Origin of the sequence: Microvirga sp. 2TAF3, assembly GCF_052114965.1 — a bacterium.
Lineage (GTDB): Bacteria > Pseudomonadota > Alphaproteobacteria > Rhizobiales > Beijerinckiaceae > Microvirga.
Genome location: NZ_JBFRFT010000004.1, coordinates 1 through 225,454, shown reverse-complemented (window position 1 = coordinate 225,454; position 225,454 = coordinate 1). Strand labels below are relative to the sequence as shown.

Genomic DNA, 225,454 nt, shown 5'->3' with positions numbered 1-225,454 from the left:
CAAGGCGCCGACCCTGTGCGTGGTCGGCGACCAGGACGGCTCCACGCCGCCCGATCTGGTGCGTGGTACCGCCAAGCTCATTCCCGGCGCGCATTTCGAGATCATCCATGGAGCTGGGCACATTCCCTGCATTGAGCAGCCCGATGCGCTGACGGCGCTGATCGACCACCATTTCAAGGAGGCCGGACTTGTCTGAGAGCGAGCGTTACAAGGCCGGCATGGCCGTCCGTCGAGAGGTTCTGGGGGACGCCCACGTGGATAGGGCAAGCGCCCAGATGACCGAGTTCGACGCAGATTTCCAGACCTTCATCACCGAAGGGGCCTGGGGATCGGTCTGGTCGCGGCCGAACTTCACCAAGCGCGAGCGCTCCATCGTCACCATCGCGCTGCTGGCGGCGCTCGGGCATGACGACGAGGTCGCCATGCATGTGCGCGCCACGCGCAACACCGGCGCAACGAAGGAGGATATCCGCGAGGCGCTGCTACATGTGGCGGTCTATGCGGGCGTGCCCGCCGCCAACCATGCTTTCAAGATCGTCAAGAAGACCTACGCGGAAATGGAGCAGAGCCCGCAGCCGGAGAAGTGACGGTAACGGAACTGAACCGGCGCCGGGCGCGGCGCGGCTCGAGGGAGAGAATTCATGTCGGACCACGGATCATTCTATCGACGCGACCGGAGCTGGCACCCGCCGGCCTATACGCCGCAGTACAAGACGTCGGTGCTGCGCGCGCCGCAATATCCGTTGCTCTCGCTCGATAACACGATCTCGGAAATGACCGGGCCCGTGTTCGGGCAGAGCAGGATCGGGCCGCTCGATAACGATCTCATCCGCAACTACGCCAAGGATAGCGATCCGATCGGCCAGCGCATCGTCGTCTATGGCCGCGTGCTGGACGAAAACGCCCGTCCGGTGCCGGGCGCGCTCCTCGAGTTCTGGCAGGCCAATGCTGGTGGACGCTACCGGCACAAGAAGGAAACCTACCTAGCCGCCCTCGACCCGAATTTCGGCGGCTGCGGCCGCACGATCACCGATCAGGAGGGGCGCTACTGGTTCAGGACCATCAAGCCTGGCGCCTATCCCTGGCCCAACGGCGTCAACGAGTGGCGTCCGGCGCATATCCATTTTTCGGTCTTTGGACACGCCTTCGCCCAGCGGCTCATCACGCAGATGTATTTCGAGGGCGATCCGATGATCTGGCAATGCCCCATCGTGTCCACCATTCCCGACAAGGCGGCCATCGAGCAGCTGGTCGCGGCGCTCGACCGCAACAACACCATTCACATGGATGCGCTGGCCTACAAGTTCGACATCGTCCTGCGCGGCCGCCGCTCGACCATGTTCGAAAACCGGATGGAGGGGAACTGATGGTACAGAAGCTCGGACACTTGAAGGAATCGCCTTCGCAGACAGCCGGTCCCTATGTGCATATCGGCGCCACCCCGAACTGGGTCGAGATCACCGGCGTGTGGCAGGAGGATCTTGGACTCGTTCTCGTCGACCCTGAGACGAAGGGCGAGCGGATCATCGTCAAGGGCCGCGTCTTCGACGGCAGCGGAACGCCGCTGAAGGACGCCCTGATCGAGATCTGGCAGGCGGACGCGAACGGCTTCTACAACAGCCCGCAGGAGAGGCGCGGGCAGGCGGATCCGCACTTCACCGGCTGGGGGCGCCAGCCGACCGATGGCGTGACGGGCGAATACCGCTTCGAGACCATCAAGCCCGGACGTGTGCCTTATCCCGACGGCCGCCCGATGGCGCCGCACATCACGTTCTGGATCGTGGCGCGGGGCATCAATATCGGCCTCCACACGCGCATGTATTTCGGCGACGAGGAGGCCGCCAACGCGGAATGCCCGGTACTTGCCCGCATCGAGCACAAGGTCCGCGTACCGACCCTCATCGCCGCGCGCACTGAGGAAAACGGAAGCCCGACCTACACCTTCGACATCCGTCTCCAGGGCGAGAAGGAAACCGTGTTCTTCGATATCTGATCGTCACCTGAAAGCGTATCATGGCCAAGTTTCAGAGCCTCAAACAGGCTGTCGCCGAGAACCTGCGCGACGGCGACACAGTCGCGTTCGAGGGGTTTACCCATCTCATTCCCCATGCCGCCGCCCATGAGGTCATCCGCCAGGGCATCAAGGACCTGACTTTGATCCGCATGACGCCGGACATCGTCTACGACCAGATGATCGGCATGGGCCTCGCGAAGAAGGTCATCTTCTCCTATGCGGGCAATCCGGGCGTCGGCCTCCTGCGTCGGATGCGGGACGCCATCGAGAACAAGTGGCCGCGCGCCATCGAAACCGTGGAGCACAGCCACGCGGCCATGGCCAATGCCTATGAGGCGGGCGCGGCGGGCCTGCCTTGCGCGGTCTTCCGCGGCTATCGGGGCGCGGGATTGAAAGAGGTCAATCCCGCGATCAAGAACATCACCTGCCCCTTCACCGGCGAGGAACTGGCGGCGGTGCCCGCGCATCGTCCCGATGTGTCGTTCATCCATGCCCAGAAGGCGAGCCGGCGCGGTGACGTGCTGATCGAGGGCATCATCGGCGTGCAGAAAGAGGCGGTGCTCGCAGCCAAGCGCGCCGTGGTGACGGTCGAGGAAATCGTCGACGATTTCGACGATCTGCATCCGAATCTCTGCGTGCTGCCGCACTGGACCGTGACCGCGATCGCCCACGTGTCGGGCGGTGCGCATCCGTCCTACACGCACGGTTATTACGGCCGCGACAACGCCGCCTATCTCGAATGGGACAAGATTTCCGCCGACCGCGATCTCTTTACCCAATGGATGAAACAGAACGTGCTCGATGCGGGACCTGAGGTCTTCGCGTCCCGCGTGAAGGGACTTTGAGGAAATGGCCATCTCCGCTTTCACCCCCAACGAGATGATGACCATCGCGGCTTCCCGCGCGCTCTCCAATGACGATGTGTGCTTCGTCGGCATCGGCGCGCCCTCGGCCGCCTGCAACGTCGCGCGGCTGACGCACGCGCCCGACATCACCCTGATCTATGAGAGCGGCACCATTGGAACCGCTCCGGATGTGCTGCCGCTCTCCATCGGCGACGGCGAATTGTGCGAGACGGCGCTGACGACCGTGTCGGTGCCAGAGATGTTCCGCTACTGGCTGCAGGGCGGGCGGATCTCTATCGGTTTCCTCGGCGCGGCGCAGCTCGACCGCTTCGGCAACATCAACACCACCGTGATCGGCGACTACCATCGCCCCAAGGTGCGCCTGCCCGGCGGCGGCGGCGCGCCGGAAATCGCCTCCTCCTGCAAGGAGGTGTTCATCACCATGAAGCAGGCGACCCGCGGCATGGTGGAGACAATCGATTTCTATACCTCCTTCGGTCACGGGGAGGGCGGCGATCATCGCAAGCGCCTCGGCATCGGGACCAAGGGGCCGACGCTCCTGATCACCGATCTGGCGCTCTGGAAGCCGGATCCGGAAACCAAGGAATTCACGGTCGTGTCAATGCATCCAGGCGTGACGCGGGAACAGGTGCAGGAGACCTGCGGCTGGAAGGTGGGTTTTGCGGAGCACGTCGAAGAGACGCCGCCACCGACCGAGCTGGAACTTACGACCCTGCGCGATCTCCAGGCGCGCACCGAGCGGGCCCATGGCGGCAAGAAGGGAGCCTGACAATGCGTGAAGCCTATATCTGCGCCTATCTGCGCACGCCCATCGGCCGCTATGCCGGCGCGCTGTCCGGCGTCCGCGCGGACGATCTCGGCGCGGTTCCGCTGAAGGCACTGATGGAGCGCCATCCGAACCTCGATTTCGAAGCCATCGACGATGTGATCTATGGCTGCGCCAATCAGGCGGGCGAGGACAATCGCAATGTCGCGCGCATGTCCCTGCTGCTCGCGGGCCTGCCCGGCTCCATCTCGGGAACCACCATCAACCGGCTCTGCGGTTCCGGCATGGATGCAGTCATCGCTGCCGCCCGCGCCGTCAAGGTGGGTGAGGCGGAGCTGATGATTGCAGGCGGCGTCGAGTCCATGTCCCGCGCCCCCTTCGTCCTACCGAAGGCCGAGGCCGCGTTTTCCCGCGCCAACGAGATCCACGACACAACCATCGGCTGGCGCTTCATCAATCCGCTGATGAAGCAACAATACGGCGTCGATTCCATGCCGGAGACCGGCGAGAACGTGGCCGAGGATTTCCGTGTCTCCCGCGTCGACCAGGACGCCTTCGCCCTGCGCTCGCAGAAGAAGGCTGCCGCCGCCCAGGCGAACGGTCGCTTCGCCAAGGAGATCGTGCCGGTCGTCATTCCGCGCCGCAAGGGCGATCCGGTCGTCGTCGACACGGATGAGCATCCGCGTGCCGACACGACTCTGGAGGGTCTCGCCAAGCTCTCGACGCCGTTCCGTAAGGACGGAACGGTGACGGCGGGCAATGCGTCCGGCGTCAATGACGGCTCGGCCGCGCTGATCGTCGCGTCGGAGGAAGCCGTGCGGAAATATGGCCTCGAGCCCATCGCCCGCGTTCTCGGCGGGGCGACGGCGGGTGTTCCTCCGCGCATCATGGGCATCGGTCCGGCGCCCGCCACGAAGAAGCTCTGCGCTCGTCTCGGGCTGACGCCGTCGGATTTCGATGTGATCGAGCTGAACGAGGCTTTCTCCAGCCAGGGCATCGCGGTCCTACGCGAGCTCGGCATCCCGGAGGATGCGAAGCATGTGAATCCGAATGGCGGCGCCATCGCGCTCGGCCACCCGCTCGGCATGTCGGGCGCGCGCATCACCGGCACGGCGGCGCTCGAATTGAAACTCATGGGCAAAAAGCGCGCTCTCGCCACCATGTGCGTCGGTGTCGGGCAGGGCATTTCCATCGCCCTCGAGGCCATTTAGGCTGTTCGATCATGGCCACGGAACAGCTCCCATTCCCGCTGCTTCAAACCCTCGTCGGCGACGAGGAGGTGGGGGCGTTCTTTTCCAACGAGGCCGAACTGAGCGCCATGCTTCGGATCGAGGCGACACTCGCGGAGGCCGAGGCCGAGATCGGTCTGATCGATGAGGATGCCGCCTTTCGGATCGCGGAAGTCTGCCGCGCTTTCGAGCCCGACTGGAACGGCCTGGCCCGAGGTCTGGCGCAGGACGGCGTGGTTGTGCCCGAACTCGTGAAGCAATTGCGCGCCGCAGTGGGCGAGCCTCATGCCAAGGCGGTTCATCTGGGCGCTACGAGCCAGGATATCATCGATACGGGCCTGATCCTGCGCCTCAAGGACCTCACGGCCTTGTTCGAACGCCGTATCGAGGCGCTCGTGAATGCCCTCGTCCGCCTGAAGGACCGGGACGGCGCCGTCCGGATCATGGCGCATACACGCATGCAGCAGGCGCTGCCCTTCACGGCGGCCGACAAGGTCGACACCTGGATTCAGCCTTTGGAGCGCCACGGGGAAACCCTGCGGGACATGCTGCCGCGCCTGCTCGTGATTCAACTCGGAGGGCCGATCGGCACCCGCCGCGAATTCAGGGGCCATGGCGATGCCGTGGCGGATGCCATGGCGGAGCGCCTCGGCCTCGGCTTCGCGCCCTCCTGGCATTCGCAGCGCGACCGGATCGGGGAATTCGCCGCGTGGCTCTCGCTGCTCTCCGGAACGCTCGGCAAGATCGGGCAGGATATAGCGTTGATGGCGCAGAACGAGGTCGGCGAGGTGCGCCTCGCAACCGGCGGCGGCTCCTCGGCCATGCCGCACAAATCCAACCCCGTTCCAGCGGAAGTGCTCGTGGCTCTGGCGCGCTTCAATGCGGGCCTTCTCGGCACATTGCATCAGGCGCTGGTGCACGAGAACGAGCGCTCGGGCGCGGCCTGGACGCTCGAATGGCTCATCCTGCCGCAGATGGCGGTGACGGCGGGAGCTGGGTTGAGCAAGGCGCTCGCGCTGGTTTCGCAAATGAGCTTCGCGCTTTCGACCTCTCCCGCGAAAGGCGCTTGAGCCGTCTACTTCTGCAAGGCCCTGAATGCCATCGGCGAGAGTCCCGTCTCGCGCTTGAAGAAGCGTGTGAAATAAGACGGATCGTCGAAGGCGAGAGCAAGCGCGACCTCCTTGGCGCTCAAAGAGGTGAAGGTCAGGTAGCGCTTGGCTTCAAGCACGATCCGCTGATGGACGATGCCGAGCGCCGTCTCACCTAAGTGCTCGCGGCAGATCCGGTTGAGATGCGTCGCAGTGAGGCCGAGCCTCCGGGCATAGATCTCGATCGGCTTGTGGCTGCGAAACTCCTGGTCGACGAGCTGGCGAAACCGCATGACATGGTGAAACGCGCGGGCATGCGCCTCAGGCGATGCCTGACGGCCCGCGCCCTGAAGGCGGTGAAGCGCGATGAGGATCAGAGCCAGACGCGCCTCGATCATGGCAAGGCGGCCCGAGGCCCGGCCTGCGAATTCGGCGGCGAGATGTGCCATGTCCGCTGCGAGTGTCTGGGCGATCTCCGGATGCCGTGCCAGAGGCACGATCTGCACGGATTGAAAGGTCGCCTCGATATCCTCCGCCGCGTCGAGGATCGATGCCAGCCGCCGCTCGAAGAGGGTCAGCACGGTGCCGCCCACATCGGGCGAGAAGGTGTAGCCATGCACGACCATCGGGGGGAGAGCGACGATGCAGGGCGCGTCGAGCATGGTGTGCCGTCCGTCCACGACGATCTCGGCCCTTCCGCTGGCCAGGTGAAGGATCTGGAAGAGCCGCTCGTGTCGGTGCGGCTGGATCACGTAATTATGCAAGCGGCTGCGGGACTGGATCGTCTCGCAATGCACCCAGTCCGCGCCCGGATCGTCTTTGTATTCCCCATAGAGAGCGTAGGTCGGGATCGTGCTCATGGCTTGTCGCCTATCGCATGGAATGTTCGAATTGTCCTATCCAATGCGTGCTTTGTCCATGGCCATCATGGCGGATGGCGGGCCATCCTTCTTCCACGACAGACACGGCTGAAGCCGCCGTTGGAGGAAATCGGCCATGCGCACACAGGTCGTCATTATCGGCGCGGGCCCGGCTGGACTTCTGCTGGGGCGTCTGCTGGACAACCAGGGGATCGACACGATCATCCTGGAGCGGCGCAGCCAGGATTACGTTCTTGGCCGCATTCGCGCGGGCGTGCTCGAACAAGGCACGGTCGAGCTGCTGGACAAGGCCGGAGCCGGCGAAAGAATGCGTGCGAAGGGTCTCGTTCATGACGGCGTCGAGTTCTGCTTCGACGGCGACAGGCATCGCTTCAATTTCCGGGAATTGATCGGCCGCACGGTCATGGTCTATGGCCAGACCGAGGTCACACACGACCTGATGAATGCGCGTGATGCCTCGGGGGCCAAGACCATCTACGAGGCCGAAGGTGTTTCGCTCCACGGGTTTGACAGCGACAGTCCGAAGGTCCGCTTCGGCAAGGGCGGCGTAGAACATGAGATCGCGTGCGATTTCATCGCCGGCTGCGACGGCTATCACGGCGTCTCCCGTGCCAGCGTGCCGCAAGATGCGTTACGCACATATGAGCGCGTCTACCCCTTCGGCTGGCTCGGCATCCTTGTGGACAAGCCGCCCGTCTCTGACGAGCTGATCTACGCCCATCACCAGCGCGGCTTTGCGCTCTGCTCCATGCGGTCGCCGACGCGCAGCCGCTATTATGTGCAGGTGCCGGCCGATGAGAAGGTCGAGGCCTGGTCCGACGCGCGCTTCTGGGACGAACTGCGCCGCCGCGTCGATTCCGAGACGGCGGAAAAGCTGATCATTGGTCCCTCCATCGAAAAGTCGATTGCGCCCTTGCGCAGCTTCGTGGCGGAGCCCTTGAGGTTCGGCCGCCTGTTCCTGGCGGGCGACGCCGCGCATATCGTACCCCCGACAGGCGCCAAGGGCCTCAATCTGGCCGCCAGTGATGTGGACTGCCTTGCCGAGGCGATGACCGAGTTCTACCGCGAGCGCTCCTCCGTGGGCATCGACCATTACTCGGCCCGGGTTCTGAGCCGCGTCTGGAAGGCCGAGCGCTTTTCCTGGTGGATGACCTCGATCCTGCACACCTTCCCGGAAACGGACACTTTCGGCCGCCGCATCCAGCGCGCGGAATTCGATTATCTGGTCGGTTCCGAAGCTGCTGCGCGATCCTTGGCGGAGAACTATACGGGGCTGCCTTTCTGACAGGATCGAAAAGCAGCCTGACGCTCTGCAGGCGATTTATGTCGGTCCGCCCGAACCGTAGTTCTTGGCAAGATAATCGACGATCGCCTTCGCATCCTCGTCGTCGATGGGAGCCCCGAAAGCCTTGATCATCTTCGTCACCTCAGCCTCCCAGACTTTGCGGTCCGGAAACGGCGAGTTCATCTGGATGTAATCGAGGCTGTGGCAGGCGGCGCAGTTGTTCATGACGGCGTCGTGGCCCGGTGCGTCCTTCAGCTTGATCGCCGTCTCGTCGGCATGGGCCAGGGTGGCCGCGGTGACGATGGCGAAGGCAGTCAGACAAAATCTCCACATGGCACGCCTCATGCGACTGTGATGCTGACGCGCTGCATCAGGTTGTGGTGGTAGCCGGCGGGATTCTGGATCAGCATGGAAGTCTGGGTCTGGCCGATGGCGTTGGTGGCCCGCGCCATTACTGTCATCTGGCCCTTGCGATCCGTCTTCAGCTCGGCCGACCATGGCCGGAACGAATAGCGGCCCGCATCCGGGCCGAGCTTGGCTCGCATCCAGGTTTGGCCGTCATCGGTCGATACCTCGACCAGAGTGATGCCATAGCCTCCATCCCAGGCCATGCCCTTGACGGTGAGCGGCCGGCCCATCGGCACCGTGTCTCCCTCCGCTGGCGTGGTGATGACGGAATTCACGACCATTTCGGTGATCGGAGCGTTGACGGAATTCTCCTGCGTGAGGAAGCGCTGAACGAGCGGGAACTTGCCCACCGGGATACGGTAGGCCGACTTCATCCAGAAGTTCTCTTCCGGGATCGAGCGCGCCTTGATGCCGGTGATGTGCTTCATCCAGTAGGTCGCGGTCCATCCCGGTACGATGAGACGCGCCGGTGCGCCGTTGAAATGGGGCAGGGGCTGCCCGTTCATCTCGTAGGCGACAAGGGTATCGGGATCGAGCGCTTTCCAGATCGGGATGCTTTTGACGAAATCCGGGGTCTTGTCGAAAGGCGGCCCATCCGCCCCTTCGAGGGAGATTTCAATCGCTTCCTTCGCAAGACCCGCCCTGTCGAGAATCTCCTTCAGCCTTGCGCCCTTCCAGCGTGCATTGCCCATGGCGCCATAGCCCCATTCGACGCCAGGGACATGGGGTTGAAACAGGCCGCGCCGGTTGCCGGAACACTGGCAGACGGCGGCGATTTCGGCGGAGGCGAAATCGTTCTTGAGACTATCGAAGGTCAGCTCGAACGGCTTCGATGCTGCATCGCCGCTGACAGTCAGACGCCATTGGGCGGGGTCGACCTCAGGAATATCCGAGAGGTGATAGCGAACGAAAAAAGCATCGTTCGGCGTGTAAAGATCGTTGAAATAATGGAGAGGGGTTTCGTAGTTCGGCGGGCGATAGCTCAGCTTGATCAACGGCACCTTGCCGGGAAGCGCCTCCAGCATCGCTTCCGCGCGGGTTCCTGCCGGAAGCTGCGGGTCGAGCCGCAGGGGCTCTGCCGCCAATGTCCCGCGAAGAAGGGCTGGCCCCGCGACGGCAACGCTGCCCGCGCCGATGAGGAATGAGCGCCGTGTAGCCATAACCGCATCTCCCCTATCGGTTATGTCGCCCCCACCCAGAAAATACAGCACTGCCGGAAACTCGCCAATCCAATTAAGGACGATAGGGGGCCCTTGCGCCCCTTGGCGCCACGCTATTCGGTGCATCGACAGGTCCGGCAACCAATGTACTCCGGTTGACAGGCCTGGAGGGGAGCGATGTCATGCAAGGGTATGTTTAAATGCCGAAACGACCCGGTTCGGCATTGCGCACCGAAAAGAATTCTGCCGACCGTTCAAGGCGGGGACTACGGTATGGGATCAAGGCATTGACTTGGGACGAGATCGTCATGCTCGCCTCCGCGCTTCCGGAGGTCGTCCCTTCGACCTCGTACGGAACGCCTGCCTTGAAGGTGAGGGGAAAGCTGTTGACCCGCCTGCGGCCCGAGGATGGCAGCCTGGTCCTCCTCGACATTCCTTTTGACGAGCGCGAAATGCTCATCGAGGCTGTTCCGCACATTTTCCATGCCACGCCGCATTACGACAATTATCCGATCGTGCTTCTGCGGCTGGCGGCCGCCGAACCGGAAACCGTATGCGCTTTCCTGGAGCGACGGTGGCGCAGCATCGCCTCGAAACGGGCTGTGACGCTTTTCGATGCGAAGGGGCCAGCCTGAACAGGCCGGACCTGCCGCTTTGCCCCCGTTTCTGAAGCATCGGACGGGAAAGTCGAATGGAAGCCAGACCCTTGGAAGAGAGGGTTCCTGCTTCATATCCCTGAAGTCCTGCACGCCAAGCTTCCCAGACCTTCGCTGAAAGCAGTTTACGCTGGGAAAGTGATGAAGCAGCATGGGTTCGGCCAGAATCCAACAAGCCCAGAATAAGCCCAAGGGAGATTTTCACGTTGAGCGCACAATCCTCTTCGCACCATACAAACCGGGAACCCATCGCAGATCTTGCCGATTGGAGCGGGCCTAAGCTTCTTGAGGCTTATGCCAGCAAGCAGGCCTCGCCCGTTGAGGTGGTGAAGGCGGTGATTGCACGCATCGAAGCCTGCGAGCCCAAGCTCCAGGCGCTTTATGCCTTCGATCCCGAAGCCGCCTTGAAGGACGCGAAAGCCTCCGAGGAACGCTGGATGCGCAAGGCGGCGAAGCCGCTCGACGGAATCCCTGCGACGATTAAGGAGAACATCGCGACAAAAGGCACGCCGGTGCCGCTCGGCACGGCGGCGCGGCCGCTCGTTCCCGCCGCCGAAGATGCGCCGCCCGCCGCGCGCCTGCGGGAGGATGGCGTCGTCATTCTCGCCAAGACCACCATGCCGGATTACGGCATGCTGTCCTCCGGCCTTTCGAGCTTTCATCCGCTCTCGCGCAATCCGTGGGATTTGTCGAGGAATCCCGGCGGCAGTTCGGCGGGCGCGGGAGCTGCGGCGGCCGCGGGATATGGTCCGTTCCATATCGGCACGGATATCGGCGGGTCCATCCGCCTGCCAGCCGGCTGGTGCGGCGTGTTCGGGCTGAAACCGAGCTTCGGCCGCATCCCCATCGATCCGCCCTATTACGGCCGCGTGGCCGGACCGATGACGCGCAGTGTGAAGGACGCCGCGCTGATGATGAAGAGCCTGACGCGTCCCGATATTCGCGATACCATGAGCCTGCCTTTCCAGGACCTGTCCTGGCTCGATCTCGACATCGACATCAAGGGCTTGAGGATTGGCGTGATGATGGAGCCGGGCATCGGCATCGCCCTCGATCCGGAAGTGCGCGCCTGCATCGAGGCTGCGGTTCGAGCCTTCGCCGATGCGGGAGCCGTCATCGAGGAAGTGCCGCCTTTCATCACGCGGGAAATGCTCGACGGCCTCGACGATTTCTGGCGCCAGCGCGCCTGGATGGATATCGGCGCCCTGAGCGACGAGCAGCGTGCACGCGTCCTGCCCTACATCCTCGCCTGGGCCGAGGGCGGCAAGTCGCTCACGGGAGCGGAGGTCTATCAGGGCATGAACCAGATGATGGTGATGCGCCACGCCGCGATCGCCGCGACGAAAGCCTTCGATTTCGTGCTGTCGCCCGTCGCGCCCGTCGTGGCCTACGAGGCAGAGCTGGCCTCTCCGATCCACGATCCGGAGGAGCCCTTCGAGCATATCGGCTACACGGTCGCCTTCAACATGTCTGACCAGCCCGCCGCATCGATCAATGCCGGTTTCACGAAGACCGGGCTCCCCATCGGCCTGCAGATCATCGGCAGGCGTTACGATGACGTGGGCGTGATGCGCCTGAGCCAGGCCTGGGAGACGATGCGCGGCGAGCAGAGAGCTTGGCCGAAGGTTTAAACTGGCCTGGCGCAGAAAGGCATGATCGGGGTGCAAAAGCTCACCTTCGATCATGCCTTATGAAAAATGAAAAAGCGCTTTCAGTTCCGTACGGGCGACGAATTGTTTGCGGCGAGATCCGCCCGCGCTGCCGTCGAGCCCGTCATGTCCTCGGGAGGGACTTTGCGAAGTTGATTGACGAACTCGGTCAGGCTGCCCGTACTATCCTGCTCGAAGGCGAGCTTCGACAGCATATGGCTGTCGAACGGCTCCTCCTGAATTGCGCCATCCGTCATGATGGTCGTCTTGATCCCGGAGGCGACATCGAACGAAACCGTTTTCACCATAGATTTCGCCTTGTTCGGCACGGCAGACTCGACGTTTGAAACCACGGTCGATGGAGGGGGCGGGGCTGGATTGGCCGGCTGTTGCTCCTTGGCAGTAATCTGCCCATCCTGCTCGTCAGGAGCATCCGGCTGGCGGGCCTGCTCTTCGACATGCTTCCTGCGCTGCCAGCTTTTAGCGACCCGTCCCTGTTTTCTCCCGGCATCGGCTTCGTCCTGCTCGGCAAGGACCTGTTCAAGCTGCTCTTGAGCCTGTTCTGCCTCTTTCTGCGCGTGGGATCCGAACACGGCGGCAAGCGAAGATGACGACCGCTCCGCTTCGGCCTTGGCTTTCGCAACGTCGGCCACATTGGCGGCATCGATCCGTTTACGGGCGGATTCGACCTGTTTCGGATCGTTCGACTCGTAGGAATAGCGCTTGCCGTGGATCTCGTAGAATATCTTCTTGGCCTCGGCGCCTTCGCTCATGACACTCAGCGCAATCGCTGCGGCTCCAGATAGTATGAGTATCTTGTTCATCGTCGCCTTCGTGTTTTTTCGATGTGTAAATCTCACTTAATGATTATGGCCACGGTATGACGTCGTTCGTCGCGTAATTTTAGCTTCTGCATTATTTGGAGAAATTGGAATAATAAGGAATATTTGTCTCGCTCGACGTGCCTATATTGAGATGTTTTTGAAACAATATTTGGCGATGTCCTGTCGATGCTCCGCCGGCATCCTCAGCCGGTCGATGGTGTAAGCCGCACATCCTGCTGCTCATGTCCACATCGTAAGTCTGCTTAAAAAAAAATCCTCCCCGTCGGAGACGGGGAGGTGCATGGCATGATTGACGAAGACGTCAGATCACAAAGAAGTCGGCCGCCGTCATCTTCAGGTTCTTGTCGAGCTTGGCGACCTCAATCGCCTTGCCCTTGCCCGAACCATCGGCATCATAGGACAGCACGCCGGTCTTCTTGTTGTAGACGAGGTAGTCGTCCTTGTCCTTGGCCTTGTCGCCGACGGTGAAGAAGCCCTTGGCGAGCTGGCCCGGCTTGGCCTCGGAGCCCTTGCCGAGCTTCTTGAAGATGGCGTTGTCGAGCCAGATGGAGTCGTCCTTGACGGAAAAGCCCTTGATCGTGTCGAGGTTCTTCTTCCTGTCCAGCTTGCTGTCGAACACGAACACGTCCTTGCCGGCGCCGCCGGTCAGGATGTCGTTGCCGCCAAGACCGCGCAGGATATCGTTGCCGGACGTGCCGGTGATCTTGTCGGCGCCCGAGGTTCCGCTGATCTTGAGCGTGTCATCCGCCGCGAAATGGATCGCACCGAGCGCGTTGAATTGGCTCAGAGAAAGCGAGACCTTGTTGTCCGTTGCATTGAGAGCGTCAACATTCTTACCGGAGAGGCCCCCGAGGTCGAGGGTGGTAAGTTCGGCGCCAGTGCCGGTGAGAGTGACGGTATCACCAGCGGTCAGCTTCATCGCGCCGAGGGCTTTGAACTGCGCCACGGACAGGGTGAGAGCGTTATTGGTCGCATCGATAACGTCGACATTCTTACCCGCGAGAGCTCCGATCTGAGCAGCGGTGAGGGCCGAGATAGCCGCGCTGGTATCGGATACGATGACGTTATCTCCGGCAGCCAGCGTCATGGTGCCGAGGGCATTGGCCTGCGCGACCGACAAGGTGAGAGCATTGTCGCTGGCGTCAATGATGTCGACGTGCTTGCCGGCAATCGCGGCGATCTGAGCAGCGGTGAGGGCTGCGAGATTGGCGCCGGTGTCGGAGAGGGTGACGGTGTCGCCAGCGGCCAATGTCACGGTGCCGAGGGCATTGACCTGCGCCACGGACAGGGTGAGCGCGTTGTCGCTGGCATCAAGAACGTCGATGTTCTTCCCGGCGAGAGCCGCGAGATCGAGGGCGAGAAGGTCGGCCCCAGTGCCCGTAAGGGTGACGGTATCGTTGGCGGTCAGCGCCACGGTGCCGAGGGCAGCGAATTGTTCGACCGTCAGGGTGAGCGCGTCGTCGCTGGCGTCGATGGCATCGACATGCTTGCCGGCGAGTTCCCCGATAGCCGCTGCGGTAAGCCCCGCAAGCACTGCGCCGGTGTCGGACAGGCTGACCGTATCGCCGGCGGTGAGCGACACGGTACCGAGGGCAGCGAGCTGCGCCACGGTCAGGGCGAGGGAGTCGTCGCTCGCATCGATAGCGTTGACGCCCTTATCCGCTAGCGCCGCGATGTCATCGGCGGTGAGAGCCGCAAGATTGGCGCCTGTATCGGAGATGGTGACCACGTCGTCTGCGGCCAACGCTACGGTGCCGAGGGCGGCAAACTGGGCGACAGACAGCGTGAGCGTATCGTCGCTGGCGTCGATGGCATCGACGTTCTTCCCCGCGAGAGCCGCAATCTGATCGGCGGAGAGAGCCGCGAGATTGGCACCGGTATCGGATACAGTAACGACATCGTCGGCGGTCAGCGTCACGGTGCCGAGGGCATCGACCTGCGCCACGGTCAGGGTGAGCGTATCGTCGCTGGCATCAAGAACGTCGACATTCTTACCCGCGAGAGCCGCGAGATCAAGCGCAGCCAATGCCTCGCCGGTGCCCGTGAGGGTGACGGTATCGTCGGCGCTCAGCGCCACGGTGCCGAGGGCAGCGAACTGATCCACCGTCAGAGTGAGAATGTCGTCGCTGGCATCGATGATGTCGACATTCATGTCAACGAGGAGGGCTATATCGTCGGCGGTGAGAGCTGCGAGCGTCTCGCCAGTGTCGGAGAGAGTGACGGTATCGTCGGCGCTCAGCATTACGGTGCCGAGGGCGGCGAGCTGATCCACCGTCAGGGTAAGGGCATCGTCACTGGCGTCGAGAACGCTGACATTCTTGTCGGCAAGGGCCGCGATGTCATCGGCCGTCAGAGCTGCAAGGGCCGCGCCGGTGTCGGACAGGATCACGACGTCGCTGGCATCCAATGCGATAAAGCCAAGGGCATTGAACTGGTCCAGGGACAGGACCAGGATGTTGTCGACCGAATCGATGACGTCGACGTTGTTGGCGACAAACTCTTCGATCTCAAGTGCCGTCAGGGCCTGCAGGTTTTCCGCCGTGTCGACAATCCGAACGTCGTCATCGACCGCAAACGGTTTGGTGGCGACGTTATAGTCTTCAACGGTGAGGGTTATGGTTGTCATATGCGTATCTCTTTCGGAGTTCTTCTCAGCCCCAAAGCATTGTGAATCTGCCTCCACGATGGCGCGGCGAGGCAGATGAGGGCCGGTTCATGAAAGGTCATAACATAACAAAGTCAATAGCCACTTGTGATTGCCGTTGGGAAAAATAACTTATTTTCCGAGCCGCTAGCCTGATTTCCATCGAGCGGGCTCAAGGGGCTCAGCGGGCAAGAAAGTGAATCCGTCCCGATGCTGATGAAGACGAAGCCATCCTTCAGTTTGCGCTGTGTGTGGTGGTTCCATTCTTTTGATGCGCGCCATATTGTGCGGGGACTCTTACCATAGGTCATGACGGAGCTAGGCTGCAGCCACTGCAACCGTACTTTGAAAAACGCTCAGGCGCCTTGCATCCCAGGCGCGGAGCCTCGATCTCACAGAAGTTGACCGATGCGCGTATCTGCAGGCCGTTCCATTGCCCGGCGCAGACCGCGTGAGAAAGAAGTTCCGCCATGCCTCCGTTTTCCGTTCTCGACCTCGCGCCCGTTCCTCAAGGGGCCACGCCCGCGGATGCTTTGCGCAACACGCTCGATCTGGCGCAGCATGCCGAGCAATGGGGTTACAATCGCTATTGGCTGGCTGAGCATCACAACATGGTCGGCATCGCCAGCGCCGCGACCAGCATCGTCATCTGCCACGTGGCCGGTGGCACGCGGACGATCCGTGTCGGCGCCGGCGGCATCATGCTGCCGAACCACGCGCCGATGATCGTCGCCGAGCAGTTCGGCACGCTCGAAGCTTTGTTTCCGGGCCGCATCGATCTCGGCGTCGGTCGTGCGCCCGGCACCGATCAGCTGACGCTCCGGGCGCTGCGCCGCGATCCCTCCAGCGCCGATAATTTCCCGCAGGACGTGCTTGAATTGCAGGCGCTGCTTGGCCCGCTTCAGCCGGGGCAGGCCATTCAGGCCGTGCCCGGGACAAATTCCAACGTGCCGATCTGGATCCTCGGATCGAGCCTTTTCGGCGCGCAGCTCGCGGCCATGCTGGGCCTGCCCTATGCCTTCGCCTCGCATTTCGCGCCCAACGCCCTGATGCAGGCGTTGCAGGTCTATCGCGAGCGGTTCCAGCCCTCCAAGCAGCTCGACCGGCCCTATGCGATGGTAGGCGTCAATGTGATCGCCGCCGATACGGACGAGGAAGCGCGCTTTCTCTTCACCTCGGCGCAGCAGCAATTCACGAACCTGTTCCGCGGCACGCGCGGCCAGTTGCAGCCGCCGATCGACGATATCGAAAGCTACTGGACGCCCGCCGAGAGGGCGCAGGCCTCGAACATGCTCTCGCGCTCCTTCGTCGGCTCACCGGAAACGATCCGGCGCGGCCTCGAGAACTTCATCGCGGAGACTGAGGCTGACGAGTTGATGGTTGCTTCCGCCATCTTCGATCATGCGAAGCGCCTGCGCTCCTACGAGATCCTGGCGGACATGCACAAGGCGATGAGCCGCGAATCCGCGCTGGCATAGCGCGTATTCCCGTCACGGCTCACGCAGTCGCGCTTCGGCCTCGCAGGGTCGGATCCAGCGCGTCGCGCAAGCCGTCGCCCAAGAGGTTCAGTCCGAGCACAGAGAGCGCAATCGCCACGCCCGGCGCGATGGCGAGGTGAGGGGCCTGTGACAGGTAGGTCTGCGCGTCGCTGAGCATGCGGCCCCAGCTTGGGTTCGGCGGACGCACGCCGAGCCCGAGATAGCTCAGGCCCGCTTCGGTGAGGATGGCCAGCGCCAGCTGGATCGTCACCTGCACGATGAGCGCGCCGGCGATATTGGGGATCACGTCTTCAAGCGTTATGCGTACCGGGTGCTTGCCGAGCGCGCGTGCGGCGGCGATGTAGTCGAGCGTCCAGATCTGCAGGGCCACGCCCCGTGTCACGCGGGCGAAGACCGGGATATTGAAGACGGCGATCGCGAGCACCGCAGCCATCGGTCCCGAGCCGACGAGAGCGCCGATCATGATGGCGGACAGAACCGCCGGAAACGCGAAGACCACGTCCGAGACGCGCATGGCGATCTCGTCCGCGATGCCCTTCCACGCGGCGGCGGCACAGCCGATGGCGGTGCCTATGGCTGCTCCTAAAAGAACCGCAGGCCATGCGATGGCGAGTGAATTCCAGGCTCCAACCATGAGGAGCGAGATGACGTCACGACCAAAGTGGTCTGTGCCGAGAAGGCCCGCTTCGAGCGGGGCCTTCAGCCGCATGGCGATGCGCACGCGGGTCGGCACTTCCGGCGTCCAGACCAGGGAGAGGATGGCGGTTCCGATGAGCAGGGCCGTCAGGATGCCGCCGATGACGAGGGTGGTGTTCAGGCGCAGGCGCGAGAGGCTTCTCATGCGCGGCTCCTCAGGCGCGGATCCAGGATCGCGTAGCCGATATCGACGATGAAATTCACGACAATGACGAGTCCGGAAAAGATCAGCACGATGTCCTTGATCACCACGAGATCGCGCTGGTTGAGCGCCTGATAGGCGAGGCGGCCGAGGCCCGGCAGGTTGAACACGTTCTCCACTAGGATCGCGCCGCCGAAGAAGAAGGAGAGCTGAAGCCCGAGGATCGTAGTGATGGGGATGAGCGCATTCGGCACCACATGGCGGCGCAGGGTTGCGCCCTCGTCGACGCCCTTCGCCCGTGCCGTGCGTACGAAATCCGCGCCGATCACTTCCAAGGTCGCCGAGCGCGTGACACGGGTCAGCACCGCCGCCTGGGGCAGGGCGAGGGCGATTGCGGGCAGAAGCAGCGCCTGGAACGCAGGCCAGAGCCCGGCGTTCCAGCCGGGAAAGCCGCCGGCTGGAAACCAGCCGAGCTTCGTCGCGAAGAACAGGATGAACAGAAGGCCGATCCAGAAATTCGGCACGGCCACGCCCAGCTGGCTGAATACCAGCACGGCACGATCCACGAAGCGGTCCCGATGCGCCGCCGCGGCGACGCCGAGCGGCAGGGCGAGAAGGGTCGAAATCAGAATGGCGAGCAGGCTCAGGGGGAGCGTGACGGCCATGCGCTCGGAGACGAGCGTCGAAACCGGCATCTTGTAGGTGATGGATATCCCGAGATCCCCGTGAAGCAGCCCGCCGACCCAGATGAGATAACGCAGCAGCGCAGGCTGATCGAGGCCGAGTTCCTGCCGCAGGGCCGCGAGCGTATCCTCCCGCGCGGCGGTGCCGAGCATGATGGCGGCGGGATCGCCCGGCAGCACTTCCAGAATCAGGAAGATCGCCAACGACACCGCGATCAGTGTCACGATCAGCGAAACGAGGCGGGAAGTAACGAGACGCAACATGATGCTCGCACCTGTTTCCTTCCCCCTGGTGGGGAGGGATTAAGGGTGGGGGGCGGATGACCGGGCGCCTGACTGCATTGTCGAGGCATTGATAGAAGCCAAGTGCTCTTGGCACGAAGGTGAGCGCTTCGACTTTACGACCCCCACCCTAACCTTCCCTGTAAGGGGGAGGGGACAAGGTCGCGGTTTGCGCGAAGCGCTGTCTCGACATGGCGGTCTCTCCCGCGTTGCTTGCGCGAAAGAGAAGGTCTGTCAGCTCAATCTACCCAATTCACCTCGGTCACGTCGTTCGACGGGACAGGGGAATTCTCCCACAGGCCTTTCAGCTTCGCGTTCCACACGCCGAGCTTGGGCAGCTGGAACAGGAAGAGGGCCGGCACGTCCTCTGCGAGGATCTTCTGAGCCTCGCCGTATTTCGCGAAGCGCGCCTTTTCATCAGTGGTCTTGGAGATGTCCGCGATCAGCGCCTTGAACTTCTCGTTCTTGTAATTGAAGTAGTAGTTGTCGCGGGCGAAGATATCGATGTCGAGCGGCTCCGCATGGGCCACGATGGTGACGTCGTAATCCTTGTTCTTGAAGACCTCTTCGATCCATTTGGCCGGGAATTCAGTCGGGATGATCTTCATATCGACGCCGACTTCGGAGAGCATGGCGGAGAGAAGCTCCGCCGAGCGGCTGGCATAGGCCATCTGCGGGGTCTTGATGGTGATCGACAATCCCTTGCCGTAGCCCGCCTCGGCGAGCAGCGCCTTCGCTTTCGCCGGATCGTACGGAATGACGCCCGTCATATCGACGAAAGCCGGATGGTTCGGCGAAAAGAAGCTGCCGATGGGTTGCCCGTAGCCGGAATAGGCGCCTTCCACGAGAGCCTTGCGGTCGACCGCATGCATGAGGGCTCGGCGCACGCGCACGTCGTCGAAAGGTTTCTTGGCATTGTTCATGCCGGCGACGATCTCGCCCTCGGTGTTGCCGGCCACGGCGGTAAAGCGGGGATCCTTCTTGAACTCGGTGAAAAGCTCAGGCGCGCCGAGATTGGGGAAGGCGTCTACGTCGCCTGCCTTGAGCGCCGCGACCTGCGCCTGCGGATCGCTGATGAAGCGGAAGGTGACGCTCTCGAGCTTGGTCTTGTCCTTCTGCCAGTAATCCGGATTGCGGACCAGCTCGACCCGGTCGCCCCGGGTCCAGGATTTGAACTTGAACGGCCCCGTTCCGACTGGATTGGCCTTGTTGTTCTCGGCCGTCTCGGGCGCCACGATCACCGCATCGCCCCAGCCGAGGTAATACAGGAAGTTGCCCGACGTCTCCTTCAGCTTGATCACGACGGTCGCCGGATCGGGCGTCTCGATGGAATCGATGGGCGCGAAGATCTGCTTCTGCGCGTTGGTGGAAGTCGGCGCGCGGGCGCGGTCGAAGGCGAATTTCACGTCCGCCGAATCGAAGGCCGAACCGTCGTGAAACTTCACGCCCGTCTGGAGATGAAAGGTATAGGTCAGGCCGTCCGGGGAGATCTCCCAGCTCTTGGCGAGAAGCGGCTGGACCTTTCCATTCCGGTCGATGCGGACAAGGCCTTCATAGAGGTTGGCCCAGGTGACTTCGCGGATCGCGACAGGCGCGGCGATGGTGGGATCGAGGCCCGGAGGTTCGATGGGCATGCCGAGGACGAGGGACGTCTTGGCGGCATAGGCCGGAGCAAGGCTGACGGAGAAGAGAAGGGCGGCGGCCAGGAAGCGCTTCGACATTTAACGATGTTCCATCCGGTTTTCATGCGACTGAACGCGGTGGGCGCAGCTTAGACGCACTCGAATACCGGATGGAAGATGCCTTATTGGCCAATCGCCAATTAAAGCGCGGCCGGTGCGCACCTAACCTCTCCTATGGAGAGAGGTCGACGCGCGTCAGCGCAGCGGGTGAGGGGCGTGTCTTCTCCGGAGAGGGCGCAACTACTCTCCTCCCCCTTGCGGGGAGGGGTGGGGGTCGCAAAGTCAAAGCGTTGCGTTGGATGGGAACGGCGCCACGATTCATCCCGGCGCCTGAATTCTCCACCCCACTCACCCGGTCGTTCTACCCCCACCCTTCATCCCTCCCCGCAAGGGGGAGGGAAGGGGCGCGCCGCATCAGATGCAGCGGCCGCCATCGACCTCCAGCACGACGCCGGTGATCATACTGGCTTCGTCCGACGCCAGATAGAGCGCCGCATTGGCGATATCCTCGGGCTTGGAGAAGCGGCCGAGTGGGATCGAGTTGACGAATTGCTCGCGCTTCTGCGGCGTATCCTCGCCCATGAAGGTGGCGAGCAGCGGCGTCTCGCCGGCGACGGGGGCCAGCGCGCAGACGCGGATCTGATTGGGGGCCAGCTCCACGGCCATGGACTTGGTGATGGTGTGAACGGCGCCCTTGGTGCCGTTGTACCAGGTCAGGCCCGGACGGGGGCGTAGTCCGGCTGTCGAACCGACATTGATGAAAACGCCGCCGCCTTGCTCGCGCATTTGCGGAACGGCGGCCTGAGCGAAGAGGTAAATCGACTTCACGTTGACGGCGAAGACCCGGTCGAACTCCTCTTCGTCGACCTCCAGCATCGGCCGGTTGCGGTGGCTGATGCCGGCATTGTTGACGACGATATCGAGGCGCCCGAAGGCCTCGAGGGCCTTCTTGACCGCGGCCTTCACGTCGGCCGCCTTCGACACGTCGGCGGCAAGTCCGATGGCCGAGGCCCCGATCTTGTCGGCAGCGGCCTTCGCGGCGTCTTCCTTGATGTCGACGATGGCGACCTTGGCGCCTTCCTGCGCGAATTTCTCCGCGATTCCCAAGCCGAAACCGGAGCCGGCGCCGGTGATGAGCGCCACCTTGCCTTCAAGGCGTTTCATGTTGCTTCCCTTGCTTTGAAAATGGCGGGTTTACCCGTGCGCGATGACGAGTGTTCTGGTGGTGGTGAATTCGATCAGTCCCTCGAAACCCTTCTCGCGACCATGGCCCGAGCGTCCGAAGCCGCCGAACGGCAGTTCGACGCCGCCGCCCGCGCCGTAGCAGTTGACGAAGACCTGGCCCGCGCGCATGGCGCGGCCGACCCGGGGAGCGCGCATGGCGTCACGGGTCCACACGCCCGCCACGAGGCCGTAGGCCGTGCCGTTCGCAAGCCGGATCGCATCCGCCTCGTCGTCGAACGGGGTCGCTACGAGGACCGGGCCGAAGACTTCCTCCTGGGACAGGAGGCTTTCATGGGGCACCGGCGCGAAGAAGGCCGGGGCGACGTAGTAGCCGCCTGCGGGCGCATCGGAGGCGATACCGCCGGAAGCGGCGATGCTCAGGCCTTCGCCCTTTCCGCGCTCCACGTAGGATTGGACGCGCCGCTGCTGCGCCTGGTTGATCATCGGGCCGAGATCGGGATTGGTCTCCGGCAGCCCGGCCTTCAGGGAGCGGAAGCGCTCTGAGATGGAAACGACCACCTTGTCGAAGATGCCGCGCTGGATCAGCAGGCGGCTGCCCGCCGAGCAGGTCTGCCCGCCATTCTGGATGATGGCGTTGACGAGTGTCGGAAGGGCCCGTTCGAGATCGGCATCGTCGAAGACCACCTGGGCGGATTTTCCGCCGAGTTCGAGGGTCACGCCCACATGGTTCTGCGCCGCTGCCGTCTGAACCGCCGTGCCGGTTTCCGGGCTGCCGGTGAAGGACAGGAAATCGATGCCGGGATGAGCGGAGAGCGCCGCACCCGCGACGCGGCCGAGGCCGGTGACGATGTTGAGCGCGCCATCGGGGAAGCCGACCTCGCGGGCGAGCGCCGCGACGCGCAGGATGGTGAGAGAGGCGTCCTCCGCCGGTTTCACGACCGTGGCATTGCCCGCCGCTAGAGCCGCACCGACCGAGCGCCCGAAGATCTGCATCGGGTAGTTCCAGGGGATGATGTGCCCCGTCACTCCATGCGGCACGCGCTCGACGCCGACGAAATGCGTCGTGAGATAGGGAATGACATCCCCATGCAGCTTGTCGGCGGCGCTGCCGTAGAATTCGAGGTAGCGGGCGAGCGCCAGCGCATCGGCTTTCGCCTGGCGCAGGGGCTTGCCGTTGTCGCGGCTTTCCAGGGCGGCGAGGGCGTCCGCATCCGCTTCGACGGCCAAGGCGAGCTTGATGAGAAGGTGCCCGCGCTCCGTCGCGGTCAGTTTCGACCAGGCACCGTCGAACGCCGTGCGTGCAGCCTTCACCGCCGCATCGATATCCTGCGCGGTGCCGGAGGCGATGCGGGCGAAGAGCTTGCCGTCGACGGGCGACAGGACGTCCAGCATCTCGCCGTTCGATGCCGGCACATGGCGTCCGCCGATGAGGTTCTGATGCACCATGTCCGGTGCGATGCTTGAGCTGACCTGATCGTTCACGTCTCGATCCTTCCTTACATAATCCTGTGCGTGCCCGGCACGGCGGCGAGCAGCTGACGCGTATAGGCGTCCTGGGGGCGAGCGAAGAGTTGCGCGGTTTCCGCCATTTCCACAATCCGGCCTTTTTGCATAACTGCCACGCGGTCGCAGATCTGCGCCGCGACCCGCAGATCATGGGTGATGAAGAGAATTGCGAGGCCGAGTTCCTCCTGAAGCTGGCGGATCAGCTTGAGGATTTCGGCCTGCACCGACACGTCGAGCGCCGAGACGGCCTCGTCCGCCACCAGCACGTCCGGCTTCATGGCGAGCGCTCGGGCAATGCCGATGCGCTGGCGCTGGCCGCCGGAGAATTCGTGCGGATAGCGCTCGGCGGCACGGGCGGGAAGGCCGACAGTCTCAAGGAGCTCGCGCGTACGGCTCAGGGCCTCGCCGGGATTCACGCCCTGCAGAATCGGTCCCTCGGAAATGATATGCTCGACGGTTCTCCGGGGATTAAGAGAGGCGAAAGGATCCTGGAAGACGATCTGGATCCTGCGGCGATAGGGTCGCAACTCCCGCTGCGATAGGGTGCCGAAGGGCAGGTCGCCGATGGTGATGCTGCCGCCATCGGGCTCGATCAGGCGAAGCACGCAGCGCCCGACGGTCGATTTGCCCGATCCGGATTCCCCCACGAGGCCGAGCGTCTCGCCGCGCCGGATATCGAAACTGACCGCATCCGCCGCCTGCACCTGACGGCTCTTCCGAAAGAAGCCATGCCCGCCGTAAGCCTTCGTCAGGGCATCGACCTTGAGGCAGATCGGCTCGTCCTTGAGCGGCTTCGGCGGGGGAGGGGTGAGAGAGGGCACCGCTGCCAGCAGCCGCTTGGTATAGGGATGCTGCGGTCGGGTCAGAACCTCTTCCGCCGTTCCCTGCTCGACGAGTTCTCCGTGCTGCAGCACGGCGACCCGGTCGGCGATCTCGGCCACCACGCCGAAATCGTGGGTAATGAACAGAACCGCCGTGCCCTTCTTGTGCCGCAGATTGTCGATGAGCTTGAGAACCTGCGCCTGGGTCGTCACGTCGAGCGCCGTGGTCGGCTCGTCCGCGATCAGGAGCTTCGGCTCCAGGGCCAGCGCCATGGCGATCATCACCCGCTGCCGCTGGCCGCCGGACAATTCATGCGGATAGGCGCGGGCGATCAGCTCGGGGTTGGGAAGGTTGACCTCGTTGAGGAGTTCGAGCGTCCGGCGGTTCCGCTCGGCTGGGGTCAGGACGCCATGGGCCCGGAAAGTCTCTGCGATCTGGTCGGCGATGCGCATTACCGGGTTGAGCGACGTCATCGGCTCCTGGAAGACCGTGCCGACCGCGCGGCCACGCATGTCGCACCAGCCTTGTTCGCTCAACGACAGAAGATCCGTTCCGGCAAGCTTGATCGAGCCGGACAGCACCTCGACCCCGTGCGGCAGGAGCCCGATGGTCGCCATCGCCGTCATCGACTTGCCGGATCCGGATTCTCCGACGACGCAGAGGGTTTCGCCCGGCGCGATGGAAAGCGACAGGTCCTTGATGGCGTATTGGCGATCCGCAAGCCTGGGCAATCCGATAGAGAGGTTCTCGATCGACAGGACTGGAGATCCGCCGGCCATCATCGTTCTCCTGCAGCCTGCGCGTCACAGGCGAGGGGCACATCCTCGCGATATGGGTCGTTCCGTCAATACGTCACGATGTGCGGAAGCATGTTATATGTTCAGCAATGACAGGGCGATCTCGCCTTCTTCCTTCGCGAGAGCATCAGACCCAAAAGTGGAATCCACTTTTGGGATCAAATCATACGGCACCTGGAGGTTAGAGCCTGATCTCTTCGAGGGGACAAGGCCGGACACCGACTCAAGGCAGCGGAATAGTAAAATCGTAAACGACGCCCGTCGCCGCGAATTGAAGCGTCATGTGGCCCGACAGCTCTCCCTCGATGCTTCGCCGGATCAGCCGCGAGCCGAACCCCTGATGTCGCGGGGCTTGGACGGGCGGACCGCCCCTTTCGCCCCATTGGCAGCGAATCTGCCGCTGAGGGCTTCCGTTCGTCATGATGGACCATTTGAGCTCGAGCTCTCCGGACGCGCTTGAGAGCGCGCCGTATTTCACGGCATTGGTCACGAGTTCATGCAGAACCAGACCAAGATTGATGGCGTAGCGCGTCGGGAGCTTGACATGCGGCCCGTCGATGATGACCCGCTCGTCGCCCTTCTTGCGGTATGGCGCCAGCTCCTGCTCCGCGATGTCCCGCAGATCCGCCTCGCGCCAGGAATTGCGGGTCAACAGATCGTGCGTCTTCGACAGGGCCAACAGGCGCCCCTCGAAGGCTTCCTTGAAATGAGCCAGATCCGGAACGGACCTTAAGGTCTGGCTGGCGATGGATTGCACGGTCGTCAGGGTGTTCTTCACCCGGTGGTTCAGCTCGCCGAGAAGGAATTGTTGCTGGTCCTCCGCTTGCCTGCGCTCCGTAATATCCTGGAAGATGCCGACGAAATGGATCGGCCGTCTGCGGGCATCGAAAAAGACCCGGCCTTTCGAGTTGATCCAGCGCACCTCGCCATCCGGATGCCTGACACGAAACTCGTCCTCGTAATGGCCGTTGCCCATCACCGACGCTTTCATCTTCGCAAGCACGCGTTCCGCATCTTCCGGATGCACGAGGCAGCGCCATTGCGGTACGTCGACGGTCGTTTTCTCGGCTGGCAGGCCGAGCAGCAATGCGGCCTGGGCCGACAATCCTCCCAGACCCTTCACATGGTCGTACCACCAGGTCCCCATATGGCCGGCATCGAGTGCGAGGCGAGCCTGCTCCTCACTGGTCTGAAGCGCCTGCTGGCGCTCCGCCACATCATCCATCAGATCGTTGAAGGCTTGTGCCAGAACCCGAAGTTCGGCCGGTGCGCCCCGGGGGTTGATCCGAGCCTGGTAATTGCCGCGCCGCCAGGCTCTCACCGAATTCGTCATCGTCTCGAAAGGTTTCGTGATGAAGCCGCGACTGGTGAGCTGCGACAATGACAAGGCCAGAACCAGAGCCGCCGCGATGAGGATGAAGCCACGGCTCGCGGCGCGATTGATGGCGTCGAAGGCCGCTTTCCAGGACAGGCCGAGGCTGACATAGATGTCATGCGGCGGAGTTTTCACGGCCACATAGCCCAGGATCTGCTTGACCCCGTCCAGGGTAGCGATCTCGATCGCCTCAGTTCCACCCTCCCTGACATGGTTCACGAAGCCGTCGGAGATTTTCAGGCCGATATATTTTTCGGGAAACGGTTCGCGGGCGATGATGATGCCGCTGGAATCGGCAATCGTGAGCGAGCCGCCCGCGGGCAGGGCCCGCTCCTTCAGTTTCTGATCGAGCCAGTTCAGATCGAGAGCGGCGGCCAGAACGCCGATGACCAGCCCGCTGCTGCTCCAAACGGGAAGAGCCAGGGGAAGCACCGGATGAGAACCGAGTCCGCCCTCGGCAAATTCCTGCGTGTACTGGCCGACGACGAATTGCTGGGTCGCCAGCGCGTCCCGAAAATAGCTGCGCTCCTTGTAGGAGCGGTCGACCTGGACATCCGAATGCTGGCAGCGCACGTCGCCGTCGAGGTCGAGCACGACGAAAGACAGCACATGAGGAACTTTCTGCTGAAGGGTCTTGAGATACGCGTTGCAGGTCAGTGTGTTGAAGCCGCGGATGGAAGGTGTTTCGTCCACGGCGATCAGCAGGCTGTGAATGCCGTCGAAGACACGTTCCAGCTCGGACCCTGCGAGCTTCGCCTGACGAATGACCTGATCGCTGATCTCGGCTTCACGGGCACGGCGCAGCGAGACTTCCGTATAGGTCCAGATCGCGATCGCCGGCAGAACGGAGATCAGCGCCAATAGGAGCAAACGTCTCGTCAGAGTCATGCAAACGTCCAGCTCATCAATGGCAGGGGATCATAAAGTTGCACAAGCGTCTACCCGCGACCCGGTACGATCTTGCATCTCCCGGCAGGAGGTGTCACGGAGCGTAAATGGCTCCTCCTCTTCTTACCCTTCAGGATATTGCGCTCACCTTCGGCGGCCCGCCCCTGATCGAGAGCGCCGAATTGTCCGTCGCTCCGGGCGAGCGGACCTGCCTTGTCGGCCGCAACGGTTCCGGCAAGTCGACGCTGCTCAAGATCGCTGCAGGCCTTGTCGAGCCCGACCGGGGCAAGCGCTTCGTGCAACCCGGCGCCACGATCCGCTATCTGGCGCAGGAACCGGATCTCAGCGCTTTTCCGAACACGCTTGCCTATGTCGAGGCGGGCCTGGGCCCAGGCGATGATCCCTATCGGGCCCGTTATCTCATTGAACAATTAGGACTTTCCGGGGAGGAAAGCCCTGCTGCCATGTCTGGCGGCGAGGCCCGCCGCGCGGCGCTCGCCCAGGCGCTGGCGCCTGCGCCCGACATCCTGCTCCTGGACGAACCGACGAACCACCTCGACCTGCCGATCATCGAATGGCTCGAGAGCGAGCTGAAAAGCCTTCGCTCCGCCCTGATCCTCATCAGTCACGACCGCCGCTTCCTGGAAAGCCTGTCCCAGGCCACGATCTGGCTCGACCGGGGTATTACCCGACGGATGGACCGTGGCTTCGCCCATTTCGAAGCCTGGCGGGACGAGGTTCTGGAGCAGGAGGAGCTGGAGCGACACAAGCTCGATCGCAAACTCGCGGCCGAAGCGGATTGGCTGCGCTACGGCGTCACAGCGCGGCGCAAGCGGAATGTGCGGCGGCTCGGCAATCTCCATGCCATGCGCCAGCAGCGTCGGGAGCAGAAACGCGCCACGGGTACTGTATCGATGACGCTGGTCGAGGGCGAGCAATCCGGGACCCTCGTCGTCGAGGCGGAGAAGATCTCGAAGGCCTATGGCGACCGGCCCATCGTCTCTGACCTGTCCTTACGCATCCTGCGCGGCGACCGCCTCGGCATCATCGGACCGAACGGGGCAGGCAAGACCACGCTCATCAATCTGCTGACCGGCGTCATTCCGCCGGACGAAGGCAAGGTCCGTCTCGGCTCCAATCTGCAGATGGTCACCCTCGATCAGCGCCGGATGAGCCTCGATCCGACAGCCACCGTCGCCGAAACGCTCACCGGCGGACGCGGCGATACGGTGATGATCGGCGGGCAGGCCAAGCACGTGATCGGCTATATGAAGGACTTCCTGTTCTCGCCCGAACAGGCGCGTACGCCTGTCGGCGTGCTCTCCGGCGGCGAGCGCAACCGGCTGATGCTCGCCCGTGCCCTGGCGCAGCCGTCGAACCTTCTCGTCCTCGACGAGCCGACGAACGATCTCGATCTCGAGACCCTCGACCTGCTGCAGGAGATGATCACGGATTATGCCGGTACCGTCATCCTGGTGAGCCACGACCGCGACTTCCTGGACCGGACGGTGAGTTCGGTCCTCGTCTCCGAAGGAAACGGCCGCTGGCTCGAATATGCGGGCGGCTATACCGACATGGTCGCCCAACGCGGGGAGGGCGTTCAGGCGCGCGTGGTCGAAAAGGACGCAAGGCCGAAAGCGGAGAAGGCAGCATCCGCGCCGCAGGCTGCGCCTTCGCCCAAGCGCAAGCTCAGTTTCAACGAGCAGCACGACCTCAAGACCCTGCCAAGCCGGATGGCCGAAATGGAGGCCAAGATCGCCAAGCTCCAGGAGATCATGGCCGATCCGCAGCTTTATTCCCGCGACCCGGCCCGTTTCGAGAAAGCCTCCACGGCGCTCGCCGGCCTGCAGGAGGAGCTCGCCGCTGCCGAGGATCGATGGCTCGATCTGGAAATGCTGCGGGAGGAACTGGGCGTCTGATCTATCCGGAGATGAAGGACAGGCGCCCTTGCATGGGAAGGCACCTGTCCCTGCCTACGAGCCGTCAGGCTATCGCCTTGCGCGCCGCGCCGACCTGCGCGTCGAGATGCGCCACGAGATCAGGTGGCAACTGCAACTGATTTGCGAGCTGGTTGAGATAGGTTTTTTCCTCCGGCGTGTCGGGGCTGCCGATGGCCATCAGGGAAGCTACGTAAAGCTCCGCGGCTTGCTCCCGCGAACTTGCCAAGCCCGCGATGGACGCCGCATCGGCGGGCTTTCCCATCGCATCCATGAGGAAGCCTTTTTCCTCGCCGCCGAGGCCGAGTTGCTGGATCTGGTTCTGAATCCGCGAGCTTTCCTCGCCGTCGAGATGGCCGTCCGACTTGGCGGCGGAAATCATGGCCTGGACGAGCGCTACGCCCATTTCGCGGCCATTCCGGTCCTTCTCCTCACCCAGGTGGAAGCCGCTTCCCGCGGGCACCTGGGCCGGGAGACCCGCCTGTCCGCTCGCGCCGGGGGCCTGCTTGTTCTGCCAGTCCTGATAGGCCTTGAAGGCAACTGCGGAAAGAACGGCAAGTCCGCCCGCCTTGAGCAGGGACCCACCCGCGGAGCGGCCGGCGCTCGAGCCCAGGATCATCGACAGGAGGGCACCTCCTCCGGCGAGGCCGCCCATGCCGCCTGGAATCCGTGAAGCAAGATCGCCGAGATTCCCTTGTAGATCGCCGAGACCGCCTTGCTGGGGTTGCTGACCATCCGGGGGCGTTTGACCGCGCGCATTGCCCTGGCTGTTCAGGAGGCCTTCGAGGATGCTGCCGAGATTCATGACCATTCTCCCTGACGTGCTGGTATCCGAAGGTTGAAAGGCTGTTTGGCTCAAGCAGTTCCGCTGGCGTCCGCTCCGCCGTGCAATTCTTCGGAATTAACTCTCGCTGAAAGGGATCGGACTCTCAGCTTCGACACCGCATGGCCTATACGGGCAACCGGATTTCGTTCGTTCCAGTCAAACGCCAAAAGTTCAGAACGTGCTCGCCGCCAGAAATTCGAGTCTGTTGCCCAAAGGATCTGCCACATAGAAACGGCGAATTTCCGGCAGGCTGTCGTCCCAGATCGGCTCGTGCCCGGAACGGGCGAGGGTTTCGGCAAGCCGATCCAGATCCCCCACCACGATACCGGGATGCGCTTTCAGCGCCGGGTGGAAATCCGCCTCGACGCCGAGGTGGATCTGGACTTCGCCGCTCCTCAGCCAGAGCCCGCCCCGCTTAGCCAGGGCAGGCGGCTTCGGTACTTCCTCCATCCCGAGGATGTCCACGTAGAAGCGCCGGCATTCGTTCTCGGCACCGGGCGGAATCGCGAGCTGGACATGATCGAGGCGCAGCATCGGGCTTACCTGTAGGCGACCACCTTCTGCTCGATGGCGCCGAAGATCGAGTGGCCGTTCCTGTCCTTCATCTCGATACGGATCGTATCGCCGAAACGCATGAACGGCGTCTTGGGTTCGCCCATGAGGATCGTCTCGATGGTGCGCTGCTCTGCAATGCAGGAATAGCCGATGCCGCCTTCCGCGACGGGCCTGCCCGGACCGCCATTGGCATCCTTGTTCGAGACCGTGCCGGAGCCGATGATGGTGCCCGCGCTCAGGGGCCGTGTCTTTGCCGTATGGGCGATCAGGGTCGGGAAATCGAAGGTCATGTCGATTCCGGCATTGGGTTTGCCGAAGAGGTGGCCGTTGAGGCTCGAGAGCAGGGGCATGTGAAGCTTGCCGCCGTCCCACGCATCCCCCAGCTCGTCCGGCGTGACGGCGATGGGGGAGAAGGTCGAGGACGGCTTGGCCTGGAAGAAACCGAATCCCTTGGCCAGTTCGGCCGGAATCAGGTTGCGCAGCGAGACGTCGTTGACGAGCACCACGAGCCGGATGGCGTCCGCCGCCGCCTCCTTCGAGCCCCCCATGGGCACGTCGCCCGTGATCACGGCGATCTCGGCCTCGAAATCGATGCCATGGGCCTCGTCGACGGCCGGAATCGGGTCGCGCGGACCGAGGAAAGCGTCCGAGCCGCCCTGATAGATCAGTGGGTCCGTCCAGAACGAGGCCGGCATCTCGGCGCCGCGGGCTTTGCGTACGAGTTCGACATGATTCACATAAGCCGACCCATCCGCCCATTGATAGGCGCGGGGCAGGGGAGAGGCGCATTCGTGCTCATGGAAGCGGATCGAGGGTACGGAGCCGTGTTCGAGCTGCTCGGAGAGGTCCTGAAGCCGGGGCGCGACCTTTTCCCAATCGTCGAGGGCTTGCTGGAGCGTCGGAACGATGAAAAAAGCATCCGTTGCGCGGGTGAGGTCTTTCGAGACGACGACAAGCCGGCCGTCACGGCCTTGCTTAAGGGAAGAAAGCTTCATAGCCACCGACCGGGTTGTTATGCTTCATGAGCTTGCAACGAAATGAGCTTTAGGGGAACGCCTATGACGACGTTGAAGATGAAAAGAAGAAATTTTCTGACAGGGATGGGCCTTGCGACGGCGGCCGGAACCGTTGCTGCGCCGGCGATTGCGCAATCCGCGCCGGAAATCCGCTGGCGCCTGACGTCGAGCTTTCCCAAGTCCCTGGATACGATCTTCGGCACCGCGCAGACCTTCGCGAAGTACATGGCCGAGGCGACCGACAACAAGTTCCAGATCCAGGTCTTCTCTCCGGGCGAGATCGTGGGTGGCCTGCAGGCCCTCGATGCAGTGCAGAACGGCACTGTCGAATGCGCTCATACCCCGACCTATTATTACATCGGCAAGGAGCCGGCGCTGGGCATCGGCACGGGCCTTCCCTTCAGCCTCAATGCGCGGCAGCAGCATGCCTGGTGGCATTTCGCGGGGGGCAAGGAGATCATCAACGAGGTCCTGGCCAAGTATGATGTCACCTCTCTCGTCTGCGGCAATTCCGGCGCGCAGATGGGCGGCTTCTTCCGCAAGGAGATCAACTCGATCGACGACCTGAAGGGTCTCAAGTTCCGCATCGGCGGCCTGGGAGGCATGGTGCTGGCGAAGCTCGGCGTGGTTCCGCAGCAGCTCGCACCCGGCGATGTCTATCCGGCGCTGGAGCGCGGCACGCTCGACGCGGCCGAGTTCGTCGGGCCCTACGACGACGAGAAGCTCGGATTCCTGAAGGTCGCGAAATACTACTACGCCCCCGGCTGGTGGGAGGGTGGCGCCATGCTGCACCTCGTCATCAACCAGCAGAAATGGAATGAATTGCCGAAGAATTACCAGGCCATCATGGCCCAGGCTTCCGAGGCTGCGAACAACTGGATGCTGGCGAAATACGATGCCGTGAACGGGCAGGCCCTGCGGCGCATGGTCGGCAGCGGCGCGGAGCTGCGCACCTTCTCGCAACCCATCATGGAGGCGTCGCTCAAGGCCGCGAACGAGCTTTATGCGGAACTCTCCGCCAAGAGCCCGGATTTCAAGAAGGCCTACGATTCGATGGTGGCATACCGGGCCGATGTTCTGCCCTGGTGGCAGCTCAACGAATATGCTTTCGACACCTTCATGATCCGCACGCGCGGAAAGGTCTGAAGCTTTCCCCATATGATGCGACGGACAGGGCCGGTGCCGCAAAGCGCCGGCCTTTCCGTTTTCAGGCGAGCCGGCAATCCTCATCGGGGCTCGCGCTTGTCGGGATCGAAATGCTTCTTCAGATCCCGCCAGCAATCGATGTAGTCCTTCTGCAGCGTCGGCAATTCGGCTGCGTATTTCGTGACCCGTTGGGGGAAGCGCGTCTCGAACATGAAGGCCATGGTGCCGGTGAGTTTGACCGGCTTCAGTTCCACGTTGCTGGCATGTTCGAAGGCCAAAGCATCCGGTCCGTGCGGCAGCATCTGGTTGTGCAGGGACATGCCGCCCGGCACGAAGCCCTCGGGCTTCGCATCGTAGACGCCGTAGACCAGCCCCATGAATTCCGACATCAGGTTGCGGTGATACCAGGGCGGGCGGAAGGTGTTCTCGGCGACGCCCCAGCGCTCGGGAAAGATCACGAAATCAACATTCGCGGTGCCGGGCGTCTCCGAGGGCGCGGTCAGAACCGTGAAGATCGACGGATCGGGGTGATCGAACAGGATCGCTCCGACCGGCGAGAAATGCCGCAGGTCGTATTTGTAGGGCGCGTAATTGCCGTGCCAGGCCACCACATCGAGGGGCGATTGGCCGATCTCGGTCCTGAAAACTTCGCCGCCCCATTTGACGAAGAGGGAGGAGGGTTCCTCCTTGTCCTCATAGGCCGCGACGGGCGTGAGGAAGTCGCGCGGATTGGCAAGGCAATTGGCGCCGATGGGGCCACGGTCCGGCAGGGTGAAGGAGCCGCCGTAATTCTCGCACACATAGGCGCGCGCGGCGCCGTCGATGAGTTCGACCTTGAAGATCACCCCGCGCGGAATGACGGCGATCTCGCCAGGCTCGATGTCGATGATGCCGAACTCGGTGCGGAAGCGAAGGGCATTCTCCTGTGCCACGACGAGATACTCACCGTCGGCATTGAAGAAATATTCGTTCCCCATGGACCGGGTGACGAGGAGGACATGGGCGGCCATGCCGACCTGGGTATCGGAATCGCCCGCCGTCGTGATAGTGTGCAGGCCAGTGACGAAGGTCACCTCATGATCCGGAAATGGCGTCGGGTCCCAGCGCAGCTGGCCGAGCGGCAGATCGCTTTCCTCGCGGGCGGCGGGAGCGGTGCGCATCAGGCCCTTGTCGACCTTCGCGTAGCGGCCGGAATGCTTGACGCTCGGGCGAATGCGGTAGAGCCAGGAGCGCTGGTTCGTGGCCTGCGGCGCGGTGAAGGGCGAGCCTGAGAGCTGCTCGGCATAAAGTCCGTAATTGAGCTTCTGCGGCGAGTTGCGGCCGATGGGAAGCGCGCCCTCCAAGGCCTCCGTTTCGAACGAGTTGCCGAAGCCGGACATGTAGCCCGGCACGATGGCGCTCTTGCGCTGTTCGCGGGAATGAAAACCAGAGACGTTCTGAACGTTCATCGCCATCTCCCTCATTAAGGCCACTTGGAGACCGCTTGCGATCAGCCTTCTTGGGGATGCCGCTACGGCTCGAATGTAGTTGCCAGTGCAACGATTATGGCCTATTGGTTGCACGAGCAACGGTTTATGTCAATGATGGCATCAGGTTCCACCGCCCGCGAAGAGGCCTTCGAGCCCCTGTTGGTTCTCGAGCGTTTCCTGCCTTATCGGCTCAACGTTCTGGCGAGCCTGAGTTCGAATGCGCTCGCCCAGATCTATGCCGAGCGCTTCGGCCTCTCGATCCCCGCCTGGCGGGTGGTCGCGACCCTCGGGCAATATGACGTGCGCACGGCGCGGGATATCGCGGCCCACGGAGTCATGCACAAATCGACCGTCTCCCGGGCCGTCTCCGCCCTGGAGCAGCGTGGCCTGATCCTCCGCAGGCCCAATCAGGACGACCGGCGCGAGGAGCTGCTGGCGCTGACGGAGGAGGGGCGGCGGATCTATGACTCCCTGGCGCCCGAGGCGCTGGGCTTCGAGCAGAAACTCGTATCCGCGCTGAATATCCAGGAGCAGGCGCTTCTCGCCGCTCTCATCGACAAGCTCACGACAAGGGCCCGCGCGATGGTGCCGGAAGGGGAGGTCGAAGCGTGAAGCTCTATACCTATTTCCGCTCCTCGGCTGCCTATCGGGTCAGGATCGCCCTCAACCTCAAGGGCGTTCTTTACGATTCCATTCCCGTCAACCTGCTCGAACGCGAGCAGCTGGGAGAGGGCTATAAGGCGATCAATATCCAGGGGCGCGTGCCTTCCCTGGACATCGGCGGTGCGGTTCTCACGCAATCTCCCGCCATTCTCGAATACCTGGACGAAGTTTATCCGGAGCCGCCCCTGCTTCCCGTCGGCGCGGTTCACCGTGCGAAGGTTCGCGCCGTCGCCAGTGTCATCGGATGCGATATCCACCCGCTCAACAATCTGAGCGTCCTCTCCTACATCAAGCATCAGCTCGGGCACGATCAGGCGGTCGTGGACAAATGGTATGCACATTGGATCCGGGAAGGGTTCGACGTCATCGAGCACCTGATCGAGCCGGGGCCCTTCGCCTTCGGCTCCCGCCCGTCGCTGGCGGATCTCTACCTCGTGCCGCAGGTCTTCAATGCGCGGCGCTTCAACATTCCGCTCGATGATTACCCGAAGATCGTCGCCGTGGACGCTGCCTGCGCCCGGCATGACGCTTTTCAAGGCGCTGCTCCGGCCCGCCAGCCCGACGCAGCCTGAAATGGAGCGCCTCCGCCGATCGGCGGAGGCGTTGTTGTAACAGCGGCCGCTTGTCCGGCCGGGAACTTTCACAGGAGGAAAACCATGGGACCGTTTCCGCACGATGCTCCGCCGCCCGCCATCTCGGACGAAAATCCGATGGGAACCGACGGGTTCGAATTTGTCGAATTCTGCCATCCCAATCCGGAAGAGCTCGACCGTCTCTTCAAGATGATGGGCTTTTCCCTCGTCGCGAAGCATCGCTCGAAGAACGTCACCCTTTATCGTCAGGGCGACATCAATTTCGTCGTCAACGCGCAGCCCGGCTCCTTCGCCGAGCGTTTCGCCAGCCAGCATGGGCCGAGCGCTCCGGCCATGGCCTTCCGCGTGGTCGATGCGAAATACGCTTATGAACGCGCGCTGTCTCTCGGTGCCAAGCCGGTCGAGACCCAGACCGGGCCGAACGAGCTCGAGATCCCCGCTATCGAAGGCATCGGCGGGCTGCAGATCTATCTTGTCGACCGCTACGGCGCGAAAGGCTCGATCTACGATGTCGATTTCGAGTGGTTGGGCGAGCGCGATCCCAAGCCGCAAGGGGTCGGTCTCTATTATCTCGACCACCTGACCCACAACGTCTATCGCGGACGTCTGAGCGAATGGGCCGGGTTCTATGAGAGGCTCTTCAACTTCCGCCAGATCCGCTATTTCGACATCGAAGGAAAGCTGACGGGCCTCCATTCCCGCGCCATGACCAGCCCGGACGGGAAGATTCGCATTCCGATCAACGAAGATGCGGGCGAGACCGGGCAGATCGAGGAATATCTGCAGGAATACAAAGGCGAGGGCATCCAGCATGTCGCCCTCGGCTCGCACGACCTTTATGAATCGATCGAGAAGCTGATCGTTATGGGCATCGATTTCATGCCCGCGCCGAACGACATCTATTATTCGCGTATCGACAAGAGGCTGCCCAGTCACGAGGAGCCGATCGAGCGACTCAAGAAGAACGGCATCCTCATCGACGGTGAAGGCGTGGTCGAGGGCGGCTTCACCAAAGTCCTGCTCCAGCGCTTCGGCAAGACCGCCATCGGGCCGATCTTCTTCGAGTTCATCCAGCGCAAGGGCGACGAGGGATTTGGCGAAGGTAATTTCAAGGCGCTCTTCGAGTCGATCGAGGAAGATCAGATTCGCCGTGGCGTCCTGAAGCCGAAGGTGGCCTGAAAAGAGCTTTAAAGAGGAATACAGCTACGATTCGAGAGAGGCCGGGCATGCCCCGGCCTCTCATTTTGGGCAGGAAGGCCATCCTCTCTCCACATTTTGGGCAAGCTTATTCACAGGCCGCTAGCCCTACGGCAGCGATCCATTGCCGCGGATTCGGGGTCTGATGCCACTCATGTCTTTAGCCGAAAACGCTTTTATTTTAAGGGTTTGTTAAGAGACGGACCCAAATCTTTACGCTTCGTAAAGAGGCCTGGCCTGAAACGTTGCCTTTGTGCAACATGGCTTTGAAAACCCCCTTTGAGTGCCCCTTTTGCGCCTTCATTCGGTTGCTTGCGAGGCCGTGCTGGCTAATGTGGCTACAGCGACGGGGGCACCCCAGTCGTGATTTGGCGGTTCCTACCACGAAGGGGGTGCCGCCAAGTTTCTAGGGGAAAAGGGACGTGTTTACGCTTCGTAGAAGCTGTCGAAGCACAAAACCCGGTCCCCCAGGGTCTCAAAACTTTGGAGGTCAACCAATGAAGCTCGTTAAGAGCCTTATGCTCGGATCGGTTGCGGGTCTCGCCGCCGTTGCCAGCGCTCAAGCTGCCGATCTTCCCGCGAAGAAGGCGGCTCCTGTTGAGTACGTTCGCGTCTGCTCCACCTACGGCGCAGGCTTCTTCTACATCCCGGGCACGGAAACCTGCCTGCGTGTCGGTGGCCGCGTCCGCGCTGACTACCTGTACGACACGCCGAACTTCCGCGCTGATGATGCCGTCGGCTTCCGCGCTCGCGGCCGCGTCCAGCTCGACGCCCGTACGGCGACCGCTTATGGTCTCCTCCGCTCGGTCGTCCGCTTCGAGATCACCCGTTCGTCCGGCACGCCGTTCGGCAACACCAACGCCATCAACGGCGGTGGTTCTGCGAACGTCGCCGAAGCTTTCGTCCAGTTCGGCGGCCTGACCGCTGGTCGCGTGACGTCGTTCTTCTCGAACGGCGACCTCCCGACCGGTCACATGGGCACGCTGCGCTTCGACGACGCTCCCGACGTCGACCTGTTGGCTTACACCTTCACGTTCGGCAATGGCTTCTCGGCCAGCCTGTCGATCGAAGACAGCCTCGAGCGTCGCCAGAACGGCTTCATCCCCGGTGGTCTGGCTTCCGCTGCTCTCATCAATGCCGGTACTCGCATGCCCGACGTCGTCGGTAACATCAAGTACACCGGCACGTGGGGTACGGCTCAGCTGTCGGGTGCTGTTCACCAGATCCGCAGCAACAACCTCGTGACGCCCTTCGGTCTCAGCCCTGCGTTCGCGGACTTCCCGGATACCGAGTACGGCTTCGCCGTCGCCGGTTACGTCGGCGTGAACCTGCCGCAGCTCGCTCCCGGTGATGCCCTGTGGCTCGCTGCGACCTACACGAACGGCGCGATCGGCTACCTGAACGGTGGTACGAACGGCGGTAACGGCACGATCATCGGACCGGTCACCCAGTTCGGTTCGGCCAACATCCTGATGGCTGACGCTTTCGTCAACACGGTGTCGGGCGACCTCGAAAAGAGCAAGGCCTGGTCGATCGCCGGTGGCCTGCGCCACTACTGGACCCCGCAAATCCGTTCGAACCTCTTCGGTTCGTACATGCGGGTTGAGTACGGCCGCGGTGGTTCGACCACCAATGTGGCTGGCATCTCGACCGGTCTCGTTGACTTCAACGAGTTCCGCGTCGGCGCCAACGTGTTCTGGCAGCCGGTTTCCGGCCTCGATCTCGGCCTCGAAGTTATCTACGCCAAGATCGATCCCCGCGGCCGCTTGAATGTCCCCGCTGCGAACGGCTTCATCCAGTCGGTTGGCAGCTCGGATGCGATCGAAGGTCGCTTCCGCGTTCAGCGCGACTTCTAATCGGTTCACTCCGATTGGTTAGGGAAACCCCGGTGGAAACACCGGGGTTTTTCTTTTGGTGGCAGGGGCCTTCTTTCATGAAGGCTGCGCCGAGTCGAAACCCATTTTTTCATGGACTCTTGGCTTCGTTTTTGAGGCAGCGTGATGCGGATCCGGAGTTCCGCGTTAGCGAAACCTGTGATCTGGTTTTCTAAAGAGATTTTGCGGCATTAAGCGTTAGAGCCTTGCACCCAAAAGGAAATTCCGCTTTTGGGATCCATCCGATACTCAGCTTTTGAGACCTGTGCATCGCCCGGCGCGGACAAGCGGATCCATTTTCCGCACGGGCGCTAGAAGCTAAAAGGCGCAGCTACGCGAGGGCCTCAAGGGCGCTCTCCGCTTCCACCACGAATTGCTCGATCGCCACGATGAGGTCGCCGTCGATGGCCGGGGCATGGCCCTGATCGGGGACGGTGACGGTCTTGAGGCGCGGATGGGCATCTTGCATGGCCTGAAGAGTCTTATGCGTCAGCAGATCCGAATTGGCGCCCCGGATCGCCAGGACGGGAAAGGGCTTCAGGCCCTCGAACAGGGGCCACAAGACCGGCAGCGGCATTTCGAGGTCGACGGCCTCGAGCGTCTTCATCAATTGCGGATCGTAGTTCAGCACGAGCCCGCCGCCATCCTCGCGTCGGGCATCCTCGCGCCAGGTTCCGCGCGCCAGCTTGAGCCACTGCTCTTCGGTGTAGCGCGGGAATTGCGCATCGGACATCCGCTTCAGGAGATGTGCGGCCTCGCTCATATTCCGCGGAGCGGGGAGCTTGCCGATATAGCTGCGGATGCGGATGAGGCCCTTGCCCTCGATCACGGGGCCGACGTCGTTGAGCACGGCGCCGGCGAGAAGGCTCGGGTGGATGGCGCTGAGCGCCATGGTGATCAACCCGCCGCGGGACGTGCCGACGAAGACGGCCTTGTGAATTCCGGCTGCCGTCAGGACCTGCTGGACGTCGTTCGCCTCGATCCGGACATCGTAATTGCGCCAGTCCTTGTCCCATTCCGAGCGACCGCGCCCTCGGTAGTCGAGCGCGATGACCCGGCGCGGGAGGTCCGCATCGCGGCTCAGACTCTCCGCCAGCTCATGAAAATCCTCCGACGTCCGGGCGAGGCCCGGCAGGCACACCACCGGCAGGGCATCGCCGATGTCGGGGCCGTAGTCGCGGGCAAAGAGGCGCAAGCCATCGGCAGCCGATACGAAAAGATCCCGATAGCTGCCGTTCATATCAACCTCTGGAGCCGTCCTTGAGAGCGGTTTTCGATCTTATTAGAACCGAGGACGCAGTGGAAAGCCTTAAATATTCGTGATTTCTCGCAAAACCGGGGCATCCTTGTGAGAAGACGTTCTCGGGCTGCCATATCGTTTTAGTATTCCTGCCGTGCCGCGCCTGCCGTGACGCCTGCGGGCGTTCCAGGCTTCTGAAGCCGCTGACGGTAAACGTTCAGGTTTTCCAGCACCCTCTGCACATAGTTCCGGGTCTCGGAGAACGGAATGCGCTCGACCCAGTCGATGGCATCCACCCCTGGATCGCGGGGGTCGCCATAGGCGCTGATCCATTTCTTCACGTTGCCGCCGCCTGCATTGTAGGAGGCGAAAGCGAGGATGTGGGAGCCTTTCCACGCATCCATCAACTCCCCAAGATGGGCCGAACCGAGCTTGGCGTTATAGGCGGGATCGGCGGTCAGCCGATTGATGTCGAAGCCGAGGCCGAAACGCTGGGCGGTTTGCTTGGCGGTGGCCGGCATCAGCTGCATCAGGCCCCGGGCTCCGGCGGATGAAACGGCGCTAGGATTGAAGGCACTTTCCTGGCGGGCGATAGCATAGACCATGGCTGGCTCCACATCCTCGCCGACAGGTTCGAAATCCGGAACGGCGGCGAGGGGGTAGGCATGCATGTCGAGAGGAAAGCCCCGCTGCGAAGCCAGCTTTCCGACGATCAGGACGGCACGGGGATTCTTGTGCTCGGCCGCCAGAGAGGCCAAGGCATCCAGATGTCCCGGATCGTCCAGAAACTGCGCGAGCTCGGTATAGAGATTGAGCGTGACATCGGGCTCGTCGAGTTGTTGCAGCAGGGTCAGGGCCTGAATGGGGATCAGCCTCTCGAAGGCCCTGCGTTCCTCCGGCGACAGGGGCTCAACCGTTCGCAGCGCTACCGGCTGACCGAGCTTGGACTTGGCGAGCTGCCCATAATAGGTCGTCGGTTTGTCGGCCGCGCGCTCATAATAGACCTGCGCATCCTTGAAGGATCCCGCAGCCTCTGCCGCGCGTGCCTGCCAATAGGCTACGCGGGCGACTGAGATCGGGGTCGAGGCGGCCTGGTCCGCCGATGCGAAATGGCTAGCTGCCTTCTCCGCATCCTTCAGGAATCGCAGGGCGATCCAGCCCGCATGGAAGGCGGCTTCGATCTTCTGGGCGGGCGATGCCGGGGTCGCCTGGCTCGCGACTTCATAGGCCGTCTTCGCTTCGCCCTTGTCGAGGAGGCCGCGGGCGATCAACCGGCGCTCGGACCACCATTCGTCCCCGTCTACGAGCAGTTCGGGATTGCGCGGCGCCTGCGCCATGACCTGGGCGGCTTCAGTGAGGTTGTTGCTTCGGCGCAGATAAAGGGCGCGGGAGAAGAGAAAGGACGAATCCTTCCGCAAGGACGCCGGCACTGCCGCGAAGGCCTTTTCCGCCTTGCGCTTTCCCTGGTAGAGGCCCATCCGCGCCTTGACGAGCGTCTCGTAATCCTTGCCCGCATAGCCTGCTGCCTTGAACGCTGCGCCCCAGTTCTCCTTGAAAAGCAGCCGTTCCATGCGAAAGCGATGGTCGGTCTGGCTCAGCGTATCGGGAAAGCGGCCGAGGATGCGGCCTTCCAGCTCCGGGCCGAAGGAATCCTCGCGCCACACGTGCCGGATCAGGGCATTGGCCTCTTCGTCAAGGCCGTCGGTCTTGTAGGCGAAGGCGAGTGCGATCCGCCCGGAGCCGGACAGGGGCTTCTGGCGGGCGAAGAAGGCACGGACTTCGGCCGCCGGCCTGCGCTCGGCAACCAGGGCCTCCTCGAGGCGCCGCCGGGCCTGGGTCGTCTGCGGCCAGTCCGGGTAGTTCCGCCGAAAGGCCATGATCCTGTCGAAGCCCATGGGAATGCCGCCGCGAAGGGCGAACCATTCCGCCAGGGCCGAGGCCGCGGGCTGGGCAAGCTTCGATTCCAGGATGACGGCCTCGGCCCAGTCACCGTTGCGATAGGCCTTGAAGATCAAGGGCAGGTAGTCCCGGTCCCGCAGGGGAGGAATGGGGGGGACATAGCCGTAGCCATCGACGGAGCCCGTCGTTTCGACATCGGGCAAAGGCTGCGCGGGTGCGCCGGCAGCGATGGCGGGGTGGCTCTGTTCGGCCCCACTCGCCGCAGCGGCAGCCAGGAACGAGAACTGGACAAGGGCGACGGATGCCAGAAGACGCAATGGGAGATGGATTCTGAGGCTCATGTGGTCCCCTTGCCGCCGGATGCCCTGTTTTAGCGATGGCATACTTGAGGAAACACCATGTGGCGGGATAGGACAACATCCGAGCACGCGGTTTGCGCCGATGCGCCGCAGCCCTTATGTGTTATGCCTCTGGCATGGATTTACCGACCGGACGCTGCTTTTTTCGAGGATGAACATGAAGCAATTCAAAGGCTCCATCACGGCTCTCGTGACCCCGTTCAAGGACGGAGCCGTGGATGAGGCGGCGTTCCGGGGCCATATCAACTGGCAGATCGAGAACGGAACCCACGGCCTCGTTCCCGTCGGCACGACGGGCGAAAGCCCGACGCTCAGCCACAAGGAGCACGACCGGGTCATCGAGATCTGCGTCGAGGAGGTGAAGGGCAGGGTGCCCGTCATCGCCGGCGCCGGATCCAACAGCACGGCCGAGGCGATCGGGTTCTCCCAGCATGCGGAAAAGGTCGGCGCGGATGCGGTGCTGATCGTGACGCCCTATTACAACAAGCCGACCCAGGAAGGGCTCTACCAGCACTTCAAGGCGATCAACGACGCCATCGGCATTCCGATCTTCATCTACAATATCCCGGGCCGATCCGTGATCGACATGTCGGTCGATACCATGGCGCGGCTCTATGAGCTCAAGAACATCGTCGGCGTAAAGGATGCGACCGCCAATATGGCCCGCGCCAGCCTTCAGCGTCAGGCCATGGGGACGGATTTCATCCAGCTCTCGGGCGAGGATGCCACGGCTTTGGGCTTCAATGCCCATGGCGGTCATGGCTGCATCTCCGTCACCGCCAATGTGGCGCCGAGGCTCTGCGCGGAAATGCAGGAGGCTTGCCTGAAAGGCGATTACGCAACCGCTCTCAAGGTCCAGGACCGCCTCTTGCCTCTGCACGAGTCCCTGTTCATCGAAACCAACCCTTCGCCCGTGAAATATGCCGCCTCCGTGCTCGGTCTCATGGACGACACCGTGCGCCTGCCCATGCTCCCGGTCTCGGACGCCACGAAGGCGAAAGTCCGCTCGGCCATGGTGCATGCGGGTCTCATCAACGCTTGAAGCAGATGAAAAACGATCCGAAAAACGCTCATCGCGTCGTCGCCGATAACCGGAAGGCGCGTTTCAACTACGAGATCCTCGATACCTACGAGGCCGGAATCGCGCTGACCGGAACGGAAGTGAAATCCCTGCGTCAGGGCAAGGCGACCATCGGGGAGGCCTATGCGGGCCCCTCCGGGGAGGAGTTCTTCCTCTTCAACGCCTATATCCCGGAATACCTGCAGGCGAACCGTTTCAATCACGAGACCCGGCGGCCCCGGCGGCTGCTTCTGCACAAGCGGCAGATCAACAAGCTCCTAGGCGCAACCCAGCGCGAAGGCTTCACAGTGATTCCGCTGAAGGTCTATTTCAACGAGCGCGGGCGGGCGAAGGTGGAACTCGGCCTCGGACGCGGCAAGAAGCTGCACGACAAGCGCGAGACGGAGAAGGAGCGCACCTGGAACCGCGAGAAGGCGCGCCTCATGCGCGATAAGGGCTGAGCCTTTCCTTCGCAAGCCAGTTGCAAACGACGGAACCGGCATGAAAAAGGCCAGACGTTTCAAAGCGTCCGGCCCTTTTCTTTGGCTATGGCGGCAGGATCATCCTGCGCAAGGCATCAAATCTCGAAATCTTCATCCTGTTGGCGGATCCCGTAGCGGCGCTCCAGCCCGCCGTTCTGCGGCGGCTGGTTGCGCGGCGACCGGTCGGGACGGTCGCCGTTCTCGCCCGGCGCGCGCTGCGGGCGTTCGGACGGATCGCGGCCGATCTTCGAGGAGAGCTGGGCGAGATCCAGAAATTCGTCCGCCTGGCGGCGAAGCTCGTCCGCAACCATGGGAGGCTGCGTGGTGACGGTCGAGGCGACGGACACCCGCACGCCCCGGCGCTGCATGGCCTCCACGAGCGAGCGGAAATCGCCGTCACCCGAGAAAAGGACCATGTGATCGATGTAGGGAGCAAGTTCGAGCGCATCGATGGCGAGCTCGATATCCATGTTGCCCTTCACCTTGCGGCGCCCTGCGGAATCGACGAATTCCTTGGTCGGCTTCGTGACGACGCGGTAGCCGTTGTAATCGAGCCAGTCGATCAGCGGGCGAATGGAAGAATATTCTTGGTCTTCCACGAGGGCCGTATAATAAAAAGCCCGGACAAGAGTGCCTCGGCTCTGAAACTCTTTGAGCAAACGCTTATAATCAATATCGAAGCCAAGTGTTTTCGTCGTAGCGTAAAGATTGGCTCCATCAATGAAGAGCGCGATCCGTTGCTGGCCTGCCATCACTATTCTCTTGCTTGATCCGGCTGGGCCTCTGAAAACAACTTGTTCAACAAAGCGACATCAAAATTATTCGCGCTCGAAATACAATTACGCGACTTATTTGCGACGTGCCTGGAAACAGGCTGTTCTAAAAACCCATCAGACGAGTAAAAAAACTTAATCAAGCATAGTAAAGCGTTGTGGCTTCTTCGTGTCAAGTTAATGCTTTAAAAAAGCCTTAATTCCGAACAACGGAATCATCAATTCTTTATGTTGTAAGATTACGACTTCCGGGCTTGGTGGCGGGAATCGCTGCAAGGTCAGGCGGCAGCTGATCGGCCGGGTAGGCCGGAATGTCGAGCTGGACCAAGGAAACCAAGGGAGCACCCAGATCGGCCTTGCCGCCGGAACGGTCGATCAGGCAGGCGGCGCCGAGGACATTGCCCGGATGCTCGCGCAAGGCGGCCAGGCATTCGCGGGAGGAGAGTCCCGTCGTCACGATATCCTCCACCATCACGACGCGAGCCCCTTCCGGGATCGTGAAGCCCCGCCGCAGGACGAAAGCCCCGTTCTCGCGCTCGACGAAGATCGCCTTGCAGCCCAGGTGCCGGGCCGTCTCGTAACCGGGCACGATGCCGCCGACGGCAGGTGAGACGACGTAATCGACCGGCCCATAGACCTTCGTGATCTTCTCCGCGAGGGCCCGGCAGACCCGTTCGGTGCGGGCCGGATCCTGGAACACGAACATTTTCTGCAGGAAGACCGGGCTGTGCAGTCCCGACGAGAGGATGAAATGCCCCTCCAGCAGAGCGCCTGCGGAGCGGAATTCGTCGAGAACGTCGTTGGGGGTCATGGGCTGTTTCTCCTGCACGGGCGCTGTTTGGCAGGCGCGATGGCGGGAGGCAAGGGGCTAGAGCATCGGACCCAAAAGCGGAGTCCACTTTTGGGTCCGATGCTCAACCCTATAAGCGGCGCATCGTCCACGCGGAAAACCGGGGCCACTTTTCCGCACGATGCGCCAGCAGCAGACTTAAAGCTCCATAGCGAGGCGAAGCGCCGTATCGTTGCGCGGCCTCCGGGGCTTCTCAGTCCGTGGTGATGGCCGTTTCGATATCGGAGGTATCGATCTGCCGACCGAGGCCCGCGTTGAGCTTATCGCGGTCGAGCTCGCCCTCCCACGCCGATACGACGATGGTGGCGACGCCGTTGCCGATGATGTTGGTCAGGGCGCGGACCTCGCTCATGAACTTGTCGATGCCGAGCACGATGGCCATGCCGGGCACGAGCGTCGGGCTGACCACCGCCAGCGTCGCGGCGAGCGTGATGAAACCCGCTCCCGTGACGCCGCTCGCCCCCTTCGAAGTGAGCAGGGCGACCAGGAGAATGACGATCTGCTGTTTGAGCGTCAGATCGAAGCCCAGGGCCTGCGCGATGAACAGGGTGGCCAGGGTCATGTAGATGTTCGTGCCGTCGAGGTTGAAGGAATAGCCCGTTGGTACGACGAGGCCGACCACCGACTTCGAACACCCGAGCCGTTCGAGTTTTTCCATCAGCTGCGGCAGGGCGCTCTCGGACGAACTCGTGCCGAGGACAATCAGGAGCTCGTCCTTGATGTAGGCGAGGAATTTGAAGATGCTGAACCCGACGATCCGCGCGATGAGCCCGAGGACCACGACGACGAATAAGGCTGCCGTGAAATAGAAGGTCGCGATCAGGCCGAGCAGGTTGCCGAGCGCCTGCGGCCCGAAACGTCCGATCGTGTAGGCCATGGCGCCAAAGGCGCCGAGCGGGGCGGCTTTCATGACGATGGCGATGACACCGAACATGGCGTGGGCCGTCTCGTCGATGAGCCCAGGGAGTGCGCCGGCGCGCTTGCCGAGGGCAAGCACCGCGAAGCCGAACAGGATGGCGAACAGAAGCACCTGAAGGATGTCGCCCTGCGCGAAAGCGCCTACGACGCTGTCCGGGATGATGTGCAGGATGAAATCGACCGGCTTTTGCTCGCTCGCCTGCTTGAGATAGCCTGCGACGGCGGCCGGGTCCGGCTTGGCGGCGAGCCCTGCGCCGGGCTTCACCAGGTTGCCGATAAGGAGGCCGATGATCAACGCGAAAGTCGAAACGACTTCGAAATAGACCAGCGCCTTGACCCCGACGCGCCCGACCTTCCTGGCGTCCTGGATATGGGCGATGCCGGAGACCACCGTGCAGAAGATGATGGGGGCGATCACCATCCGGATCAGCTTGATGAAGCCGTCGCCGAGAGCCTTGATCCAGTCGTTCCTGGCGAAATCCGGGAAGAGCCACCCGATGATGGCGCCGATCACGATGGCGATGAGAACCTGGACATAGAGCAGCCTGTACCAGGGCTTCCGGGGGCGGACGACATCGATGCCGTTCATCGTAGCGCTGGTCATAGCGCTCTCCTCGCCTGTACCGTCAAGGCAGTTCAAGCTTGCCCTCGGACAGGAATTTTCTCAGGCCCGCCGAGGGAAATCCTGCCGGATCTTACTACGATTCCGGCTGGTCAAGGGATTTAAAAGCGGCCGTCAGCCCAAGTTTCCGTTCTTCACATCCGGGTCATGCCGACAGCAAGGCCGCAGATTGCGATCATGCCGATGGCGATGAGAACGAACACGAGGTCGCCGTGGCCAAATCCCGGCACGTTCAGGACGGTGCGCGGCGCGTCGGGGGAAAGGCCGCGCGCCTCCATGGCGATGGCCGTGCGCCCCGCTCGGCGGATCGCAAAGGCGAGCAGGGGGATCACGAGGCCGAACAGCCCGACGGGGCTGGGAATCCGTCGTGGCGGTCGGCCTGATTTCATGGCGCGGGCAAGACGCATCTGTTGCGCTTCCGATGCAAGATCGGGCACGAGCTGCATCGCTGCAAAGAGCGAGTAGCCGATCCGCGCCGGCAGCTTGCCATAGACCATGAAGGCCCGGATCGCCGCGCCAGGATCGGTCGTGAGCGCGAAGAAGATGGAGATCATGCCGCAGGCGATAGCGCGCAGGAACAACGTGATGCCGGCCGAAAAGGCAGGCGTGGCGAACAGGGATTCTCCCGCCATGCGTAGAGCGAAATCGCTCTCCCGGCGAAAAAGCAGGGAGGTCGTGAGAAAGCCGAAGCCGAACAGGGCGAACGGCACCATGAGAGCGAGAAGGAGCAGTGGAGGGGTGCGGTTGAAGACGATGAGCGCGAGCGCCGGGATCAGGATGCAGGCGACCTGGAAACGCGCATCGAAGACCAGCACCGCCGCTGCAAGCCAGACGATGCAGACGATAAGCTTGGTGATCGGGTTGAGCGTCTTCAGCATCCCGCCACCTGCTGCAACCATCTCCGCGCCGGAGCGCAGGACGGCTCCGCCAATCCTGCCCGCTTGAGGAGTTGAGGATCGCTCAGGAGCGTTTCCGTTGGTCCATCGGCCAGGAGACGTCCCTCGCCGACGACGATGCAGCGGGTGCAGAGCTGCAGGGCGAGGTCCATGTCATGGGAGATGATGGCGATGGCGCGGCCCTTCCGGCGCAGCGCCGAGATTTCCGCCGCCAGGGTGGACGCGCCATGAGCATCGAGCCCCGCCATCGGCTCGTCCAGAACGAGCAGCGGCCAGTTTTCGCCGATCGTGAGCGTCGCCAGGGCCAGCCGCCGCTTCTGGCCCTGCGAGAGTTCGAACGGGTGACGATCCTCGAAGCTCGTCAGTCCCCATGTCGCCAGGGTGTCCGCCACGCGGCGGAGCTTCTCGTCGTCAGTCATTCGTTTCGGCAGGGCGGTGAGCATTTCCTCGCGGACCGTGCCCGCGACGAACTGGTTCTCGGGACGCTGGAAGGCGAGGCCGCCGGGCGCGCCGCTTCTCTTACCGCCTTTCAGTGTCAGAACGCCCGCAAGGCAGGCACCGAGCGTCGACTTGCCCGCGCCGTTCGCGCCCAGGATGCCGAGGATTTCCCCTTCATGGATGGCAAGATCGATGTTGTGTAAAACCGTGGGGCCCAGGAATGGCGCGCAATCGGCGCCTGTGAGGCGCGCCACAACGCGCGCATTCTCGACCGGTACAGGCCGGGCCGACCGTGCCGCGATGAACGCCGCGACGGCGGGCCGGGCTCTCTCGATCTCTTCGTGCGAAGCCGAGGCAGGATCGAGATGCCCGAGAGCTTCCGACACGGAGAGAGGGGCGATGGGTGGCGCGACGCCCGCTTCCGCCAATGCTGCATCGAGTGCGCTCGATGCGGGACACCAGATGCCGAGGGATGCGAGCAATTCGCGTTTCTCGCGAAAGACCGCACGCGGATGTCCCTCCGCGATGATCGTGCCGTCCCTGCTTAAAACAACCATGCGGTCGATCGCATGGATCAACCCGTCGAGCCTGTGGTCGACGATCAGGATGCAGTGATCCGGGTCGGTCTTCGTCAGTAGCGCATGAAGGCGGCTTGCCGCTTCCGGCGCCAGATGCGCCGTCGGTTCGTCGGCGACGAAAAGCGGCGCATCCTGCACGAGTGTCGCCGCGAGAGCCGCGAGCTGGCGCTCGCCACCCGAAAGCGTCAACGAACGCCGCTTGCGCCAGCTGTCCGGCAAGCCGACGCGTTGCATGGCTCGCGTGACGGCTTCCTCGATGGCCTCCGGCGGCAGCGCGCGGTTTTCGAGAGCGAAAGCGATCTCATCCTCGACGCGCATGCCGCAGAGGGTCTGGTCCGCATCCTGGAAATATTGCGCCACATGCGCGGCCCACGCCCATGGTTTTCGCGCCTGCGCATCGATTCCGAAAATGCCGATCCGCCCGTCGACCTCGGCGGGGATGCTCTGCGGAATCAATCCCGTCAGGGTCAGCAGGAGTGTGGATTTGCCGGAGCCCGATGGTCCGAGGAGGAGAACCCTCTCTCCTCGGCGGATCTCGAGATCGACCGGCCCCACCGCCTCGCGCTTCGCGAACGGATATTGGACCCGGACGCCGCGCCATTCCGCGGCGGATGAGGTCTCAGGCAATGGCGGATCGCTTGTCATGATCGATCGCGAGGCCCGCGAGGGCGCCGGTTTTGTAGAGCGCTTCCACGATTACATGGCCGAGCCAGCCGCCCAGCACGGCGCCGCTCAGGCAGCGCAGAACGAACATGGCGATGAGCACGGTCGGCTGCAACGAACCGTAATCGAAGCGGATCCAGGTATAGGCGAACGAGAAGACAGCCGCGCCGACGCCGGCCGCCATCAGGACCGGCAGGGAATAGTTCCGCCAACGGGTTGCGGCGAAGACGGCTTCCGCGCCTGCGCCCTGAATCGCGCCGGACAGCAACAGCAGCAACCCGCCTGGGCTGCCGAGCAGGATCTCCACGGCCGCGGCCAGAACCTCGGACGCAAACGCGACGCCCGGCTTGCGGACGATCGCCGCCGCCACGATGGAGGCGACGAACCAGAAGCCCATCACCACATCCATGGTGAGCGAGCCGAAGACCGCCTGCGCGATCAGCCAGACCTGCACCCAGGCCAGATACAGCACGGCGAAAACCGCGCCGAGCACGGTGACGATGAGGGTTTCCTTCAGAGTCCAGCCTTGATGGAAAGACATGCGATTCCTCCAGGTTTTATAGGCGAATGACGAGTAGGCTTACGCGGCGGCGGTCGGGCTGTTGGCCGAGACCTTCATGTCGAGCGCGACGTGGCCTGCCGGCGCGCCGAAGCGCAGAAAGGCCTCGCTCAGCGTCGCGAAGACCTGGCCCGCATCCCCGCGCAGCTTGGTGCAGAAATTCTTCGATCTGTCGAAGACGCCGGACTGCTTCAGGAAATCGATGCAGCCGTAGATCTCGTCCATGTGGTGGCCGTCGCCGAGGGGATAGAGCGAGAATTGCGCGGCGACGATCCGGCCGGTCTTGGGAGCTGTCGCCACATGTGCGACTGCATCGGCGATCCGCTCTTCGAGGGATTTGCCATGGCCGGCCGCATTGGCGGGTGTGCAGATCGGATCGTCGGGCTCGCCCGGACAGCCGCGCGAGACGGTGGCTGCGAGGACGCAATGCGTTCCGCTGCCAGCCGCCGCCACGAAGAGATCGCGCATGGCGGGAAAGAGCTGGTCCGGCGGCCCGACGAGGAGGGTGGAAATATCGTCGGTCTCGATCCGGAATGCGGGCCGGTAAGGCTCGAGTGCGCCGATGGCATCGAGGATGACGCGGACGAAATCGTCCGTCATCGGATAAAGGGAAATCTGTGCGCCGGAAAACATGGTCGCCTCGCTCCGCTGGTATTACCCAGATCAGCTTGAGGGTCCGGCAGCTTCGCGCCACCATCTCAGCCCCGGCCTTACGGAGCACCCCTGTCGAATTGAGGAACGCTTATCACCTTTCGTTGGGTAAGTGCAATCGCGATCGACATGCCTTCGCCACCTGTGACGCGTTGTCCTCAGAGCCGATGGGACGAGAGCGGGAAGCGGCCCGCTCACCCGAGGTGGAATCGAGCCAGCAACTCCGTCAGGGATTTCTGCCCGCCTCTTCCACGAACGCCTCGAAAACCCGGTGTCCCGGATGGTCGGTCGAGGCCATGGCTTCCGGGTGCCATTGCAGGCCGATGGCGAAACGGTAGGCGGGGACCTCGATGGCCTCCACGACGCCGTCGGGTGCATGGGCGCTGGCGACGACCTTGTCGGAGAGTTCGACCACGGCTTCCCGGTGGAAGGTATTCACGTCGAAACGCGCGACGCCCATGATCCGCGACAGGGCCGTGCCGGGTGCGATATCCGCCGGATGCAGGGCATCGTCCTGGTCGTGATGGAGAATGTCGGGCCGGTAGGACCGGATGTCGGACACCATGCGGCAGCCATGGAGGCAGGCGAGCATCTGCATGCCGTTGCAGATGCCGAGGACAGGCTTGTCCCGCTCGAGAAAGCCCTTCATCAGCGCGCGGTCGACGGCAAGCCGGTCGGAGAGGGGGAATTTCGAGCAGTCGCCGTCCACGTACCAGTCTTCGGGAAAGTTGATCCGGCCGCCGACGCTGACGAACCCATCGAACTCGTCCGCGACCGGGGCCACCAGATCCTCCATATAAGGAATGCCGAAGGGCAGGCCGCCGGCCCGCCGGATGGCGTTGAAATACGCCTTCGACATGTCGTAGCGGGCACCGCCCGCGCTGGTGTTCTCGCCGAGGATGATGGCGATGCGAGGCTTCGTCTTCATGATGATCCTGATGTCCTATCCGTTGACCCGGTCGACGCGGCTGACCACGCGCTTGGCGCGCAGCTCCGCGATGATGGCGTTGAGATGTTTCAGATCCCAGACGGCGAGATCGATGGTGATATCCGTGAAGTCCTGGGTCCGTCGCTTCATCGCCACGTTGTCGATATTGCCGTCATGGTCGGCGATGACCTGCGTGATCTGCGCCAGGGAGCCTGGCTCGTTGATCGATTGCAGCTTGATGCGCGCGGGGAAGCGCTGCGGATCGTCCGGCTCCACGTCCCAGCGCACGTCGATCCAGCGATCGGGTTCGTTGTCAAAGGCGGCAAGGGAGGGCGACTGGATCGGGTAGATTGTCACCCCTTCTCCGGGCGTCAGAATGCCGACGATCCGGTCTCCGGGCACCGCGCCGCCTTCCGGCGCGAAGCGCACCGGCATGTCGGCATTGAGACCGCGGATCGGGATCGCGCCGGGTCCCTGGTCTCCGGAGCCTTTCTCCGGCGGCGGGCCATCGGGCTTTTTCCCTGGTTGTGCGGCGGCCGCGCCATCTCCGGTGCCCGCGCGCCGCTCTTCCTTGTAGTCGGGATAAACGGCCCGCACCACATCGCCCGAGAACATCTCGCCCCGGCCGACGGCGGCCAAGACATCCTCGATGGAGGCCCGCGCCAGACGGGGCAGGGCACCTTTCAGCTTCTCGTCGGAGAATATGCGGCGGGCACGCTCGAAGGCCCGCTCCAGGATCTGCCGGCCGAGCCCCATATATTGCTGGCGCACGGCGGCGCGGGTCGCGCGTCGGATGGAGGCGCGGGCCTTGCCCGTCACCACCAGCGTTTCCCATGCGGCGGGCGGCGTCTGGCCCTCGGCGCGGACGATCTCCACCTCGTCGCCGTTCTGGAGTTCGGTCAGAAGCGGAGACATCCGGCCGTTGATCTTGCAGCCCACCGCCGTGTTGCCGACATCCGTGTGCACCGCATAAGCGAAGTCGATGGGCGTCGCCCCGCGCGGAAGGGCGATGAGGCGGCCCTTCGGCGTGAAGCAGAACACCTGATCGTGGAAGAGTTCGAGCTTCGTATGTTCGAGAAACTCCTCCGGCGTGTCGCCCTCGGCCAGAAGGTCGACGGTGCGGCGCAGCCATTGATAGGCGCGGCTCTCGGTGGCGAGGCGGGAATTGTCGTTGACGCCCTCCTTGTAGAGGGCATGCGCGGCGATGCCGTATTCCGCGACCTCGTCCATCTCCTTGGTGCGGATCTGCAGCTCGACGCGCTGGCGGCCCGGGCCGATCACGGTGGTGTGGATGGAGCGGTAATCGTTCTGCTTCGGGGTCGAGATGTAGTCCTTGTAGCGCCCCGGCACCATGGGCCAGCTGGTATGGACGACGCCGAGCGCCCGATAGGCCTCGTCGACGCTGCCGACGATGACCCGGAAGCCGAAAATGTCGGAAAGTTGCTCGAAGGAGACCGACTTGCGCTCCATCTTGCGCCAGATCGAGTAGGGCCGCTTCTGCCGGCCCGTCACCGTGGCCTCGATCCCCTGCGCCTTCAGCTTGGCGGTAAGGTCGCGCTCGATTTCATCGACCAGCTTCTCGGCTTTGGCGGTCACCTCCCGCAGATGCCGGCTGATCGCCTCATGGGCTTCCGGATCGAGGTTATGGAAGGCCAGATCCTCCAGCTCCTCGCGCATTTCCTGGATGCCCATGCGCCCGGCGAGCGGGGCATAGATGTCGAGGGTTTCCTCGGCAATGCGCTTGCGCTTCTCTGACGGCATGAACTGGAGGGTGCGCATGTTGTGCAGGCGGTCGGCGAGCTTGACCAGGAGAACCCGCACGTCATCGGCGATGGCGAGCAGCAGCTTGCGGAAATTCTCGCCTTGGGCCGCCTGTTTCGATACGAGGTCGAGGCGCTTGAGCTTGGTCAGCCCGTCGACAAGGGCTCCGATCTGGGGCCCGAAGGTCTTGTTGATCTCCTCCAGCGTCGCCTGGGTATCCTCGACCGTGTCGTGGAGAACCGCCGCCGCGATAGTGGCGTCGTCGAGCTTGAGATCCGTCAGAATGGCGGCAACTTCAAGGGGATGGCCGAAGAACAGATCGCCGGATGCGCGCTTCTGGTTGCCATGAGCCATCATGGCATACACGTAAGCGCGGTTGAGAAGCGCCTCATCGGCCGAGGGGTTGTAGCGCTTGACCCGCTCGACAAGTTCATATTGGCGCATCATTAGGCGGCCATCTCCTTTTCTTTCGATGTAGCTGGCTGAAGTTAAAAGGATATTGTGGAAGGGTTGCAGACCGCAAGGCTTCCGTCGGCGCCAAACAGACCGATCATGAAAAAAGCCCGGCGCAGGGCCGGGCTTTTCAAAAATTTTCTTGTCCGCGAAGCCTATTCGCGGTCGTCGTCGTCCGCGCTGCTGCTCGGGGGGACGAGGCCTTCGAGGCCGCGGAGCAGGTCTTCTTCGCTCATGCGGTCGAACTGCACGTCCGTGTCGTTGTCACCACGGGCGACGGCCGTTGCGGCAGCGGCGGTGTTGCCGAGAAGCGGAACGGCCTCGGCCTCCGGCTCGTCCACCTCGACGTATTTCTGCATCGAGTGGATGAGCTGCTCCTTCAGGTCGTCGGGAGCGATGGTCTCGTCCGCGATTTCGCGGAGAGCCACGACGGGGTTTTTGTCGCGGTCGCGGTCGATCGTGAGCGGCGAACCCGAGGAAATCAGGCGGGCGCGATGGCTGGCCAGCAGCACGAGCTCAAACCGGTTGTCGACCTTGTCGATGCAGTCTTCGACGGTCACACGAGCCATGAAGAGGCTCCTTCTTGAGGTTCGGGGAATATCGGAACGGGCTCGTTACACCGGTTAGCTCAAGAAAACAAGGGGATAGGCGGTGTCGAAACCGCTTGTCCAAGCTTGACTTGCGCCTTTGACGATGCGAGTCCCGCCCAGTTTTATCAAATAAAGGGCGGGTCCCTATGAAGCGCGCGTTCATCTTCCCGGGACAGGGAAGTCAGTCGGTCGGCATGGGCAAGGCCCTGGCGGAGGCTTTTCCGCAGGCCAAGGCGGTTTTCGACGAGGTGGATGATGCGCTTTCGCAGAAGCTCTCCACTCTGATGTGGGAAGGCCCGGCGGACGACCTGACGCTGACCGCCAATACCCAGCCGGCCCTGATGGCGGTGAGCTTGGCCGCGATGCGGGTCCTGGAGGCCGAGGCCGGTCTGGACCTGAAGAAGCATGCCGCCTTCGTCGCGGGCCATTCGCTGGGCGAATATTCGGCCCTGGCCGCCGCCGGCAGCCTATCCATCGGTGATACGGCCCGCCTGCTGCGGATTCGCGGCAATGCCATGCAGAACGCGGTGCCGGTGGGGCAGGGCGCGATGGCGGCCCTCCTGGGCCTCGAATACGACGCGGCCCTCGAGATCGCCCGCGAGGCGGCTCAGGGAGAGGTTTGCGACGCGGCCAACGACAATGGCGGCGCGCAGGTCGTGGTCTCCGGCCACAAGGCAGCGGTGGAGCGGGCCGTGGTTATCGCGCAAGGCAAGGGCGCAAAGCGCGCGGTGATGCTCAATGTCTCCGCCCCCTTCCACAGCGCGCTCATGGCTCCGGCCGCCGAGGCGATGCGCGAAGCTTTGGCCAAGGTGACGGTCAATACCCCCGCCGTGCCGCTGGTGGCGAATGTGACGGCGGGACTCGTCACCGACCCGGCGGCGATCCGCGACGGCCTCGTCCGGCAGGTCACGGGCACCGTGCGCTGGCGCGAGAGCGTCGCTTACATGGCGTCTCAAGGGGTTGAATCGTTCTATGAGGTCGGGTCCGGCAAGGTCCTGACCGGACTCGTCAAACGCATCGCGGCGGGTGCCACCGGCTCCGCCATCGGCACGCCCGAAGACGTGGCGGCCTTCAAAGCTTCTCTGCAAGGGTAAGGAGACCCCGGCATGTTCGATCTTTCCGGCCGCAAGGCTCTCGTCACCGGCGCCACCGGCGGAATCGGTGGCGCCATCGCCCGCGCTCTTCATGAGCGGGGCGCGACCGTGACCCTTTCCGGCACCCGCCGCAGCGCGCTCGACGAGCTGGCCGCGTCGCTCGGCGACCGGGTCCATGTGGTCGAGGCGAATCTCTCCGACAAGGATTCGGTCGAGGCGCTCGTCCCGGCGGCAGAGACCGCCATGGAAGGGCTCGACATCCTGGTCAACAACGCTGGCGTGACCCGCGACAACCTTTTCATGCGCATGAAGGACGAGGAATGGGACACGGTCATCGCCGTCAACCTCACCGCCGCCTTCCGCCTTTCCCGCGCAGCCGTGAAGGGCATGATGCGCCGCCGCTACGGCCGCATCGTCAATATCGGCTCGGTCGTGGGCTCCACGGGCAATCCGGGACAGGGTAACTATGCCGCTTCGAAGGCCGGCCTGATCGGCATGACCAAGGCTCTTGCGGCCGAGGTGGCGAGCCGCAATATCACGGTGAACTGCGTCGCGCCGGGTTTTATCGAATCTCCCATGACCGATGCGCTCAACGATAAGCAGAAGGATGCGATCCTGGGCACGATTCCCATGGCACGGCTCGGTCAGGGTGATGAAATTGCGTCGTCCGTCGTTTATCTTGCGTCGTCCGAAGCCGGCTACGTGACGGGTCACACCCTTCACGTGAATGGCGGAATGGCTATGTTCTAGAAGCCTTTAGAGGCGGAGCCGGAATCTATTTGGGAGTATCTGCGAACCCCTCGCCATAGAGGATAAGCTTGTGTTAATCATGGGCTCGTTCGGGTCGGAGGGGTTGACCGGCGCTGAAAAATGCGGCTTTGCACGGCGCAAGGCGGCCGTTTCAGCGTTACCAGCTGAGCAGCTGATCTGAGTTTCAATTTTAATCCGCCCAAATCCTGAGGCGGCAGCCACTGAGGAAAAAACGATGAGTGACGTCGCTGATCGCGTGAAGAAGATCGTTGTCGAGCACCTGGGCGTCGAGGCCGATAAGGTGACCGACAATGCCAACTTCATCGACGACCTGGGCGCCGACAGCCTTGACACCGTCGAGCTCGTCATGGCGTTCGAGGAGGAGTTCAACGTCGAGATCCCGGACGACGCGGCCGAGACCATCGTCACGGTCGGCGACGCCATCCGCTTCCTTGAGAAGAATGCGGCCTAAAGAGCCGTCGGGCGCCGGACGACTCCGTTCGGCGCCCAAGTTTTATTTTAACGGCAGGAATTAGTATGAGGCGGGTTGTCGTCACAGGTCTTGGCATGGTCACGCCGCTCGGCTGCGGTGTAGAGCCGACATGGTCTCGCATCCTTAACGGTCAGAGCGGCGCCAAAAGGATCGAAGGTTTCGAAATCGACGATCTCGCCTGCCAGATCGCCTGCCAGCTTCCTACCGGCGACGGTTCCGACGGCACCTTCAATCCCGACCAGTGGATGGAGCCGAAGGAGCAGCGCAAGGTCGATCCCTTTATCGTCTATGCCATGTCGGCGGCGACCCAGGCTCTCGACGATGCGGGCTGGAAGCCGACAACTTACGAGGATCAATGCGCCTCCGGCGTGCTGATCGGCTCGGGCATCGGCGGCATCGGCGGCATCTACGAGGCCTCCCAGACCCTGATCGAACGCGGCCCGCGCCGCATCTCGCCCTTCTTCATTCCCGGTCGCTTGATCAACTTGGCGGGCGGCTACGTTTCGATCGCGCATGGGCTCAAGGGCCCCAACAACGCGGTCGTCACCGCCTGTTCCACGGGCTCGCACGCCATCGGCGATGCGGCGCGGCTGATCGCGCTGGGCGATGCCGAGGTGATGGTGGCGGGCGGCACGGAATCGCCGATCAACCGCCTGTCTATTGCCGGGTTCGCGGCCTGCCGGGCGCTCTCCACGAATTTCAACGACGATCCGACCAGAGCCTCGCGCCCCTACGACAAGGACCGTGACGGCTTCGTCATGGGCGAGGGCGCGGGTGTCGTCGTGCTCGAGGAATACGAGCACGCCAAGGCGCGCGGCGCCAAGATCTATGCCGAAGTCATCGGCTACGGCCTGTCGGGCGACGCCTATCACATCACGTCCCCCTCCGAGGATGGCGACGGCGCCTATCGCTGCATGGCGGCAGCGATCAAGCGGGCCGGCATATCGGCCTCGGAGATCGACTATATCAACGCCCACGGCACTTCGACGCCTCTCGGCGACGAGCTTGAGCTGAAGGCGGTGGAGCGCATCGTCGGCAATGCCGCCGGCAAGCTGTCCATGTCGTCCACCAAGTCGGCCATCGGCCATCTTCTCGGCGCCGCCGGCGCGGTCGAGGCGATCTTCTCGATCCTGGCGATGCGCGACGGAATCGTTCCGCCGACGCTCAACCTTGACAATCCCTCCGTCGAAACGGCCATCGACCTCGTTCCGCACAAGGCGAAGACGAAGGAGATCAATGTGGCACTCTCGAACTCGTTCGGGTTCGGCGGCACCAACGCTTCGTTGATTTTCCGTCGCGCATCCTGATTTGCGTGGCGGCGCGTTACGGCTTTTCGCCATAATCCCCATTAGGGTGTTCAATGGGCCGGGAGACCGCCGGCGGGCACCAGAAAAGCGACGTGATGTTCGGCAGAAAAAAGCAGACTCCTCCCGCTGACATGCCGTCCCAGGACGAGCAGCAGCCGCGTGTCGCGCCGCGCTCGCCGAGCGAGGCGATCAAGCCGATGGCGGCCCCGCCGCCCCCGCCCCGGCTGCGCCGCAAGAGGGGGGGCATGCTGTCCATCTTCAGCGGTCTCATGACCCTATTCATCGCCCTCGCCATCGCCCTGATCTTCGGATACGGCATGGTGGAGCGCGAGGTGACGGCCAAGGGGCCGTTGCAGGAGGACAAGGTTGTTCTCATTCCGCGCAATACCGGCACGAACGAGATCGCGGATATCCTGAAGCAAGAGGGCGTCATCAACCAGCCGCTGCTGTTCGAGGTCTATGCCCTCGTCAACCGGCAGCGCGGTCAGCTCAAGGCCGGCGAGTTTCAGTTCAAGGCCGGGACGAGCGTCGCGGAGGCGATCGACACTCTCGTCCAGGGCAAGGCGATTCTGCATTCCGTCATGATTCCAGAAGGTCTCACGAGTGAGCAGATCCTCTCCCGCCTCTACGAGAACGAGGTCCTGACCGGCGACGTGGCTGAGACCCCGCGGGAAGGAACGCTTCTTCCCGATACCTACAAGTTCGAGCGCGGCACCACACGCCAACAGATCATCAGCTCCATGCAGGCGGCCCATCGCCAGGCCCTGAGTCAGATCTGGCAGCGCCGTTCGCCGGAACTGCCGGTCAAGACGGCTCAGGAGCTGGTGATTCTCGCCTCCATCGTCGAGAAGGAAACCGGCCGCGCCGACGAGCGCACCCGCGTGGCCGGCGTTTTCATCAACCGCCTCATGAAGCGCATGAAGCTGCAATCCGATCCGACCATCGTTTATGGGCTCGTCGGCGGCAAAGGCACGCTTGGACGCGGCATCATGAGGAACGAGATCGAGGCCGCGACGCCCTACAACACTTACGTGATCGAGGGGCTTCCCCCTGGCCCCATCGCCAATCCCGGCCGTGCGGCAATGGAGGCTGTCGCCAATCCTTCACGGACCAAGGACCTGTATTTCGTCGCCGACGGTTCGGGCGGCCATGCTTTCGCTGAAAGCTACGAGCAGCACCAACGCAACGTCACCCGGTGGCGGCAGATCGAGAAAACCCGCGCGACCGACTCGGACGTCGACCGGGCCGATCCCGATGCGGATCTGCGCGGCCAGCTTGCGCCTGCCGGCCCCGGGGCGGCGACCGGCAAGCGCAGCCGTGCTTTCGATGCCAGCGAAGGTACCGACAAGGATCCGCTCAAGAACAAATCCTACGATCTGAACTCCGCCAAGAACGTCCCCACCTTAAGCCAGCCCTGAAGCATTCGAGCCGTTTTTGCCTCAGAGAATGCGGCAATTGAAAGTTTCCCTAAAGCGCATTCCGGTTCGATGACGTCGGAATGCGCTTTAACGGTCCGGCTGCTTGTGGCGCGGCGCGACGAAGATTATGGTCGCGCCGGTTTTCAATCCGCCCGAGGTTCACCGCATGTCGATTGCGAGCATGACCGGCTTCGCCCGTGAGGCCGGCGTCACAGGTCCGTATCAATGGGCCTGGGAAATCAAGACCGTGAACGGTCGCGGGCTCGAGGTGCGCGTGCGAACCCCGTCGGGCCTCGACGCGGTCGGGGAAGAGGCGAGGAGTCAGATTCTCAAGGCCCTCACGCGTGGTCAGGGGCAACTGAACCTAACCCTCACGAGAACCTCCTCCGCGCCGAAGCTGCGGGTCAATCAGGATGTGCTGCAATCCCTTCTCGCCGCCATCGGCGATCTTGCGCTTCCAGACACGGTAAAGCCCGCCTCGCTCGATGGCCTGCTCTCGATTCGCGGCGTCGTCGAGATCGACGAAGGCGGCACCGAGCCGGGGCAGGACGAGGAACTCGTCCCGGCCCTGAAGGCCGGCCTCATGCCGCTGATCGAGGCATTGAAGGGGGCCCGGCTCAAGGAAGGGCAGGCGCTCGCTGCTGTCCTGCGCCAGCAGCTCGATCTGATTTCCGGATTGATCGGCGAGGCCGAGGCTGCTCCCGCCCGCCGGTCTGAGGCGATCCGGGTGCGTCTTGAAACGCAGATTGCCCAGCTCCTCGAAGGTAGGTCGACGCTCGATCCCGCGCGCCTGCATCAGGAGGCGGTGCTGATCGCGGCCCGCGCCGATATCCGGGAAGAGCTCGACCGTCTCTACGCCCATGTGGAGGCCGCACGCGGCCTGCTCGATGAGGGCGGCGCGGTGGGACGGCGGCTCGATTTCCTGGCGCAGGAATTCGGGCGCGAGGCCAATACCCTCTGCGCGAAGGCAAATGATGTTTCCCTGTCGCGGATCGGGCTTGAACTGAAGGCCGTGATCGAGCAGTTCCGCGAGCAGGTTCAGAACGTAGAATAGAATTCGATCATGTCTCGAGGAGACATGATCGAATTCTGAGTTTTTGATATCGCATGATTTTTTCGGAAAACCGAATTCCACTTTTCCGAATCATGCTCTGATGGAGACGGGTGTGGTTGAATTGAAGCGGCGCGGCCTTCTCCTGATCCTGTCCTCGCCCTCGGGCGCGGGTAAATCGACCCTGACGCGCAACCTCGTGCGCGAGGATCGCGGGATCCGCCTGTCGATCTCCGTCACGACGCGCCACAAGCGCCCCTCCGAGATCAACGGGGTGCATTACACCTTCATTGAGAACGTCGGCGATTTCGAGGAGATGCGGGATCGGGGCGACCTTCTCGAATGGGCCCAGGTGCACGGCAATTATTACGGCACGCCGCGCAAGCCCGTGGAGCAGGCTCTCGCCCGCGGCGAAGACGTGATGTTCGATATCGATTGGCAGGGCACCAAGCAGATTGTCGAGAAGATGCGCTCCGACGTGGTGAGCGTCTTCATCCTGCCGCCTTCCATGGCCGAGTTGAAGGCGAGACTGGAACGTCGCGCCGAGGATACGCCGGAGGTCATCGCCCGGCGTCTGCGCAATGCCCGCGACGAGATAGCCCAATGGGCTTCCTACGATTACGTGCTCGTCAACGACGATCTCGACCGCACCTTCAGCGACCTGAAATCGATCCTCGCCTCCGAACGCCTGCGCCGCGAGCGTCAGGTGGAACTCGGAGGCTTCATCGACGAGTTGCTGGCGGCACCGGTGGAGTAGATTGCGGCCATGTCCGCAACGCACGGGCGATGAACCCGACGCACCCTTCGATTCCGAAATCATAGGTCCATTCCGGGCGCGACTGCCGATGTACCGTCGCGGGCGTTCCATTCGGATATTGCGGGAAACGTCACCGCAACCTAATCTGCACATGCTCGCCAATGAGGCGAGTGATGATCTCAGGGCGGGGTGAAAGTCCCCACCGGCGGTAAATGAGCCTTGGCCCATAAGCCCGCGAGCGCTCCTCATCTCAGATGAGGAGGTCAGCAGATTCGGTGTGAATCCGAAGCCGACGGTCATAGTCCGGATGAAAGAGATCGGTTGTTGCGATGCCGCATGCATTTGCGGGCAATCGTCGCTTCCGCATGCCCTGATTCATGTCCAGGTCAGACAAGGAAGCCAACATGAATCAGCTTACAGAACAGCTCGAACGCTTCGAAGGAACGGATCTGCTTCGATCACGAATCGCATTCGTTCAATCCTCCTGGCACAAGGATATCGTCGACCGCTGCCGGGATGCCTTTCTCGATGCGATGGGAGAGGGAGGCGTCAATCGCCTCTCGATCGATCTTTATGAGGTGTCGGGGGCATTCGAGATCCCCTTGCTGGCCAAACGGCTCGCGGAGAGTGATCGCTATCGCGCCGTCGTCGCCTCGGGGTTTGTCGTGGATGGCGGAATATATCGACATGAGTTCGTCGCCGATGCGGTCATTTCCGGTCTCATGCGCGTTCAGCTCGATACGGACGTTCCTGTCCTCTCCGCCGTGCTGACGCCCCAGCACTTTCACGAGCACGACACGCATCGCGACTTCTTCGCCAGTCATTTCGATGTGAAAGGACGTGAAGTTGCCACCGCATGCCTTGCGGTCTTGGATGCATCATATGCGCAACCGCTAGCAAGGTAGTGTCTCCGGGGATTGCCGCAGCCCATGTGGCAATCCCCACATCCTGAAATTTCGGAGCTGGCCAGCTATCTTGATTGAGATTTCGCCCGATCGAAGGCGTTGGCAAGCGCCACATAGCCTTCCACCGGGACGTTCTCGGCCCGGATCGTTTCCTCAAGACCTGCCGTCGCGATGAGAGCCGACGGGTCCGGGGTGATCGATTTGAGGCTTTGCCGCAGCATCTTCCGCCGCTGGCCGAAGGCGGCGCGGGTGACGGTTTCCAGAGCCCTGACGCGGCAGGGCAGAGGCGCCGAACGCGGCGTCAGGTGGACGATGCTCGACGTGATCTTCGGCGGTGGTACGAAGGCGGAGGGCGGTACATCGAAGAGAATACGCGCCTCCGCCCGCCAGCCGCAGAGAACACCGAGGCGACCATAGTCCTTGGGATCGTTCTCGTCGGCGACGATCCGCTCGGCGACCTCTCGCTGGAACATCAGCGTGAGCGATGACCACCAGGGCGGCCATTCTTCTCCAGTGAGCCAGCCGGTCAAAAGCGCCGTGCCGACATTGTAGGGAAGGTTGGAGATGATCCGCACCGTTCCCTCGCCGACCAGAGGCCGCGGATCGAAGGCCAGGGCATCGGCCTCGATCACCTCGAGACGTCCCGGATAACGCTCGGCGATTTCCGCAAGAGCCGGCAAGCAGCGGGAATCGCGCTCGATGGCAATCACCCTGGTGGCGCCCGCGGCCAGGATGGCGCGGGTCAGTCCGCCGGGGCCCGGCCCGACCTCGATGACCGTCGCGCCTTCGAGCGGGCCTGCGGAACGGGCGATGCGGCTCGTCAGGTTGAGATCGAACAGAAAGTTCTGGCCAAGCGATTTCTTGGCCAGGAGGCCATGGGTGCGAACCACCTCGCGCAGAGGCGGCAGATCATCGATCTGGCTCATGCGTCAACGGACCTTGTGGACAGGCGGGCGGCAAGGCGAATGGCGGCCATAAGACTGTCCGGCCGCGCTATGCCCTTGCCCGCGATGTCGAAGGCGGTGCCATGATCCGGCGATGTGCGCACGAAGGGAAGGCCCAGCGTGACGTTGACGGCCTCGTCGAAGGCAATGGTCTTGATCGGGATCAGGGCCTGATCGTGATACATGGCGAGCGCCGCGTCATAGCGGCTGCGGGCACGGGCGTGGAACATGGTGTCCGCGGGGAGGGGGCCAGCAACCTCGATGCCGTCTGCCCGTAAGGCTTCGACAGCAGGAACGATGATTCCGGCATCCTCGCTCCCCATGGTTCCGTTCTCGCCTGCATGGGGGTTGAGGCCCGCCAAGGCGAGGCGCGGGCGGGAAATGCCGAACCGTTCCCGCAGCTCCCGCGCCACGATCCGCCCCGTGCGGACGATCACCTCCGTGGTGAGCGCGGATGGCACGGCCGACAGAGGGATATGCACCGTCACGGGCACCACGGCGAGCTGTTCGCTCCAGAGCATCATCACGGGATGATAGGGCCGGCCACCATCGTCCCTCCCTGCGAGGGCTGCGAGAAACTCCGTATGCCCGGGATGCCCGAAGCCCGCTTCATAGAGCACATGCTTGGAGATGGGATTGGTCACGACGGCCGCACCGGCCCCGCTGCGCACAAGCCCGACGGCCGTCTCGATCGACTCGATCACCGAGCGAGCATAGGTGGAATCGGGCTGGCCTGGTTCGGCGGAGACGGTGGTATCGAGAGGGACGACGGGGAGAGCCCTGTCGAAGATGGAAGCCGCTTCGGCTGTCTCGACCGCTTGGACGGGAGCATTCCACCCGTAAGCTTGCGCAACGCGGGCCAGATGATCGGGATCGGCGACAACGGCGAAGGAGGGAAGGCCGGCTTCCTTGCGTTGAAGCCAGGCCTTCAAGGTCAGTTCCGGTCCGATGCCGGCGGGGTCGCCTTGCGTCAGTAGAAGCGGGCGCTGCGCCGGCTTCGTCACTGGGTGGCTACGCCGTCTTGGGACGATGCGCCCCCATTGAGGTTCTGATTGAACGAAATCTCGCCGAGCGTCCGCAATTCCAGCCGCAGCAGAACCGTATGATTGCGATCCTTTTCGCCGGACGTGACGGCGATGTCGCGGGGAGACACGGAGTAGTTTACCGAGAAGGTTGTGCACTCGTCCACATAGCCCAGGCCGAGCGACATCGAGCTGACGTAGAGCGGGTTCTGACGGTTATATACGGCCGTTGCAGGATTGACGGCAAACTGCGCGGCAAAGGTATCGCGAGCCAGAAGATATCGGTCGAGATCCAGGAGGACCGAGCCGGTAACATACCAGTTCGGCGTCAGATTCCAGGTTCCCGAGGTCAGGATGCCCTCGCGCCGATGAGCGAAACCGATCTCAGGCTGGGCGGCATAGCGGGCATAGGTAATGCCAGCGGAAAACGGGATGTAGGGATTGAAGTTCGCGGTGAGGCCGGCTTCCAGCCGGTTCAGGCCGAAATCATCCTTGTCGAAACGCCCGCGCGTCACGAAGGAGAAGTTCTTGTTGGGCGACAGCTGGAAACGCCCCACATAATCGGAGACCTTGCTGTCGAGACCGGAATTGAGGCCGGTATTCACGAGATCCGGCTTCGCGAAGGAATTCTGTCCGGCAACCTGATAGGATTGGCCGAAGAGGATATTCGCGTAGAAGTCGTTCGCCCCGGTAACCGTATATTGCAGGCCCACATTGGCGCGTGTGCCGCCTTCCGCACGGTCATATCCGGAGAACTTGTCCCAATCGAAGAGCGTAGTGTCCTCGAAGATGAGGCTCTGAGCATCCTCGTTCGGAAGCCTGCCGATTCTGGTTTCGCTCGGACGAGCGATGATCTGTGCGATAGGTTCGAGGGTCTGGGTGCCGGAAGTGCCGAGGCTGGCGACGAAGGGGAAGCGATATTCCAGGCCGACGGCAGGCATGCCCCGGAACAGGAACTCGTCATTGCCGCTGATGAAGTTGGGCAACTCGTTGTTCTGGAAACCCTTCAGGTCCGGATTGACCCAGAACGTATCTCCCCTGAGATAGGTGAACGGCGTCCAGACTTGGCCGACCGGATCAATGAACTCGCGCCGCCACGATAGGTTGAGCGAAGCGCGCGATGTGTTGCCGCTGATGCCGCGCACCAGGCACGACCCTGGCTCGAAGACGGCGCAGGTCTGATAAAGCCCGAAGAGAGTGGTGAGCTGCTGCGGAATTTGCTGGTACTGGGCCGCTTCTCTGCTCAGGCTCGTCACATTCGCATCGATGGTGAACTCGCCGCCGATGCCGGCCGGCGTGATGCGCTTGTTGTAATCGCCAACCGGATGAACGACGGGCTGCTGCTTCTGCCAGTCCGTGCTCGAGAGGCCCTGGAAGTAATAGCCGCGCATGTCGAAGAACGAGCGATCGCCCTGGCCTTGCAGGTATAGGGTCGAAATCGATTCCTTGACGTAGACCGAATTGAGGCTCTCGCTGCGGATGCGATAGTTCTGCAAAAACCACTTGTCCGACAACAGGGCGATATCCCAGCCCCATTTCCAGCGCTCGTTGAGATAGAAAAGGCCCGTCGACTCGAGGGAGCCGCGGTTGGTCCTGTCGCCCGGTCCGAAGGGAGAGACCAGGAAGGCTTCGGGATCGAGCTGAGAGATCCCGGTCGCGCGGATGTTGTAGGTGCCGTTGTCGAGACGATGCCGCCACTCGGCCTGACCGAGAAGGCCCTGGCGGGACATATAGGTAGGCGTGATCGTCAGGTCGTAATTGGGCGCGATGGCCCAGAAGAACGGGATCGAAGCCCCGTAGCCGAGCGAGTTCGAATAGATGTAGCGCGGCGACAGGAAACCGGTCTTGCGCTTGACGGTCGGATCCGGCGTCCAGAAATACGGCAGATAGGCGACGGGAATGCCATAGATCTCGAGCGTCGCATCCTCGTAATAGATCGTCTGCTCGCTGTTGTTGTGAATGATCTTCGCGGCCTTGACCTGCCAGAGCGGCGGCTTTTCCGGATGCTCCTTGCAGGGTTCGCAGGCGGTGTAGGTGCCACGCTCGAAAACGGTCGTTTCTCCCTCGGACCGCTCGGCGCGGGGAGAGGAGAAGCGGGTCGTCACGGGCCTTCCATTGTCGATCGTCGTCTGAACGACCCTAAGCGAATCGATGAAGCCGTTCTTGAAATCGTCCGTGAGCTCGAATCGCGAGCCGGTGGTGACGCCGCCCTTCTCGTCGGTCAGGCGGGCATTGCCTTCGGCGTAAACACGGCCGGTATTCCGGTCATAGGTGACCCGGTCGGCCTGGAGCGTGCGGCCCTGATAATTCAACTGGACGTCGCCGGAGGCCGAGATCGTGTTCTTGTCGTTGTTGTAGATGATTTCCTTGGCGTCGACGAGAAGCCGATCCGTTCCGGAGCCGGATTGTGCCTGGCCGCTGAGCGTCTGGTTAAGGGTTTGCGCAAGCACAGGCGCTGACCCGACGGCACAAAGGAGCGCCATCGCGACCGCAGACATTGCGATCGTTGTCTTGACCCGAACCATCATCGCTCCTTGCAAGGCCTTTCCCGCGAGGACCATCAACCGTCCTCCTGGTACAACAAGGCAAGAGTTCCCAACAAACTGCCTACGACAGCAGGGAACCACGCGGCGACCACCGAACTGATGATCCCGGAGGCTCCAAGCTCCACCATAAGCTCCGTGGCGACATAAAGCATGAAGCCGGCGGCAACGCCACCCAGAACCATCATCGCTACACCGCCAAACCGAAAGAATCTTAACGAAACGGATGCCGCTACGAAAACCATGGCGATGAAGAGGAGAGGACGCGCCAGCAGCACGTCGTAATGGAGGCGATAGGCGGTGGCGTTAAGGTCCGCCTTTTCCAGGCGCTCGATGGTTTCCTTGAGTTTCCAGAAGGGAACGGAATCGGGATCGGTAAAGCTCTGCCGGACCTGGGAGGGCTGCAGGCTGGAGGCGATCAGATAATGGTCGTAGGCCTGGGGTTCCTCGGTCGCGGACAGAACCCGTGCATCCTTGATCTCCCAGAACCCCTCGTGAAGGGTGGCCTCGTTCGCCTCGATTCGCTGGCTGAAAGTCCCTGTCTTATCGAAAGTGTAGACCGTCACGCCGGTCAGGGTCGCCGCATCGGCGATGGAGCCGTCAGCCCGGAAAATGGCCTGGCCATCGATGCTTTTCTGGCGCAGCCACAAGGCCTTGCCGTTGGGCTGGAATGCACGGGCGAAAACCTTGGCCTCTATGGCCGTCGCCCGCTGCTTCAGCATGGCGGAGAGCGGGTTATAGACCGTCACCGAGGCGACGCCGATCACCAGCGCGACAAAAAGCCCGGGCTGCAGGAACTGCCAGGCGGAAATGCCCGCGGCACGGGCGACGACGAGTTCGAGCTTGCGGCTGAGTTGGAGAAGGGTGGCCATGCTGCCGAAGAGAACGGCGAACGGCATGATCTGCTCGGCGATGGCGGGGACCCGGAACAAGGACAGCTGCGCCATCAAGGCGGGGGTCGCCCCCTCCGCGTCGCCGGCCCGGCGCATGAGTTCCACGAAGTCGAGGGTATAGACGAGGGCGAACACGGTAGCGAAGACCAGGAAGATGGTCTTCAGGAATTGCCGTGAAAAATAGGCCCCGAGCGTGGCGCCAATCAGCATGTTCAAGCTTTCTGGACTTTGGCGCCGCGCGACGGAAGCAGGGCGCGGACCACTGAGCGAAGCATTGCCTGCCCGGTTCTGAGGGCTGATCCCTGCAGGATCAGCAACATGGAAATCGCAATCGCCAGCAAGGGAGCGCCATAAACCCCGACGACGGCCCAGGGGGTTCGCACCAGGGCGCTCGAGGCGGCGAAGCCTGCGATACGCAGGATCACCACGCTGAGAACGGCGGCGGCCATGGCCAGGCCGCGGCCCTGGCGGGTCGTGCGCGCCTCGCCCAGCGCCGCGAAGGCAATGACCATCATGGCGAGCGGATAGAGCCAGGCCGAGAGCCGTTCGTGCAGTTCGGCCCGGAAGCGCCCCTCCTGAATTTGATAGAGGAACTCGTTCTTGTCGGGGAAAAGGAGCTGGGTCGTGCTGCGCTCGCGTGGCTTGTAGACGATATCCCCGTTTTCCTCGTTGAAGGCGGCGAGATCGACCGCGTAGCGCTCGAAGGCGACGATGGACGAATCGCGGCTGTTCGGCTCCTTCCGCTGGACGCTGCCCTTCTCGAGCACAAGATAGGCCTGCCCGTTCGATTCGATCGTCTGCCCCCGTTCCGCAAGGTAGACGACAGCCTTGTCCTTCACCCTCTGGTCCTGCATGAAAATGCCCAGGAGAGCATCACCCGACCGCTCGCGATAATGGAAGGTAATGCCGTTATCGAGGGTGATGAACTGGCCTTCCTTGGCCATGGTCGCGACGAAATCGGCGCGGATCTTGGTCACCAGGTTGCGGAGTTCCTGGAAGCTCGCGGGCATGATGTAGACCGTGATGATTCCGACCACGAAGCAGACGAAGGCCGCGAGGGCGAGGAAGGGCCGGAGGAGGCGCCGGGGCGGCATGCCGGCCGCGCTCATGACGATCAGCTCCGAATCGCCGTTGAGCTTGTTGAGGGCGTAAAGAGTCGCGAGGAACAGGGCGACCGGTGAAATCACGTTGATCAGGGCAGGCAGGGACAGGCCGGTCACCGTGAAAAAGATGAACAGCGTCTGGCCCTTACCGGTCAGAAGGTCGAGCTCGCGTAGCGCCTGCGTGATCCAGATCACGCCCGTCAGGGCGATCAGACACGCGGCGAACGCGGAAAATGTGATTTTCAGGATGTAACGTTCGAGAAGTGTCATGAAGCCCTTCGCCGCCGGCGCCTTGACCTTGGGTACTCTGTCGCAAGCCTCCAAGGCAAGGCCGGGGGATTTTCAACAGCTTGAGATTGCGCCGCTTTCGCGGCAATGCTGCGTGATCCTGCGGGCGATTTGATATATGTCACCAAAAGGTCGCAGCCGGGCTTACCGGTTCAGTCAATGGTCAGATAAGAGGGTTTCATGGCCGACAGCGTAAAGATTGACTTTCAGGCTCATGGCGCGGTCGAGGGCGGCGATCTCATCGTCTTCGTCGACGAAAATCTCAAGCTTGCGCCTGCTGTCGCCAAGCAATTGGGCCCGAAGGCCGTCGACCTGATCGCGAAGGCCGCGGAAGTCGAGAGCTTCAAGGGCAAGGTCAAGTCGGCCATGACCATTGCTGCCCCATCCGCCCTTTCCGCCGACAGGCTGATCGTGATCGGCGTCGGCGGCGAGAAGGATCGGCAGAATCCCGACTGGGTCCAGCTGGGCGGCCTCGTCGCCGGCAGGGCCTCGGCCAAGATAGCGACCGCGGTGCTCGATCTGCCGGGAATCGAGGTCACTCCCGACGGGATCGCCGATATGGCGCTCGGCGTCCGCCTCCGCCGCTACAGCTTCGACCGCTACAAGACGAAGAAGGACGAGAACAAGACCGACGGCACGGGGAGCTTCGTCTTTACCGTGCCGGATCCGGCTGCCGCTAAGAAGGTTCACAAAGCCCGCGATGGGGTCGCCACCGGCGTGATCATGGCGCGCGATCTCGTCAACGAGCCGCCGAACGTCCTGGGGCCGCAGGAATTCGCTGCGCGGGCGGAGGCCTTGAGCAAGCTCGGGGTCGAGGTCGAGATTTTCGACGAAAAAGCCATGCAGAAGCTCGGCATGCGCGCGCTTCTCGGAGTCGGGCAGGGCTCCACCCGTGGCAGCCGCGTCGCCATCATGCGCTGGAACGGCGGCAAGGCCGGAGCCCAGCCCATCGCCTTCATCGGCAAGGGTGTCGTCTTCGATTCCGGCGGCATCTCGATCAAGCCCGGCGGCGGCATGGAGGACATGAAGGGCGACATGGCCGGCGCGGCCTGCGTCGTGGGCCTCATGCATGCGCTTGCCAGCCGCAAGGCAAAGGCGAACGTGGTCGGCGCCATCGGCCTCGTCGAGAACATGCCGGACGGCAACGCCCAGCGTCCCGGCGACATCGTCACCACCCTGTCGGGTCAGACCATCGAGATCATCAACACGGATGCCGAAGGGCGTCTCGTGCTGGCGGATGTGCTCTGGTACGTGCAGGATCGCTTCAAGCCGAAATTCATGATCGACCTCGCGACCCTGACCGGCGCGATTCTCGTGGCGCTCGCCCAGGAATATGCCGGCCTCTTCGCCAACAACGATGAGTTGGCTCAGCGCATTACCGCGGCAGGGCAGGCGACCGGCGAGCGCGTGTGGCGCATGCCGCTCGGCCCGGAATTCGACAAGATGATCGAGTCGAAATTCGCCGACATGAAGAACTCGGCGGGCCGCCATGGCGGTTCGAGCACGGCGGCGGCGCTTCTCCAGAAATTCGTGAACGACGTTCCCTGGGCGCATCTCGACATCGCGGGCACCGCCATGGGCTCGCCGCAGACCGAGGTCAACAAGGGCTGGAGTTCCGGCTGGGGCGTGCGCCTGCTCGACCGCCTCGTGCGCGATCACTACGAAAGCTGAGAATGATCATCGAAGGGGACCTCATGGGGGCGTCTATCCGCGCCGCAATGAAATGTAGGCGTTCATGACCGAGGTCCTTTTCTATCATCTCCAGCAGCAGCCTCTCGAGGCCGTGCTACCCACACTCCTTCAGAAGACGCTGGAGCGCGGGTGGCGCGCGGTCGTCCAGGCGACGACGGAGGAGCGGATGTCCGCTCTCGACGATCACCTCTGGACATTCACCGACGAGAGCTTCCTGCCGCACGGCACGGACCGCGAGGCTCATGCGGCGGACCAGCCCGTGCTGATCACTTTGAGCGGCGACAATCCGAACGGCGCATCCATCCGCTTCCTCGTCGAGGGCGCGGATCTGCCGGGCGATATGTCCGCCTATCAGAGAATCGCGATATTGTTCGACGGCAACGACGTTCAGGCCCTGGCCCTGGCGCGCGATCAATGGCGCGCGGTGAAGGAGGGCGGGTACGACGCAACCTATTGGCAGCAGGACGAGCGCGGGCGCTGGCAGCGCAAGGCCTAAGCATCGGACCCAAAAGTGGTCTCCACTTTTGGGATCAATCCGATGCTCATTTCCTTAAGCAGCGCATCGTGCGGAAAACCAGGTCCACTTTTCCGCACGATGCGCTGAAACCCATTTCCTTCGCCTCGGAACGGAGGCCGTGTTCTTCCGTTTCAACGAAGCCATGAGGATGATCGTGATGAGCCGGATCCTGCGTTCCCCCCTGCTTGCCGCCCTTTGCCTGTCCCTTGCCTTGCCCCTTGCCGCCCAGGCCCTGGAGCGGGCCGCTCAGGGAGGAAGGGAGCAGGCCCCGCAGGAACAGCGCCGCCAGCGCCCGGAGGGGGAGGCGCAGCGTCTGCCGCCCGAATCCGTCACCCGCCACACCCTCGAGCTTCCCAATCGGACTTTGCAGCTGACCGCGACGGCGGGCAGCCTGACCCTGACGGACATGCAGGGTACGCCGCAGGCGGAAATCGGCTTCGTGGCCTATACGCGCGACGATTCCGATCCCGCGACGCGGCCCGTCACCTTCGCCGTGAACGGGGGGCCGGGAGCCTCTTCCGCTTACCTGAACCTTCTCGCCATCGGTCCTTGGCGGCTTCCCCTCGATGGGCCGACGATCAGTCCCTCGGCACCGCCCTCCCTGGTGCCGAACGCGGAGACCTGGCTCGATTTCACGGATCTCGTCTTCATCGATCCGCCGGGAACGGGCTATAGCCGCGTCATCGGCGGCGATCAGGTCCGGGAGCGCTTCTATTCCGTGCAGGGCGACATCGAAGGCCTCGCCGCCTTCGTCACGCGCTGGCTGAAGGAGAAGAACCGGCTCGCCTCGCCGAAATTCCTCGTCGGCGAGAGTTATGGCGGGTTTCGCGGGCCCTTGCTCGCCCAAAAACTCCAGAGCGACCAGGGCATCGGCCTGAGCGCCCTTGTTCTCGTATCGCCCGTTCTCGATTTCAACTGGCTCGATCAACGCTCGCACGCGCCTTGGACCGATGCGGCGCGCCTGCCTTCCATGGCGGCCGCGGCGCTCGCTCGACGTGGGCCCGTCACGCGGGAGGCCTTGCAGGACGCCGAGCGCTACGCCTCAGGCGAGTACCTCGTCGATCTCATGCGCGGCGTTCAGGACAAGGAGGCGGTGGAGCGCATCAGCCGCCGCGTCGCCGAGCTGACAGGACTCAGCCCGGACCTCACGCGACGTCTTGCGGGACGTATCGATACGCGAACCTTCCAAAGGGAAATGCGGCGCCAGTCGAGCGAGGTCGTCAGCGCCTACGACGCGAATGTGGCGGGTGCCGATCCGGACCCGAACGCCTATGCCGCGCGGTTCGAGGATCCGGTCCTGACCGCCATGACGGCGCCCTTGACGAGCGCCATGATCGATCATCTCACGCGGACCCTGAACTACAAGGCCGAGGGTCGCTACAACCTCCTGAACGAAAGCGTGAGCCGGGCCTGGCGCTGGGGCGGCGGGCGCAACGCGCCCGAGAATACCGATGAGCTGAAGAGTGCTCTTGCGCTCGACGGCAAGATGCGCGTTCTGGTCGTGCATGGCTTCACCGATCTCGTCACGCCCTATTACGCGAACCAGCTTCTGCTGAACCAGATTCCCAATCTCGGCCCCGAGAGGCGTCTGTCGCTCAAGGTTTACGACGGCGGTCACATGTTCTATTCGCGCAATGCATCGCGGCAGGCTTTCCGAAGCGATGTGCAGAGGCTTTTCGACGAGGCCCTGCAAGCGCGGGCCGCTGCCAACAGGGACTGAAACAGGATGCGCATGAAGCTTGTATCGACGCTGGCCTTCGTGACTCTCGGGCTTGCGGCTTGCAATGGCGGCCGAACGGAGCCCCCCATGGCCGCCGCGTCAACGCCGATGTCCTTGCCGGCGCCCCCGGCCGCTCCAGCCTTTTCGGGTCCGGTCCTCAGTCCCGACGGGCGATGCACGGAAACGGCTTCCGGCACGGCGGCCGTGATCGAGCCCGGCATCGGCGAATGCGATCTGGTGCGCCTGAAGGGCAGGGCGCCGACGGACGTGCTTGTCGGCGAAAGCGGCAAGGGACAGCGCGAGGTGCAGGTGCTCTATTCGGAGCCCGGCGGCCGCGAGCTCTATTTCTTCGTCAACAACAGGCTCGACCGCGTGCTGAAGTAGAGCGGGCCCTCGCCCTCTGTGTCACCCCCGGCGCCGCAGGCGCGGGAAGGGGATCCAGGGGAAACGCCGAGGGTGGCTGTGTATCCCGAGGCATGTATCGCCAGGATAGACCATTGGGTGGACGCTATCGGGAAAAGGCTTACTTCCAACGTGTCTTGCACATTTCCGGCAACGCGAACCACAGGCCGCCAGGATCTTCATCCTTGGCGCCGTTCGCCAGCCACTCGCGCACGACGTTGTCGATAATATCTTGAGGTTTCGAGCCATATTGCTTCTGTTCGATCCAGAAATAACCCGTATCGCCGCCGCCGACGACCGGCACCGCGCTGCGTGACAGCAACTCGGCGATGCAGCGGCGCACGAAATCGGTCAGCGCCTCGCCTTCGAGCTTAAAACCATGCCTTCCCCCGGGAACGATCTGCCACATGCCAACGGCATCGATCGGCAGTTCGTCGGCGACACTTTTGATATGTTCGCTCATCGGAGTTCCGTAATACCAATGTTTCGGCTCTTGGCTCATTTCTGATGCACCTTGTGTCCGTTGGGGACGAGTGGGTTGTTGCTCCGGATGACATCAAGCGTTACGCCATACCTCTCACTCCATCGAACGCCAAAAATGGACCCGTCCGGCTGCCGATACCATTGACCTAGGTAACCTGCCGAGGACGGAACGACCTGAGAACCAGGAGTGACGGCCACCAGCAATTCTCGGAATTCCGAGGGTGGGACGGTGTAAGTGCCATCCGAGCGCGCTCCGGTCGCGAGTGGAGAAGTCTGCCCTATCGGCCGGCAAACAGGCTCCTGTGCCCGTAGCTCCTGCAGGCGCGCAGTGGCTTGCAGTGCGATGGCCTGATTGGCCAGAATCTCGCCCTCGACGCTTTCGGAGATGCTAGGCCGTGGTCTCCAGTTCGGATCGCGTCGCTGGACTTCGCGCACGAGGGCCGTTGCATGGGCTTCCGTCGTCGCAAGAAGTGTTTCCTGATAGGGACTGGTTGTGAGAGTCCGCCCTCCAACGACGCGGGCTCCTCCGCTTCGGCGGGCGGGCCAATTAACGGCCTCGACGCGGGCCTCGCCATCGCCACCTTCGCCCACCCACTGCCCGCCATTGGGACTCCCCGCCGGGGCGCGCGGCTGGCTCGGGTTGAAGCGCTTGAGCGCGAGGGCGAGGCGCAGGCGTCGCAGTTCCAGTTGGGCGATGGCGAAAGCCCGGCGGGCTCCCAGCAAGTCCCGCTGCATCGAAGACGAAAGGGACATAAACAATCCATCGGTTCTAAAATAGATATTTATTCTTAGAACAAATAAAGAACATTGTCAAGCTTGCACTGCCAAGCGCCAAAGCAAAGGCCGCGCCGCAGGCGTGGATGGCAGGTGCGAGGCCGGCCATGGCGACGGGGGACGAGGACAAGCCAGGAAGCGGACTGCGCTTCGTTTCAAGAAGGCGTCAGCGTCGCCATTTCGCGGCATCGACTTCCGGTTCGCCGTGAAAGCGGCGCTGCATGCGGATGGCGATGCGCCGTGCGGCGCCATGGGCGTGGAAGAGCTTTTCCTGGAGGTCGTCGAACGCCTTCAAATCCCGCTCGCTCGGCCTGTCATCGATATCGCGCCAATGGGCGCGGATGATGCCGATGGCCTCGTCGACGAGGCGCATCGCCCGGGCGAGCGGCGGCTTCTATTTGCGACGGAAAAGCATGACGGCGCTCCCTTGCCCTTAGGCGGTGACGACCATCAGCGGCGCTGGTGGTCGGAGAGCTAGAAAACCGCCGGTAGACGGCTGCGATGACCTTTAGGCTTGCGCCCTGGACATGCGCCAACGCCTCCCCGGCCATAGCTGGGAAGGCACCGTTGCGGCCGATGCCAGCCGCCTAACGAGGGAATTCTAGGCCCCGGAGTCGGCTGCGGCCGGCTCCGGCGATGCAAGGGGAGCTGCCTATGGCGCCGACGCAGACTCGATCTCGCCGCTGACGCTCAGCCATTCCTCCTCGACGGAGGCGAGCGTCTCGGCGACCTCGGCGCGCATCCTGGAAAGCTCGGTCGCCTTTGCCGGATCCTTCTGGAAGGCGGTGCCGTCCGCGAGCGCCGCATCCACCTTGCCGATGACATCCGTCAGCTTCGTCATGCGGGCTTCGAGCGCTTCGAGCTTCTTCCGCAAGGGGGCGAGCGCGACACGACGCTCCGCCGCTACGCGGCGCTCGTCCGCTTTCGAAGAACCGGATGCCTGTTCCTTGTCCGGACGCTTCTGGAGATCGAGTTCTCCCGAGAGCACGAGCTGTCGGTAATCATCCATGTCGCCGTCGAAAGGCTTCACGGTGCCGTTGCCGACGATCCAGAGCCGGTCGGCGCAGGCCTCGATCAGGAAGCGGTCGTGGCTGACGAGAATGACCGCGCCCGTATAATCGTTGATGGCTTCCATCAGTGCGGTGCGGCTGTCGATGTCGAGATGGTTCGTCGGCTCGTCGAGGATGAGCAGGTTGGGACCGTTGAAGGCCGCCAGCCCCATGAGAAGACGCGCCTTCTCGCCGCCGGACAGGGAGGAGACGGGTGTGTCCGCCTTCGCGCCGGGAAAGCCGAAGCGGGCGGCGCGGGCGCGGGCCTTCGCGATCGGAGCGTCCGGCATGAGGGCCGCGACATGCTCATAGGCGGTCGCTGTCGGATTCAGCTCGTCGACCTGATGCTGGGCGAAATAGGCCACCTCCATCTTGGACGGCCAGCGAATGTCTCCCTTCATCGGCGCGAGCCGCCCCCCGATGAGCTTGCAGAAGGTCGATTTGCCGTTGCCATTGGCGCCGAGTAGGGCGATGCGGTCGTCCGGCTGGATCGTCAGGTTCAGGCGGTCCAGGATCGTTCTGTCCCCATAGCCGACCGCGGCGCTTTCGACGGCGATTAGGGGCGGAGCCAGGGGACGTTCGGGGCCGGGCAGGTCGAAGGCGAGGACGTCGTCCTCGACGATGGTCGTCACCGGTTCGAGCTTCGCCAGTCTCTTGACCCGGGACTGTGCCTGGCGGGCCTTGGAGGCCTTGGCCTTGAAGCGGTCGATGAAGGCCTGGAGATGCTTTCGCTCCGCATCCTGCTTCGCCTTCATCTTCGCCGTCAGCTCGCGCTTCTCGGCCAGTTGCTTGGCAAATGAAGTGTAGCCGCCGCGATAGATCGTCAGCTTGCCCCGGTCGAGATGAAGGATGTGGTTGACGGAGGTGTCGAGCAGCTCACGGTCGTGGCTGATGACCAGGACGGTATGCGGATAGCGGCCTAAGTAATCGTAGAGCCAGAGGGTCCCTTCGAGGTCGAGATAGTTGGTCGGCTCGTCGAGAAGCAGCAGGTCCGGCTCGGAAAAGAGCACGGCAGCCAGCGCCACACGCATGCGCCACCCGCCTGAGAACGACGAGCAGGACCGGTTCTGCGCCTCGGCATCGAAGCCGAGGCCGTGGAGAATGGCGGCCGCCCGGGCCGGGGCGGAATATGCGCCGATATCGGTCAGGCGCGTCTCGATCTCTGCCCTGCGGAAGCCATCCGCCGTCTCGGCCTCGGCGAGAAGAGCGGTGCGTTCCTTATCCGCTGCAAGCACAACTTCAATGAGGGTATCCGGGCCGCCCGGCGCTTCTTGGGCCACCGCTCCGACCCGGACGCCGCGGGGAAGGGCGATATCGCCGCTCTCGGGCGAAACCTCGCCCTGGAGAATGCGGAAAAGGGTCGTCTTGCCGGCGCCGTTTCTCCCCACCAGCCCGACTTTGCTGCCGGTTGGGAGGGCAAAGGAGGCATGGTCCAGGATCGTCCGTCCTGCGATACGGTAGGTGAGGTCATTCGCGTGAAGCATGGCGCCTTGTGGCCTGCCATCATGCCTCTGACAAGGCAAAAGCAGGATTTTCAGGGCTTTTCCATGGTGCCTCTGAAAGGTCCTATGTACAGAGAGCCTTCTGCTTCACTTGACTTTGTAAAGTAATCACACCACAGAAGCGGCCGAAATAATTGAAGCTGCCGTACTTCGTTCCCGCGCAAGACGGGGGGTATTGCTTACCGGAGTATCGGCCGCAAGGGGATTAGTCAGGAGCCTGAGATGCATGGAAATCGCGCGGTAAAGACCGATGCGACAGTTGCCGACGTTGCTGAATTGCTTGCCAAATTCAAAGGGCGCAGCGCAACCATCGGTATCGTCGGTCTCGGTTACGTAGGCATTCCGCTCGCTCTGACAGCTGCCAAGGCAGGCTTCAAGGTGGTCGGATTCGACATCGACGCTCCACGTGTCGATCAAATCAACCGCGGCGAGAGCTTCATCAAGCACATCCCCTCGGCGTTGATTTCCGATGCTGTGAAGGCCGGCAAGTTTACGGCAACCGCTGATTTCGCCCGCCTGGGCGAGCCCGACGCCATCCTCATCTGCGTCCCGACCCCCCTGACGAAGCACCGCGAGCCGGACCTCTCCTATGTGGAGAACACCGCCCGCGCCATCGCGCCGCGCCTGCGCAAGGGGCAGCTCGTCGTGCTCGAGTCCACCACCTATCCGGGAACTACGGACGAGGTGATTCGTCCGATCTTCGAGGGGACGGGCCTCAAGAGCGGCCAGGACTTCTTCCTGGCCTTCTCGCCGGAGCGCGAGGATCCGGGCAATCCGGATTTCGGAACCTCGACGATTCCGAAGGTCGTCGGCGGTGACGGCGAGGCGGCTTTGGCTCTCGCCGATGCCCTCTACGGCCAGCTGATCGTGAAGACCGTCCCCGTCTCGTCCGCTGCGACTGCCGAAGCGGTGAAGCTGACCGAGAACATCTTCCGCGCCGTCAATATCGCCCTCGTGAATGAGCTCAAGGTCGTCTACGCCGCCATGGGCATCGACGTGTGGGAGGTCATCGACGCGGCCAAGACCAAGCCCTTCGGCTTCATGCCCTTCTATCCAGGCCCGGGTCTCGGCGGTCACTGCATTCCGATCGACCCGTTCTACCTGACCTGGAAGGCGCGTGAATACGACATTGCCACCCGCTTCATCGAGCTGGCTGGCCAGATCAACACCCGCATGCCCTATTACGTGGTCAACAAGCTCGCCGAGGCCGTCGACAAAAGCGGCAAGGCGTTCACGGGCTCGAAGATCCTGATGCTCGGCATCGCCTACAAGAAGAACGTGGACGACATGCGCGAAAGCCCCTCGCTGAAGCTCATCGAGCTGATCGAGAACCGCGGCGCGCATGTGGATTATTTCGATCCCTATATCCCCGTGATTCCGATGACCCGCGAGCATGCGGACCTCGCAGGCCGCAAGTCCGTCGCTCTCGATGCGAAGACGCTTGCCACTTACGATGCGGTCCTCATCGCCACCGATCACGACAACGTGGATTATAAGCTCGTCGTCGACAATTCGAAGGTGGTGGTCGACACCCGCAACGCCTGCGCGCGGGCCGGCATTCCGGAAGGCCGGGTCATCAAGGCCTGATCGAGTAAAACATCAAGCACAAGCAGAACGGATAGGGGCATATGACGATGACGAGCGACGTTCGGGTAGCGGTTGTCGGCTGCGGATATTGGGGCAAGAATCTCGTCCGCAACTTCGCTGAACTCGGGGCGCTGGAAGCTTTGGTCGATGCCCATCAGCCGACCGTCGAAGCGCTCATCGCCAAGCATGGCGGCCGTTCGCTCGGCTTCGAGGCTGCGCTGGCGGATCCCGGTGTTCACGCCGTCGCCATCGCGGCGCCTGCGGCCTTGCACTACAAGCTGGCCAAGCAGGCACTTGAGGCAGGCAAGCATGTCTTCGTCGAGAAGCCGCTGGCGCTTGAAGTGACGGAGGCCAAGGAGCTCTGCGCCCTCGCTGAGCGGCTCGACCGTCGTCTCATGGTCGGCCACCTGCTGCAGTACCACCCGATCTTCCTCGAGCTGAAGAAGCTGGTGCGCGAGGGCAAGCTCGGTCGCCTGCAATATGTCTATTCGAACCGCCTGAATCTCGGGAAGATCCGCCGCGAGGAGGACATTCTCTGGTCCTTCGCCCCGCATGATCTTTCCATGATCCTCTCCCTCATCGGCAGCGAGCCGGAGAAGGTGGAGGCGGTCGGTGGTTACTACCTCCATGATGCGATCGCGGACGTGACCACGACGCATCTCGCCTTCCCCGGCGGCGAGCGGGCGCATGTCTTCGTGTCGTGGCTGCATCCCTTCAAGGAACAGAAGCTCGTGGTCGTCGGTTCCGACGCCATGGCCGTGTTCGACGACGGCGAGGCCTGGGACCGCAAGCTCCTGCTCTATCCGCACAAGGTAGAGTGGAAGGACAACATGCCCGTGCCGGTGAAGGCCGATGCCATCCCGGTCACCGTCCCGCAGGACGAGCCCTTGAAGCAGGAATGCCTCCACTTCATCGATTGCGTCCGCACCGGAGCGACACCACGCACCGATGGCCGCGAAGGCCTGCGCGTTCTCTCGGTTCTGTCGCGTGCCGCGGAATCCCTTCGCAACGGCAGGTCGAACGGAGCCCAGGCTCCCGTCCCCGCCGCAGACAGCGCGAAGCCCCGCGTGGCGAAGGATTATCCCGGCGTCACGATCCATGAAACGGCCTATGTCGATGCAGGTGTCGAGATCGGCGAGGGCTCGAAGGTCTGGCACTTCAGCCATATCCTCGGCAACGTGGCCCTCGGCAAGAACGTCAATATCGGCCAGAACGTGGTCATCGGCCCCAAGGTGATCGTCGGCAACAACGTCAAGATCCAGAACAACGTCTCGGTCTATGAGGGCGTGACGCTGGAAGACGGCGTGTTCTGCGGCCCGTCCTGCGTGTTCACCAACGTGAACAATCCGCGCTCCGAAATCGCGCGCAAGTCCGAGTATCGCCCCACGCTGGTGAAGCGAGGCGCGTCGATCGGCGCCAACGCGACGATCGTTTGCGGTCATACCCTGGGCGAGTATTCTTTCATCGCCGCCGGCGCGGTCGTCGCGAAGGACGTTCCCGCCTTCGCGCTGATGGCGGGCGTTCCCGCCAAGCGCATCGGCTGGATGAGCCATGCGGGCGCCAAGCTCGGCGCCGATCTTGTCTGCCCCGAAACCGGTCGCCGCTATCGCGAGGCCGGCCCCAACAAACTTGAGGAGATTGCGTGATGTCGGACCCGATTGCTTTCATCGACCTGGCGGCCCAGCGCAACCGCATCGGCTCCGCCATGGACGAAGCCATCCTGCGGGTCGTCAATCATGGCGGCTACATCATGGGTCCCGAGGTCAAGACTTTCGAGGCCGATCTCTCCGCTTTTTGCGGCGCGAAGCATGTCATCTCCTGCGCCAACGGCACCGATGCACTGCTCATGGTGCTGATGGCCAAGGGCGTGAAGGAAGGCGATGCGGTTCTCTGCCCGAGCTTCACCTTCGCCGCCACGGCGGAAGTGGTGGCGCAGGTCAACGCGACGCCGATCTTCGTCGACGTTCTCGAAGACACATTCAACCTCGACATGGTCAGCCTCGAAGCCGGCCTGAAGACCGCCAAGAAGCTCGGTCTCAACCCGGTCGGCGTGATCCCGGTCGATCTCTTCGGCCTGCCCGCCGATTACGAGCCCATCGAGGCGTTCTGCAAGCGCGAGGGCCTGTGGCTCATGTGCGACGCCGCGCAGAGCTTCGGCGCGAGCTACAAGGGCCGTAAAGTGGGCGTCATCGGCGATTGCACCACCACCAGCTTCTTCCCGGCGAAGCCGCTCGGCTGCTACGGCGACGGCGGCGCGATCTTCACCAATGATGATGAACTCGCCACCGTGCTGCGCTCGATCCGCGTCCATGGGCAGGGCACGGAGAAGTACGACAACGTCCGCATCGGCATGAACGGCCGTCTGGACACGATGCAGGCTGCGGTTCTCATCGAGAAGCTCAAGATCTTCCCGAGCGAGATCGAAGCGCGCGACCGCGTGGCGAAATACTACAACGACAACCTGCGCGACGTCGCGGTGGTGCCGGAAGTGCCGGAGGGCTACACCTCGGTGTGGGCGCAGTACACCCTGCGCATGAATGGCTTCAACCGCGAGCAGTTCCAGGCGGACCTGAAGGCTGCAGGCGTCCCGACGGCGGTTTACTACCCCAAGCCCCTGAACCAGCAGACCGCCTACAAGCACTACCCGGTGGCCGGAAACGGAGTGCCGGTGTCCGAGCGTCTCGCTGCGGAAGTCGTGAGCCTGCCCATGCACCCCTACCTTACGGAAGAGGTGCAGGACCGGATCATCGCAGCCGTCAAGGATGCCATGGTGAAGCAGCGCAAGGTTGCCGCTGAGTAACCAGCGACGGTCAGTCATCCAAAGAGCCGGGTTGGCGACAGCCCGGCTCTTTTTCTTTGGCGTAACGCTATTCAGTTGGAGCTTGACCTTAAGCCATTGCTGTTGAACGATGGAAGCCGGTAAGGGGATAAGATGGCGCGGCTTTCCGGCATTCTGCTCTTCAAGGATTTAGGCATCGATCTCGCGCCGTTCGAAGCGAGGGCGAACTGGCGCCGTTTCGGCCCCGAGGAGACCCTCGTCGATTTCGACGATCTTTCCACGGACGTCTATTTTCTCCTGGCGGGCGAGGTGCGGGTTCTCATGCGCACCGCCTCTGGCAAAGAGGTCATCCTCGACGAGATGAAATCCGGCGAGCTGTTCGGCGAGCTGGCGGCCCTCGACGGCATCAAGCGGTCGGCCAACGTGACGGCGCTCACGAGGGGCGAGGCCTGCATGATGCCGGCCCTAGTCTTTCGGGAACTGGTGTACTCGCATTGCAAAGTTGCAGAGCGGCTTTTCTGCCTGATGTCTTCGCGTATTCGGGAGTTGAACGCCCGTTTTGTCGAGCAGACGGTCCTCGATCTCAGGCACAGACTGTATTCGGAGCTTCTGCGCCTCTCGATCCCAAGAGGAGAGAAAAGCGGGGAGAGGGTCATCACGCCGCCGCCCTTCCACCACATCATGGCAGCCCGCATCGGCTGCCGGCGCGAGCAGGTGACCCGGGAGTTCTCCATGATGTCTCAGGAGGGCCTGATCGAGCGCACGAGGGGGGCGCTGATCCTGCGCCATCCCGACGTGCTCAAGGCCCGTGTCGCGGATGCCATGCGCGAGGACGCCTGAGGCCACGATCCTCTAGGCTCGAGCAAGAGGACCGGAAGTATCGATGAGCTCTTGCAGGATCCGGGCGATGTCTTCCGGGAAAACCATCTCGGTCGTGCCGGCAAGTTCGTGCACGCTCCACCATCGATGGTCCGCCATCACTTCCACCTCCTCGGCAGTCCAACGGTCTCGCGACAGGGTGTCGATCGCGGCGCGCACGAGGAAAAAGCGCTCCTCTGCCATCACATGCTCGCCATCGGAGAGTTGAAGGATGAACTTCCGTTCAGCGATATGGGGCTCGCTGATCATCGCCGCGATACCTGTCTCCTCGAATAGTTCGCGCTCGGCGGCCTCGACGAAACTCTCCCCCGCTTCGACACCTCCTCCCGGCGTCGCCCAGTAATCCTGCCCCGCCAGGGGACCTCTCTTGTGGACGAAGCGAAAGAGTAGAACACGATCGCTTGGGGCCAGAACGATAAGCCGGGCGGAAGGGCGTCGTCGCATCAGATTTTCTCGGCATGCCGGGACTGCAAAATGAACCTAACACGAGAGAGAGTGCCGTATAGCGTTATTCGAAGCATGGGCTGTGGTCCGCCGGAAATGACCATCAGCGCCCGTTACATTTGCGGCCCCATCTGCTGACGCAGTTCGATGAGATCGTCGGGTTGAAGCCCGTGGGCGCCCCGGAACGGGCGGTCGAGGACGGCCACCATGTAGATGACGAGCGCGATGAAGATGGTCAGAATCCCGCCGAGAATGAAGTGGGTCGTCCGCTTGAGGTTGAAGAGCCACAGGACGAAGACATTCAGCACGGCCCCGGTCAGGACCACATACCAGATCACCGGGGGAATGGTGGTTCCGGCGGCCAGTACGCGGATGCGGCGGCGCTCGATGAATTCGTCGAAGGTCCGCAGCGTCTCCCGATGCAGATCTTCCTCGTTCTGGCGGTTGGGCCTGAAGCTCAGCAGGAAATTGCTGAGCTGATCGACAAGCAGGGCGCTGCGGGGCGATATTCCTTCCCTCCGCTGCTCGCGCCAGCCGGGGCCGATCTGATCCTCGACATATTGGCGCAGGAGATCCCGCATCACGGTGCGGGCCGGCTCCGGGTAGCCGCCCACGTCACGATACAGGGCGCGGATGGTGGCTGCTTCGCGGCCGATCGAGTCCCGCGCCGCGACATAGTTGTTGAAGACCGCAATGGAGAGCAATGCCAGCAAGACGCCGTAATAGAGCGTGAACGAGTTCAAAAGCAGCCCGACAAGCGCATTCTGATTCTTCTCGCCCTGCAGAAATCTGCCGACGAATGGCTGCAGGAACACCGAGCCGAGCAGGGTCGGGATCAGGAAAACGGCGCAAACGACTGTCGCTCCCAGCGCGACAGGCAATCTGTGCAGCCAGTCGATCACGACGCAGTCTCCCCCTTCGTTGCGGCAGGGCGGTCGAAATCGAGCCTACACTAGCACAAGCGGGAGTCGCTGGCTCGGGCCGGGGGGAATCCGTTTCCGGATCTACTTCTTAGGCCCATAGGCGGCAAAAAAGACCCGCATGGCATTCTCCACGGTCTTCCTGATTTCCTCCTCGTTCGGCCGGGTGCCGACAGAGAAGAGAAGGCGGCGCATCGTGCCCGATTGGCACAGATCGAGGAGATGCTGGGCGGCAATGCTGGTATCCGCGATATCCAGGCGCCCGGCCTCGACCTGCCGGTCGAGATAGTTCTTGATCCGGGCGATGCCCTGGCATGGACCGGCTTCATAGAAAACCTGCCCGATCCGGGGAAATTTTTCCGCCGCCCCGATCACCATCCGCACGGACGAGATATGCTCCGGGTCGCCCATATGGCTCAGGTAGCTGGTGCCGAGACGTGTCAGAACGCCCCTCACGTCCGGATCGTCGGCGTCGAGCCTGAACAGGACCTCGGCCAGCCCCTGTTTTTCCTCGACCGTCAGGGCCTCGAACAGGGCTTCCTTGCTGTTGAAATAGACGTAGAGCGTTCCCTTGGAGACGCCTGCTTCCTTCGCGATCGCGCCCATGCTCGCGCCATCGAAACCCTCGGCCAGGAATACCTGACGGGCTCCTTCCAGAATCTGGCGGCGCTTGGCGCTCTCCGCCCCATCTTCGACGGAAGAGGGCCGTGTGGGCGCGATGTCGTCGATCTTGCTCATGTGCGTTTTGTCACCTCCCGCGACGTATTTGCCATTGACCGAACCGTTCAGTCAATCCATATAGGTGCTACAGCAGATAGTTTCCAGTACGCGTAACGCGGTGGCGGCTTCCCGTCGCTACCGTGCGCGTCGAGGTTCGATTTCGACATGGCTTATCGCGACGACGATTCCCGCACCAAGGGGGAGGGACCCTCTCCCCAGGTGGAAAAGGCTCACAAGCCAGCCCCCGCGGCCCAATCCGTCGAGGCCTCGGCGCCTCCGGCCGTGTCCGTAAAGACGGCCAAGTCCCGTTTCGGCAAGAAGCCTGTCCTCCTTGCCGTTCTCCTTGCCGCCTTGGGCTTCGGAGGCTACGAGGGCTATCACTGGTGGACGAACGGCCGCTTCATGGTGTCGACGGACGATGCCTACGTTCAGGCCGATATCACCATCCTGTCGGCCAAGGTCTCGGGTTACGTGTCTTCCGTTGCCGTTGCCAGCAACCAGAGCGTCAAGGCCGGCGACCTGATCGCGAAGATCGACGACGGCGATTACCGCCTGGCCTTGCAATCCGCCAAGGACAAACTCGCCACCCAGCAGAGCGCGGTTTCCCGCATCGGCCGCCAGATCGAGGCCGGCAAGGCCTCCGTCGCGCAGGCCGAGGCGCAGGTCGTGGCGGCCAAGGCCGATGCCGAGCGCGCCGCGGGCGATTTCGCTCGCCAGCAGCAGCTTGCCCAATCCAACTACGCCAGCAAGGCCACGTTCGAAACCGCCAAGGCCGAGCGTGACCGTACGGAGGCCAATGTCCAGAGCGCCCGGGCGGCTTGGGCGCTGGCTCAGGCCAATGTCGATGTTCTGTCCGCCCAGCAGATCGAAGCCCAGCGCGTGGCCGCCGAGCAGCAGACGGCGGTGGCGAAGGCCGAGCGGGACCTGTCCTTCACAGAGATCCGCGCGCCGGTCGACGGCGTCGTCGGCAACAAGGCCGTCGAGGTCGGCACCTTCGTGCAGCCGGGAACGCGGCTGGCGGCCCTGGTGCCCCTCAGGAATGTCCATGTGGACGCCAATTTCAAGGAGACGCAGCTCGCCTCCCTGAAGCCGGGCCAGAAGGTTCATATCGAGGTGGATGCCTTCCCGAATTCCGACGTCGTCGGAACCATCGAGAGCGTCTCGCCGGCCTCCGGAGCGGTGTTCAGCCTGCTGCCGCCGGAGAATGCGACCGGCAACTTCACCAAGATCGTGCAGCGCGTGCCCGTGCGGGTCTCCGTCAGCGACGACATCGCGCAGAAGGGAATGCTGCGCCCCGGCCTGTCGGTCGTCGTGAAGGTGGATACGCGGGAAGAGGCGCAGGCCTCGAAAACCGCCCGGCGCTAAGAGATAAGAGTCAGCATTCATGGCCGCTTCCGCCGCCATTGCCAGCAAGCCGTCAGGTCCCATGCCTGCCGCGAAATCGGCGCCGCTCGACCGGCGCCGGACATTCGCGTTCTTCTGCATGGTCTTCGGCATGTTCATGGCGATCCTCGACATTCAGATCGTCTCGGCGTCGCTTGCGGAAATCCAGGCGGGCCTGTCCGCGTCGGCGGATGAGATTTCCTGGGTGCAGACGAGCTATCTGATCGCGGAAGTGATCATGATCCCGCTCTCCGGCACCCTGTCGCGAGTACTCTCGACCCGCTGGATGTTCGTGATCTCGGCAGGCGGCTTCACGCTCATGAGCTTCATGTGCGCCACCTCGACCTCAATCAACGAGATGATCGTCTGGCGCGCCCTCCAGGGCTTTATCGGCGGCGGCATGATCCCGACCGTCTTCGCCTCGGCCTTCACCATCTTCCCGCCCGAGAAGCGACCCGTGATCTCGCCGATCATCGGCCTCGTTGCGACGCTCGCGCCGACCATAGGCCCGACCATCGGCGGCTACCTGACCGACCTTTTCTCCTGGCACTGGCTGTTCCTGGTCAACATCGTCCCCGGCATCTTCGTGACCGTCTCGACCTATCTCCTGGTCGATTTCGACGAGCCGAACCTCGGCCTGTTCAAGACCTTCGACTGGTCGGGCCTGGGCTTCATGGCCGCGTTTCTGGGCGCACTGGAATATGTGCTCGAGGAGGGGCCCAACAACGACTGGTTCCAGGACGAGGCGGTGGCCATCCTGGCCGTGGTCTGCGCGGTCGGCGCCATCGGCTTTTTCTACCGGGCTTTCACCGCGAAGCATCCCATCGTCGATCTGCGGGCCTTTACCGACGGCAACTTCCTGGCCGGCTCGTCCTTCAGCTTCGTCATGGGCATCGGCCTTTACGGCCTGACGTATCTCTACCCGCTCTATCTTGGCCGGGTGCGGGGTTATTCATCCCTGCAGATCGGCGAGACCATGTTCGTCTCGGGCGCATGCATGTTCCTGATGGCGCCCGTCGCCGGGCGATTGTCGCGGGTGCTCGATCCGCGCGTGATGATGGGCATGGGCTTTGCCGCCTTCGCCTTCGGCACGTGGCTGATTACCGGCCTGACCAAGGATTGGGATTTCTGGGAATTGTTCGTGCCGCAGATTTTCCGCGGCGTCGGGCTGATGATCTGCATGGTGCCGATCAACAACATCGCGCTCGGCACGCTGCCGCCGGAGCGGATCAAGAACGCCTCGGGCCTCTACAACCTCACCCGCAATCTCGGCGGCGCGGTCGGCCTGGCGCTGATCAACACGATCCTGAACAACCGGCTCGACCTGCATCTCCAGCGCCTGCACGACAGCGTGAACTGGGGCCGCTCAGTGGCAATCGAGACCCTCGATACCATGACACGGAGCTTTAACAGCCTTGGTTCGGATGCGGGGCAGGCGGCCATCAAGACCATGTCGAACATGGTGAGGAAGCAGGCGATGGTGATGTCCTTCGCGGATGTATTCTACCTCCTGACCTTCCTCTTCCTGGCGCTGCTCTGCGCGCTGCCCTTCATCAAGAAGCCGCGCGCCGCTCCGGCCGGGGGAGGCGGGGGACACTAGTTGTCGTCGATTGGCGGCCAGGCGGATATGCGCCGGCCGAGTGTCCCAAGGAATTAATTTACCGGGACAGGCCCGCTGCGCCGCAGCCTGAAACAGTGCGATTCGACTTCGAGAGTATCTGCCTTCCACATTGTTCCGGATCAGTCCACATCTCGCAATTTCATTGCCGATTATACTTTAAGGTGCATCTTCGCGGCCGATGCAGCCTTGGAGAATCGAGGCGGGTACAATAGAAATCGATATTGAAAGTCCGTCAGGTGCAGGCGGCGCAGCTTGAAGCTCTTGACACGGGGGAGGCATGGCGAAACCCGCATCGACCAAGCGCCTCGTATATCACTTGGGCGGCTATAACCCCGTTGCGCCGCAGGATGCTTATCGTCGATTCTCGCGAGAGTTGTGCCGGTTCGAGAGCACATGGTCCGTGGCAACCTCGATCTCCGGGCCAGTCATAGGGCCCGATGTCGCGTCCTGGCGCGTGGTCGCATCCGGTCCCAATTGGAGTGTCGAGACCGAATATCGTCTGGTACTCTGGGAGGATGTGATCGAGACGGCGCAGGCGAGGCCCATGTGGCGGCGGATTCCGCTCGCATTGATGGCCTTCGTGGATTTCGTCCAAGCCGGTGCGCTCTGGGGCTATTTGCGGTCCAACTGGCGCTATGCGGGTTTCTTCCTCTATCCGTTCGTTTTCTTCGGTCTGCTCGTCGCCCTTGCTCTGGTTGCAGGCATTGTTGCCGCGCGAATGTCCGATTCCGCTCTGGTCGGTGTTTGCGCGGGCATCGTCGCGGGCGTGCTGCTGATGCAATGGCCCGCAAGATGGCTCTACCTTCCCCTGCTGTTCGACGATTGGATCTTCTCGCGGGACTACATTCGACGGCGTGACGAAGTGCTCGATCCGAGGTTCGACAGGGTCGCCCGCGAGATTGCCGCGCATGGGAAAGAAAGCGAAGCCGACGAGATCCTGATCATCGGGCACAGCCTCGGCGCCGTGCTCGCCATCGATCTTCTCGACCGGGCCCTGCAGTTGAACCCCGATCTCGGCAAGACCCGTCCCCGTATCGCATTGGCGTCCGTCGGCTCGTCGCTCCTGAAAATCGGGCTGCACCGCGGTGCGGAACGGTTCCGCGCCGCCGTCGGGCGCGTGGCGTCGGCTTCGCAGATCTTCTGGGCCGAGTATCAGGCGCTCACGGATGTGATGAATTTCTACAAGACGAATCCCGTCACGGCCATGGGGCTTCAGGTGCCGGGGCGGCCCATCGTGCGCGTCGAGCGCATCAGAAAGATGGTGCAGCCGGCCCGGTACCGGCGCATGCGCCGCAATTTCTTCAAGGTGCACTGCCAGTTCGTCAACGGCAATGACCAACGGGCGGCTTACGATTATTTCATGCTTCTTTGCGGGCCACTTTCCGTCGAGAGACAGGTCCGGTATGCGGATGGAGCCGTATCGGCGATAGGCTCCGACGGAGCCCTCCGTGAAAGCGCCATCGACCTTCCGTTCATTCCCGAAAGCCCGCTGGAGGCGAGTTCTTGATGACACCCACGATCGCCAAGGCCGCCTTCGTTCTCCTTGCGGCAGGCTGGTACGTGATTCGCATACCGCATGTCCGGAGATCCCGGCGGACACCCATCGCGCGCAGTGCGCGCGGCGCGTGTGAAATCACGCTCTTGCTGATTTCCCTCACTGGCCTCGGGATTGTGCCGTTCTTCTATATCGCGACGGGTTTCCCCAAATTCGCGGCTTATCCCTTCAGCCCCGCCCAGGCGTCCCTCGGCGCCATTGTCGCAGTCGCATCGTTGGTCATGTTCTACCTCACGCATAAAGCGCTGGGGCGCAATTGGTCGGTGACTCTCGAAGTCCGCGAGAACCATAAGCTCGTGACCGAGGGGGTCTATCGCTATGTCCGCCATCCGATGTACAGCGCCTTCTGGCTCTGGGCGATCGCACAGGCGCTCCTGCTGCCCAATCTCGCCGCCGGTCTTTCGGGCCTCGTCGGGTTCGGGACACTCTATCTGTTCCGGATCGCCGAGGAAGAGCGCCTTATGATCGAGGCTTTTGGCGAATCCTATCGAGGCTACATGGCCAGGACCGCTCGTCTGATTCCCTGGGTCCTCTAACGCATCGTGCGGAAAAGTGGCCCCGGTTTCTCGCTGAGCGGACTTTCGGTTCGCATGGAACGATGCGCTCATCCAACGAGGGAGCATCGGATTGATCCCCATAATTGGAGGCCGCTTTTGGGTCCGATGATCTAGAAATTTCGTAAGAGTGCCTATTTGGGAAAGATTATCGGCATTTCTAAGATGGTATCGCAGTTTGCGCCAAATTGATTGAATGTTCTATATTTCAGCTCGAAAGAGTAGTTAAGTTGATTGAAATCACCTCTTTTTGATAAGATGAAAATCTTGGCATTTCTGATAAAATTCGCAAGTTGAAAGAGGGATCTTGCGATGCCTAGAATTGCCATGATTACGATCGTAACTCTTGCGGTGTTCTCTATGTCGGCGTGCGCAGGCATAGGTAAGGGAAAAGCTCCGCCTCCACCTCCTGCACCAGTTGTCACGAAGGGGTAATCCGAACTTGAAAGGGTCGGCGAAAGTCGACCCTCTCGCTCCCGAGATCGTTGGCTCTACTTCACTATGCTTCACCTGTTATTGTGCGTCGAGGCACGATATCCGTGATCCGAGACGCACGTTTCACCAGTGTGGGAGCGAACGATGCGGCATATCACGAAGAACCTGGCGCGTGTGGGCTTTCTCTCTAGCTTTGGGGTCGCGCTTTCCGTGGCAGTGGCATTGACTGCGGCGAGCGCGGCGAAAGCCTCCAATGCGCCAGGCGTGGCCCCTACCGAGGTGGCTGCGGCCCAGAACACCAAAGGGAAGAAAGCGGTTCGCGCCGCGCCCGCGGGACAATACTTCATCGAGTTTCGGTCGCGATATGCGCTGAGCTACGGGCATACTTTTGCGATGTTCGGCCGGCTGGACGGGCGCGGCCAGATTGCCAGCCGGGAAGTGGCGGGCCTGCATCCCGCCGGCGATAGCCCGGTTCCCTGGATGATCGGGCATTTCATCCCTGTCGCATCGGAGACAGGACCGAGCGACGGCGATCTCGATGAAAAATACGTTTCCGCGCGCTATCGCGTCGTACTCGGCGCGGCCGAGTACGAAAGGGTCACGTCCTATATCAAGAAGTTGCAGGCGAATTCGCCCCTTTGGAATGCGGTTGCCTACAATTGCAATGCCTTCGTCGCGGATATCGCGAGGTATATGGGGCTGGAAACCCCGTCATCGACATTGCTCTACCCGGCGGATTTCATCAACAAATTGCGGGATTTGAATGCCGGACGGGAGCGTGCCGCCACGATGGCAGCGCAGCCCGCCCAATGAGGCGAGCCATCGCGGACCGGGATGGGAGAGGACCCGGCTGTGCAGCCTGGAAGGACGGCCGGTTTTTGGCGTTGTTCTCCGGGCCCGGACATCATAGTTTGCGCGCAGGTTTCCTCGTTTAAGGTCGAAGTGCCAAAATCTTGCCTCCCTCCCGTCAATCCGCCTCCGTGGGCGCCGTGCGCCGCTCCTTCGCGCCCTGGTCAGATTCCCACGCCAAGCCGCTCATCCGCGTCGAGGACGTCACCAAGCGGTTCGGCGATGCTCTCGCCGTGGACAGCCTGTCCCTGAACATCTTCGAAGGTGAGTTCTTCTGCCTTCTCGGCCCGTCCGGCTGCGGCAAGACCACGCTCATGCGGATGATCGCCGGTTTCGAGGAGCCAAGCGAGGGACGCATCACCCTGGCAGGGCAGAACCTCGCGGGCGTGCCGCCCTACCGGCGGCCGGTGAACATGATGTTCCAGTCCTACGCGCTCTTCCCACATATGAGCGTGGAGAAGAACATCGCCTTCGGCCTGAAGCAGGATGGCCTGCCGAAGGACGAGATCGCGTCCCGCGTCGGCGAGATGCTGCGCCTCGTGCAGCTGGAGCGGCTGGCCAAGCGTTATCCGAGCCAGCTCTCCGGCGGGCAGCGCCAGCGCGTCGCGCTCGCGCGGGCGCTCGCCAAGCGGCCGAAGGTCTTGCTGCTCGACGAGCCGCTCGGCGCCCTCGACAAGAAACTGCGGGAGGAGACCCAGTTCGAGCTGATGGATATCCAGCACGAACTGGGCATGACCTTCATCGTCGTCACCCACGATCAGGAAGAGGCGATGACCATGGCCGACCGCATCGCGGTCATGGATCATGGGCGCATCGCCCAGGTCGCGACGCCGGGCGAGATCTACGAGCAGCCGAAGACCCGCTTCATCGCCGAATTCGTCGGCGACGTGAACATTCTCGAAGGCCACGTTCTCGGTCAGGAGAAGGGCCTGTGGCGGGTGCAGTCGCCGGCCGCCGATGCGCCGCTGACCATCGACGATCCGGACGAGGTGCTGCATACCGGGCAGGCGGTGGCGATTGCCGTGCGCCCCGAGAAGATGGTGATCCAGCGGGATCCACCTGAATTCGACGCGCAGAACGTGCTCACCGGCGAGGTGTGGGATATCGGTTATCTCGGCGACTGGACGGTGTATCGCGTGAAGCTGGCCTCCGGCGCCATCCTGCGCGTGACCCGCGCCAACAAATCCCGTTTCGTCCAGAACCCCATCGATTGGGACGAGCAGGTCTATGTCACCTTCGCGCCGGATGCGGCGGTGATCCTGGCGGAATAGCCATGACCGCGCGCTCCTTCCTGAAACGGATGGCCTCGGCCCTGGTGCCGGCCGTGCCCTATCTCTGGCTCGGCCTGCTGTTCCTCGTGCCGTTCCTGATCGTTCTCAAGATCAGCCTCTCCGATCCCGCGGTGGCGCAGCCGCCCTATAAGCCCGTCTTCGACTGGAGCGATATCGCGGGCTTCTTCTCGCAGCTCGATCTGGAGAATTTCGAGGCCCTGGCCGGGGACGATCTCTACTTGAGCGCGACGCTTTCCTCGGTTCGGATCGCGGCGATCTCGACATTCCTGCTGCTGCTCGTCGGCTTTCCCATCGCCTATGCCATGGCCCGCGCTCCCGAGCGCCATCGCCCTCTGCTGGTGGCGCTCGTCATCCTGCCGTTCTGGACGAGCTTCCTGATCCGCATCTATGCCTGGATCGCAATCCTCAAGCCCGAGGGCCTGCTCAATCAGGGCCTGATGGCGCTGGGACTGATCGGCGAACCGCTGAACATCCTCAACACGGAGGCGGCGGTCTTCATCGGCATCGTCTACGCCTATCTGCCGTTCATGGTGCTGCCGCTTTATGCCACCCTCGAGAAGATGGACGATACCCTGATCGAAGCGGCGCTCGACCTCGGCTCGCCGCCCTGGCGCGCTTTCTGGGTGATCACGGTGCCGCTCGCCATGCCGGGTATCATCGCCGGCTCGCTCCTGTGCTTCATCCCGGCGGTCGGCGAGTTCGTGATCCCGGATCTGCTCGGCGGATCGGAAACCCTGATGATCGGCCGTCAACTCTGGAGCGAGTTCTTCTCCAACCGGGACTGGCCGCTCGCTTCCGCCGTCGCCATCCTGCTCCTGATCATTCTCGTCGTGCCGATCGTGGTTTATCGCGATGTCGAGGCGCGGCGGATGGAGACGCGGCCATGACCCGCCGCTTGAGCCTCTTCAACATCACGTCGCTGGTCGTCGGCTTCGCTTTTCTCTACCTGCCGATCCTGCTGCTGATCGTTTATTCGTTCAACGCCTCGCGTCTCGTCACGGTGTGGGGCGGCTTCTCGACCCAGTGGTATGGGGCGCTGTTCCGCAACGAGCCATTGATGGAAGCGGCCTGGGTGACGTTGCGGATCGCGCTCCTGTCGGCAAGCCTCTCGACCGTTCTCGGCACGCTCGCGGCCCTGGCGTTGACCCGCTATGGACGCTTTCCGGGCCGTACCCTGTTCACCGGCATGGTCTATGCGCCCATGGTCATGCCGGAGGTCATCACCGGCCTCTCGCTGCTTCTGTTCTTCGTGGCCATCGGCCTCGACCGCGGGTTCTGGACCATCACGCTGGCGCATACGACGCTTACCATGTGCTTTGTCACGGTGGTGGTTCAGGCGCGTCTGATGACTTTCGACCGGTCATTGGAGGAAGCGGCGATGGATCTCGGTGCGCCGCCACTGCGCACCTTCTTATTCGTGACGCTGCCGCTGATCGCCCCATCCATCGTGGCGGGCTTTCTTCTGGCCTTCACCCTGTCGCTGGACGATCTCGTCATCGCGAGCTTCAACACGGGGCCGGGGGCGACGACCCTGCCGATACGGATCTACAGCCAGGTGCGGCTCGGTCTCTCGCCGGAGGTCAATGCGGCCTCGGCCATCCTGATCGGTATCGTGACGCTCGGCGTCGTTGCGGCGACCCTGCTCACGAAGCGCTCGGCCCTGCGCTCCCGGCGCGACGCTCACTGAGCCGTCGCGAGCGGGGCGGGTTCGGGTCCGAAGAGAGGACGCGCTGCACCCGACCGCTCGATCAGGGAGCGCGCGTTGGGCGTAATGGCAATGTCATCCCACCCGCCCGAAACGTCGAAGACGATGGCGGGAGCGATGCTGGGGCTCGGCGTCAACGGCGAGACTTCCGCCTTCAGGTCGAGGGAGCGCTCAGTCAGCGAGACATGCCCCTGGAGTTGAGTGGTAAAAGTCGGTGCGGTGATGCGGCTCTCCGCAAGCTCGCCGAGGCCGCCATTCATCATGAGCTGGGCCTGTGCCTGGTCGAAAGGCGTACGGCCGCCTTTCCAGGTCAGGGATGCCGACAGGGGACGCTTTTCCACGCGCCTCAGGGCATCGTTGAGCGCGATGCCGACGAGTTCGCCCTGCTTCACCGTGATCGAGGAACGGCCCTGCGCCTTGCGCACCACCTCAGCCGGACTCGTACCAAGGCCTTCGAGGACGAATTGTCCCTGCGCCTGCCCGGTGATCCAGCGCGGCTGGCCGATCTCGCTCAGGAACGAGGCGATGTTCACCCGCTCGAAGGAGCCCTGGCTTTTCACGTCGACCATACCGTCGTGAGCCACCAGGGAAAGGCGGCCCTTCAGGGTGCCCTCGTGAAAATCTGCGCGGCCGAGGGAAGTCTCGACGCGGCCGGGCCGGACGAGGATGCTCGCCGCCATGTCTCCCAGATGCAGGCGCCCGAACTGGGCCTTCGTGGCCGACAGGCGCAGGTCGAGATCGTTGCCGGTGGCCTGGACGAGGTTGATCGCCTCGTCGCTCCAAGCGCCGGAGGGGGTGCGCGTCTGAGCGAGCGGCAGCACGAAATCGGAGAGGTTGAGCTCTTCCGCCGCAAGCGTGCCGGCGATGATGGGACGCTCCGCACCGAGCCTGATCGCCATCGTGCCTTCGAGCTTGTCCGACCCAAGGGTAACGGCCACGGAGGGCCAGGAGAAGCGGCGGCGGTTGACGGACAGATCGCCTTCGATCGAGACGCTCTGTATCAATGAGCCGAAGGGCAAGCCGACCCCGCTCCATCGCACGAAATCGCGGATAGAGGTCGCCTTCAGGAGGCTTTGCCCGGTGAAGCGCGGGTCGTCCCCGATCTGGGCCTCGCCCTGGATCGTCAGGCGTCCGGAATTGGCGGCGAGGGTCAGGGACAAGGGGCTCGGCTGGTCCGAGGCCAGACGGATGGGATAGAAGGATGCCTGCTCGATCGTGACCTGCTCCCCACGCCAGAAGGCGGAGACGATCGCGTGGAGGGGCTCGCCGGCTCCGGTCCAGTTGATGAGGGCGTTCAGATCGGTCAGCCCTTCATCCCTGATGTCCGTCCAGTCGATGGAGGTGCCGGTCAGAACCAGTCGGCGGGCATGGGTCTCGCCAATGCGCTCCTTGAACAGCCGCGCCCAGTCGAGATTGCGCAGTGCTTCGGCCGAGGCGGTGATCCGCGCCTCGCTCAGGGCGATCTCGGACAATTCAATTCGTCCGAAGAAAAGGGGTAGAATCCGCAACTCCCCACGCAGGGTGCCGCCTTCCGCCTTGATGAGCTGCTTGGGGAAGGAGAGGGTGATCTCCTCGAACTTGACCCGCGGGGTCGGCAGAAGCGCGAAGGTGCTGCGGCCCCGAACCTTGAGGTCGAGCCCGTAGCGACCCTGCAAATGCTCGGTCACGGTTGCCGCGAGGCCGCCCGGCGTGAGAGTCCATGGGGCGGAGGCCGCTCCCAGGATGGCGAGCGTGCACAATGCGATAAGAAGAACGACGCGGCGGGACATGAACTGTAATCTAGACCTTTTATCCCACGTTGCGAACGTCTTCTGCAGGTAGGAATGATTTGGGCGGCAAACTTGGCGGCAAACTTGGGCGATGAAGCGGGCGCTGCCGCAGGAGTATCCTTATATCCATACGAAGGGATTGTCTAAATTGAGGCTAGGTTGCAGGGTGACGTTCAACCGCCCAGGGCGGACGTGAAACAGGCATAAGCCCAAAGAGGGTTTGATGGATAAGGTTTATAACGATGCACGCTCGGCCATGGCCGAGCTTGTGAAGGATGGCATGACCATCATGGCGGGGGGATTCGGCCTCTGCGGCATTCCCGAGGCCTTGATCGAGGCCATCCGAGAATCGGGCGCGAAGGACCTGACCTTCATCTCCAACAATGCCGGTGTCGACGGCGTCGGCCTTGGCCGCCTTTTGGAAACCCGCCAGATCCGCAAGATGATTTCGTCCTATGTGGGCGAGAACAAGCTTTTCGCCCAGCAATATCTGTCCGGTGAGCTCGAGCTCGAGTTCAACCCGCAAGGCACGCTCGCCGAGCGTATCCGCGCCGGTGGCGCCGGTATCCCGGCCTTCTTCACCAAGACCGGCGTCGGCACCCTGATCGCCGAAGGCAAGGAGGTGCGCGAGTTCGATGGCGAGAAATACGTCATGGAGCGCGGGCTGTTCGCCGATATCGCCGTGGTCCATGCCCGCACGGGCGACACCGAGGGCAACCTCGTCTACCGCAAGACGGCGCGCAACTTTAACCCGATGATGGCCACCGCCGCGAAGATCACCATCGCCGAGGTCGAGCATCTGGTGCCGGCGGGCGAGATCGATCCGGACTGCATCCACACGCCCGGCATCTTCGTGCAGCGTATCGTGCACGTGCCGAACCCGGTGAAGCACATCGAGCAAAGAACGACCCGCAAGCGCGAAGCCATGGCGTCGGCGGGAGTAGGGGAGGAAATCTGAGATGGCCTGGACCCGTGAACAGATGGCCGCTCGCGCGGCGAAGGAACTGCGCGACGGCTACTACGTCAATCTCGGCATCGGCATTCCAACCCTGGTGTCGAACTTCATTCCCAAGGGCATGCGCGTGCAGCTGCAATCGGAAAACGGCATGCTCGGCATGGGGCCTTTCCCTTACGAGGGTGAGGAGGATGCCGACCTGATCAATGCCGGCAAGCAGACCATCACCGAGCTGCCGACCACGAGCTATTTCTCCAGCGCGGACTCCTTCGGCATGATCCGTGGCGGCCATATCGACCTGTCGATCCTGGGCGCCATGCAGGTGGCACAGAACGGCGATCTCGCCAACTGGATGATCCCCGGCAAGATGGTGAAGGGCATGGGCGGCGCCATGGATCTGGTGGCGGGCGTCAAGCGCGTCGTCGTGGTCATGGAGCATGTGGCCAAGGACGAGCCGAAGCTCCTCAAGGAGTGCAACCTGCCGCTCACCGGTGCGGGCGTGGTCGACATGGTGATCACCGATCTCGGCGTCTTCACCATCGACAAGAAGGGTGGCTCCGGCATGACCCTGATCGAGCTTGCCGACGGCGTCACGGTCGATGAGATCAAGGCCAAGACGCAGGCTAATTTCCGCGTCGCGCTGGAGAGCAAGCAGTCGAACGCGGCCTGAACCATGTCCTTTGCGGATGAGGTGTCTTCTCGCCGATCCGGGCATGCGATCATAAGATGGGAGCGGCCGGTCGCGGCCGCTTTCTTTATGGTGAGGCGCTGGCCGCTTTCGGGCGGGCTTCGGCGCTGCGCACCAACTGGATCACCGGTACGAGGCCGACCAGCACGATGACGAGGGCGGCGAGAGAGCCGTCCTCGAACGCCCCGCGTGAGGCATGCCCATAGACGAGCGTGGCCAGGGTTTCGGTATTCAGCGGCCGCAACAGAAGCGTCGCCGACAATTCCTTGATGCAGTCCACGAAGACCAGAAGCGCCGCGCTCGCCAGTGCAGGCCGCAGCAGCGGGATCTGGATTTTCAGCACCAGCTCCCGCGGCCTTGCGCCCAAAATCCGGCCCGCATCCTCGATCCCCGTGGATACCCGATCGAGCCCGGCTGAGAGCGAGCCCGTCGCGATCGGCAGGAAGCGGATCAGATAGGCGATGACGATGCCGCCCGCCGATCCCATCAGGATCAGCCCGACGCGCTCTCCCGTCAGTGCCTTCCACAAGACGCCCAGCCCCGTATCGATGGCGACGAGCGGGGTGAGAAGGCCGAGCGCCAGAACCGTGCCCGGCACCGCATAGCCGATGCCCGCGACCGCAAGCGCCACCTTCGTCAGATGAAGACGGGCAAGGCGCGATGCCGTGACGAGGACGATGCCAAAGGCCAAAGCCGCCACGGTGGCGGCGCTCGACAGACCGATCGTCGTCAGGAGATGGGTGAGGAACGCGTCATCAATCTGCTCGCTCAAGCTGCGCCGCGCCACCTCCCGGAGCAGGAAGGCGACCGGAAGAATGAAGCCCATCAGAACCGGAAGCGCGCAGAAGAGCGTCGCCAGCCAGCCGCTTCCGGCGGAGAGATCGACAGGCTGCGTCACCCGGGGGCGGCGTGTCGACAGGGCATAGCGCCGGTCGCGCCGGCCGTACCGCTCGATGAAGATCAGGGCGATGACCAGGGCAAGCATGACGCAGGCGATCTGCGCCGCGCCGGCCAGGCTGCCGCGATTGAGCCAGGTGGTGAAGATGGACACGGTAAGCGTGCGCACGCCGAGATATTCGCTCGCGCCGATATCGTTCAGCGCTTCCAGCAGGACGAGGGACAGGCCGACGGCGAGGGCAGGGCGGGCGAGCGGAATCGCGATGGCGCGAAAGAGCTTGAACCGGCTCGCGCCGAGCGTGCGCGCCACCTCGATCATGCTGGCGCTCTGGGTGAGGAACATCACCCGCGCGGCGAGATAGACATAAGGGTAGAGAACGGCAGACATCACAAAAATGCAGCCGTAGACCGAGCGGATTTCGGGAAACCAGTAATCGGCGCGGGACGTCCAGCCCATGAGGCTGCGCAGGCCCATCTGCACCGGCCCCGCCGCGTCGAAGATTTCGACATAGATATAGGCCGTGATGTAGGTCGGCACCGCGAGCGGCAGGGGAAGAAGCGCGGAGAGCAGAGCTCTCCCCGGAAAGCGGTGCGCGGTTACGAGCCACGCGGTGCCGATTCCGACCGAACCGGCAAGGATGGCGACGCCGCCGAGCAGCATTCCCGTATCGAGAAGGGCGGCGGGCAGGATATCGGCCGTCACCTGCGCCCAAAGGGTCGCCTCGCCCTGCGCCGCGATGTGGAGGAGCGAGACGAGCGGCGCCAGCACCAGAGCGGCGACCCCGATCACGACCGCAACGGACCAAAGCGGCGCGCCATTCAGGGCGCGCCGCAGAGAGGTTGCGGAAAAACGGTGGCTGAGAGCCAATGTATTCATGAAATGGCGACCGAAGAGGATGCGCTCTCCCGGGGGCGGGAGAGCGCTATGCCTTAGCGATCGAAGCCGACCTTGTCGACGAGGGCGCTGGCCTTCGCGCGGTTCTTCGCCACGTCGGAGAGGCTCATCTCCTCGGCGCGCAGAGGCCCGAAGGACTTCACGAGAGGATTGATCTCGATGCCGGCGCGGACGGGATATTCATAGTTCACATCGGCGAAGACATGCTGGGCCACCGGGGTCACCATGTATTCCATGAGCTTGAGGGCATTCTCGCGGTTCGGTGCGTTCTTGAGCATCACGATGCCCGAGACGTTCACATGCGTTCCGCCATCCTTGAAGGTCGGCAGGATCACATTGATCGCTTCGGCCCACTTCTTCTGGTCGGGGTTCGTGCCGTTGGTCATGAGGCCGACATAGTACGTGTTGCCGAGGCCGATGTCGCAGACGCCGGCCAGAATGTCCTTCGCCACGTCGCGGTCACCGCCGGAGGGTTTCTTGGCGAGATTGGCCTTCACGCCCTTCAGCCATTCCTCCGTCTTCGCCTCGCCGTGCTTGACGATCATCGCGGCGGTCAAGGCAATGTTGTACTGGTGCTGGAACGAACGGGTGCAGATCTTGCCCTTCCACTTCGGGTCCGCCAGGTCTTCATAAGTGATGGCCTTGTCCTTCACCCGATCCTTCGAGGCATAGATCGAGCGGGCGCGCATCGACAGGGCGAACCAGCGATTGTCGGGATCGCGAAGCTGCGACGGGATGGCGGAGGTCAGGACCTCCGACTTCACCGGCTGCGTGATGCCGAGATCCACCGCCTCCTGAATCTTGCCGATATCGACGGTAATGAGCACGTCAGCCGGGCTGCTCTCGCCCTCGGCCTTGATGCGCTCCGCTAGGCCCTGCTCGGAGAAGATGGCGTTGACTTTGATGCCGGTCGCTTTGGTGAACTCGTCGAGGGTTGCGGAATAGAGGCCAGGTTCGCGGTTCGTATAAACATTCACGACGCCCTGCGCCGAGGCCGGCAGGCCCGATCCCGCAAGAGCGCCCAGTGCCGCCGCACCGAAAAGCAATCCGCGCGCAAACGTGGTGTTCATCATCATGACTTCCTCAGCAACATGTCAGGCAGGTGGGGACCTCGTGTCCCAGTCACCCCCGCAAGAACCACGCGGCGGAGAACGCGTCAACAAAAAAGTTAATTATTTCAATGGTTTATAGGAATTCTAAACTGGCCGTAGCTTATAAAAATTCTAAGCTGAGATCGCCTCCCTGACCTCGGTGCGGCCTGCCGGGGCGTTCCGCAGGCGCGTGAGTTCGCTTTCCATCTTCTCCATGTTGTCGAAGAGGCGTTCGGTGGTGAGGCGCAGGAAGTAGAAGCCGAATTCCGGGTTCTGGAAATAGAGCTGGCGCACCTCGTCATAGGTGATGCTGAGAACCTCGCCGCTCTCCAGGCATTCCAGCGTCTGGGTACGTTTGTTGTCGGGCGAGAGGAAGCCCATCTCGCCGACGATCCGGCCCTGCGGCAAATCGATGCCGAGTTCCTTCAGCCGGTAGCGGCCCGAGAGGGTATAGAACATGCAATCGGCACCGTCGCCCTTGGCGAACAGGGTCTCGCCCGTCTTCACCGTCCGCCGGGTCATGAAGGGCTTGAGCCAATCCATGGACAGGTCGCTTTTGGAGGCGTGCTTCACCTTCTGGATCAGCCTCAGCATCTGATAGAGCCGGATGCCGTTGAGCGGGAGCAGGATCAGGTTCACCGTCATGCTCGGATAGAGACCCATGAGGCTCGCATAAGTGAGCGACACGAGGTTGGTCGCGATGCCGATGCAGCGCAACGGGATGATGGTGCGCATCGCGCTGCCGGTGATGGCGAGCGCGGCGCCCAGCCAACCGATGGCTTCAATCCATGTCATGAAAAGGCCCCGCCTGTTTCGATATGCTGTTGCGGCATATAACATTCCTATGATGAAGTCAGGCGGATATGCGGTGTCGCACATCCGTAATAACCAAGGTGACAAGCGTTCCAGAAATAACTCGGCCTTATGGATTATTTCGATCTAAAGACCTATGGTTGTCGGAATAGAATAAAGAAGAGATCCGTATTGATATTTTATAACTTGATCGCGCATGTCAACTTGGGTCTTGGCTTAGATCTGAGGATCGAGAGGGAATGAATCTTCGATTTGTCGAAACCTTCCTCTGGGTTGCCCGCCTCGGCAGCTTCAGCGCTGCGGCGGAGAAGCTCAACACGACGCAGGCCGCCATCTCGAACCGGATCGCCACCCTGGAGCGCGACCTCGGCATCAGGCTCTTCGAACGCGATGCGCGCTGCGTGCGCCTGACGGTGCTGGGCCAGCAGGCGGTGGCGAAGGCAGAGGAGCTGGTCCGCGTCGCGAACGAATTCCGCGAGGCGGTCAGCGATCCGGGCAGCCTGCGCGGCTCGATCCGCATCGGCACCATCGATTCCATCGTCCACGCCTGGCTGCCGCAATTCATCGATCGCTTCCGGGCGCGTTATCCGAGCGTCGCCATCGACCTCAACACCGATACCAGCCTCAATATTGCCCGCGACGTGTCGGACCGGAGGGTCGACCTGGCGCTTATCATGGGCCCGGTCATTGCACCGGATCTCATCAATCTCGATCTCTGCACCTTTCAATGCACCTGGCTCGCGAGCCCCATGCTCGGCTTCCCCGACAGGCCGCTGACCCTGGCCGAGGTCGCGAACCAGCCGATCCTCGCCTATTCCAAGGACAGCCAGCCGCATCATCGCGTGCTCCGGCAACTGGCCGAGGCCGGGATCGAGGACCCCACGATCTACAACTCGAATTCGCTCGCCACGATCATGCGGCTGGCGCAGGACGGCATCGGAGTGACGCCCCTGCCCAAGGTCATCGTCCGCGACCGGCTCGCTTCGCGGGCCCTTGTCGAGCTCGACGTCGCGCCCGCTTTCCCACCGCTGACCTTCCAGGCCGTCTACTCCGATCACCCGGACAACCTGATCTCCGCGGTCGCGGCGCAGATGGCGCAGGATGTCGCACACAGCTTCTCGCTCGCCCAAACCGACGGCGCCTCGTGGTAGGGAGGCGCTAATTCCTTGAAAATGCTTGTTGTGCAGTGCCGAACAAGCAAAACTTGCCCTGCAGGAAAAGTATTTCGCGTTTGTACGGACTTGTCCCGCTTGCTCAACCTGCTGGCCTTAGTTCCAACGGAGGCCGGGACGTGAAAGTCAGTCTAATCCAAATGAATTCCGGGGATGACAAGGCGGCGAACCTTAAAACCGCTGCTGCCCTGATCGAGAAGGCCGTGAACGAGGAGGCTCCTGACCTCATCGTTCTGCCGGAATATTATGCTTACCTTGGGGAGGGTCGTGACAATGTCCACGGCAGCGCCGAGGAGTTCCCCAATGGTGAATCCTACCGCCTGATGTCGGAATTGGCCGCCAAGCACGGTGTGACGATCCATGCCGGCAGCGTCGTCGAGCGCGCGGGCAACAACCACTACAACACGACGCTGGTTTTCGACCCGAAGGGCAAGGAAATCGCGAAGTACCGCAAGATCCACCTGTTCGACGTCGACACCCCCGGCGGCGTCAGCTACCGCGAATCCGATACGATCAGCCGTGGCCAGGATATCGTGACCTACAAGGTCGGCGACGTGACGGTCGGCTGCGCCATCTGCTACGACATCCGCTTCCCCGAGCTGTTCCGCAAGCTGCGTGACGCCGGAGCCGATGTGATCGTGCTGCCCGCCGCCTTCACCCTGATGACCGGCAAGGATCACTGGGAAGTGCTCGCCCGTGCCCGCGCCGTCGAGACGCAGACCTACTTCCTCGCGGTCGGCCAGGTCGGGGCCCATGCCGGCGGCAAGAAGTGGTGCTGGGGCCATTCCATGGTCATCGATCCGTGGGGCCACATCGTCGCGCAGTGCTCGGACCGCGTGTCCAATACCAGCGCCAGTCTCGACCTCGACTACACGGGCGTCGTGCGCGGCAACGTGCCGGTCGCCAAGCACCATGTTCTTGCTTGAGGATATTGCCAATGTTCACCGTCAATCCCATGCCGAAGCAGATCTCTCAGGAGCTCGTTGCGCTCCTTGAGAAGGTCGAAACCGCGACCGTCGGCCACTTCCTCCATTCCGGCTTCCTCGACCGCGAATTGCGCGCGGTGCTGCCGGAGAAGCGCATCGCCGGAACGGCAGTCACCGTGCGCTTGCCGCATGCGGACAGCACGATCCTGCACTACCTGACCAAGCTCGTCCGGCCGGGCGACATCGTGGTGGTGGATCGCTGCGGCGACGACAAACACGCCTGCTGGGGCGGCGTCGTCACGCACGCCATGAAGATCGCGGGCGTGAAGGCCGGCATCATCGACGGTCCCGCCACCGACTTCTCGGAAATCCGCAAGGTCGAGATGGGCATGTGGTGCCGCGGCCCGTCGCCGATCACTACCAAGATCCTCGGCCTGGAAGGCGCGATCAACGTGCCCGTGACGGTCGGCGGTCAGGTGATCGAGCCGGGTGATGCGATCCTCGCCGACGAGAGCGGCGTAATCGTGCTCAATCCCGCCGACGCCAAAGCGGTCGCCGAGCGCGCCATCGGCATGCAGGAAGCCGAGATCAAGACGCTGGAGCGTCTGCGCAACGGCGAGAAGCTGCCGGACATGTCCGGTGCGACCCGCATCGTGGAAGAGAAGCTCCGACGCGTCGCCTGACGCGGTGGTCACGAAGTCATCGCAGTACAACTCAGAGGGATAAGACAATGACGAAACTGCAAACTCTTCTCGGCGTGTCGGCGCTGGCCCTTGCCGCGTCGACACCCGCTTTCGCCGAGACGGTCACGCTCGCGGCCTATAGCGGCATCTTCCAGGATCATTACACGAAGGCGGTCATCGAGCCTTTCATGAAGGCTCATCCGGACATCAAGGTCGAGTTCTACGGCATGCCGAATTCCGCCCAGATGCTCGGCACGCTTCGCGCCCAGAAATCGGCGCCGCAGATCGATGTGGTGATCATGGACGTGTCGGTGTCGAAGGCCGGCACAGACGAGGGCCTGTTCGACAAGATCGACGAGAGCGTGTCGAAAAACGTCGCCGACCTCTATCCCGCGGCCCGTGCGGAGGGCGTCAGCGGCGTCGCGGTGACCTTCGACAACCTCGTCCTGCTCTACAACAAGGACCAGGTGAAGACCGCGCCGACCTCCTGGAATGCGCTGTGGGACAAGCAATATGCGGGCAAGGTCGCCATCCCCGCCGTGCCTGACATTCAGGGCACGACGCTGACCATCATCACCGACAAGATGGCCGGCGGCAGCGATTACAAGACCAGCGTCGAGGCCGGCATCAAGAAGCTCGGGGAGCTTGCTCCCAACGTGCAGACCTGGGATCCGAAGCCGGACGTCTATGCGCCCATCGCCAATGGCCAGGCATCCCTCGGCATCGGCTGGAACGCCCGCGCCCAGGTCTATGCGGACTCGTCCGGCGGCAAGCTCGGCGTGGTTCTGCCGAAAGAAGGCAGCGGCTTCCAGATCAACACGATCAACCTGGTGAAGAACGCGCCGAGCAGCAAGGCGGCCAAGACCTTCATCGATTACGCACTGAAGCCCGAGACCCAGGCGGCCTTCACGGAACGGATGTTCTACGCACCCACGAATGCCAAGGCGAAGATCTCGCAGGCCGCGCTCGATCGCACGGCAGCGGGCGCGATGGACAGGATGATCTCCATCGACTGGATCGCCGTGGCCGGTATCCGTGACAAGATCACGGAGCAATGGCGGCGGCGCGTCATTCCGCTCAGCCGCTGATCCCGACCTGCCGCAGCCCAAAGCATGATCCGGAAAAGTGGAATCCGGTTTTCGAAAAGATCATGCATAATCAAAGGATGAGAGTTGGATCATGTTTCGGTGAAACATGATCCAACGCGAGAGCTTGCATGGAGCGCGTTATGATGCATCAGAAAATCCTGTCCGGGACTCCGACAGCGTTGACCGGCCTCGACGCGCACCTGCGCCTCGACGGTCTCACGAAACGCTACGGCGATTCCCTCGCCGTGGCCGCTCTGGACCTCGCTGTTCCGAAAGGGGAGCTCGTGGCACTCCTCGGGCCCTCGGGCTGCGGCAAGACAACGACCCTGCGCATGATCGCAGGGCTCATCACGCCGAGCGACGGGCGCATCGTCGTCGGCGGCAACGACATCACGCAGATGCCGGTCTACAAGCGCGACATGGGGCTCGTCTTCCAGAGCTACGCGCTGTTCCCCCACATGACGGTGGCGAAGAACGTCGCTTTCGGCCTGGAAATGCGCGCAGTTCCTAAGCCTGAAATCGAGAAGAGGGTGAAGGAAGCCCTCGCCATGGTGCGGCTCGAGGCGCTTGCCGAGCGCAAGCCGCGCGAATTGTCCGGCGGTCAGCAGCAGCGCGTGGCGCTCGCCCGCGCCCTGGTGATCCGCCCCTCGATCCTGCTTCTCGACGAGCCGCTCTCCAACCTCGATGCGAAGCTGCGCGACGAGATGCGCAACGAGATCCGCGACATCCAGCAGAATCTCGGCATCACCGCAGTGTTCGTCACGCACGACCAAGTGGAAGCGCTCAGCATGTGCGACAAGGTCGTCGTGATGAAGGGGGGCAAGCTCGAACAGGTAGGCACCCCCGTCGATGTCTACGAGCAGCCTGCAACGCCCTTCGTCGCCTCCTTCGTCGGACGCACGAACCGGCTCGATGGTGTCGCCAAGGGTGACGGCACCGTCTTCATCGGCTCGGCGGCCGTGCGCGTGCCCGGGCGGCCGGGCGGAAATGTCGAGATCATGGTGCGCCCGCACCGGATCAGGCTGAGCGATGGGGATGGCGCTGCGGGCGAGGGGCTCAACCGGCTCGACGGGCGCCTGACCCGCGTCACCTTCGTCGGCGACCTGCTGCAATATCATGTGGATGTGGGCGGCATGGAGATGGTCGTCGAGGCCGCCTCGGATCACGGGCGCGGATTCCGTAAGGTGGGCGCGCCGGTTTCGCTGTCCTGGCGTATCGAGGATACGATGGTGTTCGGGAGGGCGGCATGAGCGCCGCCGTTGCCCATCCCATGGTCGCCGCGCCGCGTCCGGCTCTCGGCCGGGCGGGCACTGCGACCCTTCTGCTGCTGCCGATCGCGCTGGTGAATGCCATCGGCTTCATCCTGCCCGTTCTCAATCTCCTTCGAATGTCCTTCAACGAGGCGCTGTCCGGCGGCGGCATTCGCGAGACATTCACGCTCGCGAACTGGAGCGGACTGTTTGGAGACGCGTTCTATCTCGAACTGATTGTCAATTCGGTCGTCGTCAGCCTCACGATCACGGCCCTGACCTTGGTCCTGTCCTATCCGATCGCGCTTTATCTCCACCGCAGCACGGGGCGCTGGCGCACGTTTCTCACGGTGCTGGTGATCTCGCCGCTGCTGACTTCCGCCGTGGTGCGCACCTATGGCTGGATCGCGCTTCTCGCCGATCAGGGCCCCATCGTGAGCGCTGTCTCGGCCCTCGGTTTCGCGCCGCCGCGCCTGATGTTCAACACCACCGGCGTCGTGATCGGCCTCGTCGAGATTCTGATGCCCTATATGATCCTGTCGCTTCTTGCCGGTTTTGGGCGTCTCGATCCGCGCGTGGAGGAGGCGGCGATGACGCTCGGCGCACCGCCGGCCAGGACCTTCTGGCGCGTGATCCTGCCGCTCACGCTGCCCGGCATCGCGCTCGGCTGCCTGCTCTGCTTCGTCCTCGCAGTGTCGTCCTTCATCACGCCGAAGCTGCTCGGTGGCGGCCGCGTCTTCCTGCTGGCCACCGAGATCTACGATCAGGCTATCGTGACCCTGAACTGGCCCCTGGCATCGACCCTCTCGATCCTCGTGCTCGTCATCTTCGGAGCGGCGCTCGCCGTCTATGCCCGCGTGCTGCGGGCCATCGATTAGGAGGCCGCCATGGAAGCCGGCAATACGTCACTGCCCATGAAGATCCTGGTCGCGGTTCTCTTTCTCTTTCTGCTCGCGCCCGTGATCCTCGTCGTGCCGATCTCGTTCAGCGGCGAACAGATTCTGTCGTTCCCGCCGCAGAGTTGGTCTTTGCGCTGGTACACAGCGCTGGCCGAGAACACAGCGATCATCTCGGCCTTCTGGACGAGCCTCATGCTCGGCGCCATCGTCACGGTTCTATCCCTGGCGGCGGCCGTTCCGGCGGCCTATGTGATCGTGCGGATGAAGACGGCGGGATCGGGGTTTCTCTATAACCTCTTCACCGCGCCGTTGCTCCTACCCACCATCGTCCTCGGCCTCGCCATTCTCATCGTCTTCGCATCGGCCGGTTTCCTCGGTTCGTTCTGGGGATTGGTGATCGGCCATCTCGTGATCACGCTGCCCTACGCCCTGCGCGTGCTGGCGACGACGCTCGGCAATCTGAACATTGCGTGCGAGGAGGCCGCGTCGACTCTCGGCGGCAGACCGATCACCGTGTTCCGGCGCGTGACGCTGCCGATGATGGCGCCCGGAATCGTCGCCGCCACGGCGCTTTGCTTCCTGGTGTCGTTCGACGAGGTGGTGATCACGCTCTTCCTCACCGGGCCGCGACTGACCACGCTGCCGGTGGAACTGTTCCACCACGTGGAGAGCCGCGCCGATCCGCTGGTGGCGAGCGTTTCCGTTCTCCTCATCATCCTCACGCTCGCCGTCGTCATGATCGTCGACCGCACGGTCGGCCTGTCGAAGACTTTCGTGAAGTGATCCGAGCAGCATCGAGAAACGTAAAAGGGCTCCCTTCCGATCATTGTCGGGAGGGAGTTTTTCTATGGCGGGATCGGTCCTGTTCAGAATTGTGATCAAGGAAAAATATCCCGCTCACGGCGGTTGCGCCCCAGGCGTCTTTGAGGAAGATACTCTCCAAACAGAGAGGATTTTGGGGGCGTTATGTTCAAGACCATCGGTGCCGTGCTCGCTGTCGCTTTGGCTGTCGCGGGCTGCAAGACGACGGAGGAGGCGGCGAGTGCCGTTCGTGCCAAGTGGATCGGGCAGCCGATCGACAATTTCTTCGTCGAGAACGGCCCGCCGATCTCGAGCTATACGCTCGATTCCGGCGGCATGATCTATACGTGGCGGGGAGGGGAGACGAGCTTCGTCAGGCCTGCTCAATACCAGACAAATTCGAATTTCGGTTCGAGGCCACTCAGTTCGACATCGAAGACCACGACGGTTACCGCCAACCCGTCGCCGGGTGTGACCGTGACGCGGTCGAGCACGACGAATTCGTCATTCGGATTTTCCGCTGCGCCTACGACCACCATGGTCCGTCCTGCGCAACACGTCTCGCTCTTCTGCGAGGCGCAGATCACGGCGGATGATCAAGGCACGATTATTGCCGTCCGGATCAATCGGGATACGGAAGGAGCAGCCTTCTCCCTGTCCCGCTGCGCTGAGATCTTCGGCTCGTAACCGCCGAGAGACTTTCCGGTCATCGCCTCGCCTTGAACACCTCTTCCGTTCACAAACGGACGGGGTGTTTGGTATTGGAGAGGCGAAAGGTAGCCTTGGAAATTCTGGGTGCCGAGTCAGAAACGGAAGCCCGCTCCGACGCCGCTGCCGGTCAAGACGGGTTCCATGGTTCGTGGTGACGACGGGCGCGATGTTTCGAGCTTGGCTGGCACGTCGATGGCCCGGCGCTGGATCGCTGGATCGACACGCTCGGAAGCCGCCGTCTGCCGCATTGCGGTGCCGCCCAGAGAGGGCGGGGGCGGGACGGCCGTGCGTGGAAGAACGCCTTGTGGCGCGCCGGTACTGCAACCGGCAAGAGTGGTTCCGAAAAGAAGCAGGGCAGAAAGGGCCGCCAGAATACGCATGTTGCAGTTCCGCTATTGACGCAAGGTTACTTAAACCCTGACGGCCGGAAGTCGAGTCTTTGCCGGATGGGATCTGTCGCCCTGCCGCTCGTTACTTGTTCAGGCTGCGCAGATAGGCCTTGAAGTCGAAGATCTGTGCGACGCTCAAGGAGATCTCCGGCATGTCCGGATGGTTGATCACGAGGCCCTCGCCGAGGGATTCGTCGAGATTGTCGATAGGGTAGCGCGTGTGAAGATCGCGGAACGGGATCGTGCCCTCCTTGGGGCTCTTATCCGTCTGCCCGATGGCATGGCACATGGAGCAGTATTTCTGCGCAATGGCGCGGCCGCGGCGGACATTGCCCTGAGCGGCTTCCGCAAAGGTCGGGACGAGAAAGGCCAGGCTCAAACCCAGCGCAAGGGCGCTCTTCTTTCGCAAGCTTATTCACTCCACCAGTATTGGTCGCCGTACACTACAAGGGCGAGAACCATCGGCACAACGACGAAGTCCGTCATGCGCCGGATATGATCTCGTTCTAGGTCGGATGACGTTTCTTATTATGGCTCTCGGTGCTTTCCTGATTTTCTTTTATTTCAGAATGATAGGTTAAGCGCCGACCGACACTGCTTGATGTTCTGTCCCGTCGATGGCGTCCCGGTTTTTGCCAAGGAGCGGCTGCCTGGGTGATATGAAAAAGGCCCGGTGACAACACCGGGCCTCGTCTGTCGCGAATGCGACGTGGGTATTAGTAGGTCGAGAACTTGTAGTTCAGCTTCGCACGGACGACGGCGAAGTCGTTGTCGCGGCGGTTGTCCACGCCAGCGACGAACACGGGCGTGCCATTCGCCAGAGTGCCGACCACGCCGTTGTTGCCGCTGCGGCCGAGGTTCACATACAGACCTTCGACGCCAGCCGTCAGATTGTTGGTGAACGCGTACTCGACGCCACCGCCGACAACCCAGCCGGTGCGGGTGTCGTTGCTGTTGACCAAGCCGTTGAAGTTGTTGTTGTCGCCGCCACCGCCATAGGCGAAACCGCCGGTGGCGTAGATGAGGGCGCGATCGAAGGCGACACCGGCGCGGGCGCGCACCGTGCCGAACCAATCAAGGCCGTTGTCGCGGCTGGCCGCAATGAAGCCGGCCGGGACGGTACCGGTGACGAAAGCGGTCCGGTTGTTGCCGCCGAAGCTGGTCCCCTGGATGTCCGCCTCGAGACCGACGACGAACGAGCCGATCTGATAGTTGTAGCCGGCCTGGGCGCCACCGACGAAGCCGACGTCGTTGTTGTTGGTGGAGATGATGGTAGCGCCGCCGGGGCCGAAGCCGGGGGTGGCACCGGGAATGAAGACCGTGCGGTCATTCTGGTTCTGCCAACCAGCGCCGGCATTCACGCCGAGGTAGAAGCCCGTCCAGGTGAAGACCGGGACCGCAGCAATGATCGGAGCCGGAGCGCGACGCGAGGGGAGATCCGCGGCCTGTGCGGCAGAAGCGGCGATGGCCAGGGCTGCCGTTCCGGCGAGCAGGCTGAGGAGAGACGAACGCATAAGAGCTTCCTCTTTTCTTGAGTTGGGATGCTGCACCTTTACTTAGAGGAATCCGTTTTGGGTATTGCTGTTTCGCAACACCACTAACAAAAACTAAAGAGCTGCAAGTGCATGTTATGTAGTAGCGGATTAATAGTACTAAAACTATGAAATAGTATTAAGTTGACGGCGTGAGCTTCATATGCGCTGATAAAGCCAGCGAGTTTCCAGGAAGACTGGGAGTTTGCCTTGAGGAGAGAACTTCGCCCTGTTGCAAATGCAACAGGGCTTTTTTCTTTTGTGCATGGCTGTCGATGGGACAAGGGATCCGCTCCCGCCTCATCGTTGCGCCTGACGATTTCAATTGGCATCACGGAACGCCCGTTCAAGCTCAGGGGTTGAATCGGTATGTTCTGCGAGGAATGCATGCAACGCAATGCCGAGAGGCTCGTTCGAGCCGGATCCGCAGGAGCAGGAGTTCTGCTGCTCCTGCTCGCCACTACAGGGCCGGCCGCAGCGGGTTGCAGGGATGCGCCCGGCGCACGGGTCGACTGGTCCGGCTGCTCGAAGATGCGTCTCGTCCTGTCCGGCGATAATTTTGCGGGGGCCGTCTTCAACGGTGCGTTTCTCGGCGCGAGCGACTTTGCGGGCTCCGCCATGGCCGGCGCGACCTTTATCGGAACCGAGATCAGCTATACGCGCTTCGAGGGTGCCGATCTGTCGAAGGCGAATTTCACCAAGGCGATTGGCTGGCGCACCAATTTCGCGAAGGCAGACATGCAGGGCGTCAACTTTTCTTCGGCAGATATGAGCCGCTCCAACTTCGCGCAGACCAGACTGGCCGGGGCGAACCTGTCCAAATCAGAATTCAACAGATCCGATTTCAAAGGCGCCGATCTTTCTGGCGCGGACCTGTCGAAGGCCGAACTTGCCCGTGTGGAATTTCAGAATGCGAAGCTCTCCGGCGTCAATTTCAGCTTTTCGAATCTGTCGCGCGCCGACCTGAGCGGCGCCGATTTACAGGGGGTGGGTTTTTCGAGGGCCTATCTCTTTCTGACCCGGCTCGGCGGCGCGAATCTCAGCGGCGCGACCGGGCTGACGCAGAGGCAGATCGACATTGCCTGTGGCACGCAGCAGACAAAGCTTCCTTCCGGCCTGACCCAGCCATCGAGCTGGCCCTGCACCGAGACGGAGGACTGAACCGCCGGCGCCGGTGAGGAAGCGGTCATCGGTGTCGGCTTCCGCATCAGTCCCTCTCGAGGCCATGGGCAAAGGCGGATGCGATCTTCGCGTCGATCATCCGCTCGATGGCCGCCGTGATCTCGCTGGCGCGATCCGGATCCTCAAGCACCTCCCTCAGAAGCCGGAACAGGCTGCCTGCGGCGAATTCCGTTTCGCCCAAGGGGAGGGCGTGGGGTAAGTGAAGATCTGAAGCCATCTCACCGTCTCCTGGCTGGGGCGATATCGCTCCCGCGGGTTCCCAGCGAATTCGCCCGACCATAGACCAGTTAGTCCAAGGTTCGCATTTCGAAAGGTGGGTACCCCGAGGCAGATCGTCGTCCGGTTAGTGACGATTCCTGTTGCTTTCCGAATGCTATTTCCGATCCTGGGGCCGATCATAGTCTTCGAGAAGGGATTCCATGTCCGCGTTCTTTCATCCCGCAGCAGCAGTCCCTGTCCTAGAGACTGAACGTCTCAGGATGCGGTGTCACCGAACCGACGATTTCGACGATTGCCTCGCCATGTGGGCCGATTCCGGTGTCACCCGTTTCATCGGCGGCCGGCCTTTCACCCAGGAGGAGGTCTGGTCGCGCCTGCTGCGCTATGTGGGGCATTGGTCGCTGCTGGGCTACGGCTTTTGGGCGGTCGAGGAAAAGGCGACCGGTGCCTTCCTGGGAGAGATCGGCTTTGCCGATTTCAAGCGAACCATCGAACCGTCCCTCGAAGGAATGCCGGAAATCGGCTGGGTTCTCATTCCGAAGGCGCATGGCAAGGGCTACGCGACGGAGGCCGTGCGCGCGGCGACCGCTTGGGGCGACACCCATTTCGGAGAGGCCCGGACCGTATGCATCATCAGCCCTGAAAACCTGCCCTCGATCCGTGTCGCGGAAAAGTGCGGGTATCGGGAGTTCCTGCGCACGAACTACAAGGACAAGCCTGCGATCCTGTTTCGCCGGTAGGGGAGGCGTCTTGCACCCCGACTTCAACTCTCCAGCAAGCTGTCCTGCTGGAGCGCATGCTCGGACGGAGTTGGAGCGTGCGCTCTATCTCTTTGTTGGAGCATCGTTTTTCGCGAAGAAGCGGACCCGGTTTTGCGGCCACACGATGCTCTCACCTGACGCTTTAGAGAATGAAGTAGCTTTTGGCGAGGCTGATGGCCCCTTTGAGTTGGATCGAGAAGTCGGCCTGTCCATCGCCGTTCACGTCGCCATAGATGTAGGTATAGCCCTTCACCGTCTCGTAACGGAGTTCGCCCGGCTTGTTGTGAAAGTCCTGTTTCGCGATGAACGTGAATGCCTGATTTCCCGCCCGCATGATGTTCGCATCGATCCCTGAAAGATCGATCTTGTCCTTCTGCTTCGCAGAGAAATCGAAGATCGTATCGCGCCCGGTTTTGTCGACCGCGCTGTCGCGAACGGACTTGAAGATGAAGGTATCGGCCCCCGTGCCGCCGTAAAGCCGGTCGGCTCCGATGCCGCCGGCGAGCTTGTCGTCACCGCCGAAACCTTCGATCCTGTCCCCTGCTTTGCCGCCCGCGATCGTATCGTTCCCGGCGAGAGCCAGTTTATAAATCCCGAAATCGTCCGATCTGGATGCCGTCCCTGCGGCCTTCGCAAACTTGACGATGGGAATGTTCATCCCGTCGATGGATCCAAGCTTCTTGCCGCTGAGAAACCCGGCATAGCTCGTGACAGTGCCGCCGTTGGGAACGCCCTTTGCATCGTATGTGAAGCCATAGCCGCGAAACTCGTCGCGGAACGATAGATAACTGTAGTTCACAGCAAAAACGGTCGACTTGCTCGTGTAGCTGGTGCCGTAATAGAGGCTGCTCAGATTGAAATCTCTGAGATCGAGACCGTAGGATGCATTCCAGATAAGCCGAGCCATTTTACCCTCGAACTATGCAGAGTATTGCATTGATCATATGGCGAGGCGCTGGGCAATGGCGCAAAAGGACAGGGTCTTTGTTGCTGTTCTTGAGATAAATACCGTATAAAATCGAAAGAGACCGTGCTTCTGCCAATATCCGGAAGTTCTGGAAAGGAAGTTCGAGGGGTGTCTCTGCTGCACCTGACGCGCAGGGCCGAGCCGTCTGGATCGGGGAAGGTTTAGGCTGGCTATAATACTATTGATATATTATCATAATTGGCCGGATCTCGCTATCCTGGGGAAGTCGATGCGATATCCTGCGCCGGGGCATGATGGATCAAAGCTCAAATTCTGATGTGACGAGTACTTTTGAGGTGATCGACGCTCTCGGGCGCCTTAACGAGCCCGAAGCCATATTTGCACGGCTTGCAGAATATCTGGCGCGGTACGGCTTCACCTCGTTCCTGGTGACTGGACTGCCATCTCAAAAGGAGCGCCTGGAGCCTTACATTCTGCTCAATGGATGGCCAATCGGCTGGTTCGAGCGGTACAAGGAAGTAAACCACTACCGTCATGATCCCTGCGTCCGTCATTGCTTCTCGACCATCGAGCCATTCGCATGGGACGAATTGCCCGCTCAGCTTATTCAGGGAAAAGAGCCTCAGAGGGTGATGGACGAGGCTACGGATTTCGGTCTCGCTGGCGGTCTCTGCATTCCACTTCACGATGTTTATGGTTCTCAGGCTGTCGTGACGATGGCGGGCCAACAGATCGAGCTTGCTCCGAGTGCGCGACGCATGGTCCATCTGGCGTCGCTTTATGCCTATGGCGCTGCCGAGCGATCGATCCGCGCTCCCACCTATCATAAATGCGAGAGCAGATTGACGGAGCGTGAGCGGGACGTGCTACTCTGGTCGGCAGAAGGCAAGACCTTCTGGGAGATCGGTATGATCCTCGGCATAAGCGAGGCGACCGTGAATGACCATATGCGCCACATCCGCGAAAAGCTCGGGACGAGGAACGCGACCCATTCGCTTGCCGAAGCTCTGAAGCGAAGAGAACTTCGCCTCTAAGTCAATCCCAGGATTCTAGGATAGGCAGAAAACATAGTTCTCCTCAATAGATGCAAAAAACATCGAGGGGACCATGTTCAAAGTTCACGCCATCCATGCCGGTAATCGGCATCTCTACGAAGAGGCGCTCGATCAGCATCACCGCATCCGCCATGACATCTATGTCGGTGAGCGGAAGTGGATGGATCTTGAGCGGCCGGACGGCCGCGAGATCGATCAGTTCGATACCGACAAGGCTGTCTACCTGCTGGGGATAGAGCCTGGCAAAGGGGTTGTCGGCGGCTCCCGCCTCGTGCCGACCCTTGAGCCGCATCTGATGAGCGATGTCTTCCCGAGCCTCGCCAATGTTCGCGACCTGCCGCGGGCGAGCGGAATATTCGAATGGACTCGGATCTTCGTCATCCCTGCCAGGCGGGAGGGCGGGCGGCTCTGCAAGGCGGCCGGCATCATCTATTGCGGCATTCTGGAGTTCTGCCTGTCGCAGGATATTCGCCAGATAAGCGTGGTCTGCGAGGCCTATTGGATCCCGCGCCTCATAGGGCTGGGATGGAACCCGGCGCTCCTTGGCGAGCCGATCGTCAAGGATGGCATGACCATCGTCGGGATCACCTGTGACATGACAGAAGAGGCGCTCGACAAGACGCGCGCGATCTATGAGATCGCCGGCAGCGTCATGGCGCCGGAGATCGTTCCGTTCATTCGTTTTCCGGAGGCCGACCATGCCGCATATATCGCGTGATATCCAGCCGGAAGAGTTCAAGAACTACGTCGAAGAGTTGGCCGTCGAGGCCCTTCGGGCCGGCACAGTCTCTCCGTCGGCTCTCCTTGAATGCCTCTATTATGCCGCCGAGGCAGAATTGACCGCGGCCATCCGAGCCTTTGCATCCTTGGATGCCGCCGAACGCCTGATGGTCATGAGCTATGCAAGGAGACTTTCCGATGAGAAGTCGTCGACTCACTAGGTAGTCCTGCCTCGCTGTCGAGAGGACAACCGGCAATGGCGCGGGTCATGATCACAATGGCTCGCCGGATGTCGCGATTCGTGATCGTCGCGAATGCCTGGACGAGTTGCAGGGTGTCTCTTTGCGTAAGCAGATCCTCCGCCGGAGAGGGCTGCGCCTGTTCAAGCACGGAGGACGTCGCTCGATTTTGATCTTCGAAGAAGAAGGTCACCTGGACACCCAGAATGTCCGCAATTTGCTGGAGCCGACCCGAGCCGACCCGATTGGCGCCCTTTTCGTATTTCTGAACCTGTTGAAAGGTTATCCCGAGCCCGTTTGCAAGCTTCTCTTGTGACATGCCGATCATGGTACGCCGCATCCGGATACGTCCTCCGATATGGCGGTCAATCGGGCTCGGCGACTTGGTTGAAGCCATCTGATCCTCTTCTGCTGGCCAATGGACGCCAGTGTGGGAGGATACCTATCAAATCTTTGCCGTAAAGTGTACTGGCCATAATGTTGCAGGTCGGCTGTCCCCCAGCTCTCTTGCGTCAGCTTCTTCCGCCAGGGCTATCGGCCGCGAAGGCAGTAAGCCGGCAGGACCCGATACCGGTCGACCTTCATCGCATCGGGCGGCTACGAGCTCGTGGCCGAGACGCTCTTCAACGCCATGCCGGTCGACGGTTACTTCATGGAATGGGACACCGACCGGGCCGGTGGCTTCGAGCCGCTGCGGTTCCTTCCCAAGGGCAAGTCGGTCGTGCTGGGCCTCGTGACGTCGAAGACCGGCACGCTGGAGAGCAAGGACGACATCAAGCGCCGGATCGAGGAAGCGACGAAGTACGCCGACCTCGACCAGCTCTGCCTTTCCCCTCAGTGCGGCTTCGCCTCGACCGAGGAGGGCAACACTCTCGCCGAGGACGAGCAATGGGCCAAGCTCCGCATGATTATCGAGATCGCGGAGGAAGTGTGGGGAGGAAACGCAGCGCCCGTTTCGGCCGCAGCGGCGCGTCAGGCATCTTGATCATGCGCTAAGAGTTGACGGAGCATGGAGGGCTGGGCGCGTAGACGGCCCAGAGCCGATGGACCAAGCCCTCCATGGCCGAATGGAACAGCGTCAGGGATCGTCAACTTATGCAGCTGGAGAGGCGCGGCGCTGCCGATGCGCAACGCCCGGCATCATCATTGATGAAACGTCCAGAGCAGACTTTCGCTCAGCTCCTTGAGTGCTTCAACCGCGTCGGGCCGTTCGCGCGCAACGGCGGTGATGATTGCATCGGCGAGCGCGAAAGTTGCTGACGGCGAATTGGGCAACATTCTGTTTCGTGCGGGAGCAAACAACGTCATATCTGCAACCGATGCGAGCGGTGACGTTGGCGCATCCGTAAGCGCCAGAACGAGCGCGCCACGGCTTTTGGCAAGCCTTGTCAGGTCGAGCGTCCCGCGCGAATAGCGCGGCATGGAAACCGCGATGACGAGATCGCCTGGACCGGCCGACATCATGTACCGGATCGCCCGTTCCGCCCCGCCGCGGGAAGCAGCGAAGATTACGTTTGCGTCGAGATAGAGCGCCAGCCCCTCCTCGAGATAGGATGCAACATAGTGGCTGGCGCCGGATCCGACGAGGAAGATGCGGCGGGACTGCAGCAAGGCGTCGATCGAGCGAGAACAGACGCCTTCGTCTAAAGTGGAAATCGCCTCCTCCAGATTGGCGGATTGATCCTTCAGTGCCGTGACGAGAGTCGCGAAAGTCGAGCCTGCGGCAGCCCGGGCGTCTGCGAGGCCGTCCACAGGCGCCATGGCGAGTTTGAGGGCCGATGATAGAGCGGAACGAAGCTCGCCATAGCCGCCGTAGCCGAGAGCGCGCACGAAGCGCGTCACCGTCGCCGTCGAGGTGCCGCTTCGCTCGGCCAGTCCATCGATCGTCATCGTCGCTGTGTCGAGAGGGTTTTGCAGCACGAAATCCGCCGCTCTCCGGTGCGCGTCACTGAGCGACGGGTAGACGAGTGCGATCCGGTTGGCGAGATCCGTCGTCGGTTTCAAGACGGGTGACATCCGGGCTCCACGCAGATTGACGTTAGAAAATTTTCATGTTTTCTAATTCGTGAAAATAAATCTGTCAAAAGACAGGTAACAAGGGAACGGAGAGAGATCAATGCGCACCCCTTTGATGTTTGCGTTTGTTGCCGGCACCTGCCTGCTTAGCGCCCCCGCCTGGGCCCAGTCGTTGCGGATTGCGCTCGGTTCTGAGCCGACTGCAATCGATCCACATTATCACGATTTGACCCCGAACAATGCCTTGGCCGCCCACATCTTCGACGGTCTGACCAGCCAGGACGAAAAGCAGAAGCTCGTTCCGGCGCTGGCGACATCCTGGGAGAACGACGGCAAGACCCGTTGGACGTTCAAGCTGCGCGAAGGGGTGAAGTTCTCGAACGGCAAGCCCTTTACCGCCGACGACGTGATCTTCACTTTCTGCCGTACGCTGAAGAACGAGACCGCGATCGCCGGCTCCTTCGCGGACATCACGGGCAACTTCGCCTCCGTCGAGGCACCCGACGCCCATACCCTCGTCATCACCACGAAGACGCCGGACCCGCTGCTGCCGAACTTCCTCTCCAGTGTCGGCATCCTGAGTGCGTCGATCATCCCGCATGATAAGCTGACATTCGAGCCCGCCAAGAACTGCGGAGTTACCGGCACGTGGCCGGTCGTCGGAGATTTCAACGATGGCAAGCTCGCCGTCGGTACCGGTCCCTACAAGTTCAAGAGCTACGTGCGTGGCACGGCTATCGAACTCGAGCGCAATGAGAGCTATTGGGGTCCGGCTGAGCCTTGGGCGAGCGTGCGCTTCGTGCCGGTCCCCAATGCTGGTCCGCGTCTGGCCGGTCTGCTTGCCGGCGACTACGACGTGATCGAGAACCCGGCCGCGCGCGACCTCGGCCGCATCAAGGACGACAAGCGCTTCGGTCATGTGATCACGCCGTCGACGCGAGTGATCTACTTCCAGCTCGACATGGCGCGTGATGCGAGCCCATTCGTCAAGGCCGAGAACGGAAAGAATCCGCTCAAGGATCCGCGCGTGCGCCAGGCGATGTCGCTGGCCATCGATCGGGACGCCATCGTCAAGCGCATCATGGACGGCGCGGCCGAGCCGGCCTACCAGTTCCTGCCGACCGGGATGTTCGGAACGCTGCCGAATCCGCCCGCTCTGCGCTACGACCCTGCGGCGGCTAAAAAGCTCCTGAGCGAAGCCGGCTACCCGAACGGTTTCCAGGTCACGCTCTCGACCACTAACGACCGCTATATCAACGACAGCCAGATCACCCAGGCCGTCGCGCAATACCTGACCCAAGTCGGTATCCGCGCCGATGTGGATGCCATGGCGCGCACGCTCTACTTCCCGCGTCGCTCGAAAAAAGAGTTCAGCGTTGCACTTGGCGGGTGGGGTTCCACGAGCGGGGAGGCGTCCTCCTTCCTGCGGCAATGGCCCGCGACGCCGGACGAAGCACAGACGATCGGTGGCTCGAACTACGGCGGCTATTCGGATCCGGAATACGACAAGCTGATCCGCGCCGCGATTTCGACGCTCGACGACGCCAAGCGCTCCGAACTTCTTCAGCAGGCCGGAGCAAGGGTCCTCGAGAGCAATGCCTTTATCCCTCTGCATTTCGAAAGCACCGTCTGGGCTTACAAGGCTAACGTGAATTACATCGGTCGGACCGACCAGTTCACGATGGCCATGTCCGTCAAGCCGGCGAAGTGAGCCATGGTTGGAAGCGCCGGTAGCCTGAGACCCGCGCCATGACGGCATATGTTCTGCAGCGACTGATCCAGAGCGTTCTGGTTTTGCTCGCAGTCTCGGTCGTGGTCTTCTTTGCCGTCTACGGCATCGGAGACCCGATCGAACTCCTTGTGCCGCCGCAGGTGAGTGCTGCCGAACGGATAGCGATGGTCCGCCGGCTCGGGCTCGACCTGCCTGTCTGGCAGCAGTATTTCACTTTCATGGGCAATGCCTTGAAAGGGGATCTGGGGCGCTCGTTCGTTCACGGGGTTCCGGCGGTCGAACTGATCGTGGCGAGGCTGCCGGCGACCTTCGAACTCGTTCTGCTGGCGATGAGTCTTGCGGCCGTCATCGGCGTGCCGCTCGGGCTTCTCGCCGGTCTCGACCCCGAAAGCCGACCGAGCCGCACGATCATGGCCGGGACGGTTCTCGGGTTTTCCCTGCCGAGCTTCTGGAAAGGCATGATGCTGATCCTGCTCTTCAGCGTTGCGCTTGGCTTGTTGCCGACGGCAGGGCGCGGCGAAACGGTGGCGATCCTCGGCGTGCAGACCAGTCTGCTGACGCTCGATGGGCTCAAGCATCTCATCCTGCCGGCGCTCAACCTCGCCATTCCCAACATGGCGTTGATGATCCGGCTGGTCGCTGCGGGCACGGCCGAGGCAATGACGCAGGATTACGTCAAATATGCCCGTGCCAAGGGCGTGCGTCGCAAACGCATCGTCGGACGGCACGTGCTGCGCAACATCCTGATCCCCGTCGTTACGGTGGCGGGCATGGAATTTGGAAGCCTTGTCGCTTTCTCGACGATCACGGAAACTGTGTTCGCTTGGCCGGGCATGGGCAAGCTTCTGATCGACAGCATCTATCAGCTCGATCGGCCGGTCGTCGTAGCCTATGTAATGCTCGCGACTCTGCTCTTCGTAGCCGTTAATTTCCTTGTCGACGTCCTCTACGCGGCGCTCGATCCTCGCGTGAAGTTGACCGGAGAGATGGCATGAATCGCTTGGGATTGGGCGCACCGGGTGTCGCGACCTATGCCGACACTCCGCTGCGGCAAAAGGTGCTTCGCCGGATCCGGAGCCGTCCGACGACACGTGGCGCGGCAATCCTTCTCGGCTGCCTCGTCCTGCTTGCGCTGCTCGCCCCCTTCATCGCACCGCAAAATCCACATGATCTCGCATCGCTGAGCGTGATGGACAATCGCCTTGCGCCGGGGACCGCCGGCATGACCGGCACGACCTACTGGCTGGGGACGGACGCCCAGGGCCGCGACATGCTCAGCGCCATCCTCTACGGGCTTCGGATCAGCCTGCTGGTAGGTCTTTCTTCCACCGCCGGCGCGCTTGCCATCGGGGTCACTGCGGGTCTGATTGCCGCGCAGTTCGGGGGAGCCGTCGACGCGGCGATCATGCGCGTCGTCGACTTCATGCTCGGCTTCCCATCCATCCTCGTCGCGCTCGTCCTGCTCGCTTCCATCGGCCGGGGCGTCGACAAGGTGATTGTCGCCATCATACTGGTGCAGTGGGCGCAATATGCCCGGTTGATGCGCGCAACAGCGCTTGTGGAGCGGCGTAAGGAATATATCGAGGCCGCCGTCAATTTCGGTCTTCCGAGGCGTCACATCATGCTGGCGCATCTCCTGCCGAATTCCATCGGATCGGTGCTCGTCGTCACGACGATCAACATCGCGGGCGCCATCACGCTCGAGGCGACGTTGTCCTTCCTCGGGGTTGGCGTGCCGGTGACGCAACCCTCCCTTGGTCTTCTGATTGCGAACGGCTTCGAGTTCCTGCTGTCTGGCGAATACTGGATCGCAGTTTTTCCCGGCATTGCTCTCGTGCTGCTGATCATTTCGCTGAACCTCGTAGGCGACCGGTTGCGCCGTAGCTTCAACGTGAGGGGATGATGACGGCACCATTGCTCGAAGTCCGTGGTCTCAAGACGGTTTTTCATGCCCTCGACGGGGCATGGCCCGCTGTCGAGGGCGTCGATCTCGTTGTGGAACCGGGTGAGGTGCTCGGCCTCGTCGGCGAGTCCGGATCCGGTAAGTCCGTGACCGGTTTCTCCCTGGTACAGCTCATCGATCCGCCCGGGGAGGTCGTCGCCGGCGACGTGCTCTTCAAAGGAGAGGATCTGCGGCGTGCGTCCGACGAGCGCTTGCGCCATCTGCGCGGGGATCGCATCGCGATGATCTTCCAGGACCCGCTGATGACGCTCAATCCGGTGCTCAGCATCGGCGACCAGATGTGTGAGGCGATCCTGGAACATCGCAATTGCAGCAGGCAGGATGCTCTGAGCGAGGCCGCACGGGCCCTGGCCCGTGTCGGCATTTCATCGCCCGAGACCCGGCTGAAGCAGTTTCCGCACGAATTTTCCGGCGGCATGCGCCAGCGTGTGGCAATTGCAACAGCGCTTTTGAATGAGCCGGATCTGATCATCGCCGATGAGCCGACGACTGCGCTCGATGTCACGATCCAGAGTCAGATCCTGTTCGAGGTCCAGAAACTCAGCCGCGAGACCGGTACGGCGGTGCTGTGGATCACGCATGATCTCGCCGTGGTCGCGGAACTGGCCGACCGTGTGGCTGTCATGTATGCCGGACGGATTGTCGAAGTGGGGGGTGTGGACGATATTCTGGACCGTCCTTTTCATCCCTACACACTGGGGCTGCTCAATTCCTCCGCGACGATGGTGAAGCCGGGAGAGCGGCTGAAGCAGATCAATGGTGCCGCTCCGCGTATCGACTCGCGTCCAAGCGGTTGTCCGTTCCGGCCCCGCTGCGAGCGAGTTCTGTCGATCTGTGCGGAGGAGGATCCGGCGCCGCAGACCCGAGAAGGGCGCAGCTTCCGTTGCCACAATCCTGTTCCCGGGACCCAAGAACCATGACCGTGCCCTTCTTTGAACTGCGCGGTGTGAAGAAGCATTTTCGCGGCAAGACCACATTCGCACAGCGGCTTCTTGCGGCGGTTGGGCAGGCTTCGCCGCCGCCTGTCTTGCGTGCGGTCGACGGGGTAGACCTCAGCATGACACGTGGCGAGGTGCTTGGCCTCGTGGGCGAGTCCGGCTGCGGAAAGTCGACCTTGGCGCGTGTGGCGACCGGCATCCTCAAGCCCAGCGACGGCGACGTGACCTATAACGGGCGGCCCGCGGCACAGCTTAAGGGCAAGGAGAGGCTGGATTTTCTGCTGAAGGTCCAGATGATTTTTCAGGACCCTTATGCGTCTCTCGACCCGCGCATGCCGGTGCGCCGCATCGTCGGCGAGGCACTCAGCGTTCATCGCTTGCTGCCAAAGAACGAGATCGATGCGGCTGTCGACAAGGCTCTGACCGAGGTCGGGCTCGATCTCGCTTATCGTAACCGCTACCCTCATCAGTTCTCCGGCGGCCAGCGCCAGCGCATCGGCATTGCCCGTGCTTTGGCGGTCAGGCCCGATTTCCTTGTCTGTGACGAACCGGTTTCGGCGCTCGATGTGTCGATCCAGGCGCAGGTCATCAATCTGTTCATGGATATCCGCGAACGGTATGGATTGACTTACCTATTCGTCAGCCACGACCTTGGGATTGTCCGGCATATCAGCGACCGTGTTGCGATCATGTATCTCGGTCGGATCGTCGAGATCGGTTCAGCCGCGGCCATCTTTGCCGAGCCGGCGCATCCCTATAGCGCTGCGCTGATACAGGCGAGCCCCTCTGCCGCGCGCCGCAAACGGGCTTTCCAGCCGCTCAAGGGTGAGTTGCCTTCGCCGCTCGCACCGCCGAGTGGTTGCCCTTTCCATCCGCGCTGCGATCACGCCATGTCGGTCTGCCGTGAGGTCCGCCCCACGCTGACCGAAATAGCACCAGGACACAGCGCCGCCTGCCATTTGCACATTACGGAAAACACATGACGACAACCACACTCGCCCCGGAGATCGGCCGCAGCTCGCTACCCTTCGTCGACAATTTCCATCCCGACCGGCCGCTGGAGGTGAACTTCTATCGCCCTGCGGAGCACGGACCGGACGATCCGGTGGTAATCGTCCAGCATGGCATGCTCCGCAACGGCGACGATTATCGCGATTTCTGGATTCCCGCTGCGGAAAAGCATCGCATTCTCATTGCGGCGCCGACCTTCTCCAACGACTATTTCCCAAAGGCCGAGGCCTATAACAACGGGCTCGTGATCGGAGAAAACGGCTCCGTGCAACGACGCGAGAACTGGCTGTATGCCGTGCCGGGCCGCGTATTCGCGGCATTGCGGCAGGCCGGTGTCACGCGTCGCCCGCAGGCGCGCCTCTTCGGTCATTCCGCCGGCGGCCAGTTCGCACATCGACTGCTGGCAACGCAGGACCATTCACCCTTCGAGGCCGTTATCGCCGCCAATCCCGGTTGGTATACGTTGCCAAGTCTGCAGCGTGATTTCCCTGAGGGCCTCGGCAGGATCGGTCTCGACGAGGCGGCTCTTGCACGCTGGTTCGCCTATCCCATGAGCATTTTCGCCGGGGATCAGGATATCAGCACGGACGATCCCAACCTTCCGGCGCAGGCGGAGGCCTTGGCGCAGGGGCCGACACGTTACGCAAGGGCCCATTTCGTCTACGATTTCGCCAAGCGCGAAGCCGAGCGTCTTCGACTGCCCTTCGGCTGGCGGTTGATCAGCGTCGAAGGCGTCGGCCACGATGGCGCCGCGATGTCACGCGCCGCGGCCGCCTATTGGTTCGAAGGCCGTATTCCGACGGCAGACGAGCTGGCTCCGGAGGCGGCTCTGGAGCCGTGATATTCACTTTCGAAGCGCCACGCCACGGATAAGGCAGGATCGCCTTGTACGCTTCTTCCGCGCCTCATCGGCGCCTGTCGACATTAGATTTGGAGTCTGAGATGAACGTTCGGAATGAGATTTGGCGGCATGTCGATGTGGCCAAGGACAGGCTCATTGCCCTGAGCGATCGGGTCTGGGCGATGCCGGAGGTCTGCTATACCGAAATCCGTTCGGTAGCCGAGCACGTCGCGGAATTGCACCATCAGGGGTTTCGCGTCACTGAGAATATTGCCGGTATCCCGACCGCCGTCATCGGCGAGGCAGGGGAGGGCGGCCCGGTGATCGCCTTCCTCGGGGAATACGATGCTTTGCCGGGCTTGAGCCAGGAAGCGGGGGTCGCGGAGCACCGTCCCATCGAAGTCGGTGGGCATGGGCACGGATGCGGCCACAACCTTCTCGGATCTGCCGCTCTGCTGGCCGCTGTCGCCTTGAAAAATTGGCTGGCCGAGAACCGCATTCCCGGCCGCGTGCGCTATTATGGCTGCCCCGCGGAGGAGGGTGGTGCGGCCAAAGCCTTCATGGTGCGCGCCGGTGCCTTCGACGATGCCGACATCGCCATCTCATGGCACCCCCACAGTTTCTGGGAGGTTGCGCCCGCACTTTCGCTGGCCAATACGCGGGCCGATTTCACCTTTACCGGGCGAGCCGCCCACGCCGCCGCATCCCCACATTTGGGGCGCAGCGCTCTCGATGCGGTCGAGTTGATGAATGTCGGCGTCAACTATATGCGCGAACACATGCCGTCCGACGCGCGCGTCCACTATGCCCTGCTCGACACTGGCGGCATCGCCCCGAATGTCGTGCAGGCCCACGCCCGCGTCCGCTATTCCATTCGCGCCATGGATCTGCCCGGTATGCTCGAACTGGTGGAGCGCGTGCATAAGATCGCGCAGGGCGCAGCATTGATGACCGAGACGAGCGTTGAGATGCGCATCGTGAGCGCCGTGTCGAATACTCTCGGGAACAAGCCTTTGGAGCATGCCCTCCATAATGCCATGGAAGAACTGGGCCCTCCGCCCTTCGATGAGGCGGATCGTGAGTTCGCACGCCAGATTCGGGCAACGTTGTCCGCGCAGGAGATCGCCTCGGTCTATCGAGCGGTTGGACAGCCGCAGACCGACGCACCGCTCGCCAATTCCCTCGTGCCTCTCGACACGCCGCGCAAGCCGATGATCGGCTCTACCGACATTGGTGACGTCAGTTGGGTGGTGCCCACGGTCCAGGCGCACGCGCCGACGGTCGCGATAGGAACGCCGTTCCACACCTGGCAGGTTGTTGCCCAGGGCAAGGCACCGGCCGCGCACAAGGCCATGGTCCACGTCGCGAAGGCCATGGCTGCAACCGGCATGGCCGCCATCACCGACGCGACTCTCCTTGCTGCCGCCAAGACCGATCTTCGGGAGCAGACCCGCACCACTCCCTATGTGAGCCCGCTCAAGAGCGGAGTCGAGCCGCCGCTCGACATGTCGGTCGTCTGATTGGACTGGCTCCGGGGTTCAGGTTCTGGTTCGCCCTATCGCAGTTAGCATGATGTGGGGAGTGGCGCCCTGGCGGTATCTGGCGTGCCAAATGGCATGTCCGAAACCAGAGGAGGCGCCGCTCCCCATGCTTGAGATTGCCACGATCGGCCTTGATATCTCGAAGAGCATTTCCAGTCGACGAACAGCGACACATGCCTGACACGGCGGCAGTGCCGCCGTGTCAGGCAAATTAAAACCGAAGCTATTTCAGTGATTTAGAGACTGGCTGGGGGACCTGGATTCGAACCAAGACTAACGGAGTCAGAGTCCGCTGTTCTACCATTAAACTATCCCCCACCGAGACAGTCGAAGCCTTGTTTCGTCCCGAAGAATGGCTCGATTCGGGAAGACGAGGCCAGCTACGTCCGTGGATGGCGGTCAGATAGGTCCTTTTTCGGCGGCAGTCAACAGGCGTCTGCCGGGTCTTTGACGGGCTTTGGCGCAAAGCGGCGCTTGCCAATTCATTAATTGTTCAACTAAGCCGTTTCATCCTGGTGCCTGTAACGATCCGGCCTCACGATGGGCCGGGCAGGAGATGACAGCATGAATTTCGGTCGATGGGTTTTCGGTGCGGTCGTGGGGGCTTTTGGCCTCGGCGCCGTTGGCGTGCAGGCCGCGCCTCTGCCTGTCGTGACTGCGGATGCCCCGGCTTCGCTGCAGCAGGTCCAGTTCTACTATTACGACGAGCCACCGGTCTATTACGACCCGCCGCCGCCGCGTTATTATGCTCCGCCTCCGCGCTATCATCGGCCCCCTCCGCCGCCGACCGCTTATTATCCGCCGCCGCGCCGCGGCTACTATTACGACAAGGAAGCCGCCAAGGATTACGTGAAGGATTATCGGCGGGCCCAGAAGGAAGTCACCAAGGAGCAGATTCGCTCCTGGAACCAGCGGAACGGGTTCTGATCCCGAGCTTCGCCGGAAACGATGATCCGCCAAAAAGATGGAGCGGGCTTCGAGAACCTCGAAGCCCGCATTTCCGAAACACCTAATCGTCCAGCGAGCCGCCTTCGGGTGGCGTTTCCATGTCGAGGTCGGCTCTAAGCCGGACCTCGTCCTCCGCCGCCTCTTCGGCGGCCACGATTCGCTCGTAGCGGTCGAGCGCGCCCTGCAGGATGTAGGCTGCGGCCATCTTGTCCACCGCGTCCGCCCGCCTGGCCCGGGATGCATCCGCATCGAGCAGGGTGCGGGTGACGGCGACGGTCGAGAGCCTCTCGTCCCAGAACAGGACAGGCCCCGAAAACATCGGCTTCAGATTGCGTACGAAGGCGCGGGTGGCCTGGGAGCGGGGACCCTCCGAGCCGTCCATGTTGAGCGGCAGGCCGAAGACAAGCCCGCCCACATCGTAGCGCTCGATCAGCGCCTTGATGCGCTCCGCATCGGGCGTGAATTTCACCCGCTTGATCGTCTCGAGTGGCGTGGCGATGCGCCGCTCCACATCGGAGAGGGCCAGGCCGATCGTCTTGGTGCCGAGATCGACTCCCATCAGGCGCGCGCGGGGCGCAAGCCCTTGCATGAGAGCAATCAACTCGTCGTCCTTGGCGATCAATGGGTGGTCTCCTCATCCTGTCGCGCCACCTTACAGGAAGTCGGAAGGGAAGTCGTCCAGGGGAAGCGAGCTTTGCGGTGCTCAGGCGCTGCTGGGGCCGGCAGGGCTGTCCATCTCGACGGCCAGGCTCGCCGGGTGTCCCACCGGGATCACCTCACCGGTGCGCTTGAAGAGGTGGCAGGACACGCCCGCGAAATGCAAGGAAATCTCGTCGCCGATCCTGTGCCGTGAATCGCCAGGCTCGCGGGCGGTCAAGCGAAGACCGTCGGTCTTCACATGGAGAAGGTGATTTTCGCCAAGCTGCTCCACCAGCTCGACTTGGCCTGTGACGATACCTTTGCCGCCGACATGGAGATGATCGGGCCTGATGCCCAGGGTGACCTGTTCGCCGGGCCGAATGCTTCCCGGATGCGCCGGAACGGTCACGCTTCGTCCGTTGGGTAGGCGTATCGTGACGCCGCCCGCGTCGGTTCGGGTGACCTCGCATGCGATGAAGTTCATCTGCGGCGAGCCGATGAAGCCGGCGACGAAGAGATTGGCGGGGTGGTGATAGAGTTCGAGCGGCGTGCCAACCTGCTCGACGCGCCCCGCATTGAGTACCACGATCCGGTCGGCTAGCGTCATCGCCTCGACCTGATCGTGCGTTACATAGATCATGGTCGCGCGGGTGTCGGTATGGAGCTTCGCGATCTCGATGCGGGTCTGCACGCGCAGCGCAGCGTCGAGGTTGGAGAGCGGCTCGTCGAACAGAAACACCTTCGGATCGCGCACGATGGCGCGGCCGATCGCAACGCGCTGGCGCTGGCCGCCGGAAAGCTGCTTCGGCTTACGGTCGAGCAGGGTCTCGATCTGGAGCAGCCGCGCCGCCTCGCGCACGCGCTTGTCGATATCGGCTCTCGAGAATTTCGAGAGTTCGAGGCCGAAGGCCATGTTGTCGTAGACGCTCATATGCGGATAGAGCGCGTAGGATTGGAACACCATGGCGATGCGGCGCTTGGCCGGAGGCAGATCGTTGACCTTCTCCCCGTCGATGAAAAGCTCGCCCGACGTGATGTCTTCCAAACCGGCAATGAGGCGCAGCAGCGTGGACTTTCCGCAGCCCGAAGGGCCCACGAAGACGATGAATTCTCCATCGCGGATCGCAAGATCGATTCCGCGAACGACCTCCGCATCGCCGAAGGATTTCCGGACGCCTTTGAGAACCACATCGGCCATGAAAACGTCCTTTCGGCTCAACCCTTCACCGCGCCGGTCGTCAGCCCCGCCACGATCTTGCGCTGGAAGACGAGAACCAGCGCGATGATCGGCAGGGTGACGATGACGGAAGCCGCCATGATCGTGCCCCAGGGCAGCTCATAGGCGGTCGATCCGCTCATCAGGGCGATGGCGGGCGGCACGGTGCGCCGTTCGTTGGTGAGGGTGAAGGTCAGCGCGAACAGAAACTCGTTCCACGACACGATGAAGGCCAGAAGCCCCGTGGTCACCGCGGCCGGAGCCATGAGGGGCAGGAAGACCCGCCGCACCACGATCCACGGCGTCGCGCCGTCTACGAAGGCCGCTTCCTCGATCTCCTTCGGCAATTCGCGCATGAAGGTTGTGAGCACCCACACCGTGAAGGGCAGGGTAAGCATGAGATTGGCGAGGATCAGGCCGGGGAGGGTGTTGTAGAGGCCGAAGCTCCGGATCAGCTCGAACATTCCTGAGAGAACCGCCACCTGCGGAAACATCGAGACGCCGAGAATCGTCAGGAGCAGCATCGAGCGTCCCCGGAAGGAAATCCGCCCGAAGGCGTAGGCCGCGGTGACGCCGAGCGCGAGGGAGATCGCGACGACCGCGCCTGCCACGATGATGGAGTTGAGGATGTTCCGTCCGAAGGGCTGGCGCTGGAATACGGCGAAGTAGTTCGAGAGATCGAAATGCTCCGGCCAATAGGTCACAGTGAACAGGGCTGTGCCCGAGCGGAAGGACGAGATCACCGCATAATAGAACGGGAACAGCGAGAACAGAGCAATAGTGAGAACGAGGAGCCAGAAGCCGATGCGGAACAGAATCGTCATCGCACATCCTCGCTGAAACGCACCCGCCCGGCCGCGATGGTGATGACGACGAGAAGGGCGATGATGAGAAAGATGAGCGTCGAGGCCGCGGAGCCTAAGCCGACCTCCTGAAAATCGACGAGTTGCTGGCGCGCATAGACCGACATCGACGCGGTATCGCGCGAATTGGATGTCAGCACATAGATGAGATCGAATACCCGCAGCGCATCGAGCGCGCGGAAGATCACGGCGACGAGAAGCGCGGGCCTGATCAGCGGCAGGGTCACGCGGAAGAACACGCGCACGGGATGAACGCCGTCGACCTTGGCGGCCTCGTAGATGTCGCCCGGCAGCATCTGCAGGGCCGCGAGAACGAGCAGCGCCATGAACGGCGTCGTCTTCCACACATCGACCATCACGACGGCCAAGAGCGCGGTGTCGGGATTGGCGGTCCATGTGACCGGCGCGGAGATCAGGCCGATCTTCAGGAGCATGTCGTTGATGACGCCGAACTGGTCGTGCAGCATCCAGTTCCACATCTTGGCGGAAACCACGGTCGGGATCGCCCAGGGAATGAGAATGACGGCGCGCATGATCCCCCGACCGGGGAAGGCGGCGTTGAGGATCAGCGCCATGACGATGCCGAGAACGGTTTCGATGGAGACGGAGACGAGGGTGAACCACACCGTGTTCCAGACCGCGTGCCACCAGGACGGATCGGTCAGGATGCCGAGCCATTCGCCGTCATAATTGGCAAGGTAGTTCTCGAAGCCGATGAATTTGTAATCGCCGAGATTGTTGAGGGTCGCATCCGTGAAGCTGAACCAGATCGTCCGCGCCAGAGGCCAGCCCGCGATCAGCGCAAGAACGATCAGGGTTGGTGCGATGAAGGTCCAGGCGGCCCTGACGCGTGACCGCGTCAGGGATGAGGCGCGTGCCCGCGCGGGCGTTGCGGCGAGGCTCTGAGCGACGGCTTCGCTCATGGCTACCAGCCGCTGCGCTTGACCCGCTTCAGGTCGCGGTCGAGCCGCGAGAGCGCCTGCTCGGGCTGGGCGCGTTTTGACAGCACTTCGTGGACATTGTTGAAGAACTCGGTCGAGACCTTGTTGTAATTGTCGCGCGTCACGGAAGCGGGGCGGGCGATCGCGTTTGTGAACACGTCGAGAAGGTCGCCGATGAAGGGATTGGCCTTCATCACATCGGGGTCCTTGAACAGGGCGATGATGGTCGGGTTGAAGGAGCCCTCGATGGCCCGGCGCTTTTGCTCCTCGGGGCCGGTCAGGTACATGACGAGATCGGTCGCGGCATCGGCGTTCTTGGAATATTTCGACACGGCAAGAAGCTGTCCGCCAAGGGTGCCCGCATGGCGCCCGTCCGCGCCGCCCTTCGGCAGGGGGGCGATGCCGACCTTGTCCTTGATCGTGCTGTCGCCGCCTTGCGCGAGTGCCCAGGCATAGGGCCAGTTGCGCATGAACACCGCGTTGCCTGCCTGGAAGACGCCGCGCGATTCCTCTTCCGTGTAGTTGAGAACGCCTTCGGGTGTGACCGTGCCGACCCAGCCACTCGCGGTCTTCAGGGCCTGGGCGGCGTTCGGATTGTCGATGGTGATCTCGCCCTTCTCGTCGACGATGGTGCCGCCGCCATAGGAGGCGATCCATTCGAGCGCATTGGTGGTGAGGCCCTCATAGGCGCGGCCCTGCCAGACATAGCCCCAGAAATCGTTCCTGCCCGCTTTCCGCTCCCCCTCCTGCACCAAACGGGCGGTCTCGGTGAGATCGCCCCAGGTCTCGGGCACGGGACGCTTGTATGTCTCCAGAAGGTCCTTGCGGTAGTAGAGCAGGCCCGCATCCGCGAACCAGGGCATCGCCATGAGCTTCCCGTCGACGCGGCTGGTCTCGATCACGGTCGGCAAATGCTGGTCGATCACCCCTTGCGCCTTGCCGGTGAGATCCACGAGGTGTTTGCTCAAGGTGCCGGTCCAGACCACGTCGATCTGGAATACGTCGATATCGCCGGCGCCGGCCGCCAGGAGCTGTTGATAAAGGGCGAGCCGCTCGGTAGCGGAGTTCGGGGTCGAAACGATCTTGACGGTATTACCCGTCTTTTTCGCCCAAGCATCGACGCCCTGCTTGCAGATCTCGTATTCCTTGCCGAGTGCGCTACAGGAGATGGAAATTTCCGCAGCCCAAGCACCTGTCGATACGCCTATCGATGCGACCAGTCCGGTGACCACGGCAACTCTGGCGAGGTGGCGGGACATGGCTTTCCTCCTGCGGGTTTATTGCTTAGCTTTCATAAAGCTCCGACGCGGCTTTTGTTCCTTTGGAACATGGTCCGCCGCCGACCTTGCCCCATCTTCCCCTTCCAGAATTGAGGGTCCCCATCATGAAAATCACCTGGTTCGGGCATTCCGCCTTCCGTCTCGATTTTGCGGACAACGTCGTGCTGATCGATCCGTTCTTCTCCGGAAATCCGGCCTTCGAAGGCAGCAAGGAGAAGGCCTATGAGGGGGTAACCCACATCCTCATCACCCACGGCCATGGGGACCATGTGGGCGATACTCTTGAGATCGCGAAGGCCACGGGGGCGAAGGTCGTCACGAATTTCGACCTGTGCATGTATCTGGTCTCAGAGGGCCTGGAGAATTTCGACCCCATGAATACGGGCGGCACGACGGATCAGGGCGGCTTCTCGGTGACCCTCGTGCGGGCCGACCATTCGGCGGGCCTCGTGGAGATGGGCGTCAATTTCCCCCTCGGCAGCCCCAACGGCATCATCGTGAAGGCGCCGGGCGAGCCGACAATCTATCATATGGGCGATACCGATATTTTCAGCGACATGGGCCTGATCGCCGAGATCCACCAGCCGGACGTGGCCATGGTGCCGATCGGCGACCGCTTCACCATGGGCGGAGAGGTCGCGGCCCTCGCGGTTCAGCGCTATTTCAAGCTGAAGGCGGCCATTCCCTGCCATTACGGCTCATTCCCGATCATCGACCAGACCGCCGACAAGTTCGTGGCGGCCATGGACGGGAAGGGGACGCAGGTCGTGGTGCCGCACAAGACGGTGGGCGTGAGGATCTGAGATCATATTCGGTGCCATTCCCTCCGCTACGCTCCGGCCGGAAATGACGCGCTCCTCTTCACCTCTCCCTGAGGGAGAGGTGGCGCAGATGCCCTTGAATGCCTCCTGAGACACATCCGACATTGCCCCCTCGGGCGGCCGGGTGTTATAGCCCGCCCAACAGTATCAAAGGGTTTGGCCATTCATGTCGGTCGATCAGAAAACGGTTCGTCGGATCGCGCATCTGGCGCGCATTGCCGTCACGGAGGAGGATGTTCCGCACCTCCAGGGCGAGCTCAACGCCATTCTTAACTTCGTCGAGCAACTCAACGAGGTGAATGTGGACGGCGTGGGGCCGATGACCTCGGTCACGCCCATGACCATGAAGAAGCGCCAAGATGGCGTCACCGATGGTGAATACCCGGAAAAAGTCCTCCGCAACGCGCCTGCGCGGGAAGACGACTTCTTCGTCGTGCCGAAGGTGATCGAATAGGCAGCCGTCCTCCCGGCCCAGGCGAAGCGCCGAGCCGGAATCGTGCCGTCCAGCATAGTCTCATCACGATCCCGGATCGCCCTAAGGCGTCCGGGATGACGAGGAATAGACCCCGTGACCGAACTGACCCATCTCACCATTGCCGAGGCCCGCGACGGCCTGAAGGCCAAGACCTTCTCCGCCACGGAACTCGCCAAGGCCCATATCGGCGCCATCGAGAAGGCGAGGGCGCTCAACGCCTATGTGCTGGAGACGCCGGAAAAGGCGCTCGCCATGGCCAAGGCCTCCGACGAGAAGATCGCCAAGGGCGAGGCTGGTGCCCTGGAAGGCATCCCGCTTGGCATCAAGGACCTGTTCTGCACGGATGGCGTGGTTTCCACGGCCGGGTCGAACATCCTCAAGACCTTCAATCCGCCCTACGAATCGACCGTCACGCGCAACCTGTGGAACGACGGCGCGGTGATGCTCGGCAAGCTCAACATGGACGAGTTCGCCATGGGCTCGTCGAACGAGACCAGCGCCTTCGGCCCGGTCGTGTCGCCCTGGCGGCGCGAGGGCTCGAATGTGAGCGCGGGCGCGTCCGGCGCCATCGAGGGCAGCCATCTGGTTCCCGGCGGCTCGTCGGGCGGTTCGGCCGCGGCCGTGGCGGCGCATCTGTGCCTTGGCGCGACGGCGACCGATACGGGCGGCTCGATCCGCCAGCCGGCGGCCTTCACCGGCACGGTCGGCATCAAGCCGACCTATGGGCGCGTCTCCCGCTGGGGCACGGTGGCTTTCGCCTCATCCCTCGATCAGGCAGGCCCGATCACTCGCACCGTGCGCGATTCCGCGATCATGCTACGCTCCATGTCGGGCCCGGACGCCAAGGACACCACCTGCGTCGATCTGCCGGTGCCGGATTTCGAGGCCGCCGTGTCTCGTGGCGTGAAGGGCCTCAGGATCGGCATCCCGAAGGAATACCGGATCGACGGCATGTCGCCGGAGATCGAGAAGCTCTGGCAGCAGGGCACGGAATGGCTGCGCGCCGCAGGCGCCGAGATCGTCGAGGTCTCGCTGCCGCACACGAAATACGCGCTGCCCGCCTATTACATCGTGGCCCCCGCCGAGGCGTCCTCGAACCTCGCCCGCTATGACGGCGTCCGCTACGGCATTCGCGAGAACGGCAAGGACATCGTCGAGATGTACGAGAAGACCCGCGCCGCCGGTTTCGGCCGCGAGGTCAAGCGACGCATCATGATCGGCACATACGTGCTCTCGGCGGGCTATTACGACGCCTATTACGTCCGCGCGCAGAAGATCCGCACGCTGATCAAGCAGGATTTCGAGAAGGTTTATGCGCAGGGCGTTCATGCCATCCTGACGCCCGCTACACCGTCCGCCGCCTTCGGTATCGGCGAGAAGGGCTCGGGCGATCCGGTCGAGATGTATCTCAACGACATCTTTACCGTTACCGTGAACATGGCGGGCCTCCCAGGCATCGCCGTTCCGGCAGGGCTCGATTCGCAAGGGTTGCCGCTCGGCCTCCAGCTCATCGGCCGCGCCTTCGACGAGGAGACCCTCTTCGCGGCAGGTCAGGTGATCGAGGATGCGGCGGGCCGCATCGCGTTGCCGCAGCCCTGGTGGGCGAAGGCGTGACACCTCCCGTCATTCCTCTTTCGGTCTGGCTCTGGGGCGCCTTCGATCCGGTTCTGATCGTGGTCGCGGTGATGCTCGGCTGGAAGGCCGATCAGATCGGCAAGGTGTTCATCGCCGCCATCGCGGCTTTGGGCATCTCGGTGCTTGTCTCCTGGCTGATCACCGGCATCGGCATCCCCTGGATCGCCCCGATCAGCCACGACACGCCGACGCTCTATCCCGTTCGCGCCATCGCCGCGTTGATCTGGGCGGGCGGAGCCTACGCCGCCCGCCGCGTGGCAAGCCGGTAGGGGCAGTCTTTCGTCATTCCGTGGCGCGACGGGGCAGGACGGGTTCCCTATGTCTCCGCGATCCCCGCGAGTCGGCTCGATGAATCGAGGGCGTTTGCGATCTCGTCCAGCGTCGCCTTCTCGGCATCGCTGACCGCGACCCCGCCGAAGCCGAGGAAGCCGCCCTCCTTGCCGGCTTCCGCCGCTTCCTGCGCCACATGGCGCAGCCAGGCCTTGAAGGCGGGAGCGTCTTCCGGGGCTTTCGCGTCGAGTATGGCGGCGACCGCGCGAAGCTCGTCGATGGCCTTCTCTTTCACTTCGCTGAACTGACTGCCCTTGAACCGATCCTGGAAAGAGGTCCGGACCGCGTCGCGGGTCGCCGGGTCCGCGATGTCGCTGGCGACGGCCTTGACGAGGGGATTGGCATTCGGGTCCTTCTGCACCTCCAGAAGGGCCCAGCCGCTGGACATGGATTCCTTCAGCAGGCCCCAGAGCCCGCTCGGCTCCGCCGCCGTGATCGCCATGCCGGCCACCATCGGGCTTGCGACGATGCGGGCCCATTCCTCCGGGGTAAAGCTTGCCTTGCTTGCCATCTCGAAGCTCCCTGTGCTCAGAGCATCGTGCGAAAAAGTGGATCCGGTTTTTCGCGCAACGATGCGACATCAAAAGAAGAGAGCATCGGACGCGCCGGTTCCGGCTGAGCGTCGGATGCTCTCGCTCGGCGCGGATCGCGCCAACGGCTCAATCACCGGAATTTAGCTTTGTTCCGAGATGCCGAAGGTCTCACCGAGGCCCTTCCGCCCCGCCGGGGTGATGGCAAGCGCGCGGCTGTCCTTGATGCGCTCGACCCAGCCCAGCTCGAAAAGCCGCGTGCAGAGCGCGGCTCCGAGCCGTCCGGCGAGGTGAGGGCGGCGCTCGCTCCAGTCCAGGCAGGTGCGGCACAGGGCGCGGCCCCGTCCGCGTCCTGCTTCCAGGTCGATTCCGAAATCGCACAGGAAGCGGTGGCCGCCATCGGTCAGCGCGCCTGCGCTATCGGACAGGACGATGTGATTGCGTGCGGTCAGAGTGTCGGCGAGCGCGATGCCGAGGCGCCCGGCGAGATGATCATAGCAGGTGCGGGCATTGCGCAACGCCTCGTCCTTCGGACCGACCGGTCGGTGGCGCTTGGGGCCGAAGGAGGCGACCGCCATCAGGGCTTCGATGGCCTGCGCCACTTCCGGCGTCGCCAGCCGGTAATAGCGGTGGCGGCCTTGCCGGGCCACGGCGAGCAGGTTGGCCTCGCTGAGCTTGGCGAGATGTCCGCTCGCGGTCTGCGGGCTGACACCGCTGTGCCAGGCGAGCTCGCTGGCGGTCAGCGCCCGTCCGTCCATGAGGGCGGAGAGGATGTTGGCGCGGGCGACGTCGCCGATCAGGGCTGCGATCTCCGCGAGGGTGTTGCCTGAAACCATGGATGTCATGATCGGATCATAGACCGTATAGGCATCCCGGTCAGCAAAGGACGTTTCGGCCTGGGCCGAAACGTTCCTGCGGGACGGGGACGCTCCGTCATGGCAATTTCTCGCCATCCCGGAACGAATGGAACCAGCGATGCCGACGAATTCTCCAAAGACGCCCAACTACGCGGCCGAGCTTTCCCTGCTCGCCGCGCTCGCGACCCTATGGGGCGCATCCTATACCTTCATCAAGCTCGGTATCGAGACGATTCCGCCGGTCACGTTGATCGCGGGGCGAACGATCGTCGCGGGGGCGGTGCTTTTGATCATCCTGTGCCTGCGCGGCATCAGGCTTCCGCGCGATGCGTCAAGCTGGCGGAAATTCGTCGTTCAGGCCTGCCTCAACAGCGTCATTCCCTTCACCCTGATCGCCTGGGCGGAAAAATCGGTCGATGCGGGGCTCGCGGTCATCCTGAATTCGATGACTCCGGTCTTCACGTTCCTCATCACCCTGCTCTGGACCCGGCACGAGCCCACCACGTTCCGCAAGATGACCGGCGTGGTGATCGGCCTTTCGGGCACCTGCGTCATCGTCGGCACGCAGGCCTTCAACCATGTGGGGCAGGAACTCTTCGCCCAGCTTGCGGTGGTGCTGGCAACGATCTGCTATGCGGGCGCCGCGATCTTCGGGCGCAATTTCAAGGGACTCGATCCGATGTCGCCCGCCGCCGGATCGCTGGTTTCAGGGGCTGCGATCCTGATTCCCGTCAGCCTCGTCGTCGACCGGCCATGGACTCTCGCTCCCTCGGCGACGTCGATGCTGGCCCTTCTCGGCCTTGCGGTCTTCTCCACCGCTTTCGCCTTCGTCATCTATTTCCGGCTCATCCACACGCTGGGATCGGTCGGCGCAACGGCGCAGGCCTATCTGAGAGCCCCCATCGGCGTCGCGATCGGAGCCTATTTCCTCGGAGAGCGGCTGAGTTCGTCAGCCTGGGTCGGTCTTGCCTGCATCCTGATCGGCGTTGCGCTGATGACCATCCCCCAGAAGGACGTTCGTCCGGTGCTCAAGGCGACCTGAGGCAAAAAATGGGCCCGACCGGAAGGCCAGGCCCATAATTCATGATGCGGTTACGCTTACGGCTTTGGCGCCGTCGGGTTGGACGGGGCAGAAGGTGTCGCCGGAGCGGACGGGGCCGACGGAGCGGTCGTCGAGTCGGTCTTAGGCGAAGACGGAGCTGCCGGGGCCGTCTGCGTCTGTGGTGCCGTGGTACTGCCGGTCGTGCTCACGTCGCGACTGCCGCCATCGTAGAAGAGAAATGCGAGCAAGCCGAGAGCGATAACAAGACCGCCAATCAAATAAGCAAGAGTATTCGACCCGCGAGCCTCAGGTTCGTAAATCTCGTTGTCACGATTGTAGAGGTTCGGGTCGCGATCCATCGGATCTACAGCCATTGTTATCTCCTTGACCATTTACCAACCGAACAACGCTCAACATCGAGTGCGGTTTCACGCAGGCTTGGCTTTAGCATTAAATAGCTGTGCACAAATTATAACTGAACTTAACAATACTCCGCCATATTCTGAACGGATGTTCAGGTCGGAAAGGGGTTGACCGGAGCGGCCCGAGGCTCTTACTCCGGTTGGAAATTATCGATAGATGAAGGCGCGAGGCCGCATGAACGCTCCGGTCAACCCGAAGAAACTCATCAAAGGCGCGACAGGCGATTGGGAAGTCGTCATCGGCATGGAGATCCATGCCCAGGTGACGAGCCAGGCCAAGCTGTTCTCGGGGGCCTCGACGGCCTTCGGCGGCGATCCGAACCGCCATGTCTCGCTCGTGGACGCTGCCATGCCCGGCATGCTGCCCGTCATCAACGAGGAGTGCGTGCGCCAGGCGATCCGCACGGGCCTCGGGCTCAAGGCCGAGATCAACCTCAGGAGCACCTTCGACCGGAAGAATTATTTCTATCCGGACCTGCCGCAGGGCTACCAGATCAGCCAGTACAAGAGCCCCATCGTGGGCGAGGGCGAGGTCATCGTCGACGTGCCGGAAAGCGGCGAGACGATCACGGTCGGTATCGAGCGCCTGCACCTGGAGCAGGACGCGGGCAAGTCGATTCACGACCTGCATCCGACCATGAGTTTCGTCGACCTCAACCGCTCCGGCGTGGCGCTGATGGAAATCGTCTCCAAGCCGGATCTCCGCTCCTCCGACGAGGCGCGGGCCTATGTAACAAAGCTGCGCACGATCCTGCGCTATCTCGGCACCTGCGACGGCGACATGGACAAGGGCAACCTGCGCGCCGACGTGAACGTGTCCGTGCGTCGCCCCGGCGAGCCTCTGGGCACGCGCTGCGAAATCAAGAACGTCAACTCGATCCGCTTCATCGGCCAGGCCATCGAGATCGAGGCGCGCCGCCAGATCGGCATCATCGAGGATGGCGGCACCATCGACCAGGAAACCCGCCTCTTCGATCCCGGCAAGGGCGAGACGCGCTCCATGCGCTCAAAGGAAGAGGCGCACGATTACCGCTACTTCCCCGATCCCGACCTGCTGCCGCTTGAGTTCGATCAGGCCTATGTGGACGATCTCGCCCAGTACCTGCCGGAACTGCCGGACGAGAAGAAGGCTCGTTTCATGGCCGATTACGGCCTCTCGGCCTATGACGCGAGCGTCCTGGTGGCCGAGCGCGCCTCCGCCGATTATTTCGAAGAAGCCGCCAATGGCCGTGACGGCAAGAGCGCCGCGAACTGGATCATCAACGAGCTGTTCGGCCGCCTCAACAAGGAAGGCAAGGACATCTCCTCCTCGCCGGTTTCCGCCAAGCAGATCGGTGCGATCATCGACCTGATCGGCGAGAGCGTGATCTCCGGCAAGATCGCGAAGGACCTGTTCGAGATCGTCTTCACCGAAGGCGGCGATCCGCGCGAGATCGTCGAGGCCCGCGGCATGAAGCAGGTCACAGATACGGGAGCCATCGAAAAGGCCATCGACGAGGTCATTGCCGCGAACCCGGACAAGGTAGAGCAGGCCAAGGCCAAGCCGACCCTGCTCGGCTGGTTCGTCGGTCAGGTGATGAAGCAGACGGGCGGCAAGGCCAATCCACAGGCCGTGAACGAGCTGCTGAAGAGCAAGCTCGGGATCGAGTAACATCAGCGGTTTTTTCTGAGCGGGGCAGGTTTGTCCCGCTCTCATGGTCAAGTCACAGACCGCCTCAAAGCGGTCGGTATTGTTATGCTGGCAAGTTTATTGCAAGTTTATTGAAGGCGTGAATTCAAGAATACAACGTCGGCTGTTCCTTCATGCGATGGCATGATATTTCCCTTCGAGAATTAATCGGGTCTTAGAATAATGAAGACACTTGGTTTGATCGGCGGGATGAGCTGGGAGAGCACGGCAATCTACTATCGCCATATCAACGAGATCACACGAAAACGCAGAGGAGGTCTCCATTCGGCCCCGCTTCTCGTCTGGTCGTTCGATTTCGCCAAGGTCGCCGAGCGCCAGCATGCCGGAGATTGGCAAGGTGCAGCCGATCTCATGATCGAGGCTGCCAGAAAGCTTGAGGACGGGGGCGCCGAGGGCCTCGTGATCTGCACGAATACCATGCACCGGATGGCTGAAGAGGTGCAGGCGGCGACGACGGTTCCTCTCTTGCACATTGCGGATGCAACGGCGAAGGCGGTCGTCGAAGCGGGCGTTAGGCGTCCCATTCTCCTCGCCACCCGGTTCACGATGGAGCAGGATTTTTACAAGGAGCGGCTGCGCGAGAAATTCGGGCTCGATGTCGTCATCCCGGATGAGGCGGGCCGCGCGATGGTTCATCGCGTGATCTATGAGGAGCTTTGTCAGGGCATTGTCAGCGAGAGCTCGAAGGCGGCATATCTCTCCGAAATAGAGCGCCTGAAACGGGAGAACAACGCTGACGGCGTGATCATGGGATGCACTGAAATTACCATGTTGATCGGGCAGGGGGACATCGACGTGCCCGTTTTCGACACCACGCTTCTTCACGCCATTTCGGCAGTAGACTTCGCTCTCGCCTGAGATCGAGCGCTTTGCATATTCTTATTCATGACATCGAGAATAAGCCGATAATCCCGTGAGCGCGCAGCCGAACCCTTTCGCCCCGCACTGGCTGATCCGGGACATCGTCATCGGATCGCATATTCACGCGGCGGGGCCGGGGAGCGTGCTCTTCATCGGCGATTCCATCGTCGAGGGTTTTTACTGGAACCGGATCGGCGCGTGTCCGGTCGTCAATGCCGGCTATTCCGGCATCTGGACCGAGGCGCTTCTCCCCAAGGTGCCGCGCCTTCTGGAGACGGCGAAACCGCGTCTCGCCGTGCTGCTGGTCGGTACCAACGACGCCAAGAAGGGCAAGACCGAGCCGGAACTCGACGAGGTCGCAACCTATTGCGACCGGATCGTGCGGCTCTCCGGCGAGACCGGCGTGCCCCTCATCGTGATGACGCCGCCGCCGGTCGAGACGGGCAAGCGCCTGACGAGTTTCTATTCCGTCGAGGCCATGGCCTCGCTGAGCCGCCGCATCGTCCGCATCGCCGAGCGGCACGGAGCTGGCGTCATCGACATGCACACGGCTTTTTCCGGCGCGGGGCACGAGGCGCAAGAGGGCTTCACCACGGATGGCATCCACCTTTCGCCGCAGGCCTATCGTCGGATGCACGATATGCTCACGCGAAAGATCACCGAGATGATGGATCGGGTTCAGGGAGCCTGACTATGGCCGATGCGGCGACGGAGCACGGGCTGACGACGTTGCGCCCAGCGGCGGACAGCGATGCGCAGGATCTCTTCGGGCTCCTATCGTTGTGCTTTGCCGATTACCCCGGCTGCTTCATCGATCCGCATGACGATCTCTTCGATCTGCGCGCGCCCGGCTCGTCCTTCGAGAAGAGGGGCGGGGTGTTCTGGGTGCTGGAGGATAAGCGCGGCCGCATCTGCGCCTGCGTCGCCGCCGATTTTCCGGAAACCGATGTCGTCGAGCTGCACCGCCTCTATGTCCGTCCCGACCAGCGCGGCAAGGGCCTGGGCGCATCCCTCGTGCGCCACGTGGAGGGTTATGGCCGAAGAAAGGGCGCGCGACGCATACTGTTCTGGTCCGATACCCGGTTCACGAAGGCCCACCGCCTCTATAAGCGCATGGGCTATGCGCAGATCGGCGACAAGCGCGATCTCGGAGACATCTCCGGTTCGGTGGAATATCGGTTCGAGAAACCGCTTTCGGCGTGAGCCGGAATCTGCTTCGATTCAAGCCACAGCATAGGGACTGAAATCGTCATGCTTGGAATAGCTGGTGTCCTGTTCGGCATCTTTCTGGCCCAGGTTTCGCCTGGGCCCAATCTGATGGCCGTCTCATCCGCCTCGCTCGGAAGCGGGCGTCTGGTGGGTTTCTCCACCGCTGCCGGGGTCGCGACAGGCGTATTCATCTGGGCCGTTCTCTTTGCGCTGGGGATCGGGGCCTTTCTCAAAGCCTTTCCGCAGACGATCATGGCGATGCGCCTCCTGGGCGGTGGCTATCTGGTATATCTCGGTCTGAAAGCCCTGCACGCTGCCATTGCTTCTTCTTCAGACCGTCCTGTTGCAGGGCGTGCGGAGATGCGGGCCGGTGCGGCCTATCGGCGTGGCTTGTTCGTGGTCATGACCAACCCCAAGGCTGCCCTGATGTGGGTGGCCGTTTCCATGTATCTGGCATCCGCCGGGCTCTCTACCCTTCAATTCCTGGCTATCGGCGTCGGCGCGTCCATATCGGCGACGGTCGTCTACGGCACCTATGCCCTCATCTTCTCGACCGGAACCGTCACCCGCGTCTATGCGCGCTTCTGCCGGGTGATCGAGGGGTGTTTCGGCGTAGCCTTCGGCGGCATCGGCGCAAAGCTTTTCATCGATGGCATCAGGGAATTGAAAGCTTAATCATCTCTCGCCTGGAGCATCGAACCCGAAAGTGGAGATCACTTTTCCACACGATGCGCTAGCGAACGCACCGAAGGTGCCCTATCATATCCGAGCGGCTGATATCCTGGCCGCTCCTGCCATCAACCTCAGCTGAAGGAGGCGTCACATGTTCCTGCCCGTCGTCGCATGCGCGCACGCCGCGTTCCTTCACCCCATCAAAGCTGCAGGTTTCGATGAAGCAGATCACGCTTTCCCTTGTCTGGTTAACCATTCGAATTGACGTTATCCCGGCCGCGCTCGAGCGCGTGCCCAAGCCGAACTCCGCAAAGGCCTTCTCCTCATCCGAGCCGAAAGCCTCTTTTCGAGCGAAACTCGGCCCTCATCTGCTCCGGGACATCGGAGAAGATGACAGCCGGCGCGACTGACGGTGACCGATGATCGCGATCGTGTCGCCGCAGCGGGCTTCTCCTCATGGAATCTCGTAGACGGAGAACGCGTCGTTGATCCCACGCAGGGCGGTCAACTTCTGCGTGGGATGGAGATTTTGCGCTGCAATGAGATGCGAGGCTTGCGGGTCCTCGATCACGGCGCTTGTGGCGAAGATCGAGCGCGAGACCGCGAGGTTCTGGACCCGCGAGGCGATGTTCACCGTCTGGCCGAAATAATCCTGCCGGTCGTTGAGCATGACCGCGAGGCATGGTCCCTCATGAATGCCGATCTTGAGCAGCAGGTCCTCCTGCCCCCGCTGCTCGTTGAGCTCGCGCATCGCTTCGCGCATCCGCAGCGCCGCGGCAAGCGCATGGTCGGGCGTCGGGAAGGTCGCCATCACTGCATCGCCGATGGTTTTCACCACGGCGCCACCCTCGGAGGCGACGATCTCGTTCAGCACGCGGAAATGCTCGCGCACCAGATCGTAGGCGACCAGATCGCCGACGCGCTCGTAAAGCTCCGTCGAGCCCTTGAGATCGGTGAAAAGGAAGGTCAGGCTCGTGATCTTCAGGCGTTGGTCGATATCGAGCGTATCCGTGCGGTAGATGTCCCGGAAAGTCTGGTTCGAGAGCAGGCGCTTGGCCGTAAGGAACGGCCTGCGCCGACCGAGCATGTCATGCAGCTTGTCGTTGGCGATCCAGACGGCGGGCAGCACCCGCTTGGAGGTGCGGTTTTCGAGCGAGAGCCGGAGCGGACCGGGCCGCAGCTCGACCGTGTCGTGCTGCGCATGCTTGTCGTCGTAAACGATGGAAAGGTTCTGGCGCTCGCGGGTCGGCTCGCCCTTCACGTCGATGAACTGCGCTCCATGGGTGATCGGCTCGAAGACGATGATGAAGTCGGCCGGGAGCTGCAGCGACAGGGAGGCGCGCTCTCCCGCGGGAAGCTCGATCGAGTCGAGAACGATGTCCTCCATGATCTCCTCGAAATTGTCCGGAAGATCGACGCCCGAGCCCCAGAAGAACTGGCGGGCATAATCCCACATGGGCAGGCTGTCCGGCTCATGCGCCGCGATCCTGCGCACGCGCGGGCTGATTGTGAACGTCACCTCTACCATCTCGTCGAGGGTCGGCTCGTATCCCGCCCCGCAGAGGGCGCAGTTATAGGACTCGTGATGAACCGTCTTGAGGCTCGTGCCGGCATCGAGCACCCCGCCGCAGCCGGGGCAAAGTACGTTCCAGGACAATTCGAACAGCCCGAGCCGCGCCGCATGCAGAAAGGCGGCGATCAGGCGTTCCTCGTCGAGGCCCTCCTTGGCGGCCAGCAACAGCACGTTGATGCGGTTCAGTTCGTGGTCCGGAGCCTCCCGGACCAACCGCTCGATCACATCGACGGCTTCAGGATCGGCCGATTGACGCAGAATTGTGAAAAGCGCCTGATTCTCGCTCATGATCCACCTCCCCGGAGGCGCATGACGACCAGCATTCCGCAGGCCCGAAAGGCCAAAAGAACGGCGGCCTTGCAGCGGTCACGGTCCGGGCAGCGCGCGCCCGAGGCCACACTTCATAAGAGGATATGGGTGTGAATACGATGTCTGGTAGCCCGGCGGCGTCGGTTCCGCCGTTAAAAACCTAGGCCACGCCGAATTCCTCCGCATAACGGTTGGCTACCCGGGTCTGCCAGAGGCACAGGAACGGCGTCACGATCAGTTCCAGGAACAGCCCGCCGATCATGAACAGGGATGGCAGGCCGGTGAGGATCAGGCCCGTAAGCCGCCCCAGGCCGCCGATGACGATGAGGAGGGTCAGGAGCCGGAAGCGGTTCGTCTTCTCCTCGATACGCGGCACCGTGCTCCAGAAGCACAGCCCGATGCCGAGCAGAAGCCCGGAGAGAAACCGGAAATGGCTCTCCGCCGAGATGCTCACCGTTTCCCCCGTCAGCGCATGCCCGAACAGAACCCCGTAGAGCCCGATCGCCGCGGGAATGATGGCGAGAATGGCCACCGTCTGCTGCAGAAGTTTCCGTTCCCGTTCGATGTTGGCCATGTCGCCTCCAGATTCGAGATTCTGGTCCTTCCGGGGCGTGAATCAATCGGCTAGCGCTTCGTGCGGGAAAGTGGATTCGGTTTTTCGCTGACGCGGACCTTCGGTTCGCTCAGAACGATGCGCTCATTCAACCGGAGGGCATCGGATTGATCCCAAAAGTGCATTCCACTCTTGGGTCCGATGCTCTAGGGTCCGCACCGTCAAACCAGCTTACAGGTTCATCCATGCCGGCACGTTTCGAACTCCATGGCGTCTTCCTCTCCGGTCCGACCTACAAGGTCGGCCTCATGCTCTCCCTGGCGGGGGAGCCCTTCGACTATGTGCATGTGAACCTGCGCGAAGGGGAGCATAAGCAGCCGACCTATCTCTCGAAGCAGCGCTTCGGACAGGTGCCGCTTCTCGTGGACCGGTCCAATGGCCGCCAGCTCTGCCAGTCGGCCGCGATCCTGGAATACCTCGCCGACACCCTCGGCAAGTTCGGCGGCGCGACTCTGGATGAGCGTCTGCAGGCGCGCGAATGGCTCTATTGGGAATTCGATCGCCTTGCCCCGGCAATCTATCGCAGCCGGTCGATCAGGAAGGGCTTCCGTAAAGGCGGACCGGAACTTCTCGAAATGTATGCGACGGAGGCCGATGCGGCCCTGACGGTCCTGGATCGGCATCTGGCAGGCCGCAACTGGGTCGTCGGAGAAGGCGCGACCATCGCCGATATCGATATTTACGGCGTGATCGCCTTCGCGGAAGAGGCGGAGATCGGTCTTGCCTCCTATCCCAACATCGTCGCCTGGGTGAAGCGCGTGGAAGCCTTGCCCGGCTTCGGCCCGACCGGGAAACTTCTGCCGCCGGAAACAAAAGCCGCCGCATGAGCGAACTAGTTATCCGTCAGGCGCGGGCGGAGGATCTGGAAGCGATCATCCGCCTGCATGAGGAGGACGAGCTCGGCTCCCATGGCGATGCCTGGACGCCCGAGAACAGGCCTGCCTACGAGGCCGCCTTCGCCGCGATTGCGGCGAGTCCCGAGAACCGGCTCTTCGTCGCCCTCGACGGGGGCGAGATCGTCGGCACGTTCCAGCTCACCTTCATTCCCAACCTGACAAGCCGGGGTGCCCTGCGTGTGAAGGTGGAGAGCGTGAAGGTGAAGGCTGCGCGCCGCTCGGGCGGGATCGGTGGGAGGATGATGGTCTTCGCGGAAGCCGAGGCCCGTGCGAACGGCGCCGCCATGCTCGAACTCACATCCAACAAGACGCGCCAAGACGCCCACCGCTTCTACGAACGCCTCGGCTTCGCCCGCAGCCACGAGGGCTTCAAGAAGAAGGTTTAGGCAAGCTAGTGAGGCATGCGGACTTCGCGCTCAGGAGCTCCCGGCGCTCCCTTGCGGATAATTACGCTTGCACCGCGAGCCAGCGGATGGTCCTTCAAGACGGGCTCAATGGCGTGGAACATTGCTTCGGCATCGGGGCCATAGAGGTAAACGATGGTCACGCCCGGTCCGCTCTCGTGACCGTCATGTTCACCGAGGCTGCCAAGAGCTTCGGTCAGACGGTCTTCAAGCCTGGTGAGATCATATTCTTCATAAATCTCGTCAGGCAGCGACGCGCCAGCGAGATGAATGAGGATGGCTTGCTCATCTGACGCATTCTCTGGAGCTGCTGAGTGCTTGCCCAGCAAACGAGACAACCATTTCATAGAATCCTCGCCTCGTACTCGGACGAACTGCAATGCAGGCCACTTGCCTGGCTGTTCATTTAGCTAAGGCGTAAGGTGCGCGATCTGGCTCTGAGCGCGCACCTTGCTCTTTCAAGCTTTCGTGCCGCCCTTTAGCCGCTTGTTGCACTCGCTCCAGAACTTCGGCCACTTCATGTCCTTGGTGACCTTGCCGGCCGCCTTATCGGCCTTCCACTCGGCGCTGCACTTTGTCATGCGCTCGCGGGCGGCGAGTTGGCCGGCGGTGGGCTCCTTTTTGGGATTTGTCTGGGCGGATGCCGGCAGCGGCATGGCGAGGGGGAGGGCCATCGCGGCGGCGAGGGCGGTGCGCAGGATGCGGTTCATCGTCGGAATCCCTGTATGGCCATGAGGAATATATGGCTCTCCGCAAAACTCATACGAAACATTGAAACATGCAAGGCCGTCAGGGCGGCCATGCGTTCTGTCCACGGGAAATCCTTGTGATCGGTGGTGTCCGTAACGATCTTATGTCTTAACCTCGCGGGACACGCGTTGTCTTAGAGCCGAGGAGAGGCATGCTATGGCGGCTTCCGCCCAACAACCGATAGAACTCTATTACTGGCCGACCCCGAACGGATGGAAGGTCACCATCATGCTCGAGGAGACGGGGCTTCCCTACACGGTCCATCCGGTGAATATCGGCAAGGGAGACCAGTTCCAGCCGGAATTCCTGGCGGTCTCGCCCAACAACAAGATGCCGGCGATCGTCGATCCCGGCGGGCCCGGCGGCAAGCCGATCTCCGTGTTCGAGTCCGGCGCGATCCTGCAATATCTCGGCCGCAAGACGGGCCAGTTCTATCCGCAGGACGAGCGCAAGCGGGTCGAAATCGACCAATGGCTGTTCTGGCAGATGGGCGGTTTCGGCCCCATGCTCGGCCAGACCCACCATTTCCGCATCTACGCGCCGGAAAAGATTCCCTACGCCATCGACCGCTATACCAATGAGGCCAACCGGCTCTATGGCGTTCTGAACAAGCAGCTGGCGAGCCATGAATTCGTGGCTGGCGACTATTCCATCGCCGACATGGCGATCATGCCCTGGGCGAAGCTCTGGGAGCGGCAGGGCCAGAACATCGAGGACTTCCCGCATGTGAAGCGCTGGCTTGAGACCATGCTCGCCCGCCCGGCGGTCAAGCGCGGCATCGCGGTCAGTTCCGAGGACCGCGGCAAGAACGACATGACGGATCCGAAGGTCCAGGCCGTGCTATTCGGTCAACGGGCACGGTAAGCCAAGCGGGCCAAATCATATTGTCATCCCGGATGCCGCAAGGCGATCCGGGATCGTATGACGGGGAATGGTACGACTTGCTCTCATTCCCTACGGATCTCGGGTGTTCCCAAGATCCGCAGGGAGGGAAAAACAGCCCCCTAATTCACCTTTGTCCAGGTTTGCGAGCGGCAGATGAGGCCACCGAGGATGCAGCCTGAGAGCTGCATGGCGTTGCCGCCCTTGAAGCTCATCTTGCCCGTATAGGTCTTGCCGTCCTTGTAATTGTAGAGCTGTCCGGTGAAACCCTCGCCGGAGGGCCGGATATCCGAGATCATCTGAACGCCGACAAGGTTGCGGCCCTTGAGCTTCGGGTCGGGATTATTGACGTCCTTGGCCTCGCCTTTGACGGCCGTGATGGTGCCGCAATAGACGGCGCCGCATCTGGCGACGCGGACATGCGTCTCGCCGCTTTCGCTCAAATAGGTGCCGCTCGGATCGGCGGATTGGGCATGGGCCGATCCGGCCAGGACGAGGAGGCCGAGGGCGGCGAGGAGGGCAGGCTTCATGGTTCACTCCCAGGATGTCGGTCTTCAGGCGGACCGCTCCTGAGAAGACTAGGGGAGGGTAGTAACCTTTCCAACCACCCGACTTCGCTGTTGCGAAAAGGGCCTTGAGAGGCGGGGGGAGCACCGCTATAAGCGCGGCACTTTCCACATTTTGACCTTAAGAGTGAATAGTCATGGCCCTCGAGCGCACCTTCTCCATCCTCAAGCCCGACGCGACCGCGCGGAACCTGACCGGCGCCATCAATGCCGTCATCGAGAAATCGGGTTTGCGCATCGTGGCGCAGAAGCGCATCCACATGAGCCGCCGCGAGGCCGAGACCTTCTACGCGGTCCACAAGGAGCGTCCCTTCTTTGGTGAGCTCGTGGATTTCATGATCTCCGCTCCGGTCGTCGTGCAGGTTCTGGAAGGCGAGAACGCCGTTCTCCGCTATCGCGAGATCATGGGCGCCACCAACCCGGAGAGCGCCGCGGAGGGCACCATCCGCAAGCTCTACGCCAAGTCCATCGGCGAGAACTCGGTCCACGGCTCCGACAGCCAGGACAACGCCAAGATCGAGATCGCCCAGTTCTTCTCGGGTAACGAGATCGTCGGGTAAAACCGACCAAGCCCGCACTTCCCCAGCCTCATCCTGAGGAGGTCACGCAGTGACCATCGCGAAGGATCAGGCGTCTCCCGCGCGTGCTGGATCCTCCTTCGAGACGCGGCTTCGCCGCTCCTCAGGATGAGGGGGATGCTAGTCAGGGCTGAAAACATGTTTAAAGGCCGCCCTCGGGCGGCCTTTTCGTTTTCCGCTTCATCCGTCATGATGCGCCGCCATGAATCAAGCTCCCCGCATCGAACGCCGCACCTCCGTCTGCCCGCACGACTGCCCGTCGACCTGTTCGCTCGACGTGGAGGTGATCGAGGGGCGCACCATCGGGCGCGTTCATGGGGCGAAGGCCAACAACTACACGGCGGGCGTCATCTGCGCGAAGGTGGCGCGCTATGCGGAACGGATTCACCATCCCGACCGTCTGCTTCACCCCATGAAGCGCACCGGCCCGAAGGGATCAGGCCGGTTCGAACGCATCTCGTGGGATGAGGGGCTCGATATCGTCGCGCAGAAGTTCCTCGAAGCGGAGAACGATTTCGGCGCGCAATCGGTATGGCCCTATTACTATGCGGGCACCATGGGCTACGTCATGCGCGACGGCATCAATCGCCTGCGCAACGTCAAGAAATATTCCGGCCAGTATTCCACCATCTGCACCGCCACCGCTTATACCGGCTACGTAGCTGGCACCGGAAAACTCGCCGGGCCCGATCCGCGCGAGATGGCCTTGTCGGATTGCGTGGTGATCTGGGGCACGAACGCGGTGCACACCCAGGTCAACGTGATGACCCACGCCATGCGCGCCCGCAAGGAGCGCGGGGCGAAGATCGTCGCCATCGACATCTACATGAACGCGACGATGAAGCAGGCCGACATGGCGCTTCTTCTGCGCCCCGGCACGGACGGCGCGCTCGCCTGCGCGGTGATGCATGTGCTGTTCCGCGACGGTTACGCGGACTGGGATTATCTCGAACGCTACACCGATCATCCGCGCGAGCTGGAAGCCCATTTACAGAGCCGCGATCCGCAATGGGCCTCGGCGATCACGGGGCTGCCGGTCGAGGAGATCGAGGCTTTCGCGAAACTCGTCGGGGAAAGGAAGCGCACCTATTTCCGCCTCGGCTTCGGGTTCGGGCGCCAACGCAACGGCTCGATCAACATGCACGCCGCTTCCTGCATCGCGGCGGTAACGGGTGCGTGGCAACTCGAAGGCGGCGGCGCCTTTCACAACAACGGTGCAATCTATCACTGGAACAAGGCGCTGATCGAAGGGCACGATGCCGCCGACACGACGATCCGCCGGCTCGATCAATCGCAGATCGGCCGCGTTCTCACCGGCGACCGGCAGGCGCTCTATGACGGCCCGCCGATCAAGGCGATGCTGATCCAGAACACCAACCCCGTCTCCGTCGCGCCGGAGCAGGATCTGGTGAAGCAGGGGTTTTCCCGCGAAGACCTATTCGTCTGCGTGCACGAGCAGTTCATGACCGAGACGGCGCTGATGGCCGATATCGTCCTGCCCGCGACCATGTTCATGGAGCATGACGATCTCTATTCCGGCGGCGGGCATCAGCATTTCCAGCTCGGCCCCAGGCTTGTCGACCCGCCCGGAGAATGCCGCACGAACCACGAGGTGGTCCGCGAGATCGCGCGGCGCGTCGGCGCGCAGCATCGCGGCTTCGACATGGAGCCGCGCGAGCTGATCGACTGGACGCTGCAGAATTCCGGCTGGGGCTCGATCGATAACCTGGAGAAGCAGGTTCATATCGATGCGCAGCCCGATTTCAGGCAGGCGCATTATCTCGACGGCTTCGCCTATCCGGACGGCAAGTTCCGCTTCAGGCCCGATTGGACCAAGGTGCCCTCCGGCAATAACGGCCCGATGGGGCCGTGGAGCGAGATTCCGTCCTTTCCGGACCATTGGGCGGTGATCGAAGAGGCGACGGATGAGCATCCCTTCCGCCTCGCCACCAGCCCGGCCCGGCAATTCCTCAACTCCACCTTCAACGAGACTCCGACCTCGCAGGCCAAGGAGGGACGCCCCGAGGTGATGATCCATCCGCGCGATGCGGAGCCGCTTGGTATTGCGGATGGGGATTGGGTGAAGCTGAAGAACCGCCGCGGCGAGGTATATCTGCGCGCCCGGTACTTCGAGGGCGTTCGGCGCGGCGTGCTGATCGCCGAAGGCATCTGGCCGAACGCGGCGCATCCCCATGGCCGTGGCATCAATACGCTCACGGGAGCCGATCAGGTCGCGCCCTATGGCGGAGCCGCCTTCCACGACAATCGGGTTGCTCTGGAGAAGGTGACGGCCAATCTTTCCACGCCTGGGTAAATGGACAGAGCCCACTATTGGCTAAGTCTTAAGACTATTCTCGACGACCCCTTGACCCTGCCGGGACGAGCCTATCCTTAAGCTTGATCATCATCTCGTTCCTCCAGGAGTTCCCATGAGAGCTGTTTTCCGCTCGGTGCTGGCTGCCGCCGCCATCGTCGCTACCGCTACCGCCGCCCTTGCTGCCGCTTCCAACACGCCGACCATGTACGAGCCGGATCCAGCCCTGAAGACGGCGAGCATGACCGAGCTGCAGGCCCGCGTGCGCCAGGCCTGCACCGTGACGCAAGCGAAGATCCAGAACGTGAGCGAGTTCTCCCTGACCCGCAAATGCGATTGCTATGCGGGCCGTACCATGCGCGCCATGAGCACCGACGAGGTGCAGGCCTATCGCGATACTGGCGTCTTCAATGACGGCGCCCGCGCGAAGGCGTTCGGCGCGATCGATTCCTGCAAGTTGCAGCGGCCGATATTGTAAGTGTCGAGTATTGCTCGCCCTTGTCATTCCGGAGCGAGCGTCAGCGAGAGCCCGGAACCCATAAATGCTGACAGGCACGAATAAGGCGCGACGATAGCCGCTGCTTCATATTCTGTTCCATCTGCGGCCATGGGTTCCGGGCTCCGCCTTCTGGCGGCCCCGGAATGACAAGAGGGGCGTTGCCTCAACCCGGCGAGCGCAGTGAGCCCTCTGCGCTCCATCCTTCAGCGAAGACCACGCGCCCGCCCTCTAACCGTGCGCGGCCATCGCAGATCATGCGCAGGGCCTGCGGATAGAGCACGTGCTCCTGCGCCAGCACACGCGCTGCAAGCATGTGGTCCGTATCGCCGGGCACGACCGGCACGACGGCCTGGGCGACGATGGGGCCCGCATCCAATTCCGGCACGACGAAATGTACGGTGCAGCCATGCACCAGAACGCCTTCCTCCAACGCCCGCTGATGGGTGTGCGTGCCGCGAAAGAGCGGCAGGAGGGAGGGGTGTATATTGACCATCCTGCCCGCCCAGCGCTCCACGAACCAGGGCGTCAGCACCCGCATGAAGCCGGCAAGGCAGATGAAGTCGATATCGCGCTCGCGCAAGGCGGCATCGAGAGCCTGCTCGAAGCTCTCGCGGGTGGAATAGGCCTTATGGTCGATGGCGAGCGCCTCGATTCCCGAGGCCCTGGCTCGCTCGAGGCCGCCTGCATCCGGGCGGTTCGACAGAACCAGCGCGATCTCGGCCGGATAATCGGGGCAGCACGCGGCCTCGATGAGCGAGACCATATTCGAGCCGCGCCCGGAAATCAGAATGGCGATGCGGCGACGGGTCATCAGAGCTTCAGACGTCCCGTGGTCTGGACCTGTTCGCTACCCGCATGGACAATGGTTTCGCCGATGCGGACCGGGTTCTCGCCTGCCTCGCGCAGGGCCTGCATGACGCTCTCCACCCTGTCAGCCGTGGCGACGACGATCATGCCGATGCCGCAATTGAACGTGCGCAGCATCTCCGCTTCGGCGACGCCTCCGGTGCTGGCCAGCCAGCCGAAAACAGACGGGACGGGGATGGCGTCGAGGTCGAGCCGCACGCCGACTCCCTCGGGCAGGACGCGCGGAATGTTGTCCGGGAAGCCTCCGCCGGTGATGTGGCAGAGCGCGTTGATGCCGTCCGTGGCCTTCAGGGCTGCGAGAAGGGGCTTCACATAGAGCCGGGTCGGCGTGAGAAGGGCCTCGGCGAGGGTGCGACCTGCTGCGAAGGGGGCTGGCGCGTCCCAAGGTAGACCGGAGGCCTCGACGATCCGTCGGACAAGCGAAAAGCCATTGGAGTGGACGCCGGAGGAGGGCAGGCCGATCAGCACATCGCCCGCCTTGACCTCTTTCGGCAGCAGCGTCCCACGCTCGGCGGCGCCCACGGCGAAGCCCGCGAGATCGTAATCGCCGCGTGCATAGAGACCCGGCATTTCGGCGGTTTCGCCGCCGATCAGTGCGCAGCCGGACTGCCGACAGCCTTCGGCGATACCCTTCACGATGGCGACGCCAACCTCGGGCTCCAGCTTTCCGGTCGCGAAATAATCGAGGAAAAACAGAGGCTCGGCGCCCTGGACGATGATGTCGTTCACGCACATGGCCACGAGATCGATGCCGATCGTGTCGTGGATGCCCGTATCGATGGCAATTTTCACCTTGGTGCCGACGCCGTCATTGGCGGCCACCAGGATCGGATCCTTGAAGCCTGCGGCCTTGAGGTCGAACAGGCCCCCGAAGCCGCCGATTTCCGCATCGGCCCCGGGCCGGCGCGTCGCGCGCACCAGGGGTTTGATCTGATCGACCATGGCATTGCCCGCGTCGATATCGACACCCGCCTGCGCATAGGTGAGGCCGTTCTTCAGTTTCTCGGTCATCGGCATACCCTGTTTGCTGGGGCAGTAAGGCGAGAGGGGGCCGGAGGCAAGGGGCTTTGCGCAATGCCTGTGGCGTTATCCTGGGGTATGGTATTGCACTTGTCATTGCCCGCCGAAGGGGAGCGGTGCCCGACCTCAGGTAGACTGCGCATTGAGGCGCGGCTTTGTCTTGGACGCAGCCTTCAGGCGGGCGAAATAGTAGTCCCGGAACGCATTTGCTCTCCTTGCAGCGTTTTCCCGTTTGACCGTCGTGTATTTGACTTTGACGATTTTCTTCCGTATCACCATCACGAAGCTGAACGATTGGTGTTCGACGCCGTCATAGGTGTGAGAAAGCTGCATGGAGGCAGTTTTGGCTCCAATCTGCTTTGTTAGAATCGCCACTTTCTCATCGCTGCCTAATTTGCGCTTGAGTTCTATTATCCTCAGCTCGATTTCCAACGCGATAGACATTTGTCCCGCGCGTGGAATATCTGCGACACGATCAGAAACGATTACGTCCGCCCAATCACGTTTCTCATCGCCGTATCGAACGCTGAAACTTTCCCCACTCCGAACACATGTGTACTTTCGCATTTTTCCACGAGGCAGGCCTTTGATCGCGTCAGGAAAAGGGAAACCTTCGATCATTCGAGACGATTCTAGCTCGTCAAAGCCTTTTCCTGTGCAAGCGGAGGCCGGCAAGGTCGGGAGCACCAGAAGGGGGAGGATAAGGGCTGCAACGCTTCCGAGGCTGGCAATGGACCGGCCGATCATGGGGGCTCCGCTGGTTGAAATGCGATAACGTAAGCATGGATGAAGTGCCTTGAGGGGGCAAGCGGGCGATCCAATTCGCCTTTCTGCGTCGCTTCTGCGCGAGAGCGTATGGCTTCCTCCCCCTTGCCGGGGACGCAAGGGCTTCCTGCTATTCCCCCTTATCCCAGCACTCCCCAACCTGACATTGAACTCCCGGCCTTAAGACGCCATCATTCCTATCGATGACCATTCCGAACTTCATCACCATCGCCCGGCTCATCATCGTCCCGATCCTGATCGTCATGATCATGCAGCAGAGGTGGGCTGCGGCCTTCATTCTGTTCGTGGTGGCCGGGATTTCCGATGCCGTGGACGGCTTTATCGCCCGGCATTTCAACATGCAGAGCGAGTTCGGAGCCTATATCGACCCGCTGGCCGACAAGTCGCTTCTCGTCTCGATCTATGTCACCCTCGCTTTAGTAGGGGCGATCCCGAGCTGGCTTGCCATCGTCGTGGTGTCCCGGGACGCCATGATCGTCGCAGCGGTGCTCCTGTCCTGGGTCATGCATCGCCCGGTTGCGATCAAGCCGCTTCTCGTCAGCAAGCTGAATACGGGGGCCCAGATCGCCTTTGCCGCCTTCGCGCTCGCGGCCAACGCCTTCGGGCTCAACCTTGGCGGGTTCGAGGAAGCCGCCATGCTGGCCGTGGCCGCCTTGACCATAGCCTCCGCCGGTGCCTATCTCGGAGGATGGCTGCGGCACATGACGGGCTGAACGGACTTGAGATATGAGCAAGGTATGACGATCCAACGGCAGATCGGATTCTGGATCGTGGCCCTCGTGGTGATGGTGGCGCTGCTTTTTGCCCTGCGCACCATCCTTCTGCCCTTCGTGGCCGGCTTCGCGCTGGCCTACCTGCTCGATCCGCTGGCGGACCGGATGCAGCGTCTCGGCATCGGACGTCTTGGCGCGAGCCTCGTCATCCTGATCCTGTTCGTCCTGATCTTCATCGTCACCCTCATGATCCTGGTTCCGATCGCCGCGCAGCAGGTTGGCGCCTTCGTCGAGAAGCTCCCGAGCTATGTGGCGCGGCTGCAGCAGCTGGCGGTGGAGCAGGGCGGTCCCCTGGTCGAAAGGCTGGGCGGGTCGAGCGCGCTGTCCGAGATGCAGACCTCCGCCGGCAACCTGATCAGCCAGGGCATCGCCTGGCTCGGTGCCTTTCTGCAATCGCTCTGGTCCGGCGGGCAGGCGCTGCTCGGTATCTTTTCCCTGCTGGTGGTCACGCCGGTGGTAGCCTTCTACATGCTCGTCGATTGGGACCGCATGGTCACGACGGTCGATTCCTGGATGCCGATGAAGCAGCGCGACAATGTGCGCGCCATCGCCCGCGACATCGACCGGGCCATCGCGGGCTTCGTGCGGGGACAGGCCATGGTCTGCGTGATCCTCGGCACGTTCTATGCGGTCGGGCTCACTCTCATCGGCCTCAACTTCGGCGCGATGATCGGCATGACCTCCGGCGTCCTGAGCTTCATCCCCTATGTGGGCTCGCTCACCGGGCTGATCCTGTCCATGGGCGTCGCCATCGTCCAGTTCTGGCCGGACTGGACCATGATCCTCGCCACGCTGGGCATCTTCGTCTTCGGCCAGTTCGTGGAGGGCAACATCCTGTCCCCGAAACTCGTCGGCGAATCCGTCGGCCTGCATCCGGTCTGGCTGATGTTCGCGCTGCTCGCCTTCGGCGCGCTGTTCGGCTTCGTCGGGCTGCTGCTGGCGGTGCCGCTCGCCGCCGCCATCGGCGTCGTCGCGCGCTTCGCTTTGCAGCAATATCTGGCGAGCCCGATCTATCGCGGCACCGAGCCGGTGATCCTGATGCCCCGGGCCGATGCCGACAAGCCGCGGATCGATATCGATGCGTGAAGCTCCCAAGCAGCTCGCCTTCGACCTGCCGCTCGACCCGCGCTTCGGGCGGGAGGATTTTCTCGTCAGCCCGTCGAACGAGCATGCCTATGCCATGATCGAGAACTGGCCCGAATGGCCGGACACGGTTCTCCTGCTCAATGGACCGCGCGGCAGCGGCAAGAGCCATCTGGCAGCGATCTGGGCGACGACGGCCCATGCCTGGACCATCGACGCCTTCGAGGTGACGCAGGACAAGGTCCCGCATCTCGTCTCCAACGGCGCCCTCGCCATCGAGGATTTCGATCGGGCCGACCGGGACGAGGCCGCCCTGTTCCACCTGCTCAACCTGGCGCGGGAGAAGCGGGCCTTCGTGCTGCTGACCGCATCGACGCCTCCGGATCGCTGGGGATTGAAGACGCCGGATCTGCTTTCCCGGCTGCGCCTCGCCACGAGCGTGTCCCTCGACGCGCCGGACGACGCGCTCCTGAAGGCGGTTCTGGTCAAGCTGTTCGTCGACCGGCAACTCGTGGTCGATACCAGCGTTGTCGATTACATTGCATTGCGGATCGAACGGTCGCTGGCGAAGGCGGCCGAACTGGTGACGCTTCTCGACAAGGAGGCCCTCAGTCGGGGACGTCGCGTTTCTCGCGCCATTGCTGCTGAAATCCTAGGGGCCATCCAGGACGCGGATGAGATCGAGTGAAGACGACGTGAAGACCCTGTCACCGAACCGTCGTGAAACCGTCACGAAGTCCAAATCAAAACGGACTTCCCAGAAGCTGGCGGAGAATGACGTGCGCAACGCCTTGGTATTGGACGAGTCCGAAATCGTTAGCGAGGTCCCGGCGCCCAAGGCGCCACCGGATATCGAGCTCGACGGGGCGATCCTGCGCCAGTTTCCGCAGCGCTTCATCAACCGGGAACTCTCCTGGCTCCAGTTCAACCGGCGTGTGCTGGAGGAGGCCGCCAACCGAAATCATCCGCTGCTGGAGCAGTTGCGGTTTCTGTCGATCTCGGCGGACAATCTCGACGAGTTCTTCATGGTCCGCGTCGCGGGCCTGCGCGGACAGGTTCGGTCGGGCGTTTCGACGACCTCCCAGGACGGGCTGACCCCGCAGGAGCAACTGGCGAAGATCGCGGTCGAAGTCTCGAAGCTCGCCTCCGACCAGCAGGAGCGTTGGCGGGAATTGAGGGCGGCCTTACAGGACGAAGGCATCGTGCTCGTGGACGGAAGCGGCCTGACCAAGCCCGAGGCTTCCTGGCTCGAGGATTACTTCCTCAACCACGTCTTTCCGGTCCTGACGCCGCTCGCCATCGATCCGGCACATCCGTTCCCGTTCATTCCCAACCTGGGCTCGTCGATTGCGCTGAAACTCGTGCGCCAGAGCGACGGCAAGGTGCTCAACGCGCTGATCCGCCTGCCGGTGCGGGCTGAGCGCTTCATCCGCCTGCCGGATTTCGCGGAGACGGGCGCAACTCGCTTCATCGCCCTCGAACAGATGATCGTGCTCTACACCAGCCGTCTCTTCCCCGGCTACAATGTGCAGGGCCAGGGAGCCTTCCGCGTCATCCGCGATTCCGATATCGAGGTCGAGGAAGAGGCTGAGGATCTCGTCCGGCATTTCGAAACCGCGCTCAAGCGCCGCCGACGCGGCAGCGTGATCCGCCTCGAAGTCGAAGCGGCGATGCCGGAGGATCTGCGGCAATTCGTGGTGGAGGAGTCCGAGATCGCCCAGGACGAGCTGTTCGTCGTCGAGGGCATGCTCGGGCTGAACGAGCTATCGCAGCTGGTCAGCCTCGACCGGCCGGATCTCAAGTTCAAACCGTACAATCCGCGCTTTCCGGAACGGATCCGCGAGCATAGCGGCGATTGCTTCGCCGCGATCCGCGAGAAGGACATCATCGTCCACCACCCTTACGAATCCTTCGATGCGGTGGTGCAGTTCCTGCATCAGGCGGCGCGGGATCCGAATGTGGTCGCGATCAAGCAGACGCTCTATCGCACGTCGTCGAACTCACCCATCGTGGCGGCGCTCGCCGAGGCTGCGGAGGCGGGCAAGTCCGTCACCGCGCTCGTCGAGCTCAAGGCCCGCTTCGACGAGGAGGCCAATATCCGCTGGGCGCGCGATCTCGAACGGGCCGGCGCGCAGGTGGTGTTCGGCTTCATCGAACTGAAGACCCATGCCAAATTGTCCATGGTGGTGCGGCGCGAGGGCGGGCAGCTCATCACCTATTGCCATGTGGGCACGGGCAATTACCACCCGATCACGGCGCGCATCTATACCGACCTGTCCTTCTTCACCGCCGATCCGGCGATCGGACGCGACGTGTCGCGCATCTTCAACTTCGTGACCGGCTATGCGGAGCCGGCCGAGCTGGAGCGCATGGCCGTATCTCCGCTGACCCTGAAGAAGCGCCTGCTCCAGCATATCGACGAGGAGATCGCCCATGCGAAGGCCGGGCGTCCCGCCGCGATCTGGGGCAAGTGCAATTCGCTCGTCGATCCCGTCATCATCGATGCCCTCTACGATGCCAGCGCCGCGGGCGTGCAGGTCGATCTGATCGTGCGCGGCATCTGCTGCCTGCGTCCCGGCATCAAGGGGTTGTCCGAGAATATCCGGGTCAAATCCATCATCGGTCGCTTCCTCGAGCACACCCGTATCTATGCTTTCGGCAACGGGCACGCGCTGCCGAATCCGAAGGCGCATGTCTACATCTCGTCGGCCGATCTCATGCCGCGCAATCTCGACCGGCGTGTCGAAGCGCTGCTGCCGATCCTCAATCCCACCGTCCATCAGCAGGTTCTCGACCAGATCATGCTGGCGAATCTGCTCGACAACGAGCAGAGCTGGATGGTCCTCCCCGATGGCACGAGCCGGAGAATCGTCCTGGCCAAGGGCGAGGAGCCATTCAACGCACACAGGTATTTCATGACCAATCCGAGCCTGTCGGGCCGCGGCAAGTCCTTGAAGACGTCGAGCCCCAAGGCGCTCGCGAAGCGCGGGCAGCGCTGACATGGTCCTCGTCGAGCGCAGCGAGGCGCAGGGACGGCTCAAGATCGGCCGCCCGGTCGCCATCATCGACATCGGATCGAACTCGGTCCGCCTCGTCGCTTATGAAGGCCTGTCCCGGGCTCCGACGCCGATCTACAATGAAAAGGTGCTCTGCGGCCTCGGACGCCATGTGGCGACCACGGGACGCCTCGATGACGATGCCGTCGAGCGGGCCTTGAGGGCGCTCTCCCGCTTCCGGGTGCTTTGCGAAACCATGGATGTGGCCGAGGTCTATGTGCTGGCCACCGCCGCCGCGCGCGACGCCACCAACGGTCCCGACTTTCTCGCGGCGGCCGAACAGGCCTGCGGATGCCGGATCCAGCTTCTTTCCGGCGCCAAGGAGGCGCTGTTCTCGGCCTATGGCGTCGTCTCGGGCTTCTACAAACCCGACGGCCTCGTCGGCGATATGGGCGGCGGCAGCCTGGAACTGGTGGACGTGCAAGGCGCGCTGGTCGGGGAGGGCGTCACCATGCCTCTCGGCGGACTCGCCCTGCAGGACCTGAGCGGCGGCTCCGTGAAAAAGGCGCAGAAGATCATTCGCGCCTCCCTGGAGCGGGCCGCCGGGCATCTGGAGCAGCTCCATGGCCGGACCTTCTATGCGGTCGGCGGCACGTGGCGTGCCCTCGCGCGGCTGCATCAGGCCGTGACGGATTACCCGCTGCACATCATGCACAACTACATCATCAACCCGGAGGACGGCCTGGACTTCCTGCATCTCGTGGAAGAGGCCGATGCCAAGACCCTGAAGGATATCGAGAGCATCTCCGAGGCGCGCCGCCCGCTTCTCGCCTATGGGGCGATGCTTCTGGAAGAGATCATCCGTCTTGGCGAGCCGAAGGAAATCGCCATCTCGGCTCTCGGCGTGCGCGAGGGCCTGCTTTACGACCAACTCGACCCGGAAACGCGCCGGCTCGACCCGCTCTTGACCGCCGCGAGCGATCTCAACCTGCTCCGCTCCCGCTCTCCCCGCCACGGGGAGGAATTGTGGGAATGGACGAGCCGGTTCATCGATTCGGTCGGCCTGCCCGAGACCGAGAACGAGCAGCATCTTCGCCATGCGGGCTGCCTCCTCGCCGATATCGGCTGGCGGGCGCATCCGGATTATCGCGGCGAGCAGAGCCTGAACCTGATCGCCTATGGCGCCTTCGTCGGCCTCGATCATCCGGGCCGCGCCTATCTCGCCCTGTCGATCTTCTTCCGCCATGAGGGCCTTTCCCCGGACAAGGTGGGCTCCCGGATCAAGGCCCTGGCCGGGTCCAGGCTCATGGAGCGCGCCCGCCTGCTAGCCGCCATGATGCGCGTGGCCTATCCCGTTTCCGTGGCCATGGAGGGCGTTCTGCCACAGACGCCCCTGACCGCGCAGGGCAGAAGCGTGGTGCTGCGCCTGCCGCGCCACATGGCCGATCTTGCCAACGAGCGGCTTGTCGGCCGCGTCCGGGCCCTGGCCAAGCTTCTCAACCTGGAACCGGTCATCGAAGTCTCCTGAATGCGGGCTTCGAGCTTAAACCACCTGATTTTTCAGGGATTTTGGGAGCCGTGCTGTTTCATCGCGTCTTGGGTCCGATGGAGGCTTTCGACATTGGTCTCATCGATATCGATGAAGGCGTGGCTGGCATGTGATGACGTTTTATTCTAACTAAGATAGAAAATCGGCGCCTTACGGCTAGGGGAGTCTCCTTCATGCAAACCATCGATCTGAATGCCGTCCGCAATGCGAAGCGGTCGAGTGAGCCCTATGATTTTCTGCTCACGGACAACATTCTGAAAGCGGACGTCATCGGCGATCTCAAGCGCGATTTTCCGGAAATCACGAAGCCCGGCTACCTCACCGTGGACGAGGTTCAGATGCATGGCCGCTTCAAGACTCTGATCGAGGAGCTGGAAGGCCCGGAGCTGACGGAAGAGCTTTCCCGCAAGTTCGGCCAGGACCTGCACCAATATCCCCGCCTGACCACCATCATGAAGCGCTCGCAGCCCAAATACGGCGCGATCCACACGGACGGCCCGTCCAAGGTCATGACGATGCTGGTCTACATGAACGACGAGTGGAACCAGGACGACGGTGGCCGCCTGCGCGTTCTCTATGACGGCCAGAACTTCGAGCCCTATGCGCTGGAAGTTCCGCCGACCATGGGCACCATGTTCGCCTTCCTCCGCGCCGACAATTCCTGGCACGGCCATCGCCCCTTCGTCGGCGAGCGCCGCGTCGTCCAGATTGCCTGGGTCAAGAGCCAGGCCGACGTGGAGCGCAAGAAGAAGAACAACAAGATGGCCCAGTTCTTCAAGGGCATCTTCGGACGGTAAAAGGCTCCGGCCGAAAGGCACCGGTGCCATGAAGCCCGATATCGAAACCTCCGCGACCCGCATCGTCTACGAAAACCGTTGGATGCGGGTCCGTGAGGATTCGATAATACGGCGCGATGGATCGCACGGCATTTACGGCGTCGTCGAGAAATCTGATTTCGCCGTGATCGTCCCCGTCGAAAACGGGACGATCCACCTCGTCGAGCAATATCGCTACCCTGTGCAGGGCCGTTACTGGGAATTGCCGCAGGGCTCGTGGGAGCAATCCCCGGACACCGACCCGCTGGACCTCGCCCGCGCCGAACTGCGTGAGGAGACGGGCCTGAACGCGCGCAGCATGCTCCATATCGGCCATCTGTTCGAGTGCTACGGCTACTCGACTCAAGGGTATCATATCTATCTCGCACAGGGTCTCGAAGCCGGCGACGCCGACCGGGAGCGCGAGGAGCAGGACATGATCTCCCGCGCCTTCCCCATTGCGGAAGTGGATGCAATGATCCTTCAGGGCGCGATCAAGGATTCCGCCACGGTCGCGGCCATCGGACTGCTGCGCCTCAAGGGTCTGCTCTGAGACAGGATTGGTCCGGTTTTCCCTTGAGAAGCCCGCCCACCATCCGCCCATCCCGACATATCCATTCCATAGTTCCCTGAAAGAGTGGCGGCGCCGGTCGGGCCGATGCATGAGGGCTGTTGCCGTTGTTCCGCTGGATGAAGGAGCGGCATCCCATCATCGGCCTCTCCCCGGCATGAGGGACGCGATGAGCCACTCGATCCGCCCCGGAGTTCAGAGACGCCTCGCAGCCATCCTGGCTGCCGACGTGGTCGGTTTTTCGACCCTGATGGGGGAGGACGAGGAGGGCACGGTCGCCCGGGTCAAAAGCCTTCGGCGCGATGTGATCGAGCCCATCGTCACCGCGCATCGGGGGCGTGTGGTGAAGACCACCGGTGATGGCTTCCTCGTCGAGTTCGGCAGTCCGATGGAGGCCATCCGCTGCGCGGTGGAAGTGCAGGAGACTCTCTCGTTCAAGGCCGTGCAGGAACCGGCGCCGGCCCTCGAACTGCGGATCGGGATCAACCTTGGCGACATCATCATCGAGGAGGATGGGGACATTTACGGCGACGGCGTGAACATCGCCGCCCGCCTGGAGCAACTGGCCCAGCCCGGAGCCATCTGCATTTCGGGGAAGGTCTACGACGAAGTCGGCGACAGGCTGCCCTATGGTTTCCGGAATGAAGGCGAAAAATCCATCAGGAACATCGCGAGGCCGATCAGGATCTACAGCTTCGCCGGAGGCTCCCCGGCGGGACGCCGCCCGGCCCTGGCCGTGCCGGACAAGCCGTCGATCGCCGTCCTTCCTTTCGACACCATGAGCGAGAACCACGACAGCGGCTTCCTCGCGGATGGGATTGCCGAGGACATCATCGCCGCGCTCTCGCGGGTGCGCTCCTTCTTCGTCATCGCCCGCAACTCGACCTTCACCTACAAGGGACGCGCCGTGAACGTGCAGGAGGTCAGCCGCGATCTCGGCGTCCGTTACGTGCTCGAGGGCAGCGTCAGGCGCATCCGCGACAGGGTCCGCATCACGGCGCAGCTGGACGACGGGACGACGGGCGCGCATCTCTGGGCCGATCATTACGATGGCACGGTCGAGGATATCTTCGACCTTCAGGATCGGATCACGGCGAGTGTGGTCGGCGCGATCCAGCCCTCGATCAGGGCGGCCGAGGTCGAGCGGGCAAGGCGCAAGAGACCGGACAGCTTGAACGCCTACGATCTCGTCATGCAGGCCTTACCCTATGTCTGGTCTCTGGACGTCGCGTCGAACAGGGTGGCGACGAAGCTTTTGGAAGAGGCGCTTCGGCTCGATCCGACCTATCCCCTGGCCTTGTCCCTCTCGTCATGGTGCAGCGGGCAGCGGATCATCTACAACTGGTCGAAGGATCCCGCGCAGGATCGCCGCGATGCTCTGGACAAGGCTTATGCGGCCGCCGATCTGGCTGCCGACGATCCGCTCGTCCTGACCGTACTCGGTGCCGCCCAGACGATCACCCGCGAGTATCAGGCGGGCCTGCTCCTGCTCGAGAAGGCGCTGGCGCTCGACCCGAACCTGGCCTGGGCGTGGAACCGCAGCGGGTGGCTTCGCAATTTCCTCGACGATCCCGATACGGGCATCGAACATTTCGAGAGGGCGATACGCCTGAGCCCGTTCGACCCCATGATCTTTAACTCCTATGCCGGAATCGGGGCCGCGCATTTCGTGGCCGGACGCTACGGGCCGGCGGTCGAATGGTATCAGAAGGCCCGTCTCGCCAATCCGAAGGCGGCCTGGATCAACAGATTCCTTGCCGCTGCCTATGTCTTTTCCGGCAACCAGGAGCAGGCCGAAGCCTGCGTTCAGAAGCTCCTCGTGGCCTATCCGGGGCTGACCGTAAGGGCGGTGCGGGCCGCGCCGCCCTTCAGCAAGGATGTCATCGACCGCCTGTGCGAGGGACTCCGGCGGGCCGGTCTCCCGGAGTGACGTCGGCGTCGGCGAAGTTCTATCTTTTTCAAAGACGCATTTTTCCGCCGCAAAACCAGTGTCCACTTTTGCGGAAAATGCTCTAGCTCGCCGGCGGGACCGGATAGACGAAGACCCGGTTTTTGCGCACTGCGAGGCCGAGTTCACCCCCCTTCAGCGCCAGGGCCTTTTCCCCGAACAGGGCGCGCCGCCAGCCATGCAGGGGCGGGACGTCGGCGGTGTCGCTGTCGGCAATGGCTTCCAGTTCATCGACTGTGGCGATGATCTTCGGGGCGACGCCCTCCTGTTCCGCCACGGCCTTCAAAAGAACCTTCAGCATTTCGACCACCGCGCCGGTCGCACCGCGTCCACGCGGGCGCTCGAGCATCGGCACGGTGGCAGGGTCGCGGGTCAGGCCGCGCTCGACGGCCTCCAGGATATCGCCACCGGTGCGGGAGCGCTCGAAGCCGTTCGGAATCGAGCGCAGCCTGCCCAAGGCCTCCACGCTGCGCGGGGCGGATGTCGCGATGTCTATGAGGGCGTCGTCCTTGAGAATGCGCCCGCGCGGCACGTCGCGGTTCTGCGCCTCGCGCTCGCGCCAGGCCGCGATCTCCATGAGCACGGCCACTTCCTTCGTCTTGCGCAGTCGCCCGCCAAGCCGCCGCCAAGCATTGTCCGGATCGGCCTGGTAGGTCTCGGGCGAGGACAGGATCGCCATCTCCTCGTTGAGCCAGTCGAGCCGGCCGTTCTTCTGCAACTGCTCCATCAGCGCCTCGTAGACCTTCACCAGATGGGTGACGTCGGAGAGGGCATAGGTCAGCTGCGCCTCCGTGAGGGGGCGGCGGGACCAGTCGGTGAAGCGGGAGGATTTGTCGACCCGCGCCTTGGCGAGGTCATTGACGAGCTGTTCGTAGGAAACCGAATCGCCGTAGCCGCAGACCATGGCGGCGATCTGCGTGTCGAAGAGCGGCTCGGGAACGAGCCGACCGAGATTCCAGACGATTTCCAGATCCTGCCGGGCGGAGTGGAAAACCTTCACCACATCCTTGTTCGCCATCAGCGCCATGAAGGGCTCGAGGTCGATATCCGGGGCGAGCGGATCGATGAGGTAGGCATCGACCGGATCGGGCCCGGCCATCTGGATCAGGCAAAGCTTGGGATAGTAGGTCGTCTCGCGCAGAAACTCCGTATCGACGGTCACGAACGGATGTTGGGCAAGACGGGCGCAGGCCCGGTGAAGGGCGTCGGTGGTCGTAATCAAATCCATGGAGAAGCGTTTTAGCCCATGCCGGCGGATCATGCGACCCTGACTTAGGCACTGCCTTGAGCTTTCCTCCGCTCTTTCGCTTGGCGCTCGGCGCGCTTGATCAGCCAGTCGAGGATGTTGCGGTCGACGACAAGGCCCGTCTCCGCGTCGACGAGCCGCTCGATCCGGTCCGCCCGGAAGCCGCGATAGCCGTCATCGGCCATGTCGATTCCGCCCAGCAGGGTCTTGCCGGGACCAACCTTCAGCTCGCGCGCGATGATCCAGCGCCGGCTCGGATTGCCGGCTTGGTCCGTATAGTGAAGCTCCAGCGCGCCCTCCATTGGATAGACGTGCCAAGCACCCTCGAAACGCTCCTCGACGGGGCTATTCCGGGCCGGGTTCAGCAGGGATGTCACAGCATCGGAAATCATAGGGAAAATATGGTGGTTCGTGGTTTGTTCCGCAAGAGTCCGGGTGTCGCAAAGGGCGTGTTTCTGAGGGGAGCCGAGGCTGGGAGAGTAGCCTGGGGCATCTCTGGTCGAGGCGTCTCCCTACTTCACCGGCGCAGCGCCCCTTGTCACCCCCCGGCGGTCCGCAGGGCCGGGAAGGGGATCCATAGAAGCATCGTGGGTAAAGGTGGATTCCTTCCCCTCCGCTTGGCTCCGGCCGGAAATGACACGCGCCTCTTCACCTCTCCATCAGGGAGAGGTCGGACCTTCAGGTCCGGGTGAGGAGTACAGGTCTATCCGAAAAGCGCGCATTCCCTCCCCCCTTGCGGGGAGGGGTAGGGGCGGGGGGCGTAAAGTCAGAGCACTATGCGAATTGGCGAGGGATTAAGGCTGATACCGCCCTCGCTAGGGGGGAGGGAAAAGCGTGATCCGGAAAGCGCGGAGCTCCTCACCCTCGCTGCGCTCGACCTCTCCCAGGGAAAGGTGAAGGGCGTGTCCTGTCCTTCTCCTCGCAAGGGGGAGGGCTTAGCTTGTTCCCTGGCGGCCGGAGCGCGAGCGCCGGGATCAAGAAAGCCCTGCGCGACCCCGTCGCCGTCCCGCTTCCCTGATCGGATGTGGAGAGTGCCAGAACCAGGCCGACAGCCCTCCGCCCCGAAACGGGCGCGAGAACGCCCCGGCGCAGCCTCAAATGATCGTTCCGCCTTGACATCCCCCGGCGCGCATGAATGTTGCCCCCTTAACTCCGAGCCGTCTTCCTTTCATGCAGGCACCCATGTCCGCCACAATGTCCGCCCCCACCATGCACCGTTACCGTTCCCACACCTTGGGCGCTCTCCGCGAATCGAATGTCGGCGAAACCGTTCGCCTGTCCGGCTGGGCTCATCGTGTCCGTGACCATGGCGGGGTGCTCTTCATCGACCTGCGCGACCATTACGGCATGACGCAATGCGTGATCGATCCGGATTCTCCGGCTTTCAAGCTAGCCGAGTCCGTGCGCTCGGAATGGGTGGTGCGGGTCGACGGCAAGGTGCGCAAGCGCCCCGCCGGGACGGAGAACCCCGATTTGCCGACCGGCATGGTCGAGGTCTACATCACCGAGATGGAGGTGCTCGGCCCGGCGGACGAGCTGCCGTTGCCGGTCTTCGGCGACCAGGAATATCCGGAGGAGACGCGCCTCAAGTATCGCTTCCTCGACCTGCGCCGCGAGAAGCTGCACAATAACATCATGAAGCGCAGTGCGATCATCGACTCGCTGCGCCGCCGTATGAAGGAAAGCGCCTTCTTCGAGTTCACGACGCCGATCCTGACCGCGTCGTCGCCTGAGGGCGCGCGCGACTTCCTGGTGCCGTCGCGCCTGCATCCCGGCAAGTTCTACGCGCTGCCGCAGGCCCCGCAGCAGTTCAAGCAGCTCATCATGATTTCCGGGTTCGACCGCTATTTCCAGATCGCGCCCTGCTTCCGCGACGAGGACCCGCGTGCCGACCGTCTGCCGGGCGAGTTCTACCAGCTCGACGTGGAGATGAGCTTCATCACCCAGGAAGACGTGTTCCGCACCATGGAGCCCGTGATCCGCGACACCTTCAAGGAATTCGCGGACGGCAAGCCCGTCACCGAGGTGTTCCCGCGCATCAAATATTTCGATGCCCTGCTGAAATATGGCACCGACAAGCCCGACCTGCGCAACCCGCTCGTCATCGCCGACGTGTCGGAGGAGTTCGCCCGCGAGGATGTGAGCTTCAACGCCTTCAAGAACGTCATCAAGTCGGGTGGCGTCGTGCGCGCCATTCCGGCAACCGGGGCTGCCTCGCAGCCGCGCTCGTTCTTCGACAAGCTGAATGAGTGGGCGCGCACGGAAGGCGCGCCGGGTCTCGGCTACGTGGTGTTCGAGGAGGAGGGTGGCCAGATCGTCGGCAAGGGCCCGATCGCCAAGTTCATCCCGGACGAGGTGCAGAAGCTCATCCGTGAAAAGGCCGGCCTCAAGGCGGGCGATGCGGTGTTCTTCTCCGCGGGCGCCGAGGACAAGGCGGCGGCGCTTGCGGGCAAGGCGCGCGTGCGGATCGGCGACGAGCTGGGCCTTGGCGACAAGAACCAGTTCGCCCTCGCCTGGATCACCGACTTCCCGCAATACGAGTGGAACGAGGACGAGAAGAAGATCGACTTCTCGCATAATCCCTTCTCCATGGCGGACATGGAGCATGACGCCTTCATGGCGCTCGATCCGTCGGACAAGGATAAGCTCCTCAAGATCACCGCGCTCCAGTACGACATGGTCTGCAACGGCTACGAGCTGGCCTCGGGCTCGATCCGGAACCATCGTCCTGACCGCATGGTGAAGGCTTTCGAGATCGCCGGCTACGGCGAGAAGGAAGTCATGGAGCGCTTCGGCGGCATGTATCGCGCCTTCCAGTACGGCGCGCCTCCGCACGGCGGCATGGCGGCGGGCATCGACCGCATCGTGATGCTGCTCTGCGGCGCCATCAACCTGCGCGAGATCACGCTGTTCCCGATGAACCAGCGGGCCGAGGACCTGTTGCTCGGCGCGCCGTCGGAAGTGACGCCGAAGCAGCTGCGTGAACTGCACATCCGCCTGAACGTTCAGGAGAAGTGAGCTTAGAGAGCCATGCCCTCGGTCATCGCCATCGTCGTCGCCTTCGACAGTGCTGAGGCGCTGCCGGAGTGCCTCGGGGCTCTGAAGGCGGAAGGGGTCGGGGTAATCGTCGTCGACAACGCGTCCAGCGACGGCAGCGCGACCGAGGCCGAGCGCCTCGGCGCGTGCGTCATCCGCAATGCGCGGAACGAGGGCTATGGCCGGGCGAACAATATCGGCGGATGGGCGGCGGACAGCGAGTTCCTGCTCATCGTCAATCCGGATGTGGTGGTTGAGCCCGGAACGGTGGCCACGCTGCTCGATGCGGCGGAGCGCTATCCCGATGCCGCGTTGTTCGCCCCGCAGATCGTCGAGCCCAATGGCCGCGTCTTCTATCAGCCGCGCTCGTTGCTGGCGGGTTATCTCGAAAATCCGATCGGCAAGCTTGCCATACCCGACGGCGAGGCCTGCGCGCCGTTTTTCTCCGGCGCGTGCTTCCTCATCCGTCGCGAAACTTTCCTGAGGCTCGGCGGGTTCGATGAAAGCATCTTCCTGTTCTACGAAGACGATGACCTATGCCGCCGCATCACGGACTCGCAGGCAGCGCTCGTCTATGTGCCGAAGGCCATCGTGCGGCACGGGCGGGGGCGCTCCAGCGCACGGAGGCCGGGACTGGTCTTCAAGTCGCGTTGGCATCAGGCATGGTCGCGGGCCTATGTGAGCCACAAATACGGCCTCTACAACCCGGCCGCCGGCATGTTCTTCGTCAATGGGCTGAAGACTTTGGGCGCTGCTCTCACCGGCCAACGCAAGCTGATCGAGCGCTATGGCGGCTCGGCAGCCGGAGCCCTGGCCTACATGCGAGGCCGGACGGCACTCGAACAGGAAGGGCTTTCATGAAAGTCGGGGCCCTCCTTGCGAGTGCTCCCACCCTCTCCACCGCCATGGGGCAGGACAGGAACAACTTCACCCTGATCCGGCTGCTGCTAGCGCTCGCCGTCGTGGTCTCCCACGCCTTCAGCGTTACCACCGGCGAGGTGATGGACGAGCCGCTCGCCGCCCGGACCGGCTTCACGCTGGGCGAGCATGCCGTGAACGGCTTTTTCGCCATCTCCGGCTTTCTCGTCACCATGAGCTTCGACCGGCGCGGCTGGCGCGATTACGCCATTTCCCGCACCTTGCGCATTGCTCCTGGCCTCATCGTCGCGACGCTCGTGGTTGCGCTCCTCATGGGTGGCGCGATGACGCGCCTGCCGATAATGGACTATCTGGAAAGCGCGGACCTGCGGCGCTTCATTGCCGCGACGCTCACGAGCTTCAAGAGCAACATCGCCTTGCCCGGCGTGTTCGATAGTAACCCGTTCCGGTTCCCGATGGGCACGGTTTGGACGCTCAAATACGAGGTCCTGTGCTATGTGGGCGTGCTGGCCCTGGGCCTGATCGGCCTGCTGCGCTCGCGGCCCGCTTCCATCGCTCTCGTCGCCGGACTTGCCGTCGCCCTGCTGGGGCTCGATCTCTTCCGTCCCGACGCGCCGAAGGGCGTCGAGACCGCGCTGCGCCTGCCACTGATCTTCGCCTTCGGCGGTGCGCTTTATGTCTGGCGCAGCCGCGCCCGTCTCTCCGGTCCCATCCTGCTGGCGCTTGCCGTCGCGACGGCGCTCGCCCATGGCACCTTTCTCTATAAGACGCTGCTGTTCGTCACCTCCGCCTACGGGGTGATCTGGCTCGCCCTCGCGCCGGTCGTCACGCGCTTTTCCTATGAGCCCGAGGCGGATCTGTCCTACGGCACCTATCTCTATGGCTGGCCGGTGCAGCAATCCCTGCACGCGCTCTTCCCGGCCACCGCCGCTATCGTCCTGCTCGCGCCCTCCCTCGTCATCACGCTCGTGATCGCGGCCCTGTCCTGGTTCGGCATCGAGAAACCGGCTCTTGCCCTGAAGGCGAAGGCCCTGGGACGGCGGCCCCTCAAGACGATTGAGCCCGCAGCACCCTGACGGCAGCGATCAGCTCCCTGATCCGGTCGCTTTGCAGAAGCGGGATCAGCGTCGCGATCTTTTCCTGCGGCAACTCCCACCATCCGGCTTCGAGCAGATTCTGAACGGTCGCCTCGTCGAAGCGGTAGCGGATGACCTTCGCCGGGTTGCCGCCGACGATGGCATAGGGTGGCACATCCTTCGTCACCACCGCATGGGCGGCCACGACCGCCCCGTGGCCGATGGTGACACCGGAGAGGATGATCGCCCCGGAGCCGAGCCAGACATCGTGCCCGATGGTCACGTCTCCCCGCGAGGTGTGATAATCCTCCGTCTTCGGAGCCAAGGGCCAGAGGCCGGAAAGGGCGGAGAAGGGGTAGGTAGTTCCCCAATCGGTCCGGTGGTTGCCCCCGAGCAGGATCTCGACCTTGTCGGCGATCGAGCAATAGCGGCCGATGGCCAGCTTCCTGCCCGATTCGGGAAACCGCACCTTGGGGCGGCCGTAGGAGAACTCGCCAATGTCGTAGCCATAGCGGTTCGCCATCCAGGCGAGATGGAGCTTCGTCTGGTTATGCGGGTTGCGCCAGTTCTTGAGGCGGTGGCGAAGACTCATTGGATATTATTCACCGGGAATAAGAGCGTTGACGGCGGGAAACAAGGCGCGCACAAGAGCGCCAACCTAAAACAAGACACGTGGGCGTAAGGAGCGCTTGGGATGGCTGACAACATCTCGCAGGATCTGAAATCGGGAGCGATCTTCTACCACCGCTATCCGCGTCCGGGAAAGCTCGAGATCCAGCCGACGAAGCCGCTCGGCAATCAGCGCGACCTGGCGCTGGCCTATTCGCCCGGCGTCGCCGCCCCCTGCGAGGCTATCGCGGCGGATCCGGCTGAGGCCGCCAATCTCACCTCCCGCCAGAACCTCGTCGCGGTCATTTCCAACGGAACGGCGGTGCTGGGATTGGGCGATATCGGCCCGCTCGCCTCGAAGCCCGTGATGGAGGGCAAGGCCGTCCTGTTCAAGAAGTTCTCCGGCATCGACGTGTTCGACATCGAGATTGCCGAGAAGGAGGTCGATAAGCTCGTCGAGGTGATCGCGGCCCTGGAGCCGACCTTCGGCGGCATCAACCTCGAGGATATCAAGGCCCCCGAATGCTTCGAGGTGGAAGAGCGGTTGAAGATCCGCATGGGCATCCCGGTCTTCCATGACGATCAGCACGGCACCGCCATCATCGTCGGCGCTGCGGTCACGAACGCTCTCGAACTCGCGGGCAAGCGCATCGAGGATGTGAAGATCGTCACCTCCGGCGCGGGTGCGGCGGCGCTCGCCTGCCTCAACCTGCTGGTGTCGCTCGGCGCGAAGCGCGAGAACATCTGGGTCACGGATATCGAAGGCGTCGTCTATGAGGGCCGCGAAGTGCTCATGGACCGCTGGAAGTCGGTCTATGCGCAGAAGACCGACGCCCGCACGCTGGCCGACATCATCACCGATGCGGATGTCTTCCTCGGCGTATCCGCCGGCGGCGTCCTGAAGCCCGAGTTGCTGTCCAAGATGGCCCCGCGTCCGCTCATCATGGCGTTGGCGAACCCCTACCCGGAGATCATGCCGGAGGAGGCGGAGGCCGCGCGCCCGGACGCCATGATCTGCACCGGCCGTTCCGACTATCCGAACCAGGTCAATAACGTCCTGTGCTTCCCCTACATCTTCCGCGGCGCGCTCGATGTGGGCGCGACGACCATCAACGAGGCGATGAAGGCCGCCGCGGTGAAGGCCATTGCAGGCCTTGCGCGCGAAGCCCCGTCCGAAGTCGTGGCGCGCGCCTATGGCGGCGAGGCCCATCCTTTCGGACCCAAATCCCTGATCCCGAGCCCGTTCGATCCGCGCCTGATCCTGCGCATCGCGCCGGCGGTGGCGGAAGCGGCCATGGTGTCTGGCGTCGCTACGCGTCCCCTGGAGGATCTGGAGGCCTATGCGGATTCACTGACGCGCTTCGTCTTCCGCTCGGGCTTCATCATGAAGCCGATCTTCTCCAAGGCGAAAGACGACCCGAAGCGCGTTATTTATGCCGAGGGTGAGGACGAGCGGGTCCTTCGGGCGGTGCAGGTGATCGTCGAGGAGGGCATTGCCAAGCCGATCTTGATCGGGCGTCCGAACGTGGTCGAGACCCGGATCAAGCGTTTCGGTCTCTCCATGGAGATCGGGCGTCATTTCGAACTGGTGAATCCGGAAGACGATCCGCGCTATCGTGACTATGTGGCGACCTATGTGGAAGCGGCGGCCCGCAAAGGCATCACGCCCGATGCGGCGAAGACGTTGGTGCGCACCAATTCCACAGTGATCGGCGCGCTCGCGGTGCGGCGCGGCGATGCGGATGCCCTGATATGCGGCCTGGAAGGGCGCTTCCAGTCCCGACTCAAGCATATCAAGGATATCATCGGCCTGGCTCCCGGCGTTCACGAGATGGCGGCGCTCTCCCTTGTCATCACGTCGAAGGGCGCGTTCTTCCTCTCCGACACCCATGTGCAGTTCGATCCGGATGCGGGAGAGATCGCCGATATGACGATTGCCTGCGCAAGCCACGTGCAGCGCTTCGGCATCGAACCGAAGATCGCGCTGGTATCGCATTCGGATTTCGGCTCGGCGGATACGCCCTCCGCCGTCAAGATGCGCAAGGCACTCGCGCTCATCAGCGAGCGTGCTCCCGATCTCGAAGTCGATGGCGAGATGCAGGCGGACGCGGCCCTCTCTGCGATGATCCGCGAGCGGGTCCATCCGGGCTCGCGGCTGAAGGGCGAGGCGAACGTGCTGATCATGCCGAACCTGGACGCCGCCAACATCGCCTTCCAGTTCACGAAGATGCTGGCGGATTCCCTACCGGTTGGCCCAATCCTCATCGGTCCGGCCAAGCCCGCGCATATCCTGACGCCGTCGGTGACGGCGCGCGGCATCGTCAACCTCACGGCCATTGCCGTGGTCGAGGCGCAAGCCGCCGAGCAGGAGTCGAAACTCGCCTGAATTGGACCGGTTTTCGAAGTCTTGCCTAAGGCGGAGCCGGAGTTTTGAAAGGGATGCAGGGCAGTTCAAACCGAACTGCCCTGATCGGTCGTCCTATCGGGATGGAGGCGTGCCGCCCGGAGGTGGTGGAGCGCCTCCCTGGCCGCCCGCTTGCGGCATCGCGCGGCTCGCCCTGTCGAGCAGGGTGAGGGTGGCTTCCACGCAGGCTCTCATGGAGTCGCGCGAGTCGCAGCGGACTGTGACGGCCGCGTCTCCGCTGCGCAGCCTGAACAGAGCGCCGCGGCTTGCTCCTCCGTCTCCGTACATGTCGCGCAAGAGGTCGCGCAGGCTGCCATCTTCGTCCCGGTCTTTCCGGCTATAGGAAGAATCCTGATCCTCGGAGCGTGACATGCCCTGGCTCAGAGCGGGCAGGGGCAGCAGCATGAGCCCGATGACTGCAAATAAGGTCTTGTTCATTCGAGGCCTCCGTTTCCAAGCAGGCGTGGCAGAGTCGGGTTAGTCATCGCAGACCCGCCTGCGGACCATGATGACGAAATCGCGCTCTTCATCGGCCAGGCTCCTCGTGACGAAGTAACAACCTCCCTGCGAGAGGCCGCGCCGTTCGCGGATCAAATCCAGAAGCTCGCCTCTCCGGCCTCCCCGCTCCTGAAGCATGTCCATCAATTCGGCGCGCCGGTCCCGTCGGTTCTGGAGCATATCCATCAGTTCGGCACGCCGGTCCCGCCGGTTCTGGAGCATATCCATGATCTGGCCGCGTCGTTCCTGACGCCAATTCCCGCCGCCATCACCGCCGTCTTCATCCGACCACCCCTGCGCGGAGGCCGATGATGCTGTCACGCCGATCAGGGGAGCTGAAAAGGCAAAAGCGAGTGCTATTGCGGCAACGAAAGGTAACCGTTTCATGAGCGTCTCCCATCAAATGCTAAGTGCTAAAACGGGCAGCCCCCACGGATGAGGATTATGGCTTTGCCCCACCGCAATGCGCTTGCGACGGTGGGTTTCCCATACTCGAACCTAATGTGTAGAAGACGGCTCAATGGTGAGCCTGAGACTCCACCCTCACAAGTCGCTCATAAGGATAGGATGGCACGGATGAGGTAGCGGCGTCTGGCCGCGATTGCCCAAGGCCTTCGTAGCCTTGAAGGCTACGGTCGGAGATAGTGCTGCCGGCGCAGCTGAATGGAGCCGCCCGCTAGAGCGGTGTTCGTTTCGATGGAATCGAACTCCGCTCCCGTATCGAAGGGAACGCCGCATTTTCAGGAAAACCGGTTCCCACTTGTCCTGAAAATGCTCTAGCCGGACTGCCGAAACTTCCGAGCAATGCGCGCTGTCCGATTATTCCGTCTTGGCGGTGACGTTGAGTTTTTCGAGGATCGCTGTGGGCTCCGAAAGCACGGCGATGTCTGCGACTCCCAAGCCTGCCGAGTCTTTGGCCCGGGCATTGATGACGATGCGTCCGGGCTTGGCGATGAAGCGGGAGACGGCCTGGCTGAGGGTTTTTGCCTGTTCCGAATTGCCGATCATGGATGGGATCACCATGGCGGCGGCTGTGGCGTAGGTCCTGCGCAGCGCTTCGGGTGTGGTCTTCTGCTCTTTCGCGGTCTTGTCGAGAAAACGCTCGAACAGGCCGCCATTGTCGAGCGTGAGATCGACGGACTTCGCCTTCGCACTGATCAGGGCGACGGAGGCAATGGCCGTATCGGGGTTGAAAGCGTCCTTGCTGACATTGCCGAGGAGCCCGGTCAGGGAGAGGCGGCCCATGTTCTGACCCTGAAGCGAGATCTCCTGAATCGCTAATTCCTGAGTTGCCTCGTTCCAATTCGTCGCGACGAGCAGGGACAGGTCGATGGTCCGGTAGCCGAGATCCGTCAGGTTCTGAATGCCCTCGTCCTTGCTGTTTTCCGGCAAAGCCATGGCGAAGTTCTTCATCCCGATCCGGATATTGGTCGGGACCGCGTTCACGGGCTTGTCGGCTGTGATCTCGAACTCCTTGAGGCCCGCCTTGATGCGCTCGGGCTTCGCGTCGGGGTTCTTAGGGATGGGGGGCTTGGGGTTGGGGTTATTGGGCTTGCCGTCCTTGCTCAAAGTATCGATATCGATTCCCGTCACGCGCATCGTTCCAATCGTCGGAACGAGGCTGCGGATGACGGTTGCGTCGAGATCCTTGAGCGACTTGCCTTCGAGCGCTTTGAGACCGTCGAGCATGGGCGCGAAGGAGAAGCCGGTGAAGCTGATCGAGCCGATGCCGACGCGGCCGTCCTGATCGGTGACCTCCAAACCTTCGATGCGTGCGTCGGACGGCTGGGCGCCTGTCCCGCTGGTGTAGGCCATGCGCTTGATGCGCGATGTCATTGGAGAGGCGTGGTCCTTCGGGCGTGCCTTCAGCTCGAAATCCGTCGCCTCGACGAAGCCGATATCGAAGGCGCTGAAGAAATCGGCCACAGTGGCGACCAGCCGCTTTTCATCGTCTCCGGACAGCTTGTCCTTGTCGCTCAGCTCTGAGAACAGGGTCAGGGTTCCGGCCCATGAGTCCCTGGTGGCGCGGGCCATGAAATCCCGGCCATTCATGCGCGCGATCTTGATATCCGTATCGCCATTGCCGCTGACCACCTCGACATTGTCGATGGAGAAGGCGCCGTAGATTTTCGTCAGCGGGCCGGAGGCCGCCTCCGCTTTCGTCTCATAGAGCTGCGCGAACGCCGGGACGTCGAGATCGCTGACCGTGATCCGCCCATAGCTGAACAGGGTCCGATCCTTGCCTTCGGCGATTTCCGCCCCGGTCGCGCTGGCTGCTGCCTGCGCGATCCGGCCTTGCGCAATATCGGTGAGGGTGACGTTCTTGTAGGTAATCGTTTCGGTTTTGTTGCCGAGTTTCTGCTGCACCTTCAGGTCGGGAATCGAGATCTGCCGTGCGGTGATCCGGGCCAGGCGGCCGGCCATGGGCTCCGTCGAAGTCGAAGAGAAAAGGGCCTCGATCTCTGCCCTCGGCGTGGCGACGCCCGAGAAGTTGATCGTCTTCGCCAGGTAGGTCGCCGGGCCGAACGTCACCGCTACATTTTCAAGGCTGAACGTATCGGCGGATTGAGCGAAGGCTGCGCTCCAGAGCGGGGCCCTTATCGCGCCGATGGAAACCCTGTGGCCGGAACCCTCGACCACGAGATCGCGGAGGACCACCGGCTCGATCTGAAGGGCTGCTGCGCCTGCCACGAGCGCCAGTGCACAGACGCTCGAACGATGAAGAAAGCCCATGATATCCCCCGAAAACGCAGCCAATTCCGAACCGTCATAGCCGATCCGGGAAGGTCAGGGACGAGTATAAGGGATTAGGCGTGAATTTTCTCAGAGCGAAAATGACGTGCCACAGCCGCAGGAGGACGTGGCATGCGGATTTTCGATCTTGAAGGACTGGCCGATGAGGTCGTCCACGAAATCGATGACCGAGCCGTCCATGTACTGGACCGAGACCTGATCCAGGAGGACGGCGGCGCCGTCACGCTCGATCACGAGATCATCGTCCTGCCGGGCGGCGTCCACGTCGAAGGCGTATTGGAACCCGGAACAACCGCCCCCGTTGACGCTGATCCTCAGCATCGATCCGGTCGGCTCGGTCGCCATGATCTCGTTGATGCGGCGTGCGGCGCGCGGGGTCAGGGTAATATCGGCCATCGTGAATCCAGTTCGTGAGAAGACGTAACCTTGGACAACGTCTTAAGAGCAAGGTAAGTGCCCGCTGACAAGGCTTCAACCCGGGAAAGACGCGTGCGGCCCTTTGGCGAGAGATGGCGAGCTCCTTATGCCTGCGACCCATGGGGCAGCCGAGGACGGCTCTATCCGGAAATTTCCTCCCCCACGCGCAGCGAGTTTCAGCGCGACCGGGACCGGATCATCCATTCCGCCGCCTTCCGCCGCCTGAAGCACAAGACCCAGGTCTTCGTCTATCACGAGGGTGACCATTACCGGACGCGGCTGACCCATACCATCGAGGTCAGCCAGATCGCCCGCGCTCTCGCCCGCTCCTTCGGCCTCGACGAGGATCTGGCCGAGGCGCTCGCCCTGTCCCACGACCTCGGCCACACGCCGTTCGGCCACACGGGCGAGGACGTGCTGGACGAGTGCATGGCGGATTTCGGCGGCTTCGACCACAACGCTCAGGCCCTCAGGGTCGTCACCCGCCTGGAGCGCCGCTACGCGGCCTATGATGGCCTGAACCTCGCCTGGGAGACCCTGGAAGGGCTCGTCAAACACAACGGCCCGCTTCTCGATGCCGAAAGCAGGCCGACCCTTCGCTACGTCGCGCGCGGGGTTCCACTGGCGATTCTCGAGTACAACGCCATTCAGGACCTCGAATTGGCGACCCATGCCGGCGGCGAGGCCCAGGCCGCGGCGATCGCCGACGACATCGCCTACGATTCCCACGATATCGACGACGGCCTGCGGGCCGGGCTGTTCAAGATCGACGAATTGCGCGAGGTGCCGTTTCTCGACGAGCTTTTACGGGAGATCGACGGGCGTTATCCCAATCTCGAACTCTCCCGCCGTATCCACGAGCTGACTCGCCGGGTCATCACCCGTTTCGTCGAGGATGTGGTGCGGGAAGGCGAGCGCAGGCTTAGCCTTCTGGAGCCGAAGAATGCCGACGACATCCGTCATGCCGGCGAGCCCGTCATCTGCTTTTCTCCAGCGCTGAAGGAGGCTGATGCCTCCCTCAAGCGCTTCCTCTATGCCCACATGTACCGTCATCCCTCGGTGATGAGCGTTCGCCGCAAGGCCGACGACATTCTGCGGGATCTCTTCAGGCGGTTCAAAGCCGAACCGGAGACCATGCCGGATGAGTGGCGGGCTGACCTTTCCAGGGATGACGAGACCCGTCTGGCCCGTCGTGTGGCGGATTATATCGCGGGCATGACCGACGGTTATGCCATCCTCGAACACCGACGCCTGTTTGACGTAACCCCCGACTTGCGCTAGCGCATCGTGCGGAAAAGTGGACCCGGTTTTCCGCATACTACGATGCGCCGCTTAAGGAAATGAGCATCGGATTGATCCCAAAAGTGGAGTCCACTTTTGGGTCCGAGGCTCTGGGCGCGCCAAAGCTTTTAAGGGCCGGTTGCCCTATCGAGACAAAGTACCATGAACATCTTCGGACTGTTTGAGAAACGAGTGGCGGATGCGCTTGGCCGTCTGGCCGAGGAAGGCAAGATCCCCTCCGGGCTCGATTCCAGCCGCGTCGTCGTCGAGCCGCCACGGGACTCGTCCCATGGCGATCTCGCCACCAACGCCGCCATGGTGCTGGCGAAGGAAGCGCGAATGAACCCGCGCGCCCTGGCGGATCTCCTCGTCACCGACCTTAAGGAAGACCCGCGCGTGGCCAAGGTCGATGTGGCCGGGCCCGGCTTCATCAATCTCAAGCTGGCTCCCCCGGTGCTGCATGAGGTCCTGCGCGCCGCCGTCGTCGACAGCGTGGGCTTCGGCCGGAGCGGGCAGGGGGCAGGCACGCCTGTGAACGTGGAATATGTCTCGGCCAACCCGACCGGGCCGATGCATGTGGGCCACGGCCGCGGCGCCGTGTTCGGCGATGCCCTGTCCGCGCTTCTGGACTTCGCGGGCTACAAGGTGACGCGCGAATACTACATCAATGATGCGGGCGCGCAGGTGGATGTCGTCGCCCGCTCCGTCTTCCTCCGCTACAGGGAGGCGCTCGGCCAGGATATCGGCGCGATCCCGGAAGGGCTTTATCCGGGCGACTACCTCAAACCGGTCGGCGAGCGTCTTGCGCACGACTATGGCGCGAGCCTGCTCGACAGGTCGGAAGCCGAATGGCTGCCGATGGTGCGCGAGATCTCTATCAATGCCATGATGGATATGATCCGGGCCGATCTCGCGGCCCTCAACATCCACCACGACGTGTTCTTCTCGGAGCGCTCCCTGCAGGAGGGGGGTGGTGGCGAGGTGGCCAAGACCATTGCCGAACTGCAGGCCAGGGGCCTCGTCTATATGGGCCGCCTGCCGCCGCCGAAGGGGCAGAAGGACGAGGATTGGGAAGACCGTGAGCAGCTGCTGTTCCGCGCCACCGAGTTCGGGGACGAGGTCGATCGTCCGCTTTTGAAATCGGATGGCTCCTTCACCTATTTCGCCTCCGACATCGCCTATCACCGTTCCAAGTTCGAGCGCGGCTTCGCCTCCATGATCGACGTCTGGGGTGCGGACCACGGGGGCTATGTGAAGCGCATGCAGGCGGCGGTGAAGGCCGTCACCGGCGGCAAGGGCGATCTCGACGTGAAGCTCTGCCAGCTCGTGCGGCTGCTTCGCGGCGGCGAGCCGGTGAAAATGTCCAAGCGGGCCGGGGACTTCGTGACGCTTCGCGATGTGGTGGATGAGGTCGGGCGCGACGCAGTTCGCTTCATGATGCTGTTCCGCAAGAACGACGCTACCCTCGATTTCGACTTGGCCAAGGTCGTCGAGCAGTCCAAGGACAACCCCGTCTTCTACGTCCAGTATGCCCATGCACGCTGCGCCTCGGTTCTCCGTCAGGCGACCGAGGCTTTCCCAGGGGCGGACTTTTTGCCGCAGCAACTCGAAAAGGCGAATCTGTCCCAGCTTCAAGACGAAGCGGAAATGGATGTGATTCACCGAATTGCGCAGTTTCCGCGCATGGTTGAGGCTGCGGCCGAGGCTCATGAGCCGCATCGCGTGGCTTTTTACCTTTATGACCTTGCCAGCGCCTTCCATAGTTTGTGGAATAAGGGCAAAGACTTGCCGCAATTACGCTTTGTTAATCAAACTGATGAAGATTTAACAAAAGCAAGACTCGCTCTCGTGTATGCCCTGAAGGGCGTATTGGCAGCGGGACTTGCGATCCTGGGCGTTACGGCTCCCGACGAAATGCGCTGAAGTTTTGAGGCGGAGAAACCGTTTCTGAACACTTGTGCCGGGTTCTCTAACGTCGTGCCGATGTGGGCGATGGGCGTCCGCATCGGGTTACCCGGAGGTCCCGCGCGATGAGCGAATCAATGAAGCCCCGTTTTGCGGTTGATCTGAACGAGATCGAGCGTCAAATCGCCCAGGCGCAGGGAAACCCTGCACAATCTGCCTCGACCGGGCGGAACGATCCCCTTGCGGAATTGGCCCGGATCGTGGGCCAGGACGATCCTTTCCAGTCCCTCCTGACGAGCGAGGCGCCCCGGCGCTCGGGCGGTGCCCAGCCCGCCAATCTCGATGATCTGTTCGCCGTTCGGGCCGATGCGGCCGCCCCTTCCCGGGTATCGCAGGCCCATAATCAGTCCGGCCAGCTAGACGTGCCCGCCTACGACCCCAGGCAATATGCCAGGTCGGAGGTGAGGGGCGACGAACAGGCTTATGCCTATGAGACGCAGAACCCCGCCTCTTACGACAGCGGCGCCTATGGTCAGGATTATTACGACGAGCAGAGCGGCCACCATGCCGCCACCGGCTACGACCATGCCGATCACGACGGCTATCAGGTTCTGGAAAAGCCCCGTTCGCGCAAAGGCTTCATCGCTATCGGCGCTGTTCTGGGCGCGGCGATCATCGGCGCTGGCGGAGCCTTCTTCCTGGGCGGCACGTCTTCCGCCGTCACGGGTGGAGAGCCCCCTCTGATCAAGGCAACCAACGAGCCGATCAAGGTGCAGCCGCAAAATCCCGGCGGCGTCGAAATCCCCAATCAGAACAAGCAGATCTACGAGCGCACCAACCAGAACGCCGAGACCAAGGTCGTTACCCGGACCGAGCAGCCGGTCGACGTCAAGCAGGTGGCGCGGATGAATGCCGCCTCCGATGCGACAGGCGCGACGGCCAATCCGCAACAGCCCGCGAACGGTCTCAATCTCGGCGAGCCGCGGAAAGTGCGCACGGTAACGATTCGTCCCGATGGATCCATGGGCCAGGCCGATGGCGGCAATGCCCGTCCCGCGGCGCCCGCCGCCCCTCCGACCATGACCATGCCCACTGCCACCCAGCCCCCGGCTGCGCCGGCGCAGCCGAAGCCGGTCGCAGCCACGCCTGCGGCTCCTGCGCCTAAGCCGGCCCCGGTGGCTGAAGCCCCCGGCGACGCTTCGCCGCAACCAAAGCCCCAGCGCGTTGCTTCCGCACAACCTACGGCGATCGCGCCTGCAGCTGCGGCTCCGGCCGATACGGCCTCGATCGGTGGTTTCTCGGTCCAACTCGGTCTGGCCAATTCCGAAAGCGCCGCGCAGAAGTCTCTCGCGCAGCTCCAGCGGAAATATTCGGATCTCGATGGGCAGTCAGCCTTGATCCGCAAGGCCGAAGTGAACGGCAACACCATCTATCGCGTCCGGGTCGGACCCATGTCGCAGAGCGAGGCTTCCACCCTCTGCTCCAAGCTGCAAGGGCAGGGCGGACAGTGCTTCGTCGCCAAGAACTGAGCTGACCGGCACGATCGCCCAGCATTCTTGCACCCAGCATTCTTGGCGGATTTTCTTGACCCTGCATGGCAGGGGACGTAAGGCGCGGGCATGATCACCCGCGCCTTTATTGCTGGCTGTTCCGGCACCGAACTCACTCCCGACGAAGCAGCCTTCTTCAAGGATGCGGCACCCTGGGGATTCATCCTCTTCAAGCGCAACGTGGATAACCCCGGGCAGGTCAGGGCGCTCTGCGACGCGCTGCGGGAGACGGTCGGTCGCGCGGATGCGCCGATCCTGATCGATCAGGAGGGTGGGCGCGTGCAGCGCCTGGGGCCTCCCCATTGGTCGAAATATCCCGCCGGCGGCACCTATGGCCGCCTTCATGCCAACGATCCCCTGGTTCGGCGCGAGGTCACGCGCCTCGGCGCCCGGCTGATCGCGCATGATCTGCGCGCGGTGGGCATTACCGTGGATTGCCTGCCCGTCCTCGACGTGCCCATGCCCGGGGCTCACGACGTGATCGGCGACCGGGCCTATGGCCGGACCCCGGAGCAGGTGGCTGTCCTCGGGCGTGCCGCAGCCGAAGGCCTGTTGGCCGGCGGCGTCCTGCCCGTCGTCAAGCACATGCCGGGCCATGGCCGCGCGGGCGCGGACAGTCATCTTGCGCTTCCTGTCGTCGATGCCTCCCGCGAGGAGCTGGAACGACACGATTTCGCGCCTTTCCGCACGCTCACCGACATGCCCCTCGCGATGACCGCCCACGTGGTCTACACCGCCCTGGATCCCGACAATCCTGCAACGACATCCTCGACAGTCATGTCGGAGATCATCCGCGGTCATCTCGGCTACGACGGCCTCGTCATGACCGACGATTTGTCCATGCATGCCCTGTCCGGCTCTTTCCGCGACAGAACGGAGGCCGCCTTTGCCGCAGGATGCGACATGGCGCTTCACTGCAACGGCAGGATGGAGGAAATGACGGCCGTGGCCGAAGGAGCGCCTGTGCTGGAAGGGGAAGCCCTGCGCCGGGCCGAGGCGGCACTCCAGCGCATCCGCCACGAGGTGGAGCCTTTCGATCCTGTGGATGCCCGCGCAAGACTTGACGCCGCCCTTGCGATGGTTGCCTAAGCAGCCGAAGCTCAGAACCGGTTGAGTTGAGTATCGTTCATGGCACAGCCTTTACCCTTCGAGGACGTCGCCCCCGTCGAGCGGGCCGAGAGCGAGCCTGCGCTCCTCGTCGACGTGGACGGTTTCGAAGGACCGCTCGATCTCCTGCTCGAGCTCGCCCGGCGGCAGAAGGTCGATCTCCACAAGATTTCGATCCTGGCGCTGGCCGAGCAATACATCGTCTTCATCGAGGAGGCGCGCCGCATGCGCCTGGAGCTTGCGGCGGATTATCTCGTCATGGCGGCGTGGCTCGCCTATCTCAAATCACGCCTGCTGCTGCCGGAGCCGCCCAAGGGCGAAGGGCCGAGCGCGGAGGAACTGGCGACGGCTCTTGCCCTGCGCCTGCGTCGCCTGGAAGCCATCCGCGAGGCTGCCAAGAAACTGGGCGAGCGCGATTGGCTCGGCCGGGACGTTTTCGCCCGCGGCGCGCCGGAACCGGTGGTGATCCGTAAAGATTCCCGTTATGAAGCGACCCTCTACGACCTTCTCAAGGCCTATGCGCGCCAGCGCCAGATCCAGTTCAATGCCCGGGTTTCCCTGCATAAGCGGAACGTCTGGTCGCTCATCGATGCGCGCGAGGCGCTGGAGCGGCTTGTCGGTCATCTGAGCGACTGGACGACCCTCGATTCCTATCTGGTGGAGTATATGGTCGAACCGTCCATGCGCCCGACCGTGCTGGCTTCCGCCCTTTCCGCCACCCTTGAAATGGTGCGGGAGGGCAAACTCACCGTCCGGCAGGACGAAGCCTTCGCCCCGGTCTGGGTCAAGCCGGTGACGGGTCCGGCCGAGGCAGGAGCCTGAAATGGAAACGACAGACGAAACGGTGGAAGTTCCGGCTTCTGATACCCCTCAGGTTCCCGATCACGGCGAGGCCATGCGCATCGCCGAGGCGCTGCTCTTCGCCTCCGCCGAGCCTTTGAGCGTGGACGATCTTACGGGACGTCTGCCCGAGGGCGCCGATGTCGGAGCGATCCTTGAGGATCTGATGGCCCTCTATGCGGGGCGCGGGGTCAATCTCGTCCGGATCGCGGGACGGTTCGCTTTCCGCACGGCCAGCGACCTGTCCTTCGTGCTCGCCCGCGATGTCGTGGAGCAGCGCAAGCTCTCCCGCGCCGCCATGGAGACCCTGGCGATCGTTGCCTATCACCAGCCGGTGACGCGGGCCGAGATCGAGGAAATCCGTGGCGTCGCCACCTCGAAGGGCACCCTCGACACCCTGCTCGAAACGGGCTGGATCCGCCTGCGGGGCCGCCGCAAGGCGCCTGGGCGGCCCGTTACCTACGGTACCACGCCGCATTTCCTTGAGCATTTCGGCCTCGACGCCATCGAGGATCTGCCCGGCCTCGAAGAGCTGAAAGGGGCGGGTTTCATGGAGGGGCGGGTTCCGTCCGATCTCTCCGTGCCGGTGCCCTCCGACGACAATGCCCTGCGTGAGGACGAGGACCCGCTCAATCAGGACGACCTCTTCCACCCGCTCGAACTCGACGAGGGCGAGACAGGCGCGGAATGACGGCAAAGCCAATGCAAGTCAGGGATCGCTTCCGTCTGCCTCTCTGGGGGCAGCGCGGGACGGCAGGCGCGTCGATTCCCGCCCAGCTGACTTTCGACAATATTGTCCAGACCTACGGCGACCTGCGCGTTCTCGATCGGGTATCGCTGACGGTGGAGCCGGGCGAACTGGTCTGCCTTCTCGGTCATTCCGGCTGCGGCAAGACGACCCTGCTGCGCATCGCGGCGGGGGTCGAAACGCCCACGTCTGGCCGCGTGCTGATGGACGGGATCGAGGTCAGCGGGCCGAACGCCTATGTCGAGCCGGAGCGGCGCGGCATCGGCCTGATGTTCCAGGATTATGCCCTGTTCCCGCATATGACGGTGCTGCAGAACGTCATGTTCGGCCTGAAGGACCTGACGGCGCCAGAGGCCGGGGTTGCTGCCCGCCGGGCTCTGTCCCGGGTCGGGCTCGAGCATTACGCCGACGAATTCCCGCATACCCTTTCCGGCGGCGAGCAGCAGCGGGTGGCGCTTGCGCGATCCATCGCGCCTCGGCCCGGCGTTCTTCTCATGGACGAGCCCTTCTCCAATCTCGACCGGCGCATGCGCGATGCGATCCGCGATGAAACCGTTGCGATCCTTCGGGAAACGGGCGCGACCACCATCGTCGTAACTCACGATCCGGAGGAGGCGATGCGCATTGCCGACCGAATCGTCCTGATGCGTTCGGGCGCGGTGATCCAAGAGGGAACCTCAGAGGAAATCTACAAGCATCCCGTCAACCTGTTCGCGGCGCGCTTCTTCTGCGATTTCAACGAGGTCAAGGGTGTGGTGCGAAACGGTCAGGTTTCCTGTCCCGTCGGGGTGTTTCCGGCCCCGCATCTGCCCGATGGCGCCGCCGTGGTCTGCGTGCGGCCCCAGGGGCTGCGATTGAAGCCTCCCGGCTTCTGCCTGCCGGGCCGGGTGGTGTCGCGCCGCTTCCTCGGGGAGGTCGACATGATTCATGTGGGCGTCCAAGGCGTCGACAGGCCCCTTCAGGCCCGCATTCATGATCCGGTCGCGGTGAAGGAAGGGCAAGATGTGGGAATCGATATCGATCCGAAGGATGTCCTTGTTTTCGCCGCGTCGGATCCCTAGGTTGGCGGCAAGTTTAAGTTCATAAGGCCGCGCCCGACGAGGCGCAGGAGGATTGCCATGGGTGGCGCGAGTATCTGGCATTGGATCGTGGTGGGTCTGATTGTCGTCCTGTTGTTCGGACGCGGCAAGATTTCGGACATGATGGGCGATGTCGCGAAGGGCATCAAAGCCTTCAAGAAGGGCATGGCGGAAGAGGACGCTCCGGCGAAGCCGTCCGAGCCGTCCGAACCTGTCCGGACCATTGATCATCAGTCCCCGAACCCGTCGTCGACGACGACGGCGACGACGTCGAACCACAAGATCGGCTGATCGTTTAAAGCCGCGCCATGGGCTTCGGCCCCATGGGTTTCGTAGCGTAGGGGCAAGGTCAGGGCCGCGCCATGTTTGACATGAGCTGGGGTGAAGTGATGGTGATCGGCGCCGTTGCGTTGATCGTCATCGGCCCGAAGGATCTACCGAAGGCGCTGCGAACCGTTGGGCAGGTCACCGGCAAGCTTCGTCGCATGGCGGCGGAGTTTCAGGGCCAGTTCAACGAGGCCATGCGGGAGGCCGAGCTCGACGATGCCAAGCGTCAGCTCCAGGGTCTTAACGATTCCGTGACGTCGATGAACCAGGGCTTCAACCCGATGCAGACGATCCGGGACGAGTTGAAGGGCGCCATCGAGGCACCGGCCACCGCTCACGAGAAGACAGCCACCGAGACTGCCTCCGAGGCTGCCGCCCAGGCCCGCGGGGAGGCCAGTCCCCCGGCTCCTGTCGAGCCATCCATCGCCCTGCCGATTCCATCCGTGCCGCCGATCGTCGATCCGGCGGAATCCATTGCGGCCGCCCTGAAGCAGGAGGCCGTGGCCAAGGAAGCGGCCGCGCCACCGGCCAACCCGGCACCCTCCACAGAAAAACCGGACGCGAAGCCCGAATGACGACTGTCGAAGAGGATGAGGTCGAGGCGTCGCGCGCGCCTCTGATTGAGCATCTCACCGAGTTGCGCTCCCGCCTGATCAAGGCGCTGCTTGCTTTCGTGGTGATGTTCTTCATCTGCTTCACCGGAGCGAAGTACATCTACAACGCTCTGGTCTGGCCGTATGTCATTGCCGTCGGCTCCCCGGAGAAGGCGCATCTCGTCTACACCCACGGCCTCGAATACCTGTTCACGCAGCTTCAGGTCGCGGCCTTCGGCGCGGGCTTCCTAGCCTTTCCGATCATCGCCATCCAGATCTACAAGTTCGTGGCGCCCGGCCTCTACAAGAACGAGCGCCGCGCCTTCCTGCCCTATCTCTTCGCTACGCCGATCCTCTTCGCCATCGGTGCCGCGGTCGTCTATTTCATCGCGATGCCGCTGCTCATGCGCTTCTCCGTGGGCATGCAGCAATTAGCGACGGCCTCGACCCCGAGCATCGAGTTCCTGCCTAAGGTGAGTGAGTATCTGTCGCTCATCATGACGCTGATCTTCGCCTTCGGCATCTGCTTCCAGTTGCCGGTGGTCCTGACCCTTCTGGCGCGGGCAGGGATCATCGATTCGCAGTTCCTGAAGGACAAGCGCCGCTACGCGATCGTGGTCGTGTTCATTCTGGCGGCCGTTCTGACGCCGCCTGATGTAATCAGCCAGTTCGCCCTTGCGGTCCCCACCTTGCTTCTTTACGAGGCGTCCATCTTCTCCGTCCGAATGGCCGAGAAGAAGCGTGCGGAAGCCGAGGCCGCGCGCGCGGCAGCCGGATAGGACCGAGGTCCTTTACTGCTGGCCGCTAACCTTGGCATCCTGAAGGGGGCGGTCATGTTGCGACAACGGGGCCGCGTCTTGAAGCACGGTCGGTTCCCATGCATGACATTCGTTCCATCCGCGACAATCCCGCGGCTTTCGACAAAGGCCTCCTGAACCGGGGCATGGAGCCCCTGTCCGCGCAACTGATCGCGCTCGACGATCGCCGCAAGAGCGCCGTCTCCGCCCTCCAGGCCGCTCTCGAACGCCGCAACGCGCTGTCGAAGGAAATCGGCCAGGCCAAGGCCAAGAAGGACGAGGCCCGCGCCCAGGAACTGATGGCCGAAGTCGCACGTCTCAAGGAGAGCGTGCCGCAGCTCGAGCAGGAGGAGCGGGACGCCGAGAAGGAGCTTCACGACAGGCTCGCCGCCATCCCGAACACCCCGAAGGACGGGGTGCCTGTCGGGATCGACGAAAGCGGAAATGTGGAGCGTCATCGCTTCGGCAATCCGAAAAACCTTGCCGCCGCCAAGCAGCATTTCGAGATCGGCGAAGATCTCGGGCTGATGGATTTCGAGACGGCTGCGAAGCTTTCCGGCTCGCGCTTCGTCGTGTTGAAGGCAGGTCTTGCGCGCCTGGAGCGGGCGCTCGGCCAGTTCATGATCGACCTGCACACGACCGAGCACGGCTACACGGAAGTGAACCCGCCGCTGCTGGTGCGCGACGAGGCCATGTTCGGCACGGCGCAATTGCCGAAATTCGAGGACGACCAGTTCTGGGCCCTACCGGGTTCGTCGCTGGAAACGCTCGTGGCGTCGGTGTTGGAAGGACCGGTGACACGCGAGGCGCTCGAGAAGGCGATCAGGGAAGCCCGCTACGGCCTCATCCCGACAGCGGAAGTGACGCTCACCAATCTGGTGCGCGAGCAGATCCTCGCGGAAGAAGAGCTTCCGCTGCGCTTCACCGCGCTCACCCCGAGTTTCCGCGCCGAGGCGGGCTCTGCCGGGCGCGATACGCGCGGCATGATCCGCCAGCATCAATTCGTGAAATGCGAACTCGTCTCGATCACCACGCCCGAGACCTCCACCGACGAGCATGAGCGCATGCTCGTAAGCGCGGAGAACGTGCTGAAGAAACTCGATCTGCCGTTCCGCACCATGACGCTCTGCACGGGCGACATGGGCTTTGCCTCCGCCAAGACCTACGACATCGAGGTCTGGCTGCCGGGGCAGGGGATGTATCGCGAGATTTCAAGCTGCTCGGTCTGCACCGATTTCCAGGCGCGCCGCATGAACGCCCGCTATCGTCCCGCCGACGGCAAGGGGCCGCGCTTCGTGCACACCCTCAACGGCTCGGGACTCGCGGTGGGCCGCACCCTCGTCGCGGTGCTGGAGAATTACCAGAACGAGGATGGCAGCGTCACGATCCCGACGGCGCTTCAGCCTTACATGGGCGGGCTCTCCCGGCTCGAGCGGCAGGCCTGACATGCGCATTCTCTGCACGAACGACGACGGCATTCACGCTCCAGGACTGGCGACCCTGGAGACCATCGCGCGTGCCCTGTCCGACGATGTCTGGGTCGTGGCGCCGGAAACGGACCAGAGCGGCGTCGCTCATTCCCTGTCCCTCAACGATCCTCTGCGTCTGCGCGAAATCTCGGACCGGCATTTTGCCGTAAAAGGCACCCCAACCGATTGCGTGATCATGGGCATCCGCCACCTCATGCGCGATCAGAAGCCGGATCTCGTCCTGTCCGGCGTCAATCGGGGCCAGAACGTCGCCGAGGATGTGAGCTATTCCGGCACGGTCGCGGGGGCGATCGAGGGCACGCTTCTCGGCGTCCCCTCCATCGCGCTCTCGCAGGCTTATGGCGCAGGCCGGCGCAATGCCCTCAAATGGCATTGCGCCGAGCATCATGGCCCAAAAGTCATTCGCAGGGTCCTGGAGACCGGCATCGACCAGGGCATCCTCGTCAATGTGAATTTCCCGGATTGCGAGCCGGACGAGGTCGAGGGTGCCGCCATCGTCAACCAAGGGCAGCGGACGAAGGAACTCCTGCGCCTCGACGAGCGCGAGGACGGGCGCGGCAATCCCTATTACTGGATCGCCTTCGAGCGCCGCCCGTTCACGCCTGCCAACGGCACGGACCTCTGGGCGATTGCCAATCGCCGCATCGCGATTACGCCGCTGCGCCTCGACATGACCGATGAGCCGACCCTGACGCGCTACGCCCAGGCCTTCGAATGAGGATGATGCGGAAGCGATGAAGGAGCCATCTCCTCGACCGGACCAGATTGATCTGCCCCTCTACGGGCAAGCAGATCATCGCGCCGAGCATGAGGCAGTGGGCGTCGCTTCCTTCATTCTGTCCCTGCGCGCACGCGGCATCCGCGATACGGCGCTGCTGCGCGCGATGGAGCTCGTGCCCCGGGAGGTCTTCGCGCCGCGCCGCTTCAGCGATCTCTCGCGCACCGATGTCGCCCTGCCGCTTCCCTGTGGCCAATCCATGACGGGCCCCGGTACGGTGGCCACGATGCTGCTTGCGCTCGGCGTCGCTCCCGGACAGCACATTCTTGAGGTGGGCACCGGCACAGGCTATGTCACGGCGCTTCTTGCCCGGCTCGGTGCCGAGGTCGTTACCATCGAGCGCTTCAATACGCTGGCGGAAAGTGCGAAGCAGCACCTCAAGATCGTCGATGCGGGCAAGATCCGCATCGAGATCGGCGACGGGCTCGGCGTACGCCCGCGCGAGCGGTTCGACCGCATTCTGCTCAATGGGGCAGGGGCGGTGATCCCAGGCGCCGTCACGTCGCTGCTCGGTCCAGGCGGACGCCTTGTCGGCGCGCTGACCGTCGATGGGTTGCCGCGCCTCGTGCGCATCGACCGGTCGGACGATGGCGAGTTGAGGCAGGAGATCGGCGCGACCTTGCGCCTGTCGCCGCTGGTGACGGGCGTCGCGGAAACGCTCTGACGAATCCGGCAAAATTTTTCGATCAAGGTTACGACAAAATTCACGTCGGAAACGGTTGCTTAACCTCAATAGGGTTTTAATGCCCCCATCGAGTTGCGTCCGGTTGGGGTTGAATTATGCGGCAGCGTAAGTGTTCTGGGCATTGGATCGCGGTATCGCGGATCGCTCTGGTGAGCTTGATCGGCAGCGCTGCGGCAGCCTGTAGTTCGGACACGATGCGGTTCGCGGAAAGCCCGTTCTCCAATCCCTTCTCGTCGAGCGAGAGGTTCGAGACGAGTTCCGCGCCCGCCGCATCGCCGGCTCAGCCCCAGTCCATGGCCGCCATGCCCACCGGCCCGGTTCAGGCACAGGCGCTGCCCCCCGTTCAATCACAGCCCCTGTCTCAGCCCTCACGCGTCGCCTCGGCGCCGATGCCCATCGCGTCCGGCAACTCGGGAGGTTGGTCGGCCGCGGGCGGAACGCAGATCACGGTCGGCGGCAACGACAACCTGAATATGATTTCGCAGCGCTATGGCGTGCCGGCGAATGCCATCCTGGCGGCGAGTGGCCTTTCCAGCCCGAGCCAGGTCACGCCCGGCCAGCGTCTCGTCATCCCGGTCTATAGTGCTTCGTCCCGAACCCAGGTTGCCGCGGCGCCTGCTCCAGCTGCGCAGGCTCCTGCCGCACAGCCCAAGTTCCGTCTCGTCGAAAATTCCAAGGCTGCCGCCGCTCCCGTGGTGCCGGTGGAAGCCCCGAAGCATGTCCGTCCCGGAATGGCGACGGCGAAGGCCGAGCCGGCTGCGCCTGTGAAGGTCGCTTCGGCAACTGCCGAGCCGCTGGTCTCCGCGCCCAGGCCCGTGGAGCCGCAGAAGGTGGCCTCCATCGCCGAGCCTCAGCCGGTGAAGCCCGTGGCGGCGCCGCAGCCGGTCGCCGCAGCGCCCGTGCCGCAGCAGGCCGCCAAGAAAGAGCCGGCACGTGAGCCCGAAGAGACAGCCAGCGTCGCCGCCGATCCGGCAGGCGACTTCCGTTGGCCCGCCCGTGGCCGCGTCATTGCCGGCTTCGGCGCCAATGGCGGCAACGAGGGCATCAATATCGCCGTTCCGGAAGGGACGCCCGTGAAGGCCGCCGAGGCCGGAACCGTCACCTATGCCGGCAGCGAGGTGAAGGGCTACGGCAATCTGGTCCTGATCCGTCATGAGAACGGCTTCGTCTCGGCCTATGCCCATAACGGCTCGCTCAATGTGAAGCGTGGCGAGCAGGTGAAACGCGGGCAGGTGATCGCCACATCCGGTCAGACCGGCAACGTGACCTCGCCGCAGCTTCACTTCGAGATCCGCAAGGGCGCGACGCCGGTCGACCCGATCAAGCATCTCGGCGGCTGACGACAGCCGTATCCCTATAGAGACCCGTTTACGATCAGCCTTCTCTTCTTGAAGCTGATTGCGTGAGGGGACGGCGGAGCTCAGCCGCCGTCCCTTTGCTTTTGCCGACGCCGCCATCTTTCCGGAGAGGCGCGACCTGCTCTCCTCCCCATGGATCTCGGGTGTTCCCGAGATCCGCTTCATCTGGCGCAAGTCGGGAACACCCGACTTGCGATGGGGAGGAGCTGGAGGTGGGGGTGGAACGACCGGGTGAAGCGGGGTGGAGTGAAGGCTGTATCGGCCTTGATGCCTCTCCAACGAGACGAAGCGCTCTGACTTTGCGACCCCCACCCTTAATCCCTCCCCGCAAGGGGAGGGAAAAGCGGCGCGCTTATCTTCGTCTAGCATGCGATCCCGGATCGGCTGCGCCGTCCGGGATGACTGCCTGGGTGGCGTGTCAGATCGCCTTCCCCAGTCGTCCCGCCAGATCCTGGATATATTGCCAGGCCGTCCGCCCGGAACGCGCCCCGCGGGTCGTGGCCCATTCGAGCGCCTCGGCGCGGATGGTGTCCCGGTCGCCCTGGAGGCCGAGATGATCGACATATCCGAAGACCATGTCCAGATATTCGTCCTGGCTGCATTTGTGGAAGCCGAGCCAGAGGCCGAAGCGGTCCGACAGGGATACCTTTTCCTCGACCGCCTCGCCCGGATTGATGGCGGTGGAGCGCTCGTTGTCCATCATATCGCGCGGCAGCAGGTGGCGGCGGTTCGACGTGGCATAGAAGATCACGTTGTCGGGCCGCCCCTCAATGCCGCCCTCCAGCACCGCTTTGAGGGATTTGTAGGAGGTATCGTCGGAATCGAAGGAGAGATCGTCGCAGAAGACGACGAAGCGGTGCGGGTCGGCGCGCAGGAGCGCCATCAGCTCCGGCAGGGTCTCGATGTCCTCGCGGTGGATCTCGATCAGCTTGAGAGCGCGCGAATCGGCGGGCCGTGTGTGATTGATTTCCGCGTGAACCGCCTTGACCAGGGATGATTTACCCATGCCGCGCGCGCCCCAGAGCAGGGCGTTGTTGGCGGGGAGCCCCCTGGCGAAGCGCTGGGTATTTTCGGCAAGGGTGTCGCGGACCCGGTCGATGCCGCGCAGAAGGCTCATCGCGACCCGGTTCACCTTCGGGACAGGCGAGAGCCGCCGCCCCGCCGCCTGCCATACGAAGGCGTCCGCCGCCGTAAAATCTGCGTGAGTCCTGGCCGAAGGGGCCAGCCGGTCCAGGGCATCGGCGATGCGGTGCAGAAGTGCCAGGGATTCGGGCGAAATGAGAGGGGATGTCGGATCGGAAGGAGACTTGGACATGGCGCTTCTAGCGGGTAAAAGCCTTGCTTATCGTGGAAGCCGGGCAGCGTCCATCGACGCAACCTCTGGAAATCCCCGCAACTTCATTGATTTCGTGAAGTCGATGGTTATAGTCCGCCCCGTTCCAACCCTGCTCGGCGCGGGTAGGCCTCGACGGCCCGCCACGCGCCTTACTCATGGAGAGCCGCTTGTTCATTACGCCCGCCTTCGCGCAAGGGCTCCCCACTGGGGGAGACATGACTTCGCTGATCACGAATCTCGTCCCTTTCATCCTCATTTTCGTCATCATGTGGTTCCTCATCATCCGGCCGCAGCAGCGCCGGGTGCGCGAGCACCAGGAGATGATCAAGAACGTGCGTCGCGGCGACACGGTCGTCACCTCCGGCGGCATTATCGGCAAGGTGACGAAGGTTCTCGAGGATTCGCCCGATATCGAGGTTGAGATCGCCGATGGCGTGAAGGTGAAGGTTGCCCGGGGCAATATCTCCGAGGTTCGGACCAAGGGCGAGCCGGTCAAGGCCTGATAGACGGCCGGTCTCTTAGAAAAGGTTGAGTTGACGATGCTGCGCTTCTCGAAGTCGAAGATCATCGCCACCATGGCGGTCATCATAATCGGCCTTCTTCTCGCTGTCCCGAGCTTGATGGGCCGCGAGCATCGCGAGGCATTCCAAAACTCCCTGCCGGGATGGGTGCCGTCATGGCTGATCCCGTCCCGCGCCGTCGTGCTCGGCCTCGACCTTCAGGGCGGCTCGCACGTGTTGCTCGAGGTGGATGTTCCCGATCTTCTGCGGACGCAGTCCACCCAGCTTCGCGACGATGTCCGCCGCGTGCTGCGCGAGGCCCGCGTCTCGCCGCAGGGCGGCATCCAGCTCAACCAGCGCGGCGTGCAGATCCGCGTCCCCGACGCAGCCGAGCGCGACCGGGTCCTGCCCCGCCTGCGCGAGCTGTCCCAGCCCATCGGCAATGCCGTGCTGGGGCAGGGCGGCAACCGGGATATCGATATCACGACCACGCCCGACGGCCTGATCACGCTCGCCTATACGGATGCCGGCATCAACGAGAAGGTCCGCAGGGCCGTCGACCAGTCCATCGAGGTCATTCGCAAGCGTATCGATTTCGGCGGAACGACCGAACCGAGCATTCAGCGCCAGGGCACGGACCGCGTCCTCGTGCAGGTTCCAGGCCTGCAGGATCCGCAGCGCCTCAAGGAGCTTCTGGGCCGGACCGCGAAGCTTGAATTCCGGATGCTCGGACAGCAGGGCGCGGCCGACGTGGACATGCTCCCTATGCGTGATGCGGGCGGACAGAAGGTCCCGGTCGAGCGCCGCGTGATCGTCGAGGGCGGCGATCTGGTCGATGCGCAGCCCGCCTTCGACAGCCGCACAAACGAGCCCATCGTCAATTTCCGCTTCAACATCCGTGGAGCTCAGCGCTTCGGCCAGGCGACCACGGAGAATATCGGCCGTGCGCTCGCCATCGTCCTCGACAACGAGGTGATTTCCGCGCCGACGATCCAGTCCGCCATCACCGGAGGCTCGGGCCAGATTTCGGGCCGGTTCACGGTGCAGCAGGCCCAGGATCTCGCGGTTCTGCTCCGCGCCGGCGCGCTGCCCGCCAAGCTGACCGTCGTCGAGGAACGCACCGTCGGCCCCGGCCTCGGCCACGATTCCATCGAGGCCGGCAAGTTGGCCACCTATGTAGCGGCCGTCTTCGTCGTGATCTTCATGTTTGCGACCTATGGATTGTTCGGCCTCTTCGCCAATATCGCGCTTCTGGTCCATGTGGGCCTGATCTTCGGCCTCATGTCGGTCCTCGAGGCGACGCTGACCCTGCCGGGCATCGCGGGCATCGTGCTCACCATCGGCACGGCAGTGGACTCGAACGTGCTGATCTACGAGCGCATCCGCGAGGAAGCGCATTCGGGACGGTCGATTCCATCTGCGATCCAGGCGGGCTTCGAGCGCGCTTTCGCGACCATCGTCGATTCCAACAGCACCATGGCCATCGCGGCGGTGATCCTGTTCTTCCTCGGCTCCGGTCCCGTTCGCGGCTTCGCCGTCGTATTCATTCTGGGCATCCTGACGACGGTTATCACCGCCGTGACCCTGACGCGCATGATGATTGCGGTCTGGTATCATTGGATGCGTCCGAAAACCCTTCCGTTTTAAGGAGTTGTTGTCGTGCGCCTTCTTCGTCTCTGGCCCGAGAACTCCCATTTCGATTTCATGCGCTTCCGGCGCTTCTCCTTCCCGCTGTCGGCCTGCCTTTCGGTCGCGACGGTGGTGGTGCTCCTGACGGTCGGCCTGAATTTCGGCATCGACTTCAAGGGCGGTACGCTCATGGAGCTGCAGGCGAAGTCCGGCCAGGCCGACGTCGCCAAGATCCGGCAGACGGCCGAGGGCTTCGGCTTCGGCGAGGTCGAGGTGCAGGAGTTCGGCACCGCGGGCGGCCTGTCGCTGCGCTTCCCCATTCAGTCCGGCGGCGAGGCGGCGCAGAGCGCCGTTGTGCAGAAGGCGCGTGACACCTTCGGCAACGAGTACGAGTTCCGCCGCGTCGAGACGGTGGGCCCGCGCGTATCTGGCGAGCTCGTTCAATCGGGCACCATCGGCATCATTCTCGCCGTCATCGCGGTGCTGTTCTATCTCTGGTTCCGCTTCGAGCGCGAGCTTGCCCTCGGCGCCATCTTCGGCACGCTGCACGACATCGTGCTCACCATCGGCTTCTTCGTGATCACGCAGCACGAGTTCAATATGACCTCGATCGCGGCGATCCTCACCATCGTGGGTTATTCGCTGAATGAAACCGTGGTGGTCTTCGACCGCACGCGCGAACTCATGCGTCGCTATAAGACCATGCCGACCAAGGAATTGTTGAACCTCTCGATCAACACGACCATGTCGCGCACGGTGATGACCTCCGCCACGACGGCCCTGTCGCTTCTGGCGCTGGTGCTCTTCGGCGGACGCGCCATCGAGGGCTTTGCGCAGGTGATGCTCTACGGCGTGGTGATCTGCACCTATTCGGCCATCTTCATCTCCTCGCCGATGCTGATCTATATCGGCCTCCGCAGTCCGGAGACCGTGAAGGCCCCCGAGGGCAAGGTCGCCCCGGCGGAGTAAGGCTCATGAGCGGCGGCCGTATCTATGACGGCTTCGTGCCCGGGCGTTATCCGATCGACGCCTATGGCAATGGCGGCTTCCGCTTCGCGGACATGTCCCATCGAGGCTCCATTCTCGTCCTGCCGTCGGGCATACGGGCATGGCCGGTCTCTGCCGTTGCCGAGATCACGGAGGAGAATCTGGCGCCGGTCTTCGCCGAGGGCGAAGACCTGGATCTTCTTCTCCTAGGAACGGGCCTCGACGTCGCCGCGATCCCGGAGCACCTGCGCCTGCGCTTCCGCGAGGCCCGGATCGGCCTCGATGTCATGCAGAGCGGAGCCGCCGCGCGCACCTACAACATCCTGCTGGCCGAGAACCGAAAAGTCGGTGCGGCCCTGATCGCCGTGCCCTGACATGGCGACGGAGGATCTGAGCTTCGCCTATTCCCACTGCGAGTCCCTCGTGCGAGAGGCCGATCCCGACCGGTTCTGGGCCAGCCTGTTCGCGCCGGCTGACAAGCGTCCGCATCTCCACGCGCTCCATGCCTTCAACTACGAGATCGCCCGCGTGCGCGATTCCGTGCGGGAGGCCATGCTGGGCGAGATCCGCCTGCAATGGTGGCGGGATGCCTTGCAGGGCGAGGTCCGCGGTGATGTCAAAGCCAATCCGGTCGCCGCGGCTCTCGACGATACCATCGTGAAGTTCCGCCTTCCGCGCCCGGCGCTGGTCAGCCTGATCGATGCACGGATCTTCGATCTCTACGACGATCCGATGCCCTCTCTGAACGACCTCGAAGGCTATTGCGGCGAAACATCCTCCAGCCTGATCCGGCTCGCCAGCATCATCCTGATGGGCGGCGGCGATCCCGGCCATGCGGATGCCGCGGGCCATGCGGGTGTGGCTTATGCCGTCACCGGCCTGCTGCGGGCTTTTCCCTGGCATGCCCGCCAGGGGCAAGTCTTTCTTCCCACCGATATACTCTCCCGGCACGGCGTCGTGCGGGACGATATCGTGACGGGAAGGGGCGGACCGGGTCTGAAGGGAGCGCTCGCCGATCTGCGCGCCGTCGCCCGCAGACATCTCGACCAGGTTGGAACCCTCCGTTCGACGATCCCGCCGGAGGCCGCGCCTGCCTTCCGCCTCCTCGCCCTCGTCGAACCCTATCTGCGTATCATGGAGAGGCGGGATTACGATCCGTTCCACACGAATGTGGACCTGGCCCAGTGGCGCAGGATTTGGGCCCTGTGGCGCGGGCCGTTCTAGGAAAATACACGCAAAAAAGGCTCCGATTTTGCGGAAGAAAAGGCGTCATTTCAAAAAGGATAGCGCCTCTTTCGTGAACCGGAGATCGCGAAAGAGGCGCTCGGTCGCCCTATGAAAGAGATTGCCCGGACGGGCCCAACTCGGCTTACCGACCCCAGCGAAGCACGAGGGGATCGAGGCGGCGGGCAATCTCGATGAGGCCCTTCCTTGTTTCGGGATGGAGGGGCTGAAGCGGGTGACGCACCGCCTCGGACCGGATGATGCCGCCTTCCTTCATCAGCGCCTTGCAGGCGATAAGGCCGCACTGCCTGTTTTCATGGTTGATGAGGGGAAGCCAGCGCTCATAGGCCGCCAGGGCCTCTTCGCGGCGTCCGGCGACATAGGGGTCCATGATCTGGCGGATGCCATCCGCATAGGCACCGCCCGTCATTGCGCCGGTCGCGCCGGCATCGAGATCGGCCATGAGCGTGATCGCTTCCTCGCCATCCCACGGCCCCTCGATCGCATTCCCGCCTAGTGCCAGGAGATCGCGCAGCTTCCCGGCGGCGCCCGGAACCTCGATCTTGAAATAGGCGACATTCGCAATCTCCCGCGCCATCCGCGCCAGGAACGAAGCGGACAGGGGCGTTCCGGCGACGGGCGCGTCTTGGATCATGATCGGGATGTCGATGGCGTCCGACACCTTTTGGAAAAAGTTGTAGATACCGCCCTCCGGAATCCGGATCGTCGCGCCGTGATAGGGCGGCATGATCATCACCATGGCGGCCCCCGCATCCTGTGCGCGGCGGCTGCGCTCGGCGCAGATATGCGTCGCGAAATGGGTGGTCGTCACGATCACCGGGACGCGGCCGGCGACGTGTTCGAGCACCGCATGCATCAGGATTTCGCGCTCGCTGTCGGTCAGGACGAACTGCTCGGAGAAATTCGCGAGGATGCAGAGGCCATCGGAGCCGGCATCGATCATGAAATCCACGGCGCGCTTCTGCCCTCGGAGATCAAGCTGTCCATCGTCGTCGAAGATGGTCGGGACAACCGGGAAGACGCCACGATAGGGGCGCGCGGAGGCTGGTTGAGACAAGGCCGTTTCCTCTCTTTCGATACTTGCGGGCTTGGTTCTGTGCATAGCTCAGTGATTGTCGCGGGGGACGGGGGAGCCCGTCTTGCCGACGAGGAAGTCGAGATCGGCTCCCTTGTCCGCCTGGAGCACGTGATCGACGTAAAGCTTGGCATAGCCACGGACGGCATGGGCCTGGGGCGGTGCCCAGCTCTCGCGCCTTTTCGCGAGTTCGACATCCTCAACATGAAGATGCAGGCTTCGCGCCGCGACATCGAGGGTGATCAGGTCGCCGTTCCGGACAAGGGCGAGCGGACCGCCGGCCGCCGCTTCGGGAGCAACGTGCAGGACGACCGTGCCATAGGCGGTGCCGGACATGCGGGCATCCGAAATCCGCACCATGTCGCGGATGCCTTTTTTCAGGAGCTTCTGGGGCAGGGGCATGTTCCCCACCTCCGCCATGCCCGGATAGCCCTTGGGTCCGCAATGCTTGAGCACCATGATGCAGGTCTCGTCGATATCGAGATCATCGTCGTCGATGCGGTGATGAAGCTCCTCGATCGTTTCGAACACGACGGCGCGGCCCGTATGCTTCATCAATTCCGGCGAGGCGGCCGAGGGCTTGATGACGGCGCCGTCCGGTGCAAGGTTCCCCCGCAGGATCGCGATGCCGGCATCGGCCTTGAACGGCTCGTCGAAGCTCGTGATGACCTCCTGGTTCCAGCACGGCGCATCCTTGACGTTGTCCCAGATCGGATGGCCGTTGACGGTGAGCGCTTCCTTGTTCAACAGGCCGCGCTCGCCCAGCGACCTTAGAACCACGGGCAGACCGCCGGCATAATAGAAATCCTCCATGAGGAAACGGCCCGAGGGCATGAGGTCGACGAGGCAATGGACGTCCCGCCCCAGCCGGTCGAAATCATCGAGTGTCAGGTCGATCCCGGCGCGGCCGGCAATGGCGAGAAGATGCACGACGGCGTTCGTCGAGCCGCCGATGGCGGCAAGCGCCCGGATCGCATTCTCGAAGGCCTGCCGGGTCAGGATCTTCGAAAGCACGAGGTCTTCCCTGACCATCTCGACGATCCGCCGCCCCGCCATGCGGGCGAGATGGTTGCGCCGCGCGTCGGTTGCCGGAATGGCGGCGTTCTCCGGAAGGCCGACACCCAGGGCCTCGACCATCGAGGCCATCGTGGAGGCGGTGCCCATGGTCATGCAATGGCCGTGAGACCGGTTCATCCCGCCCTCGGCCTCATGAAACTCCTGCAAGGTTACTTCGCCGGCGCGCAGCTGCTCGCTCATGGAAATGATGTTCGTGCCCGAGCCGATATATTTCCCGCGATAGACTCCCCGGAGCTGCGGCCCGCCGGAGACGCCGATGGTCGGCAGATCCGCCGAGGCAGCACCCATGAGAAGCGCGGGCGTGGTCTTATCGCAGCCCATCAGGAGGACGACCCCGTCGAGAGGGTGGGCGCGGATCGCTTCCTCCACATCCATCGCGGCAAGGTTGCGAAACAGCATCGCCGTCGGCCGCATCGTCACTTCGCCCAGGGAGGAGACCGGGAATTCGAGGGGGAAGCCGCCCGCATCGAGCACGCCGTACCGGACATGCTCCGCAATGGTGCGGAAGTGCGAGTTGCAGGGCGTCAGCTCCGACCATGTATTGCAGATGCCGATGACCGGGCGATCCTCGAACTGATCCTGCGGGAAGCCGCTGTTCTTGAGGAATGAGCGATAATAGAAGCCCATCTTGTCCTGGCGGCCGAACCAGGCATGGCTGCGCAGCTTACGCTTTCGATCGTCGTTCATCGCTCGCTTCTCGGTCCTTCATTTCCTGGGAAAGTCGGTGAGGCCACCTCTTTGGTTCGTCTCACTCACCTCGACGGTCGTCGTCTTTGTGTATATAATATGATAAATAAATTGTCTGCAAAGGCTGTTGATGCCGAAGGCTGAAATATTTTGAAGGAGGGGGCGTCGGAGCGAGCCGGATAGGCTGGGTCCGGGGGGATGAGGAGGCTTTGGCCGGGCTGCGGTGCTGCCTCGGAATGTTGTTGGCACGCATTCAAGGGGCGGCCGGTCTTTCGATGGAGCCCTGAGTTTGTGGTGGACAAAGATCGCTATTGGCGCATTTCGCTTTGTTTTTATCGTAGTGCAGCGTGGCCTGCGGCAATGTCGGTTCGGTCACGCTGGCGTTTGACGAGTGGTACGATGATTTCAGTCAATCCGGTAAAAATGGCCTCCAGGCCCCGCTCGGCTCATGATCTGGTCGCCCACGGGATCGGCCACAGCATCATGCAGGGGCGCTATCCCGTCGGCAGCACGCTGCCCGGCGACGCCGAGCTGATGGAATTCTTCGGCGTTTCCCGCACGGCTTTGCGCGAGGCCTTGAAAACCCTTGCGGCGAAGGGACTGATCGAGTCGAAGACCAAGGTCGGCACGAAAGTTCTCGGCCGCGAAAACTGGAACATGTTCGATGCCGACATTCTCGACTGGCATCTCCAGCTCGGCGTCGATGCACAGTTTCTGGGCTGGCTGTTCGAGATCAGACAGGCGCTCGAGCCATTGGCCTGCGCCACCGCGGCCTTGCGCCGGACGCCGGAGCAGCTCGAGGCCATGCGCCTGGCCCTGCTCGCGATGTACCGGTGCGAGGACAACCGGCAGGGCTTTACGAAGGCCGATCTGGCGTTTCATCAGGCCGTCCTGGAAGCGTCCGGCAATCCGTTCCTGCAATCCATCGGGTCGGTCATCGGGGCCGCTCTCGCGACATCCTTCACTGTCAGCTCGCCCGTCTCCAGCGATGAGCGCTTCAAATTGGTGATGAAGCAGCATCAGGCCGTCTTCGATGCAATCGAAGAGCGTGACGCATCCGCAGCGAGCGACGCGATGTCGACGCTGATCCTGCGGACGGCGGAGCGAATTCGGATCAAGCACGATGCCGGCGCCGTCGCGACCGTGCAGCTTCATGCCTTCTCGCAGAAAAGGCCGGGATAGCCCGCAGCTTTGCTTTGGTTGGCAGGCTATCTTGTTGATACGTAATCTTTTTCCGGTCTTGTCCTGAGTGCCGTACCTCAGACGTGACCTTGCCAAACAACGATAGTATTATAGTATTATTATAAAAAGTCGTCATGCTTTTCAGTCTGACTGCCTGACGCAAGCCGCGGGCGCCACGGAGAAGGGCGCTGCTTGCCATCACAGGTTGGGGTCGCGTCGGAAAACCTCAGACGCGCGTCGAAGCGAGGTTGTTGATTGAGATCGTCAGTAACGCACCGGACACATCAAGTTGCCTGGGCTCGAAGCAGAGGGAGAACGAACTTGAAGACAGTGAAAGCAACCATTGCTGCGCTTGCTTTGGGGGCCTTAGGGCTGGTCCATGCGGCGCAGGCTCAGGACAAGGGTACTGTCGGGGTCTCCATGCCGACGAAATCGTCGGCCCGCTGGATCGCCGATGGTGACAACATGGTGAAGTCCCTGAAGGAAAAGGGCTACGCCGTCGATCTGCAATACGCCGAAGACGACATCCCCAATCAGCTCGCCCAGATCGAGAACATGATCACCAAGGGCGCCAAGGTTCTCGTGATTGCCGCGATCGACGGCACCACGCTGTCGGACGCGCTTCAGCAGGCATCCGACAAGGGCATCAAGGTCATCGCCTATGACCGCCTGATCCGCAATTCCAAGAATGTCGACTACTACGCCACCTTCGACAACTTCCAGGTCGGCGTGCTGCAGGGAGGCTACATCGAGAAGGCGCTGGGGCTGAAGGAGGGCAAGGGCCCCTTCAACATCGAGCTCTTCGGCGGCTCGCCCGACGACAACAATGCCTTCTTCTTCTATAATGGCGCCATGTCCGTGCTCGAGCCGTATATCAAGAGCGGCAAGCTCGTCGTGGCCAGCGGCCAGACCGGAATGGACAAGGTCTCGACCCTGCGCTGGGATGGCGCCGTCGCCCAGGCGCGCATGGATAACCTTCTGAGCGCCTATTACAACGACAAGCGGGTGGATGCCGTCCTGTCGCCCTATGACGGCCTGAGCATCGGCATCATTTCATCGCTGAAGGGCGTCGGTTACGGCACGCCGAAACAGCCCATGCCCGTCGTCACGGGCCAGGATGCCGAAATCCCGTCGATCAAGTCGATCCTCGCCAAGGAACAGACCTCGACAGTCTTCAAGGATACGCGCGAACTGGCGAAGGTGGCCGCCAACATGGTCGATGCACAGCTCGCGGGTAAGCCGGCCGAAGTCAACGACACGAAGACCTACGAGAACGGCGTCAAGACGGTGCCGTCCTATCTCCTGAAGCCGGTGAGTGTCGATGCATCCAACTGGAAGGACGTTCTGGTGGGCAGCGGCTACTACACCGAGAGCCAGATCAAATAGTTCCCGATGCCGGCGGGCCTCGCTCGAAAGAGCAAGGCCCCGCTGCGCGAAGGCTGTTCCTGATCTGAGGTCACGCGATGAAGCCGATCCTTGAGATGCGAGGGATCACGAAGACGTTTCCGGGCGTCAACGCGCTGGATAACGTCAACCTCACGGTCGAGGCCGGCGAGATTCATGCCCTGGTCGGCGAGAACGGCGCCGGCAAGTCCACGTTGATGAAGGTGCTGAGCGGCGTCTATCCGTACGGGTCCTATTCCGGGGAGATCCATTTCGAGGGCCAGGAGCGGCGCTTCAAGGGAATTGCCGAGAGCGAAAAGCTCGGCATCATCATCATCCATCAGGAGCTGGCGCTCGTGCCGCTCCTGTCGATTGCGGAAAACATCTTTCTCGGCAACGAGCAGGCCGAGTACGGGATCATCGACTGGTCGGCGGCCTTCTCGCGTACGAAGAGCCTTCTCAAGACCGTCGGGCTCAAGGAATCTCCCGAGACCCTGGTGACCAATCTCGGCGTCGGCAAGCAGCAGCTCGTCGAAATCGCCAAGGCCCTGTCGAAGAAGGTCAAGCTCCTCGTCCTCGACGAGCCGACCGCTAGCCTCAACGAGAGTGACAGCGATGCGCTCCTGGAATTGCTGCTTCAGTTCCGGAACCAGGGCATTTCCTCGATCCTGATCTCGCACAAGCTCAACGAGGTTTCGAAAGTCGCCGATTCCATCACCGTTCTTCGCGACGGAAGCACCGTCGAGACCCTCGATTGCCGGAAAGAGGATATCAGCGAGGATCGGATCATCCGGGGCATGGTCGGCCGCGCCATGGCCGACCGCTATCCGAAGCGCGAGCCCCATATCGGCGAGCCCATTTTCGAGGTCAAGGACTGGTCAGCCCATCATCCGATCCACCCGGATGTGCGCGTGGTCAAAGGGGTCAATCTTCATATCAGGCGCGGCGAGATCGTCGGCATCGCCGGTCTCATGGGAGCCGGCCGCACGGAGCTTGCCATGAGCCTCTTTGGCAGAACCTACGGCCAGCGCATCACCGGGCGCGTGCTGCTGCATGGCAGGGAAATCGACGTGAGCACGGTCGAGAGGGCCGTCTCGAACGGGATCGCCTATGTCACGGAGGACCGCAAGACATACGGCCTCATTCTCGAGGAGGACATCCGCAAGAACGTCACGCTCGCGCATCTGGACGGCGTTTCCGAAAGATTCGTCATCGACGAGATGCGCGAACTCACGGTGGCCAACGAGTACCGCAAGAAGCTGAAGATCAGGAGCGCCAACGTCTTCCAGGAGACCCTGAACCTGTCCGGCGGAAACCAGCAGAAGGTCGTCCTGAGCAAATGGCTCTTCGCGAATCCGGAAATCCTCATCCTCGACGAGCCGACCCGGGGCATCGATGTCGGGGCGAAATATGAAATCTATACGATCATCAACAACCTCGCCGATGCGGGGAAGGGCGTTCTCTTCATTTCGTCCGAGATGCCGGAGCTTCTGGGAATGTGCGACCGGATCTACGTGATGAACGAGGGCGCCCTGATCGGGGAATTCGCGGCCGCCGAGGCATCGCAGGAAAAGATCATGCACGCGATCGTCAGATCGGGGAGGCGCTGAGATGGATACGAGGATTCCGGAGGACCTTCGGGTCGAACAGCAGGCTTCCTATTGGAGTTTCCTGAAATCCCACTTCCGCGACTACGGCATGCTGGTGTCGCTCCTCGCCATCATGCTGTTCTTTCAGGTCGTGACGGGCGGCACGCTCCTCAAGCCGCTCAATCTGACCAATCTCGTTCTCCAGAACAGCTATATCGTCATCATGGCGCTCGGCATGCTGCTCGTCATCGTGGCCGGGCATATCGATCTGTCGGTCGGGTCGATCGTCGGCTTCATCGGCGCGCTTGCGGCCGTGATGATGGTCAAGTTCAACATCCATTTCATTCCGACCATCATCGTCTGCCTCCTCGTCGGCGCCGCGATTGGCGCCGCGCAGGGTTATTGGGTGGCCTTCTTCAAGGTTCCTTCCTTCATCGTCACGCTGGCGGGCATGCTGGTTTTCAAGGGGCTGACCCTGACGCTGCTCGGAGGACAATCCGTCGGTCCGTTTCCGCCGACTTTCCAGAAGCTGAGCTCAGGTTTCATTCCCGATGTCTTCGGCGGCGAGGCGTTGAACGTCACCTCGCTCCTGCTCGGCGTGGCGACGGCAATGGTGCTGGTCTATTTCAGCCTGCGCAATCGCGCGAAACAACAGATGCACGCCGTCGATGTGCCGCCGATGGGCCTGTTCATCGTCAAGAACGCCATTCTGTGCGCGCTCATCATCTCGTTCAGCTATCTGCTCGCCACCTATCGCGGATTGCCGAACGTCCTCATCATCATGTTCGTCCTGATCGCGCTTTATGCGTTCGTGACCAACCGGACGACCATCGGCCGGCGCATCTATGCTCTGGGCGGAAACGAGAAAGCGGCCAAGCTGTCCGGCATCAAGACGGAGAGGCTGACATTTCTCACCTTCGTCAATATGGGCGCCCTTGCGGCTTTGGCAGGGCTGATCTTCGCCGCGCGTTTGAACACGGCCACGCCGAAAGCGGGCCTGTCGTTCGAGCTTGACGTCATCGCCGCCTGCTTCATCGGCGGTGCTTCGGCATCCGGCGGCGTCGGCAAGGTGACAGGCGCCGTCATCGGCGCCTTCGTGATGGGCGTCATGAACAACGGCATGTCGATCCTCGGCATCGGAATCGACTATCAGCAGGTCATCAAGGGTCTCGTGCTTCTGGCGGCCGTCACGCTCGACGTGTACAACAAGAAGAAATGACACGGCTCAGCTGCGCTGTCGCCTAAGAGGCCAGCCTCAATGCTTCGTTTTTGCGCGATGCAGGACCGCAAGGATTTCATATCCCGGCGATCGGCATTTGTAGCCGACGGAACATTGCGGCGTATCCTCCGTCGGCACCCAGGCGGGCTCCAGAATCTGGTCGACTTGGCAGGAGCTCAGGCTGCTCACGTAACGGTCGTACTGATCGGGCCCCGTGCTCAAGACGGCCGCGCCCTCGCTGGCGACCATCCCTCTCGCCTGTTCGCAGGACATGCTCCGCGTGGAGGCCATCTGCGCGAAGGCCGATGTCGCGAGCAGGGGAAACGCGCCGGCACTTGCCGCCGCCACGGTCTTGAGGATGATTCTGCGCATGGGAAACTCCCTCGGTTCCATCCGACGTCAGTTTATACGAATGGGAGCTTCCTGCTTGATTTGTTGGGGCAGTCGCTCAACCTCCGGGACATGAGCGCCTCAGGGACTTGCTGCTGTCGTAACGAAATCCAAAGCTCTGCCGCAATTGAGCAACGACTGCCGGAGCCGACCGGAGAGAAGGCCGCCCCAACGGGCGCCCTTTCATTGAGAAACACTGAGGATTGGATCCGCTTTAGGCTCCGTTCGGGTCGAGTACTCAACGTCCGGGATGTGCCATTGCGAGACCTTTGTAGGCAATGATGAGTTAGGTGCTGGCCGCAGCAACAGAGGGGTGATGCACCGTCTTCAATATTTTGTCGCCACGATGACATAGCGGTGCTGGGTCGCGCGTTCAAAGCCCTTGAGCAGGGACATATGCTTGGCCTGCTCGCGATGGATGCGCTGGAGATTCTGATCCATCGTGATCCCTTCAAAGCCGGCCTGGCGGAGGAGGTCGATGACCTCGGCGGATCGGGCCCCCTTGGAAAAGTAGACCTGCCGCAGGATCCGCTCGTGGGTCTCTCTCATCGCATCTTGGGTGTGGGCTGCGGTGGCTCTCCCGGAGAGGCGTTCGAACATGCGGATCAGGCGCTTTACCAGCGTGTCCGAGACGAAATCGCCGTCGACGATGAGCACCTTGCCGCCGGGCTTCAGCAGGGAATGCCATTCCCGGAAGGCGGCCAGAGGGTCGACCAAGGTCCAGACCAGATGACGCGTTACGATCACGTCATAGCTCTCCGGCTTCTCCAGCGTCCGCTCGGCATCGCCCATGACGAACCGGATCTTGGCTCCGCGTGCCTGGGCCTTGGCGCGGGCGCGGCTGAGCATCGCCTCCGACCAATCGAGGCCTGTGACCTGGAAACCCAGCCCGTCGAGCAGATGGGAAATCACCCCCGTGCCGCTCGCAAGATCGAGCGCGCTGCGGCCTCCGCCGGGGCCGAGATGGCGCAGGAACAACTCGCGCCAAGCCTGCCGCTCCTCTTCCGAGAAGATCTCGTGCCCCACCTGCTGGTCGAAGGTCGGTGCGCGAGCCGACCAATAGTCGCGAATTTCATCCCGAAGCGTGTAGTTCGACGTCATCCGACAGCCCGTTAAAATCATGCATTGCGGCGCGATTTATCTTCAAGATCCGAAATCGTCAAGTTATAAGTATTCTAAACTATAGAATAGACTTCTTCTAAACTAGATAAATCTAACCTTTATTGTAGTAATTCTAAAAGATAATGCTTGATATACTTTTATGACAGTCATAGGAGAAGCCGCCTTTTCCTCTCGATGCGAGGTGCATTATGCAGCTTCCCAAACTGACTCTCTGCGCAGTCATGGCGCTCGTTTCTCTCCTGCCCGTCCCGTCGAGGGCGGCTGATGCCAAGATCACCATCAGCGACGTCACTGGCCGTCAGGTCGAGGTCAAGACGCCTGTGGCCAAGGTGATCCTCGGAGAGGGACGCCAGATCTACTTCGTCGCTGCCCTCGACACCGAGGCGCCGTTCAAGCGCGTCGTCGGCTGGCGGGACGATTTCGAGAAGGCCGATCTCGACGGCTACAAGGACTACCTTGCCAAGTATCCGGACATCGCGAAGCTCCCGACCTTCGGTGGTGAGAAGGAAGGCACCTTCAACATCGAGCAGGCCGTGGCGCTCGCTCCCGATGTCATGATCATGAACGTAGAGGCCAAGACCGCGACCGACGACGCGAAGCTCATCGAGAAGCTCGCCAAGGTCGGCATCCCGGTCGTGTTCGTGGACTTCCGCGACAAGCCCTTCGAGAACACCGAGCCGAGCATGCGGCTGATCGGCAAGCTGTTCGGAAAGGAGGCTCGGGCCGAGGAGTTCATCGCCTTCCGTAAGGAGCAGATCGACCGCGTCACCGAACGCCTCGCCAAGGCGAACCCCGCCAAGCCGCTCGTGATGATGGAGCGTGCAGGCGGCTACACCGACGATTGCTGCATGTCCTTCGGAAACGAGAATTTCGGCAAGATGGTCGAGATCGCCGGAGGCGCCAACCTCGCCGGCAAGATCATTCCCGGCACCTTCGGGGGCGTGAACCCGGAGCAGATCATCGCGGCCAATCCGGATCAGGTGATCGTCACCGGGTCGAACTGGGAACTCTATGTGCCCGGTGGCAAATGGGTCGGCGTCGGATCCGGAGCCGACAAGGCAAAGGCACGGAACAAGCTCGCCGAGTTGATGAAGCGCCCCGCCTATACGGGCGTGAAGGCGGTGCAGAACAAGCAGGTTCACGCCATCTGGCACCAGTTCTACAACAGCCCCTATCAGTTCGTCGCCATCCAGCAGATCGCCAAGTGGCTGCACCCGGATCTGTTCAAGGATCTCGATCCTGACCAGACGATGCACACCCTCTACGAGCGTTTCCTGCCCGTGGCGTACAAGCCCGGCTACTGGGTCTCGCTGACGGATAAGGAATAGGCCCTTGGCTCACGCGGCATCCGTTGCAGCACAGACTGGGCGCGGAGTGTACCGCGCCCTCGTGCAGCGCAAGAAACTCCTTCTCCTGGCGCTCGCGCTCGTCCTGGTTCTATCCGTCATCGCCGATCTGGGATTGGGGCCCGCTCGCTACAGCATGCGGGAGGTCGTGCTCGCGCTGGCCGGATCGTCGGAGGTGTCCCATCAGGTCGGAGTTGTGATCTGGGATATCCGGATGCCGGTAGCCCTGATGGCGGTGGTCGTCGGCGCGGCTCTCTCGGCTGCGGGCGCGCAGATGCAGACGATCCTCAACAATCCGCTCGCCAGCCCCTTCACGCTCGGTATCTCGGCCGCCGCGAGCTTCGGCGCGTCGCTCGCTCTCGTGTTCGGGGTCGGTCTCCTGCCTTTCGCCACTGAGTACGGGGTGTCGATCAATGCCCTGCTCATGGCGATGGGCGTTGCCCTGTTCATTCATCTCATGAGCCAGCGGCGTGGCGTGGCGGTCGAGACGATCGTCCTGCTGGGCATTACCCTCGTCTTCACCTTCAACGCTCTGCTGGCCCTCGTGCAGTTTCTCGCCTCCGAGCAGGCGTTGGCGGCCGTCGTCTTCTGGACCATGGGCAGCCTCACCCGGGCGACTTGGCCGAAGCTGACGATTACGACGGCAATCCTCGTCGTTGCGCTCCCGCTCTTCTTCCGTCGCGCCTGGGCTCTGACGGCGCTTCGTCTCGGCGAGGATAAGGCTGCGAGCTTCGGTGTGAACGTCCGCTGGCTCAGGCTCGAGACGATGCTGATCGTCAGCGTTCTCGCCGCCGTGCCCGTAGCGTTTGTCGGGACGATCGGCTTCGTCGGTCTCGTCGGCCCTCACATCGCCCGGATGATGATCGGAGAGGATCAACGGTTCTTCCTGCCGGCCTCCGCTCTTTCAGGCGCCGCGATGCTATCGCTGACATCCGTGATCAGCAAATCCCTCATTCCGGGGAGCATCATCCCCATCGGCATCATCACGGCGCTGGTCGGAGTGCCGTTTCTGTTCAGCCTGATCATGACCAATCGGAGGCGGGCATGGTAGCCACATTGCAACTCAACGACGTCGGCGTCCGCTATGGCAAGCAGGAGGTCCTTTCGAGCATCACGACCCCGGTCATGAAGGGTGGTGAGGTGACGGCAGTGATCGGACCGAACGCCGCCGGCAAGTCGAGCCTTTTCCGGCGCATCGCAGGGCTTCTCGCTGGACCGGGAGAGATCACCATCGGTGGCCTCTCGGAGAGGGCCGCTTCCCGGGGCGTCTGCTACATGCCTCAGGACACATCGGTGAACACGGTGCTCACGGTCTACGAGTCGATCCTCCTGGCGCGGAAGCAGGGCGGCGACCACCGGGTCAGCGACGGAGACCTGGAAGCCGTGGACGAGATTCTCGCGGCGCTCCGAATTGAGCCCATCGCCTTCAAGGGCTTGTGCGAGCTCAGCGGTGGTCAACGGCAGTTGGTATCCCTGGCCCAGACACTGGTGCGCGAGCCGCAGATCCTTCTGCTGGACGAGCCTACGAGCGCGCTTGACCTCCATCGGCAGGTCGAGGTTCTGGCGCTGATCCGAAACCTGTCGCGCAGGCACGAGATTTGCGTCGTTCTGGCAGTCCACGACCTCAACCAGGTTCTACGCGTGGCCGACCGCGTCCTTGTGATCGATGGCGGAACGATGGTGAGATGCGGACCGGCCGAGACAGTCATCACATCTGACCTTCTCAGGAACATCTACAAGGTCGACGGTCGGATCGAGCGATGCTCCCGGTTGTGCGCTCAGGTCATCATCGACGGGCCTATTGTTCGCCAAGCCTGATCCGTCGCCACGCTCGCGTGCCGACGACATTGAACGTCTGATCTGCGTCAGTCGGCGCCATCAAGCGCGGCCGTGTGCATGCAATCTGCATAGAAAGTGTCTTCGACTGCCACTGGATCCTTTCGCAATACCGGTGTCCATTTTTACGGAAAATGCTTTAGCTCAAGCCCTGCGTCGCGGCCTCCTTGATATCGTCGAGGCGCGGCCCCTCGATGTGCCGGTAACGGGCCTGCACGAGGGCGAAAATGCCGAAGGCAAGAAGGCCTGCGGCGGTGATGGCGAGAAGAATCCAGCCATAGGGCTGCGCTTGGAGGCTCTGGAGGGCTCCGCCAAGCCCCTTCGCTTCGGAGGAGTTGCTGTAAACCGCAGCGAGGACCAGAAACCCGCCGATCAGCACGAAAACGATGCCGCGGGCGGCATAGCCGACCCGGCCCAGTGGGATGACCCATCGCCGTGCATGCTCCTCCAGCATCAGGTCGTTTGTCACCTTGCCGCTCCAGCTTTTCCAGAAGAAGGCAACGCCGATTCCTATGACGGCGATTCCGACCAGCGCGACCAGCCATTGGCCGAAGGGCTTGCCGAGAAGCCAGGCGGTCCAGTCGCGCGCGGATTGATCGTCGCCATGGCCTCCGCTGCGGCCGATGGCGAGATTGAGGCTCGTCAAGGCAATGCCTGCATAGGCAAGGCTACTGAGGAGATGACCGCCACGGATCAGAAGGCCCTTGCCCGAGGAACCGAGCCGGTCCGCATCCGTCAGTGGCTCGATCACACGCCAGAGAGCGAAACAGAGAAGGCCGAGGGCGATGAGGCCGAGAAGCACCTTTCCGAAGGGCTGGCCCAGAAGGGTCTGCAAGGCGCTGCCGCTGCCGCCGATCTGCCCGCCGGAGCCGGTGGCGGCGAGAACGGCCAATCCGCCGACGAGGCAATAGACGATGCCGCGGGCGCCGTAGCCCAGGCGAGCCATCCATTCCGTCAGATTCCCGGATTTCCAATTCATCGACGGGCCAATCTCCACGCTGCAAGCCAAGCTGCAGCGTCAACGACAGGTCCGTCGCATGTGTTCCTGAGGCGGCGACTTCGAACGTCGCTCTATTCCGCCGCTGCCGACAATGCGCCACCGGCCATCCATGCGGTCAGGTCGGCGCGCGCCCGATCCGTCAGGGCCTTTTTCTTGGCGGCGGCCTTGGCCGGGCCGCGCAGGCGCTTGCCGTTCTCGTCTTTCGCTGCGAATTCGAGCGGCGGGAACAGGCCGAAATTGACGTTCATCGGCTGGAAGGAGCGCGGTCCCTCGTCGATGGTCTCGATGTGGCCGCCAGTGATGTGGTTGATGAGCGCGCCGAGCGCCGTGGTGGAGGGCAGGGGCGCGAGGGGGTGGCCGAGCCGCTCGGCGGCGGCGAAGCGGCCCGTCATCAGGCCGACCGCGGCGCTTTCCACATAACCCTCGCAGCCTGTGATCTGCCCGGCGAAGCGCAGGCGCGGCATCGCCTTGAGGCGAAGCGTACCGTCGAGCAGCTTCGGCGAGTTGAGATAAGTGTTGCGATGCAGCCCGCCGAGGCGCGCGAATTCCGCGTTCTCGAGGCCGGGGATCATGCGCAGGATGCGGGTTTGCTCGCCGTATTTCAGCTTGGTCTGGAAGCCGACCATGTTGAACAGGGTGCCGAGCGCGTTGTCCTGGCGCAGTTGCACGATGGCGTAGGGCTTCTTGTCGGGGTTGTTGGGGTCGGTCAGCCCCACCGGCTTCATGGGGCCGTGACGCAGAGTCTCGCGTCCGCGTTCGGCCATCACCTCGATGGGCAGGCAGCCGTCGAAATAGGGGGTGTTCGCCTCCCATTCCTTGAAATCGGTCTTGTCGCCCGCGAGCAGCGCATCGATGAAGGCGTCATACTGCTCCTTGGTCATCGGGCAGTTGATGTAGTCCTTGCCCGTGCCACCCGGCCCGACCTTGTCGTAGCGCGACTGGAACCAGGCGATATCCATGTTGATGGAGTCCCGATAGGCGATGGGCGCGATGGCGTCGAAGAAAGCGAGTTCCTTCTCGCCGGTCAGTCCGAGAATGGCCTCCGCCAGGGCGGGCGAGGTGAGGGGACCGGTGGCGACGATGACGGAGGACCACGCCTCCGGCGGAAGACCCGCGACCTCGCCGCGCTCGATGGTGATGAGCGGATGCGCCTCGAGTGCCGCCGTGACGGCGGCGGAAAATCCGTCCCGGTCCACGGCGAGCGCGCCGCCGGCGGGAACCTGGTTCGCATCGCCCTTGGCCATGATGAGGGAGCCCAAGCTGCGCATCTCCTGATGCAGCAGGCCGACCGCATTGGTCTCGGCATCGTCGGAGCGGAACGAGTTGGAGCAGACAAGTTCGGCGAGCCCATCGGTCTTGTGGGCATCGGTGCCGCGCACGGGCCGCATCTCGTGCAGGATGACGGGGACTCCCGCCTGGGCGATCTGCCAGGAGGCTTCCGAACCGGCGAGGCCGCCGCCGATGACATGGATGGGGTGCAGGTTGCTCATCTTATCCCTCTCGAACGGGGGTGTTGTTGACCCTCAACACGGCGCGGGTCAAGCTGAGCCATTCCATATTCAAGAGCAGGCTCACATTCATGTCCCTCAAGCGACCCGTCGTGCTTATTACAGGAGGCAGCCGCGGCATTGGCGCGGCAGTGGCGCAACTCGCCGCCGCCCGCGGCTATGACGTGGCCATCAATTTCAAGTCCGACAAGGAGGCGGCGAGCCGAGTCGTCGAGGCCTGCCTCGCCTCCGGCGCTTCGGCGCTCGCCTGCCAAGGGGATATGGTTGTCGAAGAGGACGTGGCGCGCATGTTCGACGAGGCGCAGGCGGCCTTAGGCCCTCTGTCGCATGTGGTGAACAATGCCGGAATCACGGGACGGTCGAGCCGTCTCGATCTGGCATCCACGGAAACGATCCGCACCTGCATCGATGTCAATGTCCTGGGCGCGTTATGGGTGGCACGCGAGGCTGCCCGTCGTCTGTCGACGCGAAATGGCGGCGGGGGCGGATCGATCGTCAATATTTCGTCAGTCGCCTCGCGGCTCGGAAGCGCCGGCGAGTATGTGTGGTATGCGGCGTCCAAGGGAGCCATCGACGCCCTGACGATCGGATTATCCCAGGAACTGGCGGGGGAAGGGGTCCGGGTCAATGCCGTGTCGCCCGGCATCACGCGGACGGAAATTCACGAAAAAAGCACCGGCGATGCCGGGCGGATGGAGCGCTTCCGGTCGAAGATACCCCTGAACCGAATCGGAGAGCCGGAGGAAATAGCGGAGGCCATCCTGTTCCTGATGTCGGATGCCGCATCCTACATCACGGGGGCCAATATCCCCGTTTCGGGCGGCCGCTGAAGGAATCCGATCCAGGAGCATTTTCAGGCGAAGTGGATTCGGTTCGCCGTCGGAAATGCGTCCGGGCAAAAGAAAAGAGCCGATCCATGCAAGGGAAACGGCTCTGGAAAAGCAAACGCCCGCCGGAAGGCGGGCGAGGGCCTTTGCTGCAGTGCAGCGATAAGTTACGCAGTGGCGTGCTGGCGAGCGATGTTGTCGATCTGGAAGCGGGAGATGCCGAGATCGTCGAGCTCGCGATCCGTAAGCTGCGAAAGCTCACGGACGGTCTCGCGGTAACGCAGGTAAGAGCGGACTTTGGAGAGGATATAGGTCACGAACATTGGAAGCTCCTTCAGTTTGCCGGCCCGGGTGACCGGCGGCCTTTGTTCTTGCGTGTGCAATGCAGCATATAAGGGTGTGCGCCGCGAAAGAGGAGTGGTAATAATGTAGGTCTGTTATGCTTTAGTAGCATAGCACCCTAAGGCCAAGTTAACGAGTCATGACCATGGTGCATCCTTGCTAGAGGAGGGTTGTCTCCTCTACCTTCGGTCGCATCCTTGGCGAGCGGCGTAGTGGGTCCTTGTCCAATGAATAGAACAGGCCCTCGGAAGGAAATATAAAACAACGTATCATAATCCCGTTTCTGGATTGCGTGTTCAGAAGTGCCCGCTCGGCAACTTAAAGATGAATAAATATTCATATTTCGATCACGAAGTATAAAAATCTTGTAACAGGGTTTTTACTTGGAACGGCATCGGGGCCGTCGCGTTTTCTCGGCAAGTTTTGCTTTGAAGGAGATGCTTCCATGAAGAGAATAGCCTTTGGGGCGGTTCTCGTGCTGCTGAGCACCACGGCCTATGCCCAGACCTCCACGGGGTCCAATACGAGCCTGACGACGCAGACGTCCTCCGGCTCTCCGACGATGACCTTGAACCACCGTTCTGGCGCCCAGGGCTCACCTGTCAGGACGGATACTCATGTTCGTACGCGTGTTGAGAGTGGTGCGCGCATCGGCGTCGAAGCGCGAGAGCGCAGCGGGGTTTCGGTGCGAAGCACCCGTACGGTTCGAGAAGTGGAAGAGCCGAGCGTTTCCGTCACGCATCGCCGGATGGTCACCACCTATGACGAACCGACCACGGAAGTTCACCGTACGGTTGTCAAGAATAAGCCTTCGATCAAGAAAGTGGTTGTGAAGAAGAGAAAGCCATCGACCAAGGTCGTTGTCAGCAAACGCCGACACTACGTTGTCGATGAGCCGGTCGAAGTTCGCCGCCGGACGGTACGGCGCTATGAAATAGATGAGCCGAACGTCTCCGTGACCCGCCGTACCACCGTTCACCAGACACGGGATGTCTCGCCCAGCGTCGGCGTATCGGTAGAGCGGCATCGCACCAGTGTCCGGCCGTCGGGCGATGTCAATGTCTCGACCACCACGCGCCAGCGCTCCTCCAGCCCCGAGGCGACCGGTTCTGTCACGACCCGCACACAGATGAATGCGAGCGGCAATATTCGTGGCGGCTCGTCCGGCTCGACCAATCTGCGCTTGCAGCAACAGGGCGGTGCTTCGGTGAGCGGAACGACAGGTCAGTAAGAGTAAGTGTAATCTGAAAAAGGGGCCGGGCCGCCGGCTCCTTTTTACATGTCGCAGACAAATAATCTGCATTGGACTTGCGACAGTAATGGCGAAACGTCACTCTCCCCTTAGGGAAATAAGCCACTTTGGCTAGGGGGATCCATGCAGCAGGCAATCACGTTTCTGTTCAGCAACTTCACATTGACGCTCTTCGTCGTCGGTCTCGTCGCCGCGATGATTTCGCTTGTCCGCCGTCCGCGCCCCTGGAGCCGGGCTATCGTGGTCGAGGCCCTCCTGTCCTGGTTTCTCTTCTTCTCCCTGGGCGTCAGCTTCCTCTACAACTTCATCATGCACGTCTTCTTCTCCGAGATGGCGGCCTCGTTCATCGGCTGGCAGACAAGCCCGTTCCAGAAGGAAGTCGGCTTCGCGAGTCTTGGCTTCTCGATGGTGGGATTTCTCGCCTTCAAGGGAAATTTCGGCACACGTCTCGCCGCTATTCTCGGCCCCGCCTGCTTTCTCTGGGGCGCGGCTTGGGGCCATGTGGTGCAGATGGTGGAGGCCCATAATTACGCACCCGGCAATGCCGGCGTGATTTTCTACTCAGATATTCTGCTCCCGCTCATCGGCTTCACGCTGCTATGGATGAGCCAGATGCGGGCCCATGTGCCTGCCTATGCGCGATAGGCCTTTCGCGTGGAGGACATGGCGCGCTCGACCAGTCGATGGGTTCCGATTGCCGGGCCGCTCTTAAGTCCGCTCCTGCGGGCTCAGGATGCCGCTTGCCAGCAGGACACCGAGAGTAACCGCCGCAATGCCCATCACCGCGGCCAGATCGGGAATTTCACCAAGCACGGGAATGGCGATCAGTGTCGCCAGAACCGGCCCGAGGGGCGACAGGGCGGCTGCTCTCGAGGGGCCGAGCCTATCGATGGCAAAGCCATAGAGCACGATGCCGACGACGCCGGATATGAAACCCTGCAGCACCGCCTGAACGATCACGGCTCCCGCGAGCCCGTCCGCGACGGCGCCGGCCAGCGCGGGCCCGCCCAGCGGCACGAGGATCAGCATCGACCACAGACCGATCAGGCCCGCGGCCTGCAGGGCTGAGAGGCCGCTGCGCCGATAGGCATGGGTATAGATGCCCCACAGGCAGGCGCCGGAGAGAAGCAGCAGATGCCCCTGCCAGGTGCCGCTCGCCGCATCGAGCAGGCTGCGCCCACCGATGCAGAGAACGGCAAGCAGAATCATGGCGAAGCCGACGAGTCGCGTGCGTCCGAAGCGGTCCCCGAAGGCGAGGCAGCCGATGAGGGCCACGAAGAGCGGCATGGTGCCGGGCAGGAGCGGGCCGATATCGGCCGCGGGCGCGAATTGCATGCCCGTGGCCACGATGAGGAAGAAGGGTGCGCCAGAGCAGAGAAGCCCGAGCCCGACCGGCAGCGGCAGGCCCTTGGGCCATAACCCCATCCGCCAAGTGATCGGCGCGAGCAGGAGAGCAGGGATCGCGAAGCGCACGACTCCGACCGCCGCGGGCGGCAGGCTGTGCGTGACCGCATGGCGGGTGCCGACCATCCAGAACGCCCAGATGATGACGGTGACGAGCGCCGCGATCCAACCCAGGAGGGCCCTGCGGTCGCCGGAGGCTGCTGGTGCGGCGGTTGCCGCTTGAACGGTGTCGGGCATGCGGGGCTCCTTGAATCGGCTGGGCCAGCATGCACGATCACGGCGGAGCATGTCCTTGCGAATTTCAGTCCGCTCATGCTCCTATCTTGGCAGGAAATTGCGCAAAATCCGTCCAGAGGGATGAGATGCCCTACATTAACCTCGACGCCATCGACCTGAAGATCCTCACCGCCCTGCAGGAGGACGGCAGGCTCACCAACAACGAGCTGGCGGACCGGATCGGCCTGTCGCCATCGCCCTGCCTGCGCCGTGTCCGCCGCCTGGAGCGCGACGGCTTCATCCGCACCTACCGCGCCGTGCTCGACCGGGAATCGGTGGGGCTCGGCCTCACCGTGTTCGTGGAGATCAAGGTGGAGAAGCATTCCCGCGACAATGCCAGGGCCTTGCAGGAGGCGCTCTCCGCCATGCCGGAGGTCGTGTCCTGCCACATGGTCTCCGGCACGGCCGATTTCATCGCCGAAATCGTGGTGCCGAACCTGAAGGCCTATGAGCGCCTCTTGACGGAAAAGCTTCTCACCTTGCCAATGATCGGCGATATCCGCTCCAACTTCGTGCTCACGCGGGCGAAGTCGGATGCGGCCTTGCCGCTCGGACATCTCAAGCGGGGAGGCGGGCCGGCATGCGAGCCCGGAGCGGACGCGTAAGAGGCCGCTTTCCGAAAGGCACGTCAAAAGCTTGGACCTTGGCCCACTCCGGTGTAGTAACCCTCCCAGCCGTCACGAAACTTTCGGAATATCAGGTCGCATCATGCCGCAATATCGTTCCCGTACCACCACCCATGGCCGCAACATGGCCGGCGCTCGCGGCCTTTGGCGCGCGACGGGAATGAAGGACGAGGATTTCGGCAAGTCGATCATCGCGGTGGTGAATTCCTTCACCCAATTTGTTCCCGGCCACGTGCATCTGAAGGACCTCGGCCAACTCGTCGCCCGCGAGATCGAAAAGGCCGGCGGCGTCGCCAAGGAGTTCAACACCATCGCGGTCGATGACGGCATCGCCATGGGCCATGACGGCATGCTCTACAGCCTGCCCTCCCGCGAGATCATCGCGGACTCGGTCGAGTACATGGTCAACGCCCATTGCGCCGACGCGATGGTCTGCATCTCCAATTGCGACAAGATCACTCCCGGCATGCTGATGGCGTCGCTTCGCCTCAACATCCCGACCGTGTTCGTTTCCGGTGGGCCGATGGAGGCGGGCAAGGTGAACCTGCGCGGCAAGCTCAAGGCGATGGACCTCGTCGATGCCATGGTGGTCGCCGCCGACGACAGCTATACCGACGAAGAAGTGAAGGCCGTCGAGCGTTCGGCCTGCCCCACCTGCGGCTCGTGCTCGGGCATGTTCACGGCCAATTCCATGAACTGCCTCACCGAGGCGCTTGGCCTCTCGCTGCCCGGCAACGGCACGGTGTTGGCGACCCATGCGGATCGCAAGCGCCTGTTCGTGGAAGCGGGCCATCTCATCGTCGATCTCGCCCGCCGTCATTACGAGCAGGACGACGCTTCGGTGCTGCCGCGCGCCATCGCGAGCTTCAAGGCCTTCGAGAACGCCATGACCCTCGACATTGCCATGGGCGGCTCCACCAACACGGTGCTGCATCTGCTCGCCGCCGCCCATGAGGCGGAACTCGATTTCACCATGCAGGATATCGACCGACTCTCCCGCCGCGTGCCGGTTCTGTGCAAGGTCGCGCCTGCGGTTGCCGACGTGCATATCGAGGATGTGCATCGCGCCGGCGGCATCATGGGCATCCTGGGCGAGCTTGACCGCGCGGGTCTGATCCACAGCGATGCCGGCAGCGTGCACAGCGCGAGCCTCGGCGAGGCGCTGGACCGCTGGGATGCCATGCGCACGCATAGCGAGGCGGTGCGCACCTTCTTCCAGGCGGCCCCTGGCGGCGTGCCGACCCAGGTGGCCTTCAGCCAGGACCGGCGCTGGGAAGACCTCGACCTCGACCGCGAGAAGGGCGTCATCCGTAACGCCGCCCACGCCTTCTCGAAGGATGGCGGGCTGGCGGTGCTCTACGGCAACCTCGCCGAAGAGGGCTGCATCGTGAAGACCGCGGGCGTCGACGAGAGCATCCTGAAATTCAGCGGCCCCGCCAAGGTGTTCGAGAGCCAGGACGACGCGGTGAAGGGCATCTTGAGCGGCGCCGTCACGGCGGGAGACGTTGTGGTGATCCGCTACGAGGGCCCGCGCGGCGGCCCCGGCATGCAGGAAATGCTCTACCCGACGAGCTATCTGAAATCGAAGGGTCTCGGCAAGGCCTGCGCTCTCATCACCGACGGCCGCTTCTCCGGCGGCACCTCGGGCCTGTCCATCGGTCACGCCTCGCCGGAAGCCGCCGAAGGCGGCCTGATCGGCCTCGTGGAGGAGGGCGACCGGATCGAGATCGACATCCCCAACCGCTCGATCCGACTGGCCGTTGCCGACGACGTGCTGGCCCAGCGCCGCACGACCCAGGAAGCGCGCGGAAACAACGCCTGGAAGCCCGCCACCGACCGCAAGCGCAAGGTCTCGACCGCGCTCAAGGCCTACGCCGCCATGACCACCAGCGCCGCCCGCGGCGCGGTGCGGGTTCTGCCGGAATAGGGCGCGCGCCGCTCGAAATGACACGCGCCCTTCGCCTCTCCCGAGGGGAGAGGCGAAGGGCGCTGTCCTGCTCTCCTTCCTCCGGTGATTACGTCCCCTCCGGCCCGGGAATGACATGTGGATTGGGTCGGATATTAATCCCATAAGCACTTGAAACTGAGTTTCATGGCGTGCTCTGTGCCCCTGATCGCATCGGATGAGGTCATCCTGGAATGAGCCGTCTCGTCTTCGCAGCCTTTCCCATTGCCCTGGCCTTGAGCCTGTCGGCATGCGTGACCGGAGGCACCGGCCAGCGCGCCGAGCTGGTCATGGTGCTGCATAGCCAAGTTCAACGATGCTACGTCCTCCCCCAAAAGGCACGCGGTGAAGAGCCGGCCACCGTCGAGGTGCATCTGAAGGCCGACGGAACGCTTGCACAGCCTCCGAAGGTGCTGAATCAGCCTGCCAATTCGCTCGTCGCTCAAGCCGCGTTGCGCGCCCTGGAGCAATGTGCGCCATTCAACATTCCTGCGGAATTCGCCGCTCGCTATCCGCAATGGAAAGTCTTGAGGATCACTTTCAAGGCGAGCTAGCCTTCATGTCCCGCTGAAAGTGGGCGAACCTACCGCTGGCCTTCGGCGCGGATGACGGCGCGGAGGGGGCCGTATTCCGTCTGCTTGCGCACATCGAGCTGAACACGGCCGCTGGCGCCAGATTGAAAAGCGTTGGACCCGCGCGTGCGGGCCGAGCCGATCACGCTCTCCGCGCGCATCCGGCCGCTGACGCGTACGCAGGTGTCCGAGCCCTGCAGGGCTGAAAAGCCGGGCGGGCAGGCGGAAGGCTGCGCCGCGATGGCCGGGCCGGGCAATGCGAGGCTTGAGAAGGCGAGGGCGAAGAGACGTCGTTTCATCGAAAGCCTCACGGGAACCGTATGGCCCGACCATAGCGCAAGTCAGGCGTTCTGGCGCGTCTCATCTCATTACGCATCTCGCTGTCATGACGGCCGCGGCGTAGGGGGCTCGGTCGGAATCCGCTAGTCACTGCCGTTGGAGGCTTAGGAAGGGAGCGGTTGCGATTGCAGCCGCTCCTTTTGTTCATGGGAAATCGTCTTGAGGCCGGAGTGCGAAAGCTATGTCGTGTCGGAGGACAGCTTCGAAGCACCAACCGGGCGCTTAGCGGAGATGCACTATGTCGGGCGGAGATTTACTGGATCGGTTTGACGCTGTTCATCATCATGTCGATCGCGTCCTTGTGCTTTTCCCGCTCGCCGTCCGAGGCCCACAGGGTCAACATGATCGTCCGCTCCTTGCCGGCGGGTAGGAGGATGAATTCGACTTGGGTCGGTCCGTTCTCATCGGTCGTGTTGAACTGGAAGACAGTGGCGTCGATGCCGTTCAGCTTGCCCGCGATCTTCTCGGGCTTCACCTTCTTGATGCCGCTCTGCTTCATCCACTTGTCGTTGTTGTCGAGCATGGCCTCGATATCGCGTGCATGGGCGTATTCGACCGAGAAGAACACGTCCTCGCCGGGCGATTGGGCCGAGTAACCAAAGTCGATCTCCTCGATTTTCCATGTATCGGGGACGATGAGGGTGACCGACGGATCCTTTTCGGGAACGGCGAAGTTGCGGGCTTCCGCCGGCAGGGCGAGAAGGCCTGCCAGAACGGCGCCCATCAAAAACTTTTTCATTCGGAATGCCCCCATTTGTTTTGATGTTTTGGCTTCATGAGTTCATGAAGCAGGGAATGCTTTCCTTACCCTGCGGCAACCGTCAAGCTGATGACGCAGGAAGAGGGGGATGAGCGCCGCCGAAGAGAGGCCTGCGGCAATCCGATAAGCCGTGGGAGGCGGAGGACGGGCTTGTCAGACGCGCCCTATTTAGTACCTTGGAAGAGTTCTAAACGTCTGCAGCCCTATGGCAGGGGTAGGGACTTTAACCTGTGCCGATCAGGTCCGCGTTCCGCTCCCCTTGGGCCGTCCTTCCGGGCTGCGAGGAGAGGGGAGACCGTAGTCCGGTAGGCGTCATGAAGGATGAAAGCTCTATGCCTATCACTACGATTGAAGATCGCTACGATCGGGCGACGATTGCCCTGCACTGGATCACCGCCGGGCTGGTCGCGTTTCTCTGGATCTTCGGCCAGACCGCCGATCTCTTCCCCCGCGGCCCTCTGCGCACCGGTGTCTGGTCTCTGCATGTGACCCTCGGTTTCGCGCTCGCCCTGGTGCTGATCGTGCGCATTCTCTGGCGCGCGGGCCCCGGCCGAGGACTGCCGCCAGCCGAAAACGGCGTGCTCCACCTCGTCGCCAAGGTGACCCATTACCTGCTCTACGTGCTGCTCGCGACCGCCATCGGCCTCGGCATCGCCAATGCCTTTGTCCGCGGCTACAACCTGTTCGGCCTCTGGTCCCTGCCGCAGATCGGGGATCCGAGCCTGCGCCGGCCGCTCACTGGATGGCACGGACTGGCCGCCAACGCGATCATGATCGTCGCGCTGATCCATGCGGGCGCGGCGCTCGCGCATCACTATCTCTGGAAGGACGGCGTCCTGCGGCGCATGGTGTCTGCGCGGGGCGGATAGCAGGTCCTCAAAGCGATGACGGCCGCAGAGGCTGCGGCCCGTCGCCACGCCGTTTCGCACCGGCGCACAAGGATTTTCAATCCCTAAAAGTAGTGGTCCCGGTCGGAGCCGTCATAGCGGCCGCTGCGCATGCAGCATTTTTTGAAACCGGCGTCCCGAGCCGCAGATGCATGGATCATTGCGGCCGAGCTTTTCCATGAGCTCAACGTCGCCGCGGACAATCCGGACGCCACGCTTGACGTGAGTTTCGGATGGGTAGGATTTGCGACGCTTGCTGGTGACCTCAAAAGCGGGGGAGGTCGAAGGGGGCGCGGATCTTGGACATGGAAGCCTCCTTCGTTCGCTACGCCGGATCTCGGCGCGGGAGGGCATGTCAAGTCCGCAACGACCTTGAAGTTAGTAACTTTGTAGCAACACGCGTCGCCATTCGACGGGGGCCTATTCCGCCGCTTCCTTCGCCACCTTCTTCTGCTTCTTCAACGGCCGCCGCTCCAGCACTTCCTTCAGGAAGCGCCCTGTGTGGCTGGCCTTCGACTTGGCGATGTCTTCCGGTGTGCCTTCGGCCACGATCAGCCCGCCGCCGTCGCCGCCTTCGGGGCCCATGTCGATGACCCAGTCGGCGGTCTTGATGACTTCGAGATTGTGTTCGATCACCACCACGGTGTTGCCCTGCTCGACCAGCTCATGCAGCACTTCGAGCAGCTTCGCCACGTCGTGGAAATGCAGGCCCGTCGTGGGCTCGTCGAGGATGTAAAGGGTGCGGCCGGTGGCTCGCTTGGACAGCTCCTTCGACAGCTTCACGCGCTGCGCTTCGCCGCCCGAAAGTGTCGTGGCCTGCTGGCCCACATGGACGTAGTCGAGGCCGACGCGGGCAAGCGTCTGCATCTTCTCCCGGATGGTGGGCACGGCCTTGAACAGCTCGCGGGCTTCCTCCACCGTCATGTCGAGCACGTCGGCGATGGATTTTTCACGGTACTTCACCTCCAGCGTCTCGCGGTCGTAACGCTTGCCCTTGCACACGTCGCAGGTGACGTAGACATCGGGCAGGAAGTGCATCTCGATCTTGATGACGCCGTCGCCGGAGCAGGCCTCGCAGCGCCCGCCTTTCACGTTGAAGGAGAAGCGCCCCGCCTGATAGCCGCGCGCCTTGGCCTCGGGGAGGCCTGCGAACCATTCGCGGATCGGCGTGAAGGCGCCTACATAGGTCGCCGGGTTCGAGCGCGGCGTGCGGCCGATGGGGGATTGGTCGATGTCGATGACCTTGTCGAGATGCTCCAGCCCCTCGATGCGGTCATGTGGGGCCGGATGCTCCAGCGCGCCGTTGAGCTTGCGGGCGACAGCCTTGTAAAGCGTGTCGATGACGAGCGTCGACTTGCCGCCACCCGACACGCCGGTGATGCAGGTGAAGGTGCCGAGCGGAATTTCCGCCGTGACGTTCTTCAGGTTATTGCCGCGGGCGCCCACCACTTTCAGCGCGCGGCCCTTCGTCGGCTTGCGGCGCTTTTCCGGCACCTTCACGGACATCTCGCCGGTGAGATATTTTCCGGTCAGCGATTTCGGGTTGGCGAGGATCTCGGCGGGCGTGCCCTCGGCGACGATCTTGCCGCCATGGATGCCGGCGCCGGGGCCGATATCGAACACATAATCCGCCTGCAGGATCGCATCCTCGTCGTGCTCCACCACGATCACCGTGTTGCCGAGATCGCGCAGGCGCTTGAGAGTGACGAGCAGGCGCTCGTTGTCGCGCTGGTGCAGGCCGATGGAAGGCTCGTCGAGCACGTAGAGCACGCCCGTCAGCCCTGAGCCGATCTGCGAGGCGAGGCGGATGCGCTGGCTCTCGCCGCCGGAGAGCGTGCCGGAGGCGCGGGCGAGCGTCAGGTATTCCAGGCCCACATCGACCAGGAAGGTCAGGCGCTCGCGGATTTCCTTCAAGATGCGGCCCGCGATCTCGTTCTGCTTCTTGGTGAGCTGCTTTGTCAGCGCTCCGAACCAGGCATGGGCGTCCTTCACCGAAAGGGCAGTGGCGTCGCCAATATCGGAGCCGGCGATCTTCACCGCCAGGGCCTCGGGCTTCAGGCGCTTGCCGCCGCAGGCCTCGCAGGGAGTCTCGCCCATGAAGCGGCCGATCTCGTCGCGGGACCAGTCGCTCTCAGTCTCCTTGTAGCGGCGTTCGAGATTGGGGATCACGCCCTCGAAGGGCTTCTTCACCTCGTAGGCGCGCAAGCCATCGTCATAGGCCATGCGGATGGCCTCATTACCCGAGCCGTAGAGGATGACGTCGCGCACCTTCTCCGGCAGCTCGGACCAAGGCTTCGTCATCGAGCCCTTGCAGTGCCTGGTAATCGCCTCCAGCGTCTGGTTGTAATAGGGCGAGGTGGATTTCGCCCAGGGCGCGATGGCCCCGCGCTTCAGCGAAAGGCTCTCATCCGGCACGATGAGGTCCGGATCGATGCGCATCTCATGGCCGATGCCGCCGCAGGTAGGGCAGGCGCCGAAGGGGTTGTTGAACGAGAACAGGCGCGGCTCGATCTCGGGGATCGTGAAGCCGGAAACCGGGCAGGCGAACTTGGAGGAGAACACGATGCGCTTGGGCTGGCCCTTCTCGTCCTTCTCGTCCGCATATTCGACGACCGCGATGCCATCCGCGAGGTCGAGGGCGGTTTCGAGCGATTCCGCCAGCCGCGCGGCGATATCGGCCCGCACCACGATACGGTCCACCACCACGTCGATGTCGTGCTTGAATTTCTTGTCGAGGGCAGGGGCCTCGTCGATGGCGTAATATTCGCCGTCGATCTTCAGGCGCTGAAAGCCCTTCTTCTGGAACTCGGCGATTTCCTTGCGATACTCGCCCTTGCGGCCGCGCACCACGGGGGCGAGCAGGTAGAGCCGCGTCTTCTCCGGCAGTTCCAGCACCCGGTCCACCATCTGGCTGACCGTCTGGCTTTCGATGGGCAGGCCCGTGGCGGGCGAATAGGGGATACCGACCCGCGCCCAGAGCAGACGCATGTAGTCGTAGATCTCGGTGACGGTGCCGACCGTCGAACGCGGATTGCGCGAGGTCGTCTTCTGCTCGATGGAGATGGCGGGCGAGAGGCCGTCGATCTGGTCCACGTCCGGCTTCTGCATCATCTCCAGGAACTGGCGGGCGTAAGCGGAGAGCGATTCCACATAGCGCCGCTGGCCCTCGGCATAGATCGTATCGAAGGCGAGCGACGATTTGCCCGAGCCCGACAATCCCGTGAACACCACCAAATGGTCGCGCGGCACCATCAGATCGACGTTCTTGAGGTTATGCTCCCGCGCCCCGCGCACGGAGATCACGCGCGCATCCCGGTCGCCCGCTTTCGCGCGGTTGAACAGATCGTCGATTTTAGCCATTGCCGAATTCAAGCCTGTGATGAAGCCCCGCTGCAGGGACGGAGTTCTGCATATGTGACGCAAATGCCGCCCGCACAACCGGGCCGCGTCTGAGTCGTAGCGTGATGCTAGAACAAAAAGGGTACGAAGGGCAATGGGGCCTGAGCTTGGCTTCCTCCCATCGTCCACCGGAGAGCGGCGCCCATTGGCATCCCGGAGCGGAGTCGGGCGTTGATAGTCATGGCGGGTTCCATCGGGACCTGCCTTCCCGAAACTAGGGGAGACTGCACATGTTCATTCACGATGCATTGGTTGTCAGTCCCTTGATGCTCGTCCTTTCCGCCGCCCCCGGCCTTGCCGGGCCGTGCACTACTGCCATCGACCAGACCCAGGCTCAGCTCGACGCCCGGATCGATGCAATAGCCGCGGTGGGCCCGACTGGTCCCGAGAGCACGGGCGCGCTCCTCCGCCACCAGCCGACGCCGGGCTCCATCGCCGAGGCGGAGCAGAAACTCGGCGAAGGAAAGTCCCTGGAGAAGGCCCTGACGGCCCTCAAAGAGGCCCGCGCGGCGGACAGGGCCGGGGACGGGAGGGCCTGCGAGAAGGCGCTGGGGGAGGCGCAGCAGGCGATGAAGCCATAGTTTTCCTACTCCCGCCGGGGATCCCCCTTTTATTGGGGACAGAGCTGTGCAGAACTGATCCCCGGCTTGTTCCGAGGTGCCTTCGGCCTCAGAACACAGCCTCAAAATTTCAAGGAGAGGCTCCGATGGCGGGCAGCGTGAACAAAGTGATCCTGGTGGGCAATCTGGGCCGCGACCCGGAGGTGCGGCGTCTCAACAATGGCGAACCGGTGGTGAACCTGCGCCTTGCGACCTCGGAGACCTGGAAGGACAAGGCCTCGGGCGAGCGCAAGGA

The 225,454-nt window shown here is 62.8% G+C and carries 217 protein-coding genes, 1 tRNA gene, 1 pseudogene and 2 riboswitches (1 of these 221 cut by a window edge); of the genes and pseudogenes, 132 read left to right on the top strand and 87 right to left on the bottom strand.

Going from position 1 to position 225,454, the window contains the following annotated elements; all coding sequences use genetic code 11:
* The 8 genes in view from pcaD to AB4Y97_RS06520 are tightly spaced (at most 54 nt apart) and all read left to right on the top strand, a layout consistent with a single transcriptional unit that may run on beyond the window.
* Positions 1-196, top strand: partial view of a 3-oxoadipate enol-lactonase gene (pcaD, locus tag AB4Y97_RS06555; protein ID WP_441998211.1) — the final stretch only. The gene continues 599 nt to the left of window position 1, outside the view; the window shows 196 of its 795 coding nt (coding positions 600-795); the start codon falls outside the window, past its left edge; its stop codon occupies positions 194-196.
* Between the two features lie 22 nt (positions 197-218).
* Positions 219-587, top strand: a complete 369-nt coding sequence (pcaC, locus tag AB4Y97_RS06550) for a 4-carboxymuconolactone decarboxylase (protein ID WP_441998262.1) — start codon at positions 219-221, stop codon at positions 585-587.
* 54 nt (positions 588-641) lie between these two features.
* Positions 642-1,367, top strand: a complete 726-nt coding sequence (pcaH, locus tag AB4Y97_RS06545; RefSeq protein WP_441998210.1) for a protocatechuate 3,4-dioxygenase subunit beta — start codon at positions 642-644, stop codon at positions 1,365-1,367.
* The gene (gene pcaG / locus AB4Y97_RS06540; RefSeq protein WP_441998209.1) at positions 1,367-1,993 is read left to right on the top strand and encodes a protocatechuate 3,4-dioxygenase subunit alpha; all 627 of its coding nucleotides are present in this window, start codon (positions 1,367-1,369) and stop codon (positions 1,991-1,993) included. Before pcaH ends, pcaG begins: the two co-directional genes overlap by 1 nt.
* 20 nt (positions 1,994-2,013) lie before the next feature.
* Positions 2,014-2,859: a CoA transferase subunit A gene (locus tag AB4Y97_RS06535; protein ID WP_441998208.1), complete on the top strand. Its 846-nt coding sequence runs from the start codon at positions 2,014-2,016 to the stop codon at positions 2,857-2,859.
* 4 nt (positions 2,860-2,863) lie between these two features.
* Positions 2,864-3,649, top strand: coding sequence for a CoA-transferase subunit beta (locus AB4Y97_RS06530; RefSeq protein ID WP_441998207.1), 786 nt, complete (start codon positions 2,864-2,866; stop codon positions 3,647-3,649).
* A 2-nt stretch (positions 3,650-3,651) separates the two neighbouring features.
* Positions 3,652-4,857 (top strand): 3-oxoadipyl-CoA thiolase, encoded by a 1,206-nt coding sequence (gene pcaF, locus AB4Y97_RS06525; RefSeq protein ID WP_441998206.1) that lies wholly within the window; start codon positions 3,652-3,654, stop codon positions 4,855-4,857.
* Between the two features lie 11 nt (positions 4,858-4,868).
* On the top strand, positions 4,869-5,945 hold the full coding sequence (locus tag AB4Y97_RS06520; RefSeq protein ID WP_441998205.1) for a 3-carboxy-cis,cis-muconate cycloisomerase: 1,077 nt from the start codon (positions 4,869-4,871) through the stop codon (positions 5,943-5,945).
* Positions 5,946-5,950: 5 nt separating this feature from the next.
* Here AB4Y97_RS06520 and AB4Y97_RS06515 read toward each other — a convergent pair whose 3' ends face one another.
* Positions 5,951-6,823: a helix-turn-helix domain-containing protein gene (locus tag AB4Y97_RS06515; RefSeq protein ID WP_441998204.1), complete on the bottom strand. Its 873-nt coding sequence runs from the start codon at positions 6,821-6,823 to the stop codon at positions 5,951-5,953.
* 136 nt (positions 6,824-6,959) lie between these two features.
* Here AB4Y97_RS06515 and pobA point away from each other — a divergent pair, with 136 nt between their 5' ends.
* A complete protein-coding gene (gene pobA, locus AB4Y97_RS06510; protein WP_441998203.1) occupies positions 6,960-8,129 on the top strand; it encodes a 4-hydroxybenzoate 3-monooxygenase in 1,170 nt (389 codons plus the stop codon).
* A gap of 36 nt (positions 8,130-8,165) precedes the next feature.
* On the opposite strand, the gene sorB is transcribed toward pobA, so the two are convergent.
* The gene (gene sorB / locus AB4Y97_RS06505) at positions 8,166-8,462 is read right to left on the bottom strand and encodes a SorB family sulfite dehydrogenase c-type cytochrome subunit (protein WP_441998202.1); all 297 of its coding nucleotides are present in this window, start codon (positions 8,460-8,462) and stop codon (positions 8,166-8,168) included.
* 8 nt (positions 8,463-8,470) lie between these two features.
* The gene (locus AB4Y97_RS06500) at positions 8,471-9,697 is read right to left on the bottom strand and encodes a molybdopterin-dependent oxidoreductase (RefSeq protein WP_441998201.1); all 1,227 of its coding nucleotides are present in this window, start codon (positions 9,695-9,697) and stop codon (positions 8,471-8,473) included.
* A gap of 200 nt (positions 9,698-9,897) precedes the next feature.
* Here AB4Y97_RS06500 and AB4Y97_RS06495 point away from each other — a divergent pair, with 200 nt between their 5' ends.
* Together AB4Y97_RS06495 and AB4Y97_RS06490 are read left to right on the top strand one after the other, a co-directional pair.
* The gene (locus tag AB4Y97_RS06495; RefSeq protein ID WP_441998200.1) at positions 9,898-10,332 is read left to right on the top strand and encodes an MmcQ/YjbR family DNA-binding protein; all 435 of its coding nucleotides are present in this window, start codon (positions 9,898-9,900) and stop codon (positions 10,330-10,332) included.
* Positions 10,333-10,601: 269 nt separating this feature from the next.
* Positions 10,602-11,984, top strand: coding sequence for an amidase (locus tag AB4Y97_RS06490; RefSeq protein WP_441998261.1), 1,383 nt, complete (start codon positions 10,602-10,604; stop codon positions 11,982-11,984).
* Positions 11,985-12,064: 80 nt separating this feature from the next.
* Here the strand turns inward: AB4Y97_RS06490 and AB4Y97_RS06485 are convergent, their stop codons facing one another.
* Positions 12,065-12,826: a hypothetical protein gene (locus tag AB4Y97_RS06485; protein ID WP_441998199.1), complete on the bottom strand. Its 762-nt coding sequence runs from the start codon at positions 12,824-12,826 to the stop codon at positions 12,065-12,067.
* 322 nt (positions 12,827-13,148) lie between these two features.
* Positions 13,149-15,473, bottom strand: a complete 2,325-nt coding sequence (locus tag AB4Y97_RS06480; RefSeq protein WP_441998198.1) for a beta strand repeat-containing protein — start codon at positions 15,471-15,473, stop codon at positions 13,149-13,151.
* Positions 15,474-15,961: 488 nt separating this feature from the next.
* On the opposite strand from AB4Y97_RS06480, the gene AB4Y97_RS06475 reads away from it, so the two are divergent.
* Complete coding sequence (locus AB4Y97_RS06475; protein WP_441998197.1) at positions 15,962-16,969, top strand: LLM class flavin-dependent oxidoreductase; 1,008 nt, start codon at positions 15,962-15,964, stop codon at positions 16,967-16,969.
* 19 nt (positions 16,970-16,988) lie between these two features.
* Here the strand turns inward: AB4Y97_RS06475 and AB4Y97_RS06470 are convergent, their stop codons facing one another.
* From AB4Y97_RS06470 to AB4Y97_RS06440, 7 genes are all read right to left on the bottom strand, one after another.
* Positions 16,989-17,831 carry an ABC transporter permease gene (locus tag AB4Y97_RS06470; protein WP_441998196.1) on the bottom strand — a complete coding sequence of 281 codons (843 nt, stop codon included), beginning with the start codon at positions 17,829-17,831 and terminating at the stop codon, positions 16,989-16,991.
* Entirely contained in the window at positions 17,828-18,775 is a 948-nt protein-coding gene (locus AB4Y97_RS06465; protein ID WP_441998195.1) for an ABC transporter permease, read from the bottom strand. Before AB4Y97_RS06465 ends, AB4Y97_RS06470 begins: the two co-directional genes overlap by 4 nt.
* A gap of 257 nt (positions 18,776-19,032) precedes the next feature.
* On the bottom strand, positions 19,033-20,514 hold the full coding sequence (locus AB4Y97_RS06460) for an ABC transporter substrate-binding protein (RefSeq protein WP_441998194.1): 1,482 nt from the start codon (positions 20,512-20,514) through the stop codon (positions 19,033-19,035).
* A gap of 375 nt (positions 20,515-20,889) precedes the next feature.
* On the bottom strand, positions 20,890-21,639 hold the full coding sequence (locus tag AB4Y97_RS06455; protein ID WP_441998193.1) for an SDR family oxidoreductase: 750 nt from the start codon (positions 21,637-21,639) through the stop codon (positions 20,890-20,892).
* A gap of 30 nt (positions 21,640-21,669) precedes the next feature.
* The gene (locus AB4Y97_RS06450) at positions 21,670-23,142 is read right to left on the bottom strand and encodes an aldehyde dehydrogenase family protein (protein WP_441998192.1); all 1,473 of its coding nucleotides are present in this window, start codon (positions 23,140-23,142) and stop codon (positions 21,670-21,672) included.
* Between the two features lie 14 nt (positions 23,143-23,156).
* The gene (locus AB4Y97_RS06445) at positions 23,157-24,770 is read right to left on the bottom strand and encodes an ABC transporter ATP-binding protein (protein WP_441998191.1); all 1,614 of its coding nucleotides are present in this window, start codon (positions 24,768-24,770) and stop codon (positions 23,157-23,159) included.
* A gap of 238 nt (positions 24,771-25,008) precedes the next feature.
* Complete coding sequence (locus AB4Y97_RS06440; RefSeq protein WP_441998190.1) at positions 25,009-27,048, bottom strand: sensor histidine kinase; 2,040 nt, start codon at positions 27,046-27,048, stop codon at positions 25,009-25,011.
* 107 nt (positions 27,049-27,155) lie between these two features.
* On the opposite strand from AB4Y97_RS06440, the gene AB4Y97_RS06435 reads away from it, so the two are divergent.
* Positions 27,156-28,967, top strand: a complete 1,812-nt coding sequence (locus AB4Y97_RS06435) for an ATP-binding cassette domain-containing protein (protein ID WP_441998189.1) — start codon at positions 27,156-27,158, stop codon at positions 28,965-28,967.
* Between the two features lie 64 nt (positions 28,968-29,031).
* On the opposite strand, the gene AB4Y97_RS06430 is transcribed toward AB4Y97_RS06435, so the two are convergent.
* The 3 genes from AB4Y97_RS06430 to AB4Y97_RS06420 all read right to left on the bottom strand — a co-directional run bounded on the left by AB4Y97_RS06430 (position 29,032) and on the right by AB4Y97_RS06420 (position 31,361).
* Positions 29,032-29,790: a tellurite resistance TerB family protein gene (locus tag AB4Y97_RS06430; protein ID WP_441998188.1), complete on the bottom strand. Its 759-nt coding sequence runs from the start codon at positions 29,788-29,790 to the stop codon at positions 29,032-29,034.
* A 192-nt stretch (positions 29,791-29,982) separates the two neighbouring features.
* Positions 29,983-30,345 (bottom strand): glyoxalase, encoded by a 363-nt coding sequence (locus AB4Y97_RS06425; RefSeq protein ID WP_441998187.1) that lies wholly within the window; start codon positions 30,343-30,345, stop codon positions 29,983-29,985.
* A gap of 5 nt (positions 30,346-30,350) precedes the next feature.
* Positions 30,351-31,361, bottom strand: a complete 1,011-nt coding sequence (locus tag AB4Y97_RS06420) for a fumarylacetoacetate hydrolase family protein (RefSeq protein ID WP_441998186.1) — start codon at positions 31,359-31,361, stop codon at positions 30,351-30,353.
* A gap of 78 nt (positions 31,362-31,439) precedes the next feature.
* Here AB4Y97_RS06420 and AB4Y97_RS06415 point away from each other — a divergent pair, with 78 nt between their 5' ends.
* Entirely contained in the window at positions 31,440-32,528 is a 1,089-nt protein-coding gene (locus tag AB4Y97_RS06415; protein ID WP_441998185.1) for a TRAP transporter substrate-binding protein, read from the top strand.
* An 80-nt stretch (positions 32,529-32,608) separates the two neighbouring features.
* Here the strand turns inward: AB4Y97_RS06415 and hmgA are convergent, their stop codons facing one another.
* The gene (gene hmgA, locus AB4Y97_RS06410) at positions 32,609-33,976 is read right to left on the bottom strand and encodes a homogentisate 1,2-dioxygenase (RefSeq protein ID WP_441998184.1); all 1,368 of its coding nucleotides are present in this window, start codon (positions 33,974-33,976) and stop codon (positions 32,609-32,611) included.
* Between the two features lie 132 nt (positions 33,977-34,108).
* Between hmgA and AB4Y97_RS06405 the strand changes: the two genes are divergently transcribed.
* The 4 genes from AB4Y97_RS06405 to AB4Y97_RS06390 all read left to right on the top strand — a co-directional run bounded on the left by AB4Y97_RS06405 (position 34,109) and on the right by AB4Y97_RS06390 (position 38,306).
* Positions 34,109-34,609, top strand: coding sequence for a MarR family winged helix-turn-helix transcriptional regulator (locus tag AB4Y97_RS06405; protein ID WP_441998183.1), 501 nt, complete (start codon positions 34,109-34,111; stop codon positions 34,607-34,609).
* Positions 34,606-35,232, top strand: coding sequence for a maleylacetoacetate isomerase (maiA, locus tag AB4Y97_RS06400; RefSeq protein WP_441998182.1), 627 nt, complete (start codon positions 34,606-34,608; stop codon positions 35,230-35,232). The genes AB4Y97_RS06405 and maiA overlap by 4 nt, the downstream gene beginning before the upstream one ends.
* Before the next feature lie 84 nt (positions 35,233-35,316).
* Positions 35,317-36,432 (top strand): 4-hydroxyphenylpyruvate dioxygenase, encoded by a 1,116-nt coding sequence (gene hppD / locus AB4Y97_RS06395; protein WP_441998181.1) that lies wholly within the window; start codon positions 35,317-35,319, stop codon positions 36,430-36,432.
* A 515-nt stretch (positions 36,433-36,947) separates the two neighbouring features.
* The gene (locus tag AB4Y97_RS06390) at positions 36,948-38,306 is read left to right on the top strand and encodes a porin (protein ID WP_441998180.1); all 1,359 of its coding nucleotides are present in this window, start codon (positions 36,948-36,950) and stop codon (positions 38,304-38,306) included.
* A gap of 349 nt (positions 38,307-38,655) precedes the next feature.
* On the opposite strand, the gene AB4Y97_RS06385 is transcribed toward AB4Y97_RS06390, so the two are convergent.
* Together AB4Y97_RS06385 and AB4Y97_RS06380 are read right to left on the bottom strand one after the other, a co-directional pair.
* Positions 38,656-39,564 (bottom strand): alpha/beta fold hydrolase, encoded by a 909-nt coding sequence (locus tag AB4Y97_RS06385; RefSeq protein WP_441998179.1) that lies wholly within the window; start codon positions 39,562-39,564, stop codon positions 38,656-38,658.
* A 140-nt stretch (positions 39,565-39,704) separates the two neighbouring features.
* Positions 39,705-41,804, bottom strand: coding sequence for a transglycosylase SLT domain-containing protein (locus AB4Y97_RS06380; protein WP_441998178.1), 2,100 nt, complete (start codon positions 41,802-41,804; stop codon positions 39,705-39,707).
* Between the two features lie 175 nt (positions 41,805-41,979).
* On the opposite strand from AB4Y97_RS06380, the gene dapA reads away from it, so the two are divergent.
* Both dapA and smpB read left to right on the top strand, forming a co-directional pair.
* On the top strand, positions 41,980-42,864 hold the full coding sequence (gene dapA, locus AB4Y97_RS06375) for a 4-hydroxy-tetrahydrodipicolinate synthase (RefSeq protein ID WP_441998177.1): 885 nt from the start codon (positions 41,980-41,982) through the stop codon (positions 42,862-42,864).
* A gap of 5 nt (positions 42,865-42,869) precedes the next feature.
* A complete protein-coding gene (gene smpB / locus AB4Y97_RS06370; protein ID WP_441998176.1) occupies positions 42,870-43,343 on the top strand; it encodes an SsrA-binding protein SmpB in 474 nt (157 codons plus the stop codon).
* Between the two features lie 116 nt (positions 43,344-43,459).
* On the opposite strand, the gene AB4Y97_RS06365 is transcribed toward smpB, so the two are convergent.
* The 10 genes from AB4Y97_RS06365 to rpoZ all read right to left on the bottom strand — a co-directional run bounded on the left by AB4Y97_RS06365 (position 43,460) and on the right by rpoZ (position 54,023).
* Positions 43,460-44,116, bottom strand: coding sequence for a LabA-like NYN domain-containing protein (locus AB4Y97_RS06365; protein ID WP_441998175.1), 657 nt, complete (start codon positions 44,114-44,116; stop codon positions 43,460-43,462).
* A gap of 247 nt (positions 44,117-44,363) precedes the next feature.
* Complete coding sequence (pyrE, locus tag AB4Y97_RS06360; RefSeq protein WP_441998174.1) at positions 44,364-44,948, bottom strand: orotate phosphoribosyltransferase; 585 nt, start codon at positions 44,946-44,948, stop codon at positions 44,364-44,366.
* A gap of 232 nt (positions 44,949-45,180) precedes the next feature.
* The gene (gene dctA, locus AB4Y97_RS06355) at positions 45,181-46,509 is read right to left on the bottom strand and encodes a C4-dicarboxylate transporter DctA (RefSeq protein WP_441998173.1); all 1,329 of its coding nucleotides are present in this window, start codon (positions 46,507-46,509) and stop codon (positions 45,181-45,183) included.
* Positions 46,510-46,661: 152 nt separating this feature from the next.
* Positions 46,662-47,405 (bottom strand): energy-coupling factor transporter transmembrane component T family protein, encoded by a 744-nt coding sequence (locus AB4Y97_RS06350; RefSeq protein ID WP_441998172.1) that lies wholly within the window; start codon positions 47,403-47,405, stop codon positions 46,662-46,664.
* The gene (locus AB4Y97_RS06345) at positions 47,399-49,084 is read right to left on the bottom strand and encodes an ABC transporter ATP-binding protein (RefSeq protein ID WP_441998171.1); all 1,686 of its coding nucleotides are present in this window, start codon (positions 49,082-49,084) and stop codon (positions 47,399-47,401) included. The genes AB4Y97_RS06350 and AB4Y97_RS06345 overlap by 7 nt, the downstream gene beginning before the upstream one ends.
* On the bottom strand, positions 49,059-49,643 hold the full coding sequence (locus AB4Y97_RS06340; RefSeq protein WP_441998170.1) for an ECF transporter S component: 585 nt from the start codon (positions 49,641-49,643) through the stop codon (positions 49,059-49,061). The genes AB4Y97_RS06345 and AB4Y97_RS06340 overlap by 26 nt, the downstream gene beginning before the upstream one ends.
* Before the next feature lie 39 nt (positions 49,644-49,682).
* The gene (locus AB4Y97_RS06335; protein ID WP_441998169.1) at positions 49,683-50,294 is read right to left on the bottom strand and encodes a YkoF family thiamine/hydroxymethylpyrimidine-binding protein; all 612 of its coding nucleotides are present in this window, start codon (positions 50,292-50,294) and stop codon (positions 49,683-49,685) included.
* Positions 50,285-50,396, bottom strand: a riboswitch (TPP riboswitch). Its footprint overlaps the gene before it by 10 nt.
* A 142-nt stretch (positions 50,397-50,538) precedes the next feature.
* On the bottom strand, positions 50,539-51,240 hold the full coding sequence (locus AB4Y97_RS06330) for a gamma-glutamyl-gamma-aminobutyrate hydrolase family protein (protein ID WP_441998168.1): 702 nt from the start codon (positions 51,238-51,240) through the stop codon (positions 50,539-50,541).
* Between the two features lie 15 nt (positions 51,241-51,255).
* The gene (locus tag AB4Y97_RS06325) at positions 51,256-53,448 is read right to left on the bottom strand and encodes a RelA/SpoT family protein (RefSeq protein ID WP_441998167.1); all 2,193 of its coding nucleotides are present in this window, start codon (positions 53,446-53,448) and stop codon (positions 51,256-51,258) included.
* A 161-nt stretch (positions 53,449-53,609) separates the two neighbouring features.
* Positions 53,610-54,023 (bottom strand): DNA-directed RNA polymerase subunit omega, encoded by a 414-nt coding sequence (gene rpoZ, locus AB4Y97_RS06320; protein ID WP_441998166.1) that lies wholly within the window; start codon positions 54,021-54,023, stop codon positions 53,610-53,612.
* Positions 54,024-54,190: 167 nt separating this feature from the next.
* On the opposite strand from rpoZ, the gene fabD reads away from it, so the two are divergent.
* The 8 genes from fabD to AB4Y97_RS06280 all read left to right on the top strand — a co-directional run bounded on the left by fabD (position 54,191) and on the right by AB4Y97_RS06280 (position 61,819).
* Positions 54,191-55,138: an ACP S-malonyltransferase gene (fabD, locus tag AB4Y97_RS06315; RefSeq protein ID WP_441998165.1), complete on the top strand. Its 948-nt coding sequence runs from the start codon at positions 54,191-54,193 to the stop codon at positions 55,136-55,138.
* A gap of 12 nt (positions 55,139-55,150) precedes the next feature.
* The gene (gene fabG, locus AB4Y97_RS06310; protein ID WP_441998164.1) at positions 55,151-55,888 is read left to right on the top strand and encodes a 3-oxoacyl-[acyl-carrier-protein] reductase; all 738 of its coding nucleotides are present in this window, start codon (positions 55,151-55,153) and stop codon (positions 55,886-55,888) included.
* Positions 55,889-56,123: 235 nt separating this feature from the next.
* Positions 56,124-56,360 carry an acyl carrier protein gene (locus AB4Y97_RS06305; RefSeq protein WP_009764365.1) on the top strand — a complete coding sequence of 79 codons (237 nt, stop codon included), beginning with the start codon at positions 56,124-56,126 and terminating at the stop codon, positions 56,358-56,360.
* 65 nt (positions 56,361-56,425) lie between these two features.
* Entirely contained in the window at positions 56,426-57,688 is a 1,263-nt protein-coding gene (fabF, locus tag AB4Y97_RS06300; protein WP_441998163.1) for a beta-ketoacyl-ACP synthase II, read from the top strand.
* A 95-nt stretch (positions 57,689-57,783) separates the two neighbouring features.
* Complete coding sequence (gene mltG / locus AB4Y97_RS06295) at positions 57,784-59,106, top strand: endolytic transglycosylase MltG (RefSeq protein ID WP_441998162.1); 1,323 nt, start codon at positions 57,784-57,786, stop codon at positions 59,104-59,106.
* 166 nt (positions 59,107-59,272) lie between these two features.
* Positions 59,273-60,160: a YicC/YloC family endoribonuclease gene (locus AB4Y97_RS06290; protein WP_441998161.1), complete on the top strand. Its 888-nt coding sequence runs from the start codon at positions 59,273-59,275 to the stop codon at positions 60,158-60,160.
* A 100-nt stretch (positions 60,161-60,260) separates the two neighbouring features.
* A complete protein-coding gene (gmk, locus tag AB4Y97_RS06285; protein ID WP_441998160.1) occupies positions 60,261-60,914 on the top strand; it encodes a guanylate kinase in 654 nt (217 codons plus the stop codon).
* A gap of 171 nt (positions 60,915-61,085) precedes the next feature.
* A riboswitch (FMN riboswitch) is annotated at positions 61,086-61,237 on the top strand.
* Positions 61,238-61,318: 81 nt separating this feature from the next.
* Complete coding sequence (locus tag AB4Y97_RS06280) at positions 61,319-61,819, top strand: 6,7-dimethyl-8-ribityllumazine synthase (protein WP_441998159.1); 501 nt, start codon at positions 61,319-61,321, stop codon at positions 61,817-61,819.
* A 65-nt stretch (positions 61,820-61,884) separates the two neighbouring features.
* Here AB4Y97_RS06280 and rsmA read toward each other — a convergent pair whose 3' ends face one another.
* The 5 genes from rsmA to lptF are packed head-to-tail and all read right to left on the bottom strand — an operon-like array spanning position 61,885 to position 68,594.
* The gene (gene rsmA, locus AB4Y97_RS06275) at positions 61,885-62,745 is read right to left on the bottom strand and encodes a 16S rRNA (adenine(1518)-N(6)/adenine(1519)-N(6))-dimethyltransferase RsmA (protein WP_441998158.1); all 861 of its coding nucleotides are present in this window, start codon (positions 62,743-62,745) and stop codon (positions 61,885-61,887) included.
* Positions 62,742-63,767 carry a 4-hydroxythreonine-4-phosphate dehydrogenase PdxA gene (gene pdxA / locus AB4Y97_RS06270; protein ID WP_441998157.1) on the bottom strand — a complete coding sequence of 342 codons (1,026 nt, stop codon included), beginning with the start codon at positions 63,765-63,767 and terminating at the stop codon, positions 62,742-62,744. Before pdxA ends, rsmA begins: the two co-directional genes overlap by 4 nt.
* Positions 63,764-66,313, bottom strand: coding sequence for an LPS-assembly protein LptD (locus tag AB4Y97_RS06265; protein WP_441998156.1), 2,550 nt, complete (start codon positions 66,311-66,313; stop codon positions 63,764-63,766). The genes pdxA and AB4Y97_RS06265 overlap by 4 nt, the downstream gene beginning before the upstream one ends.
* Positions 66,314-66,345: 32 nt before the next feature.
* Positions 66,346-67,431 (bottom strand): LPS export ABC transporter permease LptG, encoded by a 1,086-nt coding sequence (gene lptG, locus AB4Y97_RS06260; RefSeq protein WP_441998155.1) that lies wholly within the window; start codon positions 67,429-67,431, stop codon positions 66,346-66,348.
* Positions 67,432-67,433: 2 nt separating this feature from the next.
* A complete protein-coding gene (gene lptF / locus AB4Y97_RS06255; protein WP_441998154.1) occupies positions 67,434-68,594 on the bottom strand; it encodes an LPS export ABC transporter permease LptF in 1,161 nt (386 codons plus the stop codon).
* Here lptF and AB4Y97_RS06250 point away from each other — a divergent pair.
* The 5 genes from AB4Y97_RS06250 to AB4Y97_RS06230 all read left to right on the top strand — a co-directional run bounded on the left by AB4Y97_RS06250 (position 68,593) and on the right by AB4Y97_RS06230 (position 72,925).
* Positions 68,593-68,727: a hypothetical protein gene (locus AB4Y97_RS06250; protein ID WP_441998153.1), complete on the top strand. Its 135-nt coding sequence runs from the start codon at positions 68,593-68,595 to the stop codon at positions 68,725-68,727. The genes lptF and AB4Y97_RS06250 overlap by 2 nt on opposite strands.
* A 65-nt stretch (positions 68,728-68,792) precedes the next feature.
* On the top strand, positions 68,793-70,283 hold the full coding sequence (locus tag AB4Y97_RS06245; RefSeq protein ID WP_441998152.1) for a leucyl aminopeptidase: 1,491 nt from the start codon (positions 68,793-68,795) through the stop codon (positions 70,281-70,283).
* A gap of 64 nt (positions 70,284-70,347) precedes the next feature.
* The gene (locus AB4Y97_RS06240; RefSeq protein WP_441998151.1) at positions 70,348-70,800 is read left to right on the top strand and encodes a DNA polymerase III subunit chi; all 453 of its coding nucleotides are present in this window, start codon (positions 70,348-70,350) and stop codon (positions 70,798-70,800) included.
* Positions 70,801-70,978: 178 nt separating this feature from the next.
* Positions 70,979-72,541: a S10 family peptidase gene (locus AB4Y97_RS06235; RefSeq protein ID WP_441998150.1), complete on the top strand. Its 1,563-nt coding sequence runs from the start codon at positions 70,979-70,981 to the stop codon at positions 72,539-72,541.
* 12 nt (positions 72,542-72,553) lie between these two features.
* The gene (locus AB4Y97_RS06230; RefSeq protein ID WP_441998149.1) at positions 72,554-72,925 is read left to right on the top strand and encodes a hypothetical protein; all 372 of its coding nucleotides are present in this window, start codon (positions 72,554-72,556) and stop codon (positions 72,923-72,925) included.
* A 139-nt stretch (positions 72,926-73,064) separates the two neighbouring features.
* Here the strand turns inward: AB4Y97_RS06230 and AB4Y97_RS06225 are convergent, their stop codons facing one another.
* From AB4Y97_RS06225 to AB4Y97_RS06210, 4 genes are all read right to left on the bottom strand, one after another.
* Positions 73,065-73,406 (bottom strand): hypothetical protein, encoded by a 342-nt coding sequence (locus AB4Y97_RS06225; protein ID WP_441998148.1) that lies wholly within the window; start codon positions 73,404-73,406, stop codon positions 73,065-73,067.
* A gap of 35 nt (positions 73,407-73,441) precedes the next feature.
* Positions 73,442-74,179 carry a hypothetical protein gene (locus AB4Y97_RS06220; protein ID WP_441998147.1) on the bottom strand — a complete coding sequence of 246 codons (738 nt, stop codon included), beginning with the start codon at positions 74,177-74,179 and terminating at the stop codon, positions 73,442-73,444.
* Positions 74,180-74,366: 187 nt separating this feature from the next.
* On the bottom strand, positions 74,367-74,573 hold the full coding sequence (locus AB4Y97_RS06215; protein ID WP_441998146.1) for a hypothetical protein: 207 nt from the start codon (positions 74,571-74,573) through the stop codon (positions 74,367-74,369).
* A 279-nt stretch (positions 74,574-74,852) separates the two neighbouring features.
* Positions 74,853-76,733 carry an ABC-F family ATP-binding cassette domain-containing protein gene (locus tag AB4Y97_RS06210; protein WP_441998145.1) on the bottom strand — a complete coding sequence of 627 codons (1,881 nt, stop codon included), beginning with the start codon at positions 76,731-76,733 and terminating at the stop codon, positions 74,853-74,855.
* A gap of 240 nt (positions 76,734-76,973) precedes the next feature.
* Here AB4Y97_RS06210 and AB4Y97_RS06205 point away from each other — a divergent pair, with 240 nt between their 5' ends.
* The 4 genes from AB4Y97_RS06205 to AB4Y97_RS06190 all read left to right on the top strand — a co-directional run bounded on the left by AB4Y97_RS06205 (position 76,974) and on the right by AB4Y97_RS06190 (position 81,957).
* Positions 76,974-78,338 (top strand): nucleotide sugar dehydrogenase, encoded by a 1,365-nt coding sequence (locus AB4Y97_RS06205; RefSeq protein WP_441998144.1) that lies wholly within the window; start codon positions 76,974-76,976, stop codon positions 78,336-78,338.
* A 41-nt stretch (positions 78,339-78,379) separates the two neighbouring features.
* Positions 78,380-79,984 (top strand): Gfo/Idh/MocA family oxidoreductase, encoded by a 1,605-nt coding sequence (locus tag AB4Y97_RS06200; RefSeq protein WP_441998143.1) that lies wholly within the window; start codon positions 78,380-78,382, stop codon positions 79,982-79,984.
* On the top strand, positions 79,984-81,138 hold the full coding sequence (locus tag AB4Y97_RS06195; protein ID WP_441998142.1) for a DegT/DnrJ/EryC1/StrS family aminotransferase: 1,155 nt from the start codon (positions 79,984-79,986) through the stop codon (positions 81,136-81,138). The genes AB4Y97_RS06200 and AB4Y97_RS06195 overlap by 1 nt, the downstream gene beginning before the upstream one ends.
* 132 nt (positions 81,139-81,270) lie before the next feature.
* Positions 81,271-81,957 carry a Crp/Fnr family transcriptional regulator gene (locus AB4Y97_RS06190; RefSeq protein WP_441998141.1) on the top strand — a complete coding sequence of 229 codons (687 nt, stop codon included), beginning with the start codon at positions 81,271-81,273 and terminating at the stop codon, positions 81,955-81,957.
* A gap of 12 nt (positions 81,958-81,969) precedes the next feature.
* Here AB4Y97_RS06190 and AB4Y97_RS06185 read toward each other — a convergent pair whose 3' ends face one another.
* The 3 genes from AB4Y97_RS06185 to AB4Y97_RS06175 all read right to left on the bottom strand — a co-directional run bounded on the left by AB4Y97_RS06185 (position 81,970) and on the right by AB4Y97_RS06175 (position 84,098).
* Positions 81,970-82,440: an NUDIX hydrolase gene (locus AB4Y97_RS06185; RefSeq protein ID WP_441998140.1), complete on the bottom strand. Its 471-nt coding sequence runs from the start codon at positions 82,438-82,440 to the stop codon at positions 81,970-81,972.
* A gap of 113 nt (positions 82,441-82,553) precedes the next feature.
* Positions 82,554-83,342: a bestrophin-like domain gene (locus AB4Y97_RS06180; protein WP_441998139.1), complete on the bottom strand. Its 789-nt coding sequence runs from the start codon at positions 83,340-83,342 to the stop codon at positions 82,554-82,556.
* 102 nt (positions 83,343-83,444) lie between these two features.
* Positions 83,445-84,098, bottom strand: coding sequence for a TetR/AcrR family transcriptional regulator (locus AB4Y97_RS06175; RefSeq protein ID WP_441998138.1), 654 nt, complete (start codon positions 84,096-84,098; stop codon positions 83,445-83,447).
* A gap of 147 nt (positions 84,099-84,245) precedes the next feature.
* On the opposite strand from AB4Y97_RS06175, the gene AB4Y97_RS06170 reads away from it, so the two are divergent.
* The 8 genes from AB4Y97_RS06170 (at position 84,246) to AB4Y97_RS06135 (ending at position 93,456) form a co-directional block, all read left to right on the top strand.
* A complete protein-coding gene (locus AB4Y97_RS06170) occupies positions 84,246-85,445 on the top strand; it encodes an HlyD family secretion protein (RefSeq protein ID WP_441998137.1) in 1,200 nt (399 codons plus the stop codon).
* A 19-nt stretch (positions 85,446-85,464) separates the two neighbouring features.
* A complete protein-coding gene (locus AB4Y97_RS06165) occupies positions 85,465-87,063 on the top strand; it encodes a DHA2 family efflux MFS transporter permease subunit (RefSeq protein ID WP_441998136.1) in 1,599 nt (532 codons plus the stop codon).
* Between the two features lie 298 nt (positions 87,064-87,361).
* Complete coding sequence (locus AB4Y97_RS06160) at positions 87,362-88,591, top strand: hypothetical protein (protein ID WP_441998135.1); 1,230 nt, start codon at positions 87,362-87,364, stop codon at positions 88,589-88,591.
* On the top strand, positions 88,591-89,175 hold the full coding sequence (locus tag AB4Y97_RS06155) for a protein-S-isoprenylcysteine O-methyltransferase (RefSeq protein WP_441998260.1): 585 nt from the start codon (positions 88,591-88,593) through the stop codon (positions 89,173-89,175). The genes AB4Y97_RS06160 and AB4Y97_RS06155 overlap by 1 nt, the downstream gene beginning before the upstream one ends.
* Before the next feature lie 597 nt (positions 89,176-89,772).
* The gene (locus AB4Y97_RS06150; protein WP_441998134.1) at positions 89,773-90,441 is read left to right on the top strand and encodes a hypothetical protein; all 669 of its coding nucleotides are present in this window, start codon (positions 89,773-89,775) and stop codon (positions 90,439-90,441) included.
* Between the two features lie 140 nt (positions 90,442-90,581).
* Positions 90,582-91,748 (top strand): ABC transporter ATP-binding protein, encoded by a 1,167-nt coding sequence (locus AB4Y97_RS06145; protein ID WP_441998133.1) that lies wholly within the window; start codon positions 90,582-90,584, stop codon positions 91,746-91,748.
* Between the two features lie 2 nt (positions 91,749-91,750).
* Positions 91,751-92,656 carry an ABC transporter permease subunit gene (locus AB4Y97_RS06140; RefSeq protein WP_441998132.1) on the top strand — a complete coding sequence of 302 codons (906 nt, stop codon included), beginning with the start codon at positions 91,751-91,753 and terminating at the stop codon, positions 92,654-92,656.
* The gene (locus AB4Y97_RS06135; RefSeq protein ID WP_441998131.1) at positions 92,653-93,456 is read left to right on the top strand and encodes an ABC transporter permease; all 804 of its coding nucleotides are present in this window, start codon (positions 92,653-92,655) and stop codon (positions 93,454-93,456) included. Before AB4Y97_RS06140 ends, AB4Y97_RS06135 begins: the two co-directional genes overlap by 4 nt.
* Here AB4Y97_RS06135 and AB4Y97_RS06130 read toward each other — a convergent pair.
* A complete protein-coding gene (locus tag AB4Y97_RS06130; RefSeq protein ID WP_441998130.1) occupies positions 93,450-95,243 on the bottom strand; it encodes an AsmA family protein in 1,794 nt (597 codons plus the stop codon). The two genes, AB4Y97_RS06135 and AB4Y97_RS06130, sit on opposite strands and share 7 nt — an antisense overlap.
* Positions 95,244-95,466: 223 nt before the next feature.
* Between AB4Y97_RS06130 and AB4Y97_RS06125 the strand changes: the two genes are divergently transcribed.
* Complete coding sequence (locus AB4Y97_RS06125; protein WP_441998129.1) at positions 95,467-96,201, top strand: CoA transferase subunit A; 735 nt, start codon at positions 95,467-95,469, stop codon at positions 96,199-96,201.
* 1 nt (position 96,202) lies between these two features.
* Positions 96,203-96,868 carry a 3-oxoacid CoA-transferase subunit B gene (locus tag AB4Y97_RS06120; protein ID WP_441998128.1) on the top strand — a complete coding sequence of 222 codons (666 nt, stop codon included), beginning with the start codon at positions 96,203-96,205 and terminating at the stop codon, positions 96,866-96,868.
* 85 nt (positions 96,869-96,953) lie between these two features.
* On the opposite strand, the gene AB4Y97_RS06115 is transcribed toward AB4Y97_RS06120, so the two are convergent.
* The 3 genes from AB4Y97_RS06115 to AB4Y97_RS06105 form a co-directional block, all read right to left on the bottom strand.
* Entirely contained in the window at positions 96,954-98,660 is a 1,707-nt protein-coding gene (locus AB4Y97_RS06115) for an ABC transporter permease (RefSeq protein WP_441998127.1), read from the bottom strand.
* A 53-nt stretch (positions 98,661-98,713) separates the two neighbouring features.
* Positions 98,714-99,751: a Fe(3+) ABC transporter substrate-binding protein gene (locus AB4Y97_RS06110; RefSeq protein WP_441998259.1), complete on the bottom strand. Its 1,038-nt coding sequence runs from the start codon at positions 99,749-99,751 to the stop codon at positions 98,714-98,716.
* 150 nt (positions 99,752-99,901) lie between these two features.
* Positions 99,902-100,564 carry a Crp/Fnr family transcriptional regulator gene (locus tag AB4Y97_RS06105; protein WP_441998126.1) on the bottom strand — a complete coding sequence of 221 codons (663 nt, stop codon included), beginning with the start codon at positions 100,562-100,564 and terminating at the stop codon, positions 99,902-99,904.
* A 257-nt stretch (positions 100,565-100,821) separates the two neighbouring features.
* Here AB4Y97_RS06105 and AB4Y97_RS06100 point away from each other — a divergent pair, with 257 nt between their 5' ends.
* The 8 genes from AB4Y97_RS06100 to AB4Y97_RS06065 all read left to right on the top strand — a co-directional run bounded on the left by AB4Y97_RS06100 (position 100,822) and on the right by AB4Y97_RS06065 (position 108,088).
* Entirely contained in the window at positions 100,822-101,733 is a 912-nt protein-coding gene (locus AB4Y97_RS06100) for a LysR family transcriptional regulator (RefSeq protein ID WP_441998125.1), read from the top strand.
* A gap of 140 nt (positions 101,734-101,873) precedes the next feature.
* Complete coding sequence (locus AB4Y97_RS06095) at positions 101,874-102,680, top strand: carbon-nitrogen hydrolase family protein (RefSeq protein WP_441998124.1); 807 nt, start codon at positions 101,874-101,876, stop codon at positions 102,678-102,680.
* 11 nt (positions 102,681-102,691) lie between these two features.
* Complete coding sequence (locus AB4Y97_RS06090; protein ID WP_441998123.1) at positions 102,692-103,363, top strand: RraA family protein; 672 nt, start codon at positions 102,692-102,694, stop codon at positions 103,361-103,363.
* Positions 103,364-103,410: 47 nt separating this feature from the next.
* On the top strand, positions 103,411-104,451 hold the full coding sequence (locus tag AB4Y97_RS06085; protein ID WP_441998122.1) for an ABC transporter substrate-binding protein: 1,041 nt from the start codon (positions 103,411-103,413) through the stop codon (positions 104,449-104,451).
* A gap of 140 nt (positions 104,452-104,591) precedes the next feature.
* Entirely contained in the window at positions 104,592-105,701 is a 1,110-nt protein-coding gene (locus AB4Y97_RS06080) for an ABC transporter ATP-binding protein (protein WP_441998121.1), read from the top strand.
* A gap of 20 nt (positions 105,702-105,721) precedes the next feature.
* Positions 105,722-106,579, top strand: coding sequence for an ABC transporter permease (locus AB4Y97_RS06075; RefSeq protein ID WP_441998258.1), 858 nt, complete (start codon positions 105,722-105,724; stop codon positions 106,577-106,579).
* Between the two features lie 9 nt (positions 106,580-106,588).
* On the top strand, positions 106,589-107,383 hold the full coding sequence (locus AB4Y97_RS06070; protein WP_441998120.1) for an ABC transporter permease: 795 nt from the start codon (positions 106,589-106,591) through the stop codon (positions 107,381-107,383).
* Positions 107,384-107,566: 183 nt separating this feature from the next.
* Complete coding sequence (locus AB4Y97_RS06065) at positions 107,567-108,088, top strand: hypothetical protein (RefSeq protein WP_441998119.1); 522 nt, start codon at positions 107,567-107,569, stop codon at positions 108,086-108,088.
* Positions 108,089-108,204: 116 nt separating this feature from the next.
* Here the strand turns inward: AB4Y97_RS06065 and AB4Y97_RS06060 are convergent, their stop codons facing one another.
* From AB4Y97_RS06060 to AB4Y97_RS06050, 3 genes are all read right to left on the bottom strand, one after another.
* Entirely contained in the window at positions 108,205-108,492 is a 288-nt protein-coding gene (locus AB4Y97_RS06060) for a hypothetical protein (protein WP_441998118.1), read from the bottom strand.
* Between the two features lie 91 nt (positions 108,493-108,583).
* On the bottom strand, positions 108,584-108,910 hold the full coding sequence (locus tag AB4Y97_RS06055; RefSeq protein ID WP_441998117.1) for a c-type cytochrome: 327 nt from the start codon (positions 108,908-108,910) through the stop codon (positions 108,584-108,586).
* A gap of 307 nt (positions 108,911-109,217) precedes the next feature.
* A complete protein-coding gene (locus AB4Y97_RS06050) occupies positions 109,218-110,015 on the bottom strand; it encodes an outer membrane protein (protein ID WP_441998116.1) in 798 nt (265 codons plus the stop codon).
* A 405-nt stretch (positions 110,016-110,420) separates the two neighbouring features.
* On the opposite strand from AB4Y97_RS06050, the gene AB4Y97_RS06045 reads away from it, so the two are divergent.
* Positions 110,421-111,194 (top strand): pentapeptide repeat-containing protein, encoded by a 774-nt coding sequence (locus AB4Y97_RS06045; protein ID WP_441998115.1) that lies wholly within the window; start codon positions 110,421-110,423, stop codon positions 111,192-111,194.
* Positions 111,195-111,240: 46 nt separating this feature from the next.
* Here the strand turns inward: AB4Y97_RS06045 and AB4Y97_RS06040 are convergent, their stop codons facing one another.
* Positions 111,241-111,432 carry a hypothetical protein gene (locus AB4Y97_RS06040; RefSeq protein ID WP_441998114.1) on the bottom strand — a complete coding sequence of 64 codons (192 nt, stop codon included), beginning with the start codon at positions 111,430-111,432 and terminating at the stop codon, positions 111,241-111,243.
* A gap of 262 nt (positions 111,433-111,694) precedes the next feature.
* Here AB4Y97_RS06040 and AB4Y97_RS06035 point away from each other — a divergent pair, with 262 nt between their 5' ends.
* Positions 111,695-112,174, top strand: a complete 480-nt coding sequence (locus AB4Y97_RS06035; protein WP_441998113.1) for a GNAT family N-acetyltransferase — start codon at positions 111,695-111,697, stop codon at positions 112,172-112,174.
* 163 nt (positions 112,175-112,337) lie between these two features.
* Here AB4Y97_RS06035 and AB4Y97_RS06030 read toward each other — a convergent pair whose 3' ends face one another.
* A complete protein-coding gene (locus AB4Y97_RS06030; RefSeq protein ID WP_441998112.1) occupies positions 112,338-113,102 on the bottom strand; it encodes a calcium-binding protein in 765 nt (254 codons plus the stop codon).
* Positions 113,103-113,458: 356 nt separating this feature from the next.
* On the opposite strand from AB4Y97_RS06030, the gene AB4Y97_RS06025 reads away from it, so the two are divergent.
* Entirely contained in the window at positions 113,459-114,157 is a 699-nt protein-coding gene (locus tag AB4Y97_RS06025) for a LuxR family transcriptional regulator (RefSeq protein WP_441998111.1), read from the top strand.
* 73 nt (positions 114,158-114,230) lie between these two features.
* Positions 114,231-114,896, top strand: coding sequence for an acyl-homoserine-lactone synthase (locus tag AB4Y97_RS06020; protein WP_441998110.1), 666 nt, complete (start codon positions 114,231-114,233; stop codon positions 114,894-114,896).
* A 173-nt stretch (positions 114,897-115,069) separates the two neighbouring features.
* Here AB4Y97_RS06020 and AB4Y97_RS06015 read toward each other — a convergent pair whose 3' ends face one another.
* Positions 115,070-115,534: a helix-turn-helix domain-containing protein gene (locus AB4Y97_RS06015; protein WP_441998109.1), complete on the bottom strand. Its 465-nt coding sequence runs from the start codon at positions 115,532-115,534 to the stop codon at positions 115,070-115,072.
* Positions 115,535-115,696: 162 nt separating this feature from the next.
* Here AB4Y97_RS06015 and AB4Y97_RS06010 point away from each other — a divergent pair.
* Positions 115,697-116,122, top strand: a pseudogene (locus tag AB4Y97_RS06010) (hypothetical protein); the annotation flags it as partial.
* A gap of 158 nt (positions 116,123-116,280) precedes the next feature.
* Here AB4Y97_RS06010 and AB4Y97_RS06005 read toward each other — a convergent pair.
* Positions 116,281-117,153: a MurR/RpiR family transcriptional regulator gene (locus AB4Y97_RS06005; protein ID WP_441998108.1), complete on the bottom strand. Its 873-nt coding sequence runs from the start codon at positions 117,151-117,153 to the stop codon at positions 116,281-116,283.
* A 100-nt stretch (positions 117,154-117,253) separates the two neighbouring features.
* Between AB4Y97_RS06005 and AB4Y97_RS06000 the strand changes: the two genes are divergently transcribed.
* From AB4Y97_RS06000 to AB4Y97_RS05970, 7 genes are all read left to right on the top strand, one after another.
* Positions 117,254-118,864, top strand: coding sequence for an ABC transporter substrate-binding protein (locus tag AB4Y97_RS06000; RefSeq protein ID WP_441998107.1), 1,611 nt, complete (start codon positions 117,254-117,256; stop codon positions 118,862-118,864).
* Positions 118,865-118,902: 38 nt separating this feature from the next.
* Positions 118,903-119,880: an ABC transporter permease gene (locus AB4Y97_RS05995; protein ID WP_441998106.1), complete on the top strand. Its 978-nt coding sequence runs from the start codon at positions 118,903-118,905 to the stop codon at positions 119,878-119,880.
* Positions 119,877-120,788, top strand: a complete 912-nt coding sequence (locus tag AB4Y97_RS05990; protein ID WP_441998105.1) for an ABC transporter permease — start codon at positions 119,877-119,879, stop codon at positions 120,786-120,788. The genes AB4Y97_RS05995 and AB4Y97_RS05990 overlap by 4 nt, the downstream gene beginning before the upstream one ends.
* On the top strand, positions 120,788-121,768 hold the full coding sequence (locus AB4Y97_RS05985; protein ID WP_441998257.1) for an ABC transporter ATP-binding protein: 981 nt from the start codon (positions 120,788-120,790) through the stop codon (positions 121,766-121,768). The genes AB4Y97_RS05990 and AB4Y97_RS05985 overlap by 1 nt, the downstream gene beginning before the upstream one ends.
* Positions 121,765-122,769, top strand: a complete 1,005-nt coding sequence (locus tag AB4Y97_RS05980; protein ID WP_441998104.1) for an ABC transporter ATP-binding protein — start codon at positions 121,765-121,767, stop codon at positions 122,767-122,769. The genes AB4Y97_RS05985 and AB4Y97_RS05980 overlap by 4 nt, the downstream gene beginning before the upstream one ends.
* Positions 122,766-123,638, top strand: a complete 873-nt coding sequence (locus tag AB4Y97_RS05975; RefSeq protein WP_441998103.1) for an alpha/beta hydrolase — start codon at positions 122,766-122,768, stop codon at positions 123,636-123,638. The genes AB4Y97_RS05980 and AB4Y97_RS05975 overlap by 4 nt, the downstream gene beginning before the upstream one ends.
* 101 nt (positions 123,639-123,739) lie before the next feature.
* On the top strand, positions 123,740-125,158 hold the full coding sequence (locus tag AB4Y97_RS05970) for a M20 family metallopeptidase (RefSeq protein ID WP_441998102.1): 1,419 nt from the start codon (positions 123,740-123,742) through the stop codon (positions 125,156-125,158).
* A gap of 265 nt (positions 125,159-125,423) precedes the next feature.
* Here AB4Y97_RS05970 and AB4Y97_RS05965 read toward each other — a convergent pair.
* Positions 125,424-125,497: transfer RNA gene (locus tag AB4Y97_RS05965), tRNA-Gln, on the bottom strand.
* 246 nt (positions 125,498-125,743) lie between these two features.
* Here AB4Y97_RS05965 and AB4Y97_RS05960 point away from each other — a divergent pair.
* Positions 125,744-126,106 (top strand): hypothetical protein, encoded by a 363-nt coding sequence (locus AB4Y97_RS05960; protein WP_441998101.1) that lies wholly within the window; start codon positions 125,744-125,746, stop codon positions 126,104-126,106.
* 82 nt (positions 126,107-126,188) lie between these two features.
* On the opposite strand, the gene ruvX is transcribed toward AB4Y97_RS05960, so the two are convergent.
* The 5 genes from ruvX to AB4Y97_RS05935 form a co-directional block, all read right to left on the bottom strand.
* The gene (gene ruvX, locus AB4Y97_RS05955) at positions 126,189-126,716 is read right to left on the bottom strand and encodes a Holliday junction resolvase RuvX (RefSeq protein WP_441998256.1); all 528 of its coding nucleotides are present in this window, start codon (positions 126,714-126,716) and stop codon (positions 126,189-126,191) included.
* Positions 126,717-126,830: 114 nt separating this feature from the next.
* The gene (locus AB4Y97_RS05950) at positions 126,831-127,964 is read right to left on the bottom strand and encodes an ABC transporter ATP-binding protein (RefSeq protein ID WP_441998100.1); all 1,134 of its coding nucleotides are present in this window, start codon (positions 127,962-127,964) and stop codon (positions 126,831-126,833) included.
* A gap of 17 nt (positions 127,965-127,981) precedes the next feature.
* Positions 127,982-128,806: a carbohydrate ABC transporter permease gene (locus AB4Y97_RS05945; protein WP_441998099.1), complete on the bottom strand. Its 825-nt coding sequence runs from the start codon at positions 128,804-128,806 to the stop codon at positions 127,982-127,984.
* Positions 128,803-129,768 (bottom strand): carbohydrate ABC transporter permease, encoded by a 966-nt coding sequence (locus tag AB4Y97_RS05940; protein ID WP_441998098.1) that lies wholly within the window; start codon positions 129,766-129,768, stop codon positions 128,803-128,805. Before AB4Y97_RS05940 ends, AB4Y97_RS05945 begins: the two co-directional genes overlap by 4 nt.
* Positions 129,769-129,770: 2 nt before the next feature.
* A complete protein-coding gene (locus AB4Y97_RS05935; RefSeq protein ID WP_441998097.1) occupies positions 129,771-131,045 on the bottom strand; it encodes an ABC transporter substrate-binding protein in 1,275 nt (424 codons plus the stop codon).
* Between the two features lie 125 nt (positions 131,046-131,170).
* Here AB4Y97_RS05935 and AB4Y97_RS05930 point away from each other — a divergent pair, with 125 nt between their 5' ends.
* From AB4Y97_RS05930 to AB4Y97_RS05915, 4 genes are all read left to right on the top strand, one after another.
* Positions 131,171-131,869, top strand: coding sequence for a metal-dependent hydrolase (locus AB4Y97_RS05930; protein WP_441998096.1), 699 nt, complete (start codon positions 131,171-131,173; stop codon positions 131,867-131,869).
* 184 nt (positions 131,870-132,053) lie between these two features.
* Entirely contained in the window at positions 132,054-132,341 is a 288-nt protein-coding gene (gene gatC / locus AB4Y97_RS05925) for an Asp-tRNA(Asn)/Glu-tRNA(Gln) amidotransferase subunit GatC (protein ID WP_441998095.1), read from the top strand.
* A gap of 114 nt (positions 132,342-132,455) precedes the next feature.
* Complete coding sequence (gatA, locus tag AB4Y97_RS05920) at positions 132,456-133,976, top strand: Asp-tRNA(Asn)/Glu-tRNA(Gln) amidotransferase subunit GatA (RefSeq protein ID WP_441998094.1); 1,521 nt, start codon at positions 132,456-132,458, stop codon at positions 133,974-133,976.
* Complete coding sequence (locus AB4Y97_RS05915) at positions 133,973-134,266, top strand: hypothetical protein (protein WP_441998093.1); 294 nt, start codon at positions 133,973-133,975, stop codon at positions 134,264-134,266. Before gatA ends, AB4Y97_RS05915 begins: the two co-directional genes overlap by 4 nt.
* A gap of 47 nt (positions 134,267-134,313) precedes the next feature.
* Here AB4Y97_RS05915 and AB4Y97_RS05910 read toward each other — a convergent pair whose 3' ends face one another.
* Together AB4Y97_RS05910 and AB4Y97_RS05905 are read right to left on the bottom strand one after the other, a co-directional pair.
* A complete protein-coding gene (locus tag AB4Y97_RS05910; protein WP_441998092.1) occupies positions 134,314-134,838 on the bottom strand; it encodes a hypothetical protein in 525 nt (174 codons plus the stop codon).
* Positions 134,839-135,000: 162 nt separating this feature from the next.
* The gene (locus AB4Y97_RS05905) at positions 135,001-135,693 is read right to left on the bottom strand and encodes an ArsR/SmtB family transcription factor (RefSeq protein WP_441998255.1); all 693 of its coding nucleotides are present in this window, start codon (positions 135,691-135,693) and stop codon (positions 135,001-135,003) included.
* 139 nt (positions 135,694-135,832) lie between these two features.
* On the opposite strand from AB4Y97_RS05905, the gene AB4Y97_RS05900 reads away from it, so the two are divergent.
* From AB4Y97_RS05900 to AB4Y97_RS05870, 7 genes are all read left to right on the top strand, one after another.
* Positions 135,833-136,756 carry a DMT family transporter gene (locus AB4Y97_RS05900; RefSeq protein WP_441998091.1) on the top strand — a complete coding sequence of 308 codons (924 nt, stop codon included), beginning with the start codon at positions 135,833-135,835 and terminating at the stop codon, positions 136,754-136,756.
* Between the two features lie 597 nt (positions 136,757-137,353).
* On the top strand, positions 137,354-138,829 hold the full coding sequence (gene gatB / locus AB4Y97_RS05895; protein WP_441998090.1) for an Asp-tRNA(Asn)/Glu-tRNA(Gln) amidotransferase subunit GatB: 1,476 nt from the start codon (positions 137,354-137,356) through the stop codon (positions 138,827-138,829).
* A 201-nt stretch (positions 138,830-139,030) separates the two neighbouring features.
* Positions 139,031-139,726: an aspartate/glutamate racemase family protein gene (locus tag AB4Y97_RS05890; protein WP_441998089.1), complete on the top strand. Its 696-nt coding sequence runs from the start codon at positions 139,031-139,033 to the stop codon at positions 139,724-139,726.
* Between the two features lie 55 nt (positions 139,727-139,781).
* Positions 139,782-140,420: an SGNH/GDSL hydrolase family protein gene (locus AB4Y97_RS05885; protein WP_441998088.1), complete on the top strand. Its 639-nt coding sequence runs from the start codon at positions 139,782-139,784 to the stop codon at positions 140,418-140,420.
* A gap of 2 nt (positions 140,421-140,422) precedes the next feature.
* Positions 140,423-140,932 carry a GNAT family N-acetyltransferase gene (locus tag AB4Y97_RS05880; RefSeq protein ID WP_441998087.1) on the top strand — a complete coding sequence of 170 codons (510 nt, stop codon included), beginning with the start codon at positions 140,423-140,425 and terminating at the stop codon, positions 140,930-140,932.
* Between the two features lie 48 nt (positions 140,933-140,980).
* Positions 140,981-141,613 (top strand): LysE family translocator, encoded by a 633-nt coding sequence (locus AB4Y97_RS05875; protein ID WP_441998086.1) that lies wholly within the window; start codon positions 140,981-140,983, stop codon positions 141,611-141,613.
* Between the two features lie 215 nt (positions 141,614-141,828).
* Positions 141,829-142,020 carry a hypothetical protein gene (locus AB4Y97_RS05870; RefSeq protein ID WP_441998085.1) on the top strand — a complete coding sequence of 64 codons (192 nt, stop codon included), beginning with the start codon at positions 141,829-141,831 and terminating at the stop codon, positions 142,018-142,020.
* A 44-nt stretch (positions 142,021-142,064) separates the two neighbouring features.
* Here AB4Y97_RS05870 and AB4Y97_RS05865 read toward each other — a convergent pair whose 3' ends face one another.
* Both AB4Y97_RS05865 and AB4Y97_RS05860 read right to left on the bottom strand, forming a co-directional pair.
* A complete protein-coding gene (locus AB4Y97_RS05865) occupies positions 142,065-143,471 on the bottom strand; it encodes an adenylate/guanylate cyclase domain-containing protein (RefSeq protein WP_441998084.1) in 1,407 nt (468 codons plus the stop codon).
* A 181-nt stretch (positions 143,472-143,652) separates the two neighbouring features.
* Entirely contained in the window at positions 143,653-144,057 is a 405-nt protein-coding gene (locus AB4Y97_RS05860) for a DUF4345 domain-containing protein (protein WP_441998254.1), read from the bottom strand.
* A 233-nt stretch (positions 144,058-144,290) separates the two neighbouring features.
* Here AB4Y97_RS05860 and AB4Y97_RS05855 point away from each other — a divergent pair, with 233 nt between their 5' ends.
* Together AB4Y97_RS05855 and AB4Y97_RS05850 are read left to right on the top strand one after the other, a co-directional pair.
* Entirely contained in the window at positions 144,291-144,932 is a 642-nt protein-coding gene (locus AB4Y97_RS05855; RefSeq protein ID WP_441998083.1) for a glutathione S-transferase family protein, read from the top strand.
* The gene (locus AB4Y97_RS05850; RefSeq protein WP_441998082.1) at positions 144,929-145,387 is read left to right on the top strand and encodes a GNAT family N-acetyltransferase; all 459 of its coding nucleotides are present in this window, start codon (positions 144,929-144,931) and stop codon (positions 145,385-145,387) included. The genes AB4Y97_RS05855 and AB4Y97_RS05850 overlap by 4 nt, the downstream gene beginning before the upstream one ends.
* A 5-nt stretch (positions 145,388-145,392) precedes the next feature.
* Here the strand turns inward: AB4Y97_RS05850 and AB4Y97_RS05845 are convergent, their stop codons facing one another.
* Positions 145,393-145,752, bottom strand: coding sequence for a hypothetical protein (locus AB4Y97_RS05845; protein ID WP_441998081.1), 360 nt, complete (start codon positions 145,750-145,752; stop codon positions 145,393-145,395).
* Positions 145,753-145,863: 111 nt separating this feature from the next.
* The gene (locus AB4Y97_RS05840) at positions 145,864-146,115 is read right to left on the bottom strand and encodes a hypothetical protein (RefSeq protein WP_441998080.1); all 252 of its coding nucleotides are present in this window, start codon (positions 146,113-146,115) and stop codon (positions 145,864-145,866) included.
* Positions 146,116-146,311: 196 nt separating this feature from the next.
* On the opposite strand from AB4Y97_RS05840, the gene AB4Y97_RS05835 reads away from it, so the two are divergent.
* A complete protein-coding gene (locus AB4Y97_RS05835; RefSeq protein WP_441998079.1) occupies positions 146,312-147,019 on the top strand; it encodes a glutathione S-transferase N-terminal domain-containing protein in 708 nt (235 codons plus the stop codon).
* Between the two features lie 140 nt (positions 147,020-147,159).
* On the opposite strand, the gene AB4Y97_RS05830 is transcribed toward AB4Y97_RS05835, so the two are convergent.
* The gene (locus tag AB4Y97_RS05830) at positions 147,160-147,567 is read right to left on the bottom strand and encodes a DUF2147 domain-containing protein (protein ID WP_441998078.1); all 408 of its coding nucleotides are present in this window, start codon (positions 147,565-147,567) and stop codon (positions 147,160-147,162) included.
* A gap of 173 nt (positions 147,568-147,740) precedes the next feature.
* Between AB4Y97_RS05830 and ndk the strand changes: the two genes are divergently transcribed.
* From ndk to AB4Y97_RS05815, 3 genes are all read left to right on the top strand, one after another.
* Positions 147,741-148,163, top strand: a complete 423-nt coding sequence (gene ndk, locus AB4Y97_RS05825) for a nucleoside-diphosphate kinase (RefSeq protein ID WP_441998077.1) — start codon at positions 147,741-147,743, stop codon at positions 148,161-148,163.
* A gap of 220 nt (positions 148,164-148,383) precedes the next feature.
* Complete coding sequence (locus AB4Y97_RS05820; RefSeq protein ID WP_441998076.1) at positions 148,384-150,495, top strand: molybdopterin-containing oxidoreductase family protein; 2,112 nt, start codon at positions 148,384-148,386, stop codon at positions 150,493-150,495.
* 115 nt (positions 150,496-150,610) lie between these two features.
* Positions 150,611-150,973: a hypothetical protein gene (locus AB4Y97_RS05815; protein ID WP_441998075.1), complete on the top strand. Its 363-nt coding sequence runs from the start codon at positions 150,611-150,613 to the stop codon at positions 150,971-150,973.
* 184 nt (positions 150,974-151,157) lie between these two features.
* On the opposite strand, the gene purN is transcribed toward AB4Y97_RS05815, so the two are convergent.
* The 3 genes from purN to AB4Y97_RS05800 form a co-directional block, all read right to left on the bottom strand.
* Positions 151,158-151,805 (bottom strand): phosphoribosylglycinamide formyltransferase, encoded by a 648-nt coding sequence (purN, locus tag AB4Y97_RS05810; RefSeq protein WP_441998074.1) that lies wholly within the window; start codon positions 151,803-151,805, stop codon positions 151,158-151,160.
* A complete protein-coding gene (gene purM / locus AB4Y97_RS05805; protein WP_441998073.1) occupies positions 151,805-152,872 on the bottom strand; it encodes a phosphoribosylformylglycinamidine cyclo-ligase in 1,068 nt (355 codons plus the stop codon). The genes purN and purM overlap by 1 nt, the downstream gene beginning before the upstream one ends.
* A gap of 135 nt (positions 152,873-153,007) precedes the next feature.
* A complete protein-coding gene (locus AB4Y97_RS05800) occupies positions 153,008-153,628 on the bottom strand; it encodes a hypothetical protein (RefSeq protein ID WP_441998072.1) in 621 nt (206 codons plus the stop codon).
* 221 nt (positions 153,629-153,849) lie between these two features.
* Between AB4Y97_RS05800 and AB4Y97_RS05795 the strand changes: the two genes are divergently transcribed.
* The 8 genes from AB4Y97_RS05795 to AB4Y97_RS05760 all read left to right on the top strand — a co-directional run bounded on the left by AB4Y97_RS05795 (position 153,850) and on the right by AB4Y97_RS05760 (position 163,384).
* On the top strand, positions 153,850-154,380 hold the full coding sequence (locus AB4Y97_RS05795; RefSeq protein ID WP_441998071.1) for a CDP-alcohol phosphatidyltransferase family protein: 531 nt from the start codon (positions 153,850-153,852) through the stop codon (positions 154,378-154,380).
* A gap of 24 nt (positions 154,381-154,404) precedes the next feature.
* Positions 154,405-155,526, top strand: a complete 1,122-nt coding sequence (locus AB4Y97_RS05790; protein WP_441998070.1) for an AI-2E family transporter — start codon at positions 154,405-154,407, stop codon at positions 155,524-155,526.
* On the top strand, positions 155,519-156,211 hold the full coding sequence (locus AB4Y97_RS05785) for a hypothetical protein (protein ID WP_441998069.1): 693 nt from the start codon (positions 155,519-155,521) through the stop codon (positions 156,209-156,211). The genes AB4Y97_RS05790 and AB4Y97_RS05785 overlap by 8 nt, the downstream gene beginning before the upstream one ends.
* Complete coding sequence (locus AB4Y97_RS05780; RefSeq protein ID WP_441998068.1) at positions 156,198-158,522, top strand: RNA degradosome polyphosphate kinase; 2,325 nt, start codon at positions 156,198-156,200, stop codon at positions 158,520-158,522. Before AB4Y97_RS05785 ends, AB4Y97_RS05780 begins: the two co-directional genes overlap by 14 nt.
* Before the next feature lies 1 nt (position 158,523).
* Complete coding sequence (ppx, locus tag AB4Y97_RS05775; protein WP_441998067.1) at positions 158,524-160,047, top strand: exopolyphosphatase; 1,524 nt, start codon at positions 158,524-158,526, stop codon at positions 160,045-160,047.
* A gap of 194 nt (positions 160,048-160,241) precedes the next feature.
* Positions 160,242-160,865: a 2OG-Fe(II) oxygenase gene (locus AB4Y97_RS05770; RefSeq protein ID WP_441998066.1), complete on the top strand. Its 624-nt coding sequence runs from the start codon at positions 160,242-160,244 to the stop codon at positions 160,863-160,865.
* A gap of 28 nt (positions 160,866-160,893) precedes the next feature.
* Positions 160,894-161,436 carry an NUDIX domain-containing protein gene (locus tag AB4Y97_RS05765; RefSeq protein ID WP_441998065.1) on the top strand — a complete coding sequence of 181 codons (543 nt, stop codon included), beginning with the start codon at positions 160,894-160,896 and terminating at the stop codon, positions 161,434-161,436.
* A gap of 187 nt (positions 161,437-161,623) precedes the next feature.
* Positions 161,624-163,384 (top strand): adenylate/guanylate cyclase domain-containing protein, encoded by a 1,761-nt coding sequence (locus tag AB4Y97_RS05760; protein ID WP_441998064.1) that lies wholly within the window; start codon positions 161,624-161,626, stop codon positions 163,382-163,384.
* Positions 163,385-163,466: 82 nt separating this feature from the next.
* Here the strand turns inward: AB4Y97_RS05760 and rnd are convergent, their stop codons facing one another.
* Positions 163,467-164,630, bottom strand: a complete 1,164-nt coding sequence (gene rnd / locus AB4Y97_RS05755; RefSeq protein WP_441998063.1) for a ribonuclease D — start codon at positions 164,628-164,630, stop codon at positions 163,467-163,469.
* 44 nt (positions 164,631-164,674) lie between these two features.
* Positions 164,675-165,025 carry a hypothetical protein gene (locus AB4Y97_RS05750; protein ID WP_441998062.1) on the bottom strand — a complete coding sequence of 117 codons (351 nt, stop codon included), beginning with the start codon at positions 165,023-165,025 and terminating at the stop codon, positions 164,675-164,677.
* Between the two features lie 832 nt (positions 165,026-165,857).
* On the opposite strand from AB4Y97_RS05750, the gene aspS reads away from it, so the two are divergent.
* From aspS to AB4Y97_RS05735, 3 genes are read left to right on the top strand one after another with little or no spacing between them, the layout of a single operon-like run.
* Positions 165,858-167,666 carry an aspartate--tRNA ligase gene (gene aspS / locus AB4Y97_RS05745; protein WP_441998253.1) on the top strand — a complete coding sequence of 603 codons (1,809 nt, stop codon included), beginning with the start codon at positions 165,858-165,860 and terminating at the stop codon, positions 167,664-167,666.
* Positions 167,667-167,678: 12 nt separating this feature from the next.
* Positions 167,679-168,545: a glycosyltransferase family 2 protein gene (locus AB4Y97_RS05740; RefSeq protein WP_441998061.1), complete on the top strand. Its 867-nt coding sequence runs from the start codon at positions 167,679-167,681 to the stop codon at positions 168,543-168,545.
* Positions 168,542-169,639 carry an acyltransferase family protein gene (locus AB4Y97_RS05735; RefSeq protein ID WP_441998060.1) on the top strand — a complete coding sequence of 366 codons (1,098 nt, stop codon included), beginning with the start codon at positions 168,542-168,544 and terminating at the stop codon, positions 169,637-169,639. The genes AB4Y97_RS05740 and AB4Y97_RS05735 overlap by 4 nt, the downstream gene beginning before the upstream one ends.
* Here AB4Y97_RS05735 and AB4Y97_RS05730 read toward each other — a convergent pair.
* A complete protein-coding gene (locus tag AB4Y97_RS05730; RefSeq protein WP_441998059.1) occupies positions 169,611-170,231 on the bottom strand; it encodes a CatB-related O-acetyltransferase in 621 nt (206 codons plus the stop codon). The genes AB4Y97_RS05735 and AB4Y97_RS05730 overlap by 29 nt on opposite strands.
* Positions 170,232-170,333: 102 nt before the next feature.
* Between AB4Y97_RS05730 and AB4Y97_RS05725 the strand changes: the two genes are divergently transcribed.
* Entirely contained in the window at positions 170,334-172,634 is a 2,301-nt protein-coding gene (locus AB4Y97_RS05725; protein WP_441998058.1) for an NADP-dependent malic enzyme, read from the top strand.
* A 93-nt stretch (positions 172,635-172,727) separates the two neighbouring features.
* Here AB4Y97_RS05725 and AB4Y97_RS05720 read toward each other — a convergent pair whose 3' ends face one another.
* The 4 genes from AB4Y97_RS05720 to erpA form a co-directional block, all read right to left on the bottom strand.
* Positions 172,728-173,090: a hypothetical protein gene (locus tag AB4Y97_RS05720; protein ID WP_441998057.1), complete on the bottom strand. Its 363-nt coding sequence runs from the start codon at positions 173,088-173,090 to the stop codon at positions 172,728-172,730.
* Between the two features lie 39 nt (positions 173,091-173,129).
* Positions 173,130-173,537 (bottom strand): hypothetical protein, encoded by a 408-nt coding sequence (locus AB4Y97_RS05715; protein WP_441998056.1) that lies wholly within the window; start codon positions 173,535-173,537, stop codon positions 173,130-173,132.
* A 432-nt stretch (positions 173,538-173,969) separates the two neighbouring features.
* Positions 173,970-175,883, bottom strand: coding sequence for a hypothetical protein (locus AB4Y97_RS05710; protein WP_441998055.1), 1,914 nt, complete (start codon positions 175,881-175,883; stop codon positions 173,970-173,972).
* Positions 175,884-175,973: 90 nt separating this feature from the next.
* Complete coding sequence (erpA, locus tag AB4Y97_RS05705) at positions 175,974-176,300, bottom strand: iron-sulfur cluster insertion protein ErpA (protein ID WP_441998054.1); 327 nt, start codon at positions 176,298-176,300, stop codon at positions 175,974-175,976.
* Positions 176,301-176,393: 93 nt separating this feature from the next.
* Between erpA and AB4Y97_RS05700 the strand changes: the two genes are divergently transcribed.
* From AB4Y97_RS05700 to AB4Y97_RS05635, 14 genes are all read left to right on the top strand, one after another.
* Positions 176,394-177,602: a deoxyguanosinetriphosphate triphosphohydrolase gene (locus AB4Y97_RS05700; RefSeq protein ID WP_441998053.1), complete on the top strand. Its 1,209-nt coding sequence runs from the start codon at positions 176,394-176,396 to the stop codon at positions 177,600-177,602.
* Positions 177,603-177,764: 162 nt separating this feature from the next.
* A complete protein-coding gene (gene argS / locus AB4Y97_RS05695; RefSeq protein ID WP_441998052.1) occupies positions 177,765-179,525 on the top strand; it encodes an arginine--tRNA ligase in 1,761 nt (586 codons plus the stop codon).
* A gap of 119 nt (positions 179,526-179,644) precedes the next feature.
* Positions 179,645-181,036: an SPOR domain-containing protein gene (locus tag AB4Y97_RS05690; protein WP_441998051.1), complete on the top strand. Its 1,392-nt coding sequence runs from the start codon at positions 179,645-179,647 to the stop codon at positions 181,034-181,036.
* Between the two features lie 90 nt (positions 181,037-181,126).
* Positions 181,127-182,146: a beta-N-acetylhexosaminidase gene (nagZ, locus tag AB4Y97_RS05685; RefSeq protein ID WP_441998050.1), complete on the top strand. Its 1,020-nt coding sequence runs from the start codon at positions 181,127-181,129 to the stop codon at positions 182,144-182,146.
* 39 nt (positions 182,147-182,185) lie between these two features.
* Complete coding sequence (locus tag AB4Y97_RS05680; RefSeq protein WP_441998049.1) at positions 182,186-182,986, top strand: segregation and condensation protein A; 801 nt, start codon at positions 182,186-182,188, stop codon at positions 182,984-182,986.
* A 1-nt stretch (position 182,987) separates the two neighbouring features.
* Positions 182,988-183,695, top strand: a complete 708-nt coding sequence (gene scpB, locus AB4Y97_RS05675; protein ID WP_441998048.1) for an SMC-Scp complex subunit ScpB — start codon at positions 182,988-182,990, stop codon at positions 183,693-183,695.
* Positions 183,696-183,706: 11 nt separating this feature from the next.
* Entirely contained in the window at positions 183,707-184,813 is a 1,107-nt protein-coding gene (locus AB4Y97_RS05670) for an ABC transporter ATP-binding protein (protein ID WP_441998047.1), read from the top strand.
* Between the two features lie 57 nt (positions 184,814-184,870).
* Positions 184,871-185,122, top strand: coding sequence for a twin-arginine translocase TatA/TatE family subunit (locus tag AB4Y97_RS05665; protein WP_441998046.1), 252 nt, complete (start codon positions 184,871-184,873; stop codon positions 185,120-185,122).
* Positions 185,123-185,193: 71 nt separating this feature from the next.
* On the top strand, positions 185,194-185,733 hold the full coding sequence (tatB, locus tag AB4Y97_RS05660) for a Sec-independent protein translocase protein TatB (protein ID WP_441998045.1): 540 nt from the start codon (positions 185,194-185,196) through the stop codon (positions 185,731-185,733).
* Positions 185,730-186,530: a twin-arginine translocase subunit TatC gene (gene tatC / locus AB4Y97_RS05655; protein WP_441998044.1), complete on the top strand. Its 801-nt coding sequence runs from the start codon at positions 185,730-185,732 to the stop codon at positions 186,528-186,530. Before tatB ends, tatC begins: the two co-directional genes overlap by 4 nt.
* Before the next feature lie 98 nt (positions 186,531-186,628).
* The gene (gene serS / locus AB4Y97_RS05650) at positions 186,629-187,993 is read left to right on the top strand and encodes a serine--tRNA ligase (protein ID WP_441998043.1); all 1,365 of its coding nucleotides are present in this window, start codon (positions 186,629-186,631) and stop codon (positions 187,991-187,993) included.
* A gap of 1 nt (position 187,994) precedes the next feature.
* Complete coding sequence (gene surE / locus AB4Y97_RS05645) at positions 187,995-188,756, top strand: 5'/3'-nucleotidase SurE (RefSeq protein WP_441998041.1); 762 nt, start codon at positions 187,995-187,997, stop codon at positions 188,754-188,756.
* A 16-nt stretch (positions 188,757-188,772) separates the two neighbouring features.
* Entirely contained in the window at positions 188,773-189,480 is a 708-nt protein-coding gene (locus tag AB4Y97_RS05640; RefSeq protein ID WP_441998040.1) for a protein-L-isoaspartate O-methyltransferase family protein, read from the top strand.
* Positions 189,481-189,650: 170 nt separating this feature from the next.
* On the top strand, positions 189,651-190,841 hold the full coding sequence (locus AB4Y97_RS05635) for a peptidoglycan DD-metalloendopeptidase family protein (protein WP_441998039.1): 1,191 nt from the start codon (positions 189,651-189,653) through the stop codon (positions 190,839-190,841).
* A 436-nt stretch (positions 190,842-191,277) separates the two neighbouring features.
* Here the strand turns inward: AB4Y97_RS05635 and AB4Y97_RS05630 are convergent, their stop codons facing one another.
* Positions 191,278-192,174: an ATP-binding protein gene (locus tag AB4Y97_RS05630; protein WP_441998038.1), complete on the bottom strand. Its 897-nt coding sequence runs from the start codon at positions 192,172-192,174 to the stop codon at positions 191,278-191,280.
* A gap of 188 nt (positions 192,175-192,362) precedes the next feature.
* Here AB4Y97_RS05630 and yajC point away from each other — a divergent pair, with 188 nt between their 5' ends.
* From yajC to AB4Y97_RS05605, 5 genes are read left to right on the top strand one after another with little or no spacing between them, the layout of a single operon-like run.
* The gene (gene yajC / locus AB4Y97_RS05625; protein ID WP_441998037.1) at positions 192,363-192,698 is read left to right on the top strand and encodes a preprotein translocase subunit YajC; all 336 of its coding nucleotides are present in this window, start codon (positions 192,363-192,365) and stop codon (positions 192,696-192,698) included.
* A 36-nt stretch (positions 192,699-192,734) separates the two neighbouring features.
* Complete coding sequence (gene secD / locus AB4Y97_RS05620) at positions 192,735-194,342, top strand: protein translocase subunit SecD (protein WP_441998036.1); 1,608 nt, start codon at positions 192,735-192,737, stop codon at positions 194,340-194,342.
* Between the two features lie 12 nt (positions 194,343-194,354).
* Positions 194,355-195,293 carry a protein translocase subunit SecF gene (gene secF / locus AB4Y97_RS05615; protein ID WP_441998035.1) on the top strand — a complete coding sequence of 313 codons (939 nt, stop codon included), beginning with the start codon at positions 194,355-194,357 and terminating at the stop codon, positions 195,291-195,293.
* Between the two features lie 5 nt (positions 195,294-195,298).
* Positions 195,299-195,685, top strand: a complete 387-nt coding sequence (locus AB4Y97_RS05610; protein WP_441998034.1) for an Mth938-like domain-containing protein — start codon at positions 195,299-195,301, stop codon at positions 195,683-195,685.
* 1 nt (position 195,686) lies between these two features.
* Positions 195,687-196,535, top strand: a complete 849-nt coding sequence (locus AB4Y97_RS05605; RefSeq protein ID WP_441998033.1) for a phytoene/squalene synthase family protein — start codon at positions 195,687-195,689, stop codon at positions 196,533-196,535.
* 145 nt (positions 196,536-196,680) lie between these two features.
* Here AB4Y97_RS05605 and AB4Y97_RS05600 read toward each other — a convergent pair whose 3' ends face one another.
* Entirely contained in the window at positions 196,681-197,613 is a 933-nt protein-coding gene (locus AB4Y97_RS05600; RefSeq protein ID WP_441998032.1) for a dihydrodipicolinate synthase family protein, read from the bottom strand.
* A 48-nt stretch (positions 197,614-197,661) separates the two neighbouring features.
* A complete protein-coding gene (locus AB4Y97_RS05595; protein WP_441998031.1) occupies positions 197,662-199,395 on the bottom strand; it encodes an IlvD/Edd family dehydratase in 1,734 nt (577 codons plus the stop codon).
* Positions 199,396-199,794: 399 nt separating this feature from the next.
* Here AB4Y97_RS05595 and AB4Y97_RS05590 point away from each other — a divergent pair, with 399 nt between their 5' ends.
* The 4 genes from AB4Y97_RS05590 (at position 199,795) to mmsB (ending at position 204,768) form a co-directional block, all read left to right on the top strand.
* The gene (locus AB4Y97_RS05590; RefSeq protein WP_441998030.1) at positions 199,795-200,577 is read left to right on the top strand and encodes a FadR/GntR family transcriptional regulator; all 783 of its coding nucleotides are present in this window, start codon (positions 199,795-199,797) and stop codon (positions 200,575-200,577) included.
* Between the two features lie 330 nt (positions 200,578-200,907).
* Positions 200,908-201,963, top strand: a complete 1,056-nt coding sequence (gene chvE, locus AB4Y97_RS05585) for a multiple monosaccharide ABC transporter substrate-binding protein (protein ID WP_441998252.1) — start codon at positions 200,908-200,910, stop codon at positions 201,961-201,963.
* Positions 201,964-202,040: 77 nt separating this feature from the next.
* A complete protein-coding gene (mmsA, locus tag AB4Y97_RS05580) occupies positions 202,041-203,570 on the top strand; it encodes a multiple monosaccharide ABC transporter ATP-binding protein (RefSeq protein ID WP_441998029.1) in 1,530 nt (509 codons plus the stop codon).
* Between the two features lies 1 nt (position 203,571).
* Positions 203,572-204,768, top strand: a complete 1,197-nt coding sequence (gene mmsB, locus AB4Y97_RS05575; protein ID WP_441998028.1) for a multiple monosaccharide ABC transporter permease — start codon at positions 203,572-203,574, stop codon at positions 204,766-204,768.
* 36 nt (positions 204,769-204,804) lie between these two features.
* Here the strand turns inward: mmsB and AB4Y97_RS05570 are convergent, their stop codons facing one another.
* Both AB4Y97_RS05570 and AB4Y97_RS05565 read right to left on the bottom strand, forming a co-directional pair.
* Complete coding sequence (locus tag AB4Y97_RS05570) at positions 204,805-205,140, bottom strand: hypothetical protein (protein ID WP_441998027.1); 336 nt, start codon at positions 205,138-205,140, stop codon at positions 204,805-204,807.
* 345 nt (positions 205,141-205,485) lie between these two features.
* Positions 205,486-206,259: a class I SAM-dependent methyltransferase gene (locus AB4Y97_RS05565; protein ID WP_441998026.1), complete on the bottom strand. Its 774-nt coding sequence runs from the start codon at positions 206,257-206,259 to the stop codon at positions 205,486-205,488.
* Between the two features lie 242 nt (positions 206,260-206,501).
* Between AB4Y97_RS05565 and AB4Y97_RS05560 the strand changes: the two genes are divergently transcribed.
* From AB4Y97_RS05560 to AB4Y97_RS05550, 3 genes are read left to right on the top strand one after another with little or no spacing between them, the layout of a single operon-like run.
* Positions 206,502-207,608, top strand: coding sequence for an ABC transporter substrate-binding protein (locus AB4Y97_RS05560; protein ID WP_441998251.1), 1,107 nt, complete (start codon positions 206,502-206,504; stop codon positions 207,606-207,608).
* A gap of 4 nt (positions 207,609-207,612) precedes the next feature.
* Positions 207,613-208,677: a FecCD family ABC transporter permease gene (locus AB4Y97_RS05555; protein ID WP_441998025.1), complete on the top strand. Its 1,065-nt coding sequence runs from the start codon at positions 207,613-207,615 to the stop codon at positions 208,675-208,677.
* Positions 208,671-209,444: an ABC transporter ATP-binding protein gene (locus tag AB4Y97_RS05550; RefSeq protein WP_441998024.1), complete on the top strand. Its 774-nt coding sequence runs from the start codon at positions 208,671-208,673 to the stop codon at positions 209,442-209,444. The genes AB4Y97_RS05555 and AB4Y97_RS05550 overlap by 7 nt, the downstream gene beginning before the upstream one ends.
* A gap of 157 nt (positions 209,445-209,601) precedes the next feature.
* Here the strand turns inward: AB4Y97_RS05550 and AB4Y97_RS05545 are convergent, their stop codons facing one another.
* Positions 209,602-210,441 carry a DUF1206 domain-containing protein gene (locus AB4Y97_RS05545; protein ID WP_441998023.1) on the bottom strand — a complete coding sequence of 280 codons (840 nt, stop codon included), beginning with the start codon at positions 210,439-210,441 and terminating at the stop codon, positions 209,602-209,604.
* Positions 210,442-210,533: 92 nt separating this feature from the next.
* Positions 210,534-211,952 (bottom strand): methylenetetrahydrofolate--tRNA-(uracil(54)-C(5))-methyltransferase (FADH(2)-oxidizing) TrmFO, encoded by a 1,419-nt coding sequence (gene trmFO, locus AB4Y97_RS05540; RefSeq protein WP_441998022.1) that lies wholly within the window; start codon positions 211,950-211,952, stop codon positions 210,534-210,536.
* Between the two features lie 89 nt (positions 211,953-212,041).
* Between trmFO and AB4Y97_RS05535 the strand changes: the two genes are divergently transcribed.
* On the top strand, positions 212,042-212,800 hold the full coding sequence (locus tag AB4Y97_RS05535; RefSeq protein ID WP_441998021.1) for a glucose 1-dehydrogenase: 759 nt from the start codon (positions 212,042-212,044) through the stop codon (positions 212,798-212,800).
* Between the two features lie 164 nt (positions 212,801-212,964).
* On the opposite strand, the gene AB4Y97_RS05530 is transcribed toward AB4Y97_RS05535, so the two are convergent.
* Entirely contained in the window at positions 212,965-213,120 is a 156-nt protein-coding gene (locus AB4Y97_RS05530; protein ID WP_441998020.1) for a DUF1127 domain-containing protein, read from the bottom strand.
* Positions 213,121-213,584: 464 nt separating this feature from the next.
* On the opposite strand from AB4Y97_RS05530, the gene AB4Y97_RS05525 reads away from it, so the two are divergent.
* Together AB4Y97_RS05525 and AB4Y97_RS05520 are read left to right on the top strand one after the other, a co-directional pair.
* Entirely contained in the window at positions 213,585-214,370 is a 786-nt protein-coding gene (locus AB4Y97_RS05525; protein WP_441998019.1) for a hypothetical protein, read from the top strand.
* A 144-nt stretch (positions 214,371-214,514) separates the two neighbouring features.
* On the top strand, positions 214,515-215,036 hold the full coding sequence (locus tag AB4Y97_RS05520) for a DUF6790 family protein (protein ID WP_441998018.1): 522 nt from the start codon (positions 214,515-214,517) through the stop codon (positions 215,034-215,036).
* 63 nt (positions 215,037-215,099) lie between these two features.
* Here the strand turns inward: AB4Y97_RS05520 and AB4Y97_RS05515 are convergent, their stop codons facing one another.
* Entirely contained in the window at positions 215,100-216,032 is a 933-nt protein-coding gene (locus AB4Y97_RS05515) for a DMT family transporter (RefSeq protein WP_441998017.1), read from the bottom strand.
* Between the two features lie 125 nt (positions 216,033-216,157).
* Here AB4Y97_RS05515 and AB4Y97_RS05510 point away from each other — a divergent pair, with 125 nt between their 5' ends.
* From AB4Y97_RS05510 to AB4Y97_RS05500, 3 genes are all read left to right on the top strand, one after another.
* A complete protein-coding gene (locus AB4Y97_RS05510) occupies positions 216,158-216,676 on the top strand; it encodes an Lrp/AsnC family transcriptional regulator (RefSeq protein WP_441998016.1) in 519 nt (172 codons plus the stop codon).
* A 103-nt stretch (positions 216,677-216,779) separates the two neighbouring features.
* Positions 216,780-218,624 (top strand): dihydroxy-acid dehydratase, encoded by a 1,845-nt coding sequence (ilvD, locus tag AB4Y97_RS05505; protein ID WP_441998015.1) that lies wholly within the window; start codon positions 216,780-216,782, stop codon positions 218,622-218,624.
* A 212-nt stretch (positions 218,625-218,836) separates the two neighbouring features.
* Positions 218,837-219,196 (top strand): cell envelope integrity protein TolA, encoded by a 360-nt coding sequence (locus AB4Y97_RS05500; RefSeq protein ID WP_441998014.1) that lies wholly within the window; start codon positions 218,837-218,839, stop codon positions 219,194-219,196.
* A gap of 29 nt (positions 219,197-219,225) precedes the next feature.
* Here the strand turns inward: AB4Y97_RS05500 and AB4Y97_RS05495 are convergent, their stop codons facing one another.
* Positions 219,226-219,513 carry a porin gene (locus tag AB4Y97_RS05495; protein ID WP_441998013.1) on the bottom strand — a complete coding sequence of 96 codons (288 nt, stop codon included), beginning with the start codon at positions 219,511-219,513 and terminating at the stop codon, positions 219,226-219,228.
* Positions 219,514-219,806: 293 nt separating this feature from the next.
* Positions 219,807-220,292, bottom strand: a complete 486-nt coding sequence (locus tag AB4Y97_RS05490) for a hypothetical protein (protein WP_441998012.1) — start codon at positions 220,290-220,292, stop codon at positions 219,807-219,809.
* Between the two features lie 353 nt (positions 220,293-220,645).
* Here AB4Y97_RS05490 and AB4Y97_RS05485 point away from each other — a divergent pair, with 353 nt between their 5' ends.
* Complete coding sequence (locus AB4Y97_RS05485; protein WP_441998011.1) at positions 220,646-221,182, top strand: cytochrome b; 537 nt, start codon at positions 220,646-220,648, stop codon at positions 221,180-221,182.
* Positions 221,183-221,293: 111 nt separating this feature from the next.
* Here the strand turns inward: AB4Y97_RS05485 and AB4Y97_RS05480 are convergent, their stop codons facing one another.
* Both AB4Y97_RS05480 and uvrA read right to left on the bottom strand, forming a co-directional pair.
* On the bottom strand, positions 221,294-221,380 hold the full coding sequence (locus tag AB4Y97_RS05480; RefSeq protein ID WP_441998250.1) for an SEC-C metal-binding domain-containing protein: 87 nt from the start codon (positions 221,378-221,380) through the stop codon (positions 221,294-221,296).
* A 240-nt stretch (positions 221,381-221,620) separates the two neighbouring features.
* Positions 221,621-224,560 (bottom strand): excinuclease ABC subunit UvrA, encoded by a 2,940-nt coding sequence (uvrA, locus tag AB4Y97_RS05475; RefSeq protein WP_441998010.1) that lies wholly within the window; start codon positions 224,558-224,560, stop codon positions 221,621-221,623.
* Positions 224,561-224,829: 269 nt separating this feature from the next.
* Between uvrA and AB4Y97_RS05470 the strand changes: the two genes are divergently transcribed.
* Together AB4Y97_RS05470 and ssb are read left to right on the top strand one after the other, a co-directional pair.
* Positions 224,830-225,180, top strand: coding sequence for a hypothetical protein (locus tag AB4Y97_RS05470; protein WP_441998009.1), 351 nt, complete (start codon positions 224,830-224,832; stop codon positions 225,178-225,180).
* A 125-nt stretch (positions 225,181-225,305) separates the two neighbouring features.
* The coding region (gene ssb, locus AB4Y97_RS05465; RefSeq protein ID WP_441998249.1) for a single-stranded DNA-binding protein at positions 225,306-225,454 on the top strand (149 nt) is incomplete at its 3' end.

Coding starts and splice junctions, on each gene's coding strand:
- pcaC (WP_441998262.1), top strand. CDS start 219: ATGGCCGTCCGTCGAGAGGTTCTGGGGGACGCCCACGTGGATAGGGCA.
- pcaH (WP_441998210.1), top strand. CDS start 642: ATGTCGGACCACGGATCATTCTATCGACGCGACCGGAGCTGGCACCCG.
- pcaG (WP_441998209.1), top strand. CDS start 1,367: ATGGTACAGAAGCTCGGACACTTGAAGGAATCGCCTTCGCAGACAGCC.
- AB4Y97_RS06535 (WP_441998208.1), top strand. CDS start 2,014: ATGGCCAAGTTTCAGAGCCTCAAACAGGCTGTCGCCGAGAACCTGCGC.
- AB4Y97_RS06530 (WP_441998207.1), top strand. CDS start 2,864: ATGGCCATCTCCGCTTTCACCCCCAACGAGATGATGACCATCGCGGCT.
- pcaF (WP_441998206.1), top strand. CDS start 3,652: ATGCGTGAAGCCTATATCTGCGCCTATCTGCGCACGCCCATCGGCCGC.
- AB4Y97_RS06520 (WP_441998205.1), top strand. CDS start 4,869: ATGGCCACGGAACAGCTCCCATTCCCGCTGCTTCAAACCCTCGTCGGC.
- AB4Y97_RS06515 (WP_441998204.1), bottom strand. CDS start 6,823: ATGAGCACGATCCCGACCTACGCTCTCTATGGGGAATACAAAGACGAT.
- pobA (WP_441998203.1), top strand. CDS start 6,960: ATGCGCACACAGGTCGTCATTATCGGCGCGGGCCCGGCTGGACTTCTG.
- sorB (WP_441998202.1), bottom strand. CDS start 8,462: ATGTGGAGATTTTGTCTGACTGCCTTCGCCATCGTCACCGCGGCCACC.
- AB4Y97_RS06500 (WP_441998201.1), bottom strand. CDS start 9,697: ATGGCTACACGGCGCTCATTCCTCATCGGCGCGGGCAGCGTTGCCGTC.
- AB4Y97_RS06495 (WP_441998200.1), top strand. CDS start 9,898: ATGCCGAAACGACCCGGTTCGGCATTGCGCACCGAAAAGAATTCTGCC.
- AB4Y97_RS06485 (WP_441998199.1), bottom strand. CDS start 12,826: ATGAACAAGATACTCATACTATCTGGAGCCGCAGCGATTGCGCTGAGT.
- AB4Y97_RS06480 (WP_441998198.1), bottom strand. CDS start 15,473: ATGACAACCATAACCCTCACCGTTGAAGACTATAACGTCGCCACCAAA.
- AB4Y97_RS06475 (WP_441998197.1), top strand. CDS start 15,962: ATGCCTCCGTTTTCCGTTCTCGACCTCGCGCCCGTTCCTCAAGGGGCC.
- AB4Y97_RS06470 (WP_441998196.1), bottom strand. CDS start 17,831: ATGAGAAGCCTCTCGCGCCTGCGCCTGAACACCACCCTCGTCATCGGC.
- AB4Y97_RS06465 (WP_441998195.1), bottom strand. CDS start 18,775: ATGTTGCGTCTCGTTACTTCCCGCCTCGTTTCGCTGATCGTGACACTG.
- AB4Y97_RS06460 (WP_441998194.1), bottom strand. CDS start 20,514: ATGTCGAAGCGCTTCCTGGCCGCCGCCCTTCTCTTCTCCGTCAGCCTT.
- AB4Y97_RS06455 (WP_441998193.1), bottom strand. CDS start 21,639: ATGAAACGCCTTGAAGGCAAGGTGGCGCTCATCACCGGCGCCGGCTCC.
- AB4Y97_RS06445 (WP_441998191.1), bottom strand. CDS start 24,770: ATGATGGCCGGCGGATCTCCAGTCCTGTCGATCGAGAACCTCTCTATC.
- AB4Y97_RS06440 (WP_441998190.1), bottom strand. CDS start 27,048: ATGACTCTGACGAGACGTTTGCTCCTATTGGCGCTGATCTCCGTTCTG.
- AB4Y97_RS06435 (WP_441998189.1), top strand. CDS start 27,156: ATGGCTCCTCCTCTTCTTACCCTTCAGGATATTGCGCTCACCTTCGGC.
- AB4Y97_RS06430 (WP_441998188.1), bottom strand. CDS start 29,790: ATGAATCTCGGCAGCATCCTCGAAGGCCTCCTGAACAGCCAGGGCAAT.
- AB4Y97_RS06425 (WP_441998187.1), bottom strand. CDS start 30,345: ATGCTGCGCCTCGATCATGTCCAGCTCGCGATTCCGCCCGGTGCCGAG.
- AB4Y97_RS06420 (WP_441998186.1), bottom strand. CDS start 31,361: ATGAAGCTTTCTTCCCTTAAGCAAGGCCGTGACGGCCGGCTTGTCGTC.
- AB4Y97_RS06415 (WP_441998185.1), top strand. CDS start 31,440: ATGAAAAGAAGAAATTTTCTGACAGGGATGGGCCTTGCGACGGCGGCC.
- hmgA (WP_441998184.1), bottom strand. CDS start 33,976: ATGAACGTTCAGAACGTCTCTGGTTTTCATTCCCGCGAACAGCGCAAG.
- AB4Y97_RS06405 (WP_441998183.1), top strand. CDS start 34,109: ATGATGGCATCAGGTTCCACCGCCCGCGAAGAGGCCTTCGAGCCCCTG.
- hppD (WP_441998181.1), top strand. CDS start 35,317: ATGGGACCGTTTCCGCACGATGCTCCGCCGCCCGCCATCTCGGACGAA.
- AB4Y97_RS06390 (WP_441998180.1), top strand. CDS start 36,948: ATGAAGCTCGTTAAGAGCCTTATGCTCGGATCGGTTGCGGGTCTCGCC.
- AB4Y97_RS06385 (WP_441998179.1), bottom strand. CDS start 39,564: ATGAACGGCAGCTATCGGGATCTTTTCGTATCGGCTGCCGATGGCTTG.
- AB4Y97_RS06380 (WP_441998178.1), bottom strand. CDS start 41,804: ATGAGCCTCAGAATCCATCTCCCATTGCGTCTTCTGGCATCCGTCGCC.
- dapA (WP_441998177.1), top strand. CDS start 41,980: ATGAAGCAATTCAAAGGCTCCATCACGGCTCTCGTGACCCCGTTCAAG.
- smpB (WP_441998176.1), top strand. CDS start 42,870: ATGAAAAACGATCCGAAAAACGCTCATCGCGTCGTCGCCGATAACCGG.
- AB4Y97_RS06365 (WP_441998175.1), bottom strand. CDS start 44,116: ATGGCAGGCCAGCAACGGATCGCGCTCTTCATTGATGGAGCCAATCTT.
- pyrE (WP_441998174.1), bottom strand. CDS start 44,948: ATGACCCCCAACGACGTTCTCGACGAATTCCGCTCCGCAGGCGCTCTG.
- dctA (WP_441998173.1), bottom strand. CDS start 46,509: ATGACCAGCGCTACGATGAACGGCATCGATGTCGTCCGCCCCCGGAAG.
- AB4Y97_RS06350 (WP_441998172.1), bottom strand. CDS start 47,405: ATGCTGAAGACGCTCAACCCGATCACCAAGCTTATCGTCTGCATCGTC.
- AB4Y97_RS06345 (WP_441998171.1), bottom strand. CDS start 49,084: ATGACAAGCGATCCGCCATTGCCTGAGACCTCATCCGCCGCGGAATGG.
- AB4Y97_RS06340 (WP_441998170.1), bottom strand. CDS start 49,643: ATGTCTTTCCATCAAGGCTGGACTCTGAAGGAAACCCTCATCGTCACC.
- AB4Y97_RS06335 (WP_441998169.1), bottom strand. CDS start 50,294: ATGTTTTCCGGCGCACAGATTTCCCTTTATCCGATGACGGACGATTTC.
- AB4Y97_RS06330 (WP_441998168.1), bottom strand. CDS start 51,240: ATGAAGACGAAGCCTCGCATCGCCATCATCCTCGGCGAGAACACCAGC.
- AB4Y97_RS06325 (WP_441998167.1), bottom strand. CDS start 53,448: ATGATGCGCCAATATGAACTTGTCGAGCGGGTCAAGCGCTACAACCCC.
- rpoZ (WP_441998166.1), bottom strand. CDS start 54,023: ATGGCTCGTGTGACCGTCGAAGACTGCATCGACAAGGTCGACAACCGG.
- fabD (WP_441998165.1), top strand. CDS start 54,191: ATGAAGCGCGCGTTCATCTTCCCGGGACAGGGAAGTCAGTCGGTCGGC.
- fabG (WP_441998164.1), top strand. CDS start 55,151: ATGTTCGATCTTTCCGGCCGCAAGGCTCTCGTCACCGGCGCCACCGGC.
- AB4Y97_RS06305 (WP_009764365.1), top strand. CDS start 56,124: ATGAGTGACGTCGCTGATCGCGTGAAGAAGATCGTTGTCGAGCACCTG.
- fabF (WP_441998163.1), top strand. CDS start 56,426: ATGAGGCGGGTTGTCGTCACAGGTCTTGGCATGGTCACGCCGCTCGGC.
- mltG (WP_441998162.1), top strand. CDS start 57,784: ATGTTCGGCAGAAAAAAGCAGACTCCTCCCGCTGACATGCCGTCCCAG.
- AB4Y97_RS06290 (WP_441998161.1), top strand. CDS start 59,273: ATGTCGATTGCGAGCATGACCGGCTTCGCCCGTGAGGCCGGCGTCACA.
- gmk (WP_441998160.1), top strand. CDS start 60,261: ATGGAGACGGGTGTGGTTGAATTGAAGCGGCGCGGCCTTCTCCTGATC.
- AB4Y97_RS06280 (WP_441998159.1), top strand. CDS start 61,319: ATGAATCAGCTTACAGAACAGCTCGAACGCTTCGAAGGAACGGATCTG.
- rsmA (WP_441998158.1), bottom strand. CDS start 62,745: ATGAGCCAGATCGATGATCTGCCGCCTCTGCGCGAGGTGGTTCGCACC.
- AB4Y97_RS06265 (WP_441998156.1), bottom strand. CDS start 66,313: ATGATGGTTCGGGTCAAGACAACGATCGCAATGTCTGCGGTCGCGATG.
- lptG (WP_441998155.1), bottom strand. CDS start 67,431: ATGCTGATTGGCGCCACGCTCGGGGCCTATTTTTCACGGCAATTCCTG.
- AB4Y97_RS06250 (WP_441998153.1), top strand. CDS start 68,593: ATGAAGCCCTTCGCCGCCGGCGCCTTGACCTTGGGTACTCTGTCGCAA.
- lptF (WP_441998154.1), bottom strand. CDS start 68,594: ATGACACTTCTCGAACGTTACATCCTGAAAATCACATTTTCCGCGTTC.
- AB4Y97_RS06245 (WP_441998152.1), top strand. CDS start 68,793: ATGGCCGACAGCGTAAAGATTGACTTTCAGGCTCATGGCGCGGTCGAG.
- AB4Y97_RS06240 (WP_441998151.1), top strand. CDS start 70,348: ATGACCGAGGTCCTTTTCTATCATCTCCAGCAGCAGCCTCTCGAGGCC.
- AB4Y97_RS06235 (WP_441998150.1), top strand. CDS start 70,979: ATGAGCCGGATCCTGCGTTCCCCCCTGCTTGCCGCCCTTTGCCTGTCC.
- AB4Y97_RS06230 (WP_441998149.1), top strand. CDS start 72,554: ATGAAGCTTGTATCGACGCTGGCCTTCGTGACTCTCGGGCTTGCGGCT.
- AB4Y97_RS06225 (WP_441998148.1), bottom strand. CDS start 73,406: ATGAGCGAACATATCAAAAGTGTCGCCGACGAACTGCCGATCGATGCC.
- AB4Y97_RS06220 (WP_441998147.1), bottom strand. CDS start 74,179: ATGTCCCTTTCGTCTTCGATGCAGCGGGACTTGCTGGGAGCCCGCCGG.
- AB4Y97_RS06215 (WP_441998146.1), bottom strand. CDS start 74,573: ATGCGCCTCGTCGACGAGGCCATCGGCATCATCCGCGCCCATTGGCGC.
- AB4Y97_RS06210 (WP_441998145.1), bottom strand. CDS start 76,733: ATGCTTCACGCGAATGACCTCACCTACCGTATCGCAGGACGGACGATC.
- AB4Y97_RS06205 (WP_441998144.1), top strand. CDS start 76,974: ATGCATGGAAATCGCGCGGTAAAGACCGATGCGACAGTTGCCGACGTT.
- AB4Y97_RS06200 (WP_441998143.1), top strand. CDS start 78,380: ATGACGATGACGAGCGACGTTCGGGTAGCGGTTGTCGGCTGCGGATAT.
- AB4Y97_RS06195 (WP_441998142.1), top strand. CDS start 79,984: ATGTCGGACCCGATTGCTTTCATCGACCTGGCGGCCCAGCGCAACCGC.
- AB4Y97_RS06190 (WP_441998141.1), top strand. CDS start 81,271: ATGGCGCGGCTTTCCGGCATTCTGCTCTTCAAGGATTTAGGCATCGAT.
- AB4Y97_RS06185 (WP_441998140.1), bottom strand. CDS start 82,440: ATGCGACGACGCCCTTCCGCCCGGCTTATCGTTCTGGCCCCAAGCGAT.
- AB4Y97_RS06175 (WP_441998138.1), bottom strand. CDS start 84,098: ATGAGCAAGATCGACGACATCGCGCCCACACGGCCCTCTTCCGTCGAA.
- AB4Y97_RS06170 (WP_441998137.1), top strand. CDS start 84,246: ATGGCTTATCGCGACGACGATTCCCGCACCAAGGGGGAGGGACCCTCT.
- AB4Y97_RS06165 (WP_441998136.1), top strand. CDS start 85,465: ATGGCCGCTTCCGCCGCCATTGCCAGCAAGCCGTCAGGTCCCATGCCT.
- AB4Y97_RS06160 (WP_441998135.1), top strand. CDS start 87,362: ATGGCGAAACCCGCATCGACCAAGCGCCTCGTATATCACTTGGGCGGC.
- AB4Y97_RS06155 (WP_441998260.1), top strand. CDS start 88,591: ATGACACCCACGATCGCCAAGGCCGCCTTCGTTCTCCTTGCGGCAGGC.
- AB4Y97_RS06150 (WP_441998134.1), top strand. CDS start 89,773: ATGCGGCATATCACGAAGAACCTGGCGCGTGTGGGCTTTCTCTCTAGC.
- AB4Y97_RS06140 (WP_441998132.1), top strand. CDS start 91,751: ATGACCGCGCGCTCCTTCCTGAAACGGATGGCCTCGGCCCTGGTGCCG.
- AB4Y97_RS06135 (WP_441998131.1), top strand. CDS start 92,653: ATGACCCGCCGCTTGAGCCTCTTCAACATCACGTCGCTGGTCGTCGGC.
- AB4Y97_RS06130 (WP_441998130.1), bottom strand. CDS start 95,243: ATGTCCCGCCGCGTCGTTCTTCTTATCGCATTGTGCACGCTCGCCATC.
- AB4Y97_RS06125 (WP_441998129.1), top strand. CDS start 95,467: ATGGATAAGGTTTATAACGATGCACGCTCGGCCATGGCCGAGCTTGTG.
- AB4Y97_RS06120 (WP_441998128.1), top strand. CDS start 96,203: ATGGCCTGGACCCGTGAACAGATGGCCGCTCGCGCGGCGAAGGAACTG.
- AB4Y97_RS06115 (WP_441998127.1), bottom strand. CDS start 98,660: ATGAATACATTGGCTCTCAGCCACCGTTTTTCCGCAACCTCTCTGCGG.
- AB4Y97_RS06110 (WP_441998259.1), bottom strand. CDS start 99,751: ATGATGAACACCACGTTTGCGCGCGGATTGCTTTTCGGTGCGGCGGCA.
- AB4Y97_RS06105 (WP_441998126.1), bottom strand. CDS start 100,564: ATGACATGGATTGAAGCCATCGGTTGGCTGGGCGCCGCGCTCGCCATC.
- AB4Y97_RS06100 (WP_441998125.1), top strand. CDS start 100,822: ATGAATCTTCGATTTGTCGAAACCTTCCTCTGGGTTGCCCGCCTCGGC.
- AB4Y97_RS06090 (WP_441998123.1), top strand. CDS start 102,692: ATGTTCACCGTCAATCCCATGCCGAAGCAGATCTCTCAGGAGCTCGTT.
- AB4Y97_RS06085 (WP_441998122.1), top strand. CDS start 103,411: ATGACGAAACTGCAAACTCTTCTCGGCGTGTCGGCGCTGGCCCTTGCC.
- AB4Y97_RS06080 (WP_441998121.1), top strand. CDS start 104,592: ATGATGCATCAGAAAATCCTGTCCGGGACTCCGACAGCGTTGACCGGC.
- AB4Y97_RS06075 (WP_441998258.1), top strand. CDS start 105,722: ATGGTCGCCGCGCCGCGTCCGGCTCTCGGCCGGGCGGGCACTGCGACC.
- AB4Y97_RS06070 (WP_441998120.1), top strand. CDS start 106,589: ATGGAAGCCGGCAATACGTCACTGCCCATGAAGATCCTGGTCGCGGTT.
- AB4Y97_RS06065 (WP_441998119.1), top strand. CDS start 107,567: ATGTTCAAGACCATCGGTGCCGTGCTCGCTGTCGCTTTGGCTGTCGCG.
- AB4Y97_RS06060 (WP_441998118.1), bottom strand. CDS start 108,492: ATGCGTATTCTGGCGGCCCTTTCTGCCCTGCTTCTTTTCGGAACCACT.
- AB4Y97_RS06050 (WP_441998116.1), bottom strand. CDS start 110,015: ATGCGTTCGTCTCTCCTCAGCCTGCTCGCCGGAACGGCAGCCCTGGCC.
- AB4Y97_RS06045 (WP_441998115.1), top strand. CDS start 110,421: ATGCAACGCAATGCCGAGAGGCTCGTTCGAGCCGGATCCGCAGGAGCA.
- AB4Y97_RS06040 (WP_441998114.1), bottom strand. CDS start 111,432: ATGGCTTCAGATCTTCACTTACCCCACGCCCTCCCCTTGGGCGAAACG.
- AB4Y97_RS06035 (WP_441998113.1), top strand. CDS start 111,695: ATGCGGTGTCACCGAACCGACGATTTCGACGATTGCCTCGCCATGTGG.
- AB4Y97_RS06030 (WP_441998112.1), bottom strand. CDS start 113,102: ATGGCTCGGCTTATCTGGAATGCATCCTACGGTCTCGATCTCAGAGAT.
- AB4Y97_RS06020 (WP_441998110.1), top strand. CDS start 114,231: ATGTTCAAAGTTCACGCCATCCATGCCGGTAATCGGCATCTCTACGAA.
- AB4Y97_RS06015 (WP_441998109.1), bottom strand. CDS start 115,534: ATGGCTTCAACCAAGTCGCCGAGCCCGATTGACCGCCATATCGGAGGA.
- AB4Y97_RS06005 (WP_441998108.1), bottom strand. CDS start 117,153: ATGTCACCCGTCTTGAAACCGACGACGGATCTCGCCAACCGGATCGCA.
- AB4Y97_RS06000 (WP_441998107.1), top strand. CDS start 117,254: ATGCGCACCCCTTTGATGTTTGCGTTTGTTGCCGGCACCTGCCTGCTT.
- AB4Y97_RS05995 (WP_441998106.1), top strand. CDS start 118,903: ATGACGGCATATGTTCTGCAGCGACTGATCCAGAGCGTTCTGGTTTTG.
- AB4Y97_RS05990 (WP_441998105.1), top strand. CDS start 119,877: ATGAATCGCTTGGGATTGGGCGCACCGGGTGTCGCGACCTATGCCGAC.
- AB4Y97_RS05985 (WP_441998257.1), top strand. CDS start 120,788: ATGACGGCACCATTGCTCGAAGTCCGTGGTCTCAAGACGGTTTTTCAT.
- AB4Y97_RS05980 (WP_441998104.1), top strand. CDS start 121,765: ATGACCGTGCCCTTCTTTGAACTGCGCGGTGTGAAGAAGCATTTTCGC.
- AB4Y97_RS05975 (WP_441998103.1), top strand. CDS start 122,766: ATGACGACAACCACACTCGCCCCGGAGATCGGCCGCAGCTCGCTACCC.
- AB4Y97_RS05970 (WP_441998102.1), top strand. CDS start 123,740: ATGAACGTTCGGAATGAGATTTGGCGGCATGTCGATGTGGCCAAGGAC.
- AB4Y97_RS05960 (WP_441998101.1), top strand. CDS start 125,744: ATGAATTTCGGTCGATGGGTTTTCGGTGCGGTCGTGGGGGCTTTTGGC.
- ruvX (WP_441998256.1), bottom strand. CDS start 126,716: ATGCAAGGGCTTGCGCCCCGCGCGCGCCTGATGGGAGTCGATCTCGGC.
- AB4Y97_RS05950 (WP_441998100.1), bottom strand. CDS start 127,964: ATGGCCGATGTGGTTCTCAAAGGCGTCCGGAAATCCTTCGGCGATGCG.
- AB4Y97_RS05945 (WP_441998099.1), bottom strand. CDS start 128,806: ATGACGATTCTGTTCCGCATCGGCTTCTGGCTCCTCGTTCTCACTATT.
- AB4Y97_RS05940 (WP_441998098.1), bottom strand. CDS start 129,768: ATGAGCGAAGCCGTCGCTCAGAGCCTCGCCGCAACGCCCGCGCGGGCA.
- AB4Y97_RS05935 (WP_441998097.1), bottom strand. CDS start 131,045: ATGTCCCGCCACCTCGCCAGAGTTGCCGTGGTCACCGGACTGGTCGCA.
- AB4Y97_RS05930 (WP_441998096.1), top strand. CDS start 131,171: ATGAAAATCACCTGGTTCGGGCATTCCGCCTTCCGTCTCGATTTTGCG.
- gatC (WP_441998095.1), top strand. CDS start 132,054: ATGTCGGTCGATCAGAAAACGGTTCGTCGGATCGCGCATCTGGCGCGC.
- AB4Y97_RS05910 (WP_441998092.1), bottom strand. CDS start 134,838: ATGGCAAGCAAGGCAAGCTTTACCCCGGAGGAATGGGCCCGCATCGTC.
- AB4Y97_RS05905 (WP_441998255.1), bottom strand. CDS start 135,693: ATGGTTTCAGGCAACACCCTCGCGGAGATCGCAGCCCTGATCGGCGAC.
- AB4Y97_RS05900 (WP_441998091.1), top strand. CDS start 135,833: ATGCCGACGAATTCTCCAAAGACGCCCAACTACGCGGCCGAGCTTTCC.
- gatB (WP_441998090.1), top strand. CDS start 137,354: ATGAACGCTCCGGTCAACCCGAAGAAACTCATCAAAGGCGCGACAGGC.
- AB4Y97_RS05890 (WP_441998089.1), top strand. CDS start 139,031: ATGAAGACACTTGGTTTGATCGGCGGGATGAGCTGGGAGAGCACGGCA.
- AB4Y97_RS05880 (WP_441998087.1), top strand. CDS start 140,423: ATGGCCGATGCGGCGACGGAGCACGGGCTGACGACGTTGCGCCCAGCG.
- AB4Y97_RS05875 (WP_441998086.1), top strand. CDS start 140,981: ATGCTTGGAATAGCTGGTGTCCTGTTCGGCATCTTTCTGGCCCAGGTT.
- AB4Y97_RS05870 (WP_441998085.1), top strand. CDS start 141,829: ATGAAGCAGATCACGCTTTCCCTTGTCTGGTTAACCATTCGAATTGAC.
- AB4Y97_RS05865 (WP_441998084.1), bottom strand. CDS start 143,471: ATGAGCGAGAATCAGGCGCTTTTCACAATTCTGCGTCAATCGGCCGAT.
- AB4Y97_RS05855 (WP_441998083.1), top strand. CDS start 144,291: ATGCCGGCACGTTTCGAACTCCATGGCGTCTTCCTCTCCGGTCCGACC.
- AB4Y97_RS05850 (WP_441998082.1), top strand. CDS start 144,929: ATGAGCGAACTAGTTATCCGTCAGGCGCGGGCGGAGGATCTGGAAGCG.
- AB4Y97_RS05845 (WP_441998081.1), bottom strand. CDS start 145,752: ATGAAATGGTTGTCTCGTTTGCTGGGCAAGCACTCAGCAGCTCCAGAG.
- AB4Y97_RS05840 (WP_441998080.1), bottom strand. CDS start 146,115: ATGAACCGCATCCTGCGCACCGCCCTCGCCGCCGCGATGGCCCTCCCC.
- AB4Y97_RS05835 (WP_441998079.1), top strand. CDS start 146,312: ATGGCGGCTTCCGCCCAACAACCGATAGAACTCTATTACTGGCCGACC.
- AB4Y97_RS05830 (WP_441998078.1), bottom strand. CDS start 147,567: ATGAAGCCTGCCCTCCTCGCCGCCCTCGGCCTCCTCGTCCTGGCCGGA.
- ndk (WP_441998077.1), top strand. CDS start 147,741: ATGGCCCTCGAGCGCACCTTCTCCATCCTCAAGCCCGACGCGACCGCG.
- AB4Y97_RS05820 (WP_441998076.1), top strand. CDS start 148,384: ATGAATCAAGCTCCCCGCATCGAACGCCGCACCTCCGTCTGCCCGCAC.
- AB4Y97_RS05815 (WP_441998075.1), top strand. CDS start 150,611: ATGAGAGCTGTTTTCCGCTCGGTGCTGGCTGCCGCCGCCATCGTCGCT.
- purN (WP_441998074.1), bottom strand. CDS start 151,805: ATGACCCGTCGCCGCATCGCCATTCTGATTTCCGGGCGCGGCTCGAAT.
- purM (WP_441998073.1), bottom strand. CDS start 152,872: ATGACCGAGAAACTGAAGAACGGCCTCACCTATGCGCAGGCGGGTGTC.
- AB4Y97_RS05800 (WP_441998072.1), bottom strand. CDS start 153,628: ATGATCGGCCGGTCCATTGCCAGCCTCGGAAGCGTTGCAGCCCTTATC.
- AB4Y97_RS05795 (WP_441998071.1), top strand. CDS start 153,850: ATGACCATTCCGAACTTCATCACCATCGCCCGGCTCATCATCGTCCCG.
- AB4Y97_RS05790 (WP_441998070.1), top strand. CDS start 154,405: ATGACGATCCAACGGCAGATCGGATTCTGGATCGTGGCCCTCGTGGTG.
- AB4Y97_RS05785 (WP_441998069.1), top strand. CDS start 155,519: ATGCGTGAAGCTCCCAAGCAGCTCGCCTTCGACCTGCCGCTCGACCCG.
- AB4Y97_RS05780 (WP_441998068.1), top strand. CDS start 156,198: ATGAGATCGAGTGAAGACGACGTGAAGACCCTGTCACCGAACCGTCGT.
- ppx (WP_441998067.1), top strand. CDS start 158,524: ATGGTCCTCGTCGAGCGCAGCGAGGCGCAGGGACGGCTCAAGATCGGC.
- AB4Y97_RS05770 (WP_441998066.1), top strand. CDS start 160,242: ATGCAAACCATCGATCTGAATGCCGTCCGCAATGCGAAGCGGTCGAGT.
- AB4Y97_RS05765 (WP_441998065.1), top strand. CDS start 160,894: ATGAAGCCCGATATCGAAACCTCCGCGACCCGCATCGTCTACGAAAAC.
- AB4Y97_RS05760 (WP_441998064.1), top strand. CDS start 161,624: ATGAGCCACTCGATCCGCCCCGGAGTTCAGAGACGCCTCGCAGCCATC.
- rnd (WP_441998063.1), bottom strand. CDS start 164,630: ATGGATTTGATTACGACCACCGACGCCCTTCACCGGGCCTGCGCCCGT.
- aspS (WP_441998253.1), top strand. CDS start 165,858: ATGCACCGTTACCGTTCCCACACCTTGGGCGCTCTCCGCGAATCGAAT.
- AB4Y97_RS05740 (WP_441998061.1), top strand. CDS start 167,679: ATGCCCTCGGTCATCGCCATCGTCGTCGCCTTCGACAGTGCTGAGGCG.
- AB4Y97_RS05735 (WP_441998060.1), top strand. CDS start 168,542: ATGAAAGTCGGGGCCCTCCTTGCGAGTGCTCCCACCCTCTCCACCGCC.
- AB4Y97_RS05730 (WP_441998059.1), bottom strand. CDS start 170,231: ATGAGTCTTCGCCACCGCCTCAAGAACTGGCGCAACCCGCATAACCAG.
- AB4Y97_RS05725 (WP_441998058.1), top strand. CDS start 170,334: ATGGCTGACAACATCTCGCAGGATCTGAAATCGGGAGCGATCTTCTAC.
- AB4Y97_RS05720 (WP_441998057.1), bottom strand. CDS start 173,090: ATGAACAAGACCTTATTTGCAGTCATCGGGCTCATGCTGCTGCCCCTG.
- AB4Y97_RS05715 (WP_441998056.1), bottom strand. CDS start 173,537: ATGAAACGGTTACCTTTCGTTGCCGCAATAGCACTCGCTTTTGCCTTT.
- AB4Y97_RS05710 (WP_441998055.1), bottom strand. CDS start 175,883: ATGGGCTTTCTTCATCGTTCGAGCGTCTGTGCACTGGCGCTCGTGGCA.
- erpA (WP_441998054.1), bottom strand. CDS start 176,300: ATGGCCGATATTACCCTGACCCCGCGCGCCGCACGCCGCATCAACGAG.
- argS (WP_441998052.1), top strand. CDS start 177,765: ATGAACATCTTCGGACTGTTTGAGAAACGAGTGGCGGATGCGCTTGGC.
- AB4Y97_RS05690 (WP_441998051.1), top strand. CDS start 179,645: ATGAAGCCCCGTTTTGCGGTTGATCTGAACGAGATCGAGCGTCAAATC.
- nagZ (WP_441998050.1), top strand. CDS start 181,127: ATGATCACCCGCGCCTTTATTGCTGGCTGTTCCGGCACCGAACTCACT.
- AB4Y97_RS05680 (WP_441998049.1), top strand. CDS start 182,186: ATGGCACAGCCTTTACCCTTCGAGGACGTCGCCCCCGTCGAGCGGGCC.
- scpB (WP_441998048.1), top strand. CDS start 182,988: ATGGAAACGACAGACGAAACGGTGGAAGTTCCGGCTTCTGATACCCCT.
- AB4Y97_RS05670 (WP_441998047.1), top strand. CDS start 183,707: ATGCAAGTCAGGGATCGCTTCCGTCTGCCTCTCTGGGGGCAGCGCGGG.
- AB4Y97_RS05665 (WP_441998046.1), top strand. CDS start 184,871: ATGGGTGGCGCGAGTATCTGGCATTGGATCGTGGTGGGTCTGATTGTC.
- tatB (WP_441998045.1), top strand. CDS start 185,194: ATGTTTGACATGAGCTGGGGTGAAGTGATGGTGATCGGCGCCGTTGCG.
- tatC (WP_441998044.1), top strand. CDS start 185,730: ATGACGACTGTCGAAGAGGATGAGGTCGAGGCGTCGCGCGCGCCTCTG.
- serS (WP_441998043.1), top strand. CDS start 186,629: ATGCATGACATTCGTTCCATCCGCGACAATCCCGCGGCTTTCGACAAA.
- surE (WP_441998041.1), top strand. CDS start 187,995: ATGCGCATTCTCTGCACGAACGACGACGGCATTCACGCTCCAGGACTG.
- AB4Y97_RS05640 (WP_441998040.1), top strand. CDS start 188,773: ATGAAGGAGCCATCTCCTCGACCGGACCAGATTGATCTGCCCCTCTAC.
- AB4Y97_RS05630 (WP_441998038.1), bottom strand. CDS start 192,174: ATGTCCAAGTCTCCTTCCGATCCGACATCCCCTCTCATTTCGCCCGAA.
- secD (WP_441998036.1), top strand. CDS start 192,735: ATGCTGCGCTTCTCGAAGTCGAAGATCATCGCCACCATGGCGGTCATC.
- AB4Y97_RS05610 (WP_441998034.1), top strand. CDS start 195,299: ATGAGCGGCGGCCGTATCTATGACGGCTTCGTGCCCGGGCGTTATCCG.
- AB4Y97_RS05605 (WP_441998033.1), top strand. CDS start 195,687: ATGGCGACGGAGGATCTGAGCTTCGCCTATTCCCACTGCGAGTCCCTC.
- AB4Y97_RS05595 (WP_441998031.1), bottom strand. CDS start 199,395: ATGAACGACGATCGAAAGCGTAAGCTGCGCAGCCATGCCTGGTTCGGC.
- AB4Y97_RS05590 (WP_441998030.1), top strand. CDS start 199,795: ATGATTTCAGTCAATCCGGTAAAAATGGCCTCCAGGCCCCGCTCGGCT.
- mmsA (WP_441998029.1), top strand. CDS start 202,041: ATGAAGCCGATCCTTGAGATGCGAGGGATCACGAAGACGTTTCCGGGC.
- mmsB (WP_441998028.1), top strand. CDS start 203,572: ATGGATACGAGGATTCCGGAGGACCTTCGGGTCGAACAGCAGGCTTCC.
- AB4Y97_RS05570 (WP_441998027.1), bottom strand. CDS start 205,140: ATGCGCAGAATCATCCTCAAGACCGTGGCGGCGGCAAGTGCCGGCGCG.
- AB4Y97_RS05565 (WP_441998026.1), bottom strand. CDS start 206,259: ATGACGTCGAACTACACGCTTCGGGATGAAATTCGCGACTATTGGTCG.
- AB4Y97_RS05560 (WP_441998251.1), top strand. CDS start 206,502: ATGGCGCTCGTTTCTCTCCTGCCCGTCCCGTCGAGGGCGGCTGATGCC.
- AB4Y97_RS05550 (WP_441998024.1), top strand. CDS start 208,671: ATGGTAGCCACATTGCAACTCAACGACGTCGGCGTCCGCTATGGCAAG.
- AB4Y97_RS05545 (WP_441998023.1), bottom strand. CDS start 210,441: ATGAATTGGAAATCCGGGAATCTGACGGAATGGATGGCTCGCCTGGGC.
- trmFO (WP_441998022.1), bottom strand. CDS start 211,952: ATGAGCAACCTGCACCCCATCCATGTCATCGGCGGCGGCCTCGCCGGT.
- AB4Y97_RS05535 (WP_441998021.1), top strand. CDS start 212,042: ATGTCCCTCAAGCGACCCGTCGTGCTTATTACAGGAGGCAGCCGCGGC.
- AB4Y97_RS05530 (WP_441998020.1), bottom strand. CDS start 213,120: ATGTTCGTGACCTATATCCTCTCCAAAGTCCGCTCTTACCTGCGTTAC.
- AB4Y97_RS05525 (WP_441998019.1), top strand. CDS start 213,585: ATGAAGAGAATAGCCTTTGGGGCGGTTCTCGTGCTGCTGAGCACCACG.
- AB4Y97_RS05520 (WP_441998018.1), top strand. CDS start 214,515: ATGCAGCAGGCAATCACGTTTCTGTTCAGCAACTTCACATTGACGCTC.
- AB4Y97_RS05515 (WP_441998017.1), bottom strand. CDS start 216,032: ATGCCCGACACCGTTCAAGCGGCAACCGCCGCACCAGCAGCCTCCGGC.
- AB4Y97_RS05510 (WP_441998016.1), top strand. CDS start 216,158: ATGCCCTACATTAACCTCGACGCCATCGACCTGAAGATCCTCACCGCC.
- ilvD (WP_441998015.1), top strand. CDS start 216,780: ATGCCGCAATATCGTTCCCGTACCACCACCCATGGCCGCAACATGGCC.
- AB4Y97_RS05500 (WP_441998014.1), top strand. CDS start 218,837: ATGAGCCGTCTCGTCTTCGCAGCCTTTCCCATTGCCCTGGCCTTGAGC.
- AB4Y97_RS05495 (WP_441998013.1), bottom strand. CDS start 219,513: ATGAAACGACGTCTCTTCGCCCTCGCCTTCTCAAGCCTCGCATTGCCC.
- AB4Y97_RS05490 (WP_441998012.1), bottom strand. CDS start 220,292: ATGAAAAAGTTTTTGATGGGCGCCGTTCTGGCAGGCCTTCTCGCCCTG.
- AB4Y97_RS05485 (WP_441998011.1), top strand. CDS start 220,646: ATGCCTATCACTACGATTGAAGATCGCTACGATCGGGCGACGATTGCC.
- AB4Y97_RS05480 (WP_441998250.1), bottom strand. CDS start 221,380: ATGGAAAAGCTCGGCCGCAATGATCCATGCATCTGCGGCTCGGGACGC.
- uvrA (WP_441998010.1), bottom strand. CDS start 224,560: ATGGCTAAAATCGACGATCTGTTCAACCGCGCGAAAGCGGGCGACCGG.
- AB4Y97_RS05470 (WP_441998009.1), top strand. CDS start 224,830: ATGTTCATTCACGATGCATTGGTTGTCAGTCCCTTGATGCTCGTCCTT.